The organism is Paraburkholderia rhizosphaerae (assembly GCF_004366595.1).
Classification (GTDB): Bacteria; Pseudomonadota; Gammaproteobacteria; order Burkholderiales; family Burkholderiaceae; genus Paraburkholderia; species Paraburkholderia rhizosphaerae.
In genome coordinates, this window is record NZ_SORE01000015.1 from 1 (window position 1) to 173,249 (window position 173,249).

Annotated in this window: 154 protein-coding genes, 2 tRNA genes and 4 pseudogenes; 54 read left to right on the forward strand and 106 right to left on the reverse strand. The window is 63.0% G+C overall.

Annotated features, from left to right (window positions below; translation table 11 throughout):
* The first annotated feature begins 293 nt into the window (after window positions 1-293).
* Window positions 294-1,082, forward strand: coding sequence for a DUF1223 domain-containing protein (locus BX592_RS19630; RefSeq protein ID WP_134193576.1), 789 nt, complete (start codon window positions 294-296; stop codon window positions 1,080-1,082).
* 247 nt (window positions 1,083-1,329) lie between these two features.
* A pseudogene (locus BX592_RS34510) lies at window positions 1,330-1,407 on the forward strand (cytochrome P460 family protein); the annotation flags it as partial.
* A 179-nt stretch (window positions 1,408-1,586) separates the two neighbouring features.
* On the opposite strand, the gene BX592_RS19640 reads toward BX592_RS34510, so the two are convergent.
* Window positions 1,587-1,662 (reverse strand) — tRNA-Ala (locus BX592_RS19640).
* Window positions 1,663-1,751: 89 nt separating this feature from the next.
* Window positions 1,752-3,173 (reverse strand): glutamate--tRNA ligase, encoded by a 1,422-nt coding sequence (gltX, locus tag BX592_RS19645; RefSeq protein ID WP_134193578.1) that lies wholly within the window; start codon window positions 3,171-3,173, stop codon window positions 1,752-1,754.
* A 419-nt stretch (window positions 3,174-3,592) separates the two neighbouring features.
* Between gltX and BX592_RS19650 the strand changes: the two genes are divergently transcribed.
* Window positions 3,593-4,573 (forward strand): patatin-like phospholipase family protein, encoded by a 981-nt coding sequence (locus BX592_RS19650; protein WP_243849632.1) that lies wholly within the window; start codon window positions 3,593-3,595, stop codon window positions 4,571-4,573.
* A gap of 215 nt (window positions 4,574-4,788) precedes the next feature.
* On the opposite strand, the gene BX592_RS19655 is transcribed toward BX592_RS19650, so the two are convergent.
* The 5 genes from BX592_RS19655 to BX592_RS19675 all read right to left on the reverse strand — a co-directional run bounded on the left by BX592_RS19655 (window position 4,789) and on the right by BX592_RS19675 (window position 11,447).
* A complete protein-coding gene (locus BX592_RS19655; protein WP_134193582.1) occupies window positions 4,789-5,538 on the reverse strand; it encodes a C40 family peptidase in 750 nt (249 codons plus the stop codon).
* A 121-nt stretch (window positions 5,539-5,659) separates the two neighbouring features.
* Window positions 5,660-7,300 (reverse strand): ABC transporter ATP-binding protein, encoded by a 1,641-nt coding sequence (locus BX592_RS19660; RefSeq protein ID WP_134193856.1) that lies wholly within the window; start codon window positions 7,298-7,300, stop codon window positions 5,660-5,662.
* Window positions 7,301-7,308: 8 nt separating this feature from the next.
* Window positions 7,309-8,415 carry an ABC transporter permease gene (locus tag BX592_RS19665; protein WP_134193584.1) on the reverse strand — a complete coding sequence of 369 codons (1,107 nt, stop codon included), beginning with the start codon at window positions 8,413-8,415 and terminating at the stop codon, window positions 7,309-7,311.
* Between the two features lies 1 nt (window position 8,416).
* On the reverse strand, window positions 8,417-9,457 hold the full coding sequence (locus tag BX592_RS19670; protein WP_134193586.1) for a microcin C ABC transporter permease YejB: 1,041 nt from the start codon (window positions 9,455-9,457) through the stop codon (window positions 8,417-8,419).
* A gap of 64 nt (window positions 9,458-9,521) precedes the next feature.
* Window positions 9,522-11,447: an extracellular solute-binding protein gene (locus tag BX592_RS19675; RefSeq protein ID WP_134193588.1), complete on the reverse strand. Its 1,926-nt coding sequence runs from the start codon at window positions 11,445-11,447 to the stop codon at window positions 9,522-9,524.
* Window positions 11,448-11,727: 280 nt separating this feature from the next.
* Between BX592_RS19675 and fabI the strand changes: the two genes are divergently transcribed.
* Window positions 11,728-12,519 carry an enoyl-ACP reductase FabI gene (gene fabI, locus BX592_RS19680; RefSeq protein ID WP_134193590.1) on the forward strand — a complete coding sequence of 264 codons (792 nt, stop codon included), beginning with the start codon at window positions 11,728-11,730 and terminating at the stop codon, window positions 12,517-12,519.
* A gap of 148 nt (window positions 12,520-12,667) precedes the next feature.
* Here fabI and BX592_RS19685 read toward each other — a convergent pair whose 3' ends face one another.
* The 10 genes from BX592_RS19685 to cysS all read right to left on the reverse strand — a co-directional run bounded on the left by BX592_RS19685 (window position 12,668) and on the right by cysS (window position 22,397).
* The gene (locus BX592_RS19685) at window positions 12,668-13,000 is read right to left on the reverse strand and encodes a hypothetical protein (RefSeq protein ID WP_134193592.1); all 333 of its coding nucleotides are present in this window, start codon (window positions 12,998-13,000) and stop codon (window positions 12,668-12,670) included.
* A 540-nt stretch (window positions 13,001-13,540) separates the two neighbouring features.
* Entirely contained in the window at window positions 13,541-13,855 is a 315-nt protein-coding gene (locus BX592_RS19690; RefSeq protein ID WP_134193594.1) for a hypothetical protein, read from the reverse strand.
* Window positions 13,852-14,115: a hypothetical protein gene (locus BX592_RS19695; RefSeq protein ID WP_134193596.1), complete on the reverse strand. Its 264-nt coding sequence runs from the start codon at window positions 14,113-14,115 to the stop codon at window positions 13,852-13,854. Before BX592_RS19695 ends, BX592_RS19690 begins: the two co-directional genes overlap by 4 nt.
* Window positions 14,108-14,557, reverse strand: a complete 450-nt coding sequence (locus BX592_RS19700) for a PAAR domain-containing protein (RefSeq protein WP_134193598.1) — start codon at window positions 14,555-14,557, stop codon at window positions 14,108-14,110. The genes BX592_RS19695 and BX592_RS19700 overlap by 8 nt, the downstream gene beginning before the upstream one ends.
* Window positions 14,558-15,035: 478 nt before the next feature.
* Window positions 15,036-15,129 (reverse strand) — tRNA-Ser (locus tag BX592_RS19705).
* A 139-nt stretch (window positions 15,130-15,268) separates the two neighbouring features.
* Window positions 15,269-16,519, reverse strand: coding sequence for an aspartate kinase (locus BX592_RS19710; protein ID WP_134193600.1), 1,251 nt, complete (start codon window positions 16,517-16,519; stop codon window positions 15,269-15,271).
* 657 nt (window positions 16,520-17,176) lie between these two features.
* Window positions 17,177-18,652 (reverse strand): tRNA lysidine(34) synthetase TilS, encoded by a 1,476-nt coding sequence (tilS, locus tag BX592_RS19715; RefSeq protein ID WP_134193602.1) that lies wholly within the window; start codon window positions 18,650-18,652, stop codon window positions 17,177-17,179.
* 77 nt (window positions 18,653-18,729) lie between these two features.
* The gene (locus BX592_RS19720) at window positions 18,730-19,701 is read right to left on the reverse strand and encodes an acetyl-CoA carboxylase carboxyltransferase subunit alpha (protein WP_134193604.1); all 972 of its coding nucleotides are present in this window, start codon (window positions 19,699-19,701) and stop codon (window positions 18,730-18,732) included.
* A 213-nt stretch (window positions 19,702-19,914) separates the two neighbouring features.
* On the reverse strand, window positions 19,915-20,952 hold the full coding sequence (locus BX592_RS19725) for a DNA-3-methyladenine glycosylase family protein (RefSeq protein ID WP_134193606.1): 1,038 nt from the start codon (window positions 20,950-20,952) through the stop codon (window positions 19,915-19,917).
* Window positions 20,953-20,999: 47 nt separating this feature from the next.
* Window positions 21,000-22,397 (reverse strand): cysteine--tRNA ligase, encoded by a 1,398-nt coding sequence (gene cysS, locus BX592_RS19730; protein WP_134193608.1) that lies wholly within the window; start codon window positions 22,395-22,397, stop codon window positions 21,000-21,002.
* A 359-nt stretch (window positions 22,398-22,756) separates the two neighbouring features.
* On the opposite strand from cysS, the gene BX592_RS19740 reads away from it, so the two are divergent.
* The 4 genes from BX592_RS19740 to BX592_RS19755 all read left to right on the forward strand — a co-directional run bounded on the left by BX592_RS19740 (window position 22,757) and on the right by BX592_RS19755 (window position 26,113).
* The gene (locus tag BX592_RS19740) at window positions 22,757-23,572 is read left to right on the forward strand and encodes a tetratricopeptide repeat protein (protein ID WP_134193610.1); all 816 of its coding nucleotides are present in this window, start codon (window positions 22,757-22,759) and stop codon (window positions 23,570-23,572) included.
* A gap of 185 nt (window positions 23,573-23,757) precedes the next feature.
* Window positions 23,758-24,339 (forward strand): peptidylprolyl isomerase, encoded by a 582-nt coding sequence (locus tag BX592_RS19745; RefSeq protein ID WP_134193612.1) that lies wholly within the window; start codon window positions 23,758-23,760, stop codon window positions 24,337-24,339.
* 154 nt (window positions 24,340-24,493) lie between these two features.
* A complete protein-coding gene (locus BX592_RS19750) occupies window positions 24,494-24,988 on the forward strand; it encodes a peptidylprolyl isomerase (RefSeq protein WP_134193614.1) in 495 nt (164 codons plus the stop codon).
* Between the two features lie 327 nt (window positions 24,989-25,315).
* A complete protein-coding gene (locus BX592_RS19755) occupies window positions 25,316-26,113 on the forward strand; it encodes a UDP-2,3-diacylglucosamine diphosphatase (RefSeq protein ID WP_134193616.1) in 798 nt (265 codons plus the stop codon).
* Between the two features lie 91 nt (window positions 26,114-26,204).
* On the opposite strand, the gene cysE is transcribed toward BX592_RS19755, so the two are convergent.
* Both cysE and BX592_RS19765 read right to left on the reverse strand, forming a co-directional pair.
* On the reverse strand, window positions 26,205-27,002 hold the full coding sequence (cysE, locus tag BX592_RS19760; protein ID WP_134193618.1) for a serine O-acetyltransferase: 798 nt from the start codon (window positions 27,000-27,002) through the stop codon (window positions 26,205-26,207).
* 279 nt (window positions 27,003-27,281) lie between these two features.
* Window positions 27,282-28,106 carry an RNA methyltransferase gene (locus BX592_RS19765; RefSeq protein ID WP_134193858.1) on the reverse strand — a complete coding sequence of 275 codons (825 nt, stop codon included), beginning with the start codon at window positions 28,104-28,106 and terminating at the stop codon, window positions 27,282-27,284.
* Window positions 28,107-28,786: 680 nt separating this feature from the next.
* Between BX592_RS19765 and BX592_RS19770 the strand changes: the two genes are divergently transcribed.
* From BX592_RS19770 to BX592_RS19785, 4 genes are all read left to right on the forward strand, one after another.
* Entirely contained in the window at window positions 28,787-29,590 is an 804-nt protein-coding gene (locus BX592_RS19770) for an inositol monophosphatase family protein (RefSeq protein WP_134193621.1), read from the forward strand.
* A 75-nt stretch (window positions 29,591-29,665) separates the two neighbouring features.
* On the forward strand, window positions 29,666-30,964 hold the full coding sequence (lplT, locus tag BX592_RS19775) for a lysophospholipid transporter LplT (protein WP_134193623.1): 1,299 nt from the start codon (window positions 29,666-29,668) through the stop codon (window positions 30,962-30,964).
* A gap of 288 nt (window positions 30,965-31,252) precedes the next feature.
* The gene (gene mutS / locus BX592_RS19780; protein WP_243849642.1) at window positions 31,253-33,901 is read left to right on the forward strand and encodes a DNA mismatch repair protein MutS; all 2,649 of its coding nucleotides are present in this window, start codon (window positions 31,253-31,255) and stop codon (window positions 33,899-33,901) included.
* Window positions 33,867-35,249, forward strand: a complete 1,383-nt coding sequence (locus tag BX592_RS19785) for a hypothetical protein (protein WP_243849633.1) — start codon at window positions 33,867-33,869, stop codon at window positions 35,247-35,249. Before mutS ends, BX592_RS19785 begins: the two co-directional genes overlap by 35 nt.
* Before the next feature lie 14 nt (window positions 35,250-35,263).
* On the opposite strand, the gene BX592_RS19790 is transcribed toward BX592_RS19785, so the two are convergent.
* Window positions 35,264-35,809, reverse strand: a complete 546-nt coding sequence (locus BX592_RS19790) for an FKBP-type peptidyl-prolyl cis-trans isomerase (RefSeq protein WP_134193627.1) — start codon at window positions 35,807-35,809, stop codon at window positions 35,264-35,266.
* A gap of 33 nt (window positions 35,810-35,842) precedes the next feature.
* On the opposite strand from BX592_RS19790, the gene BX592_RS19795 reads away from it, so the two are divergent.
* Window positions 35,843-37,099 carry a cupin domain-containing protein gene (locus BX592_RS19795; protein ID WP_208327933.1) on the forward strand — a complete coding sequence of 419 codons (1,257 nt, stop codon included), beginning with the start codon at window positions 35,843-35,845 and terminating at the stop codon, window positions 37,097-37,099.
* Window positions 37,100-37,329: 230 nt separating this feature from the next.
* A complete protein-coding gene (locus BX592_RS35220) occupies window positions 37,330-37,605 on the forward strand; it encodes a hypothetical protein (protein ID WP_134193629.1) in 276 nt (91 codons plus the stop codon).
* A gap of 223 nt (window positions 37,606-37,828) precedes the next feature.
* On the opposite strand, the gene yoaA is transcribed toward BX592_RS35220, so the two are convergent.
* From yoaA to BX592_RS19820, 3 genes are all read right to left on the reverse strand, one after another.
* Window positions 37,829-40,117 (reverse strand): DNA repair helicase YoaA, encoded by a 2,289-nt coding sequence (yoaA, locus tag BX592_RS19810; protein WP_134193862.1) that lies wholly within the window; start codon window positions 40,115-40,117, stop codon window positions 37,829-37,831.
* A gap of 199 nt (window positions 40,118-40,316) precedes the next feature.
* Window positions 40,317-40,529, reverse strand: a complete 213-nt coding sequence (locus tag BX592_RS19815; RefSeq protein WP_134193631.1) for a DUF465 domain-containing protein — start codon at window positions 40,527-40,529, stop codon at window positions 40,317-40,319.
* A 146-nt stretch (window positions 40,530-40,675) separates the two neighbouring features.
* Complete coding sequence (locus BX592_RS19820; protein ID WP_243849643.1) at window positions 40,676-41,590, reverse strand: hypothetical protein; 915 nt, start codon at window positions 41,588-41,590, stop codon at window positions 40,676-40,678.
* A gap of 470 nt (window positions 41,591-42,060) precedes the next feature.
* Between BX592_RS19820 and BX592_RS19825 the strand changes: the two genes are divergently transcribed.
* Entirely contained in the window at window positions 42,061-44,415 is a 2,355-nt protein-coding gene (locus BX592_RS19825; protein WP_134193635.1) for a Tex family protein, read from the forward strand.
* A gap of 183 nt (window positions 44,416-44,598) precedes the next feature.
* Here the strand turns inward: BX592_RS19825 and BX592_RS19830 are convergent, their stop codons facing one another.
* From BX592_RS19830 to ndk, 17 genes are all read right to left on the reverse strand, one after another.
* Window positions 44,599-46,485 carry a potassium transporter Kup gene (locus BX592_RS19830; protein WP_134193637.1) on the reverse strand — a complete coding sequence of 629 codons (1,887 nt, stop codon included), beginning with the start codon at window positions 46,483-46,485 and terminating at the stop codon, window positions 44,599-44,601.
* Window positions 46,486-46,844: 359 nt separating this feature from the next.
* Window positions 46,845-47,420, reverse strand: coding sequence for a phosphoribosyltransferase (locus BX592_RS19835; RefSeq protein WP_134193639.1), 576 nt, complete (start codon window positions 47,418-47,420; stop codon window positions 46,845-46,847).
* Window positions 47,421-47,423: 3 nt separating this feature from the next.
* On the reverse strand, window positions 47,424-48,770 hold the full coding sequence (locus BX592_RS19840) for an adenylosuccinate synthase (protein WP_134193641.1): 1,347 nt from the start codon (window positions 48,768-48,770) through the stop codon (window positions 47,424-47,426).
* Window positions 48,771-48,872: 102 nt separating this feature from the next.
* A complete protein-coding gene (locus BX592_RS19845; RefSeq protein WP_134193643.1) occupies window positions 48,873-50,021 on the reverse strand; it encodes an ATP phosphoribosyltransferase regulatory subunit in 1,149 nt (382 codons plus the stop codon).
* Between the two features lie 110 nt (window positions 50,022-50,131).
* On the reverse strand, window positions 50,132-50,323 hold the full coding sequence (locus BX592_RS19850; protein WP_134193645.1) for a DUF2065 domain-containing protein: 192 nt from the start codon (window positions 50,321-50,323) through the stop codon (window positions 50,132-50,134).
* A gap of 42 nt (window positions 50,324-50,365) precedes the next feature.
* Entirely contained in the window at window positions 50,366-51,277 is a 912-nt protein-coding gene (gene hflC / locus BX592_RS19855; RefSeq protein WP_134193647.1) for a protease modulator HflC, read from the reverse strand.
* A gap of 11 nt (window positions 51,278-51,288) precedes the next feature.
* A complete protein-coding gene (hflK, locus tag BX592_RS19860) occupies window positions 51,289-52,740 on the reverse strand; it encodes an FtsH protease activity modulator HflK (RefSeq protein WP_134193649.1) in 1,452 nt (483 codons plus the stop codon).
* An 82-nt stretch (window positions 52,741-52,822) separates the two neighbouring features.
* Window positions 52,823-54,058 carry a GTPase HflX gene (gene hflX, locus BX592_RS19865; RefSeq protein ID WP_243849635.1) on the reverse strand — a complete coding sequence of 412 codons (1,236 nt, stop codon included), beginning with the start codon at window positions 54,056-54,058 and terminating at the stop codon, window positions 52,823-52,825.
* Window positions 54,059-54,158: 100 nt separating this feature from the next.
* A complete protein-coding gene (hfq, locus tag BX592_RS19870; protein ID WP_007580427.1) occupies window positions 54,159-54,395 on the reverse strand; it encodes an RNA chaperone Hfq in 237 nt (78 codons plus the stop codon).
* 152 nt (window positions 54,396-54,547) lie between these two features.
* Window positions 54,548-55,885 (reverse strand): ribosome biogenesis GTPase Der, encoded by a 1,338-nt coding sequence (der, locus tag BX592_RS19875; RefSeq protein ID WP_134193651.1) that lies wholly within the window; start codon window positions 55,883-55,885, stop codon window positions 54,548-54,550.
* Window positions 55,886-56,400: 515 nt separating this feature from the next.
* Window positions 56,401-57,546, reverse strand: a complete 1,146-nt coding sequence (gene bamB / locus BX592_RS19880; protein WP_134193653.1) for an outer membrane protein assembly factor BamB — start codon at window positions 57,544-57,546, stop codon at window positions 56,401-56,403.
* Window positions 57,547-57,625: 79 nt separating this feature from the next.
* Entirely contained in the window at window positions 57,626-58,264 is a 639-nt protein-coding gene (locus BX592_RS19885; RefSeq protein WP_134193655.1) for a tetratricopeptide repeat protein, read from the reverse strand.
* Between the two features lie 102 nt (window positions 58,265-58,366).
* Entirely contained in the window at window positions 58,367-59,713 is a 1,347-nt protein-coding gene (hisS, locus tag BX592_RS19890) for a histidine--tRNA ligase (protein ID WP_134193657.1), read from the reverse strand.
* Window positions 59,714-59,734: 21 nt separating this feature from the next.
* Window positions 59,735-61,039, reverse strand: coding sequence for a flavodoxin-dependent (E)-4-hydroxy-3-methylbut-2-enyl-diphosphate synthase (gene ispG, locus BX592_RS19895; protein ID WP_134193659.1), 1,305 nt, complete (start codon window positions 61,037-61,039; stop codon window positions 59,735-59,737).
* Between the two features lie 287 nt (window positions 61,040-61,326).
* Window positions 61,327-62,433 (reverse strand): helix-turn-helix domain-containing protein, encoded by a 1,107-nt coding sequence (locus BX592_RS19900; protein WP_134193661.1) that lies wholly within the window; start codon window positions 62,431-62,433, stop codon window positions 61,327-61,329.
* Between the two features lie 252 nt (window positions 62,434-62,685).
* Window positions 62,686-63,837, reverse strand: coding sequence for a dual-specificity RNA methyltransferase RlmN (gene rlmN, locus BX592_RS19905; protein WP_134193663.1), 1,152 nt, complete (start codon window positions 63,835-63,837; stop codon window positions 62,686-62,688).
* Window positions 63,838-63,941: 104 nt separating this feature from the next.
* Window positions 63,942-64,367, reverse strand: coding sequence for a nucleoside-diphosphate kinase (gene ndk, locus BX592_RS19910; RefSeq protein WP_134193665.1), 426 nt, complete (start codon window positions 64,365-64,367; stop codon window positions 63,942-63,944).
* Between the two features lie 301 nt (window positions 64,368-64,668).
* Here ndk and BX592_RS19915 point away from each other — a divergent pair, with 301 nt between their 5' ends.
* On the forward strand, window positions 64,669-65,367 hold the full coding sequence (locus tag BX592_RS19915; RefSeq protein WP_134193667.1) for a Bax inhibitor-1/YccA family protein: 699 nt from the start codon (window positions 64,669-64,671) through the stop codon (window positions 65,365-65,367).
* A gap of 112 nt (window positions 65,368-65,479) precedes the next feature.
* Here the strand turns inward: BX592_RS19915 and BX592_RS19920 are convergent, their stop codons facing one another.
* The 10 genes from BX592_RS19920 to BX592_RS19965 all read right to left on the reverse strand — a co-directional run bounded on the left by BX592_RS19920 (window position 65,480) and on the right by BX592_RS19965 (window position 74,740).
* A complete protein-coding gene (locus BX592_RS19920; protein WP_134193669.1) occupies window positions 65,480-66,253 on the reverse strand; it encodes an MBL fold metallo-hydrolase in 774 nt (257 codons plus the stop codon).
* 7 nt (window positions 66,254-66,260) lie between these two features.
* Window positions 66,261-67,385, reverse strand: a complete 1,125-nt coding sequence (gene bamC / locus BX592_RS19925; RefSeq protein WP_134193671.1) for an outer membrane protein assembly factor BamC — start codon at window positions 67,383-67,385, stop codon at window positions 66,261-66,263.
* Between the two features lie 164 nt (window positions 67,386-67,549).
* Window positions 67,550-68,488, reverse strand: coding sequence for a 4-hydroxy-tetrahydrodipicolinate synthase (gene dapA / locus BX592_RS19930; RefSeq protein ID WP_134193673.1), 939 nt, complete (start codon window positions 68,486-68,488; stop codon window positions 67,550-67,552).
* A gap of 42 nt (window positions 68,489-68,530) precedes the next feature.
* Window positions 68,531-69,169 (reverse strand): class I SAM-dependent methyltransferase, encoded by a 639-nt coding sequence (locus tag BX592_RS19935; RefSeq protein WP_134193675.1) that lies wholly within the window; start codon window positions 69,167-69,169, stop codon window positions 68,531-68,533.
* A gap of 31 nt (window positions 69,170-69,200) precedes the next feature.
* Window positions 69,201-70,403 carry a tryptophan--tRNA ligase gene (locus BX592_RS19940; protein ID WP_134193677.1) on the reverse strand — a complete coding sequence of 401 codons (1,203 nt, stop codon included), beginning with the start codon at window positions 70,401-70,403 and terminating at the stop codon, window positions 69,201-69,203.
* A 7-nt stretch (window positions 70,404-70,410) separates the two neighbouring features.
* Window positions 70,411-71,073, reverse strand: coding sequence for a site-2 protease family protein (locus BX592_RS19945; RefSeq protein ID WP_134193679.1), 663 nt, complete (start codon window positions 71,071-71,073; stop codon window positions 70,411-70,413).
* A gap of 138 nt (window positions 71,074-71,211) precedes the next feature.
* Window positions 71,212-71,847, reverse strand: a complete 636-nt coding sequence (locus BX592_RS19950) for an L-threonylcarbamoyladenylate synthase (RefSeq protein ID WP_134193681.1) — start codon at window positions 71,845-71,847, stop codon at window positions 71,212-71,214.
* 69 nt (window positions 71,848-71,916) lie between these two features.
* The gene (locus BX592_RS19955) at window positions 71,917-72,747 is read right to left on the reverse strand and encodes a 3',5'-nucleoside bisphosphate phosphatase (RefSeq protein ID WP_134193683.1); all 831 of its coding nucleotides are present in this window, start codon (window positions 72,745-72,747) and stop codon (window positions 71,917-71,919) included.
* Window positions 72,748-72,870: 123 nt separating this feature from the next.
* On the reverse strand, window positions 72,871-73,755 hold the full coding sequence (locus BX592_RS19960; protein WP_134193685.1) for an alpha/beta fold hydrolase: 885 nt from the start codon (window positions 73,753-73,755) through the stop codon (window positions 72,871-72,873).
* Window positions 73,756-73,846: 91 nt separating this feature from the next.
* Window positions 73,847-74,740: a ferritin-like domain-containing protein gene (locus tag BX592_RS19965; protein ID WP_134193687.1), complete on the reverse strand. Its 894-nt coding sequence runs from the start codon at window positions 74,738-74,740 to the stop codon at window positions 73,847-73,849.
* Between the two features lie 366 nt (window positions 74,741-75,106).
* Between BX592_RS19965 and BX592_RS19970 the strand changes: the two genes are divergently transcribed.
* The 3 genes from BX592_RS19970 to BX592_RS19980 all read left to right on the forward strand — a co-directional run bounded on the left by BX592_RS19970 (window position 75,107) and on the right by BX592_RS19980 (window position 77,250).
* A complete protein-coding gene (locus BX592_RS19970; RefSeq protein ID WP_134193689.1) occupies window positions 75,107-75,631 on the forward strand; it encodes a gamma carbonic anhydrase family protein in 525 nt (174 codons plus the stop codon).
* Window positions 75,632-75,688: 57 nt separating this feature from the next.
* Window positions 75,689-76,663, forward strand: coding sequence for an Hsp33 family molecular chaperone HslO (gene hslO, locus BX592_RS19975; RefSeq protein WP_134193692.1), 975 nt, complete (start codon window positions 75,689-75,691; stop codon window positions 76,661-76,663).
* Window positions 76,664-76,896: 233 nt separating this feature from the next.
* Entirely contained in the window at window positions 76,897-77,250 is a 354-nt protein-coding gene (locus BX592_RS19980; protein WP_134193864.1) for a hypothetical protein, read from the forward strand.
* A 76-nt stretch (window positions 77,251-77,326) separates the two neighbouring features.
* Here BX592_RS19980 and ftsB read toward each other — a convergent pair whose 3' ends face one another.
* From ftsB to BX592_RS20025, 9 genes are all read right to left on the reverse strand, one after another.
* A complete protein-coding gene (ftsB, locus tag BX592_RS19985; protein WP_134193694.1) occupies window positions 77,327-77,773 on the reverse strand; it encodes a cell division protein FtsB in 447 nt (148 codons plus the stop codon).
* Window positions 77,774-77,871: 98 nt separating this feature from the next.
* A complete protein-coding gene (eno, locus tag BX592_RS19990; RefSeq protein WP_054924783.1) occupies window positions 77,872-79,155 on the reverse strand; it encodes a phosphopyruvate hydratase in 1,284 nt (427 codons plus the stop codon).
* 216 nt (window positions 79,156-79,371) lie between these two features.
* Entirely contained in the window at window positions 79,372-80,226 is an 855-nt protein-coding gene (kdsA, locus tag BX592_RS19995; RefSeq protein WP_134193696.1) for a 3-deoxy-8-phosphooctulonate synthase, read from the reverse strand.
* Window positions 80,223-81,899, reverse strand: coding sequence for a CTP synthase (locus tag BX592_RS20000; protein WP_134193698.1), 1,677 nt, complete (start codon window positions 81,897-81,899; stop codon window positions 80,223-80,225). Before BX592_RS20000 ends, kdsA begins: the two co-directional genes overlap by 4 nt.
* Before the next feature lie 364 nt (window positions 81,900-82,263).
* A complete protein-coding gene (locus BX592_RS20005) occupies window positions 82,264-83,067 on the reverse strand; it encodes an alpha/beta fold hydrolase (protein ID WP_134193700.1) in 804 nt (267 codons plus the stop codon).
* A 90-nt stretch (window positions 83,068-83,157) separates the two neighbouring features.
* The gene (locus BX592_RS20010; RefSeq protein ID WP_134193702.1) at window positions 83,158-85,866 is read right to left on the reverse strand and encodes a ComEC/Rec2 family competence protein; all 2,709 of its coding nucleotides are present in this window, start codon (window positions 85,864-85,866) and stop codon (window positions 83,158-83,160) included.
* Window positions 85,867-85,979: 113 nt separating this feature from the next.
* The gene (locus BX592_RS20015) at window positions 85,980-86,768 is read right to left on the reverse strand and encodes a TatD family hydrolase (RefSeq protein ID WP_134193704.1); all 789 of its coding nucleotides are present in this window, start codon (window positions 86,766-86,768) and stop codon (window positions 85,980-85,982) included.
* A 46-nt stretch (window positions 86,769-86,814) separates the two neighbouring features.
* On the reverse strand, window positions 86,815-87,564 hold the full coding sequence (gene lolD / locus BX592_RS20020; protein WP_134193705.1) for a lipoprotein-releasing ABC transporter ATP-binding protein LolD: 750 nt from the start codon (window positions 87,562-87,564) through the stop codon (window positions 86,815-86,817).
* On the reverse strand, window positions 87,557-88,810 hold the full coding sequence (locus tag BX592_RS20025) for a lipoprotein-releasing ABC transporter permease subunit (protein WP_134193707.1): 1,254 nt from the start codon (window positions 88,808-88,810) through the stop codon (window positions 87,557-87,559). The genes lolD and BX592_RS20025 overlap by 8 nt, the downstream gene beginning before the upstream one ends.
* A gap of 411 nt (window positions 88,811-89,221) precedes the next feature.
* Between BX592_RS20025 and BX592_RS34515 the strand changes: the two genes are divergently transcribed.
* From BX592_RS34515 to BX592_RS20065, 8 genes are all read left to right on the forward strand, one after another.
* Complete coding sequence (locus tag BX592_RS34515) at window positions 89,222-90,127, forward strand: hypothetical protein (protein WP_243849637.1); 906 nt, start codon at window positions 89,222-89,224, stop codon at window positions 90,125-90,127.
* Between the two features lie 13 nt (window positions 90,128-90,140).
* Window positions 90,141-90,512 carry a hypothetical protein gene (locus BX592_RS20035; RefSeq protein ID WP_134193709.1) on the forward strand — a complete coding sequence of 124 codons (372 nt, stop codon included), beginning with the start codon at window positions 90,141-90,143 and terminating at the stop codon, window positions 90,510-90,512.
* A 54-nt stretch (window positions 90,513-90,566) separates the two neighbouring features.
* The gene (locus BX592_RS20040; protein ID WP_134193711.1) at window positions 90,567-90,866 is read left to right on the forward strand and encodes a hypothetical protein; all 300 of its coding nucleotides are present in this window, start codon (window positions 90,567-90,569) and stop codon (window positions 90,864-90,866) included.
* 62 nt (window positions 90,867-90,928) lie between these two features.
* Window positions 90,929-92,053, forward strand: a complete 1,125-nt coding sequence (locus BX592_RS20045) for a regulator (protein WP_134193713.1) — start codon at window positions 90,929-90,931, stop codon at window positions 92,051-92,053.
* Window positions 92,054-92,197: 144 nt separating this feature from the next.
* On the forward strand, window positions 92,198-93,913 hold the full coding sequence (gene recJ, locus BX592_RS20050) for a single-stranded-DNA-specific exonuclease RecJ (RefSeq protein ID WP_134193715.1): 1,716 nt from the start codon (window positions 92,198-92,200) through the stop codon (window positions 93,911-93,913).
* Between the two features lie 290 nt (window positions 93,914-94,203).
* Window positions 94,204-95,308, forward strand: a protein-coding gene (gene prfB, locus BX592_RS20055) for a peptide chain release factor 2 (protein ID WP_134193718.1) whose coding sequence is annotated in 2 segments (ribosomal slippage) — window positions 94,204-94,284 and window positions 94,286-95,308 — 1,104 coding nt in all. Because the reading frame shifts where the segments join, the coding sequence is not laid out codon by codon here.
* Between the two features lie 110 nt (window positions 95,309-95,418).
* A complete protein-coding gene (gene lysS / locus BX592_RS20060) occupies window positions 95,419-96,945 on the forward strand; it encodes a lysine--tRNA ligase (RefSeq protein ID WP_134193720.1) in 1,527 nt (508 codons plus the stop codon).
* A gap of 309 nt (window positions 96,946-97,254) precedes the next feature.
* A complete protein-coding gene (locus BX592_RS20065) occupies window positions 97,255-98,040 on the forward strand; it encodes an outer membrane lipoprotein (protein WP_134193722.1) in 786 nt (261 codons plus the stop codon).
* Between the two features lie 111 nt (window positions 98,041-98,151).
* On the opposite strand, the gene iscX is transcribed toward BX592_RS20065, so the two are convergent.
* The 10 genes from iscX to BX592_RS20115 all read right to left on the reverse strand — a co-directional run bounded on the left by iscX (window position 98,152) and on the right by BX592_RS20115 (window position 105,435).
* Complete coding sequence (gene iscX, locus BX592_RS20070) at window positions 98,152-98,349, reverse strand: Fe-S cluster assembly protein IscX (protein WP_007586799.1); 198 nt, start codon at window positions 98,347-98,349, stop codon at window positions 98,152-98,154.
* 15 nt (window positions 98,350-98,364) lie between these two features.
* Complete coding sequence (gene fdx / locus BX592_RS20075) at window positions 98,365-98,706, reverse strand: ISC system 2Fe-2S type ferredoxin (protein WP_134193724.1); 342 nt, start codon at window positions 98,704-98,706, stop codon at window positions 98,365-98,367.
* A gap of 190 nt (window positions 98,707-98,896) precedes the next feature.
* On the reverse strand, window positions 98,897-100,768 hold the full coding sequence (hscA, locus tag BX592_RS20080; RefSeq protein WP_134193726.1) for a Fe-S protein assembly chaperone HscA: 1,872 nt from the start codon (window positions 100,766-100,768) through the stop codon (window positions 98,897-98,899).
* A gap of 122 nt (window positions 100,769-100,890) precedes the next feature.
* Complete coding sequence (gene hscB / locus BX592_RS20085) at window positions 100,891-101,418, reverse strand: Fe-S protein assembly co-chaperone HscB (protein WP_134193728.1); 528 nt, start codon at window positions 101,416-101,418, stop codon at window positions 100,891-100,893.
* 145 nt (window positions 101,419-101,563) lie between these two features.
* Window positions 101,564-101,887: an iron-sulfur cluster assembly protein IscA gene (gene iscA, locus BX592_RS20090; RefSeq protein ID WP_134193730.1), complete on the reverse strand. Its 324-nt coding sequence runs from the start codon at window positions 101,885-101,887 to the stop codon at window positions 101,564-101,566.
* Between the two features lie 217 nt (window positions 101,888-102,104).
* Window positions 102,105-102,524, reverse strand: a complete 420-nt coding sequence (gene iscU, locus BX592_RS20095; protein WP_134193732.1) for a Fe-S cluster assembly scaffold IscU — start codon at window positions 102,522-102,524, stop codon at window positions 102,105-102,107.
* 72 nt (window positions 102,525-102,596) lie between these two features.
* The gene (locus BX592_RS20100; protein ID WP_134193734.1) at window positions 102,597-103,820 is read right to left on the reverse strand and encodes an IscS subfamily cysteine desulfurase; all 1,224 of its coding nucleotides are present in this window, start codon (window positions 103,818-103,820) and stop codon (window positions 102,597-102,599) included.
* 93 nt (window positions 103,821-103,913) lie between these two features.
* Window positions 103,914-104,447, reverse strand: coding sequence for a Fe-S cluster assembly transcriptional regulator IscR (gene iscR, locus BX592_RS20105; RefSeq protein WP_134193736.1), 534 nt, complete (start codon window positions 104,445-104,447; stop codon window positions 103,914-103,916).
* A 130-nt stretch (window positions 104,448-104,577) separates the two neighbouring features.
* The gene (locus BX592_RS20110; protein ID WP_134193738.1) at window positions 104,578-105,063 is read right to left on the reverse strand and encodes a low molecular weight protein-tyrosine-phosphatase; all 486 of its coding nucleotides are present in this window, start codon (window positions 105,061-105,063) and stop codon (window positions 104,578-104,580) included.
* Window positions 105,064-105,198: 135 nt separating this feature from the next.
* Window positions 105,199-105,435, reverse strand: a complete 237-nt coding sequence (locus tag BX592_RS20115; protein WP_134193740.1) for a hypothetical protein — start codon at window positions 105,433-105,435, stop codon at window positions 105,199-105,201.
* 278 nt (window positions 105,436-105,713) lie between these two features.
* Between BX592_RS20115 and BX592_RS20120 the strand changes: the two genes are divergently transcribed.
* A complete protein-coding gene (locus BX592_RS20120) occupies window positions 105,714-106,187 on the forward strand; it encodes a hypothetical protein (protein WP_134193742.1) in 474 nt (157 codons plus the stop codon).
* A 69-nt stretch (window positions 106,188-106,256) separates the two neighbouring features.
* Here the strand turns inward: BX592_RS20120 and BX592_RS20125 are convergent, their stop codons facing one another.
* A complete protein-coding gene (locus tag BX592_RS20125; protein WP_134193744.1) occupies window positions 106,257-107,669 on the reverse strand; it encodes a LutB/LldF family L-lactate oxidation iron-sulfur protein in 1,413 nt (470 codons plus the stop codon).
* 93 nt (window positions 107,670-107,762) lie between these two features.
* The gene (locus tag BX592_RS20130) at window positions 107,763-108,485 is read right to left on the reverse strand and encodes a (Fe-S)-binding protein (RefSeq protein WP_134193746.1); all 723 of its coding nucleotides are present in this window, start codon (window positions 108,483-108,485) and stop codon (window positions 107,763-107,765) included.
* Between the two features lie 178 nt (window positions 108,486-108,663).
* Between BX592_RS20130 and BX592_RS20135 the strand changes: the two genes are divergently transcribed.
* Window positions 108,664-109,470, forward strand: a complete 807-nt coding sequence (locus BX592_RS20135) for an IclR family transcriptional regulator (RefSeq protein WP_134193748.1) — start codon at window positions 108,664-108,666, stop codon at window positions 109,468-109,470.
* Between the two features lie 158 nt (window positions 109,471-109,628).
* Here BX592_RS20135 and pbpG read toward each other — a convergent pair whose 3' ends face one another.
* Window positions 109,629-110,834: a D-alanyl-D-alanine endopeptidase gene (pbpG, locus tag BX592_RS20140; RefSeq protein WP_134193750.1), complete on the reverse strand. Its 1,206-nt coding sequence runs from the start codon at window positions 110,832-110,834 to the stop codon at window positions 109,629-109,631.
* Between the two features lie 800 nt (window positions 110,835-111,634).
* Between pbpG and BX592_RS20145 the strand changes: the two genes are divergently transcribed.
* Window positions 111,635-112,222 (forward strand): phasin family protein, encoded by a 588-nt coding sequence (locus tag BX592_RS20145; RefSeq protein WP_134193752.1) that lies wholly within the window; start codon window positions 111,635-111,637, stop codon window positions 112,220-112,222.
* A 361-nt stretch (window positions 112,223-112,583) separates the two neighbouring features.
* On the opposite strand, the gene lpdA is transcribed toward BX592_RS20145, so the two are convergent.
* From lpdA to BX592_RS35225, 4 genes and pseudogenes are all read right to left on the reverse strand, one after another.
* The gene (gene lpdA / locus BX592_RS20150) at window positions 112,584-114,362 is read right to left on the reverse strand and encodes a dihydrolipoyl dehydrogenase (protein ID WP_134193754.1); all 1,779 of its coding nucleotides are present in this window, start codon (window positions 114,360-114,362) and stop codon (window positions 112,584-112,586) included.
* 212 nt (window positions 114,363-114,574) lie between these two features.
* Entirely contained in the window at window positions 114,575-116,251 is a 1,677-nt protein-coding gene (gene aceF / locus BX592_RS20155) for a dihydrolipoyllysine-residue acetyltransferase (RefSeq protein WP_134193756.1), read from the reverse strand.
* Window positions 116,252-116,332: 81 nt separating this feature from the next.
* Window positions 116,333-119,032: a pyruvate dehydrogenase (acetyl-transferring), homodimeric type gene (aceE, locus tag BX592_RS20160; protein ID WP_134193758.1), complete on the reverse strand. Its 2,700-nt coding sequence runs from the start codon at window positions 119,030-119,032 to the stop codon at window positions 116,333-116,335.
* A 78-nt stretch (window positions 119,033-119,110) separates the two neighbouring features.
* A pseudogene (locus BX592_RS35225) lies at window positions 119,111-119,387 on the reverse strand (hypothetical protein).
* On the opposite strand from BX592_RS35225, the gene fixL reads away from it, so the two are divergent.
* Both fixL and fixJ read left to right on the forward strand, forming a co-directional pair.
* Window positions 119,307-121,823 carry an oxygen sensor histidine kinase FixL gene (gene fixL / locus BX592_RS20165; protein ID WP_134193760.1) on the forward strand — a complete coding sequence of 839 codons (2,517 nt, stop codon included), beginning with the start codon at window positions 119,307-119,309 and terminating at the stop codon, window positions 121,821-121,823. The pseudogene BX592_RS35225 and the gene fixL overlap by 81 nt on opposite strands.
* Window positions 121,820-122,464: an oxygen response regulator transcription factor FixJ gene (fixJ, locus tag BX592_RS20170; protein ID WP_134193762.1), complete on the forward strand. Its 645-nt coding sequence runs from the start codon at window positions 121,820-121,822 to the stop codon at window positions 122,462-122,464. The genes fixL and fixJ overlap by 4 nt, the downstream gene beginning before the upstream one ends.
* Here fixJ and BX592_RS20175 read toward each other — a convergent pair.
* Entirely contained in the window at window positions 122,449-122,715 is a 267-nt protein-coding gene (locus tag BX592_RS20175; RefSeq protein WP_134193764.1) for a hypothetical protein, read from the reverse strand. The genes fixJ and BX592_RS20175 overlap by 16 nt on opposite strands.
* A gap of 243 nt (window positions 122,716-122,958) precedes the next feature.
* Here BX592_RS20175 and BX592_RS20180 point away from each other — a divergent pair, with 243 nt between their 5' ends.
* The 4 genes from BX592_RS20180 to BX592_RS20195 all read left to right on the forward strand — a co-directional run bounded on the left by BX592_RS20180 (window position 122,959) and on the right by BX592_RS20195 (window position 129,162).
* A complete protein-coding gene (locus BX592_RS20180; protein ID WP_134193766.1) occupies window positions 122,959-124,308 on the forward strand; it encodes a DUF3300 domain-containing protein in 1,350 nt (449 codons plus the stop codon).
* 21 nt (window positions 124,309-124,329) lie between these two features.
* Complete coding sequence (locus BX592_RS20185) at window positions 124,330-125,307, forward strand: DUF2950 domain-containing protein (RefSeq protein ID WP_134193768.1); 978 nt, start codon at window positions 124,330-124,332, stop codon at window positions 125,305-125,307.
* Window positions 125,308-125,737: 430 nt separating this feature from the next.
* Window positions 125,738-126,595, forward strand: a complete 858-nt coding sequence (gene folD, locus BX592_RS20190; protein ID WP_134193770.1) for a bifunctional methylenetetrahydrofolate dehydrogenase/methenyltetrahydrofolate cyclohydrolase FolD — start codon at window positions 125,738-125,740, stop codon at window positions 126,593-126,595.
* A gap of 464 nt (window positions 126,596-127,059) precedes the next feature.
* Window positions 127,060-129,162 (forward strand): M3 family metallopeptidase, encoded by a 2,103-nt coding sequence (locus BX592_RS20195; RefSeq protein ID WP_134193772.1) that lies wholly within the window; start codon window positions 127,060-127,062, stop codon window positions 129,160-129,162.
* Between the two features lie 96 nt (window positions 129,163-129,258).
* On the opposite strand, the gene BX592_RS20200 is transcribed toward BX592_RS20195, so the two are convergent.
* The 4 genes from BX592_RS20200 to BX592_RS20215 form a co-directional block, all read right to left on the reverse strand.
* Window positions 129,259-130,566 (reverse strand): amidohydrolase family protein, encoded by a 1,308-nt coding sequence (locus BX592_RS20200; protein ID WP_134193774.1) that lies wholly within the window; start codon window positions 130,564-130,566, stop codon window positions 129,259-129,261.
* Between the two features lie 94 nt (window positions 130,567-130,660).
* Complete coding sequence (gene dinB, locus BX592_RS20205) at window positions 130,661-131,848, reverse strand: DNA polymerase IV (RefSeq protein WP_134193776.1); 1,188 nt, start codon at window positions 131,846-131,848, stop codon at window positions 130,661-130,663.
* Window positions 131,849-132,020: 172 nt separating this feature from the next.
* Entirely contained in the window at window positions 132,021-133,082 is a 1,062-nt protein-coding gene (locus tag BX592_RS20210) for an alpha/beta hydrolase family protein (protein ID WP_243849638.1), read from the reverse strand.
* 211 nt (window positions 133,083-133,293) lie between these two features.
* Complete coding sequence (locus BX592_RS20215; RefSeq protein WP_134193778.1) at window positions 133,294-134,631, reverse strand: alpha/beta hydrolase; 1,338 nt, start codon at window positions 134,629-134,631, stop codon at window positions 133,294-133,296.
* Window positions 134,632-135,414: 783 nt separating this feature from the next.
* On the opposite strand from BX592_RS20215, the gene BX592_RS20220 reads away from it, so the two are divergent.
* The 6 genes and pseudogenes from BX592_RS20220 to BX592_RS35230 all read left to right on the forward strand — a co-directional run.
* Window positions 135,415-135,876 (forward strand): alpha/beta hydrolase domain-containing protein, encoded by a 462-nt coding sequence (locus BX592_RS20220; protein ID WP_134193780.1) that lies wholly within the window; start codon window positions 135,415-135,417, stop codon window positions 135,874-135,876.
* Between the two features lie 250 nt (window positions 135,877-136,126).
* Complete coding sequence (locus tag BX592_RS20225) at window positions 136,127-136,825, forward strand: aspartate/glutamate racemase family protein (RefSeq protein WP_134193782.1); 699 nt, start codon at window positions 136,127-136,129, stop codon at window positions 136,823-136,825.
* Between the two features lie 139 nt (window positions 136,826-136,964).
* Complete coding sequence (locus tag BX592_RS20230; protein WP_134193784.1) at window positions 136,965-137,336, forward strand: hypothetical protein; 372 nt, start codon at window positions 136,965-136,967, stop codon at window positions 137,334-137,336.
* Between the two features lie 262 nt (window positions 137,337-137,598).
* Window positions 137,599-137,781: a hypothetical protein gene (locus BX592_RS20235; protein WP_134193786.1), complete on the forward strand. Its 183-nt coding sequence runs from the start codon at window positions 137,599-137,601 to the stop codon at window positions 137,779-137,781.
* On the forward strand, window positions 137,778-138,389 hold the full coding sequence (locus BX592_RS20240; RefSeq protein WP_134193788.1) for a gamma carbonic anhydrase family protein: 612 nt from the start codon (window positions 137,778-137,780) through the stop codon (window positions 138,387-138,389). Before BX592_RS20235 ends, BX592_RS20240 begins: the two co-directional genes overlap by 4 nt.
* A 63-nt stretch (window positions 138,390-138,452) precedes the next feature.
* Window positions 138,453-138,587, forward strand: a pseudogene (locus BX592_RS35230) (IS3 family transposase); the annotation flags it as partial.
* On the opposite strand, the gene sctT reads toward BX592_RS35230, so the two are convergent.
* Genes sctT through BX592_RS20285 form a run of 8 tightly spaced genes read right to left on the reverse strand, consistent with a single transcriptional unit; the run spans window position 138,556 to window position 144,867 of the window.
* Window positions 138,556-139,362, reverse strand: coding sequence for a type III secretion system export apparatus subunit SctT (gene sctT / locus BX592_RS20250; protein ID WP_134193792.1), 807 nt, complete (start codon window positions 139,360-139,362; stop codon window positions 138,556-138,558). The pseudogene BX592_RS35230 and the gene sctT sit on opposite strands and share 32 nt — an antisense overlap.
* Window positions 139,359-139,895, reverse strand: coding sequence for a hypothetical protein (locus tag BX592_RS20255; protein ID WP_166676407.1), 537 nt, complete (start codon window positions 139,893-139,895; stop codon window positions 139,359-139,361). The genes sctT and BX592_RS20255 overlap by 4 nt, the downstream gene beginning before the upstream one ends.
* A 40-nt stretch (window positions 139,896-139,935) precedes the next feature.
* Window positions 139,936-141,300, reverse strand: coding sequence for a type III secretion system ATPase SctN (gene sctN / locus BX592_RS20260; RefSeq protein WP_134193796.1), 1,365 nt, complete (start codon window positions 141,298-141,300; stop codon window positions 139,936-139,938).
* Complete coding sequence (gene sctL, locus BX592_RS20265; RefSeq protein ID WP_134193798.1) at window positions 141,297-142,289, reverse strand: type III secretion system stator protein SctL; 993 nt, start codon at window positions 142,287-142,289, stop codon at window positions 141,297-141,299. The genes sctN and sctL overlap by 4 nt, the downstream gene beginning before the upstream one ends.
* Window positions 142,274-142,972, reverse strand: coding sequence for a type III secretion protein HrpB4 (locus tag BX592_RS20270; RefSeq protein ID WP_134193800.1), 699 nt, complete (start codon window positions 142,970-142,972; stop codon window positions 142,274-142,276). The genes sctL and BX592_RS20270 overlap by 16 nt, the downstream gene beginning before the upstream one ends.
* 39 nt (window positions 142,973-143,011) lie before the next feature.
* Window positions 143,012-143,872, reverse strand: coding sequence for a type III secretion system inner membrane ring lipoprotein SctJ (sctJ, locus tag BX592_RS20275; protein ID WP_134193802.1), 861 nt, complete (start codon window positions 143,870-143,872; stop codon window positions 143,012-143,014).
* Between the two features lies 1 nt (window position 143,873).
* Window positions 143,874-144,275, reverse strand: coding sequence for a type III secretion protein HrpB2 (locus BX592_RS20280; RefSeq protein WP_134193804.1), 402 nt, complete (start codon window positions 144,273-144,275; stop codon window positions 143,874-143,876).
* A gap of 25 nt (window positions 144,276-144,300) precedes the next feature.
* The gene (locus BX592_RS20285) at window positions 144,301-144,867 is read right to left on the reverse strand and encodes an HrpB1 family type III secretion system apparatus protein (protein ID WP_166676408.1); all 567 of its coding nucleotides are present in this window, start codon (window positions 144,865-144,867) and stop codon (window positions 144,301-144,303) included.
* Window positions 144,868-145,163: 296 nt separating this feature from the next.
* On the opposite strand from BX592_RS20285, the gene sctU reads away from it, so the two are divergent.
* The 6 genes from sctU to sctS all read left to right on the forward strand — a co-directional run bounded on the left by sctU (window position 145,164) and on the right by sctS (window position 151,121).
* Window positions 145,164-146,261: a type III secretion system export apparatus subunit SctU gene (sctU, locus tag BX592_RS20290; RefSeq protein WP_134193808.1), complete on the forward strand. Its 1,098-nt coding sequence runs from the start codon at window positions 145,164-145,166 to the stop codon at window positions 146,259-146,261.
* Window positions 146,262-146,281: 20 nt separating this feature from the next.
* Window positions 146,282-148,333, forward strand: coding sequence for a type III secretion system export apparatus subunit SctV (gene sctV / locus BX592_RS20295; RefSeq protein ID WP_134193810.1), 2,052 nt, complete (start codon window positions 146,282-146,284; stop codon window positions 148,331-148,333).
* A gap of 10 nt (window positions 148,334-148,343) precedes the next feature.
* Window positions 148,344-149,018 (forward strand): type III secretion system protein SctP, encoded by a 675-nt coding sequence (gene sctP / locus BX592_RS20300; RefSeq protein ID WP_134193812.1) that lies wholly within the window; start codon window positions 148,344-148,346, stop codon window positions 149,016-149,018.
* Between the two features lie 74 nt (window positions 149,019-149,092).
* The gene (gene sctQ, locus BX592_RS20305; protein WP_134193814.1) at window positions 149,093-150,211 is read left to right on the forward strand and encodes a type III secretion system cytoplasmic ring protein SctQ; all 1,119 of its coding nucleotides are present in this window, start codon (window positions 149,093-149,095) and stop codon (window positions 150,209-150,211) included.
* A complete protein-coding gene (gene sctR / locus BX592_RS20310) occupies window positions 150,198-150,848 on the forward strand; it encodes a type III secretion system export apparatus subunit SctR (RefSeq protein ID WP_134193816.1) in 651 nt (216 codons plus the stop codon). The genes sctQ and sctR overlap by 14 nt, the downstream gene beginning before the upstream one ends.
* A 9-nt stretch (window positions 150,849-150,857) precedes the next feature.
* Window positions 150,858-151,121, forward strand: coding sequence for a type III secretion system export apparatus subunit SctS (gene sctS / locus BX592_RS20315; RefSeq protein WP_134193818.1), 264 nt, complete (start codon window positions 150,858-150,860; stop codon window positions 151,119-151,121).
* Between the two features lie 188 nt (window positions 151,122-151,309).
* On the opposite strand, the gene BX592_RS20320 is transcribed toward sctS, so the two are convergent.
* Window positions 151,310-151,522 (reverse strand): hypothetical protein, encoded by a 213-nt coding sequence (locus BX592_RS20320; RefSeq protein ID WP_134193820.1) that lies wholly within the window; start codon window positions 151,520-151,522, stop codon window positions 151,310-151,312.
* A 153-nt stretch (window positions 151,523-151,675) separates the two neighbouring features.
* On the opposite strand from BX592_RS20320, the gene BX592_RS20325 reads away from it, so the two are divergent.
* The 3 genes from BX592_RS20325 to BX592_RS20335 all read left to right on the forward strand — a co-directional run bounded on the left by BX592_RS20325 (window position 151,676) and on the right by BX592_RS20335 (window position 153,642).
* Window positions 151,676-152,134: a hypothetical protein gene (locus tag BX592_RS20325; protein ID WP_134193822.1), complete on the forward strand. Its 459-nt coding sequence runs from the start codon at window positions 151,676-151,678 to the stop codon at window positions 152,132-152,134.
* Between the two features lie 112 nt (window positions 152,135-152,246).
* Window positions 152,247-153,395 carry a hypothetical protein gene (locus BX592_RS20330; protein WP_134193824.1) on the forward strand — a complete coding sequence of 383 codons (1,149 nt, stop codon included), beginning with the start codon at window positions 152,247-152,249 and terminating at the stop codon, window positions 153,393-153,395.
* Complete coding sequence (locus BX592_RS20335; protein ID WP_134193826.1) at window positions 153,379-153,642, forward strand: type III secretion system protein; 264 nt, start codon at window positions 153,379-153,381, stop codon at window positions 153,640-153,642. Before BX592_RS20330 ends, BX592_RS20335 begins: the two co-directional genes overlap by 17 nt.
* 2 nt (window positions 153,643-153,644) lie before the next feature.
* Here the strand turns inward: BX592_RS20335 and BX592_RS20340 are convergent, their stop codons facing one another.
* A complete protein-coding gene (locus BX592_RS20340) occupies window positions 153,645-153,881 on the reverse strand; it encodes a hypothetical protein (RefSeq protein WP_134193828.1) in 237 nt (78 codons plus the stop codon).
* A gap of 181 nt (window positions 153,882-154,062) precedes the next feature.
* Between BX592_RS20340 and BX592_RS20345 the strand changes: the two genes are divergently transcribed.
* A complete protein-coding gene (locus BX592_RS20345; protein ID WP_134193867.1) occupies window positions 154,063-154,518 on the forward strand; it encodes a CesT family type III secretion system chaperone in 456 nt (151 codons plus the stop codon).
* 11 nt (window positions 154,519-154,529) lie between these two features.
* On the opposite strand, the gene BX592_RS20350 is transcribed toward BX592_RS20345, so the two are convergent.
* Genes BX592_RS20350 through BX592_RS20360 form a run of 3 tightly spaced genes read right to left on the reverse strand, consistent with a single transcriptional unit; the run spans window position 154,530 to window position 157,958 of the window.
* Window positions 154,530-155,909 carry a secretin N-terminal domain-containing protein gene (locus tag BX592_RS20350; RefSeq protein WP_134193830.1) on the reverse strand — a complete coding sequence of 460 codons (1,380 nt, stop codon included), beginning with the start codon at window positions 155,907-155,909 and terminating at the stop codon, window positions 154,530-154,532.
* 58 nt (window positions 155,910-155,967) lie between these two features.
* Window positions 155,968-156,726: a response regulator transcription factor gene (locus BX592_RS20355; protein ID WP_134193869.1), complete on the reverse strand. Its 759-nt coding sequence runs from the start codon at window positions 156,724-156,726 to the stop codon at window positions 155,968-155,970.
* A gap of 50 nt (window positions 156,727-156,776) precedes the next feature.
* Window positions 156,777-157,958, reverse strand: a complete 1,182-nt coding sequence (locus BX592_RS20360) for a sensor histidine kinase (protein ID WP_134193832.1) — start codon at window positions 157,956-157,958, stop codon at window positions 156,777-156,779.
* Between the two features lie 17 nt (window positions 157,959-157,975).
* On the opposite strand from BX592_RS20360, the gene BX592_RS33930 reads away from it, so the two are divergent.
* Window positions 157,976-158,134 (forward strand): hypothetical protein, encoded by a 159-nt coding sequence (locus BX592_RS33930; RefSeq protein ID WP_166676409.1) that lies wholly within the window; start codon window positions 157,976-157,978, stop codon window positions 158,132-158,134.
* A 90-nt stretch (window positions 158,135-158,224) separates the two neighbouring features.
* On the opposite strand, the gene sctC is transcribed toward BX592_RS33930, so the two are convergent.
* The 11 genes from sctC to BX592_RS20415 all read right to left on the reverse strand — a co-directional run bounded on the left by sctC (window position 158,225) and on the right by BX592_RS20415 (window position 171,286).
* Window positions 158,225-160,015 carry a type III secretion system outer membrane ring subunit SctC gene (sctC, locus tag BX592_RS20365; RefSeq protein ID WP_134193834.1) on the reverse strand — a complete coding sequence of 597 codons (1,791 nt, stop codon included), beginning with the start codon at window positions 160,013-160,015 and terminating at the stop codon, window positions 158,225-158,227.
* A gap of 183 nt (window positions 160,016-160,198) precedes the next feature.
* Window positions 160,199-161,809 carry a shufflon system plasmid conjugative transfer pilus tip adhesin PilV gene (gene pilV / locus BX592_RS20370; RefSeq protein WP_134193836.1) on the reverse strand — a complete coding sequence of 537 codons (1,611 nt, stop codon included), beginning with the start codon at window positions 161,807-161,809 and terminating at the stop codon, window positions 160,199-160,201.
* 3 nt (window positions 161,810-161,812) lie between these two features.
* Window positions 161,813-162,304, reverse strand: coding sequence for a type IV pilus biogenesis protein PilM (locus BX592_RS20375; protein WP_134193838.1), 492 nt, complete (start codon window positions 162,302-162,304; stop codon window positions 161,813-161,815).
* A complete protein-coding gene (locus BX592_RS20380; RefSeq protein ID WP_134193840.1) occupies window positions 162,301-163,275 on the reverse strand; it encodes an ATPase, T2SS/T4P/T4SS family in 975 nt (324 codons plus the stop codon). Before BX592_RS20380 ends, BX592_RS20375 begins: the two co-directional genes overlap by 4 nt.
* 18 nt (window positions 163,276-163,293) lie before the next feature.
* Window positions 163,294-163,818, reverse strand: a complete 525-nt coding sequence (locus tag BX592_RS20385; protein WP_208327937.1) for a type 4 pilus major pilin — start codon at window positions 163,816-163,818, stop codon at window positions 163,294-163,296.
* Between the two features lie 75 nt (window positions 163,819-163,893).
* Complete coding sequence (locus tag BX592_RS20390) at window positions 163,894-164,970, reverse strand: type II secretion system F family protein (RefSeq protein WP_134193844.1); 1,077 nt, start codon at window positions 164,968-164,970, stop codon at window positions 163,894-163,896.
* Complete coding sequence (locus BX592_RS20395) at window positions 164,960-166,567, reverse strand: GspE/PulE family protein (protein WP_134193846.1); 1,608 nt, start codon at window positions 166,565-166,567, stop codon at window positions 164,960-164,962. Before BX592_RS20395 ends, BX592_RS20390 begins: the two co-directional genes overlap by 11 nt.
* Window positions 166,568-166,571: 4 nt before the next feature.
* Window positions 166,572-167,186 carry a type IV pilus biogenesis protein PilP gene (gene pilP / locus BX592_RS20400; RefSeq protein ID WP_134193848.1) on the reverse strand — a complete coding sequence of 205 codons (615 nt, stop codon included), beginning with the start codon at window positions 167,184-167,186 and terminating at the stop codon, window positions 166,572-166,574.
* Window positions 167,176-168,468 carry a type 4b pilus protein PilO2 gene (gene pilO2 / locus BX592_RS20405; protein WP_134193850.1) on the reverse strand — a complete coding sequence of 431 codons (1,293 nt, stop codon included), beginning with the start codon at window positions 168,466-168,468 and terminating at the stop codon, window positions 167,176-167,178. Before pilO2 ends, pilP begins: the two co-directional genes overlap by 11 nt.
* 29 nt (window positions 168,469-168,497) lie before the next feature.
* On the reverse strand, window positions 168,498-170,210 hold the full coding sequence (gene pilN, locus BX592_RS20410) for a PilN family type IVB pilus formation outer membrane protein (protein ID WP_134193852.1): 1,713 nt from the start codon (window positions 170,208-170,210) through the stop codon (window positions 168,498-168,500).
* Window positions 170,210-171,286, reverse strand: coding sequence for a toxin co-regulated pilus biosynthesis Q family protein (locus BX592_RS20415; protein WP_243849639.1), 1,077 nt, complete (start codon window positions 171,284-171,286; stop codon window positions 170,210-170,212). Before BX592_RS20415 ends, pilN begins: the two co-directional genes overlap by 1 nt.
* A gap of 136 nt (window positions 171,287-171,422) precedes the next feature.
* On the opposite strand from BX592_RS20415, the gene BX592_RS20420 reads away from it, so the two are divergent.
* A complete protein-coding gene (locus tag BX592_RS20420; RefSeq protein ID WP_134193854.1) occupies window positions 171,423-172,520 on the forward strand; it encodes a type IV pilus twitching motility protein PilT in 1,098 nt (365 codons plus the stop codon).
* A gap of 612 nt (window positions 172,521-173,132) precedes the next feature.
* On the opposite strand, the pseudogene BX592_RS20425 reads toward BX592_RS20420, so the two are convergent.
* Window positions 173,133-173,249, reverse strand: a pseudogene (locus BX592_RS20425) (ABC transporter ATP-binding protein); the annotation flags it as partial.

Genomic DNA, 173,249 nt, shown 5'->3' on the forward strand with positions numbered 1-173,249 from the left:
GAATCAGTTTGCTATTCTGTTTGGCGATCGATTCACGCAGGCGCGCGGCTAACGATTCCTTTAACCGCCTCACCCACAAAAATGCGGACAGGTTCATCGGGCGCGCGCATGCGCGCCTTTTTTGTATCGCAATGTATCCGTACACAGTCGCGATACGTAACGCCGTGCATCTGCAAGCGCATTCGCAGCATCGGCGCGGCCTTCTCTGCCCTGCCTCGCCGCGTCGTCGACATCAGCCGGATACAAGCGTACGTTCCAATGCGTGAACGAACAACGCTCTCTGGACAACGACCATGCGGGTATCCACTTGCTTTACGCACGCCGCACTTCTGATCTCAGGCATCGCCGTTACCGCGCACGCCGCGCCCGAGCGCGCCTGCAGTGTCGCCAGTCCCGCGCATCGCGTCGCGCTGGTCGAGCTTTATACGAGCGAAGGCTGCGACAGCTGCCCGCCCGCCGATAACTGGCTAGGCCAGTTGAACCGCGAACGACGTCACGACACGGTCGTGCCGCTTGCGCTGCACGTCGACTACTGGGACAACGCGGACTGGCGCGATCGCTTCGCGCAGCCCGCTTTCACCGCACGGCAGAAGTATCTGAGTTCGACGGCCGGCTCGGGCGTTGTCTACACACCGGCGATATTCGTCGGCGGACGCGAGGTGCGCGGCTGGTCCAGCGCGAAGAGCTTCAATGACCGTGTGCAGGAAGTCGGCGCGCAGCCGGCGCCCGTCGACATTCGGATTGGCGCGGCGGCATCGTCGTCCGGCACGATCGCGTTCGACGCGCGAATCGATGCGCGCACGCCGCTTCCCGGCGACGCGTTTGCGTATGTCGCCGTGTATGAAGATGGACTGCGCAGCGACGTCAAGGGCGGCGAGAACGCCGGCGCGACACTGCATCACGATCGCGTGACGCGCAACTGGCTCGGACCAGTGCCGATCGTCGGCGGCCACGCGCGGATTACCGGCACCTATGCGGCCAGTACAGCGAAACAAGGGGTGGTGGCGTTCGTGCAACGGCAGTCGACCGGCGAAGTGCTGCAAGCGGCCGACCTGCCCCAGTGCGGCGAGAGCGGGCGATAGCAGCGGCGGCGGCGCTCAACCGGTACGATAACGTCAGCATTCGCGATAGTTGCAAGCGCAACTGACCGATATCCACAGAAGAAAAAAGGAGCTCGACGATGAGTTGGACCGCAAGCGTGCTGCGAAGCGGAACTCGAACCGCGACGCGGACCAGGACGCGAAGCGGCTTCGTCGCCGCGGCGCTGATATCGCTTGCCTCCGCTTCGCTCCCATTGTCCTCGAGCGAAGCACACGCGCAAGCCGCGTGCAACATCAGACCTGCTTTGCGTGCCATCAGGCGCGCGTGAAGAATCACGATTTCGTGTTTACGCGGCTCGCGCCGTAGTCGCGTGATAAAAGCAGAAACGAGCGGCCGCAGTGGTCGCGCGGAAGCGGCGTCGACGGAACCGGCGTTGAAGAACCCAGTGCTGAAAAAAATAAAGCCCCGACGGATAGTTCGGGGCTTCTTCGCGGTACCGCGTGTCTGACTTCCTGACCTGTTCTGCAGACCTGTGTTGGCCTGTTTGGTGGAGGTAAGCGGGATCGAACCGCTGACCTCTTGCATGCCATGCAAGCGCTCTCCCAGCTGAGCTATACCCCCCTTGCAGAACAGAAGCGAGATTGTAGACACCAAATCCCGCTTTGTAAATACTTTCGTATTCGCGCGCCGCATTGCGCCCGTGCGGCGCTTTAGCCCAGCGCGTTGCCGATCCGGCGCACCACCGTATCGCGGCCGAACAGCATCAGCACGCTGTCGATCGACGGCGTATGCGTGGTGCCGGCCACCAGCAACCGCACCGGCATCGCAAGCTGCGGCATCTTCAGCTTGTGCGCGCCGAGCGTCGTTTTGAGCGCCGCCGCAATCGCTTCTTTCGTCCACTCGACAGTCTTCAGCGCATCGGCCAGATCAGCGAGCGCCGGACGTACCGCGTCGGTCACGTGCTGCGCGAGCGCGTCCGGCTCCGGGCTCGGCTCGCGATAGAACATCGCGGCATTCTCCGCGATCTCCTTTACCGTCGATGCGCGGTCCTTCAGCAGCCCGACCACGGCGGTCAGATCCGCGCCGCTCGCCAGCGCCGCTTCGTCGATACCGAGTTCCGCGAAGAATGGCCTGGCCAGACCCGCGAGGCGCGCGTTGTCCGCTTCCTTGATGTAGTGCGCATTCAGCCAGTTCAGCTTGCTGTGATCGTATTGCGCGGGCGACTTGCCGAGATGCTCGAGATCGAACCATTCGATCAGTTGCTCGCGCGAGAATATTTCGGCGTCGCCATGCGACCAGCCGAGGCGCGCGAGGTAGTTCAGCACCGCTTCCGGCAGATAGCCGGCATCGCGGTAGCCCACCACGCTCATCGCGCCGTGACGCTTGCTCATCTTCTCGCCCTGCTCGTTCAGCACGGTCGGCAGGTGCGCGTAGACCGGCACCTCGCCGCCCAGCGCGCGCAGGATGTTGATCTGGCGCGGCGTGTTGTTCACATGATCGTCACCGCGAATCACGTGCGTGATGCGCATATCGAGATCGTCGACGACCACGCAGAAGTTGTAGGTCGGCGTGCCGTCCGGGCGTGCGATCACCAGATCGTCGAGTTCCTCGTTCGAGATCTCGACACGGCCCTTCACCGCATCGTCCCATGCGACGACGCCCGTCAACGGGTTGCGAAAGCGCATGACCGGCTTCACGCCCGCCGGCGGTGTCGGCAACACCTTGCCGGGCTCCGGGCGCCACGTGCCGTCGTAGCGCGGCTTCAGGCCTGCCTCGCGCTGCCGCTCACGCAGCGCATCCAGTTCTTCGGTCGACATGTAGCACGGGTACGCAAGGCCCTGTTCGACCATCTGCTGCACCACTTCGCGGTAACGATCCATCCGCTGCATCTGATAGAACGGACCTTCGTCGAAATCGAGGCCGAGCCACGCCATCCCTTCGAGGATTGCGTCCACCGACTCGGCGGTCGAGCGCTCGACGTCCGTATCTTCGATGCGCAAAATGAACACGCCCTTCGACTTGCGCGCGAACGCCCACGGATACAGCGCGGAGCGGATGTTGCCGAGATGGATGAAGCCGGTCGGGCTCGGTGCGAAGCGGGTGCGGATGGAAGTGTGAGCGGAAGCGGTCATGAATGGTTACTCGAGGGCTCGGGCCGGCAAGCGGCGGCAATCAGACGGACGGCGACACGTGTGGCGCCGGGTGCGACATTGATGCACGCAGCCGGAACAGGCGAAACGCACACGCGGTGGCAGACGTATCCGGCGGTCGATCAAACCATCGATCGGACGGTCGGGACGTATGCGACGTACGAAACTGACCGAACGCGGCAAACAACACGATTCGCAGCACGATTCGCAGCACGATTCGCGTGGGCAACTGCGGCAAGCTTACCGCGCGGCGGCCAATGAAATGCGAAGAGGCGAATTATACCCGCGCAATACGGTGGAGATTGGGGATCGGGGTTTTTAGAGCGGAACCCTTTGTCGTGCGAGCGCTGCTTTGCATTATGATGTGCGCCGCAACCCGCATGCCGCTGCTGGAGAATTCGTTGAAACCGTCCTCGCCCCGTCTTTCGCGCCGCACCTTTTCGCTGGCTGCGGCATCGGCCGTGCTCAGCGCGTGCGCGCTGCCCGGTGGCAGCAAATCCGAACCGGAACCCGTCAAACCGTCCGACAGCACGGCCGCCAACACCGTGCCGCCCGCGTTGTCGACCACACCTCCGATCGTCAAGCCGCCGCGCCCGCTGCGCGTCGGCCTCGCGCTCGGCGGCGGCGCCGCGCGCGGCTTCGCGCATATCGGCGTGATCAAGGCGCTCGAGGCACGCAACATCCAGGTGGATCTGGTGTGCGGCACGAGTGCGGGCTCCGTGGTCGGTGCGCTTTACGCGTCGGGGATGAACGGCTTCGCGCTGAACCGGCTCGCGCTGAACATGGACGAGGCATCGATCAGCGACTGGGCCATGCCGTTTCGCACGCGCGGCTTTCTGCAAGGCGTCGCACTGCAAAACTATCTGAACAAAACGCTCGATAACCGGCCGATCGAAAAGATGGCGAAGCCGCTCGGCATCGTCGCGACCGATCTGAAAACCGGTCAGCCGATGCTGTTTCAACGCGGCAATGCCGGCATTGCGGTGCGCGCGTCATGCAGCGTGCCGTCGATCTTCGAGCCGGTGAAGATCGGCGTGCACGAGTATGTCGACGGTGGCCTCGTGAGCCCGGTGCCGGCGTCGTTCGCGCGCCGGATGGGCGCCGACTTTGTGATCGCGGTCGATATCTCGCAGCGTCCGGAAACGGGCCTCACGGACAGCTCGTTCGACGTGCTGATGCAAACCTTCACGATCATGGGCCAGACCATCAAGGCGTACGAGCTCGACAAGTATGCGGACGTCGTGATCCGCCCGAATCTGGCGGCGATGAGCGGCAGCGATTTCGGACAACGCAACGCCGCCATTCTCGCCGGCGAGGAAGCGGTCGCGAAGATCATGCCGGAATTGCAGCGCAAGCTGATCGCGAACCGTGTCGCGGTTTGACGTTTCAAGCGCCGTTTCACAGCTTCCACGGGTTTCGCGGGTTCTGCAGTTTCGCGGCGGTCTCCGCTCGTGTACCCGAAGCGTTGATTTCACAGGCGGCGTGCCGTAAAGGCAGCATAAAAACGAAAGGCCCGCTTCCGGTCAATTCCGGCAAAGCGGGCCTTTCGATATTCACACAACCAGCCGCCAGACTGCCGACAGCCAGCTAGCGACAGTTAGTTATCGCCGCCGATCGTCGCGCTCACGCGACGACGAAAGTCTTGCTGCTGGGCCGGCGAGAATGACGTCTCGACGCGACGCGCGCCGGTAAAACGCTTTTCCCAGTACGCGTCGTCCATATCGTCGACGCGGATCGTGCTGCCGGTCGACGGCGAGTGCACGAACTTGTTGTCGCCAATATAGATGCCGACGTGCGAGAACGTACGACGCATCGTGTTGAAGAACACGAGATCGCCCGGTTTCAGGTCAGCCACGCGGACCTTCTCGCCGACGCGGCTCATTTCCTCCGCACGACGCGGCAGCGCGAGACCGAGCGTGTCCTGGAACACGTAGCGCACGAAACCGCTGCAATCGAGCCCGGAATCCGGCGACGAGCCGCCCCAGCGGTAGCGCACGCCAATCAGATTCAGCGCGCCCACCACGACGTCGCCAGCCTTGCCGGCGACGCCGGAAAGGAACGAGCGGGCGCCGCTCGTGGTGCTTGGCGGCGTGTCGTTCGCTGCACTCGGTGCGCCACTGGTCGTGGTGCTGGAAACGCTATTGGACGAGTTGCTCGGGGAAAACGACGAAGGAATCAGGACGTTCAGCCCGGCGCCCGAGAAGCTGGCGGGGGTCGAAAACGAGGCATTCTGGTTAAAGCTGCTTGGTTCATCGGCGTTTGCGCCGGAAGCTGCCGCCATCAGTACGCCAATGAACATCCCGGCGACGACGCGCGTACAAGCCTGGGTGAAGGATCGGTGCTGCATTGGTCGGTAGATTTTGCCTAAGAATCAGCGGACTAGGAAAAAAGTTTGGTCGATACTAGCCAGTAAGTATTCAAGTGTCAAAAGGAATAGAAAAATACAATTGAGATCAGCATACAATTGGTTACAACAGTGAGTTTTCACCGCCAGACGCCGCGTCGAGCAGCTTTCGGGTGTAAGGATGCGTGGGAGACGCAAAAATTTTCTCAACGTCCCCCGCCTCGACTATCGATCCATTTTTCATCACTGCGACACGATGGGCCATTGCGCCGATTACCGCGAGGTCGTGGCTAATAAATATGAAGCCCAGGTTATATTTCTGCTGCAACCCCGTAAGCAGCTTTAACACCTGCTGCTGTATCGAGACATCGAGCGCGCTAGTCGGTTCATCGAGAATCAGAATGCGCGGCTCGAGAACCAGCGCACGGGCGATCGCGATGCGCTGCCGCTGACCGCCGGAGAACTCGTGCGGATAACGGTAGAGCGCAGTGCGGTCGATGCCGACCTCGCGCAGCACCGAAATCACCTTGTCGCGGCGCGCGGCCGGGCCCAGTTGCGGCCGATGCAGCGCGAGCCCTTCGCCGACAATCCGCTCGATCGTGTAGCGCGGCGACAGCGAGCTGAACGGGTCCTGAAACACGACCTGCAGATTCGAGCGCAGCGCGGTCTGCTCGCGGCCGCGGTAGCTGGCGAGCGCCCTGCCCTGAAATTCGATCGCGCCGTGAGTCGTGCGCTGCAGGCCGAGCAGCGCCATCGCGAGCGTCGACTTGCCCGAGCCCGACTCGCCGACGATGCCGAGCGTTTCGCCCTGGCGCACCGTGACCGTCGCGGCATCGACCGCGCGAAAGTGTCCGGCGCGGAACCAGCCGGAAAAGCCCGGCAGCTTCGTCTTGAAATCGACTGATATCTCGCGTGCGTCGAGCAACACCGGCGCGATCGGCAGCACCGGCACCACCGTGCGTTCGGGACGGCTTTGCAGCAACCGCTGCGTGTACGGATGCTGCGGCGCCTCGAACAATTGCTCGACCGGCCCGCTTTCGACCAGCACGCCCTTCTGCATCACCGCGACGCGTTGCGCGAAGCGGCGCACCAGGTTCAGGTCGTGCGTGATCAGCAGGATGGCCATGCCACGCTCTTGCGCTTCTTCGCGTTGCAGGTCGAGCAGCAACTCGACAATCTGCGCGCGAATCGTCACGTCGAGCGCGGTGGTGGGTTCGTCCGCGAGCAGCAGACGTGGCCGGCACGCGAGCGCCATCGCGATCATCGCGCGCTGCCGCTGGCCGCCCGACAGCTGATGGGGATAGCTGTTGACCCGCTTGCCGGGTTCCGCAATACCGGTGTGCGCGAGCAGTTCGACGGCGCGCTTGCGCGCGTCCGCAGCGGATACGCCGTCATGCAGCACGATCGTTTCCGCGATCTGCTCGCCGATCGTATAGAGCGGGTTCAACGCGGTCATCGGCTCCTGGAAGATCATCGCGATATCGGAGCCGCGTAGCCCGCGCATCGCACGCTCGCTTTTCGCGAGCAGATCTTCGCCGTTGAAACGGATCGCACCGCTGGTCTGTGCATCCTGCAGCAACCGTAGGATGGATAGCGCGGTCACGCTTTTACCCGAGCCCGATTCGCCGACCAGCGCCACGCGTTCGCCGCGACCGATCGAAAACGAGATGTCGTTGACCGCGAGGGTGTCGCCGAAACTCACGCGCAGGCGTTCGACTTCGAGCAGCGGCCCGCCTGAGGTCCGATCGCCCGCCTGGCCTTGCATCACGTCGGTCACTGATTGCCTCCGGCGCGCATCGCATCGGAGATGCGTGTGTCGAGCGCATTACGCAGCGCATCGCCCATAAACGTCAGCAGCAGCAGCGTGAGCACCAGCACGCAGAACGTCGATAGCGAGATCCACCACGCGTCGAGGTTCGCCTTGCCCTGCGACAGCAGTTCGCCGAGGCTCGGCGTCGGCGGCGGTACGCCCAGGCCGAGGAAGTCGAGGCTCGTCAGCGCGAGAATCGCGCCGCTCATCCGGAACGGCAGGAACGTGATGACCGGCGTCAGGCTGTTCGGCAGCACATGGCGCCAGATAATCTGCCAGTTCGACAGCCCCATCGCGCGCGCCGCGCGCACATAGTCCTGTTGCCGGTTGCGCAGAAACTCCGCGCGCACATAGTCGGACAGACCGATCCAGCCGAACAGCGACAGCAGCACGATCAGCAGGATAAAGCCCGGCTCGAAGATCGACGCGAAGATGATCAGCAGATACAGCTCCGGCAGCGCGGCCCAGATTTCGATCAACCGCTGCCCGATGATATCGGTCTTGCCGCCGAAAAAGCCTTGCACCGCGCCCGCTAACACGCCAAGCAGCGTGCCGATCGCGGTCAGCACAAGCGCGAATTCGACCGATACACGAAAGCCGTACACGAGCCTTGCGAGCAGATCGCGGCCCTGTTCGTCGGTGCCCAGCCAGTTATCGCGCGACGGCGGCGCCGGGTTCGGCACCTTCGAGAAGTAATTCAGCGTGTCGTAGTAGTACGGATTCGGCGGATAGACCGCGAAGTTGCCATTCAGATCGAAACGATGCCGGATGTACGGGTCGAGATAGTCGGCCGGGGTCGGGAAGTCGCCGCCGAACGCGGTTTCAGGGTAAGTATTGAACAGCGGGAAATACAGATGGCCCTCGTAGCGGACCACCAGCGGCTTGTCGTTGCACCACAGCGGCGCCGCCAGGCTCGCCGCGAACGCCACGACAAAGACGATCAAGCTCCAGTAGCCAAGCCGCTGCTGCCTGAAACGCAGCCACACGCGACGGGCCGGTGAAGGCGAGACGAAGGCGCGCGCCGGCGTATCGCGCGAGATCGGTTCGGCATCGGTACGCACGCGGCTCAAGTCAGCGCTCCAGTTGTTCGAATTGAATGCGCGGGTCGACCCACACGTAGCACAGATCGGAAATCAGCTTCGTCACGAGCCCGATCAGCGTGAACAGATACAGCGTGCCGAGCACGACCGGATAGTCGCGCCGCATCACCGATTCATATGACAGCAGGCCCAGGCCGTCGAGCGAGAACAGCGTCTCGATCAGCAGGCTGCCGGTGAAGAATGCGCCGATAAACGCGGCCGGAAAACCCACCACGAGCGGCAGCAGCGCATTGCGGAAGATATGCTTCCACAGCACGCGCCGTTCGGAGAGCCCTTTCGCGCGCGCGGTCAGCACATACTGCTTGCGGATCTCGTCGAGGAACGCGTTTTTTGTCAGCATTGTCACGACCGCGAAGCTGCCGACCACCGACGCGACGATCGGCAGCGTGATGTGCCACAGGTAGTCGAGAATCTTGCCGCCGATGCTCAACTGTGCCCAGTTGTCGGATACGAGATTGCGCAGCGGAAACAGCTGCAGAAAACTGCCGCCGCCGAACAGCACGAGCAGCAGCACGCCGAGCACGAAACCTGGAATTGCATAGCCGATCAGCACGATCAGACTCGTCGCGACGTCGAACCGCGTGCCGTTGCGTACCGCCTTCGCGATGCCGAGCGGAATGGATATCAGATAGGTCAGGAAAAACGTCCAGAGCCCGATGCTGATCGACACCGGCAGCTTCGATACGATCAACGACCATACGCTCTGGTGGCGGAAATAGCTGTCGCCGAGATCGAAACGCGAGAAGCGCTTGAGCATCAGCCAGTAGCGCTCGAGCGGCGGTTTGTCGAAGCCATAGAGCGCCTTCAGTTGCGCAACCTGCTGCGCGTCGACGCCGGAATGCGCGCGCAACCCGAACGGTGCGCCGCCTTCCGCGTTGTTCCGGCGCAGTTCATGTACCGCCTGCTCGACCGGGCCGCCGGGCACGAACTGGATCACCGCGAAGGTGACCGTCAGCACACCGATCAGCGTCGGGATCATCAGCAGCAGACGTTTGAGGATGTAACTCCACATGGCGGCAACCTGGTGTGGTGAGGCGGTCGATCAGAACACTTCGTGAAACGGGCGTGACGTCGGACTAACGGTTGGCGTGCGTTGGCGTTGGCGCATCGCCCGCCTGCTGTGCCGCTTGCGGCGGCGCGAACCACCACATCGACACGATCCACCCTTCCGCCGAATAGTACAGCGGCAAGGTCTTCGGCCATGCGAGCCCGCGCTTGTACGCGATGCGATGCGTCGCGCTATACCATTGCGGCACCACATAGTAACCATGCAACAGCACACGGTCGAGCGCATGCGTCGCGTCGGTCAGCTGCTCGAGCGTCTGCGCGCCGACCAGCGCGCGAAGAATCGCATCGACGGCCGGTGACTTGAGACCGATCAGATTGCCCGAGCCCGGCTCGTCAGCGGCCTTGCTGCCGAAGCGATCGACCATATCGGCGCCGGGCACCTGCACGTCCGGATAGCGCAGCGTCGTCACGTCGAAGTCGAATGCGTCGAGCCGCTTCTGGTAGACCGCGAAATCGCTGACGCGCAGGCGCGCGACGATGCCGAGCTTTTGCAGGTTACGGATATACGCGGCAATAATCGGCTCGAAACTCTGCGCGGAGCCGGAGTCGTCGAGAATCTCGAACTCGAACGGCTCGCCTTTCGCATTACGCAGCGCGCCATCGCGATAGGTCCAGCCCGCTTGCGCGAGCAGTTCACGCGCTTTCAAGAGGTTCGCGCGCAGCGAGCCGGGCGGATCGGTATCCGGCTGCGTCGGCGGCAAGCCGAACACCGACGGGTCAAGCTGCGCGCGGTACGGCTCGAGCAGTTTCAATTCGCCCGGCGACGGCAGACCCTTCGCCTGCCAGTCGGTGTTCACGAAGAAACTGTCGATCCGCTTGTACTGGTTGTAGAACAGTTGCCGGTTGAGCCACTGGAAATCGAGTGCGAGATCGAGCGCCTTGCGCACTCGCACGTCCTGGAACAGCGGCCGCCGCTGGTTCAGGATAAAGCCCTGCATGCCGGTGCCGTTGTGCTGCGGGAACTCGCGCTTGATCAGTTCGCCGCTGTCGAAGCGCTTGCCGACATCGCGCCGCACCCAGCTGCGCGCGACGTACTCGACGAGCGCGTCGTATTCGCCCGCCTTGAACGCTTCGAGACGCGCGGTCGAGTCGCCGTACAGCTTGTATTGGATCCGCTCGAAGTTGAACATGCCGGCGCGCACCGGCAGATTCGAGCCCCAGTAGTTCGGGTCGCGCTTGTACGTGATGTTGCGGCCATTGTCGTTATGCTCGATCAGGTACGGTCCGCTGCCGATCGGCGTTTCAAACGCGAGCTGATCGAATGCCGTGCGGCTGCCGTCGGGCTTTACCCCCCACTTGCGCGAGAACACCGGCATGCTGCCCGCGAGCAGTGGCAACTCGCGGTTTCGCTGGCGGAACTCGAAGCGGATCGTTCCAGGGTCAACCACGACCGCGCGCGTGATGTCTGCGAAATATGCGGCGTATTGCGGCGCGGCCTTCGGACTTTTTAGCGTGTCGAACGAGAACTTCACGTCGTCGGCGCTCACCGGGTCGCCGTTCGAAAAATGCGCACGAGGATTGATGTGAAACGTAGTCGACAAGCCGTCGGGCGCGATGTCGATGTCGTCCGCAAGCAAGCCGTACGCACTGGCGACCTCGTCCGAACTGCCGGTCGTCAGGCTTTCGAATAGCAGGTCGATGCCGGGCGCCGCATTGCCGCGCAGCGTGAACGGATTGAACTTGTCGAAGCCCGTCTGCCGGTTCGGATTGGCCAGCACCAACGTGCCGCCCTTTGGCGCATCCGGGTTCACATAGTCGAAGTGCTTGAAGTCCGGGGGATACTTCGGCTGGCCATATTGCGCAATGGCATACGCAGCGAAGGCGGGCTGCGCGAACATCAGCGCCGCAAACAGTAAGCCGCACGCTGCGAATAGTGCGGACCACCCGCTTCGGCGCGCCGCGCTATGCGCATCGGTCGGGTTTGCGCGCGACATGCAGCGCGTCTTCGCGAAACGTGCGTTGCGCCGTTGCGCATCAATGCTTGCCGCATCGCGCGCTCCAGCATGAGCGTCCCCGCCCGACAGCAAAGGAATCACAGAGCGCAACACCTCGCGGTGTGGTCCAAGCCGTCGTGAGCCAAGCGTCATAGCTGATGTGCCTTAATGGAAAGCGCGCGAAGAACGGGCAGTTGCAATGTGAGAGAATTCTACCCAAAATCCCCCGCGCATCCGCACCGGGCGGTCATGCGGCGCACCGACCTCATTAGGAGAATTCATGGGCTTCCTCGCTGGCAAACGTATCCTGCTGACAGGCTTGCTGTCCAATCGTTCCATCGCTTATGGCATCGCACAGGCCTGCAAGCGTGAAGGCGCCGAACTCGCGTTCACGTATGTCGGTGAGCGCTTCAAGGATCGCATCACCGAGTTCGCCAGCGAGTTCGGCAGCAATCTGGTATTTCCTTGCGATGTCGCGGAGGACGAGCAGATCGACGCGCTGTTTACGTCGTTGAAGCAGCACTGGGATAGCCTCGACGGCCTCGTGCACTCGATCGGCTTTGCACCGCGCGAGGCGATCGCCGGCGACTTCCTCGAAGGGGTCACGCGCGAGAACTTCCGCATTGCGCACGATATTTCCGCATACAGCTTCGCCGCGCTCGCGAAGGCCGCGCAACCGATGCTGTCGAACGACGCCGCGTTGCTTACCCTGACCTACCTCGGCTCGGAGCGCGTGGTTCCTAACTACAACACAATGGGTCTCGCGAAGGCGTCGCTCGAAGCAAGCGTGCGTTATCTCGCCGTATCGCTCGGCGGCAAGGGCGTGCGCGTGAACGGCATTTCGGCGGGCCCGATCAAGACGCTCGCGGCAAGCGGCATCAAGGGCTTCGGCAAGATTCTCGATTTCGTCGAAGACAACGCGCCGCTCAAGCGCAATGTGACGATCGAACAGGTCGGCAATACGGCGGCCTTCCTGCTGTCGGATCTGGCAGCGGGTGTCACTGCAGAGATTCTGCACGTCGACAGCGGCTTCAATTCGGTGGTCGGCGGGATGACGGTCGCCGCGGAGTGACCACCGCGTTCGAACCGGTTGCACAGCCGCGTACGTCGTTGTGTGTGCAACCGATATGAAAAACCGCCCTGCAGGGCGGTTTTTCTTTGTTAGTCGACTTTTGGCATGATGTCCGGCGCAGCCATCCTACGCTGCGCGCGGGCGATGCTTAGTGCCAGTGGCCGTGACCGCGGTCGTGGCCGTACCCGTGGCCGCGGCCATGATGGCGATACCACTCGTCACGCCCCCAGTAGCGGCGGCCGTCCCAGTAACGATCGCCGTGCCAGCCGATAAAGATCGCGGGTGCCGCCACATACGGCCCCGGTTGGTACACGACCGGCGGCGGAGGCGGCGGCGGTGCGTACACCGGAGCCGGCGCGACGTAAACCGGTGCGGGAATGCCGATGTTAACGCCAAGATTCACTCCTCCAGCCATCGCCGCACTCGACGCGCCGATTGCAAGCGCACCGATCAATAACGGAATAAGACGCGTGGTCTTCATGTGTTCACCTATTTTGCGAGTGTGTGTGTTCGTGTTGTCGACTACCTGTGTCTCAATATAACAAACGGACGGGGACCGCATATTTCAACTTTGTAATAACTGATGCACAAAAGCGCGTCTTTGTACCTGCTGTAACGTTCAGTTACACGCGATAGCTTTTTGTGACGCAACGGCGCATCGCGACCGTTGTGCGACATATCGGCAGCATCGTCAAAAACTTGACAGAGGGCTTGCGTGGCCTAACGCCGTGGTTCTTACGGTCGCGTCCGCTTGGGCATTTACTCGTCCGAACGCAGGTTCGTCCTGTCCGTGTCGACCGCTGATTCACTATGGCATCCCAGGCAATCCCGGATTTTGCGCGAGTGCCAGGAGGAATAGCGGCGAGTGCCAAGCGTGCCCCGGCCGCGAGGTGTAGCGCGAGATGCCGCGTCACGATGTACGTGTTGCAATCACGCGACAAACAGAAACCTGCGAATGGAACGAGCCCCGAAAGTCCGACAACGGCTTGCGGGGTAAGGAAGGCATCTTAAAGGCTATCTGCTACAAGTAACCCGGAATTTTTGACTTGCAATCCCGAAGAGCTGGGGCGCTGTCATCAGCAATTCCAAAACGGTATTTGCAGTAATCGGCGAAGCTCGCACGATCGGACGGCGGCAACTTTTCGATTGGCATATCGTCACCTTCGTTGGCGAAAGGATCATAGAACTCCATCTGGAGCGTCGGATATCGCTTAACAAAGAAAGTCGTCTGCACTTCGTGATCGAGATATGACCGCACGAAGCCTGTGTACGAAACCATGGCAGCGCCAACGCATACGATGACAATCACTATCCGCCATTTATGCAATGCACTCATGGCGCACTCAATCCCGTCGATTTCCGGAGGTCCTTTACGAGTTTCATACCAACGTTACCCGGGCAGATTTTCCCTTCATCAAGTTGCCCCGGAAACTCCCTGTGGCCTCCAAGCGTATTGATGTAGAAAAAGTCCTGCAAAATGCGAATAAAGATTTCAATTGCCCGTTTCTGTGCTTCGGGTACCGCTGACTGCCGGTTCAAGCCGAGGCTATTGAAAAATTTCCGGACTTTTGCAACGCCATCGTTGCCTTCAGCCACGTCCGTGAGATTTTCCAGCAATACAACGCCAATTACCCGGTTCACCCGTGATACTGTCCAGCACGTAGAACCAGCATGCATGTTGTTCCCGCTTACTCGACCCAGCATCCCGCTGATCGAACGGACTGGACGCGCTCAGGCTGTCCGGGCGGCTATCGCTTTGATAAACATCGATCCAAACGCCGGGATTTATCCCAACCATCACCCGGTTCCTTCCACACGGGCACAGCACACGGTCACCGTCAATGACAACGTCACGCGTGCCTTCCGACATCCCCTTGCCCGTGCCGAAAATCTTGTGCGCCCCTTTGCAGTTCCCACAGGTGGCTTCGTCACCGCTCAGCGCGATTTTTTCGTTGTTGTCATGAATCGTCGACGAATGTGCAATAACGAATCCGCCCGTCGTTGTCGGGTCGCCATTCCGAATTGCTGCCTTACGCATAGGTGCTGTCTCCGATTGCAACGTTTGACAGTCTGCGGGGGTACGTGGGGTTGAGTCGCCCGGAATTCGCTTCGCCCCGATATGCAACGCGTTTCGCAAGCCCGATGCACCCCGTGCACGCGCCAATTTTGTTGGAGAAATCGGCTGTTTGATCGTTTTGCTGTTCCCGCATGGATTCACGCTCCCTTGAATTGGATAGGAGAATCGAACGCTAAGGCAGATCGCTACCCGTGTGTGTCAAGAATTGACATTTCGCCATCCTGATTAACCAGGGCGCAAAACAAACTGTGTCAGACATGGGTTTGCGCCGACCACTTAGCCAATCGGGCGTGGCGAAAGCGAGACAGATTTCGGGCAGCGATATCTCGACAACCGGCGGCATACAGCTTTTGCCGACAATGGCGGAATGCGAGCGCAGAAAAACAAAACCCCGTAAGTCCTAGAACTTACGGGGTTCCACCGCCATATACCGAGGTACTGGCGGAGACGGAGGGATTCGAACCCTCGATCCAGGTTTTGGCCCAGATGCTCCCTTAGCAGGGGAGTGCCTTCGACCTCTCGGCCACGTCTCCCAAACCTTCGCTCGCGCCAGGGAGGCAGCGCGACGAAGCCAAGATGATAGCGGGTTCACGATGACAGGTCAATTTCCCTGGCACAATTTTTATGCCAGCCATGTCACCGCAATGTCATCGCCGAAGCGAAGCGAACGGATCAAGCCTGATCGAGTTCGAACGCCTTATGCAGCGCGCGCACGGCGAGCTCCATGTATTTCTCGTCGATCAGCACTGAGATCTTGATTTCGGAGGTCGAAATCATCTGGATGTTGATACCCTCTTCCGACAGCGTGCGGAACATCTTGCTCGCAATGCCGACGTGCGAACGCATGCCGACACCGACGACCGACACTTTCGACACCTTCGGGTCGCCGAGCACCTGCTCCGCGGAAATATGGCCCTTCACCTGATTCGTGAGGATTTCCATCGCGCGCTGATAATCGCCGCGGCCGACCGTGAACGTGAACGCCGTTTTGCCTTCGACGCTCTGGTTCTGAATGATCATGTCGACGTCGATATTCGCTTCGGCGATCGGACCGAGAATCTGATATGCGATGCCCGGCTTGTCGGGCACACCCATCACGGCGATGCGGGCTTCGTCCCGCTGGAATGCAATGCCGGAGATGACTGCTTTTTCCATGGTCTCGTCTTCTTCAAAAGTAATCAGGGTGCCGGAGGTCATTTCAGTGTCGAGCGGCATTAGCGGATCGGTCAGGCTGGACAGCACCCGCGTCTTCACCTGATATTTGCCCGCGAATTCCACCGAGCGGATTTGCAGGACCTTCGAGCCGAGGCTCGCCATTTCCAGCATTTCCTCGAAGGTCACGCGATCGAGCCGGCGCGCTTCTTCGACCACACGCGGATCCGTCGTATAGACACCATCGACGTCCGTGTAAATCAGGCATTCGTCCGCTTTCAGCGCCGCCGCCACCGCCACCGCCGAAGTGTCGGAGCCGCCGCGGCCAAGCGTCGTGATGTGGCCTTCCGGATCGATACCCTGGAAACCGGTGATCACGACCACCTTGCCCGCATCGAGGTCGCGCAGCACGCGTTCGCCATCGATGTCGTTGATACGCGCTTTGGTGAACGCGCTGTCAGTTTTGACCGGCACTTGCCAACCGGTGTAGCTGACCGCGTCGACGCCCGCGTCGTGCAGTGCGATGGACAGCAGACCGACGCTGACCTGCTCGCCGGTCGACGCAATCATGTCGAGTTCGCGCGGGCTCGGCTGCGGCGAAATTTCTTTCGCGAGACCCAGCAGGCGGTTCGTTTCGCCGGACATCGCGGACGGCACGACGACCATTCGGTGGCCTGCCTTGTGCCATTTCGCGACGCGCTTCGCGACGTTCTTGATGCGCTCAACCGAGCCCATCGAGGTGCCGCCGTATTTGTGTACGATGAGTGCCATTGTCGATTCAAATCATAGGGAGAGCCCAGGCTCGCGGCGCCAGCACGCTTAAAACGGGCCGCACACAGCTGGGAGCACAACGTTCGGGAACGACGGCAAGGTGTGCGGCGCGGAACTCAGCGCCTGCGCTTCGCGCGCGGATTTGCCCTGCGACCCGCTTGTTGGGCGGCGCCTTCACCAGTTGAGAGACCGGCTGGTTGACCGCCAAATCACGCGGCCGGACGTCGCCGATCACCGCAGGGAAGAGCTGAAAAGCGCTGAAAAGCGCTGGAGCGAGCGTCTCGGAAGCAGACGGGCCCGATCATGTCGAACGGGCGCGAACAAGTGGCACAGCGGGGACCTCTCTTCAGGACCGCCGATCGCACCACCCTGTGCGCCCGATGCAAGCCCTGTAGGACCTGTGGCGACGGTGGTGCGGCTGCTGGAGCGCTTGTGGTACTCGACTCGACTTGTGCAACCCGCGTTCGACCCGCATCAATTCGCGCGCATTCGACCCGCGCGTTTGACTTGCATTCAACTCTTCAACCCGACCGTGAATTCGACCCGAGGGCCGGAAAACGCGTGCGAAGCAGGTTTGGGCAAACAAGATACCCTACCTGAAGCCGCGCGAATTGACAAGTCGAGCGTATCGCAAACGCTTGTGCGGAAAGGGTTTCTTCACGCGATCAGCAGATCTTCCCGCCAGTCGATTCGAATCCGGCGTTCGGCGGCGCCGCCCTGCTCGTCCGCGCGCTGCACGACTTTCGCGCGATTCGCGTGCAACGCATCGAGCGCCGTCAGGTTCACGCCAAGCAACGGCACGAAGAGCAGCAGATCGTCGACGAAGAGCAGCGGCACATCGCGTTTCCACGACGGCACGCCCCGCTCCTGAAACAGATTCTTCAGCGTGCGGCTCGGTCCGTGCGCGTCGCAACGCATACGCTCGCCGCCGCTGCGTGCGCGCACCCGCAACCGCTGGTTCGTCAGCAGCGTCGCGGGAATCGCGGCGGCCGGCTCAGCGGCGAGCGGATCGCCCGCCGCGACTTCGGTGAACACGAACGTGCCGCGCCATGCCGGCAGCCGCCAGACCGGCTCGCCGCGCCATGTCAATTCGCTGACGGGCCGCTCGATTAGCGCGGTTTCGTCAGCGGGGTCGCCGCTGTCGCCCGCCTCCCAATAAATCTGCCCGCGGTAGCTGCGCAGCGTCTGACCCGCGTGATCGACACGCAAACCATGGTCGTCGTGCACGTCGCGCAACTGCCGCAGCGCGTCGGTGAGCCGTGCGGTCGACGCGGCCGGCAAACCGAGCGCACGCATCCAGTAGCGCAGCAGATTCAGCGCGCGCTCGTCGCCGAATGCGAGCAGCGCATCGCGCGACAGCGATTGACCGTCTTCACTCGCCACTGCCTGCAGATCCAGACGCGCGAGTTCGTCGACGAGCCGTTGTGCCGCGGCCGCATGCGCGGCCGTCCGCGCCAATGCATCGCGAAAGCCGGGAAAGTGCACGGCCAGTTGCGGCAGCACGTGGTGACGCAATGCATTGCGGGCAAAGCGCGTATCGGCATTCGATTCGTCGTCGATCCAGCGCAACGCGCGCGCGCGCGCATAGTCCTCAAGCTGCGCGCGCAACACATGCAGCAACGGCCGCACACGCGTGACGGCCGCACCCGCCGGCCGATACTCGGGCGCCATCGCCGCAAGGCCCGCGAGACCCGCGCCGCGCAGCAATTGCAGCAACACGGTTTCGGCCTGATCGTCCGCGTGTTGCGCGAGCCAGATGCGCCGTACGTGTTCGCTGTCGCACAGCGCATCGAGCGCACGATAACGTGCATCGCGCGCCGCCGCCTCGAGACTCACGCCCGGGTCTCGACGCACATCGACGTGCCGCGCCGCAAACGACACGCCGAGCGCCGCCGCGTGCTCTTCGCAATGCGCAAGCCATCGGTCCGCATTCGCGCTGAGGCCATGATGAATATGAAACGCGACGCAGCGTGCCGCGCCGGCGATGCGCACCGTCGCATCGAGCAGCACGGTCGAATCGAGACCGCCGCTGTACGCGATCGCAATGCGCGCATCCGCCGGCTCCTGCGCAAGCGCGGCGCCGAGCGCATCGAGTACGATGCGCTCGGCGGAAGGATCAGTGGGAGTAGTCACGACGAGTGGCCAGGCGAGTCAACGCGACGAGTGCACAGAAAGGTGCATCAAGCGCCGCGTGACGCGCAGGCGCCGGATCATGCACCCGGTGTCGTTTCCTTGAATTTGCCGTACGCCATCAGCCGTTCGAAACGGCGCTGGCGCAAATCATTGACGCTCATACCCTGAAACTGGCGCAGCGAATCCGCGAGTGCGCGACGCAATAGCGCGGCCATCCCCTTCGGATCGCGATGCGCGCCGCCGAGCGGTTCGTTGACGATCTTGTCGATCAACGACAGCGCCTTCAGACGATGCGCAGTCAAACCGAGCGCTTCGGCCGCTTCCGGCGCTTTTGCGGCGCTCTTCCATAGAATCGATGCGCAGCCCTCCGGCGAGATTACCGAATAGGTCGAGAACTGCAGCATCAACACGCTGTCGCCGACCGCGACCGCGAGCGCGCCGCCCGAACCGCCTTCACCGATGATCGTCGCGATGATCGGCGTTTTCAGCTCGGCCATCACATACAGATTGCGGCCGATCGCTTCCGACTGGCCGCGCTCTTCAGCACCGATACCGGGATACGCGCCGGGCGTGTCGATAAACGTAAAAAGCGGCAAGCCGAATTTCTCGGCAAGCCGCATCAAACGCTCAGCCTTTCGATAGCCTTCGGGTCGCGGCATGCCGAAATTGCGCAGCGCGCGCTCTTTCGTATCGCGCCCTTTCTGATGACCGATCACCATGCATGGCTGGCCGTTGAAACGCGCGAGGCCGCCGACGATCGACAGATCGTCCGCATACGAGCGGTCGCCATGCAGTTCGTGGAAATCGGTGAACAGCTCGTTCACGTAATCGAGCGTGTAAGGGCGCTGCGGATGACGCGCGATTTGCGACACCTGCCACGGCGACAGGTTCGCGTAGAGATCCTTCGTGAGCTGCTGGCTCTTCTTCGACAGCCGCTCGATTTCTTCCGAAATATCGACGGCCGAATCGTCCTGCACGAAGCGCAATTCTTCGATTTTCGCTTCGAGCTCGGCGATCGGCTGCTCGAAATCCAGAAAGGTGGTCTTCATTGGTTTTTAATCCTTCGACTTACCGGCAGCGCGTATTCTAACCGCGCCCGCCGCTGTCAAAACCATCCCAAAACTATTGAATTTCAATGTTTGATAGCGCTCGCTCAAGGCCGCCTGGAAGCCCGTTTGTGGTGGCCTTCCGCAGCGATGCGGCCGCGCATCACGTTCGACGCGTGCGCGCATCGAACTCCGTTTCGCTCACACGCATCACCGCTATTCCTCCACCGCCAGCGGATCGAGACTACGCCACATGTACCACGTCGCGACAGTACGCCACGGTTCCCAGTTCGCGGCAACCTCACGCGCTTCGCTGCGCGTAACCGGCTCCCCGCTGAAATAGTTGACGCTGATCGCGCGGATCAGACCGAGGTCGTCAAGCGGCAGCACATCCGGACGCGACAGATTGAAGATCAGGAACATCTCCGCAGTCCAGCGGCCGATGCCGCGAATCTGCGTGAGCTCCGCGATCACGGCTTCGTCGTCCATCGACGCCCACTTGCCGATGTGCAACGCGCCCGATACAAAGTGTTGCGCGAGATCGAGAATGTACTCGGTCTTGCGCTTCGACAACCCGCACGCAATCAGTTTGGCCGCACCGAGTTTGATGATCTGCTGCGGCACGAGCTTCGGGCACGCGCTCTCGATGCGCCCCCACACCGCCTGCGCGGTCGCGACGGAAATCTGCTGACCGACCACCGAACGCGCGAGCGTGACGAACGAATCGCCGCGGCTCAACAGATGCACGGGGCCGAACTTCGGAATCAGCTTCTTCAGAATGCGGTCCCGTTTCACGAGATCCGCGCACGCCTTGTCCCAATACGCAGGCCGCGTGACTTCCGGCGCGAGACCGCCGATCTGCACCGGCACAGCAACTTCGGTGTCGACGGACGCACGCGACTTGCGCACGACCTCGCCGTCGTGCAGCGTATCCGCTTCGAAAGCCTGCTCGTTGCCGGCGAGTTCCGCCGGCAGTTCGCCGTTACCACTGTGGCCGCTTTGGCCTTTCGCAGCGCGCGAGCGCGACGTTCTCACCGCCGCCGGTTCAACCGGCCCCGCCGCGCCGTTCGACACACGCTTCGCGGTTTTGCGCGGCGCTGTCTGTGCGCCGGCCTTGACGGATGCCGACACAGACTTGCCTGCCGTCTTTGCCGCGCTCTTCGCCGCGCTGTCCGCGCGAGCTCGTTTGACTGCAGATGCCGTTCTGGTTTGAGACGCGGCACGCTTAGCCGGCGTCTTCGTGGCCGTTGCCATCCTGCCTCCTGCCTGGCGAATCGATCAGTGGGAAAGACGAGGTGCGTTCAAACGCGCCGCCACTCGGTCAACCCGCCGGGTTTGTCTTCAAGTGCAACCCCGGCTTCGAGCAACTCAGCGCGAATCCGGTCTGCCTCGGCATAGTTTTTAGCTTGCTTCGCTGCGACGCGCGCGGCAATCTTCGCCTCGATCTGCGCCACCTCGAGCCCACCCTCTTTCATACTACCCGTCGCTTCCTGCAGGAACACGCGTGGCTCGCGGCCAAGGAAACCGATTACATTGGCGAGCCCACGCAATTGCCGTGCGAGTGCAGCGTCGCGCGTGCGGTTCACTTCACTCACGAGTTCGAACAACACTGCGATCGCGACCGGCGTATTGAAGTCGTCGTTCATCGCGTCGTGAAAACGCTGCGCGTAGGCTTCGTTCCAGTCGAGCGGCGCACTGTCCGCGTTCACGTCTTTCAATGCGGTGTAAAGACGTGTGAGTGCACTGCGTGCATCGTCGAGATGCGCGTCGCTATAGTTGAGCGGCGAACGGTAGTGTGCACGCGCGATGAAGAACCGCACAACTTCGGCGTCGTATTGCGCGAGCACCTCGCGGATCGTGAAGAAGTTGCCGAGCGATTTCGACATCTTCTCGTTGTCGATCTGCACATAGCCGTTGTGCATCCAGTAGTTGACAAACGTCTGCCCTGTCGCGGCTTCGCTCTGCGCGAGCTCGTTCTCATGGTGCGGAAACTGCAAGTCCTGTCCGCCGCCGTGAATGTCGAAGTGTTCGCCCAGCAATGTGCAGCCCATCGCCGAGCATTCGATGTGCCAGCCGGGACGGCCGCGCCCATACTTCGAATCCCAACCGGTATCGGCGGGCTCGCCGGGCTTCGATTGCTTCCACAGCACGAAGTCGAGCGGGTCCTGCTTCGCATCGTTCGCGGCGACGCGCTCGCCCGCGCGCAAATCTTCGAGCGACTTGCCCGACAGCCTGCCGTAGTTCGCGAATTTGCGCACCGCGTAGTTTACGTCGCCATCGGCCGCCTGATACGCGAAGCCGTTCGCTTCAAGACGATCGATCATCGACAGCATCTGTGGAATGAATTCGGTCGCGCGGGGCTCCAGATCCGGACGCTGCACACCGAGCGCTTCAGCGTCTTCGTGCATCGCCTGAATGAAACGCTCAGTCAGCGATTTGATCGTTTCGCCGTTCTCGACCGCGCGACGGATGATCTTGTCGTCGATGTCGGTGATGTTCTGTACGTACGTTACGTTGTAACCGAGCACGCGCAGCCAGCGTTGCACGATGTCGAACACCACCATCACGCGCGCATGGCCGATATGACAGTAGTCGTAGACGGTCATCCCGCACACGTACATGCGCACCACGCCGTCTTGCAGTGGCACGAAAGTTTGCTTGTCACGCGCGAGCGTGTTGTAGATGCGCAGTGATTCCATAGAGAACGATGCGTGGGCCGACAGAGATCCGCGTTGTGCTCTTTCACGCCGCGCCCTGATGCGAACGTGCTCCACAAGCGACAACGGGCGAGTGGCGGTAACGGACGCACGGTGCGACAACATGTTCGGCGGTGTGACCGCAGATTCGCGGAGACCCGTGGAGAACCGATCGAGCACGCGTGAGACTCAATATAAGCCCAACACAAACTCATCGGAAACCGATCGCGCACCGGGGGCGGCGATCACACTGCCGGCAAAGCGGAGACGACCACGAGTGGCGAAAGACAGATCTGAGGTTCAACGGAACGCACAGACCTTTTGTTAGAATGGCTCGGAGTATAACATCCAGACCTCTCCCTATGAAATCTTCCAGCGGCCGCGCACGAGGCGCCGCGCACATTGCGGCGCCGGCGTCGCTCGCCTTGCGCAGCGTGTCGCCACGCGTGACGTCCCGGTCCAGTTTGGTCGCCACCGCGGTCGCCGGTTTCGGCGTGACACTGTGTGGCATCGCGCTGCTGATCGTGCCAGGCACCCCCGCTTTCGCGCAGAAAACCGATGTTGTGTCGCACGCGCCCGCGGTTCGAGACGCCACTCCGGATGCGGATACTTCGATCGCACAAAAGAACTGGGACGCGGCGCTCGCCGAGCTCAATGCGCGCATCGCGCAAAATCCGCGCGACGCGCAAGCAAGGTTCAAGCGCGGGACCGTGCTCGCGCGCATGGGTCGCACCGACGACGCGATCGCCGCGTTTACCGAATTGACGCAGGCGTACCCCGAACTGCCCGAGCCGTACAACAATCTTGCAGCGCTGCTTGCGAAAGAGGGGCGCTATGGCGATGCGCGCGTCGCACTCGAGACCGCGACGAAGGCGAATCCGGGCTACGGTCTCGCGTTTGAGAATCTCGGCGACCTGTACCTGCGCATGGCCGCGCAGGCATATCGCCGCGCGCAGAGTCTCGGCACCGCGAGCGCGACGATGCAGCAGCGTCTCGCCGACCTCGAAAAAATCGTGTCGCCGCCGAAATCTGCTGCTGCCTCGCCCGCACCCGCGAGCGATGCCGCGGGAGACTATACGACGCGCGCCACGTCGAACATCACCGAGACGCCGGCATTCCAGTTCGGCGGCCCGAACGGGTCGCTTGCGATTCCGCCGTACATGGCGCCATCGCGATGAGCGTTGCGATGTGTCGCGCGGCAGGCCGTATGTCGGAGCGTGACACGTTGCGTCGAATGCGCGTTCCTGGTGGCGTCCTTAGTTGGGTCGTTAGTTGGGTCGTTCGCTACGTCCATCAGCAGCACGCCGGCGGCCGACGCCGCGGCACCTTCCCTGTCGTCTTCATCCGTTAATCGAGGAACTCCATGAAACGCTTGTTGTTGGCGCTCGGCAGCGCCGCCCTCGTCGCACACGCGCCCGCGTTTGCACAGTCCGCCGCGCCGGCCGCGCATCCGTCTGTCCTCTTCAAGACGTCGGATGGCGATATCCGCGTCGAACTGTATCCCGAGAAAGCGCCGAAGACCGTCGCCAATTTCCTCGAATACGTGAAGTCCGGCCAATACACCGGCACGATCTTTCATCGCGTGATTCCGGGCTTCATGATCCAGGGCGGCGGCTACACGACGAGCTTCGCCGAAAAGCCGACGCGCGCGCCGATTCCGCTCGAAAGCCGTAATGGCCTGAAGAACATGACCGGCACGATCGCGATGGCGCGTACCAGCGATCCGAACTCGGCGACCGCGCAATTCTTTATCAACACCGTCGACAACGCGAATCTCGACTATCCGAATCCGGACGGCAACGGCTACGCGGTATTCGGCAAAGTGACGTCCGGGATGGACGTCGTCAAGAAAATCGAAGGCACACCGACCACGACACGCGGCCCGATGAGCGATGTACCGCAAAAGCCGATCGTGATCGAATCGGCGAGCGTCGTCAGCAAGTAGTAGTCTGAGAACAAGCGCTTTTCCGTCTCGTCGAAACAAGGACGGCAAAGCGAACCGGAACCGCCTGGGCGCGCACTGCGGCTGCTTGCACCGCTCTGCCTGCACCGCATACGGCGCGCCTTCCACTTACCCCGCTTTGATCAAGGAACCCATCATGGTTGAACTGCATACGAACCACGGCGTCATCAAGCTTGAACTGGACGCCGAAAAAGCGCCGAAGTCAGTCGAGAACTTCCTCAACTACGTGAAGGCCGGCCACTACAACAACACGGTGTTTCACCGCGTGATCGACGGCTTCATGATCCAGGGCGGCGGCTTCGAACCCGGCATGAAGCAGAAGCCGACTGAGGCGCCGATCGACAACGAAGCGAATAATGGCCTGAAGAACGTGAAAGGCTCGATCGCGATGGCGCGTACCAACGACCCGCATTCGGCGACCGCGCAATTCTTCATCAACGTGAACGACAACGACTTCCTGAACCACTCGTCGCCGACGCCGCAAGGCTGGGGCTATGCGGTGTTCGGCAAGGTCGTCGACGGACTCGACGTGGTCGATAACATCCGCAAGGTGAAGACGGGCTCAAAGGGCTTTCACCAGGATGTGCCGGTCGACGATGTGGTGATCGAAAAGGCGGTCGTCGTCGAGTAAGCGGGACAACTGCGCGGAACAGTTGCGCAGAAGCACTGCGCAACGACACCGCGCGGCGACGCATGCGGGCGGCACATTCGTGCGACGCATGCGGCTTGACAGAAATTGTGCTCGCAACCGTGCGGGCGCAACTCACGTAGGACGCGCGGCAGTACGCGCTGCGCCGATCGACCACCCGGCGAGGGCACTCCCGAGTGGCGCTTCAATTGACAAACGCAGCACCAAACCCAGCGGTCAATCCGCCGCCGTGGCTGGAATACGATGTCCGCCATGCGGCTGCAGCTATTCCATAATCGCAAAACGAGCAATCAAGAGAACACACCGTCGATGCTGCAAGAAAGGTCGCTGCGAAGCGTCGCTGCGGGCGTACCAGGAGAAGGCAAGCGCCCGCACGCCGCACGCCCGTTTTATTTCCTGTCGGATCTGCACCTGTCCGAGGCGATGCCGCGCACCGTCGCGGCGTTCGAGCATTTCATCCGCGTCAACGCGGAGCACGCGGACTCGGTATTCATCCTCGGTGACCTGTTCGAATACTGGATCGGCGACGACATGCTCGCCGAACCGTTCCCCGCGCGCATCGCGGCGCTAATGCATACGCTATCGGAGCGCGGCATCGCGCTCTATGTGATGCACGGCAACCGCGACTTTCTGCTGGGCAAGCGTTTCATGAAAGCGGCCGGCGCGATCTGGCTGCCTGACCCGTTCGTGATTACGTCGTTCGGCACACGGATCGCGTTGGCGCACGGCGATGGTCAATGCACGGACGACCGCCGGTATCTGCGCTTTCGTCGCATCGCACGCAACCGTTTCGCACAGTGGCTGTTTCTGTTGTGGCCGTACCGATGGCGCAAGTCGCTTGCCGAGCGAATGCGGCACGCGAGCGAGGAGAACCGTTCGCGGCCGGTATCGCCGCGCTATGACGTGACGCCCGAAGGCATTGCGTCACTCTTCAAGAAAACCGGGACCGCGACGATCATCCACGGCCATACGCATCGCCCTGCCCGCCATCGCGAGACGGGTGGTACGCGCTGGGTGCTGCCGGATTGGGACCTCGATCACGGCGAACGCCGCGGCGGTTTTCTGAAGATCGATGCCGAGGGCATTCGCGCGCTACCGCTCGATTGACGCTCGGGTACGGTTCGCGGCAATGCGCTCGTTTAGCGAGGCTCGCATTGACGCCGCCGCATCGATGCGTAACGTCAAGCAACACGCGACGTCAATGCGGCTCCGTACCTGACTCGACTTTCCCTTCGAGCGCCGCCGACAGGCGCCGCAAATCGAACAAAGCCGCATCGGCGCCTTGCAGCGCTTCGAGGCGGGTGCCGAGCCGCTCGAGTGCGGCGACGATTTCGTCGATGCGCTGCGACTGGTTCGCCGCGTGATTGACGAGCCCATGAATCGCCAGCGATACCGGATCGTCCGCATTCGGCGTGATGCCATACGCACAGAATTCCGGGCGCGCGGCCGCGGGCTTCACCGTGCCGCCGCCGACCGCGCGTGCCGGAGCAATCACTCGTGCCGGATTGCCGACCGCGGTGGCGCCCGCCGGCACTGGCTTCACGACAACGGCGTTCGAACCGATTTTCGCGTCCGCGCCGACCGTAAAGCCGCCCAGCACCTTCGCCCCGGCGCCGACGATCACGCCGCGCTCGAGCGTCGGGTGCCGCTTCGCACCGCGCGTCAGCGACGTGCCGCCCAGCGTCACGCCCTGGTAGATCGTGCACTCGTCACCGATCACGGCCGTCTCGCCGACCACGACGCCCATCCCATGATCGATAAACACGCGACGGCCGACCGTCGCGCCCGGGTGAATCTCGATGCCGGTCAGAAAGCGGCCGATCTGCGATACGACGCGCGCGAGCCAGTAGCGTTTCACGCGCCAGCACGCGTGCGCGAAGCGATGCAGCACGAGCACATGCAGGCCCGGGTAGCACGTCAGCACTTCCCAAGCGCTGCGAGCGGCGGGATCGCGCTCGCGGATCGTGGCGATGTCTTCGCGAAGTCTCGTGAACATGTCAGTGGGTGCCGTCGTGGAGATGCCGTGGAGAAAAGTCTTGCCCATCCAACCGTCCGGAAAGCCGACGTTATCGGATTGTCTGCTTTGCTTATGACGTTTCTGGCGATTGTAGGTCGATTCGCGCCAGGCTGCCGATGCCCATTCGGCCATTAAGGTCGAACCGGCTCGGTCGATTCGAAACGTGTCGACATCCAATGGGAAGTGGCAGCGAGAGACAGAGCCTCGCGCTTCGCGCACTCGTGTGGTGCGCGACATGGCGGGTATGCGCGCGGCCGCTCACGAATGATCGCCGTCCCGGCCTTTGGCTTTCAGCAAGATGTGCTTCGCAATACCGCGCACGATATTGACCTCTTCGCGCTCGAGTCCCGCGCGCGCAAATAGCCGCCGCAGCCGCGACATCAGTTTTTTCGGATTGGCCGGATCGAGAAACTCGAGCGCGATCAGCGCATTCTCGAGATGCACGAACATTCGCTCGACTTCGTCGCTGGCGGCGCGCGCGCTCGCTGCGCCCGAAGCGCCCGAAGCAACGCAAGCCGCGCTTGCCGAAGCGCCTTCATCAGGCGCGTCCTGATAGGCGATCCGCAATTCATACGACAGCACCTGTACCGCCTGCGCGAGGTTCAGCGAACTGTACGCGGGATTGGCGGGAATATGCGCAAGCGCGCTACATCGCTCGACGTCCTCGTTCGACAGCCCGGTGCGCTCGTTGCCGAACACGAGTGCGATGTCGCCGCTCGCCGCATGTTCGCGCGCGTGCGCGGCCGCGCGACGCGGCGTCAGTTGCGGGGGGCCGTATTCGCGCGAGCGCGCGGTCAGCGCGAGCGACCATTGCACGCCGGATAACGCGTCCGCGAGCGTCGGCACCACATGCGCGGAGGCGAGCACATCGTCCGCGCCGCTCGCCATTGCAATCGCTTCCGGATCGTTCTGCACATTCGCGACGCGCGGCGCGACCAGCACGAGCCGCGTGAAACCCATCGTCTTCAGCGCACGCGCGGCAGCGCCGACATTGCCCGGATGGCTGGGCTCGACAAGCACGAAGCGCGTCGACGTAAAGCCGCCGCGTACCGGCCTCGCGCTATCGGACGCATTGTCGGGCACGTTGCCGGACGCGTCGCTGGACGCGCCACCCGCCGCGACACCAGCCCCGCCAGACGCGCCGGAGCCGCCACCGCGCGGTAGAGCGCCGTCGTCGCCCGCGCCACTCAGGCGTCGGCTGGGCCCGATGGGCGTCGCGGAAGCGGAAGATTCAGAAGGCGAACGAAGCGCGTGCAATTGGACCACGATGACAGGTAAGAGCGGCAGAACAGCTATGGTAGCGCCAACCCGCCGCGTCGTTGCACGATCGCGTTGCATGCCCGTTCGGCCGGTTCGCGGCAGCGCGCCCGCCGCGCGCATGCCGGAAGCGGCGAGACTCGGGTAAAATCATGCGATTCGCGCGCCATCGCGCTTGCCGCACCGCCGCCTTCGCTGCTCTGCGACCCTCGTCAAGGTATGCCGAGGGTTCACCACGATGCACGGCGCAATACCGCGCAAGCATCACGCAAGCGGGCGCCTCGCTCTTATCCAATTCGTCTTTCGTCGACGGAACGTTCGCAAACCGGCTCGGCCCCAGTTGCGATACACGTTGCGCGGTTCGCACGAAACACGCGGTGTCGTACCGTCAGTTCACGCGGTGCTGTCACGCGTATCGAGCGTATCGATTGCACCGGATGTATCGGCACGACGGCCGGCCACTGCGCCGACAGCCGCCGTGCTATTCGGCAAAAGGATCCCGACTCATGCATCCCATGCTCAACATCGCGGTTAAGGCCGCGCGCCGCGCCGGACAGATCATCAATCGCGCATCGCTCGATCTCGATCTGATCCAGGTCTCGAAAAAACAGCACAACGATTTCGTCACGGAAGTCGACAAGGCGTCGGAAGCGGCGATCATCGAAACGCTGACCACCGCCTATCCGGATCACGCAATCCTCGCCGAAGAATCCGGCCGTTCCGAAAACGAATCCGAATATCAGTGGATCATCGATCCGCTCGACGGCACCACGAATTTCATCCACGGTTTCCAGTACTACTGCGTGTCGATCGCGCTGGCGCATAAGGGCATCGTCACGCAGGCGGTGGTCTACGATCCGACGCGCAATGACCTGTTTACCGCGTCGCGCGGCCGCGGCGCCTATCTGAACGACCGGCGCATCCGCGTCGGCCGACGCGACCGGCTCGCCGACGGCCTGATCGGCACCGGCTTTCCGTTCCGCGAGAAAGACGGCCTCGGCGCGTACACGACGCTGTTCGGCGAGATGACCGAAGCGTGCGCGGGCCTGCGCCGCCCGGGCGCCGCCGCACTCGATCTGGCGAACGTCGCCGCGGGCCGCATGGACGGCTTCTTCGAACAGGGCATCAACGCGTGGGATATGGCGGCGGGCAGTCTGCTCGTGACCGAAGCGGGCGGCCTCGTGGGCAACTACACCGGCGACTCCGATTTCCTGCACGTGCACGAAATCGTCGCGGCCAATCCGAAAATCTACGCACAGATGGTGCCGATCCTGTCGCGCTACAGCCGCACGAAACAGCAAGCGGCTTGACGCCCGATGAGGTGAACGGCAAGGCGGCTTCGGCCGCCTTGCCGCTTGTGGTGTGAAGTTTCTTTCATTCGCTTCATGAAAAAAGGCTTCTACACGATCATCGCCGCGCAATTCGTGTCGTCGCTCGCGGACAACGCGCTGCTGATCGCCGCGATCGAGCGGCTCACGCTCCTGCGCTCGCCCGCGTGGATCACGCCGCTGCTGCAGATCTTCTTTACGATCTCCTACGTGCTGCTCGCACCGTTTGTCGGCGCGTTCGCGGACGCGCTGCAAAAGCGCCACGTGATGTTCGTCGCCAACGCACTAAAAGCGGCCGGCTGCCTGCTGATGATCTTCAGCGTGCATCCGATGATCGCGTACGCGGTTGTCGGCTTCGGCGCCGCCGCGTACTCGCCGGCGAAGTACGGCATTCTCACCGAACTGCTGCCCGCCGAGCGGCTGGTCGCCGCGAACGCGTGGCTCGAATCGGCGACCGTGCTGTCGACCATCGTCGGCACGATGCTCGGCGGCGCGCTGATCAGCACTTACGCGGCGCGCTTCGTCGCGCATGCGCACCTGCCGCTCATCAGCAGCAACGCGGACCTCGCGATGTTCGTCGTGATGCTGACCTACGCGAGCGCCGCCGCGATCAACATCGGCATCCCGGACACCGGCGCGCGCTATCCGAACCGGCTCGTCGAACCCGGCAAGCTGGTCGGCGAATTCGTCGATTGCTTCAACGTGCTGTGGGCGGACCGGCTCGCGCAAATCGCGCTGTGGGTCACGACACTGATGTGGGGCAGCGCGGTGACGCTGCAACTGCTGGTGCTCAAATGGGCCGACGTGAATCTGGGTCTGTCGCTGTCGAAAGGCGCGGTGATTCAGGGCGTCGCCGGCCTCGGCATCGCGCTCGGCGCGGCCGCCGCGGCCGCATGGATTCCGTTGCGCGGTTCGTTGCGCGTGCTGCCGGTTGGCATCATCGCGGGCCTCGTCGCGATTGCAATGGCGTTCTACAGCAAAGGGCTTTTCCCGCCGGGCGCCGGTCTACGCGTCGGGTCGCTGTTCGCGCCCGCTTACATCATCCTTGCTTATCCGTTGATGATTCTGCTTGGCGCGCTGTCCGGGTTCTTTATCGTGCCGATGAACGCGATCCTGCAGCATCGCGGCGCGACGCTGCTGTCGGCCGGACACTCTATTGCCGTACAGAACTTCAACCAGAATCTCGCGGTGCTGCTGATGCTCGGCGCGTACGCGCTGCTGTTGACCGCCAAGATGCCCGCGCCATGGATCATCGCGCTGTTCGGCACATTCATTACCGTGATGATGTGGCTTGCGAAACGGCATAGCGCGGCCAATGCGCGCAAGGTCGATCTGGGCGCGTTAATAGGCAAATGAGTTTCGCGAATGAGTGAGCGGGTGCATGAGCCGGCGAAGCAGCCGGCAGATCAGTTGACGAATGATCAACACATAAAGTCGCATGCAACGAACCTCGGCCATTCGGCTAGCTTCACAGCGGCACCCAAAGGGTTAAACTCACGCCCTGAACTGCAACGCATTAAAGAACCGAGGATGGGCACTCCAATCGCAGCCGCTGACGAAGCACCCCGAGCATCCGGCGTACCGGGCATCCAGCAGGACACCGCGCGCACCGCGGCCCCGACGCCCGAGTCCGCGCACACGCCGATGATGCAGCAGTATCTGCGCATCAAGGCAGAACACCCGGGCACGCTCGTGTTCTACCGGATGGGCGACTTCTACGAGCTCTTCTACGACGATGCGGAAAAAGCCGCACGGCTGCTCGATCTCACGTTGACGCAACGCGGCGCGTCGGCGGGCACGCCGATCAAAATGGCCGGTGTCCCGCATCACTCGGTCGAGCAGTATCTCGCGAAGCTCGTGAAACTCGGCGAATCAGTCGCGATCTGCGAACAGATCGGCGACCCGGCGACCTCGAAGGGACCGGTCGAGCGCAAAGTGGTGCGCGTCGTCACGCCCGGCACGCTGACGGATGCCGCGCTGCTGTCCGATAAAAGCGATGTCTATCTGCTGGCCGCGTGTGCCGCGCACAACCGGCGCGGCGTCGCGACCACCGTCGGCCTCGCGTGGCTCAATCTCGCGAGCGGCGCGCTGCGCCTTGCGGAGGTCGCGCCGGACGCCGTCGCCGCCGCGCTCGAACGGATTCGCCCTGCGGAAATTCTGTTCGCCGATCTGCCCGCGTCCGACGCGAACGCATGGTCGCCGCCCACCGGCAGCGGCGCGCTCACACATGTGCCGAGCTGGCACTTCGACATCGCGTCGGGTAAGCAGCGGCTGTGCGATCAACTGGATGTCGCAAGCCTCGACGGCTTTGGCGCGCATTCGCTGACCTGCGCGTGCGGCGCAGCCGGTGCGCTGCTGCTCTACGCAGCGGCGACGCAAGGGCAGCAACTGCGGCACGTGCGCAGCCTGAAGGTCGAGCTGGAATCCGAATACATCGGCCTCGATCCGGCCACGCGACGCAATCTCGAACTCACTGAGACGCTGCGCGGCACCGAATCGCCGACGCTCTTTTCACTGCTCGACACCTGCTGCACGACGATGGGCAGCCGGCTGCTGCGTCACTGGCTGCATCATCCGCCGCGCGATGCGTCGTATGCGCAAGCGCGCCAGCAGGCGATCGGCGCGCTGCTCGACGCGTCCGCGGAATTGAATCCCGCGACCAGCATCGATACGTTACGCGGCGCGTTACGTCAAATTTCCGACATCGAACGCATCACCGGACGGTTAGCGCTGCTGTCCGCGCGGCCACGCGATCTGTCGAGCCTGCGTGATACGTTCATCGCGCTGCCCGAGCTGCGTGCGCAACTCGCCGGCATCGCCGCCAACGCGCCATCGCTCGCGCGTGTCGATGCGTCGCTGGAACCGCCGGTCGCATGCGTGGAACTGCTGTCGCGCGCGGTCGCGCCGGAACCCGCGGCGATGATTCGCGACGGCGGCGTAATCGCTCGCGGCTACGACGCGGAACTCGACGAGTTGCGCGATATTTCCGAAAACTGCGGCCAGTTCCTGATCGACCTGGAAACGCGCGAACGGTCGCGCACGGGCATCGGCAATCTGCGCGTCGAGTACAACAAGGTGCACGGCTTCTATATCGAAGTCACGCGCGGCCAGACCGACAAGGTGCCTGACGACTATCGCCGCCGCCAGACGCTGAAGAACGCCGAACGCTACATCACGCCGGAACTGAAAACCTTCGAAGACAAAGCGCTGTCCGCACAGGAACGCGCGCTGGCACGCGAGAAATCGCTATACGACGCGCTACTGCAGGCGCTGCTGCCGTTTATCGCGGACTGCCAGCGCGTGGCCGGCGCGCTCGCCGAACTGGACCTGCTGGTCGCGTTCGCCGAACGCTCGCGCGCGCTCGACTGGGTTGCGCCGTCGTTCACACCGGCCGGCGGCATCGATATCGAACAGGGCCGGCACCCGGTCGTCGAAGCGCAGGTCGAGCAATTCATCGCGAACGACTGTCTGTTGACCGCCGAGCGCAAGCTGTTGCTGATCACCGGCCCGAACATGGGGGGTAAGTCGACGTTCATGCGGCAGACCGCGCTGATCGCGCTGATGGCCTACGTCGGCAGCTATGTGCCGGCGCGGCGCGCATCGTTTGGCCCGATCGACCGCATCTTCACGCGCATTGGCGCAGCAGACGACCTCGCCGGCGGCCGCTCGACGTTTATGGTCGAAATGACGGAAGCCGCGGCGATTCTCAACGACGCGACGCCGCAAAGCCTCGTGCTGATGGATGAAATCGGCCGCGGCACGTCGACCTTCGACGGCCTCGCGCTCGCGTGGGCGATCGCACGGCATCTGCTCGCGCACAACGGCAGCCAGACGCTGTTCGCCACGCACTACTTCGAACTGACGCAATTGCCGGCGGAGTTTCCGCAGGCGGCCAATGTGCATCTGTCAGCGGTCGAGCATGGACACGGCATCGTATTCCTGCACGCGGTCAACGATGGGCCGGCGAACCAGAGCTACGGGTTGCAGGTCGCGCAACTGGCCGGCGTACCGGCCGCGGTGATCCGCGCGGCGCGCAAGCATCTGGCCCACCTCGAGCAGCAGTCCGCCGCGCAACCGGCGCCGCAACTGGACCTGTTCGCGCCGCCGCCGCTGGTGCACGACGCGGATGACGATCAGGATGACGACGCCGCGGCCGCGCGCTCCGATCCGGCCACGGACGCACTCGTCGAACGGCTGCGCGCGATCGATCCGAACGAGCTGCGTCCACGCGACGCGCTCGATCTGCTTTACGAGTTACATGAGCTGGCCACGGCCCCGGACGCGCAGCGCTGAACGCGCATCGGTTGCATGGGCCGCGACGGCGGTCGCGGCATCGCGCGCCGCGCTGGGTTCGGCCGCGCTTGTCTGCGCGTGCTGGGTACCCGGAAGCGCAAACGCGGCCGCTGCGCACTATGCGTTCGCGGTCGTCACCAGCACGTTGCAAAGCGCCACTGACGAAGCGCCGACGCAACGGCTGATCGATGCGATCGGCCGCGATACGCAAGTCGCCTTTATCGTCTATGACGGCAATCTGAAAAGCGGCAGCGAACCGTGCCGCGACTCGTTGTACGAAACGCGCGAGGCTCTGCTGCAGGCATCGAAGCCGGCGCTCGTGTTCGTTCCTGGCCAGCACGACTGGGCCGATTGCAACACCGCCGCGGCCGGCGGCTTCGATCCGGTCGAACGACTCGACCAGCTGCGGCAAACGCTCTTCACCGACGACTCGTCGATGGGCCAGAATCCGCTGCCGCTTGCGCGTGAAAGCGAAGTGTCGCGCTTTCGTACGTATCGTGAAAACGTGCGCTGGCAACTTGGCGATACGGTGTTCGTCGGCCTGAATGTGCCGAGTCCGAACAATCACTATCTGACCGCCGGCGGCCGCAACGGCGAATTCGAAGACCGGGTGATCGCGAACGCGTTCTGGCTCGACCACGCGGCTGAATATGCAAAACGGCGCGACGCGAAAGCGATTGTCGTATTCGTGCAGGGCGACTTCGACCCTGAACGCTATGAACGGCGCGAACGCTTCGCATGGCTACGTTTCGAGCACAAACCGCGCGATGGATATCTGGAATTCAAGCGCAGCCTGGTCAAGCTCGCCGAATCGTTTCGCGGGCCGGTGCTGGTGATTCATCAGGATGACGAGCCAGTGCGCGGCGGCTTTATGATTGATCAGCCGTTGCGCAACGACAAAGGCGCGCTGGTGACAAACCTCACGCGCATCGCGATCGCGCCGCACAACCGGCTTACCCAGTGGGTACAGATCGATGCGGACTTCGCGCTGCGTACCCCGTTTCGCGTGAGCCTGCACGAGGTGCCGAAGGATATGCCTCTGCCGCCGACGCTGCCGCTACCCGCTCACAACGACTACACGAATCCGCTGCCCGAGCCGATGCCACTAGTACCGCAGTATTCGCCGGCTCCGGACCTGCCGCCACTGCTGCCGGCGCCGCAATCGTCGCCGGTCATTCCGTCAATACCTGGCACGAACCGCCCGGCGCCTGGCGCGACGCCCGCCACGCCGGACGCGAGCCCGCCGCCGGACCCCACACAAAGCGAAGGGGACGAAGCGGGCGATGGCAACGGGCATAGGCCCGGATCGTCTGCTTCGTCCCCTTCGATGGGAACGGTAACGCCTTAAAGATCAGTGCAGAACTAATGCAGCGTGGGCCCCGATTTCGGTTCGAGATCGTCGTCCTCGTCGTCATCGTCAAGCACTTCGAGACCGTCCGCGCCATGTGCGTGCTCGTGCTGGATTTCGTCTTCAGTGGCTTCGCGCACTTCCTTGACGGTCAACGCGAAACGCAGCGCCATGCCAGCGAGCGGATGATTGCCGTCGAGCACGACCTTGTCTTCGGCGACATCGGTCACCGTGTAGATCATTGTATCGAGATCTTCGTCGCCCTCTTCGGGCGTGCCTTCGAATTGCATGCCGACTTCGAGTGGCTCGGGAAAGCGTTCGCGCGGCTCGATCTTCACCAGTTCAGGATCGTACTCGCCGAATGCGTCTTGCGGCTCGAGTTGAATCTGGGTCTGGAAGCCGGGTTCGCGGCCGTCCAGCTCTTCCTCGATCTTGGGGAACGTGCCATCATAGCCGCCGTGCAGATAGACCATCGGCTCGTCGCTCTCCTCGATCAGATTGCCTTGCGCATCCGATAGCTTGTAGGCGACCGATACGACGGTGTTCTTTGCGATCTTCATTCGTTTCTCCAAGATTACCCCTCCCATTATACGATGCTCAAGCGGCCCAATGCCGAACCGGCCAGCCCAGGTTCAGCCCTAAACACGTCGCATCAACCGTTCCATGCGTTGCTTGCCGACGGTGTCGCGCCACTCGCGCCCGACGTGCCGACAGCACTGCTAGGCAACCTGAGTCCCGCGCAATTCATGCGCCGCTACTGGCAGAAAAAACCGCTGCTAATTCGCGGTGCGATCCCTGGTCTTGCAGCGCCGCTCACGCGCGACGAACTCTTCGAACTCGCCGATCGCGATGACGTCGAGAGCCGACTGATCACGCATGTGCGCAACAAGTGGGAACTCGAGCACGGCCCGTTCGCGCCTGACGAACTACCGTCGTTGAAGCAGCGTGCGTGGACGCTGCTCGTGCAAGGCGTCGATCTGCATGACGAGCGCGCGCGCAGGCTGCTCGAGTGCTTTCGCTTCATACCCGATGCGCGGCTCGATGACCTGATGATTTCCTACGCGACCGATGGCGGTGGCGTCGGTCCGCACTTCGACTCATACGACGTGTTTTTGCTGCAGGTGCACGGCAAGCGTCGGTGGCGCATCGGCGCGCAGCGCGACCTCACGCTTAAGCCCGGGCTGCCGTTGAAAGTTCTACAACACTTTGAACCGGAAGCCGAATGGCTTCTGGAACCTGGCGACATGCTGTATCTGCCACCGCATATCGCGCACGACGGGATTGCACACGGCGAATGCATGACCTGCTCGATCGGCTTTCGTGCGCCGAGTGCTGCCGAACTGACGACGCAATTCCTTTATCACCTCGCGGAAAGGCAGGACGCAAACGTTTCAACCGAACGCTACCGCGATCCGCGACAACCTGCAGTCAAGGAGCCCGCGCAAGTGCCGGCCGCGCTGGTCGAAAAGGTGGGCGCGATCCTTGCTAAGATCAGATGGAATGATCGCGACATCGCGGCATTTCTCGGCGCGTATCTGAGCGAGCCAAAGCCGACCGTCGTATTCGATCCGCCAGAACGGCCACTCGACGAAATGCGTTTTGCGAAGCAAGCAGCAAAAAACGGTATTCGTCTGGATCGCAAAAGCGTGCTGCTTTACGACCGGCGTGCGTACTATCTGAATGGCGAAGAAAACGCGCTTTCAGATGCGAAATCGTGGGTCGTTGAACTGGCCAATCGACGCCGTTTGAGTGCGAAACGCTTTGTAACACTCTCACACCATCCGTCAATGACAGCACGACTTCACGAATGGTATTGTGCGGGCTGGATACAAGTAGGCGAACTGGGATAAGATTTCGCCGCTTGAATATCGAAATCGTGGGATTTTGTCTGGGAACTACAACGTATTGGCCCCGGATTTGTCGACGGTCGATACGAAAGTGCATATAATTTCCGCCCAAGCCGTACGGGAAAGATTCACACTCATGAAGTGCGTCTCCACCAGCGGCCCGGGTCGGTGTTAGAGCACATTACCGGTAAATTTGCGCTGTTGCTTACCTTTAACCATAAAAGGACGTGATCATGAAGAAATCCCTCCTCGTAGCATCTCTGCTGGCCGCCATGGCGCTTGCTGCATGCAGCAAGAGCAGCGACAACGCAGCTGCTCCGGCAGCTAGCGACAACGCTGCGTCGGCACCGGCTGCTGCTGCTTCGGAACCGGCACCGGCTGCAGCCGCTTCGGATGCGGCTCCGGCTGCTTCGGACGCAGCTCCGGCTGCTGCCGCTTCGGATGCGGCTCCTGCTGCGAGCGACGCTGCTGCCTCCGCAGCGGCTCCGGCTTCGGGCGCAAGCCAGTAAGCTGGTGCGAAGGGCTCGCCGCCAGGCGAGTCCGTGCAGGCATACCCCACGGGTGTGCCGCACACGAGAGCACAACGCAAAACGCCACGGTTTCCGTGGCGTTTTGCTTTTGCAAAGCGGGTGTTTTATAAGCCTGGTGTTTTGCAAGGCCGGGCTTTTGCAACGCGACCGGTGCGAACCCGCTCTTGCCCGTTCATTCACGTTCGCGCATGCGCGGGGCATCTCAAGTACGCGACGTCGGCTCCGCAAAGAACTCACGCACGACATCGATTTCACGTGTGCGTTTGAATGGCGGCAGGCTCTGCCAGATACGGCGACCATACGGTTTGTCGACGAGACGCGTATCGCAGATCATCAGCACGCCGCGATCGGTTTCGGAGCGTATCAGACGCCCTGCGCCCTGCTTCAATGTGATCACCGCTTGCGGAAGCTGATGCACGGCGAACGGGCTCAACCCTTTCTTCGTCAGCGCATCGAGACGTGCGGATAGCACGGGGTCATCAGGCGGCGCGAACGGCAGCTTGTCGATCACGACCAGCGACAACGCATCGCCACGCACGTCGACGCCTTCCCAGAAGCTTTGACTTCCCACCAGAATCGCATTGCCATATGCGCGGAAACGTTCGAGCAATTCGGTGCGGCTCGCATCGCCCTGCACGAGCAATGGCATATTCCAGCCGCGCGTTTCGATCGTATCGCGTAGTTTGTTGGCGATGCGATCGACCGCGCGCAGTGTCGTGCACAGCATGAACACGCCGCCACCCGATGCTTCGATCGCCGGCAACGCAGCATCGAACACCGCGTCGGTGAACATCGGCGACGACGGCTGCGGCAGATTGCGCGGCACGTATAGCAAGCCTTGTGTCTCGTAATCGAACGGACTGGGCAGCGTCATCGAGCGACGCGCGTTCAGGCCCATCTGTGCCGCGTAGTGCGTAAAGTCGCCGCGCACCGACAGTGTCGCCGACGTAAACACCCATGCACGCGGCACACCTGCACGCTGTTTCGCGAAGATCGGCGCGACCGATAACGGCGTCTCATGCAACTGCACGGTATGCGAGAAGACTTCGATCCAGCGCACCTTTTCGTGCGGATCGGCATCGGTGCGCGAGCCGCTGTTTGCATCGGCGGAGCGCGTCGCGCTGCCGCCAGCTTCCGGAGCGCGCGCCGCCACTTCAGACGACGACGCGTCGGGCACCGCGGTCCATCCGTCGAGCAACGCTTGCAGTTCTCGCGCGCGCCGCAGACACGCACCAATCGATTCCGCACGCTCGGCTTGCGCACCGAGCGCGTCCGCGAGCGCGTCGAGTTCGACCTGCACCGCATCGAGCGCGGCAAAGAGCGGATGATCGCCCGCCAACTGCCCCACCGATACGCGTAGCGAATCTTCCTTGAACGTCAGACGCACGTCGCGCGTCGTTCGTTCGAGCGCGGCGCCCAGCTTCACCCAGTCGACTGCGTCACGCGCATGGCCCAAGCCTTCCGCGACCGAATCGCGCGCGAGTTCGAGCAGTTGCGCGGTGGACAGCGTTTCGCCGAAAAAGAGCGTCGCGGTTTCGGGCAGCTGATGTGCTTCGTCGAAGACGATCGTATTCGCGCTCGGCAGCAGTTCGGCCATGCCGGTATCGCGCAGCATGATGTCGGCGAAAAACAGATGGTGATTCACGACGACCAGATCGGCCTGCTGCGCTTCGCGACGCGCCTGCATCACAAAGCATTCCTTGTAATGCGGACACTCCTGGCCAAGACAGTTGTCGCGCGTCGAGGTCACCATCGACCACACCGCGGCGGTCTCGGGCACGCTCGCGAGTTCGGCCTTATCGCCCGTGCGCGTGATCTTCGCGAATCGCACGATCTCCTGCAGATACGACGTCTCCTGACGCGACGGCAAGCGGCCATTGTCGGCCGTGCGCTGCAGATAGTAATGACACAGGTAGTTTGCGCGGCCTTTTAACATCGCGACCGACACCGGCACCGCGAGCGCATCGCGCACGGTCGGGATATCGCGCTGGAACAACTGGTCCTGCAGATGCTTGGTGCCGGTCGACACGACCACTTTGCCGCCCCACAGCATCGCCGGCACCAGATACGCATAGGTCTTGCCGGTGCCCGTACCCGCTTCGACGATCAGCGTGTTTTCGCCGGCATCGTTTTCGTCGGTTGCTCCCGTTGCATCCGTTGAAGCGCCGGCGTCCGCGCCTTGCGATGCGCGCGGCGAGCCGGACGATGACAAGCGGCGCGCGGGCCGCTGCTGCGCTTCGAACATGGCGGGTTCGGGCTGGGCGCGGCCCGACGCTTCAAGCGCCGCCGCGACCGCGCGCGCCATGTCGATTTGCGACGCGCGCGGCCGATAGCCATCGATTTGCCGGGCAAGCAGGCCATCTGCGGCGAAGATGTCGTTGAGTTCGGCGGCGCGCCGCGGCGTCAGCGACGCAGCGAGCGCCGTGCCCGCCGCAATACGCCCGGTGCGCGTCGCATCTTTGACGTCCGTGCTGGACGTGCTGTCGGACATGCTCTGAAGTGCGCGGTCAGGTGCGTCGTGCAGCGAACGGTCAGGCGTACGGCCGGGCGCGTCGATCTGCGCCGCATCGGCGGCCGACGTGCTGCGGGATGAAGAATCTAGCGGTGCGTTCAAGGCAAGCGGTTCCTGCAAAATCCGGCGCCAGCATCGCGAAAGCGCGGTCGGCCCCGGCACCTGCCAGGTTCCGCACTCAGCTGTGCGCGTCGGGTTCGAGCTGCAATTGCAGCAGGATGATGGTGTCTTTCAGTTTGAGCTTGCGTTTCTTCAGGCGCTGCAGTTCGAGGTCGTCGATGCCGGGCTCATCCGACATCCGGTCGATGATCCGATCGAGCCCACTGTGCTCCGATTCCAGTTGCAGAATGCGGTCGCGAAGTGATTCCGCGTTGACGTGATGAGCGCGCATGCTCGCCTCCTCTCCAGAATGGGCGAAGCGCGCGCGGCCCGATCAAAGCGATCGTGCGCGCCCCTCGCTCGAGGTTGCTGTCCGGCCTGAAACGCGTTACTGCGGTCTACTACTGCGGCCTACTGCTGTGCCTGCTACCGTTGTTGCTACTGCGGTTGCTGCTTTTGCTGCTGCTCGAGCTGCTGCTGCTTCAGCTCGTCCTGTTGTTTCTGCTGCGCCTTCTCCGCGGCCTGTTTCTGGCGCTCCTCGACATCCTTCTTGTGCTGCGCGGCGTCGATCTGCTTCTGTTCGTAGCGCTGCTGCTTTTCGACGCGCTCCTGCGCCTTCTGCGCGGCCTGCTGATGCGCCTGATCGAGCTGACGCTGGAAGTCCGCCTGTTTCTGATCGTACGCCTGCTGGTTGGCCGCTGCCTGCGCCGGAGTGATGCCGCGCTGCGCCTGGTCGATTGCATGCTGGCGCTGCTTCTGCTCATACGCCTGCTCGTTGGCCGCGCGCTGCGGCGCCTCCGCCTGGCGCTGTGCCTCATTCAGCGCGTGCTGGCGCTGCTTGTCCTCGTACGCCTGCTGGTTGCGCGCGTCTTGCGCCGCACGTTCCGGCGCTTGAGCTTCGTCCTGCGCCTGCCTGAGCGCCTGCTGCTCGTCGCGCTGACGCGCATGCTCCGCGCGCTTTTCGTCGTCGAGCGCGAGCTGCTGGCGGCGAATATCGGCCTGCACCGCGCGCATTGCATCGCGCGCCTTGTTCACGCAATGATTGACGAAGAACGTGCTGTAGCAATCGTGCCGCTTGACCTCGAAGTCATAGTTGTTCTGCGCGGTGCGCGCGTCGAGCGCCTGCTGGCGGGCCGCGAACGACTTCTCCACCGCCGACGCCTGTCCCGTGTCCGCATCATCCGTACCTTGCGCTGCGGCACCGGGTGTATCCGTGCTGCCGGCGCCATCCGCGTCCGCCGCCGAGTCAGCCCGCGCAGCGGCGGACCCCGCATCAGCGGCCGGCTGCTGCGCGATGGCGGGCAGCGGCGCCGCAAGCACCGTACTCAGCGCCGCGCTCACCACGCACGCCATCAGCGCGCGCGCCGCGGAGACACGCTTGCCGTCGGCAAGCCGAACCCCGGACCGGGTGCAAAACCACGAGGCGAAAACCCGCGCGAACAACGGTGACAGGGCGACCGGCACACACGCGGCAAGCGGAAAACGGAAGGTGAGCAACGTCGTAGATGGGCAACGGGACATGCCCGAAATTCTAACATCCTGCGCTTGAGCGGCCCGGCATTTATGGCAAAATGCCCCGCTGCTTCAATCGCTTTAGCCGCGGCTCGTCCGCGGCTTAACCTGCGGCTTTCCCGCAACGTCAGCAACCCCGGCCGCCCTCGCGCGCCGATGGGACACAGCGCCACGCCGAAGCGGCCCATGCGGAAGCGCAGCGCACCATCGGTCGGCCCCGGCACACATTGCGCATCGGCAACCTCGGATGCGGTATGTGTGCAGGTACGTGAAGCGGCCCCAGATCGAATCCGGCACGAACCCAAAGCCTTATGACGGAAACCGTAGCACTCAAGATCGTCCAGCGCATTGCCACCGAACTGTCTGTCCAGACTCGCCAGGTGGCAGCGGCCGTGCAACTTCTCGATGAAGGTTCGACCGTTCCGTTCATCGCCCGATACCGGAAGGAAGTCACCGGCAATCTGGACGACACGCAATTGCGCAATCTCGAAGAACGGCTGTTGTATCTGCGCGAACTCGAAGACCGGCGCGCGGCGATCGTCGCCAGCATCGACGAGCAAGGCAAGCTCACCGACGAACTGCGCACGGCGATCGAAGCCGCCGACAGCAAACAGGTGCTCGAGGACCTTTATCTGCCTTACAAGCCGAAGCGCCGCACGCGCGCGCAGATCGCCCGCGAGGCCGGCCTCGAGCCGCTCGCGCACGCGCTACTCGCCGACCCGATGCTCGATCCGCAAACCGAAGCCGCGCCATACGTGGACGCGGACAAGGGCGTCGCCGACGTGAAAGCGGCACTCGACGGCGCGCGCGACATCCTGTCCGAACAGTTCGGCGAAACCGCGGAGCTGCTCGGCAAGCTGCGCGACTACCTGTTCAACCAGGGCATCGTGTCGTCGTCGGTGATCGAGGGCAAGGAAGGCGAAGAAGGCGAGAAATTCCGCGACTACTATGACTACGCGGAAACCATCAAGACCGTGCCGTCGCACCGTGCGCTCGCGCTGTTCCGCGGCCGCAATGCGGGCGTGCTGCTGGTGAAACTGGGGCTGGGCGAAGAGCTCGATGCGCTGGTGCCGCACCCGGGCGAAGCGATGATCGCGCGCCACTTCGGCATCGAAAATCAGGCGCGCCCAGCTGACAAATGGCTTGCCGATGTCTGCCGCTGGTGCTGGCGCGTAAAAGTGCAGCCGCATATCGAAAACGAGTTGCTGACGAACCTGCGCGAACAGGCCGAACACGAAGCGATCCGCGTGTTCGCGCGCAATCTGAAAGACCTGCTGCTGGCGGCGCCGGCCGGCCCGAAGGCCGTCATCGGCCTGGACCCGGGACTGCGTACCGGCGTGAAAGTCGCGGTGGTCGATCGCACCGGCAAGGTGCTCGCCACCGATACGATCTATCCGCATGAGCCGCGTCGCGACTGGGACGGCTCGATCGCGAAGCTCGCACGCATCGCCGCCCAATGCCGGGCCGAGTTGATCAGCATCGGCAACGGCACCGCGTCGCGCGAGACGGACAAGCTCGCAAGCGAGCTGATCGCGCGCCATCCGGAGCTCAAGCTGCAGAAAATTGTGGTGTCAGAAGCGGGTGCGTCGGTTTATTCGGCATCCGAACTGGCTGCGAAGGAGTTTCCGGAGCTCGATGTATCGCTGCGCGGTGCGGTGTCGATCGCGCGGCGTCTGCAGGACCCGCTCGCCGAACTGGTCAAGATCGAGCCGAAGGCGATCGGTGTCGGCCAGTATCAGCACGACGTCAACCAGCGAGAACTCGCACGCTCGCTCGATGCGGTCGTCGAAGACTGCGTGAACGCGGTCGGCGTCGATGCGAACACCGCGTCGGCGGCGCTGCTCGCGCGCGTGTCGGGTCTCAATGCGACGCTCGCGCGAAATATCGTCGACTACCGCGATGCAAACGGACCGTTCCCGTCGCGCGAGCATCTGCGCAAGGTGCCGCGTCTGGGCGACAAGACCTTCGAACAGGCAGCCGGTTTTCTACGGATCAACGGCGGCGAGAACCCGCTCGACCGTTCGTCGGTGCACCCGGAAGCGTATCCGCTCGTCGAGCGGATGCTCGCGAAGATCAGCAAGCAGGTCAATGACGTGCTCGGCAATCGCGATGCGCTATCGCGCCTCGTGCCGGCCGAGTTCGTCGACGAACGCTTCGGCTTGCCGACCGTGCGCGACATTCTGTCGGAGCTCGAAAAGCCGGGACGTGACCCGCGTCCGGAATTCAAGACCGCGACGTTCCGCGAAGGCGTCGAGAAGATCTCGGATCTGTCGCCGGGCATGGTGCTCGAAGGCGTCGTGACGAACGTCGCGGCATTCGGCGCGTTTATCGACGTCGGCGTGCATCAGGACGGCCTCGTGCACGTGTCCGCGATGTCGACGAAGTTCATCAAGGACCCGCATGAAGTCGTGAAGGCCGGTCAGATCGTCAAGGTGAAGGTGCTCGAAGTCGACGTGAAGCGGCAGCGCATTTCACTGACAATGCGCCTCGACGATGACTTCGCCGGCGGTCAAGCGGCGGGTGCGCGCAGCGGCGGCGGCGCGCAGAACGATCGTGGCGGCGCGGGAAGACCAGGTAGCGGCGGCGGACGTGGTCCGCAGCGCTCGCGTGACCCGGAACCGACTGGCGCGATGGCGGCCGCGTTTGCGAAGCTCAAGCAGCGCTGAGCGCGGCGGCTGAGGAAACGCGCGGCGTCGCCGCGTGCGTTTCCTGACTTGAGACTCGAGACCTTGGACTTGAGGCTCACGCGCTCGCGTCCCGGCCAATCAAAAAGCCCATGCACATCACATCGTGCATGGGCTTTTGCGTTGCAGTGGCGCCTCTTTCGCGGGGGCGTCACCGCGCGCGCGTCAAATCTCGATCTTCGTCCCCAGCTCGACCACCCGATTCGCCGGAATACTAAAGAAATCGGTCGGCTTCGCGGCATTCTGATGCATCCATGCGAATACGCGCTCGCGCCACACCGACATCCCCGGTAACTGCGTCGGCACCACCGTTTCGCGCGCGAGGAAAAACGACGTGTCCATCAGCTCGAACGTCATCTCATGCGTGCGTCCGACCTCTTCCAGCACCGCTTTCACATCAGGCGTTTCGTTAAAGCCGTACACAGCTTTCACGAGGAAAAGCCCGCCGCCGACATCCTTGACCGTCAACCGGTCGGCATCTTCGACATACGGAATATCGCGCGTGACGAATGTCAGAAAGATCGTCCGCTCATGCAACACCTTGTTGTGCTTCAGGTTATGCAGCAGGCTCACCGGCACCAGCGTCGAACTGCCGGTCAGGTAGATTGCGGTGCCCGACACGCGATGCGGAGGATGCGCGAGCAGACCCTGCACGAACGGCATCAGCGGAATACCGTCGGCGGCCGTGCGTTCCTTGACGATCATGCGGCCTTTAAACCACGTCATCAGCAGGAAGAACAACAGCGCGCCAATGCCGAGCGGCAGCCAACCGCCATCGGCGACTTTTAGCAGGTTCGCGCCGAAGAAGCCGAGGTCGACCAGCAACAAGCCGCTGATGATCAACGCAACCACCAGCTTGTTCCAGTTCCATACCTTGACCATCACGACGCTCGCCAGCACGGTGGTGATCACCATCGTCGCCGTCACCGCGATGCCATATGCGGCCGCAAGATTGTCCGAACTCTTGAAGCCGATCACGATGCACAGGATGATGAACAGCAGCATCCAGTTGACGACCGGCACGTAGATCTGTCCGATCGCGAGTTCCGATGTATGCAGGATCTTCATGCGCGGTACATAACCGAGCTGAATCGCCTGGCTCGTTAGCGAATACGCGCCCGAGATCACCGCCTGCGACGCAATCACGGTGGCCACCGTTGCCAGCACAACGAGCGGCAGCAACGCCCAATCGGGCGCGAGCAGATAGAACGGGTTTTCGATCGCTTTCGGGTTGCGCATCAGCAACGCGCCCTGCCCAAAGTAGTTCAGCACCAGCGACGGCATCACCAGCACATACCACGCAACGCGGATCGGCTTCGCACCGAAGTGGCCCATGTCCGCATAGAGCGCTTCGGCGCCGGTCAGCACCAGCACCACCGAGCCGAGCACGACGTAAGCCTGCAGCAGATGCGCAGACATGAATGAAACCGCGTAGTAAGGATTGAGCGCGGCGATCACTTCAGGCGACTGCACAATGTGCGACAGCCCAAGCACCGCAAGCGTGACGAACCACACCACCATGATCGGCCCGAACAGACGCCCCACCGCTGCCGTGCCGTGCCGCTGGATCCAGAACAGCAGCAGCAGGATCACCATCGTCAGCGGCAGCACCAGATGCGAGAGCTTCGGCGCCGCGATCTCGAGACCTTCAACCGCCGACATCACTGAAATGGCCGGCGTAATCACGGCGTCGCCGTAGAACATGCACGCGCCGAAGATGCCGAGCATCGTAAGCAGACCTGCCGCTTTGGTGCGTCGATCGAACGAACGCAAGGCCAGCGCCATCAATGCAAGCACGCCGCCTTCGCCGTTATTCGATGCGCGCATCACGAACAGCACGTATTTGACGCTCACCACGATGACGATCGCCCAGAACAGCAGCGAAATCACACCGAGTATCGAATCTTGAGTCAACGGAATGCCATGCGATGGGCTGAACGCTTCTTTCAGCGAATAAAGCGGGCTCGTGCCGATGTCGCCGAAGACGACCCCGATCGCAGCGACCGCGAGCGCGGGCAAGGGCTGCTTGGGCGCGTGATGATTGTCTGTCATAAGCGCGAAGAGAATCCGTTCCTCAGCGGCAAAAATGAGCGGTATTCTAAACTGCGGCTGGAGGCCAGCCGTCTGGCATGTTGTGCAAACGCCACGTGAGTGCTGGAACGTCCGAAGTGTAGCATCGCACCCTGCACACGTCTGCGGCAATCATCCCGTTTCAGAATGTGCGGATCGTGCGTTCACCTATGAACGCCGTTCGACATCGTACTGGCGAGGGCTTGCAGTGTTTGTACGTTATTCGCGTATGCAAAAAAAACGGAGCCGGCCAGGCTCCGTTTTTTGTCACGCGACGTTCTCGAACAATCCTGTTGCGCACGTTCGCCGTCAACCGTCACGCGCGGTTCGTCACGTATTCGTCACGCGTCGTGCGGCGTGCCGCGCTTGATCCATGCGCCGAGGTTATGCGGACGCACCGTGTCCCATTCTTCGAACGGCTGATGAATCCACGGGTTGGTCGGCAAATGCTGCACATAGTAGTCCGGCTTGACCTTCGAGCACGCCTTGTACCACAGCACCGCTGAGCGAACGGATGTAATTGCCGGATAGCGGTCCTTCAGATGCTGCTGCACACGCGCGAGCGTCACGCCTGAATCGACGAGGTCGTCGACCAGCAGCACATTGCCCGACAGTTCGCCGCGCGTCATCGTGATGTATTGCGCAATATCGAGCTCGCCTTGCTGCGTGCCAGCCGCTTCGCGATACGAACTCGTCGCGAGTATGGCCAGCGGCAGATCGTAGATGCGCGACATCTGATCGCCGACCCGCAGGCCGCCGCGCGCAAGGCACAGGATCTTGTCGAATTTCCAGCCGGACTCGTGGACCGCTAGCGCCAGCAGTTCGATCAGCCGGTGGTACTCGTCCCAGCCGACCCAAAGGTTCTTCTCGTCGTTGCGCGGGTCTTTCATCGCGATCACCGGACCACCGTCGATCATCGATTACACCTTGAACGGGTGGCGCAGCAGGATCGTCTCGTCGCGATCCGGACCGGTCGACACCATGTCGATCGGCACGCCCGCGACTTCCTGAACGCGCGTCAGGTAAGCACGCGCGTTCTCCGGCAGCTTGTCCCACTCACTGATGCCGATCGTGCTTTCTTTCCAGCCGGCGAAGGTTTCGTAGACCGGCTCACAGCGCGAGACTTCGGATGCACCGCGCGGCAGGATGTCGGTTGCCTTGCCGTCGATCTTGTAGCCGATACACAGGTTCACTTCGTCGAGGCCGTCGAGCACGTCCAGCTTCGTGATGCACAGGCCCGACACACCGTTGATCTGGATCGAGCGGCGCAGCGCGGCCGCGTCGAGCCAGCCGGTGCGGCGCGGCCGGCCGGTGACCGAGCCGAATTCCTTGCCAACCGTGGCAAGCGTCAGGCCGATCGGCGCCTGGCGCGCGGCATTCTCCGCGTCATACAGTTCGCTCGGGAACGGGCCCGAACCGACGCGCGTGCAATATGCCTTCGTGATGCCGAGGATGTAGTTCAGCTTTTGCGGACCGACGCCCGCGCCCGCCGATGCCGCGCCCGCGACGCAGTTGCTCGACGTGACAAACGGATAGGTGCCGTGGTCGATATCGAGCAGCGTGCCTTGCGCGCCTTCGAACAGCAGGTTGTTGCCCGCATGGTTTTCGTCATAGAGACGGCGCGACACATCGGTGATCATCGGCTTCAGGCGATCCGCGTAGCCGAGCATCATGTCGAGCGTTTGCTGGTAGTCGACCGCGGCGGCGCCCAGATATTGCGTGAGCACGAAGTTATGGAAGTCGAGATTCGCGCGCAGACGCTCCGCGAATGCTTGAGGCTCGAACAGGTCCTGCACGCGCAGACCGCGGCGCGCGACCTTGTCTTCATACGCGGGACCGATGCCGCGACCCGTTGTGCCGATCTTGCCGGCACCGCTCTTCGCTTCGCGCGCCTGGTCGATCGCGACGTGATACGGAAGAATGAGCGTGGTGGCTTCGGAGATAAACAGACGTTTCTGCACGTCGATGCCGGCGGCTTCGAGCTCTTCGATTTCCTTGAAGAGCGCCTCCGGCGACAACACGACGCCATTGCCGATGTAACACGCGACCTGCGGCCGCATGATGCCCGATGGAATGAGGCGCAAGATGGTTTTCTTGCCGCCGATGATGAGCGTATGGCCGGCATTATGACCGCCCTGGAAACGGACGACGCCTTGCGCGTGATCCGTCAGCCAGTCGACGATCTTGCCCTTGCCCTCGTCACCCCACTGGGTCCCAACCACGACGACATTGCGCCCGGGGTTCACATTCACTGCACTGGCAGACATGTTGTTTCTTGAGCTGGTTAAAAACGTATTCTACCTGGGTTCACGCGCAGGTTCCGCATTTTTGTCGCAAATTTTCCTTTGCGCTCAATGGCATGGGCCGTTTTAACGCGTCCGCACCACCCATGCGCCGCCGTCTTCGACGAGCACGCGGTCGAACGCGAACTCGTCAAGCCCGTGGTCGTGCCCCGGCAGCGCCTGGATCACCACTTCGCCCGCATCGCGCAGCGCCGCGACGCTCGCGCGCAACGCATCGTCGTGCTGCCACGGCGCGAGAATCGCGCTGCTGCGCGCCTCGATCGGCGAAATGCGCGCGACTTCGCGCAGGTCCAGCGAAAAACCGGTGGCCGCGCGCGCGCGGCCATACGCCTGGCCGACGTGGTCGTAACGGCCGCCGCGCGCGACCGCGTTCGGCACGCCGTCGACATACGCGGAGAACATCACACCGCTGTGGTACGCATAGCCGCGCAAATCGGCCAGATCGATCATCACTTCGGCGCCTTCTACTTGCGCGGCGAGGAAAGTTAGATCGTCGAGCGCGCGCGCGATTTCCGGCGCATTCGGCAGACGCGCGCGGGCTTCATCGAGCACGCTCGCGTGGCCGTATAGCGCCGGCAGCGCGCGCAGCGCGTCGCGAACGACCGGCTTCAGGTCCGCGGTGAGTTCGACGAGGCGCGGCACATCCTTGCCCGCGAGCGCGTCATAGAGCGCTTCGCCAAGCGTCGCCGCGGCCGGCTCCATGTCGATCAGCGCCGCGAGCACGCCCGCATGGCACAGGTCCAGACGCACCTTCGCGAGACCGGCGAGGCGCAGTGCATCGAGCATCAGTTGCTGAATCTCGAGGTCCGCTTCAAGCCCCGCATGGCCGTAGATTTCCGCACCAATCTGGATTTGCTCGCGCGTCGCATGCAGGCCGCGCGGTCGCGTGTGCAGCACGACGCCCGCATAGCACAGGCGCGTCACACCCTGACGGTTCAGCAGGTGCGCGTCGATACGCGCGACCTGCGGCGTAATGTCCGCGCGCAACCCGAGCGTGCGGCCCGAGAGTTGATCGACGAGCTTGAAGGTGCGCAGATTCAGATCGCTGCCGCCGCTCGTCAGCAACGACTCGATATATTCGAGCATCGGCGGCATCACCATCTCGTATCCGTACGCGCGGAAGCGGTCCAGCAAGCGGCGGCGCAACTCTTCGATCTTGCGCGCCTCCGACGGCAGTACGTCGGCAATATTCTCGGGAAGTAACCAGGTCGACATCGATAAGGTCCTGCGGGGTTAGGCGTGGCGCGCCGCGCGCACCGGCAAATGAGATGAGGATAAGAACGTGCGGCGCCGCGCGGTGCGAACGCAGGCGCGCCGCGTGCGCGTCAGGTCGCGATCAGCAGCAGCACGAGTCCAAGCGCCATCACAATCAGCCCGCCGATCCGGATATGGTGTGGCGGGCGCTCCGCTATTTTACGAAACGTGTCCCGCCACGCGACCGGAAACACAAAGGGGAACATCCCCTCGATGATCAGCATCAGGGCGATCGCGAGCAATAACGATCCGGCTATGTCCATTCGAATGAGCCCGCCGCGATCCGGTTGCCGCGGCGTTTCCGTTTATTGATGTCTGTTGCGCGCCGTCGCGGCATCGTTCGGTGTCGTCTCCCCGCCGTTCGGGCCGCGCATGAAGCGGAAGAAGTCGCTGCTCGAATCGACCACCACGACGTCGGTCGGCTTGAAGCTGGCGCGGTACGCGAGCATGCTTTGGTAGAAGCGGTAGAACTGCGGGTCGCGGCCGAATGCGTCGGCGGCGATCGACGCAGCCTTGCCGTCGCCCTCACCTTTGATGGTCTGCGCCTGCTTGTAGGCGTCCGCGAGCACCGCCTGCTGCTGCTGCGCGGCATTGTCCCTGATCTTGTCCGCTTCCGCGGCGCCCTGCGCGCGTTCGTCGTTGGCGATCTGCTCGCGTGCGGCGATCATCCGCTTGAAAACGGCATCGGACATTGACGCGGGGAAATCGACGCGCGTCATCTGCACATCGATCACTTCGACGCCAAGCGAAGCCGCGGCCTTTTCCATGCCCGCGCGTGTGTTGTCGCCGACCGCCTGCAAGTCGGCGAGCAGTTCGGGCACCGTGGACTTTGCGAACGCATCGGTCAGCGCGCCGCGCGAGATCAGCGCGAGCCGATCCGGCAGACTCTGCACGTCGCCTTTCGTCTCGGTGACAAACTTCACTGGGTCTGTTACGCGGAAGCGAATGACCGGGTTGACCAGCAAATCGGTCTTGTCGGCCGCGGAATAGTGATCTTCATCAGGCGTGTCAAGCGTCTGAATGCGCGTATCGACGAAGGTGACGGTTTGCAGCGGCGGCGGCAGCTTGAAGTGCAGGCCGGGGCCGACCAGCGTCGGTTCGCCGTCGCCGCGCGCGGACAGCACCGCCATATGCCGCTGATCGACCGTGAACACCATCGACGACGCAACGAACAGCACGATCACGATGGCCACAACGAGCGCAATGATTCGGTTCATGGTCGCGCTCCTTATTGCAGATCGTCTTCGCGGCCGCGGCTGCGGAACGCATCACGCGAGCGCAGCGGGTCGTTCGCGCCGGCGGGTTGGCTGGCAGCCGGCGCGGACGCGGCGCCCGGCGCTTGCGGCGCGGATTGCGCGTTTGGCGGTGTCACGATGACCGTGCCCGGCAGACCTTGCGGCACAGTCTGCGCGCCCGGCGCGCTGGCTGCCTGCGGCGCGCTCGCGCCCACGGCGCCTGGTGCGCCGGCCGTTGCCGCATTCGCCGCGGCCGCTGCCGCATCGGCACGCGCGCGGTTGTCGGCGATCAGCTTGTCGAGCGGCAAATACAGCACGTTATTGCTCGCCTTGCTATCGACGAACACCTTGGTCGTGTTCGAGTAGATGTATTGCATCGTGTCCAGATACATCCGTTCGCGAATCACTTCGGGTGCCTTCGAGTACTGTGCATAGACCTGTTTGAAACGTTCCGCATCGCCCTGCGCCTGCGCGACCACGCGATCGCTATAGGCCTTCGCTTCGTCGATCAGATTCGCAGCCTGCGCCTGCGCACGCGGCAGCAGGTCATTCGCATACGCTTGCGCGTCGCGCTTCGCACGCTCGCGATCCTGACGCGCCTTCGCTTCGTCCTCGTACGCGGGCTGCACCTGCTCGGGCACCTGAGCACCCTGAATCGTCACGCCGGTGACTGCAAGACCGGTCTTCAACTGGTCCAGCGAATGCTGGATCGCGTCGGTCAACTGCTGCCGAATGGCTTCGCGATCCTTATAAAGCACATCGTTCGTGCTGCGCGAGCCGACGATCTGGCGAATCGCGGCCTGCGCGGCCTGCGCGACGGTCTGCTCCGGATCGACGCTGCGGAACAGATAGTCGACCGGCTTGCGAATCTGGAACTGCACCGCAAACCGCACGTCGACGATATCGGCATCGTGCGTGAGCATCGACGCGTCCTTCACGTTGGCCTGGCGGACAACATTGCTGCGGCCGATTTCGACCGAATGAACCTGCCCGATGTTGACGATCTCATGCGACTCGAACGGATACGGCAAGCGCCAGTGCACGCCCTGCTCGACCGTGCCGCGATACTTGCCGAATTGCAGCACGACGCCCGCCTGCCCTTCCTGGACGACGTACACGCCACTGCCGAGATAGATGGCGATCAGCACGCCGATGACGATGCCCACGCCGATGCGCGCGCTACGTCCGTTATCCGGACGGCGGTCACCACCGCCACCGCCTTTGCGGCCGAAGAAACGCGACAGGCGCCGGTTGAATTCACGCCACATTTCATCGAGATCCGGTGGACCGTCGCCGCCTTTGCCATTTTGCGGACGCTTCGAATCGTTCGAACGCTGCCGGTCGCCGTTGCCGCCATTGCCGTCTCCCCGGCCCCAGCGCGGGTCGTTCAGCGACATCATGGCGCGCACACGCAGCCAGATACTCCGTTGGTTGTATTGATTCACCTGTGTTCGTTCACCAGAGTAGACAGCGGATCGATGCCATTCGAAAAAAGGCCAATGTCATTGCGGAGGTCGACGCGCGGGATCAATGTCCGTGCTCGGTGACGCCGCGCTGTTCGCGATGCGCTTCGCGCAATTCTTCGTGTAATTCGTCGTGTCGGTCTTCGTGTTGATCGACATGGAAGGCTTCCGGCCGCGGGCGCTCGTCCGGCGACAAACCGTCGGCACCCGAAAGATGTTCAGCAGTGGCAATTTCGGCGATGGCAGCGCGCAATGCATCCAGCCCCTGCCCGGTGCGCGCGCTCAAAAAGACGCGCGAAATATTACCATACTCGTCCCGCTCAACCGCCTCGCCGCGGGCCGCCAGTTCCGGCACCGCATCGATCTTGTTGAACACCAGCACCTGGCGGATCGTGTCCGCGCCGATGCCGGCAAGCACCTCGTTCACCTGATCAATCTGGTCGAGGCGCACCGCGCTCGACGCATCGACCACATGCAGCAATAAATCGGCGTGAATCGTTTCTTCGAGCGTCGCGCGGAACGCGGCGACCAGTTGGTGCGGCAATTCGCGAATGAAGCCGACCGTGTCGGACACCACCACCTGCCCGACCTCGCCGCCGAGATACACGCGCCGCGAAGTGGTGTCGAGCGTCGCGAACAGCTGGTCGGCCGCGTACGCCTGCGCTTTCGTCAGCGCGTTGAACAGCGTCGACTTGCCCGCGTTCGTGTAGCCGACCAGCGATACCGACATCGTGCGGTTGCGCTCGCGTGCGCGACGCTGCGTGCCATGCTGGCGACGCAGACGGTCCAGACGCGACTTCAGCATCTTGATGCGATCGCCGATCAGGCGCCGGTCGGTTTCGAGCTGGGATTCACCCGGGCCGCGCAAGCCGATACCGCCTTTTTGCCGTTCGAGGTGAGTCCATGCGCGCACGAGACGCGTCGACAGATATTGCAGCTGCGCGAGTTCGACTTGCAGCTTGCCTTCGTGGCTGCGCGCGCGCTGCGCAAAGATGTCGAGAATCAGGCTCGTGCGGTCGATCACGCGTCTGTTAAGCAGGCGCTCCAGATTGCGCTGCTGCGCAGGTGCAAGCGAATGATTGAAGATGACGAGCTCGATGTTGTTCGCTTCGCAGGCGACGCGCAGTTCTTCCGCCTTGCCACTGCCGACAAAGAGCGCGGCATCCGGGCTCGAGCGGCGCCCGGTCAATGTCACGACCGGGTGGGCGCCCGCGCTTTGCGCGAGCAAATTGAGTTCTTCGAGACTGGCAACGAAATCGATCTTGCCGAAATCGATGCCGACAAGCGCTGCTTGGGTCAAATTGGCGGGTGTCAAAGTGGAAGCGGCCGGAATGGGCGCTGTTTGAGCGGCCGGTGCGCGACGCCGTCAGGCGGCATGCGTCGACCGGCCGCGACGAGGTTTAGGACGATTCAGAATCCGGGTGGAAATTCACCGGACGCGCTGGCACGACCGTCGAAATAGCGTGCTTGTAAACCATCTGGGTAACCGTATTACGGAGCAACACAACGTACTGGTCGAACGATTCGATGTTCCCTTGAAGCTTGATGCCGTTGACCAGATAGATCGAGACCGGCACGTGCTCTTTACGCAGCGCGTTCAAAAACGGGTCTTGTAACAATTGCCCTTTGTTGCTCATAGCAAACTCCGTGTTTTTTTGCAGGTTGACTTAATTGCCAGCGAAGAAAAAGAAATCCGCCGTCAATCGCTACACTATAGCCGATTTTCCTTTATGCGCGCTCTGCCTGGCCATTTGGTCTATCCCGGCCAAACCCAACGTGCACGGGGCTTTCAGCCCTTGTCCGCAAAAGGATTCGTCGACGATCGAAACTCTATTCGCAATGGAGTCCCGGTCAGCGCGAAAGTTTCCCGGAAGCGGTTTTCGAGGTAGCGCTTATAGGTGTCTGTCACCGCGTCGAGCGCGTTGCCATGAATCACGATGACCGGCGGGTTCTGTCCTCCCTGGTGCGCGTAACGCAGCTTCGGCCGGACCGGCCCCTTGCGACGCGGCTGCTGGAACTGCACCGCGTCGATCAGCGCGCGCGTGAGTTTCGGCGTCGGCAGCTTCGCCATCGCGGCGGCGTACGCGGCGTCGACCGAGCGCATCAGCGGGCCGATACCAGTCTTTTCCGCAGCCGAAATGAAATGAATCTTCGCGAAGTCGAGAAATTTTAGCTTGCGCTGCAAGTCCGCTTTGGTGCGCTCACGCACGTGCGAGTCGAGCCCGTCCCACTTGTTCACGCCGATCACGAGCGCGCGCCCCTGCTCGACGACGAAGCCCGCGATATGCGCGTCCTGGTCGGACACGTCCTGACGCGCGTCGAGCAGCAGGATCACGACGTTCGCATCGGAGATCGATTGCAGCGTCTTCACGACCGAGAATTTCTCGATCGATTCGAACACCTTGCCGCGGCGGCGCAAGCCCGCGGTATCGATCAGCGTGTACTTTTTGCCTTGCCGCTCGAAGTCGACGTAAATCGAGTCGCGCGTGGTGCCCGGCATATCGAATGCGATCACGCGCTCTTCGCCGATCAGCGTGTTGACGAGTGTCGACTTGCCGACATTCGGCCGCCCGACGATCGCGATCTTCACGCCGTGCTGCGCCTTTTCCTCATCGGATTCTTCCGGGTGGCCCGCGTATGCCACGCCAAGCGCCTCGCCGATCATCTCCGCGACGCCGTCACCGTGCGCGGCGGAGATTGCGCGCGGGTCGCCCAGACCCAGTTCATAGAAATCCGCGGCAACCGCGCTGTACTTCATCCCTTCGGCCTTGTTGACCACGAGGAAGATTGGCCGGCCGGTCTTGCGAAGGTAGTCGGCGATCACCTTATCCTGCGGCGCGAGACCATTTCGGCCGTCAACAATAAACACGACGATGTCCGATTCCTCGACCGCCTGGCGCGTCTGGCGTGCCATCTGATGCAGGATGCCCTCTTTCGCGACCGGCTCGAAACCGCCGGTATCGACGACCAGATACGGTCGCTCGCCGACGCGTCCTTCGCCGTAGTGACGGTCGCGCGTGAGCCCGGGCAGGTCGGCAACGAGCGCGTCCCGCGAGCGTGTGAGACGGTTGAATAGCGTGGATTTCCCCACATTGGGGCGCCCGACGAGGGCGATAACGGGTTTCATCTGATGTTGTTCACTGTGAGGCGCGGACTGGTCAATCCGGATCCTTCGCGGCCGATATGGCCGACCAGGCACGCGCTGCGACGCGGCCGCGGCGCGGCTTTGCTGTCGCTATTTCATTTGTCGCAAATTAGCATGAATTCCGCCCGCTCCGGATGCGCGGCCGGCGTGGGCGGGTGTCGGCGTCGCGGGCGGCTGGCCGATGCGCGGCGCAGGCGAAGTTAGCGCCGATCTTGCCGCGCGGGTCGCCCGCTCACGCAACGAGCAGGGTCACGAAGGCCGCGTCGATTCGTCCGGGCCCAAGGCGGCGCGCTTGCGAAAGCACGCGCATTCGATGTACGCGTGCTTTCGCGTAAAGCCGCACACGACGTTACTTCGATACGGTTCTGCATGTCACGCCGGCATGCCGTATCGATACGACATCCCGATACTTTTGTCATACCGCGCGCCGGACTTCGTTATTTCATTTCCGGCGCGGTCAATCCAACTTTTTTTACCGCTGGTCAAACCGCACCTGTTCAGCGCGGACGGAACCCGTACAGATTGCCGTCATGCGTCTGTACGACGAGCGTATCGCCGGCCAGCACCGGTGCCGCGGTGATCGCGCTGCCGTCGGTTTTCATGCGTGCAATGAATGAGCCGTCGTCGCGCGACAGGAAGTGCACGAAGCCGTCGTAGTCGCCCACCACGACCGCGTGGCCAAGCAGCGCCGGCACGCTGACGTCGCGGCTCTTGAGCTGGTCGTTATGCCACAACTGCTTGCCGCTCGTGACATCGAATGCCGACACGATCGACCAGTCGTCGCCGCCCGTCACCACCTGATCGTCCTGCGCAATGCCGCTGGTGCTCGAAAACGCCTTTTGCCACAGCGCGCGCCCCGAGTTCGCATCGAAGCAACCGAGTTGTCCCTGGAACGTCACCGCGCAGGTTTCGGCGCCGACCAGCGTCGGCGGTCCGGTCACATCGTTGATACGCTCGACTTCGGTCACGCCCTTCGGATACGACACCGGCGTCTGCCAGAACGCGTCGCCGTTCTGCACATTGATTGCCGCGAATTGACCGCCCGGGAAGCCCGCGAGCACAGCCGCATCGCCCGCGAAGATCATGCCCGCCGACACGCGCAGGTTCAGCGGCACCGCACGGTTGCGAAACACCCAGCGCTGCTCGCCGGTCTGCGCATTGAACGCGACGATCTGGCCGTCGATCGTGCGCACGACCACGAGACCATTGCCCACCAGCGGCGGCGACAGGATTTCGCCCGGCGCCTTGCCCTTCCACAATTCCTTGCCGTCCGGGCCGAGCACATACACTTCACCCTTCAGCGCGCCGACTGCCGTCAGATTGCCGTCGGAACCGACGCCGGCCGACAGGTCGCTCTTCAGCTTCGTACGCCAGATGTCGTTGCCGGTCTTCGCGTCGATCTTCGCGACCGAGCCATTCGCGCCCGCCGCATACACCGCGTCGCCGACCGCGACCGGCGAAAACAGGTAGCGCCCGGCCTTGCCGACGCTCGCCTTCCACGTCTGCTGCACGTCGAGCACGGGCTTGAATTCAGTAAGCGGCGTCGGTATGCGGCGCTCGTCTTTCGACGACGAGCACGCCGCCGTCGTGAGCACGACGAGCGTGCATACGACGGGCACGGCGTAACGTTTCAGCAGATTCATCGGTGAGCGAAGCATGTCTGGTTTATAGATTGGAGTGAAGGCGGCGTACCGCGCATACCGCGCACGGCGAATGCAACGCTTAACCGCCCAACGCGTCGAGCTTGAACTGGATCAGTTGACGCGTCGAAATATCGTTCTTCGGCAGCGAGTCGAGCGCGAGTTTGTAAGCCGCGCGCGCGTCATCGCGCTTGCCTTGCGCGGCAAGCAGATCGCCGCGGCTATCGGCCACCACACCCTTGAACGCGTCCGACTGCGGCTGGTCGAGCAGCGCAAGCCCCGCGTCGTAGGCCTTTTCATCAAGCAGCAGCGACGCGAGGCGAAGCTTCGCGATCTGCTTGAATTCGTCATCTTTCGCGTTGTTCGCGGCCCACTGCAATTGCGCCTTCGCGCCGGGTTCGTCGCCGGCCAGATAGAGCGCCTTCGCGGCAGCCAGCGCTGTCATCTGCGCGTAAGCGGTGCCGCTGTACTTGTCTTCCATGTCGGTTGCGATGCGCGTGACCAACGCCTTGTCGGCCTTGTCGCCAGCCGCGGCCGCCTGCTGCAGCTGGTCGTACAGCACCGCCGCCTCGCCCGCCTGATGACGCTGCCAGTAGTTCCAGCCGTTCCAGGCCGCCGCCGCGACGACCGCCACCAGCAGAATCCACGTGGTTGCGTTACCCCAGCGCGCCCACCATGCCTTCACGCTTTCAATTGATTCCTGTTCGTCGTGGTAACTCATCGCGAAGCGATTCCTTCCTTGTCGATGCCTGAGCTGTTTTCAGATGTTTTTGACCGTTCGGCCGCGCGATTTCGCACCATTCGCGGCACAAAACCCGCGCAATCAGTCGTCCCCGTCGTCGGAGGACGCAACCATCGCATTGATTAGAAATTCGGTCAAGTCTTCGGCCGGCACGGTCTGTTGTTCGCTTTTCGCGCCGTTTCCGTCCGCGCCGGTGTCGCGCAGCGGTTTCACGCCGACCGTGCCATTGGCGATTTCGTCATCGCCGAGAATCACTGCGTAAGCCGCGCCGCTCGCGTCCGCGCGCTTCATCTGCGATTTGAAGCTGGCTGGCTGACCGTCCGCGCTGCAATGCAGGATCACATCGAGCCCCGTATCGCGCAGCCGTTCCGCGATGATAAATGCCTGGTCGCGCGCGGCGTCGCCCTGATGCACGAGGTAGACGTCGCAGCCTTCTTCCTCCGGCACCAGCTGTTCTTCCTTCAGCAATTCGAGAATGCGTTCGACGCCCATCGCCCAGCCGCAGGCCGCCGTCGGCTTGCCGCCCAGTTGCTCGATCAGCGGATCGTAACGGCCGCCGGCGGCGACCGTGCCTTGCGCACCGAGTTTGTCGGTGATCCATTCGAATACGGTCAGGTTGTAGTAATCGAGACCGCGCACGAGCCGCGGATTGATCGTGAACGGGATGTTGTTCGCCTTCAGGATGCGTTGCAGCCCGTCGAAGTGCGCGCGCGACTCGTCGCCGAGGAAATCGATCAGCTTCGGCGCGTTGCGCGCGACTTCCTGCAGCGCCGGGTTCTTCGTGTCGAGCACGCGCAGAGGGTTCGTATAAAGACGGCGCTTCGCGTCTTCGTCGAGCACGTCCTGGTGCTTTTCGAGGTACGCGATCAGTTCGACGCGATGCGCGGCGCGCTCGTGCGCAAGACCCAGCGAATTGATTTCCAGCTTGATGCCGGCCAGACCGAGGTCGTCCCACAGACGCTGGCACATCAGAATGATTTCCGCGTCAGCGTCCGGACCCGTGAAGCCGAGTGCCTCGACGCCCACCTGATGAAACTGGCGATAACGCCCGCGCTGCGGCCGCTCATGACGGAACATCGGCCCGACGTACCACAGACGCTTCGGACCGTCATACAGCAGGTTGTGCTCGATCGCCGCGCGCACGACCGCTGCGGTGTTTTCCGGGCGCAGCGTGAGATTTTCGCCATTCAGCGCGTCGGTGAAGCTGTACATCTCCTTCTCGACGATATCGGTCACTTCGCCGATGCCGCGCGTGAACAACTGCGTGTGCTCGACGATCGGCGTGCGAATGTTCTGGTATCCGTACGAACGGAGCATCGACTTCACGGTCGATTCGAAAAATTCCCACAGCTGAGCTTCCTGCGGCAGGACATCGTTCATGCCCTTTACGCCGGACAGCTTTTCGAGCTTCTTCTTCTGTTCAGTCATCTGAATTCGATTGGCGGATGGTTAGCTGAGCACTTCCGTGCGGCCGTAACGGCGCTCGACATAGTCGCTCACGATTTGCTGGAACTCTTCGGCGATGCGCTCGCCGCGCAGTGTCTTGACCTTTTCGCCGTCGATGAACACCGGCGCAGCCGGGTTCTCGCCGGAACCGGGCAAGCTGATGCCGATATTCGCCTGCTTCGACTCGCCCGGCCCGTTGACGATGCAGCCCATCACCGCGACGTGCATCTTCTCGACGCCCGGATATTGATCGCGCCACACCGGCATCTGCTGACGCAGATAGGTCTGAATTTGCGACGCCAGCTCCTGGAACAGCGTGCTCGTCGTGCGGCCGCAGCCCGGGCACGCGATCACCATCGGCGTGAACGAGCGCAGGCCCATCGTCTGCAGGATTTCCTGGCCGACGATCACCTCGCCGGTGCGCGACGCACCCGGCTCCGGCGTCAGCGAGATGCGAATCGTGTCGCCGATGCCCTGCTGCAGCAGCACGGACAGCGCGGCCGTCGATGCGACGATGCCCTTCGAGCCCATGCCCGCCTCGGTCAAGCCGAGGTGCAGCGCGAATTCGCAGCGGCGCGCGAGCTCGCGATACACGGCGATCAGGTCCTGCACGCCGCTGACCTTGCACGACAGGATGATCTTGTTGCGCGACAGACCGAGTTCGACCGCACGTTCGGCCGAGCCGATCGCCGACTGGATCAGCGCCTCGTACATCACGCTTTGAGCTTCCCACGGTTCGGGGCGCGCGGCGTTTTCATCCATCATCTTCGCGAGCAGATCCTGGTCGAGGCTGCCCCAGTTCACGCCGATGCGCACCGGCTTGTCATATTTGATCGCCGCTTCGATCATCTGTGCGAACTGCGTATCGCGCTTCGCGCCATGGCCGACGTTGCCCGGATTGATCCGGTACTTCGACAGCGATTCCGCGCACGCCGGATAGTCGCGCAGCAGCAGGTGACCGTTGTAATGAAAGTCGCCGACCAGCGGTACGGTAACGCCCATCCGGTCAAGCTGCTCGCGGACCGCCGGCACGGCCGCGGCGGCCTCCGGTGTATTGACCGTAATACGCACGAGCTCAGAGCCCGCCTGCGCAAGTTCCTTGATCTGGATCGCGGTGCCGATCGCGTCGGCGGTGTCGGTGTTGGTCATCGACTGCACGCGTACCGGCGCGTCGCCGCCGATCGTCACGAGATTGCCGCCCCAACGGATATCGACCGCGTGCGAGGTGCGGCGCGGCGCATGGCCGCCGAAAACCGGTTCGGACGAGCTAATTTGACTAGTGGTGGATTGCATGGGATCGGAGTGCATCGATAAATCCGCCATTAAAGGCTGCGCGTTGCATTGAAGTCGGTCTTGAAGCCCGCTCGCTACGGAAGCCGGCTATTGAAGTCTGCAGTTGAAGCTCGCTGTGAAACTGACGCTGTGAAACCTGTTTTGAACCGCGCGGCCGGCGTTCGTTTCGCCGTGCCTGCGCGGCCGCTCTGTACCACCTTGCGATGCCGCATGCATTGATCGTCGCACACGAACGCGAACCGACTCATGGGGCTTGCATACGGCGCTGCTGGCTAAACAGCCCGCAGCGCCGCGTCATTCGGTCAGGGCAATGCGAAGCGTGCCACATTCCCCTTTGCCGATGCATATTTCGCTGGATCGACCGGCTGACCGTCGAGCGTCATCGATTCAAGACCCGCCTTGTTGCCGATCGTCACCTTGAACGGCGCCTCGCCATTCACTTCCTTGCTGTCGCCGGCGTGCACAAGCCCGGAGAACACTTCCTTGCCATCCTTCTGGCGGATGCTGAACCAGCTGTCCTGCGTGACCTTGAGCGCCACCGTCGACGAGCCCGCGGGTGCCGCTGCCTGAGCCGCCTCAGCGGAAGCCGGGGTCGCCGCCGCAGCGGCCGCGGTCGTTGGCGCTGCGCCCGCCGCCGCGTTATGCGCGGCGCTCGCCGTGTTCGGCGCAGTTGCCGCCGGCGCCGGCGCCTCGTCCGTCTGCGCAGCTGGTTGCGCGGCGCCCGCGATCGGCGTGCCGGACGCGTCGTCGGTTGCACTCTCAGCCGGTTGTACCGTCGTCGCGCCTTGAGCGACCGTCGCACCTGCACCACTCGCGCCGTGCGCGGGGTTTGCGCTGATCGAGGCCGCACCGCTCGCGGTCGCCTTCAGCCGCGCGAGCCACGCGCCGGATTCCCCGCCGTTGGTATGCCACATTGCCAGCGCGATGACCGCGACGATCACCGCTGCCACACCCCACAGCCATGACCGGCGGCGCGGCGCATTGCTGCCCAGCGACAACGACACCTTGCCGCGCGGCAAATCGGCGCCCGCCGATGCGGGCATCGTCAGATCCGGCGCCGGCACACCGCGTTCGCGCCGCAGCGCCTGCGTATAGGGTGCCGGATCGGCGCCAAGCATCTTCGCGTAGCTGCGTATGACGCCAAGCGCGAAGGTCGTATCCGGCAAATGGCCAAGATCGCCCGCCTCGAGCGCGCGCAGTTTCGTCACCGAGACTTTCAGCCGCGCGGACACATCTTCGATCGACCAGCCTTTTGCTTCGCGCAACTGAGTAAGACGCGCCCCGACCGATGCAAGCGGCTCGTTGCCCACCTGCACGGCCGGCTGCAGCGCAGCGGGAACGGCTACCGGCGCCGGACGGCCGGCACGTCGATCGGTGTCGTGCGGTTGCGGGTGCTGCGGCTCACTCATCCCAAATCCTTTCGCGTCGATTCTTTTTTATACGTTCCGCCTGCGCCGCCAGTGCGAGCCGGAATCGCAAACCGTTTATAACAAAATGTACGACCCTACGTGCAGCTTTGTATGCGGAATCTGCGGCTCGTCGGCAGATTCGCCTGCGACCCTGTCGGCGCGCTTTCAACGTCACGCGCTACGCACACATCAGCTTCACTGCTTTCACCGCAGACTCAATCACAACCGCGCTGTGCTGCGCAGCCACGACGGTCACACGGCGCGGACTTCGATAACCTTTGCCGCCTTCCCCATACGTTCAGCAAGCCGCGTGCGGTCTTTCACCGCACCGGCCAGCTGGCCGCAGGCAGCGTCGATGTCGTCGCCGCGTGTTTTGCGCACCGTTGTGACGACCCCTGCGTCGATCAACACGTGCGCGAACCGCTTGATCTGTTCCTGTTTCGAGCGAATCAGCCCGGATTCGGGGAACGGATTGAACGGAATCAGATTGAATTTGCACGGCACGTCGCGCGTCAGCGCGAGTAGTTCGCGCGCCTGTGCCTCGCTGTCGTTGACGCCGTCCAGCATGCAATATTCGAAAGTAATGAAATCGCGCGGAGCGACTTTCAGATACCGCTGACATGCCGCCATCAACTCGCGCAGCGGATACTTTTTGTTCAGCGGCACCAGGCCGTCGCGCAGATCGTCGGTCGGCGCATGCAGCGACACCGCGAGCGCAACCGGCAAATCGGCGCCCAGGCGGTCCATCATCGGCACGACGCCGGACGTGGACAACGTCACGCGCCGCCGCGACAACCCGTACGCATTGTCGTCCAGCATCAGACGCATCGCGGGAACCACGGCGTCGTAGTTCAGAAGCGGCTCGCCCATGCCCATCATCACGACATTCGTGACAACCCGCTCGCCCTTGCCGTCACCGCCCGTCGCGCGCCCACCGTCGACACCGAGCGACGCGCGCAGCGCAAATTCGGCCATACGCAACTGGCCGATAATTTCGCCAATAGACAAATTACGTGAGAAACCCTGCTTGCCGGTCGAGCAGAACCGGCAGTTCACCGCACAACCCGCCTGCGACGACACGCACAGCGTGCCGCGCCCTTCTTCTGGAATGAACACGGTTTCAACGGCGTTGCCGTTGCCGACGTCGATCAGCCACTTGCGTGTGCCGTCGGCGGAAATATGGTCGCTGACGATACCGGGCATCGTGATCGACGCGCGGCTTTTCAGCTTTTCGCGCAGCGACTTCGCGAGATCGGTCATTCCGTCGAAGTCGGCCGCGTTGTACTGGTGAATCCAGCGCTGCAACTGCTTGGCGCGAAACGGCTTCTCGCCGAGGCTGCCGCAATATGCGACAAGGCCTTCGGCGTCGAGATCGAGAAGGTTGACGGTGGGACTGCTCGTCATATCGAATCCTGCCATTCAGTGCGAGACCGCGTTCATGCAACAAGCTGCATGAACGCTTCTGCGTATCGCGCCCGCTCCTGCTGCTTTGTTCCTACATTACGCGCTTAGCGCGAGTAAACGTTGACTTCCGGGAAGAAAAACGCGATTTCGACACGCGCCGTTTCAGCCGCGTCCGAACCGTGCACGGCGTTCGCATCGATGCTGTCGGCGAAATCCGCACGGATCGTGCCCTTCTCGGCCTTTTTCGGGTCCGTCGCACCCATCAGATCGCGGTGCTTCAGGATCGCGTTGTCGCCTTCGAGGCATTGCACGACAACCGGGCCGGAAATCATGAATTCGACGAGGTCCTTGAAGAACGGACGCTCGCGGTGCACGGCATAGAACTTCTCTGCGTCGGCACGCGACAGTTGCACCATCCGCGATGCAATGATCTTCAGGCCCGCGTTTTCGAAACGGGTGTAGATCTGGCCGATCACGTTTTTGGCCACAGCATCCGGCTTGATAATCGACAGAGTGCGTTCGATCGCCATAAAAACTCCAAAAAATTAAGAAGTTACAAATTCAAATGAATCCGCTATTGTAGCATGTTCCAGGGTATGATTGCGATTGAACCCTTACAACATTGAAAGACTCAAAGCAGTGTGCCCACCATTGCTTACAGAAGTCCCGGCAGCGGCATCGCAATCGGTGCGGCGTGCATTGAAACTCCTGTGCGCCGCGCTTATCTTAGGGTTGGTGGGTCGAGTGACTGGCGGCAAACCCGCCTGCCGGCACCGTAGAATAGGCATCGCAAACCGCTGAGCAACACTGCGTCTGACGCAAGGAGAAACCATGAACGAGTACCCCTATAACTTTGGCCGCGGCGGCTCCGTCACCACGGCCGAAACACGCAACCGCGTACTGCGCAACACCTACTGGCTGCTCGCGCTGTCGATGGTGCCGACGGTGCTGGGAGCGTGGGTGGGTGTCGCCACAGGCTTCTCGCTGTTCGCCGCCACCAGCCCCGCGATGAGCATGCTCGCGTTTTTCGCGATCGCGTTCGGCTTCATGTTCGCGATCCAGAAAACCAAAGACAGCGCAGCCGGCGTATTCGTGCTGCTAGGCTTCACGTTCTTCATGGGCCTGATGCTGTCGCGCCTGCTGAGCTTCATCCTTGGCTTCTCGAACGGTCCGTCGCTGATCATGCTCGCGTTTGGTGGCACCGGTGTGATCTTTGCGGCAATGGCGACGATCGCCACGGTCAGCAAGCGCGATTTTTCGGGCCTCGGCAAATGGCTGTTCGTCGGCGTGATCGTGCTGCTGCTCGCGATGGTCGCGAATATGTTCCTGCACCTGCCGGCGTTGATGCTCACCGTGTCGGTGCTCGCCATCGTAATCTTCTCGGCGTACATGCTGTTTGACGTGCAACGGGTCGTCAATGGCGGTGAAACGAACTACATCACCGCCACGCTTGCAATCTATCTCGATCTGTACAACGTGTTCGTCAACCTGCTCGCGCTGCTCGGTATCTTCGGCGGCAACCGCAACTGACATCCTGGAAGGCGGCCCGGGCTCAACGCGCCCGGGCCGGATGATTAAAACGCCCGTGACGATTCGTCGTCACGGGCGTTTTTGCATTCAGGGTCGAAGGACGAACGTGGATCTAGAGCGTCAGCCAGTCGAAACCATTGTCTTGCGACGCGACCACAATGTCGGGGGCCGCCGCGCCGAGCACTGCGGCCATCGCCGCCTGCGCCAGTTCCGGCAGATTATTCTGCTGACTCAGATGCGCCGCGACCAGATGCCGCAAGCGCGACCGGTCGAGCGAAGCGAGGATGTCAGCCGCCGCGTCGTTGTTCAGATGACCATGATTGCCGCCGATGCGCGCTTTCAATGACGCTGGGTAGCGGCTCCCGGCAAGCATCTGCACATCGTGATTGCACTCGAGCACGAGCGCATCGCAGCCGCTCAATACCGCGCTGATGTGCGGTGTCGACGTACCGACGTCGGTCAACACGCCGAGCCGTGCCGCGCCATCCGAAAACACGTACTGCAGCGGCTCGCGCGCGTCATGAGGAACCGTATAAGGGAGCACGCTGAGGTCGCCGATCGCGACCGGCTCGTCGCCCCACAGCACGCGCAACTCGACGTCGGCGTCGTCGGCGCCGACCGCGCGAGCCGTACCCCAGCTCATATACAAAGGAACCGACCACTTGCGCGCCAGCGTCAACGCGCTGCCGATATGATCACTATGCTCGTGCGTGATGACGATGGCGGAAAACGGGGCGGCGTCGAGACCCGCCCGCCCCAGCCGCCGCTCCACTTCCTTCGCTGAAAAACCGCAATCGAGCAGAATGCGGGTAGTCGTTGTGCCGCTGTGGGCCTCGACGACAAGAGCATTGCCCTCGCTGCCGCTGCCCAGACTGGCGAACCGCACGGCCGCGTTAGTTCAGCTGTGCATGCAGCAGCGACACGATGCGCTGCGCGTCCGACGACGTATCGACTTGACCATTCGCGTCGACCACCGCCACCTGCGTCAATGCGTCGCCCTTCGGGCGGACGTTCACGAGGAATTCCGGGCTCGGCTTCTTCGAGTTGCTGCTAAAGAACTTGCCGAACAACCCTTCGCGCTTCACTTCCTGCAACGAATCCGCATAGCGAACGTAGTAAATGCCCTTCTCGCGATCGCGATTGTCGACAGTGAAGTTGGTGCGGTCGAGAGCGAGACCGACACGCAGCCACGCGCGATCGAACGATTCCGGCAAATCGAGCGTCGTTTCGCCCGCCAGTTGCGCGCTTGCCGCGGCCGGGCGCGCGTCGGTAATCAGCTGCTTCGACTGTGCGTCGGTCAGGCCGAACTTCTGCATCAGCTTCGACAGGAATGCCGCTTCGAGCGCCGGATCGCGCGGCCGCTCGACCCATTTCGACCCGGTCTTGTCCTGCCCGGTCAGCACTTCTTCCATCGAGCTGTGGGTGATCGAGATATCGGTCGCGCCATTCGCATCGCGCGAAATCAGCGTGCGGAAGCTGTCACGCGTGCCCGACGAGTAAGCGAAATCGATCACACGGCCGATCGTGCGGCGGAACCAGTCATCCGGAATATTCGCGCGGTTTTCGGCCCAGTCGGTCGTCATGATGCCGGTGGCCGGCGCGTTCGTTTTCAGCGAGAAACCGTTTTCCTGCCAGAACTCCTGCAGTTGCGGCCACAACTGATCGGGCGTGCGTCCGTCGACGACGAGCCAGCGGCGATCGCCATCGCGCTCGATGTGCATGCCGAGCGGATCCTGCGCGCTCGGCACGCCTTCAGTCAGATTGCCGGCTTCGGTCTTCGCGCGCTGCGGCGCGCCGCCGAGCGCGGTGCCGACCGGCGGTGCCTCATAACGCTGATCGATCTGCGCGGAGGTCAGGTCGCTCGGCACCGCGAGCGGCGGCGCGCTCGGCGTGTCCTTATAGTTGACCCGGTCCGTGGCAAGCATGTCGTTCAGCGACTCGCAGCCGGCCAGCGCCGACACCGCAAGCGTCAACGCCGCCAGGCGCGTTGCGTGGAGGGAGAAAGCGGAACGTTTCATGAGGTCCTTCGTGAAGCTGGAACGCGCTGCCTGGTTCGGTGCCCGAACGTGGGCGTGATCGTCGTGGTTAAACAAGATGCCGGGTCTTCCGGTATCACAATGGCCGGGAGCGACCGGCATCGCGAGTCTGCGCATTGCGCGGCACGACTCGCGACAGGTCCGCTTTATCCCAGCAGTCCCGCTTCATGCATCGCCGCGAGCAACACTTCGTGGTAGCGCGCGTCGAGCGGTGTAAGAGGCAAACGAATGCCGCCTTCCATGAGGCCCATCTGCTGCAGCGCCCATTTCACCGGAATCGGATTCGATTCGATAAACAGGTTCTTGTGCAGCGACAGCAGTTTCAGGTGAATCGCTCGTGCGCTTTTCGCGTCGCCGTCGAGCGCCGCTTTGCACAGCTGCGCCATCGCGCGCGGCGCAACGTTCGCGGTGACCGAAATATTGCCGTGGCCGCCGAGCAACATCAGTGCAATCGCAGTCAGATCGTCGCCGCTCAGAATCGCGAAATGCGCAGGCGCGGCCTTGATCAGGTTCGCCGCGCGATCGATATTGCCGGTCGCTTCCTTCACCCCGACCACGCCCGGCACCTGCGCCAGACGCAAAATCGTTTCGTTCGACATGTCCGCGACCGTGCGGCCGGGCACATTGTAAAGGATCAGCGGTAGGTCAACGCTTTCCGCGATTTTCGCGAAGTGGCGATAGATACCTTCCTGCGTCGGCTTGTTGTAGTACGGCACGACCTGGAGCGTCGCATCGGCGCCGACTTTTTTCGCGTGCGCGCTTAGCTCGATTGCTTCGGTGGTCGAATTGGCGCCGGCGCCGGCAATAACCGGAATGCGGCCGGCTGCATGCTCGACCGCGGTCTTCACCATCAATACGTGCTCTTCGACCGACAGCGTTGCCGATTCGCCGCTCGTGCCCACGACGACGAGACCGCTCGTGCCCTCTTCGATGTGCCAGTCGATCAGTTTCCGGAACGCCGGCAGATCAAGACTGCCGTCTTCGTGCATCGGTGTAACGATGGCAGGAATACTGCCGCGAATCCAAATACCGTCGTTGCGGGCGCCGCGCGTGCTGCCGGTGCCGTCCTGGGTCACGTTTGCCATTGAACTCGATGAATTTGCTGGATAATTTGCAATTGTAGCGGATTAACCGGCCAAATCGTAACGCGGGGGAACGAGAAGATTGGACTCAAAAGCAACACTTTCCGGTTCCCGTGGCCGCGCGTCCGATGACTCCCTGACTGCGCAGATGCGCTGGACGAACGCGGGACGCGGATCGGCGAGAAAACCGTCCTGATACGCGACCACACGCAAAGGCCCGCGCACCGCGTCGAGCAGCTCACCGGGTTTCAGCAGAAAATCGGGGTTCGATGGTTTGCCGACCGTCTCGTTGCCGTGCGCGAAGGTTTCGTAGATCAGTACGCCGCCCGGCGCAAGTGCGCGCAGTAATTGCGGAAACAGCGGCCGGTGCAGGTAATTGGTCACAATAACCGCGGCAAACCTCGCATCATCGGCGAGCGGCCACGCGGCGTTTTCGATATCCGCGGCGACGGTCGCGATGTTCGGCTCGCCGCACATCGTCGCAATCGCGGCGACATCGCGATCGATCGCGGTAACCGGATGACCGCGCGCCGCGAACCAGCGCGCATGGCGCCCGGCTCCCGACGCGACATCAAGCACCGCGCCGCCTGGCGCGACCAGATGGGCCCAGCACCGCACCCAGCGGGACGCCTCCGCGAGACCATGCGGCACGCGCCCGCCCGCCGGTTCCCCGTTCACACTCATACCGGCCCCGCCGACGAAGAACACGCGAACATCAGTTGTACGACAGCCCCATCGCCTCGCGCACATCGCGCATCGTCTCGGTCGCGAAACGGCGTGCCTTGTCGCAGCCATCCGCAACGATCGCGCGCAGCAGCGATGGATCGTCCATATATTTCTGCGCGCGTTCGAGCATCGGCTGCTGTTCGCGCAGAATGCCTTCGATCACCGGCTGCTTGCATTCGAGACAACCGATGCCCGCCGAGCGGCAACCCTTCTGCACCCATTCGTGTGTCGCTTCGTCGGTGTAGACCTGGTGCAGCTGCCACACCGGGCACTTATCCGGATCGCCCGGATCGGTGCGGCGCACGCGAGCCGGATCGGTCGGCATCGTGCGGACCTTTTTCGTGATGGTTTCCGCGTCTTCACGCAGGCCGATCGTGTTGCCATACGACTTCGACATCTTCTGTCCGTCGAGGCCAGGCATCCTCGACGCTTCGGTCAACATCGCCTGCGGTTCGACGAGAATGATCTTGCGCGAGCCTTCGAGATAGCCGAACAGGCGCTCGCGGTCGCTCATCGACAGGCTTTGCGACTCCTGCAGCATCGCTTGCGCTTTCTGCAGCGCTTCATCGTCGCCTTCCTGCTGATATGCGTTGCGCAGTTCGTGATACAGCTTCGCGCGCTTGCCGCCAAGCTTCTTCGCGGCCTCCGTCGCCTTCTCTTCGAAGCCCGGCTCGCGACCGTACAGATAGTTGAAGCGGCGCGCGATTTCGCGCGTCATTTCGACGTGCGGCACCTGGTCTTCGCCGACCGGCACGAGCGAGCCGCGATACAGCAGAATGTCCGCCGCCATCAGCACCGGATAGCCGAGAAAACCGTAGGTCGACAGGTCTTTATCCTTCAGTTTCTCCATTTGCTCCTTATAGGTCGGCACGCGTTCGAGCCAACCGAGCGGTGTGCTCATGCCGAGCAGCAGCGCGAGTTCCGCGTGTTCCGGCACCCGGCTTTGAATGAACAGCGTTGCCTGCGCCGGGTCGATACCCGATGCGAGCCAGTCGATCAGCACTTCCCAGACGTTCTTCTCGATCACCTCGGGCGTTTCGTAGTGCGTCGTCAGCGCGTGCCAGTCGACAACACAGAAAAAACACGGGTATTCGGACTGCAGACGCACCCAGTTTTTCAGTACGCCGTGGTAGTGGCCGAGGTGCAGCGAGCCGGTTGGCCGCATGCCGGAGAAGATTCGGTCTGGGTACATGGTTTGATCAGAATAGCGAAACGAGGGGGGTCAAGATGGCGGTCACGGCATCGTAGCCGAGACTGACGAGCGGCCGCAGCCAGAATTTCGTCAGCGTGCCGGTCAACACGAGCGCCATCACGATGAAAAAGCCGTACGGTTCGAGGCGCGCCAGCGCGATCGCCGGACGCGTCGGCAACAGCGCCGTCAGCACGCGGCCGCCGTCGAGCGGCGGTAGCGGGAACAGGTTTAACACGCCTAGCACCAGATTGATGCCGACGCCGGCCGCTGCCATCCGGTTGAAAAACGGTTCGTCGACGCTGAACGCGGCGAGCGCGACGCCGAACACGCCCCAGACGAGCGCCTGGATGAAATTGCACAGCGGCCCGGCCAGCGCGACCCACAGCGAACCCCAGCGCGGATTGCGCAGATTGCCGAACGCGACCGGCACCGGCTTCGCATAGCCGAACATAAACGCGCCGCTCGTTGCGAAGTAAAGCAGCAGCGGGATCGCGATCGTGCCGAGCGGGTCGATGTGGCGCATCGGATTGAACGACACGCGGCCAAGCACGTAAGCGGTGTTGTCGCCGAGCATGCGTGCGACGTAACCGTGAGCAGCCTCGTGCAAAGTGATCGCAAAAACGACCGGCAGCGCGTAGACGACGATTGTTTGTATCAGGGAAGCATTCATAGCGCGGCTATTGTAACAACGCGGATGCCCGCGTCTGTCCGGTTTGCGTGATCACATTCGAATTATCCGCAGTCATCGCCGCTTATCGTTGTGATGGTTTGTCATGGGCTGTGTTTCAGGACTGCGTTCGCGCCCGCTTCAGGCCGGCTGTTCAAGGCCGAACGGCGCGAGGCTGCCGCGGCCGGCGCGCACCAGCACCGGTTCCTCGCCGGTCAGGTCGATCACGGTCGACGGCTCGCACGGGCATGCGCCGCCATCGATCACGAGATCGACCTGCTTTTCGAGGCGCACGCGAATCTCTTCCGGATCGTTCAGCGGCCGCGTTTCGCCGGGCATGATCAGCGTCGTGCCGAGCAGCGGCTGGCCGAGCTCTTCGAGCAGCGCCAGCGTAATCGCGTGATCGGGCACGCGCAGGCCAATCGTCTTGCGGGATGGATGCGACAGGCGACGCGGCACTTCCTTGGTCGCTTCGAGCACGAATACGTAGGGGCCCGGCGTCACCGATTTGATCAACCGGTACTGGCGGTTATCGACCATCGCGAAGCTCGCGAGCTCCGACAGGTCGCGCACCAGCAGCGACAGTAGCGCCTTTTCGTCGAGGCCACGGATACGGCGCAAGCGTTCGGCCGCGTGTTTGTCGTCAAGACGACAGCCGAGTGCGTAGCTCGAATCGGTCGGCAGCGCGACCAGCCCGCCGCCGCAGACGATCTGCGCGGCCTGCTTGACGAGGCGCGGCTGCGGATTGTCTGGATGGAGCCGGAAGTATTGGGACATGGTGGCGGGCGGTTCCGAAAGCGGGTAGTCCGGACGGTCACGCACGGTGCGTGCCATCCGGCGCGGACTTCACAGCCAGCGTTCCCAGACCGGCTTCAGATCGGACGGCAGCGGCGGCAGGCCGCCCAGTTCCACACGGCCTTCACCCGCCGCGTGGAAATCCGAACCGCGCGACGCCTCGAAACCGAAGCGGCGCGCGACATCCGCATATTCGCGGTACTGGTCCGGCGTATGGCTGCCGGTCACCACTTCGATCGCCTTGCCACCCAGGTCGATGAATTCGCCAAACAGCGCGTCGAACTCGACGGGCGTGTAGTCGTAACGCCCCGGATGCGCGATGACCGCCTCGCCGCCCGCGATCTGGATCCACTTCACCGCGTCGGCAAGCTTCGACCAACGGTGCGCGACACAGCCCGGCTTGCCGTCCGCGAGATAGCGGTCGAACGCTTCCTGCGTCGTCTTGCAGTGGCCGATGTCGACCAGACAGCGCGCGAAGTGGGTACGCGAAATCATGTCCGGATTGGTCGCGAGTTTCAGTGCGCCTTCGTACGTGCCCGGCACGCCGAGCTCGGCGAGTTGCTCGCCCATCGCCTCGGCGCGCGCCGCGCGGCCGTTGCGCGTACGCGCCAGCCCGTCGACCAGCGTCTGACACGCGGGATCGACGTGCAGACCGACGATATGCACGGTACGCGCCGCCCACGTCACCGAAATTTCGACGCCGCACAGATAGTCCATGCCCAGTTCGTGCGCGGCATCGCGCGCTTCGAGCTGGCCGCCGACCTCGTCATGGTCGGTCAGCGACCACAGCGTCACACCGTGCGCATGCGCGCGGCGCGCGACGTCGGCAGGCGCGAACTGGCCGTCGGAGACGGTGGAATGGCAATGCAGGTCGGCGTTCATCACTATCTTAAAAAGGTTGTCCGACCATTTTACTGCAATGCACTAAGCGCACGCAGGGGATTTGTGAACGTCTTGTACGGCAAGTTTCACCCCGATTGAGCATCGACTTTTATGCGCAAAAACTTATGCGCAAAATGCCTCGATCAGCGCGGCGATCTGCTCCGGCTGATCGTGATGAACCATATGACCCGCCTCGTCGACGATCTTTTCGCGCCAGTCGGGAAACGCGCGAAAACGGGCCTTGAACTCATCGAGCGGGATGTCGCCGGCGAGGCTCGCAAGCGTGGGCGAGCCGGCCGCTTCGACGTGCAGCACCTTCGCGCGCACTTGTGACCAGACAGCCATCACCTCGTCGATGCGGTACAGCTGCGGGCTGCGGATTTTATGCGCGGGGTCGGCGAGCAGTATGTAGCCGCCCTCGCCGTCCGGTTTTGACCAGTGCTGCGCGAGAAAGCGCGCGCGGCGCGGGTCAAGCCGCGCGTTGTTCGCGATAAGGCGCGCGGCGACGTCGTCAAGCGACGCGTAGCGACGCAGCCGCGGCGGCTCGCGCAGGTCGTCGAGCCAGCCGCGCAGACGCCGCGGCGCTTGCGCCGCGTGCGCGGGCGCAAGCCCGAATCCTTCGAGGTCGACGACCCGCCGCACACGCTCCGGTCGCACGCCCGCGTACAGGCAGACGACGTTCGCGCCCATGCTATGGCCGACCAGATTCACGGTGCCCGACGGCGCATAGTGGTCGAGCAACGCATCGAGGTCCGCGAGATATTCGTGGAACCAGTAATGGCCGCCACCTTGCGTCGCAACGGGCCAATCGGACCGGCCGAAGCCGCGCGCATCCGGCGCGATGACCTGCCAGTCACCGGAAAGCGCGTCGACGACGAACTGAAACGACGCGGCGACATCCATCCAACCGTGCAGCATGAAGAGCATGGGGGCGTCGGCGTGGCCCCAACGACGTAAGTGCAGCCGCACGCCGCGCACGGAAACGAATTCGGATCGGGATTCAGTCATCGATATCAACGAAAAAAGAATGATCGTTCTATTATATCGAGGCCGCGATAGCTACGCGCATGGATCGGTTAAAGCGCCGTCGAGTAAAGCCTCAAACTTCGTCGTCCGATGGTCGTGGTGGTGTCGATTGCGGCGACGGCTCCGGCTGCGGTTCAAGGCCCGCCAGCGCCGCCAGTTCGGCTTCGTCGAAGCCCGCTGCGCGACGCGCGTCGAAATTGAACGGGCCGCGCAGTTTCGGCGCGTGGTACTCGTCAGCCAGACGCCTATACGTCGAATGCGGATCGACCTGCGCGCGCTCGCATAGATAGCGGAACCAGCGGTTGCCGATCAGCACATGGCCAATCTCGTCGCGCAGGATCACGTCGAGGATCGCCGCCGACGCGTGATCGCCCGCCTGCTGCAAACGCGCGCGAATTGGCGGCGACGCGTCGAGGCCGCGCGCCTCGAGCGTGCGCGGCACGAGCGCCATGCGCGCGAGCACATCGGCGCGCGTGCGGTCGCACATCTCCCACAGGCCGTCGTGGGCCGGAAAGTCTCCGTAGGCGTGGCCGAACTCGGCAAGCCGTGCGCTCAACAGCGAAAAGTGATGTGCTTCTTCGGCGGCTACTTTCAGCCAGTCGGCGTAGAACGCGCCAGGCATGCCGGCGAAGCGCCAGACCGCGTCGAGCGCGAGATTGATCGCATTGAACTCGATATGCGCGAGCGCGTGCAGCAACACCGCACGCCCCTCTTCCGATTGCATGCTGCGCCGACCGAGCTTGCGCGGTTCGACGAGTTCCGGCCGTTGCGGACGCCCGGGCAAGCCCGGCGGTTCATCGAATACAAGCTGCAGGTCCCATTGCGCGCCGCCGTCGACCACGCGTGCGTGCAGCGCCTGAGCGGCGTGCGCTTTAACCGCCGGGTCGTACTCGCGCAGGATCGCAAGCGCGTCGCTGCGAGCGCAGGAGGGCAATGAAACAGCGGAAACGGGAACGGCAGGTCGCATAGCGATGAAGTCGGTAGAGCGGAAAATCGGTCACAAGCGCCAGGATGGTAGCCGAGAACAGATCACCAGAACGAATCCGATCGAACCCGAACTGGCCGGATATCAACCCGCCAGCGCGCCGTCGCGCTAGCGGCGGACGAGACCACTGAAAGCGCAATCTCGCCGAACGGTGCGCCAGACAACGAAGCAAACGCTCGCGCCGGCGCCCGATCGACCCTCTATCGACGTGCGCCTCAAGGCGACGTCACGCGGCAGAACGGCGCAACCGTTTACAATACGCGCTTGAACCCCGCGGCGCGCGCCGCACCACGCCGTCGGCCCTTGCCGATGGCGGCCGACGCCCACCCAGATCACCCGGGAGACACAGTGGCAATCTACAAGCTTGGCGATGCAGCCCCCACCGTCCACGAGAGTGTGTTCGTCGCGGATACCGCGACGCTGATCGGTAAAGTCACCGTCGAAGAGAATGCGAGCATCTGGTTCGGCGCGTCGCTGCGCGCCGACAATGAGCCGATCGTCGTCGGCACCGGCAGCAACGTTCAGGAGAACGCGGTACTGCACACCGACCCGGGCTACCCGCTGACCATCGAGGCCAACGTGACGGTTGGCCATCAGGCGATGCTGCACGGCTGCACGATCAAGGAAGGGGCGCTGATCGGGATTCAGGCGGTGGTCTTGAATGGCGCGGTGATTGGCCGCAACTGTCTGGTCGGCGCGGGCGCGGTCGTCACCGAAGGCAAGCAGTTTCCGGACAATTCGCTGATTCTCGGCGCGCCGGCGAAAGTCGTGCGCGAACTGACGCAAGCGGATATTGCCGGAATGCGGCGTGCCGCGCAGAGCTATATCACGCGCCGCGAATTTTATAAGGAGCAGCTCGTGCGGATTGGGTAAGTCCGCCGGTGTTGACACCGGCAACCGCCCGCTGCGCGACATTATCGAGGGAAAGTTGTGAGTGACCAGTTGCAAAAATTCATCTTCAGCGCGGCACCCGTGCGCGGCGAAATCGTGTCGCTGCGCAACACGTGGCAAGAGGTGCTGACGCGCCGCGACTATCCGGCGCCGGTGCGCACGATACTCGGCGAGATGATGGCTGCGTGCGCGCTGTTGTCGGCCAACCTGAAGTTCGACGGCACGCTGATCATGCAGATCTACGGCGACGGTCCGCTGAAAATGCTGGTCGTGCAATGCAATTCGGATCTGTCGCTGCGAGCGACCGCGAAGTTTTCCGCGCAGTTCACCGCACCGCTCCCCGGCCAGGACGCGCAGACGATCGACGAAAGCGCCGCCCTCCCCGATCTGATCAATGCGAGCGGCCACGGCCGCTGCGTGATTACGCTGGACCCGCGCAACAAGCAGCCGGGCCAGCAGCCGTATCAGGGCATCGTGCCGTTGTCCGGTGAAAACGGCCCGCTCGAATCGATCGCCCAGGTGCTCGAGCACTACATGCATCACTCGGAACAGCTCGACACGCGGTTGTGGCTCGCCGCCAACACCGACCGCGCAGTCGGCATGCTGCTGCAGAAGCTGCCCGGCGACGGCGGGATCGTCCCTCATCCCGGCGAACTCGATGCCGATACGTGGGAACGCGTGTGCACGCTCGGCGGCACCCTGTCACAGGACGAGCTGTTGAGCGAGGAGCCGGCTACGCTGTTCCGGCGCCTCTTCTGGCAGGAGAACGTCCATCATTTCGAGCCGGCGAATACGCGTTTCGAATGCACCTGCTCGCGTGAAAAGGTCGGCGGCATGCTGAAAATGCTCGGCCGCGAAGAAGTCGATAGCGTGATCGAGGAACGCGGGCATGTCGAGATTCACTGCGACTTCTGCAATCAGCGCTACGAGTTCGACCCGGTCGACGTCGCGCAACTGTTCGTCGCGAGCGGGCTCGCAGAGGGCATCGCACCCGCCGCCGATCAGCGGCATTGACGAACGCGTCCGGGACGCGCGGCGGATCGATGACTGGCGTATGTCCGCCCGCGCCTTGCGCGCCGCCCGCCGTCGCGGCAAGATAAATACCGGTTGCACCGCTGCAACCCACGCCCGCGCGTACGCCCGATGCGGGTGACATTTCCCTGTTTTATTTAGGCATCCGACCGATGGAGGCCGCCATGAGTTTGCTTTCGTTACTGCCTCTTCGTCGGATCCGCCGAATCGATCGAATGCGCACTGCCGCGACGCTGCTCGTCATCGGCAGCGCGGCGGCGCTAGCCGGCTGTGTGATGGACCCGCCCGGGCCGGCGCCGATTTACAGCCGCCTGCCTGCCGACCAGGTGGACGCGATCGCGGCACAGCACGTGCTGACGCCCGAGGAACGCGCGCGCTACAACGCAATCGACCAGCAGGTGCTCGCCGAACAGGATCAGGCGATGGCCGCCGAAGCCGCCGCACAGGCTTGGTCGCGGTACTACGCCGCGCCGGTCAGCGTCTACGGCGGCTATTACAGCGGCGGATGGGGACACGGCTGGGGCACCGGGATTGGCTGGGGCTACCCCGGCTGGGGATGGGGCTGGTGATGCCTCGCATGCATGCGAGCAGCCATACGGATGGACGCGCGCATCGCAACGACTCGCAAGCGCAAGACCTGCTCTATTAACCCGCGCCCTTTTTCTTCTCGTTATCGTCCGCGCCCTTCTTCGCACCGTGCCGGTTGCGCTCGGACTTCGGCCGCGACTCAGGATTCGGCACTACGCGCAACGGCGCCGCAGACACCTGCCCGCGCGTCGAGGTGGCCGTCGCCGGCGCATTCGATGCCGGCAGTGGCGAGTTCGGCGACACAAACTGCACGAACACTTCGCTGTCCTTGACCATGCCCATCTCGTAGCGGGCACGTTCCTCGACCGCCGAGGTGCCGCTTTGCAGGTCCTGGACTTCCCCTTCGATACGCTCGTTACGAACCTTCTCGTCCGCGTTTTTCTTCAGTTGCTGGTCCAGCTGCTGTTGCAGTTCGTGTACGCGGAGCCACCCTCCGTGCCCCCACCACAGCGGAAACTGGATCAGCACCAGCAGGACGACCAAAGCGACAGTGACAAGGCGCATGTAGATTTGATCTGTGAATACGCGTCGCCCTGCGCTTAACGCAGGGCGGCGGGGTCAATCAGTTCAACCGCGAGAAAACGGTAAGCAGATTAAGCGAATCAGCGCAGATTGTAGAACGCGGATTTGCCCGGGTAGCTCGCAATGTCGCCGAGATCTTCTTCGATACGCAGCAGCTGGTTGTACTTCGAAATGCGATCGCTGCGCGACAGCGAACCGGTCTTGATCTGCCCGGCGTTCAGCCCGACCGCGATATCCGCGATCGTCGAATCTTCAGTTTCACCCGAGCGGTGCGAGATCACTGCCGTGTAGCCGGCGCGCTTGGCCATCTCGATCGCCGCGAAAGTTTCCGTCAGCGTGCCGATCTGGTTGATCTTGATCAGGATCGAGTTTGCGATGCCCTTTTCAATGCCTTCCTTCAGGATGCGCGTGTTCGTCACGAAGAGGTCGTCGCCGACCAGTTGGATCTTCTTGCCGAGCTTGTCGGTCAGCAGCTTCCAGCCTTCCCAGTCGCTTTCGTGCATGCCGTCTTCGATCGACACGATCGGGAACTTGTCGGCAAGCGTCGCCAGATAGTCGGTGAATTCGGCCGACGACAGTTGCAGGCCTTCGCCCGCCAGCTGGTACTTACCGTCGTGGTAGAACTCGCTCGCCGCGCAGTCGAGCGCGAGCAGCACGTCTTCACCGGCGCGATAGCCGGCTTTCTCGATTGCTTGCAGGATGGTCGACAGGCACTCGTCGTTGCTGCCGAAGTTGGGCGCGAAGCCGCCTTCGTCGCCGACCGCCGTGCTCATGCCGCGGTCCGACAGGATCTTCTTCAGCGCGTGAAACACCTCGGCGCCGCAGCGCAGCGCTTCCCGGAAGGTCGGCTGGCTAACCGGCACGATCATGAATTCCTGGATATCGAGGCTGTTGTTCGCGTGCGCGCCGCCGTTGACGATGTTCATCATCGGCACCGGCAGTTGCATTGCGCCCGAGCCGCCGAAGTAGCGATATAGCGGCAGACCGGCTTCTTCCGCGGCAGCCTTCGCGACCGCCATCGACACGGCCAGCATCGCGTTGGCGCCGAGACGCGATTTGTTGTCGGTACCGTCGAGTTCGAGCAGCGTTTTATCCAGGAACGCCTGCTCGGACGCGTCGAGGCCCATGATCGCCTCGGAGATTTCGGTGTTGATGTGCTCGACCGCCTTCAGCACGCCCTTGCCGCTGTAGCGGCCCGTTTCGCCATCACGCAGTTCGATCGCTTCGCGCGAACCGGTCGATGCGCCCGACGGCACCGCCGCACGGCCCATCGTGCCCGATTCCAGCAGCACGTCGCACTCGACGGTGGGATTGCCTCGCGAATCGAGAATCTCGCGACCGATGATATCTACGATAGCACTCATGATTTCCTCAGGAAGTTACGGTGGATTCGTTACGGTGAAGCGTGCGGCGCGAATGCGGTCTTGCGACGGGTTCGGCGCCGTACCGATCGATGGCCATCGGTTGGCTCGCGGCGTGCGTGCAGTCTATACGGATTGTCGGGCGGACTGGCCGCCATGCGCACGTTATCCGCACTATCCGCGCTATTCGCATAGACGGTTGACGCACGACGCGCGGCATCAGTTGAAATCGTGCTCGAGGAACGGTGTGCGCTTGACGGCCTGATCGAGCGTGATGAGTGTCTCGAGCAGATCGGCCATGCGGGCGAGCGGCACGGCGTTCGGTCCATCCGACTTCGCTTGCGCGGGGTTCGGATGGGTTTCCATGAAAAGCCCCGCCACACCGGTCGCGACCGCCGCACGCGCGAGCACCGGCACGAATTCGCGCTGGCCGCCGGAACTGGTACCCTGCCCGCCCGGCAACTGCACCGAGTGCGTCGCGTCGAACACGACCGGCGCGCCGGTTTCGCGCATGATCGCGAGCGACCGCATATCGGACACGAGGTTGTTATAGCCGAATGACACGCCACGCTCGCAAGCCATGAAACGGTCTTCGGAAAGCCCGGCCTCGCGCGCCGCATCGCGCGCCTTGTCGATCACGTTCTTCATGTCGTGCGGCGCGAGGAACTGCCCTTTCTTGATGTTCACCGGTTTGCCCGACCGCGCGCACGCGTGGATAAAGTCGGTCTGCCGGCACAGGAACGCGGGCGTCTGCAACACGTCGACCGTTGCCGCGACCTGCTCGATTTCCTCGATGCTGTGCACGTCGGTCAGTACCGGCACGCCGAGCTGGCGCTTCACTTCGGACAGGATGCGCAAGCCTTCGTCCATGCCCAGACCGCGAAACGACTTGCCGCTGCTGCGGTTCGCCTTGTCGTACGAAGACTTGTAGATGAACGGCACCTTAAGCTTTGCGCAGATTTCCTTCAGCTTGCCTGCGGTGTCGATCGTCATCTGCTCGGATTCGACAACGCAAGTACCGGCGATCAGAAAGAACGGTTGGTCGAGCCCGATCTCGAAGTCGGCGAGCTTCATACCTTCTCCTCTTTCTTCTCTTCCGCGCCGGCCTGCAGATGATGCGCACACGCGGCTTCGACAAAGGCCTTGAAGAGCGGATGGCCGTCGCGCGGCGTGGACGTGAATTCCGGGTGGAACTGCACGCCGACGAACCACGGATGCATATCGCGCGGCAGCTCCATCATTTCAGGGAGATCTTCGCTCGGCGTGCGCGCGCTGATGATCAGGCCACCCGCTTCGAGCTGCGGCACAAAGCGGTTGTTGACTTCATAACGGTGACGGTGCCGCTCGTTGACGTCCTTGCCGTAAATTTCCGCGGCCATCGTGCCCGGCTTGATCGGGCAGCGCTGCGAACCGAGCCGCATCGTGCCGCCCAGATCCGATTCCTCGCTGCGCTTCTCGACCTTGCCTTCGCGGTCGTACCACTCGGTGATCAGCGCGACGACGCGGTTCGGCGTAGCCGCATCGAACTCGGTGCTGTTCGCATCCTTGAGGCCGACGACGTCGCGCGCAAATTCGATCACCGCCAGTTGCATGCCAAGGCAGATGCCCAGATACGGCACCTTCGCTTCGCGCGCATAGCGGATCGCGGCGATCTTGCCTTCGGTGCCGCGCCGGCCGAAGCCGCCTGGCACGAGCACCGCGTCGAGATGCTTGAGGCTGTCGACGCCGTTCGCTTCGACCTCTTCGGAATCGATGTATTCGATGTTGACCCTGGCCGACGTATGAATCGACGCGTGACGCAGCGCTTCGATCAGCGACTTGTACGACTCGGTCAGCTCGACGTACTTGCCGACCATGCCGATCGTCACTTCGTGCTTCGGGTGCTCGAGCTTGTCAACCAGTTGCGCCCACATCGAAAGATCGGCGGCCGGCGGCGTCAGCTTCAGTTCGTCGCAGATGATGCCGTCGAGGCCCTGGTCGTGCAGCATCTGCGGAATCTTGTAGATGCTGTCGACGTCCCACACCGAGATGACCGCGTCTTCGGGCACGTTCGAGAACATCGAGATTTTCGCGCGCTCGTCGTCCGGAATGCGGCGGTCCGCGCGGCACAGCAGCACATTCGGATAGATACCGATTTCGCGCAGCTTCTGCACGCTGTGCTGCGTCGGCTTGGTTTTCAGTTCGCCCGCGGTGGCGATGAACGGCACCAGTGTGAGGTGCACGAAGCACGCGCTATTGCGGCCAAGGCGCAGACTCATCTGCCGCGCGGCTTCAAGGAACGGCAGCGATTCGATGTCGCCGACCGTGCCGCCGACCTCGACGATCGCGACATCCGGCTCACCGCACGTCGCCGATGCGGCGCCGCGTTCGATAAACGCCTGAATTTCGTTCGTGATGTGCGGAATGACCTGCACGGTCTTGCCGAGATAATCGCCGCGGCGTTCCTTGCGGATGACCGACTCGTAGATCTGGCCCGTCGTGAAGTTGTTGGCCTTGCGCATCTTCGTGCTGATGAAGCGCTCATAGTGGCCGAGATCCAGATCCGTCTCCGCACCGTCTTCCGTCACGAACACTTCGCCATGCTGAAACGGGCTCATCGTGCCAGGGTCGACGTTGATGTAGGGATCGAGTTTGAGGAGGGTGACTTTGAGACCGCGCGATTCGAGGATCGCGGCGAGGGAGGCGGCGGCAATACCCTTGCCGAGGGAGGACACTACGCCGCCGGTGACGAAAACATATTTGGTCATCGCTGGATGCTCGCGGGAAAAACGGATTATACCTGAAAGCAGGGTCCCGACCCAGCGATAAACGCTCGATCCGCGCCGTTTTGTGTGTCGCTTTTTTGTCGCCCGCGTGCCGCTACGCTGTCGTTCGCGCGTCGCTTAAACGAGCGCGCAGGCGGCGAACGATCGATGAGCAATCAGCATGAGTGACGCAGTAAACATCAAATGAAGGACCCGGGACCGGCGTACGCACAATGGACGAACCGGTCCGCGCATCGGCGAGCCGCGCGCATCGTCATTGCATGGCTGTCTGCATTGCCTGTCGACTACCCGGCCATCGCAACTCGCATGCGCGCGCGCCGTCCATCGGTGTCCGGTCGGACGTCGGTCACGAACGCTGATCCAGTTCGTGCAGCATCCGCTGCACCGCGCGCGCGGTCTCGATCGGCTTTTCCATCGGATACAGATGACTGCCGTCGATCCATTCGATATGGCCGCCCGTCGCACGTCGCGTCGCCGCGAGTCCCACCTGACGGACTTCCTTCGAAGCCGTGCCGGCGATAAAACCGACCGGCACCGGCGCGCCATGCGCGAGACGCGACCCGAGCGTATGCGGCAGCGTCCGGTAGATCAGGTACTCGGTGCGCCGGTCGAACGCGAGCGTGCGCGCGCCGTCGGCCGCGGACTGCGGCACGCCGAAATCGATGTAGTCGGACAGCACGCGTTCGTCCCAGCGCGCGAACGCGGCCTTCGCATGGAAGTGCCGCCACGCCTCGTCGCGGCTCGTCCAGTGCAGGCGACGCTTGCGCGTCACGGCGGCGGGCGACAGCCGCTCGTCGATGCCGGTCCACTGCGAGACGCGCAGCATGCTGCTGCGCCAGCCGGCAATCACCGGCGAATCGAGCATCACCACACCGCGCACCCACTGCGGTCTTTTCAGCGCGGCCATCAGCGACAGATAGCCGCCGAGCGAATGACCGACCAGCCATACCGGGTGCTCGTACCTGCGTGCGATGTCGTCGAGCAGCTGTTCGACCAGATGCGGCCAGTCGCGCGTGACCGGGAACCGCGGATCGTGACCGATGCGTTCGATGTAACGCAGTTCGTAGGCGTCGCCCAGTTCGGCGAATAGCGTCCGGTAGGTCGACGCGGGAAAGCCGTTCGCATGTGAAAAGTGGATGACGTTTTTCAAGCGCTGCTGTCTCCGTTCGTCGTTATAGGGTGTCTTTCGCTTGCGGCCGGACGCGTCGCAGAACACGGGCAACGACGCGGCGCATGTCCGCTATGGGTCCATCCAGTATCTGCGGTGCGTGCTCCGAAAGCGCTCGAGCGTGAGCACGCGTGGCCCGGCCACGCCGGCTTCAATGCGCACTGCGCCATCCTGGTCGCTGCGCGGTAGCTCGATATGCCGCGCGACATATCGCGCGAAGACGCCCGGATGAGGATGATGAAAGCGGTTGCGATAGCCTACCTGAAACACGGCGATAAGCGGATCGATCGAGTCGAGGAAGGGCTCGGTCGACGAAGTCTTGCTGCCGTGGTGCGGCACAAGCAGGATCTGCGCGCGCAGCGCGGCGCGCTCGCGTGCGAGCAGGCTTCGTTCGACGGGTGTTTCGATGTCCGCTGCGAGCAGCGCGGCAAGCGGCGGTACGACTTCGCGATGGGTTGTTGCACCGCTGCCGCCTGCACTGCCCGTGCTATCCACGCCGCTTGCGGTCTCTTTGCGACCTGTGCTCACGCGCAGTACACAGCAATGTGCATTGGGCTTGCCGCGCAATGGTCCAGCGTCCGGCCACAAGATCGTGAAATCGACACCGTCCCACTGCCAATGCTGCCCCGCCGCGCACGGTAGCGTCTGCGCACCGGCCGTGCGCGCGGTCTGCCACAGCGGATGACCGGGCGGCAACGCGGCCAGCAATTGACGCACTTCCACTCCATCGAGGACCGCCGCCGCGCCACCCGAATGATCGGAGTCCGCGTGGCTAACCAGAAGCGTATCAAGCGTGTTCACGCCGGCGGCCTGCAGATACGGCACGACCACCCGTTCACCAGCATGCGTCGACTCGGGACCCGGCCCCGCATCGAACAGCAACGCGTGGTGTGCGGTCTGAACGACGATCGCAGAACCTTGGCCGATGTCGAGCGCGGTCAACCGGAAGGTGCCGTGCGGCGGGCCCGACGGCGGCGGCACGAGCAAGGGCAGCCACGCAAGCGGCGCCGCCCAGCGCAGCGGCCAGCCGCGCGGAGCGAGGCACCACGCAACGCCCACAACTGCGGCGGCTAGCGCCCACGCATCGGGTTGCGGCAATCGCCAGAGCGTCCATGCGGGCCCCGACACCGTATGCAAGCCGGCGGCGAGCGCGTCGAGCAGCTTGTGTGCGGCGTGCAACGCAATTGCATCGAGCGGTGCGGGCAACGCGACGGCTGCGAGGACAAGCGGCGTCACCAGCGCGCTGACCCATGGAATCGCGAACGCATTCGCAAGCGGACCGATCAGCGGAATCTGCGCGAACCAGTAGGCGGTCAGCGGCGCGAGTGCGATCGTCACGGCAAACTGCACGCGTGCGCCGCTGCGAACGCGGGCGAGCGCTTTGCGCCCGATCGTGCGGGCGCGCGCGCGCAATGCGGTTGCGACGCGGATTGCACGTCTGTGTCGACTTGCACGCGCATCACCGTGGCCGCCCCCGCTGTATGGGTCATCGGCGTCAGCCCACGCGCGCTCGCGCTCCCGTTCAATAAGGCCATCATGCGCATCGCGCCTGCCGTCTTCAGCGCGTGCAGCCACACGGCCCGACATCGCAAACAGAATGGCGGCCACCGCGCAGAAGGAGAGCCAGTAGCCCGCCGACACAACCGCCCACGGGTCGATCAGCAGCACGAGCCCGAGCGCCCATGCCAGCACGACGGACGGCGCAACCGTGCGGCCGCTGACAAACGACAGCGCAACGACGCTCAGCATCCACAGCGCGCGCTGCGCAGGCACGTTGAAGCCGGCGAGCGCCGCGTGGCACGCGGCGAATAACGCGCCGCACGGCGCCGCGACCTTCTGCGCGGGCAGCACGAGCGGCCAGTCGCCGCCAAAGCGTCCGCCGAGCAAGCCGGAGCGCCGCCACACCGCACTGGCAAACCACGCTGCGAGCCCCGCGACAAAGCCGATGTGTAGTCCTGAGATCGCGACCAGATGGCTGGTGCCGGTCGCTCGCATCAGTTGCCAGTCGGCGGCGCTCACGGCATCCTGCGCGCCGATCGCGAGCGCGATCACGATGCCACGATGCGGCGCGTCCGCGAGCACCTGATCGATGCGCGCGCGCAACGCGGCGCGCCAGCGGTCCACGGTCACGCCGACGCCGCGTGCGTCACCTTCGAGCCGCTGCGCAGCAGCCGGCCGCGTAACGTACCCGGTTGCGCGGATGTTGCGAGCCAGCAGCGTCGCCTCTGCGTCGCGCACGCCGAAGTTCGCGTTGCCATGCGCACGCTTGAGGCGGACCACGAGATGCCAACGCGCGCCCGGCGCGAGACCTTGCGTGACATATCGAGGCAGCGGCGCATCTTGCGCGACCCACGACAGCTGCAGTAAACGTGGAAAGTGTTCGACACGGGCTTGTGTCGATTCGACGACGAACAGGAAACGCACGCCATCGTCGCTGTCGCTGCCGGCGCGATCGCGGGAATAGGAAGGCAGTCCTTTGACATGACCGCTCACTTCGATATCGCGCCCTTCCCATTCGACGGGCAGCGCATACGCGAGACGCGCGTGCGCACGCCATCCGGCATAGCCAAAGCCGATGCAGAACGCAGCAATCCACACCGCGCACCACGCGAGCCGCGTATGCGCGACGCGTTCAGCGCGACCGCGCGAGGCCCAAAGTGCGACGCCACTCGCCACACAGGCCGTCACGACCAGCATCGCGGCTCCAAACGCGCGAGGCAACGCTGCTTGCTGCTGTAGCCACACGACGCCCAACGCAAACCCGCACCACACTGCCCGCATGCCCCCTCCGCGCCCGACAAGACACGTGCGCGCAGCAGCGGCAGTGCGCCGCTTCACGCTTGAGCATGCGCGGCCGCCGGTATCTCGCGCCCGCCGCGCATCACCGCCGTCGATTATGCAGAGGAAAGTGCGAGCCGCGGCAACGCGGCGTGCGCGTTAGCCGTTGTGCATAGTGCAAGCTCGTGTTCGTCGATATTGCGCTGCTGCGCGAGGCTCGCACCGATCGCCGGAATCTGGTCCGGCGTATTGCGCTGCCGATACAGCCATGCAGGAGCAATGTCGGGCGCGTCGGTCTCGACGACGATCGCAGCCAGCGGCAGTTGCGCCGCCAGACGCCGGATCTGCAGTGCGCGCTCGAACGTCAGATTGCCGCCGAAGCCAAGGTGCATGCCCTGATCGATAAACGCCTGCGCCTGCTGAAAACTGCCGTTGAACGCGTGTGCGATGCCGCGATGCACCTGATGCCGACGCAGTCCTTTCAGTACCTGGTCCTGCGATTTGCGTACATGGCAAATGGCCGGCAAGTCGAACTCATGGGCGAGCTTCAATTGCTCGTGATAGAAAAATTGCTGACGTGCATCGTCGAGCCCGGGCACGAAATAGTCGAGACCGATTTCGCCGATGCCGACAAAGCGCGGATCGTCGAGGCTCGCTTCGATCTCCATCCGCAATGCGTCGAGATCGCTGTCCTGCGCGTGCGGTGTGAAAAGCGGATGAATGCCCAGCGCGTACGCGCCGCCATCGACACGATGCGCAAGCTCGCGCACAGTCGCGAAGCCCGCGCGCGTCACGCCCGGAATCACGATGCGCGACACGCCTGCATCGCGCGCCGCGGCCGCCACCGCATCGCGGTCCGCGTCGAACTCCGAAGCATCGAGATGGCAGTGCGTGTCGATCCACATGCGAAGGTCCTCGCGGGCGTTTCGTTGTGCAGCGTTGCGTGGCAGGTCAGACCGGGACCGGCGGCTCCTCATACAGCACGCCATCGCGCAAGCGCATCACGCGATCGCAGCGCGCGGCGAGATCCTGATCGTGCGTGACGATCACGAAGCTCGTATCGAACGTGCTGGACAGTTCGAGCATCAGGTTGAATACCGTATCGGCGGTGCCGCCGTCGAGGTTGCCGGTCGGCTCGTCCGCGAGCACGCAGGCGGGCTTGGTGACCAGCGCCCGCGCGATCGCGACGCGTTGCCGCTCGCCGCCGGACAGTTCGCCCGGGCGATGCTTCGCGCGATGCGCGAGGCCGACCCGTTCGAGCATCGCGAGCGCTTCGCGGCGCGCGTCCTCCGTGGTCATCCGGCGGATGCGCAACGGCATCGCGACGTTGTCGACCGCGCTGAATTCCGGCAGCAAATGATGGAACTGATAGACAAAGCCGAGCGCGCGGTTGCGCAGATCGTTACGCTCGCGCTCGGAGAGCTTCGTGAACGGCTTGCCGAGCACCGACACCGTGCCCGCGCTTGGGTCGTCGAGGCCGCCCAGCACGTGCAGCAGCGTGCTCTTGCCTGAGCCGGACGCACCGACGATCGCGAGCTTCTCGCCGCGCCGCACCGACAGCTGCGTGTTGTTGAGCACCTGCACATTCAGGCCGCCCTGCACGAACGCCTTCGAGATGCCGGTCGCTTCGAGCACGTACGGGTGGACGCCGGTGGTATCGCTGGAAGCTTGCATGGCTTGCGGATTTGGACGGTCATTCATAGCGCAGCGCCTCCGCCGGACGAACCTTTGCGCCGCGCCAGCTCGGATAGAGCGTGGCGAGCGACGACAGCACGAATGCGATCACACCGATCTTGATCACATCGCCGGGCACGAGCTCGGACGGCAGCTCGCTGATGAAGTACACCGACGGCGGCAAAAACTGGACGCCGAGCAGATGCTCGATCATCGGCACGAGCCACGGAATGCTCCACGCGATCAGACAACCGAGCGCGACGCCGAGCGCGGTGCCGACAAAACCGATCGTGATGCCCTGCACGACGAAGATCTTCATGATCGAGCCGGGCTGCGCGCCGAGCGTGCGCAGGATCGCGATATCGGCCTGCTTGTTGGTGACCGTCATCACGAGCGACGACACCAGATTGAACGCGGCGACCGCGATAATCAGCGTGAGGATGATGAACATCATGCGCTTTTCGATCTGCACCGCGGAGAACCAGGTCTTGTTCTGCTGCGTCCAGTCACGGATATACAGGTCGCCGGACAGCGTGCGCGCGAGCTGATGCGCGACCTCCGGCGCGCGCTGCATGTCCTTGAGCCTCAGGCGCACGCCGGTCGGCGCGGGCAGACGGAACAGCGCCTGCGCATCGCGGATATTGATCAGCGCGAGCGTGCTGTCGAACTCGTAGTGGCCGGATTCGAACACGCCGACGACGGTGAACTGCTTCAGACGCGGCAGCATGCCGGCGGGTGTGATGGTGCCTTCGGGGGCGACCAGCGTGATTTTGTCGCCGGTCGTCACGCCGAGGCTGGCGGCAAGATCTGCGCCGACCACGATGCCGAAGTCGCCGGGGACCAGGTCCGCGAGCCGGCCGGAGCGCATTTCCTTGCCGATATCGGACACTTCCGGTTCCAGCGACGGATCGACGCCGCGCAGCGCGACGCCGCTCACCGCGTCCTGGCGCGTGAGCAGCGCCTGCGCCTCGACGTAAGGCGCCGCGCCGATCACTTCCTTGTTCTGACGCGCTTCCTTCGCGGTCAGTTGCCAGTCCGGCATCGAGCCGGTCGGCGAGAAGATTTCGACGTGCGCGAGCACTGACAGCATGCGGTCGCGCACCTCTTTCTGGAAGCCGTTCATCACCGACAGCACGACGATCAGCGCGGCGACGCCGAGCGCGATGCCGGACATCGACACGAGCGCGATGAACGAAATGAAGCCGTTGCCGGTCGTGCGCTTGCCGGCGCGGGTGTAGCGCCAGCCGATCTGCCATTCGTACGGAAGTTTCAAGCGAATCCTTGTCTGCGGGTTATGCGACTGCGGGGTACTGCGTCGGCGGCTTGTCAGGCGGCCGCGGCTGACTTCGACTGGCGGCCTGGCGGCCGTCTTCAGTGCGACATGCGACGGGCTTGCCGCCAGATGGTGCAAATATCGAAGTTTCCTGGCGGCTTGCAGGCCGCGCCGTAGTGGTTTGGCGCGAATTATGACGGATGGTTCAGCAACGCGACGAATTGCCGTCGCCGCTTTGATGAATCTTCAGTCTTGCCGCGTCCGAATTCGACCGCGAAGTTTGCCATACATTGTCGCCGAATCGGCTGAAGATGCGCTTGGCGGCCTATTGGCGGCCTATTTTGAGACGGTGGCGCGGGTAGTATCCGCGATCGGGGTCGCATCCGGTCCCGTTTCGCTATGGGAGCGCCGGTGGGAACTGAACTCAGAGTGGATTCGTGGTACCGGTACATGCTGTACAAGCGCGAAGCTTACTTGCGGAGCGTGATTGCGTCGGAGGAAGAGCGCAAGGAGATCGATGTGGGGCAAAAGTTCGCGTTAGCGGCCTACCCTGACATCTGGGCCGACGACGCGGAACTTGTCGAACGCGTGAGGCGGTTTCTTGGCGACAACTTCTATTGGCACGAGCGCCTCGCAAAGGCGGGGTCTGCGCTGGAGGTTATCGAAACGCTACTGCATATGGTGAGAGGTGGGTCGGTGGTCGTGATTCCTGAGCACGCGCCGCCGGTTGCCGGTCTCGCATGGCCGCCTCGCAAACCGCAGGCGTCGTCGTTCTGGGGTGTCGATAACTACGACGCAGCGCTCGACGTGCCGGTCATGGACCGCTATCGTGCGCAGCTTGTGCGCCTTGAAGCCGAACGCACCCCGTGGAGCGAAGTGTCGTCGATGATGGATGACATCAACGGACGGTTCATGCATGCGGCGGTGCTTGCTGACCCGATTGGCACGTTGCCGGTGTTCGCGAAGGCTGGGTGGGTTAGCAAGTATGGGTTGCCGGATTTGTCGGGGTATGGCACAGAGATAGTCGACGGTACCAGCGCCTTACTTACCGATGCGATGCCGTTCGAGTATTTCCCGAGTCAACCGGTCGGCGAAGCATTTGATCTTGCCAAGACGCCGAACGACGGTACACCGGGCACGTGGTACACAAACCCCGGAAGCGGACAAATGCGGCTATATGGTGCCGACGGAAAGCCTGCGGTCGATTTGGACTTTGATCACTCTCACAACGGTCTACGGCCGCATGCCCACAATTGGGGGGGCGGCGTTAGGGCTGGCGGCAACGATGTAGTGCCATTCAGCCCGTGGAGACCTTAATCGGATATTGACAATGGACATCCTTGAAAAGTACGAATCGTTTCATGACTGGTATCTGCTTGGCGTCGCGGTGGACATGGACAAACAGGTCGTCGATCTCCAGTTGATTTTCGACAATAAGATCGACCGCGTCCGTCTGCGGTTCAAAGGCGCCACTCGATGCCTCGTCGACGACTTTCTGATTCAGAACATCATCTATTCGATGGAGGTGTTGAGCGTTCACGAATCAGATGCCTACAAGCAAGCGTTATCTCGCCTCGATCGGTCGTATCCGTGGGGAAAAGACCAGCCGCTGAAGAAAATCGCATCCATACAGGCCACGCTCGGCGCTGAATTGCTGGTGGAGTTCGAATCTATGGAAGCCGTACCCGAAACTGAATCATGACCGTATCGAAGACGATGAAGATCAGACTGCCGTTGCCCATCGCAGCCGACATCAATGAAAGACACTGAAATCGCGTTCATCAGCTTTTACGATGAAGACACGCAACAAGTGAAATTTTGCGTCGTTCCGCGCTCGCGGGTCCGACTTGTGATCGACTCGGCGTTAGCGTTGCCCATTCCGCCGGACGCCCCAGGCGACGCAGCAGTGCAGATAACAGATGAGGATGCCCGCAAACTGGGTGCTATGGCCTTGCTGTGCCATACAAAGCGCCATCCCGAGCTTCGCGACCGATTGCGCATCACGACCGAGGCGCCTCTGGAGTGGGCGCCTCTAACACCTCCTTCGACGGAGTAAGGCAACCCACGTCGTCAATCCCGATCCCCCGCCGGTCGATCCCGCAGACAGATTGCCCTACAATGCGCACCATCATGCCTGCCAACCGCCTTCACCTGCTTATCCCATTCGCGCTGCCGTCCGCAGCCGACGCGTCCACCGCCCTGCACGATCTCCAGACTCCCGCGTTCGACAAGCTGATCGCGCGCGCGACACTCGTCGAGCGGGTCATTGGCGAGGACTTCCAGCGCACGCTGCCGCATGAGCGTTGGGTCGCGCGTCAGTTCGGTGCGTTGTCTGCCTCCAACGCGTCGACGCCGACAGGCGCCGCAACCGTCGGCACCTCCGCCGCCGACGAAGCGCCGCTCGCGCCATACATGCTGCTCGCCGACGGCGGCAATCCGGGCACCGCAACGTGGGCCTGCGTCCAACCCGTCCACGTACGGATCGCGCACGACCATCTGGTGCTGATCGACCCCGCGTCGCTCGAGCTGTCCGACGACGACGCCGCAACGCTGCTGGCCGTCGCCCGCCCGCTGATCGAAGACCTCGGCGTGCGCATCGAAGCGCCGCAGCCGTCGCGCTGGTATCTGTCGAGCGATGCGTTCGGAGCACTGGCCGGCGCGTCGCCGCTGCGCGCAAGCGGCCGCAACATCGAGATCTGGCTGCCGCACGAAGCGCACACCGGCGAACGCTCGCGCGCGTGGATGAAGTTGCAGAACGAAGTGCAGATGGCGTGGTTCGAGCATCCGGTCAACGAAGCGCGCGAAGCGCGTGGGCTGCCCGCGGTCAATTCGATCTGGTTCCATGCGCAAGGCGTCGCGCGTCCGGTGACGAGCCCGTTCGCCCGTGTGCTGTCCGATGCCGCCGCTACGCGCGGCCTCACGCTCGCCGCACGTGCTGCGACGGGCGCGCCGCCGTCCACGTTTGCCGACGCGCAAAAAAACGACGCCGCCACCGCACTCGTCGAACTCGACCCGTTCTCGATCCCATATATCTCGCAGGACTGGGCGAACTGGAACAGCGCCTTCGCCGCGCTCGAGCGCGACTGGTTCGCGCCGGCGCTCGCCGCGCTCGAAGCAGCTGAACTCGGCGAACTAGGTCTTACGCTATGCGGCGACACCGGCTCCATCACGCTGGCAATCTCGCGCGGCGACCTGCGCAAATTCTGGCGGCGGCGCCTGTTCGCTTCGCTTTTTATCGAATGACCGGCCACGCCTGAGCGTTTCCATGAACGTCGCCCGTACCCGCAAGATTCGCCGCATCCGCGCCGCCGCCCGCCGTGCGATACGCGTGGCTTGCGTGCCCGTCACTCTCTTTGCCCGAGGCCGCTTCGGCGTCCCTTTCACCGCATGATTCGCATCGTTACCCGCGCGTGCCCACCCGCCGACGCCGAAGCCCTCACCCGTCATGGCCTGCATCCGGTGCTCGCGCGTCTGTACGCGGCGCGCGGCGTCTGCCTGCCCGATGAAATCGAAACCGGCCTCGCGCGCCTCGTGCCGCCGGCCGCGCTGCGCGGCTGCGACACCGCCGCCGCGTTGCTCGCCGACGCGATTCAAACCAACCGCCGCATGCTGGTCGTCGCGGACTACGACTGCGACGGCGCCACCGCCTGCGCGGTCGCCGTGCGCGGACTCCGGATGTTCGGCGCGCAGATCGACTACCTGGTGCCGAATCGCTTCGAATACGGCTACGGCCTGACGCCCGAGATCGTCGCGCTCGCCGCCGCGCGGCCGGATGGCAAACCCGATCTGCTGATCACCGTCGATAACGGCATCGCAAGCGTCGACGGCGTCGCCGCGGCCAACGCGCTCGGCATCGACGTGCTGGTCACCGACCATCACCTGCCCGGCGACGCGCTGCCCGCCGCGCGCGCAATCGTCAATCCGAACCAGCCAGGCTGCACCTTCCCGAGCAAATGCCTCGCCGGGGTCGGCGTGATGTTCTATGTACTGCTCGCGCTGCGCGCCGAGTTACGCCAGCGTCGCGCATTCGGCGACGCGCGTCCCGAGCCGCGTCTCGATGGCCTGCTCGATCTGGTCGCGCTCGGCACGGTCGCCGATGTCGTAAAGCTCGACGGCAATAACCGCGTGCTGGTCGCGCAAGGCTTGCAGCGGATCCGCAACGGCCGCATGCAGCCCGGCATCGCCGCCCTCTTTCGCGCGGCGGGCCGCGATGCGCGCAGCGCGTCCGGCTTCGATCTGGGTTTCGCGCTCGGTCCGCGGCTCAATGCGGCCGGGCGTCTCGCCGATATGTCGCTGGGCATTGAGTGCCTGACGACCGACGATGTCGGCCGCGCGTGGCAACTCGCGCAGCAACTGGATGCGATGAACCGCGAGCGCCGCGAAATCGAAGCCGGCATGCAGCAGCAGGCGCTCGACGACCTTTCCACGGTCAATCCCGACGGCGCCGCGACCATCGCGCTGTTCAACGCCAGCTGGCACCAGGGCGTGATCGGCATCGTCGCGGGCCGGCTGAAGGAAAAATTCAACCGGCCGTCGTTCACGTTCGCGCTCGCCGACGACAGCGGCACGCTGATCAAAGGCTCGGGCCGTTCGATCGCAGGCTTTCACCTGCGCGACGCGCTCGATCTGATCTCGAAGCGCGAACCGGGTCTGATCGTGCGCTTCGGCGGCCACGCGATGGCGGCCGGCATGACGCTTGCCACCGCCGACTTGCCGCGCTTCGCGGCCGCCTTCGAAGCGGTCGGCCGCGAATGGCTGACCGCCGACGCGCTCGCGCGGACCGTCGAAACCGACGGCGATCTTGAAGATGCGTACTTCACGCCTCAATTCGTCGAGATGCTCGACGCGGCCGTTTGGGGTCAGGGCTTTCCCGCGCCGCTCTTTTCCGGCGAGTTCGACGTGATGTCGCAGGCGCTCGTGAAGGACAAGCACCTGAAGCTGCAGCTCGTGCGCGGCCGCCAGCGCTTCAACGCGATCTGGTTCAACCATACCGAGACGCTGCCGGCACGCGCGACGGTCGCGTACCGGCTGTCGCGCGATACGTGGAACGGCGTGTCGCGTGTGCAACTGATCGTCGAACACGCGCTCGGCGACGGCGCCTGACGCGTTTTCGTCCGGCGGCCGGCGCATCGGCGACGCCCGTGCAGACGGCTACGCCAAGGTGCGCGACGCCGATGCGCGACGCCGGGAGCTACGCCCATGCGCGGCACCAAATGCCCCAGCGCGCGGCATTCGCGAAACACGCGCAGCGCATGCACCGCATACCGTGCCGGATTACGCATCGAATCCCGATAAATTCGCCGCCAATCCGCGCGCCATCCTTGGCTTGCAGGCCGGCACCGGCCGTCGATCGGCTATAATTTCACCTTTTTACGAAGCCTCAAAAGATCGACATGGAAGCGGAACGTCTCAACGCGATCGAAGCCTCTCTCGCGGACCTGCGCACGCGCGCGGGCGAGCTACGGGGGTATCTTTGACTACGACGCCAAAGCGGTAAGGCTCGTCGAAGTCAACCGGGAACTCGAAGACCCGAACGTCTGGAACGACTCGCAGCACGCACAAGCACTCGGTAAGGAAAAGAAGCTGCTCGAGGGTGTCGTCGACGTGCTGTCGTCGCTCGATAACGACCTGCGCGATACGCAGGACCTGTTCGACATGGCCCGCGAAGAAGACGACGAAGCGACGCTCGTCGCGTGCGATGAAGACGTCGCGAAACTGCAGGCGCGCATCGAAGACCTCGAATTCCGCCGGATGTTCTCGAACCCGGCCGACCCGAACAACGCGTTTATCGACATTCAGGCCGGCGCCGGCGGCACCGAAGCGTGCGACTGGGCGTCGATGCTGCTGCGCCAGTATCTGCGCTACTGCGAGCGCAAGGGCTTCAAGACCGAAGTGCTCGAGGAATCGGAAGGCGACGTCGCCGGTATCAAGAGCGCGACGATCAAGGTCGAAGGCGAATACGCGTACGGCTATCTGCGCACCGAAACCGGCATCCACCGCCTCGTGCGCAAGTCGCCGTTCGATTCGTCGGGCGGCCGCCATACGTCGTTCTCGTCGGTATTCGTGTACCCGGAAATCGACGATTCGTTCGAGATCGAAGTCAACCCGGCCGATCTGCGCATCGATACGTTCCGTGCGTCCGGCGCGGGCGGTCAGCACATCAACAAGACCGATTCGGCGGTGCGCATCACGCATATGCCGAGCGGCATCGTCGTGCAGTGCCAGAACGATCGCTCGCAGCACCGCAACCGCGCGGAAGCGATGGCCATGCTGAAGTCGCGCCTGTACGAAGCGGAAATGCGCAAGCGTCAGTCCGAACAGGACAAGCTCGAAGCGGGCAAGTCGGATGTGGGCTGGGGCCACCAGATCCGCTCGTACGTGCTCGATAACAGCCGCATTAAAGACCTGCGCACCAACGTCGAAATCAGCAATACGAAGAGCGTGCTCGACGGCGATCTCGACGCGTTTATCAGCGCGAGCCTGAAACAGGGTATTTGAGTTGCAGATTCTTCGGCGCGGCGTGAAGCGCTGCGCCGCGTGTTTTGATCGCGGGTGGCGGCGAACAGCGTTCGCACGGCCCGCAAGCCTCCCGCATACCGACCATCATCATGACCGAACCGACGACCCAGACCACCGCCGCGGCCGACGACGACAACCAGATCATCGCGGAACGCCGCGAAAAGCTGCGCGGGCTGCGCGAGCAAGGCGTCGCGTACCCGAACGATTTCAAGCCGACCCACCACGCCGCCGATCTGCAGACGCAGTACGCGCAAGCCGACAAGGAAACGCTCGAAGCACAAGCACCCGCTGTCGCGCTCGCTGGCCGGATGATGCTCAAGCGCGTGATGGGCAAGGCGAGCTTCGCGACGGTGCAGGACGGCTCGGGTCAGATCCAGTTCTTCGTCACGCCCGCTGACGTCGGTGAAGCGACTTACGAAGCGTTCAAGAAGTGGGACCTCGGCGATATCGTCGCCGCGCGCGGCGTGCTGTTTCGCACGAACAAGGGCGAGTTGTCGGTGCGCTGCACGGAACTGCGTCTGCTGTCGAAGGCGCTGCGGCCGCTGCCGGACAAGTTTCATGGCCTCGCCGATCAGGAAATGCGCTACCGGCAGCGCTACGTCGATCTGATCGTTACGCCGGAAGCGCGCAAGACGTTTGTCGCGCGTACGAAGACGATCGCGTCGATCCGCAAGTTCATGTCGGACGCGAGCTTCATGGAAGTCGAAACACCGATGCTGCACCCGATTCCGGGCGGCGCCGCGGCCAAGCCGTTCGTCACGCACCACAACGCGCTCGATATGCAGATGTTCATGCGCATTGCGCCCGAGCTCTATCTGAAGCGGCTGATTGTCGGCGGCTTCGAGCGCGTGTTCGAGATCAACCGGAATTTCCGTAACGAAGGCGTGTCGCCGCGCCACAATCCGGAATTCACGATGATGGAGTTCTACGCCGCGTACACCGACTACAAGTGGCTGATGGACTTCACCGAGCAATGCATCCGCCAGGCGGCCATCGATACGCTCGGCACCGCGACGATCAGCTATCAAGGTCGCGAGCTCGACCTGTCGAAGCCGTTTCATCGGCTGACCATTACGCAGGCAATTCTCAAGCACGCACCGCAATACGCGGAAGCACAATTGTCGGACGCGGCGTTCCTGCGCACGGAACTGAAGAAGTTCGGCGTCAACACGTCTGAGCCGAAGTTCCTGAATGCGGGGCTTGGCTCGCTGCAACTCGCGCTGTTCGAAGAAACCGCCGAATCCCAGTTGTGGGAGCCGACCTACATCATCGACTATCCGATCGAAGTATCGCCGCTCGCACGCGCGTCGGATTCGGTCGAAGGCATTACCGAGCGCTTCGAACTCTTTATCACCGGGCGTGAAATTGCGAACGGGTTTTCGGAGCTCAACGATCCGGAAGATCAGGCCGCGCGCTTTCGCAAGCAGGTCGATCAGAAAGACGCCGGCGATGAAGAAGCGATGTACTACGACGCGGACTATATTCGCGCGCTCGAATACGGGATGCCGCCGACCGGCGGCTGCGGCATCGGCATCGACCGTCTGGTGATGCTGATCACCGATAGCCCGAGTATTCGCGATGTGATTCTCTTCCCCCACCTGCGTCGCGAAGACTGACACGGCAAGTGAGCGCGCGCACTACGCTCGCGCGTTCGCAGTGCGTTTACCACCGATCGCCCGCATACGGTCGACGCCGTATGCGGGCGTTGTCTTTTGTGCACGCAGGCTGATCGTTTGTAACTATCGGTAAGAACTGCGAGTACGAAGTGCGACGCGCGTGGCCAGGTGCCGCACATCGCGCGACTGGCCAGGCCGCCGTTCGTTCGGCACAGAACACGTTACAAATTGAAACCCCGCATCAGGCCGGTTGTCGGACACTGTATGCATGATCAATGGCCGACTCTGTTCGAGAGACGGAGGCCCAACATGGACAATCCAAACAAAACATCTTCTTCACCCTCCTCGTCACCGCGCCGCCTCCATCCGCTCATCGCAACCGCGGCGGGTGCAGTGATCGTCGCCAGCCTCGCGGCCACCGCCGCGATCACCGGCCTGTTCCCGAAAGCGTCGAGCGATAGCGCGCAATCGAATCAGACGCAAAGCGCGCAGATCGCTTCACAGTCCGCCTCACAGTCCGCCTCACAGTCCGCTTCACAGTCCGCTTCACAACCTGTGGTCGATACCGCGCAGCCGGCTAATCCGGCGCAATACGGGCAGCAACAGCCGCAAGAACCGCAACAGGCCGCGCCGCAAGCTCAGCCGCAGCCGGTGCCCGTGCCGGTTCCGGTTCCCGCGCAACAAGCGCAGCAGCCACAACCGGCACCTGTGCAGCCGCCCCAGCAATACGCACCACCGCAGCAGGCCGCGCGCCCAGCGGTGTGCTCGACTTGCGGCACCGTGGTCGCGATATCGGAAGTCAAGCAGGAAGGCCACGGCACCGGGATCGGTGCGGTCGGCGGTGCCGTGGCCGGTGGCGTGATCGGCAACCAGTTCGGCAGCGGCGGCGGGCGCACCGCGATGACGCTACTTGGCGCGGTTGGTGGCGGCTTCGCCGGCAACTCGGTCGAAAAGCACCTGCGCACGACGACCAGCTATTCGGTCCGCGTGCGAATGGAGAACGGCAAGATGCGCTACTTCACGTATCACCAGCCGCCGCCGTTCCAGCAAGGCGAGCGCGTCCGAGTCGAGAACGGCACGCTGGTCGGCGGTTAACCGGGCGCGGAGCACTCCGCGAAATGCAAAAAGGCGATTCCATCCGGAATCGCCTTTTTGTTTGCCGCTTGCGTACCGCGCGTCGCGTCGTCACATCGTTGCGCAGCGAAATCAATAGTCCGCGTCTTCGATCCACGCCGCCTGGATGGCTTCGAGAATTTTCTCGTTCGACCGGTTCGGGTCGTCGTCAAAGCCGTCCAGCTCCATCACCCAGCGATGCAGATCGGTGAATCGCACCTGTTGCGGATCGATCTCCGGGTGCTTGTCCGTCAACGCCATCGCGATGTCCTGCGTATCGGTCCACTTCATGGCTGCGCACTCCTGTTAGTGATTTTCCTTCGCGTGATTGATCGAGTAGCGCGGAATTTCGACGACCAGGTCGTCGCTTTCCGGCACGATCGCCTGGCAGGACAGCCGTGACTCGCGCTCGAGCCCCCAGGCCTTGTCCAGCAGGTCGTCCTCGTCTTCCTCGGACGGCACGAGCGCATCGAAGCCCTCGCGCACGATCACATGACATGTGGTGCACGCGCATGATTTCTCGCACGCGTGCTCGATTTCGATCCCGTTCTCGAGCAGCGTGTCGCAGATGCTCTTACCCGGCACGGCGTCGATCACCGCGCCTTCCGGGCACAGTTCGACGTGAGGCAGTACAACGATTTGAGGCATAGGGGTTCCGCTTGATACGGTTTGATGCCGCGCTCCGAACCAGAGATACCGACCCAATGCCGACCTCGATATCGACATGAGGGCGACCTGGTGAAGTCCGGCAGCATCCTGTTATTTTACTGACAGCGCGCGCCATTTTGGCACGCGCCCCGTGATACACGCTGGCTCGATCGTCAGAAGCCGGGCGCGATCAGATCTCGTCGAGCTTGCGGCCCGCGAGCGCGCGACGAATGCCTTTATCCATCCGGCGTGCCGCGAATTCGTCCGTCCCCGCCGCGAGCGCTTTCGTCGCCGCGTCGACCGCATCGACGTCGTCGCTCTGCGCGACGTTGCGCAATGCCACGAGCAGCGTATCCAGCGCGCTGCGTTCGTCTGCATCGAGCAATTCGCCATCCGCGGCGAGCGCCGCGTCGGTCGCTTCGATCATCCGCTGCGCGTCGACCTGCGCTTCGCGCAGCGCGCGAGCGCGCATGTCGACTTCCGCCGCGCTAAAGCTGTCTTCGAGCATCCTCGCGATATCGTCGTCGGCAAGACCATACGACGGCTTCACGACCACCGACGCCTCGACGCCCGAATGCTGCTCACGCGCGAACACCGATAGCAGACCGTCCGCGTCGACCTGGTAGGTCACGCGAATCCGCGCCGCACCCGCCGCCATCGGCGGGATGCCGCGCAGTTCGAAGCGCGCGAGCGACCGGCAATCCGACACCAGTTCGCGTTCCCCCTGCACCACGTGGATCGCCATCGCCGTCTGGCCATCCTTGAATGTCGTGAAATCCTGTGCGCGCGCGACCGGAATCGTCGAATTGCGCGGGATGATTTTTTCAGTCAGGCCGCCCATCGTTTCGACGCCGAGCGACAGCGGAATCACGTCGAGCAGTAGCCATTCGTCGCCATCGGCGCCGCGGTTGCCGGCCAGCAGGTCCGCCTGGATCGCCGCGCCAAGCGCGACGACCTGATCCGGATCGAGATTGATCAGCGGCGGCTGGCCGAAGAACGACTCGACGGCGCGGCGAATCACCGGCATGCGCGTCGCGCCGCCCACCAGCACCACACCCTTGATGTCGGCCGGCGTCACCTTCGCATCGCGCAGCGCCTTGCGCGTCGGACCGAGCGTGCGCTGCACCAGCGCTTCGGTGACGGCCGCGAACGTGGGCTCGTCGATCGTCTGATCGAGCCGCACGCCGTTCGATAGCGTGACTTCGAGCCTGGCTTGCGGCGCGCTCGACAGCGCCTCCTTCGTCGTGCGCACGGTGTCGAGCAGCAGACGCACGTCTTCAGGCGTCAGCGTTTGCGGCACGATGCCCGCCCGCGCGAGCACGTGACGATACAGCGCATGGTCGAAGTCGTCGCCGCCGAGCGCCGAATCGCCGCCCGCCGCGAGCACTTCGAACACGCCCTTCGTGAGCTTCAGGATCGACAGGTCGAACGTGCCGCCACCCAGATCGAACACCGCGTAGAGTCCCTCCGCGCCGTTATCGAGCCCGTACGCGATCGCCGCGGCGGTCGGCTCGTTCAGGAGGCGCAGCACGTTCAGACCGGCCAGTCGCGCGGCGTCTTTCGTCGCCTGGCGCTGCGCCTCGTCGAAATACGCGGGCACGGTGATCACCGCCCCGACCAGTTCGTCGCCGAGCGTATCTTCGGCGCGTTGGCGCAGCGTCGCGAGAATCTCCGCCGACACTTCGACCGGACTCTTCACGCCGTCGACGGTCCGGATTTGCACCATGCCGGGCGCGTCGACGAAATCGTACGGCGCGTTCTCGGCGCCTTCCACTTCGCGCTTGCCGCGGCCCATAAAGCGCTTGACCGACACGATCGTGTTGCGCGGGTCGCTCGCCGCTTCGGCCTTTGCGATGCGACCGATGCGGCGGCCGCCCTTCTCCAGATAGCGGACCACCGAAGGCAGCAGCGCGTGTCCGTCCTCGTCGGGCAACACGTCGGGCACGCCGCTGCGCACCGCGGCGACCAGAGAGTTGGTCGTGCCGAGATCGATACCGACTGCGAGACGCCGTTGATGCGGCGCGGGCGCCATGCCGGGTTCAGAGATTTGCAGTAAAGCCATCTGGAGTCTTCTTTGGGGAACGTTGCGCCCCCGTGCTGGATTATTTGCGTTTGCGGGAATGTGACGACGGCGGTTTGCGCGGTGGGCGATCACGCAGTTGCGCGTGATCTCTCGCGCAACAGTCAGTTCTCGAGCTTCTCGATCTGCGCGTTGATTTCCGATGCGACCCGCTCGATAAACATCAGCTGTCGAACCGCTTCGCTGGCCGCCTGATCCGAGCCGCTATCGAGCAGTGCCGCGAGCTTCGAGAAGCGAACGCGTTCTTCGTCACGTAGTTCGGCGAGCAACGCGTCGAGCTCGCCGGCGTTTTTCGCGGCCGCCGCATCTTCGATGCGTTCGCGCCACTCCATCTGCTGCATCAGGAACGCGGGTTCCATCGCCGTGTTGTTTTCGGCGCCGACGTCGATGCCGCGCAGCGACAGCAGATAGGTCGCGCGCTTCAGCGGATCGCGCAGCGTCCGGTACGCCTCGTTTGCGCGCGTCGCCCATTGCATCGCAATTCGCTTTTGCGCGTCGCCGGCGGCGGCGAAACGGTCCGGATGCACCTGTGCCTGCACGGTGCGGTATGCGTCGTCGAGCGCCTGCGTGTCGAGCGCGTATTGCGCCGGAAGTTCAAACAGGTCGAAGTGACTGTCGTTCAGCGTTGCCATCGGGATACTTTGTCTGTCGAAAGCGTGCTTAAGTCGCCGCAAAAAATGGCGGCGGGCAAATCGGCCAACGCAGCGGTTCGGCCTTCACGCAGCCGCGAATTGAAAAAAGGCGGCACAGGCCGCCTTTTCGATCCTTCCCGCTTGCTCACACGCGGAACGACTCGCCGCAGCCGCACTCGTCCTTGGCGTTCGGGTTGTTGAACCTGAAGCCTTCGTTCAAGCCTTCCCGTGCGAAATCGAGCTCGGTGCCGTCGATATACGCGAGGCTCTTCGGATCGACGATGACCTTCACACCGTTGCAATCGAACACCTGATCTTCCGGCGCGAGTTCATCGACGTACTCGAGCTTGTATGCGAGGCCCGAGCAGCCGGTCGTGCGGACACCGACTCGCAGCCCGACGCCCTTACCGCGCCGGGTCAGATACTTCTGCACGTGTTGTGCTGCCTTTTCGGTCAACGTAATTGCCATAGCGTTTCTCATTGCGCGACGCGTTGAGTGTTCATTGCGCCGCGACCCTGCCTGCGTTCAAAGCTTCGCCTTCCGCGATCCCGGGTCGCCTGCGCAACTGCGTTGCGCGCGTCGGCCACCGCCTACCTTCTATTTGCGATCGCACGATCGGCGATTCAACCCAGGGCGAGCATCGCGCGTTCACGCCGCACGCCCCGCTGCGCTGCTGCTGCGCCGCTCAAGCGGCCTGCTTGTCGCCCGCGGGCGCCGTCGCTTCACTGCCGTGACGCTGCTTGTAGTCGGCGACCGCTGCCTTGATCGCGTCTTCCGCGAGAATCGAACAGTGGATCTTCACCGGCGGCAGCGCCAGTTCTTCGGCGATCTGCGTGTTCTTGATCTCGAGCGCCTGATCCAGCGTCTTGCCCTTCACCCACTCGGTGACGAGCGAACTCGATGCGATCGCGGAGCCGCAACCGTAGGTCTTGAACTTTGCGTCTTCGATCACACCGTCCGCGCCGACGCGAATCTGCAGCTTCATCACGTCGCCGCACGCCGGCGCGCCGACCATGCCGGTGCCGACCGTATCATCGTCCTTCGAGAACGAGCCGACATTGCGCGGGTTTTCGTAGTGATCCAGAACCTTGTCGCTATAAGCCATGTTTACACTCCTTGATTCGATTCAACCTGCGTTCTTTTCAACCGGGTCTTCCGACGTTTTCCACGCGGCGCGTCAGTGCGCGGCCCACTGGATCGTCGTCAGATCGATGCCGTCCTTATGCATTTCCCAAAGCGGCGACAAGTCGCGCAGCTTCGCAATTTTCGTGTTCAGCAGGTTGATCACGTAGTCGACTTCCTGCTCCGTCGTAAAGCGGCCGACGGTGAAACGGATCGAGCTGTGCGCGAGTTCGTCGTTGCGGCCAAGTGCGCGCAGCACATACGACGGTTCGAGCGACGCCGACGTGCACGCCGAACCCGACGACACCGCGACATCCTTGACCGCCATGATCAGCGACTCCCCTTCGACGAAGTTGAAGCTGATATTCAGGTTGTGCGGCACGCGCTGTTCCATGTCGCCGTTCACATACACTTCCTCGATCTGCGACAGGCCGCGCAGCAGACGATCGCGCAGCATGCGGATGCGCTCGTTCTCGGTGGCCATTTCCTCGCGTGCGAGCCGGAACGCTTCGCCCATGCCGACGATCTGGTGCGTCGCGAGCGTGCCCGAACGCATGCCGCGCTCATGGCCGCCGCCGTGCATCTGCGCTTCGATGCGCACACGCGGCTTGCGGCGCACGTACAACGCGCCGATGCCCTTCGGGCCATACGTCTTGTGCGCGGAGAACGACATCAGGTCGACCTTCAGCTTCTGCAGGTCGATTTGGACCTTGCCGGTCGCTTGCGCGGCGTCGACGTGGAAAATGATGCCCTTCGAACGGCAGATTTCACCGATCGCCTCGATGTCCTGCACCACGCCGATTTCGTTGTTCACGTGCATCACCGACACGAGAATGGTGTCGGGGCGCAGCGCGGCCTTGAACACCTCGATGTCGATCAGGCCATCGTCCTTCACATCCAGATACGTGACTTCAAAGCCTTCACGCTCGAGCTCGCGGCAGGTGTCGAGCACGGCCTTGTGCTCCGTCTTTACCGTGATGATGTGCTTGCCCTTGCTCTTGTAGAAATGCGCGGCGCCTTTGATCGCCAGGTTGTCCGACTCGGTCGCGCCCGACGTCCAGATGATTTCGCGCGGGTCCGCGTTGACGAGCGCGGCGACGTTTTCGCGCGCTTGCTCGACCGCGCGCTCCGCGTCCCAGCCGTATGCGTGGCTGCGCGACGCGGGGTTGCCGAACTGCTCACGCAGATACGGAATCATCTTGTCCACCACGCGCGGGTCGACCGGCGTCGTCGCGCTGTAGTCCATGTAAATGGGCAGGTGGGGAATGTCGTTATTCATCAATCGCTCCGGGGACATCGTTACTTTTAGCTGCCAGGTTCATGTGCTGCCGAGCCGCCGTACGCTATGCGTGCGTTTTGACGGGACGCTGTTTCACGAACCGGCCATATTGAAAACGGAATTCGGCCCTTTCGGCACGACTCGCGTCGGCTCGGCCGCGGGCGCTTCGGTGCGCCGGTCGCGCAGCACCGCGGACGGCGTCGCTTCGCGAGAACGCTGCTGATCGACCAGGTCTTTCAGCGAAACCGAATCGAGGTACTCGACCATCTTCTGATTCAGCGTCGACCACAATTCGTGGGTCATGCAGTGGCCGTCGCGCTGCTTCGTGCCTTCGCACGTGCCTTTGCCACCGCATTGGGTCGCGTCGAGCGGTTCGTCGACCGCGATGATGATGTCGGCTACCGTCACATCTTCCGCACGGCGCGCGAGGTTGTAGCCGCCGCCCGGACCGCGCACGGATTCGACGATCTCGTGACGGCGCAGCTTCCCGAACAGCTGTTCAAGGTAAGACAGGGAGATATGCTGGCGCTGGCTGATACCCGCAAGCGTCACCGGGCCCTGCTCCTGGCGCAATGCCAGGTCAATCATCGCCGTGACGGCGAAACGGCCTTTCGTGGTGAGTCTCATGATGTGTGGGAACCGCAATTCTCGACAAGTTTGGTCAAGTATAAATACATGACCAATATAGTCAAGTATCCCTATCTCGATTTTGGTTATTTGCTTAAAAATTTCGCGGCCGCACGATGTCGCGTTGCGGCTAGCCAGCGCTTAGCTGATTGCCGAGTGCCGCGATCAGGCCCCGGCATGCGGCCTCGCACTGGTCCAGCACACGGTCGAAACCCGCCGCGCCGCCAAAATAGGGATCGGCGACCTCGCGCGTATCCGCTTGCGGCGCGAATTCCATCAGTAGACGGATCTTGTCGCGGTACATAGGGGGACAGATCTTGCTCAGCGCGTCGACGTTCGCGTCGTCCATCGCGATCAGCAGGTCGAAACGCTCGAAATCGCTCGCGGTCATCTGGCGGCCGCGCAATTGCGACAGATCGTAACCGCGCTCGCGCGCCGCCTGTTGAGCGCGCTCGTCCGGCGCTTCACCGATGTGCCAGTTGCCGGTGCCCGCCGAATCGACGATCACGCGGTCCGCAAGTTTCGCTTCAGCCAACTGATGTCGCATCACTCCTTCGGCGGTCGGCGAGCGGCAGATGTTCCCCAGACACACGAAGCAGACGGCAATGGTTTTCATTCGATAGCTTGTTGGCGAGCCATGATGGTTTGTCGGCTCGCGATGCGTGTCGATGGGCGGGGCGGCGCTCGAACACCAATGGACGCCCGCAAGGCTGGCGCGATTATACAAAGCAGCGCACGACCGCGCGGCGGCTTACAGCGGCTGGGTCTGCAAGGTCACGTTGGTATGCGCGGCTTGTGCCGCCCCCTGGTGTTCGTCGTCGACGAATCCGTATGACACCGTACGGGCCAACTCGGCGGTCACTTCGCTTGCCGCGAGCGGCGCCGCACCAGCGTGCTTCACAGCACTGCTGCACAGATGCAGGAACGCAACCGCAGCAAGCGGCACAACGATCGCCAGAGGCCAGTACATCGATATTGTCTTTTTCATGATGGCGTTCTCTCAATAGGTAAAGGCAAAGCAGGCACGCAGCCCACTTTGCCTTGATGAAATTATAGATAAGGACACAATCCGGAAAAACCCGCCCCAAAGGAATAGACCGTTCTGTTTACGTGAACAATATCGCGCCACAGGTCAACGCACAGAGAACGTCGAACGTTGAGTCGAGCGGCGAAAGGAATCCTTACAAACACATACAAAGGTAACGATGCATTGTGGGAGGATGAACTGACTTACTTGAACCTTGCATCGTTAAGCGAGCTGACTCGATGAACCCGCGCACTTCTGTACTTTTAATCTCCGCCGCCGTTGCGGCCGCGCTGTGTGGCGGTTGCGCGGTTTATCCTAATGCACCGCCCGCGTACGGCTATGGCTTCGAGGATGGCGGCTATGGTGGCTATACCGGCTACGACACGTACGGTTATGGATACCCGCCTGCGCAGTCGAATGTGTACCTGGGGTTCGGCGGGTACTCGGGACCCAATTATCGGGACCCGTACTGGGGACGAGGCTATCGCAACCACGGCGACTGGAATGACGGCAGGCACTCGGGCGGAGGGGGCAATCCGCACAACACGCAACCGGCTCCGCCGCCTCCGCGCGCGGGTGGCGGGGGCGGCGGCGGCGGTGGCGGTCATCCTCCGCCACAGGCAAACCATGGAGGTGGCGGTGGCGGACGGGCTCCAGCCGGGCGGGCCGTCGATGTGTCGCCCAACAATGGATCGCGGATTACCAACCATTAACGGAACGGCGGGCCACCGCGCCTGATCGTTCAGCCGTTCAGCCGTTCAGCCGTTCAGCCGTTCAGCCGTTCAGCCGCGATGACTGCGCTGCGCGGCGTACAGTTCGCGGAAGGTCCTGCCGACCGGCGCGGGCATATCCCGTGTGTTCGTCCATCCGCCGCCGAACGGGAGGCGCCCTATCGAGCGCTTTTCACCGCCGATTTTCTCGAGCAAACGTACCGCCAGCTTCGTAAAGAGTCCGTACGCAGCCGGATGCATCGCGAAGTAACCCCAGAGCGCAAACCCAACGCGCTCGCGCCACGGACGCAGATGCCGGTCGACCTGCCGCTCACGCAGCTTGCGCAGCAGATCCGACAGCGGAATGCCAACGGGGCATACGCTATTGCATTCACCGCACAACGTCGCTGCCTGCGGCAGATCGAGCGCCTTTTCAAGTCCGATATAGCTCGGCGTCAGCACGGACCCCATCGGCCCCGGATAGACCCAGCCGTACGCATGCCCGCCGACCTTCTCATACACCGGGCAATGGTTCATGCACGCACCGCAGCGAATGCAGCGCAGCATCTCCTGGAAGTCACCGCCAATCAGTCCGGTCCGCCCGCCATCGACGAGCACGACATACATATGTTCCGGGCCGTCCTGATCGCCGGCAGTGCGCGGGCCGGTCAGCAGCGACACATAGTTCGTCATGCTCTGGCCCGTTGCGGAGCGCGGCAATAGACGCAGCGCGGTCGCCAGATCCTCGAGCGTCGGCAGCACCTTCTCGATGCCGGTCACCGCGACATGCACGCGCGGCATCACCGTGCACATCCCTTCATTGCCCTCGTTCGTGACGACCGCGACCGAGCCGGTCTGCGCGATCACGAAATTGGCGCCCGTCACGCCCATGTCCGCCGTCATGAAGTGCGGACGCAGCATCTCCCGCGCTTCGCGGGTCATCTCCGGGATTTCGGTGAGACGCGGCCGGTTATGCGTCTTCGCGAAAAGATCCGCGATCTCTTCCTTATCCTTGTGCACCACCGGCGCGATGATGTGGCTCGGCGGCTCGTTGTTATTGATCTGCAGAATGTACTCGCCGAGGTCCGTCTCGATCGATTGCACGCCCATCTTGCCGAGCACTTCGTTCAGGCGCATTTCCTCGGACACCATCGACTTCGACTTGATCACCTTCTTCACGTCATGCTTGCGCGCGATGTCCGCGACCAGCTTCGCCGCGTCCTGCGCGGTCTCCGCGTACAGCACCGTAACGCCGCGCCGCGTCGCTTCGCGCTCGAACGTCTCAAGCCATACGTCGAGGTCTTCGATCGCGCGATTGCGGCGCTCCTTCAGCGCCGCGCGCGTCGCCTGAAAGTCGATCTCGGTCATCACCTGCGCGCGCGCCGACACGAACTTCGTCGACAGCTTCTTCAGGTTCTGCTGCAGGCGCTGGTCGGCGAGCTTCTGGCCCGCACGCGCCTTGAAATGCATCGATTGAACTTGCATGACGGCCTTCTGAATCCGGAGTAAATGAGCACGCATCAGTACCGAACGGTACGGTGAACGTCGCGCCGATCGCAACGCTCGCCGCGCGCGCGGCTATACGTCGCCGGCCAGCACCTGTGCGATGTGCAACACGCGCGTCGTCGTATCGCCGGTGCGGCGCAAACGCCCTTCGATGTTCAGCATGCAGCCGAGGTCGCCCAACACGACCGCCGGCATCCCGCTCGCGTGAATGTTTTCGCATTTCTCGTCGACGATCGCCGTCGAGATGTCGCCGTACTTGATTGCAAACGTGCCGCCGAACCCGCAGCAGTGCTCGCAGCCCTTCATTTCATTGACTTCAACGCCCGCCTGCGCGAGCAGCATGCGCGGCTGGCTCTTCACACCGAGCTCGCGCAGTCCGGAACAGGAATCGTGATAGGTGACGGGTCCGGTAAACTCCCCGGGACTCAACTCGATTTTCGCGACGTTGACGAGAAAGTCGGTCAGTTCGAACACCTTGCCGCGCAAACGGCCGAAACGCCCCGCCAGTTCCGGATCGTCACCGAACAGATCGCCGTAGTGCGCGCGGATCATTCCGCCGCACGAACCGGACGGCACGACCACGTAGTCGAACTGCTCGAACTCGCGCAGCATCTTTTCGGCGAGATCGCGCGCGATGCCGCGCTCGCCCGAGTTGTACGCGGGCTGTCCACAGCAGGTCTGCGCAGGCGGCACGACGACTTCAAAACCGGCACGCTCGATCAGCTTGATCGCAGAGAAACCGATTTCCGGGCGCATCAGGTCGATCAGGCAGGTGACGAAAAATCCGACTCGCATGAGTCCTCCTCCGGGGAAACGTCCCCGATTATGCGACGTTTGCGGTGCAATACCAACGCGTGACGGCCCTAATCCGTTAAAAACGAACCGCAAAACCCGCGGCGCCCGGCGTTCGCTTTTTTCACCATACGAGATACAATCGTCTTTCCGTCGTTTGACGCATCAATGAATTGTCCCCATGAGCGATACGAACCCGGATCCCAAAACCTCGATCCAGGTGATCGAGCGCATGATGCGCCTGCTGGACGCTCTCGCCGCGCACAGCGACCCGGTCAGCCTGAAGGAACTCGCGCAGCGCACGGAACTGCATCCGTCGACCGCGCACCGCATTCTCAACGATATGGTGACCTGCCGGCTGGTCGACCGTTCCGATCCCGGCACTTATCGGCTCGGCATGCGTCTGCTCGAACTCGGCAACCTCGTGAAGGCGCGGCTGTCGGTACGCGATGCCGCGCTGATGCCGATGCGCGAGCTGCATCGGCTTACCGGGCAGACGGTGAATCTGTCGGTACGTCAGGGCGATGAGATCGTGTATATCGAGCGCGCCTATTCGGAGCGCTCCGGCATGCAGGTGGTCCGCGCGATCGGCGGTCGCGCGCCGTTGCATCTGACGTCGGTCGGCAAGCTGTTTCTGGCCGCGGACGAAGCGGCGCGGGTGCGCGCGTACGCGACGCGCACCGGGCTTTCCGGGCATACGCAAAACAGCATCACGGACCTCGGCAAGCTCGAGCGCGAGCTTACGCATGTGCGTCAGCAATCCTGCGCACGCGATAACGAGGAACTGGAACTCGGCGTGCGCTGCATCGCAGCGGGCATTTACGACGATACCGGCAAGCTTGTTGCCGGTCTGTCGCTTTCGGCGCCGGCCGACCGCCTGCAGGATTCGTGGCTCGGCCAGCTCAGCAAAACCGCTCTGGTGATTTCCGAATCGCTTGGCTATCACCCTGAGGCCGCGCAGCCCGATGCGGCTGCACAGTCGGCTTGAACAACCATCGCTGAAGGGCCCGGAACGCGCTGCGCCGTTGAATGGCGCGTTCCGCGCGATCAAACTGCACGCTAGCCCGTGCACATGAAAAAAGCCCCGCGGTTCAGCGGGGCTTCTCACTTCTTGCTGCGTCAACGGGCGGCGACAAAACTCGTCAATCAGGTCCCCGCGCCGTTCGCATCCGCGCTCGTCACGCGCTGTTCGCCGCCGTTGTCGATCCACGTGCGCAGGCGCGTCGCATCCGCGAAGCGCGAATACTTGCCCGCCGAGTCGAGCAACACCATGATCATCGGGCGATTGTCGATCGTGGCCTGCATCACCAGACATTCGCCCGCTTCATTGATAAAGCCCGTCTTCTGCAAGCCGATGTCCCACGTCGGGTTGCGCACCAGCGCGTTCGTGCTGTTGTACGCGAGCGTGCGCTTGCCGGTGTACACCTCATAGCTGCGATCGGTCGAGAACCGGCGGATCATCGGATACTGATACGCGGCGTTCACCATCTTCACGAGATCGCGCGCGGTCGACACGTTCTGGCTCGTCAGACCGGTCGGGTTTTCAAAGTGCGTATCGACCATACCGAGCGCCTTCGCCTTCGCGTTCATGGCCGCCATAAACGCAGGCCGGCCCCCCGGGTAATAGCGCGACAGTGCAGCCGCCGCGCGATTTTCCGACGCCATCAGTGCGATATGCAGCATGTCCTCACGCGACAGAACCGAGCCCACCGACAGGCGTGAGCCGGTGTTTTTCTCGTAGTCGCGGTCTTCATCGGTGACTTCGATCGACTCGGTCATCGGCTCTTTCGAATCCAGCACGACCATTGCGGTCATCAGCTTCGTGATCGACGCGATCGGCACGACGGCACGCGAATTCTTGTCGTAGACCGGCTCTTGCGTGTTTTGATCGACCACATACGCGACGGTCGAACGCAATGCGACCCCTTCGGGCGACTCATGCAGGCCGAACGCCTGGCCCGCCGTCGGCGAGCGCGGCTCGAATGCGACGCGCCGCACGACCGAATGGTGCCGGCCGTTCATCGTGTAGCTCACACGCTTTTTCTTCGAGACGGCGCGCGGCGTGTCTTCATCGCCGTTGCGCTTTGCAGCAGCAGCGACTTTCGCGACTTTCGCGCCTTTTGCCGCGCCGCGACTCGAAACCTTCTCGGCCGGCTCAGCCGCCTTCTTCGCGGATTTCTTCGTGGCCTTTGCTTGTTTCTCGGACTTGGCCGTTGACGCTGTCGACGCCGCAAACGCGTCGACCGGCGTCGCCGATGCGGCTGCGATGACCATCGAGGCGGCCACCGACAACGCGGTACTGAGCGCCGCGCCGTGCATCAGTTTCAGTGACGAAAACATGTCGGTTTTCATTGGTGTTCTGGGGGGTAAAGCGGCAGGGAATTGTCCGCCAGTGTAGTGAATCAACGAAAAATTAGCAAATTTAAGCACTTACCAGCACTCGTTAAACCGAGTTGTAAGGCTCAATTGCCATAACACAATGACCAGCGCAACTCCCATCGAAAAGATCAATCATCGGAGCAAAACGGAACTCCGGTCAGCGATGGAAACGATTTCCATGCATGACGGCACCTTCCACACACGACTTGATCAGGGGAAGTACGGCCGCGACGCCGGCGCACCGGGCGCAACGCTTGAGCCCTGATGTTTTGGAGGCGGCACGTCAGCACCATTCGCAGTCTGTCAGATCGCTGTTAAACGGGTGCTGAAACTGGCGCATCGCGCGTCAGACCGGGATGGAGATTTAACGTTCCGCCACGGTTTCAGTGTACGTCGCGATTTTACCGCGACAGTCGTTGTTTGTTAGGTAACTCACGAAACCCGCCATTGTTGCTTTATTTGTTACAAATGAACGCACCACCTCGGTGCAACGACGCAATATGCATTGCAATTTCACAATTCCATAAACGTTTCATAACGTACTGTTTTCTCAATAGATTACGACCATTGTGCGACGCACAAAAAGTACTTGACAACATTGGGCACTATCCTAAAATGGGAACCATTGTTGCGACGCACAATGCATCATCGCCTCCCAACGTGCGGCGTACCCAATACCCGACCGGCCTGGTTTTCATGTCGGTTTTGATTGATCAAACTGATTAACCCAACTCGGTCCGCGCCAGACGGACCGGTACTTCAGGAGCGTAAACATGACTCTGCTGACCCCTGAGCAATTCGCTGCAGCCCAGAAGGCCAACCTCGAAACCCTCTTCGGTCTCACGAACAAGGCATTCGAAGGTGTCGAGAAGCTGGTCGAACTGAACTTGCAAGTCGTCAAGTCGACGCTCGCGGAAGGCCAGGAAAACGCGCAGCGCGCGCTGTCCGTGAAGGACGCGCAAGAACTCCTCGCGCTGCAGGCTAGCCTCACGCAGCCGGTTGCCGAGAAGGTGCTGTCGTACGGCCGTCACCTGTATGAAATCGCGTCGGCTACGCAGGCTGAATTTACCCGCGTCGCGGAAGCGCAGTACGAAGAGCAGAACCGCAAGGTGCAGGCGCTCGTCGAGAACGTCGCGAAGAACGCGCCGGCTGGTTCGGAAACCGCGGTCGCCGTGATCAAGTCGGCGATCACCGCTGCGAACACCACGTACGAAACGGTCCACAAGGCCACGAAGCAAGCGGTCGAAATCGCTGAAAGCAACTTCAACGCGGCCGCTACCGCTGCGTCGAAGGCCGCTTCGCAAGCCGCCGCGCAAGTGTCGCGTTCGGCTTCGGCAACGAAGAAGGCTGCTGCTGCCTAAGGTTGACACCTGAGGTTTGACCGCCAACACGGTACAAAGAGAATCCGTTTCATCACATCGGGCTTCGAACAGGCGTCGGCCGAACAACGTTCAGCATTCCGAATACGTTCGTGCCGACGCTGCCGCGAGTCACTCAAGCATCACTGACAAGAGGCTATAGCGTCGCGCGGACTTCTGTCTGCCGCGACCAGACGCTCCGATACGTGAAACCGCGTATCGTTACCCCGGCTCCGGCCGGGATTTTTTTGTCCGCGCCCAAACGCAAAAATGGCGCGCCCTGCTTTCGCAGGAGCGCGCCATTTCTTTTGCGCGGCGTTTCACGTAGCAACGTTTGACAACACGTTGCGCGCGCAGGCTTACTTTACTTCCTGCGCTGCGGCGGCAAGTCCGTGCAAACGCCCTCATACAACTCGGCGGCCATACCAATCGATTCGCCCAGCGTCGGGTGCGGGTGAATCGTCTTGCCGATATCGGTTGCGTCCGCACCCATCTCGATCGCCAGACACACTTCGCTGATCAGATCGCCGGCATTCAGCCCGACAATCCCACCGCCGATCACGCGATGCGTTTCTTCGTCGAAGATCAGCTTCGTGAAGCCTTCGTCGCGCCCGTTCGCGATCGCGCGGCCCGACGCAGCCCACGGGAATACGGCCTTGCCGTACTTGATGCCTTCGGCCTTGCACTGGTCTTCGGTCTTGCCGGCCCATGCGACTTCCGGGTCCGTATACGCGACAGAAGGAATTTGCAGTGCGTCGAAGTACGCCTTCTCGCCGTGCGCGGCTTCCGCCGCGACGTGACCTTCATGCACTGCCTTGTGCGCAAGCATCGGCTGGCCGACGATATCGCCGATCGCATAGATATGCGGCACATTCGTACGCATCTGCTTGTCGACATCGATAAAGCCGCGATCCGTGACTGCGACGCCCGCCTTGTCCGCACCGATCTTCTTGCCGTTCGGGCTGCGGCCGACCGCGACCAGCACGAGGTCGTAACGCTGCGGCTCGGCCGGCGCCTTCTCGCCTTCGAACGTGATATAGATGCCGTCCTGCTTCGCTTGCGCGGCGGTGGTTTTGGTCTTCAGCATCACGTTCGCGAAACGCTTGCTGTTGAACTTCTCCCACACCTTCACCAGATCGCGGTCCGCGCCCAGCATCAGCCCGTCGAGCATTTCAACGACGTCGATCTGCGCACCGAGCGTCGAATACACGGTCGCCATTTCCAGGCCGATAATGCCGCCGCCGATCACCAGCATGCGCTGCGGAATCTGACGCAGTTCGAGCGCGCCGGTCGAATCGACGACACGCGGATCTTCCGGAATGAACGGCAGTTTCACCGCCTGCGAACCCGCCGCGATGATCGCGTTCTTGAACTTGATGACCTTCTTGCCGCTTTCGGTCTGCACTTCCATATGATGCGGATCGACGAATGCGCCGACGCCGGTCACCACTTCGACCTTGCGTGCCTTCGCCATCCCGCCGAGACCGCCGGTGAGCTTCTTCACGACGCCCGACTTGAACTCGCGCAGCTTGTCGAGATCGACTTGCGGCTTCGCAAACGTGATGCCGTGCGCGCCGAGCGCGGCGGCTTCGTCGATCACCAGCGCGGTGTGCAACAGCGCCTTCGACGGAATGCAACCGACGTTCAGACAAACGCCGCCGAGCGTTGCGTAACGCTCGACCAGCACAGTCTTCATGCCGAGATCGGCGGCACGGAATGCGGCCGAGTAGCCGCCGGGGCCTGAGCCGAGCACGACCATATCGCATTCGATATCCGCGGCGCCCGAGAAGCTACCGGCTTGCGGTGCGCTGGCCGGCTTTTGCTGCGCAGCGGGCTGTGCCGCCGGTGCAGCGGCCTTCGCCGGTGCGGCGGCCTTGGTCTCTTCCTTCGCCGGCGCGGCTTCGCCCGACGTCTCAACCAGCGCGATGATCGTGCCTTCCGACACCTTGTCGCCGGCCTTCACGCGCACTTCCTTGACGGTGCCGGCGGCATCGCTCGGCACTTCAATCGATGCCTTGTCGGACTCGAGCGTCATCAGCGCCTGTTCTTTTTCGATGACGTCGCCCGGTTTGATATTGACTTCGATGACATCGACGTCCTTGAAGTCGCCGATGTCCGGCACCTTAACTTCGACGAGACTCATGAGTGTCCCCTTCTCTTGTTGCCGTGTTGATGAGGGATTGCTGCGCGGCCGGTGAACCGGAGGCGATCGACGCGCGGCGGGTTCGACAAACAGGCGCCGCCCCGTTGTGGAACGACGCCTGTCAAACACATGCCAAGCTCGGATTCAGCCAGATGGTTCAACAACAAAGGCGTGGACAGCAACAGCCAGCCACGCCCCGCACGCTGCAAAAATCAAAGAATGACCCGCCGGAAGTCGCCGAGGATCGCACTGAGATACGCGTTAAAGCGCGCCGCTTCCGCGCCGTCGATCACCCGGTGGTCATACGACAGCGACAACGGCAGCGTCAGACGCGGCACAAACTGCTTGCCGTCCCAGACCGGTTTCATCGCACTGCGCGACAGGCCGAGAATCGCGACTTCAGGCGCATTGATGATCGGCGTGAACGTCGTGCCGCCGATGCCGCCCAGCGACGAAATCGAGAACGAGCCGCCCTGCATCTGCTCGGGCTTGAGCTTGCCGTCGCGCGCGAGCTTCGACAGCTCGGCCATTTCCTTCGCGATATCGACAAGACCCTTCTTGTCCGCATCGCGGATCACCGGCACGACAAGGCCGTGCGGCGTATCGGCGGCAAAACCGATATGGAAATACTGCTTGTAGACGAGGTTATCGCCGTCGAGGCTCGTATTGAACGTCGGGAATTTCTTCAACGCGGCGACCACGGCCTTGATCACGAATGCGAGCATCGTGAACTTCACGCCGGCCTTCTCGTGCTCCTTGTTCAGTTGCACGCGCAATGCTTCGAGATCCGTAATGTCCGCTTCGTCGTTGTTCGTGACGTGCGGAATCATCACCCAGTTGCGATGCAGGTTCGCGCCCGAGATCTTCTTGATGCGCGACAGCGGTTTCGGGTCGATCGGACCGAACTTCGTAAAGTCGATCTTCGGCCACGGCAGCAGATTCAGCTCGCCGCCGCCCGCCGGTGCGCCCGCGGCCGCGGCCGGCGCCGCGCGCTGGCCAGTCATGACGCCCTTCACGAACGCGGTCACGTCATCCTGCGTGATGCGTCCTTTCGGACCGCTGCCTTGCACGCGCGATACGTCGACGCCCAGCTCACGCGCAAACTTGCGCACCGACGGCGACGCATGGCTTGGCTTGTACGCGCCGCCTTCGCCGGCGGGAATCACCGGCGCCTGCGCGAGCGCGGATGGCGCCGCGGCCGGCGCGGGGGCCGGCTTTTGTGGCGCGTCGGACGGCTCTTCAGCCGCCTGCTTCGGCGCCGCGGCAGCCGCTGCCGGCGCAGCGGCCCCGCCCGCGCCTTCGATCAGCACGATCACGGTGCCTTCGGACACCGTGTCGCCGACCTTCACCTTCAGTTCCTTGACGACGCCCGCGGCCGGGCTCGGCACATCCATCGTCGCCTTGTCGGATTCGAGCGTGATTAGCGACTGCTCTTTCTCGACACGATCGCCAACCTTCACCGCGATCTCGATGACCGGCACGTCCTTGTAGTCGCCGATGTCCGGCACCTTCACTTCCTGCACACCGCCACCGCCAGCGGCAGCCGCCGCCGGGGCCGCCTGTGCCGCGGATGCCGCGGCGGCCGGCTGCGCGGCGCCGTTAGCCGGCGCGGGCTTCGACGCAGCCGGCGCGGGCGCGGCAGCCGCGCCTTCCCCTTCGAGCAGAATGATCAGCGTGCCTTCCGACACCGAATCGCCGACCTTCACCTTCAGTTCCTTAACCTTGCCCGACACCGGGCTCGGCACATCCATCGTCGCCTTATCGGATTCCAGCGTAACTAGCGACTGCTCTTTCTCGACGGTATCACCCGCCTTCACCAGCACCTCGATTACAGGAACGTCCTTGTAATCGCCGATGTCCGGCACCTTGACTTCGATCGCTTGGCTCATTTGTTTTCTGTCTCCAGGGCCGAGCGCACTCCGCCGACATCGAGAACGGAGTGCGCGCGGCGTCGCCCGGGGGGCGACGAGTTAGACGGTCATCGGGTTGGGTTTGGACGGGTCGAGGTTGTACTTCTTCAGCGCGTCGGCCACGACCTTGCGCTCAATCGTACCCTCATCGGCCAGCGCATTCAGCGCAGCCACGGTGACCCAGTAGCGGTCGACTTCGAAGAAGTGACGCAGCTGTTCGCGCGTATCCGAACGGCCGAAGCCGTCGGTGCCCAGCACGACGAAGCGCTGCGGCACGAATGCGCGGATCTGCTCGGTCAGCGCGCGCACGTAGTCGGTCGACGCGATCACCGGACCCTTTGCATCCTTCAGCAGCTTCTCGACGTGCGAGACCTTCTTCTCTTCGGTCGGATGCAGCAGGTTCCAGCGCTGCACTTCGTGACCTTCGCGCGCGAGTTCGGTGAAGCTCGGCACGCTCCAGAGATCGGCGGCGACGCCCCAGTCGTTCTTCAGCAGGTCCGCCGCGGCAATCACTTCGTTGAAGATCGTGCCCGCGCCCATCAGCTGCACGCGCGGCGCCTTGGCATCAGCCTCGGCCTTACGGAACGAGTACATGCCCTTGATGATGTCCTTCGCTACGTGTTCGCCCTGCGGAATCGCCGGGTGTTCGTAGTTTTCGTTCATCACCGTCAGGTAATAGAACACGTCCTCCTGCTCCTGCACCATGCGGCGCAGGCCGTCCTGGATGATCACCGCGAGTTCGTAGCCGAACGTCGGGTCGTAGTTGATGCAGTTCGGAATGGACGATGCCCACAGCAGCGAGTGGCCGTCTTCGTGCTGCAGGCCCTCGCCGTTCAGCGTCGTGCGGCCCGCGGTGCCGCCGAGCAGGAAGCCGCGCGAGCGCATGTCGCCCGCTGCCCATGCGAGGTCGCCGACACGCTGGAACCCGAACATCGAATAGTAGATGTAGAACGGGATCATGATCTCGTTGTGCGTCGAGTACGACGTCGCCGCAGCGATCCAGTCCGACATGCCGCCGGCCTCGTTGATGCCTTCCTGCAGGATCTGGCCGGTTTCCGATTCCTTGTAGAACATCAGCTGGTCGGAGTCTTCCGGCACGTACTTCTGGCCGTCCTGATTCCAGATACCGATCTGGCGGAACAGGCCTTCCATGCCGAACGTGCGCGACTCGTCCGGCACGATCGGCACCACCCGTTTGCCGAGCGCCTTGTCCTTCAGCAGGATGTTCAGAATGCGCACGAACGCCATCGTCGTCGAAATCTCGCGGCCTTCGCCGGTGCCCTTCAGCAGCGGCTCGAACGCAGCGAGTTCCGGCACCGGCAGCGATTGCGCCTTCTGCCGGCGCGCCGGCAGATAGCCGCCCAGCTCCTGACGGCGGGCACGCATGTATTCGAGTTCCTTCGAGCCTTCTTCGAACTTCAGATACGGCACGTGCACGATGTCGTCGTCGGAGATCGGCAGACGGAACTGGTCGCGGAACTTCTTCAGCGCCTCGACCTGCATCTTCTTCTGCTGGTGCGTGATGTTCATCGCCTGACCGGCTTCGCCCATCCCGTAGCCCTTGATCGTCTTCGCGAGGATCACGGTCGGCTGGCCCTTCGTTTCGGTCGCCGCCTTGTAGGCCGCGAAGATCTTGTGCGGATCGTGGCCGCCGCGGTTCAGGTTCCACACTTCGTCATCGGACCAGTCGGCGACCAGCGCCTTCAGTTCCGGCGTATTGAAGAAGTGCTCGCGCACAAACGCGCCCGACTCCGACTTGTACGTCTGATATTCGCCGTCGACGACTTCCATCATCCGGCGCATCAGCGCGCCCGACTTGTCGCGCGCGAACAGCGCGTCCCAGCGGCTACCCCAGATCACCTTGATGACGTTCCAGCCGGCGCCGCGGAATTCGCTTTCGAGTTCCTGGATGATCTTGCCGTTGCCGCGCACCGGGCCGTCCAGACGCTGCAGGTTGCAGTTGATCACGAACACGAGGTTGTCGAGGCGCTCGCGGCCGGCCATGCCGATCGCGCCGAGCGATTCCGGTTCATCGGTTTCGCCGTCGCCGAGGAACGCCCACACCTTGCGGCCCTCGGTCTTCGCGATGCCGCGCGCCTGCAGATACTTCATAAAGCGCGCCTGATAGATCGCCATGATCGGGCCAAGACCCATCGACACCGTCGGGAACTGCCAGAAGTCCGGCATCAGCCACGGGTGCGGATACGACGAGATACCCTGGCCGCCCACTTCCTGGCGGAAGTTGTCGACCTGCTGGTCCGACAACCGGCCTAGCAGGAACGCGCGCGAGTAGACGCCCGGCGACGAGTGGCCTTGCACGAACACAAGGTCGCCGCCATGGTCGGCGGAGGGCGCATGCCAGAAATGGTTGAAGCCGACGTCATACAGCGTCGCCGCCGAAGCGAACGAAGCAATATGGCCGCCGACATTGGTGTCCTTGCCCGCGCGCAGCACCATCGCCATCGCGTTCCAGCGGGTGTACGAGCGGATACGGTGTTCGATGTCCTGGTCGCCGGGAATCTTCGCCTGATTCGCGACCGGGATCGTGTTGATGTACGGGGTGTTCGCGGAAAACGGCAGATGTTCGCCGTGCACACGGGCGAACTCGATCTGCTTTTCGATCAGATAGTGAGCACGGTTCGGGCCCACAGCAGAAATCACGCCATCCAGCGCTTCGAGCCATTCAGCCGTTTCTTGCGGATCGCTATCGTCTTGCGACGCAGCGACGTACTTCAGGACTTCGTCAGGTACAGCGGACATGCTCGTCTCCTGGATATAGAGGAACGCTCGTGAACGGACGACGCGGACGAAGCACGACCGCGGCAGTTTCGGCCGATTTTAATGATGCCCCCGACGTCCGCGCAACAAAATTTTCGAATTGCGAGATGCTTTCTCACAATGCGAAAAATTGTTGCGGCGCACCCTGGTTTGACTGCCTATCTGCTGATACGCCGAGTAGTTTGCTCCTGTTAATGTGAGTTTCGCCGCTTTTCTGCGCGATTTCGTGCGGACCTGCTGCGCTACAATGCGACCCATGTTGACCGATCGGCTTTTCGCACGCTCGGCGCGACCGTCCGGTTCGCCGGCGGATACGTCGCCGTCCCGCTGGCACCATGGACCATGGTGGTCGAATTCCTATTTGCTGACACCGCTGCTGTCCATTCTGGTGTTCCTTGTCGTGATGAGCCTCATTTTGTGGAGTCTCAACCGGCGCGAGCAGCAGCAGCAGGAAGACACGCTGTACCGCAACGTCGCGTGGGCGCAGCAGCAGATCCGCTTGTCCATGACAGGCGCGCAGGAGCAGATCCAGGCGCTCGCCCGCGATCTGGTCACGGGCCGCGCGGACCCGAAATCCTTCCAGGTTTCGACCACCGACATCATGCAGGGGCATCCCGAGATCCTCTACATGAACTGGTACACGTCCGAGCTACAGCCGCGCTGGCCGAATACGCCGCTGCCGGTGCTCGGCCAGCGCCTCGCAAAACCCAATGACCAGCAGATGGACGAGGCGCTGAAGGCCGCGTTCGCCGAAGCCCGCACCACCCGCCGGCAAGTGTATTCGCCGGTCCTCTACGACGATCTCGGCAACGGCTTTATCACGCTGCAAACGCCGGTCTATCGCGATCGCGAGTTCCTCGGCAACATCGCCGCGGTGTTCTCGATCGAAGGGATGCTCAAGCGCGACATCCCGCCGGAGCTTTCCGCGAAGTACAAGATCTCGATCGTCGATATCAACAACCGCGAACTCGCGACCACGTCGACGCGTCCGCGCCTGCCGCGCGACGCGTTCTACGATCTGCCGCTCGATCCGCCTGGCCAGGGCATCTCGGTGCGCGTCTATGCGTATCCGCAGATGACCAACTTCACGAACAACACGCTCGTGTGGCTGGTCGCGGGCCTGTCGTGCTTCGTGCTGTGGAGTCTGTGGAGCTTGTGGAAGCACACGCGGCAGCGCTTCGAGGCGCAGCAGGCGCTGTATGCGGAAGCGTTCTTCCGGCGCGCGATGGAAAACTCGGTGCTGATCGGCATGCGCGTGCTCGATATGCACGGCCGCATTACGCACGTGAACCCGGCGTTCTGCCGGATGACCGGCTGGGACGAAATCGACCTGGTCGGCAAGACCGCGCCGTTCCCGTACTGGCCGCGCGACTCGTATCCGGAAATGCAGCGTCAGCTCGATATGACGCTGCGCGGCAAGGCCCCGTCGTCCGGTTTCGAGCTGCGCGTGCGGCGCAAGGACGGTTCGCTGTTTCATGCACGGCTGTATGTATCGCCGCTGATCGACAGCTCGGGGCGTCAGACCGGCTGGATGTCGTCGATGACCGACATCACCGAACCGAAGCGCGCGCGCGAAGAGCTTGCCGCCGCGCACGAACGCTTCACCACGGTGCTCGAAAGTCTCGATGCGGCCGTGTCGGTGCTCGCGGCCGACGAAGCCGAACTGCTGTTCGCGAACCGCTACTACCGGCACCTGTTCGGCATCCGGCCGGACGGCCACCTCGAACTGGCGGGCAGCGGCGGCTTCGACAGTTCGCAGGCGTCATCCGATTCGATCGACATGGTCGACACCTACGCCGGTCTGCCCGCCGCCGCGCTGACCGAAAGCACGGCGGACGCGCAGGAAGTGTATGTGCAAAGCATACAAAAATGGTTCGAAGTGCGGCGCCAGTATATCCAGTGGGTCGACGGCCACCTTGCGCAGATGCAGATCGCAACCGACATCACGACCCGCAAGCAGGCGCAGGAGCTCGCGCGCCAGCAAGACGAGAAATTGCAGTTCACGAGCCGCCTGATGACGATGGGCGAAATGGCGTCGTCGCTCGCTCACGAACTGAACCAGCCGCTCGCCGCGATCAATAACTATTGCTCTGGCGCGGTTGCGCTGGTTAAATCTGGGCGAACAACGCCCGACAACTTGCTGCCGGTACTCGAAAAGACCGCGCAACAGGCGGTGCGGGCCGGCATGATCATCAAGCGGATCCGTGAATTCGTGAAACGCAGCGAACCGAAACGCCAGGCGACCCGCGTCGCCGATATCGTCGCGGATGCGGTTGGGCTTGCGGAAATCGAAGCCCGCAAACGCCGCATTCGCATCGTTACCGATATCCGCTCGCGGTTGCCCGTCATTTATGTCGATCCGGTGCTGATCGAGCAGGTGCTCGTGAACCTGCTGAAAAACGCGGCCGAGGCGATGCACGACGCACGGCCCGATGCGGTCGACCCGGTGATTCGCGTCGTCGCGCGGCTCGAGGCGGGTAATGTGCGCATCAGCGTGGTCGACCAGGGCCCGGGCGTCGACGAAGCGACCGCCGAGCATCTGTTCGAACCGTTTTACAGCACCAAGTCGGACGGCATGGGCATGGGCCTCAATATTTGCCGGTCGATTATCGAATCTCACCGCGGCCGCCTGTGGGTGCTGAATAACGTCGAAGCGGACGGCCACATTACCGGTGCCACTTTTCACTGCAGTCTGCCCATCGGCGAACCCGACGGCCCGAGCAACGGCGGGCACGAGGCGCCGACACCACAAACCGTTACGGGAGAGCTATGAACACCCCAGTCACCACACAGGAAACCGTGTTTGTCGTCGACGACGACGAGGCGGTGCGAGACTCGCTGCGCTGGCTGCTGGAAGCGAACGGTTATCGCGTGCAATGCTTCTCCAGCGCCGAGCAGTTTATCGAAGCGTGGCAGCCGCACCAGCACCCCGGGCAGATCGCGTGTCTGATTCTCGACGTGCGGATGTCCGGCATGAGCGGGCTCGAATTGCAGGAGCGGCTGATCGCTGACAACGCGTCGCTGCCGATCATCTTCGTCACCGGCCACGGCGACGTGCCGATGGCAGTCTCGACGATGAAAAAAGGCGCGATGGATTTCATCGAGAAGCCGTTCGACGAAGCGGAATTGCGCAAGCTGGTCGAGCGGATGCTCGATAAGGCACGCAGCGAAAGCACCAGCGTGCAGCAACAGCGCGCGGCCGCCGAGCGTCTGGGCAAGCTCACCGCGCGCGAGCATCAGGTGCTCGAGCGGATCATCGCGGGTCGCCTGAACAAGCAGATCGCCGACGACCTCGGCATCAGCATCAAGACAGTCGAAGCGCACCGCGCGAACATCATGGAAAAGCTCAATGTGAATACCGTCGCGGATCTGCTGCGACTGGCGCTGTCGAACAAGCCTCAGCAGGCGCAGTAACGCGTCGGCTGCAGCGCTTCATCCTTTGCTTCATCGAAAGCGGGCCATGGCCCGCTTTTTTCTTTTTCACAGCGCGTTTTCAATTCATTAGCTATCCAAACATAGCGTGCACCCGATTCGTTTTTTAACGAATGCACGATGGATATCGTCGTTGCGATTTCAACACGGCCTTGAATAAAACGGCAGAAGCGTAAAACTTGGTGCCGTTGATTGACAGTCCTGCCTTTGCCCCCTAATTTGAAGTATTCCATTCGTGCTCAGGAATGCATCATGATTGACCGGCGCTACGCCGCAGTCCATTGCAGCTCGACAGAAACATCAACGACAACCGCGCTGACGCGTCGCCTGCCACTTTTTCGCGCCCTGCTTCATCCGCTTTCCGGATTACTTCCTGGGCCGCTTTTTCTTCGTCATTTTTGTCCGGATTTTTGTCTGCTTTTTAGTCGTCTTTCTGATCCGCTAGCCGCTGATCACGCAGCAAGGAGGACATGAACATGAAACGTCCCGGAACACGTCAGCGTGCGCTGCTGATCTGTGTGGCGCTCGCCGGCATGCCGATCGTGGCCGGCATTGCAACGCCCACAGTCGCACACGCGCAAACACCGGCGAAGGTGTCCAGCCAGCAACTCGACTCGCTGACCGCGCCGATCGCACTCTACCCCGACGCGTTGCTCGCGCAGGTACTGATGGCTGCGACCTTCCCGCAGCAGATTCCAGAAGCCGAGCAGTGGTCGAAAGCCAATTCGCAGTTGCATGGCGACGACGCCGTCAAGGCGGTCGCGTCGGAACCGTGGGACCCGAGCGTGCAGTCGCTGGTCGCGTTTCCGCAGGTGCTCGCGACCATGGCTTCGAAACCCGACTGGGTCACACAACTGGGCAACGCATTTCTCGCGCAGCCCAACGATGTAATGGACTCGGTGCAACGCTTGCGCAAGCAGGCGCAACAAGCGGGCAATCTGAAGACGACCGAGCAGCAGAAGGTCATCGTCGAGCAGAGCACGATCCAGATCGTGCCCGCCAATCCGCAGGTCGTTTATGTGCCGACGTATAACCCGACGGTCGTGTATGGCGCGTGGCCCTACCCTGCATATCCGCCGGTGTACGTTCCGCCGCCGCCCGGTTATGCGATCGCAACCGGCTTCGCAACCGGCCTCGCATTCGGCGCCGGCATCGCGGTCGCGAATTCGCTGTGGGGTGGTGTCAACTGGAATACGCATGATGTGAACGTCAATGTCAATCGCTACAACAACATCAACGTCAACAACCGGATCAACTCGAGTACGAACACGGCGAACTGGAATCGCAACGAAAGCATCAATCGGACGAACGCGAATCTGAACCGCAACACCGCGAACCTGAACAATGCGAATCTGGCCGCGCAGCGCGATGCGTATCGCGGCCGGGATGCGTCGCGTGCGCAGGCGGAACAGGCGTTGCAGCAGCGCACCGGACAAAACCTGACCGGCTCGGGCAGCCAGCGGCTGCAAGACATCCGCAGCGGCGGCACGAGCCCAGGTGAAATTCGCAACAGCGCGCAGAACCTGAACCGCGACAACGCGCTGCGCGGCGCCGGCGATCCCGGCACCGCGCGCGCGGACATGCAACGCGGCCAGGCGAGCCGCGAATCGTTTGCGAATAATGGTGGCGGACGCTACGGCGCTGGCCAGCAGGCCAACGCCGGCCGGGCAGGCGGATACGGCGGCGGCGAACGCGGCGGGTTCGAGGGCGGCGGTCAACGTGGCGGATTCGAAGGCGGCGGGTTTGAAGGTGGCGGGTTTCGCGGCGGTGAAAGGTCCGGTGGTTTCGGTGGTGGCGGCGGACGCCATTTTGGCCGCGGCCGCTGAACATTCGACAAGGAGCCCAACATGACCCGCTATCCCGTTTCGCACGCAGCGCGCCTGACCTGTCTCGCGCAGCGCGCGGCACACACCGCGGCTCACCGCGCAGCATCGTACATCGTGCGCGGCGCGGCCGGTACGCTCGTCGCGGCTGCCACCCTGCTGTGCGGCATACCAGGCGCGCATGCACAAGCCGTCTATCCAACTGCCGACGCGGCCGCCAACGCGTTCGTGAACGCACTCGCGACGAACGATCACATGGCGATGAAGCGCGTGCTCGGCAGCCACTACCCGCGTTTCATACCAACCACCGAGATCGGCCAGGACGATATCTACGCGTTTCTCGGCCAATGGGCGAAAGGCCATGCAATCGTCGAAGATGCGACGCCGCGCAACGGCCGCCCGAGCGCGCATCTTGAAGTCGGCGATGACGGCTGGACGCTGCCTATCCCGATCGAGAAGGTCGCCGGCGGTTGGCGCTTCAACACACCGGCCGCGACCGACGAAATGCTCACGCGCCGCATCGGCCGCAACGAGCGCGCGGCGATTCTGACGTCACTGGCGTATGTCGATGCGCAGAATGACTACCGGAACCTGACACAGCACTACGCGCAGAAGTTCATCAGCACGCCCAAGCAGCACGATGGGCTGTACTGGGACACGGCGCCGGGCGAACCGCAAAGCCCGCTCGGCCCGCTGGCCGCAACGATGCAGCGACGTATCGCGCCGGGCGAGGCGTATCACGGGTACCACTTCCGCATTCTGACCGCACAAGGCTCGCATGCGAACGGCGGCCCGCAAAGCTATATGCAGGACGGCGTGCTGAAAAAAGGCTTCGCGCTCGTCGCATGGCCCGCCGAATACGGCAAGACCGGTGTGATGAGCTTTATCGTCAATCAGGACGGTCAGGTGTATCAGAAGGATCTGGGGCCGCGCACGGCGAGCGCAGTCGACGCGATTCGTTCGTTCGATCCGGATTCATCGTGGCAACCGGCACACCCTTAAACGCGATGCGTTGATGCACGGCGCTATCGCGCAGCTTCGGCGCCCAGCGCCCGGCGCCGCTCACAGCGCCGCACGAACACGGCGAGCACGGCAGCGACGGTATAATGATGCGTTGAAATAGCGGCGCAGTTTCTGCGCCGCGTGCGTTTTTCGTGCGGCCGCTCGAACCGCGCCGGCGCGTTGCCGAATCGGCATCATGATGTCGGCAATCGCGCACGATCGCGGTCATCATAGTCCCGGTCACCATGGCGATCACCCACCGCGCAGCAGCCCGATGCGCATGCAATCGCGTTCACACGCCGGCTGCACGCTTCGCGGCGGTGAGTCCGGACGTGACCCCGGACGTGACCCCGCAGTGAGACCGCAGTGATCGCGACCGTGCGCCCGGGGCGAACGCGTCGCGTCCCAGACTACCCATTTTCGACCAACCATGACAGCCAAACTGATTGACGGCACCGCCCTATCGAAGACCCTTCGCGCCGACGTCGCGTCGCGCGCCGCCGCCCTGACCGCTCGCGGCCATCAGCCGGGCCTTGCGGTCGTGCTGGTCGGAGACAACCCCGCCAGCGAGGTGTATGTCCGCAACAAGGTAAAAGCCTGCGAGGACAACGGCCTCCACTCGTCATACGACCGCTATCCGTCGACGCTGTCCGAAGCCGAGCTGCTAGCACGCATCGACGAACTGAACCGCGACCCGAAGATCAACGGCATTCTGGTGCAACTGCCGCTGCCCGCGCATATCGACAGCCACAAGGTGATCGAAGCGATTGCGCCGGAAAAAGACGTCGACGGCTTCCACATCGCGAACGCGGGCGCGCTGATGACCGGCAAGCCGCTGTTCAGACCATGCACGCCGTACGGCATCATGAAAATGTTCGACGCGTACGGCATTGCGCTGAAGGGGGCGAACGCGGTCGTGATCGGCCGTTCGAACATCGTCGGCAAGCCGATGGCGATGCTGCTGCTCGACGCGGGCGCGACCGTGACGATCTGCCACAGCAAGACACGCGACCTGGCCGCGCATACGCGCGCAGCCGATGTGGTGGTCGTCGCGACCGGCATGCGCAACATCCTGACCGCCGACATGGTGAAGCCCGGCGCCGCGGTGATCGACGTCGGCATGAATCGCGACGATGCAGGCAAGCTCTGCGGCGACGTCGACTTCGCCGGCGTGAAGGAAGTCGCGGGTTACCTGACACCGGTGCCGGGAGGCGTCGGGCCGATGACGATCACGATGCTGCTGGTCAACACGATCGAAGCAGCCGAACGCGCGGCCGGCAATCTGTAGGTCGCGCCGAGTAACGTGCGGCGTGCGGCGTGCGGCGTGCGGCGTGCGGCGTGCGGCGTGCGGCGTGCGGCGTGCGGCGTGCGGCGATCAGTATGTCGCCGTTGCATGCCGTGTGACGCTGCGGTGAGCCGTTTCGTGCAGATGCGACCTCGCGCTTAGTTTGCTCATTGCAGACTCCCGGTGCACACCGACGCCGTGCACCGCAATCCGCACCGCATCCGTGCAGCAGCGCACGTAGCGTCGCGGCAGCGTTGTCACGTTGCGGTGCAAATATGCGTATCCTTGGGTTTGGCCGACGGCGGCGCGCGGTGCTTGCGGTGGTTGCGTTCTTTCCGCTTTTTCCCGGCCATCCGCACTGGAAACGGCACGCACCGCCCCCATAGTCGAATAACAGGGCGCGACTGCGCGCCCTGCAAGTGCAGGTTTCAGCCTCTCCAACACGATGCGACAGACAGGAAGTCAATATGTCCACTACCCGACCGACATCAGATAACCCGCTCCTTGACTTCACCGATCTGCCGCGTTTCGGCGAGATCCGCCCCGATCACGTGACGCCCGCGCTCGACGTGCTGCTTGCGAACGCGAGCGCCGCCGTGGAGCGCGCCAGCGCACCCGCGACGCCAGCGTCGTGGGCAGATGTCGTCGAAACAGTCGAGCGCGCAACCGAGCCGCTGTCGCGCGCGTGGGGTGTGGTCGGCCACCTGAACGCAGTCGCCGATACGCCGGAACTGCGCGCCGTCTATGGCGAGAATCTGCCGCGTGTGACCGAGTTCTGGTCGAGTGTCGGACAAAACCTTGCGCTGTACGAAAAGTACAAGGCGATTTCGACAAGCGGCGACTACGCGACGCTGAACGCCGAGCGCAAGAAGATTCTCGACAACGCACTGCGCGACTTCCGCCTGTCGGGCGCCGAGTTGCCGGAAGATCAGAAGCCGCGCTTCGCGGAACTGCAGGAACGCCAGGCCGGGTTGTCAAAAGCCTTTTCGGATCACGTGCTCGACGCGACGAACGCCTATGCGTACATCGTCGCAACCCAGGAAGAACTGGCAGGCTTGCCCGAAGACGTGATTGCCGCCGCGCGTGAGGCCGCCGAACGCGACGGCAAGAGCGGCTGGAAATTCACGCTGCACTTCCCGTCGTACTTCCCGGTGATGCAATACGCGGAGCACCGCCCGATGCGCGAAGCGATGTACCGTGCGTATGTGACGCGCGCTTCGGAGCTTGGGCCGCAATACGGCAACGGCAATCCGGACTGGGACAACACCGCGAACGTCGCCGAGCATCTGAAGATGCGCGCGGAAGAGGCGCAGATGCTCGGCTATCGCAACTTCGCCGAAGTGTCGCTTGCGCCGAAAATGGCGGAATCGCCGGCGCAGGTAATGGCGTTTCTCGAAGACCTCGCAGCGCGTGCGCGCCCGCATGCGGAGCAGGACTGGAAGGAACTGCGCGAGTTTGCCGCGGGCGAACTCGGTCTTGCGGATATCCAGCCGTGGGACATGGCATTCGCGGCGGAGCGGTTGCGCCAGAAGCGCTACTCGTTTTCGGAGAACGAGGTCAAGCAGTACTTCCCTGAAGACGCGGTGCTGAAGGGTCTCTTCAAGGTCACCGAAACGCTGTTCGGCGTGCGCATCCGGCGCGATGAAGCGGCGACCTGGCACCCGGAGGTGCGCTTCTTCCGTGTCGAGAACTCGGATGGTGGTCTCGTCGCGCAGTTCTACCTTGACCCGTATGCACGCGAAGGCAAGCGTGGCGGCGCATGGATGGACGATGCGCGCACCCGCCGCAAACCGGTGCACGGCCCGGTGCAAACGCCGGTCGCGTATCTGACCTGCAATTTTTCGGCGCCGGTCGGCGGCAAGCCCGCCTGTTTCACGCACGACGAAGTGATCACGCTGTTCCATGAGTTCGGCCACGGACTGCACCATATGCTGACGCGCGTCGACGAGCTTGGTGTGTCGGGCATTAACGGCGTCGAATGGGATGCGGTCGAACTGCCGTCGCAGTTCATGGAAAACTTCTGCTGGGAATGGGATGTGCTGAGCGATATGACGTCGCATGTCGATACCGGCGCGCCGCTGCCGCGCGATCTGTTCGACAAGATGCTCGCCGCGAAGAACTTCCAGAGCGGCCTCGGCACGCTGCGGCAAATCGTGTTCTCGATGTTCGACATGAAGCTGCACGTCGACTTCGATCCGTCCGGCTCGAAGAGCGTGAACGATCTCGCGCGCGAGATCAACGAACGGTTCCATGTGATTCCGCAAGCGTCGTTCTCGCGTTGGCCGAATACGTTCAGCCATATCTTCGCAGGTGGTTATGCGGCGGGGTATTACAGCTACAAGTGGGCGGAAGTACTGTCAGCGGACGCGTATGCGGCGTTTGAAGAAGCCGCCAAAGCGTCGGATGGCAGCGTGCTCGACGCGAATACCGGCACGCGCTATCGGCGTGAGATTCTCGAAGTCGGCGGCAGTCGGCCGGCGATGGAATCGTTCAAGGCGTTCCGCGGACGCGAGCCGACCATCGACGCGCTGTTGCGTCATAACGGCATGACGCAGACTGCGGCGCATTGAGTGCTGCGCACGCGTTGCGCGTGATGAGCGGTGAAGTGGGTCTGTGAAGTCAGTCTGTCAAGCCGGGGCATTGCAGTCATTGCAATGCCCCGTTTTTTATGTCCGGCGCAATTTGAAATCGACCTGCTGCGGACGACCTTCAAGTGTCAACGTCGCGTGCGCGGCCGGTGACCGGCTGACCACCTTGCCGCGGCTTACCACCGCAACACGCGCCGCGCGCAGACGAATCGCTTCTACCTCGTCGCGCGCATCGAGCAGCACGCAATTGGCCGCACAACCGGGTTCGATGCCATAGCCTTCGAGGCCAAGGATTCGCGCCGCGTTGAACGTGACCGCGTCGAAGCACGCGCGCATCGCATCGGTGCCGGTCATTTGCGCAACGTGCAGCCCCATATGCGCGACTTCCAGCATATCGCCCGAACCGAGGCTGTACCACGGGTCCATCACGCAGTCGTGGCCGAACGCGACGTTGATGCCCATTGCGAGCATCTCCGGCACACGCGTCATGCCGCGCCGCTTCGGGTACGTATCGGAGCGGCCTTGCAACGTAATGTTGATCAGCGGATTCGCAATCGCGGCAACGCCCGCCTCGTGCATCAACGGCAATAGCTTGCTGACGTAGTAGTGGTCCATCGAATGCATCGACGTCAGATGCGAACCCGCGACACGGCCCTGCAAACCGAGACGATGTGTCTCGCCGGCAAGCGTTTCGATATGGCGCGACAGCGGGTCGTCCGACTCGTCGCAATGCATGTCGACGCGCAGCCCTTTCTGCGCGGCAAACTCGCAGAGCATGCGCACCGACTCGGCGCCGTCCGCCATGGTTCGCTCGAAGTGTGGAATGCCGCCGACGACGTCGACACCGAGATCGATTGCACGCTTCAGGTTGTCAAACGCGCGCGGGCTGCGCAGCAGGCCGTCCTGTGGAAACGCGACCAGTTGCAGGTCCATATAAGGGGCAACGCGGCGCCGCACTTCGAGCAGCGCCTGAACGGCGAGCAAGCGGTCGTCGCACACGTCGACATGCGTGCGGATAGCAAGCAGGCCGCGTGCGACCGCCCAGTCGCAATATTGCAGCGCACGCTCGACCAGTGCTTCGTGCGTCAGATGCGGCTTCAGTTCGCCCCACAACGCGATGCCTTCGAGCAACGTGCCGGACGCGTTGACGCGCGGCAAGCCATACGACAGCGTCGCATCCATATGGAAGTGCGCATCGACGAACGGCGGCGTGACGAGCATCCCGTCCGCGTTGATTTCCTGTTGCGCGTGCGCGGCAAGATGCGGTTCGACGGCGACGATGCGTGCGCCTTCGATGCCGATATCGATGCGCTCATCCGCATGTGCGCCACTTGCCGCACGTGTGACACTTCGCGGCAGCACCGCGCCGCGGATAATCAGGTCCATCCAGGTCCCCTTCTTTTCTGACTGTCACCGATTCTATCGGCGGCAAAAAAGCGTGGTGAATCAGATTCATTCAGTCCGGCTGCGCATGCGCGGATCAGTTGCCGACGACCCGCAGCGAGTCGGAATGCATGTCGGCTTCGAATGTTTCGTCCGGCGGCCCTTCTTCGTCCGCAGCTTCGTTATCGAAAAGATCGAACTGGCCGTGCCTCGCGAGCGCGTCTTCTTCAAGACGCACGCCGACACCGAGCAGGCGCACCGCCTTGCTGCGCCGCGCGAAGCCCTTTTCCAGCAGCGCAAGCAGTGTCGGCAGATGGGTAACCGTGCCAACACACTCGACCGTGGTCCGCTGGAAATCCGCAAAGCGGATTTTCACAAACAGCTTGCGAACCGCAGCCGCCGCTTGCGCGCGCGCGATGCGTGCGTCCAGTTGCTCCGCGAGACTGCGCAATTCGCTCGAGCAGGCGTCGAGCGTGCGTAGATCGGTCACATACGTGGTTTCGACGCTGATCGACTTGCGCTCCTGGTGCGCACGCACCGGCCGCTCGTCGATGCCGCGCGACAACTCGTACAGCCGCTTGCCGAACACGCCGAAATGCCGGTGCAAATCAACCAGCGGCCACTCGCGCAATTGCGCGCAGGTGGACACGCCTAGCTTTTCGAGCTTCGCAGCCGTGACCTTACCGACGCCGAAGATCTTGCGCACCGGCAGCGCGGCGACGAACGCGTCGACTTCCGGCGGTCGCACGACGTACATGCCGTCCGGCTTGTTCCAGTCGGACGCGATCTTCGCGACGAACTTGTTTGGCGCGACGCCCGCCGACACGGTCACGCCAACCGTGTCGCGCACGCGTTCGCGGATCTCTTCAGCCATCAGCGTTGCGCTGCCCTTGCAGCGATCGGTGCGGGTGACATCCAGATACGCTTCGTCGAGCGACAACGGCTCGACCTCCGGCGTGTAGTCGCGGTAGATCGCCATGATCTGACGCGACGCGATGCGGTACTTTTCCATCGCTGTCGGCAGGATCAGCAGTTCGGGACACTTGCGCAAGGCGAGCGCCGACGACATTGCCGAATGCACGCCAAAGCGCCGCGCCTCGTAGTTGCAGGTCGCAATCACACCGCGATGCTCGGGCAGACCACCGACAGCCAGCGGGCGCCCGCGCAACGATGGGTCGTCGCGCATTTCGACCGACGCGTAGAAGCAGTCGCAGTCGCAATGGATAATCTTGCGGACGGGCGACACGGGCGGCTCGGTGGGAGGAGGCTCGATGGGAGGCCTCATGATCTGCGCTTCAACCGGAGGGCGACGAGGCATCGGGCGGATTCAAGATACGAACACTGTACAAAAATACAGTGTCTTGATCAAGCGAATGCGAAGCCGCCCGCCTATCGCGTCGCCCGCGCGCGACCACGCCATTCGAGTCCGCGAGATGCCGCCAATCGAGCCGAAGCGCCTAGCTAGCCGCCGCCGTCACGTGCGTATCGATCCAATGCAGTACCCAGTTCGCCACGTCAAGGCTATTGCGGTCCTGCATCATCATGTGCGTGTTGCCGTGAATACCGACGTCTGGCAACAACACGAGTTGCACGTGCCCGCCCGCACGCACCGCAGCATCGGCAAACGCGCGGCATGCGTTAAGACGCGGTGCCCAGCGCGGCGACTGATCGATATAGTCGCCGAATAGCACGAGAATCGGAATCTTCGTGTATGGCGTGAGATCACCTGTCGCGGACGGGCATTCGGCCGGCTCGAGTGCGACGATCGCGGCGATGCCGTTCGGGCTGAGCGCGGCGGCCTGGAACGGATAGATGCCCGCCTGCGAATGACTGATCAGCACCGTATTGCGCAGCTTCGCGGCGAGCTGCGATAACGCCGGCACCGTCGGATTCGGCGTCGGTAGCGATGCGATCCAGTCGGGCACCATCTGCTGCCAAAGCCCGCTTTGCGAATCGAGCGGGAACTGCTCGCCCGGAAAGCGCTGCGGATACTGAGGCCCGAAACGGAATATTGCCCACGCGGCTTCATGCGACGCGGCGAACAGCGCCGGCAGCGCCGTAACGGGCGCTTTGCCTTCCTTCACCGCATTGATCGTTTCGATATCAGTCGCCGAGCGGCCGCGGTCAGCCTGATCGATCACGTAAGTCGGAAAGCCGTGGCGTACAAAGTATTCGTCCCAGCCCATGCGTCCATCGGGTGTCGTTTCCCATGTTTTGCCGGTCAGGCAACAGCCGTGAATCAAGGTCAGCGACAGCGGCCTTGCATGCGTCGGCACCTGATAGCTCACATACACCTGGCCAACCGTGACGGTACCCGACGTCGCATAGTTCGGCACGGTCGAGAGTGTGTCCGAATGCACGTCATGGCCACCGATAAAGAAACTGCCTTCACTGGCGATCGATAGCGGGCCTGGCGTCGTGCCGGAAACGTCCATGGGTCCCGACGCGCAAGCCGTGAGTCCCGCCAATGCGACGCACAGGCCGAGGTTGCGCATTGCGGCCGCCAGTTTTCCTTTCATTTATTCTGCTCCATCCGTCGTTGTGCCAGTTTGTCCTCTAATCAGACAATCTTATCTGCACCACGCGTGAGAAGAAAGATGCGAACGCAACGAAGTGCAGACATCGAGGACTGAACATGTAATCGAAAATAATGTTGAGGAAAATGTAATCGCACCGACTCCGGCCGTGTAACCGGCATCCGTGTGCAAAACGAAACTGCAACCAGCCGCTTTAGTGCACAGGCGCCGGATAGCCCTTCCATAGCCATTCGAGTGCGGAGGCCATGGTCTGCGCTTCAGTCGCTTCATCGACGTGACCGGCGTTGCGCGAGAAGATGAACTGATAGTGGTAGCCCTTCGCGGCAAGAACACGCGCCATGTCCTCGTTAGCCGCGGTCCAGTCATGCATGCCATCTGCAAGAGGGCCGATCGGATAGAACAGATCGCGGTCACCCGCCTCAAACCAGAAGCGGATCGGCTTGCGGGGTGCATTCGGGATTAGCGGCGCGCCATTCGAACCGTTTGCGGGCGTCACCGCATTTCCCGACACAGTCAGGTTCTGTCTGGCTGGCCCCGGCCACGCATCGTGGTATTGCCACGCGCCACCTGGCAGCGACGAGTCGTGCGGCCATTGCTGATTGACCATCGTCGGCGAATAGCCAAGCACACGGTGATAGAGATCGGGACGGAACCAGGCCATCGTGAACGCTGCGGCGGCACTTGAACTGAAGCCCATCGTCGCACGACGGTCCGGATTCGTCGTCAATCGCACGTGTGCGGCCCGCTCAACTCGTGGCAACACCTCCTGTTCGACCCATTCGGCGTAAGCGCCGGACACGGTGTCGTACTCACGGCCTCGCTCGCTGCCCTGCGCGTCCTGCCCGCCAGCGCCGATGCCGATGGCCACCATCGGCGGCAGCTTATGCGCGTGGATCAGGTTATCCAGCACATTGAACAGCATCTGTTCGTTGAAGAAGCTGTGCTTGCCGCCATCACCGAATACGATAAACGACGCCGCCGTTCCCGCGACATATCCGGCCGGCACATAGACATCGACCTCGCGGCTCCAGCTACCCGCATGGCTTGCGGACACCAGAAGATCGGATAAGTCACCGGGAGCGGTCGAAGCTGAATTCACGGCGGAATTCCTGCATCCGGGCATATCGTCCCGAACCATGCCGGGCCGATAGATGACGCTGTCCGTCGAGGTCATGATCAGGGTATGGACCGTGCCGTGCGGTACGTTCGCTTGCACGACAGTCTCCGGCGACGGCCGATGCGTCGGGCCGATGATGAAGTTGCCGTCGCTATTAATCGGTGGAAGCTGGCCGTCGGGCAGTACCGTTGCGGCCGGATAGTTTGCATTGTGCGGGTCGCGCGTGGGAGGCGTGGTCTTCAGGTCGAGCCCGGCCGTATCGATGAAAAACGGCGCGTTCGGATCAGTTGTATTGGCTCCAGCCGGAATCGACGCATTCGGCAGCACGCAAGTGGCATCGGCCGCGATAGCCGGTACCGCAGCAGACGTTGAGAACAGCAACGCCGTCACGAGAAAAACCTGGGCCCTGATCATCTGTCATTCTCCATCTATTGGCTCGCCGGTTTGCTTTAACCACTTTCCAAACAGCGTTCAAACAATAGTTCAAATCGGAAATCAACGTCAATTCCGGTATTGGCGTGGTTGACGGATCATCTATAACTACACTTTGCCACAATTCTCATTTAATTAATAACAATTAATCACACTCAAAGGCGCGACATGGACCGGCCAAATGCGTATACGCCCGCCTGCGTAAAGGCTTCACGTCGGCCTTCTGGTCAGGATGATTTACCCCGTTCTTTCACGTGCCTTTCGTTAATTGTTGTCGCCGGCATTTCAATTAAATTACCCATTGAAAGGTAATTCAGATTGCATATATTGCATTACAACAATTCATCTATTTAACTACACTTATTTCGCAATACATCATTAACAATCGTTATAGCCAAATAAAGAAAACACAACTATTCGCGGCGACTCCGGTGCCGGGAATGATGGCCGCCCAGCACTCTCGCAGCTGCGGCGCATGACCGCTGGTCGTTGCGGCGTTATCGGGATGCGGGAACAGTGGCAATGCCAGCGGGCCCGCCGCCGTTCGAGCCCGTTCGCGGCAAGTCAGGGCATCTACAAGATCGTGATCGATTCGAGTAGCGATCCTAATGGCCCCAGCGAGAATCCTACGTTTGGCGGCAAATCGTTCGGTAGCGTCGGCGCATACGAAAAGTACGCGGCGTTGCGTTCGGTCGCCTCGATCCTGCCGATCCTCATAACTCAGGCATCGTCGACATTGCTCTGGCGCCGTGCGACTCGAACGGCATGGTCGACTATTCGATGGACTTCTACATACTGCGGCCGGTCGATCTCAGCAAGGGAAACCACAAGGTCTTCTATGAAATTGAAAACCGCGGCAGCAAGCAGTTCGGTGCCGTCGACGAGTCCTCGGGAGGAAATAATCCGACCACGGCCGCGGACGCCGGCGACGCGTTCCTGATGAATCAGGGCTACACGCTGGTCTGGAGTGGCTGGGATCCCGGGGGTCGCGCCCACCGGCCGTTCGCGCCGATGGCGGCGGCGCGTACCAGCATCGGCGATCCGCGCCCGTCGCTGACCGAGCGCTACGGCACGCACGCCGGTTACGTCGCCGCGGTCACCGCTGCCGCACAGGCACTCGAAGCGCAACGGATGCTGTTGCCGGCCGATGTTCAAACGTACATTACGAATGCGCAGGCTCCGGTCACGGTGATCAACAACCCGGTGTATGGCTCGTACGCGTTCTGAGGTAGTCAGGCGCGCCACGCGCTGCACGCGTGGCGCGCCTGATCAGCGATACAGGTGTCATCCAACGATAAAGCCGCTCGGGCCGCATGCTCGATGGGGTCTGGCGAAAACCTGACCACCTTGCAATGACCCACGCACGTTCACCGCACAGGTGGGCACGTTATACTCCGGCGTTCATATCATCGTGCGGCTATTTTGATGCTCGTTGTTTGCCGCTATCCACCACAACGACCAGGGCGCACAGACAGCGATGAAAACAATTGGCGTGATCGGCGGCATGAGCTGGGAGTCGTCGGCCGAGTACTACCGGCTGCTGAATCGCCATGCGAAGGCGCGGCTGGGTGGGCATCACAATGCACGCAGTCTGATGCTGACGGTCGATTTTGCGTCGATTGAAGAAGACCAGCGCGCTGGCGCGTGGGAGCGGCTTGGCGAACGGATGGCCGATGCCGCGCAACGCCTCGAGCGTGGCGGCGCCGATATCGTGCTGCTCGCTACGAACACGATGCATCGCGTGTACGAAACGGTCGAAGCGTCGATTCGCATACCGTTTCTGCATATCGCCGATCCGACCGGCGAAGCATTGCGTACGGCGGGCATCGAGCGGGTCGGCTTGCTCGGCACGCGGTACACGATGGAACAGACGTTTTACGCGGGTCGCTTGCGCGATCGTTTCGGCCTCGACACGCTCGTTCCGGATGACGCAACACGCCACGACGTGCATCGGATCATCTACGATGAGCTGTGCCACGGCGTGATCGACGCGCAATCGCGGCAAATCTATCAGCGAGCGATCGACACGATGGCGGCGCGTGGCGCGCAGGCGGTGATTCTCGGATGCACGGAAATCACGCTGCTGATCAAACAGGAAGACACTTCGTTGCAAGTTTTCGATACCACTGCCCTGCACGCTCAAAGAGCAGTGGATTGGGCCATTCAAAACCGATAAACTGCCCGTCGGCCTGAGCTTCTTTTACCCCAACAATTGATGAGGATCACGTATCGACTGCCTGTCTACCCTGTCTTTTACCGCTCATGTGGCACAACCAGTGAGTGCGTGCCTGTATTTCGTTCAAGGAGATCAGACGATGACGATCAACCAGTCGCCCCAGCCCGCAGCACACTATCAGGAGGACGCACGCGTCGAACTCCTCGAGCGCATCGTGGACAGCGCTCTGATCGCAGGACATCGACACATCAAGCAATTCTCCCGACTTGCCGCATTGGCTCGCGCGATCGCAAATGAGCACATCTCGTCCGAAGACCGCGCAACGCTTATCGGCGTCGTGGAGAACATTGCCCACCACGCCGAACTCGATGCCACACTCGATATGGAATTTTTCGGAGGCGTTCGCGCCGGCCAGGTGATTGGCAGACTGGTTCGGATGGCGGGCAAGCGGAGCACCGCTCAGAATACATGTGTCATTTCTGCTTCGGACCCGAACGTCACAAAACACTAACGCATCGGGTGTGTCGCGCGCGTCATGCCGCGCACAGGTCGTTTGGTGGCGCGGTGTGGAGCTAACGTCGAACCGCGAAGCGTTCAAAGCGGATGCGCAGCCGGCGGAAGTTGGCAATCTTGAGAAAACGTCGCGGCGGAGGTGTCGTGCTCGCGACACGGGTGCACGGATCCCTATTCCCGCGCCCGTTTCATACAACACGGTGAGTATCCGTGATTGAGCGATCCTCGATTTCCTCGTGACATAGCTTTCTCCTGCACTCATGCCAGTATCGCTACAGCGTATTGATCTGGTCTTCGGGTATAAACTGGAGGTCGTCCCCGAGTGCGAACTTTCCGCCGCCGAAGCCGAAGTGAAGGCGATCAGGGAGACCGTCATGTCGCCGCATGGCTGGGGCGCCGTGGCAGCGTTTTTCATATCCGGCGCTACCCCCGAGGAGAAATGATGGATCGTACCCAGCACGTCAACGCCAAGCCCCAGATTCACCCTTCCGCGTACATCGCTCCGAGCGCCGTGGTGAGCGGCAACGTCACCATCGGGCCAGAAACCGTGGTGTCCTACGGCGCGGTACTGGTAGCCGACGGCGGCCGCATCGTCGTGGGCCGCAACACAGTCATCATGGAACATGCGATCGTGCGTAGCTCGGGCTATAGCGATTGCCTCGTCGGCAACAACGTGATGATCGGCCCTCACACGCACCTGAGCGGCTGCGCGGTCGGAGACGAATGCTTTATCGCCACAGGTGCGTCGGTTTTCAACGGGGCAACCCTCGGCAAATGGAGCGAAGTACGGATCAACGGCGTGGTGCATCTGAAGACGGTGCTGCCTGAGGAATCGACTGTACCAATCGGGTGGATCGCCGTGGGAGATCCAGTCAGAATGTTTCCGCCCGACCAGCACGATGAAATCTGGGCCATCCAGAAAGAGCTGAATTTCCCGATGAACGTCTTTGGTGTGGAACGCAACGGCCCATCCCCCGATAGTCCAATCAAACAGATGACCGGGAAGTACGGGCGCTACGTGATCCATGCAAGGACAAGAAGCGACGGCTGAGTCTCGCGCCCGCCAATCGGCATGCGCTGCCTGGCAGGGCCGAAGACGCACGCGGCACGGAGTCTGGCCGTCATCATCGACCTGTTCAGCCGGCAGGTGATCGGCTGGTTCATGCCGCCGCACCTGAAGGCGGAACAGGTGACGGTTTCGCTGCGCATGGCATGCTTCATCTCTGATCGGCAAGCGCACGCAATTGTTCGGCGATGTGAAAGAGCGCGACCTGATCGCGCACCTGACCGATAAACATCCCGATCAGAAGCGCGAGCATCAGCACCGCAAGACCACCCTTGACCGGCTGTGCCAGCGAAACCAGATCGAGCTTCTGCGCGCCCTTGCTCGCGAGGTTGAGTCCGATGTCGATCAGCAACAGAAGCAGCAGCGCAGGCGCCGCGAGCTTCGCCACCGTCTCCATCAGCGCATCGGTCTGGCGCAGCACGAAAACTTCCAGGAACGCGGCGGGCACCGGCATCATTTGGCCGATCGGCCACCAGTGATACGACTGAAACAATGCTCCCAACAGAAACGTCATGCCGCCGAGCGTCCAGAACGCGACGACTGCGCACTGGCTCATCAACGTCGACGTAAGCGATGTCTGCTGCCCTTGGCTGGGATTGCTCATTTGCACATTGTTGTAGCCGGTAAGATCGTCCACGTAAGTGCCGACCGCTTCAGCCACCCAGAACACCGGCGATGCGACGAACGCCATGACGAGTCCGATCACCGCTTCCTTCGCGCCCAGCATAACGAGGTGCCAGCCTTGCAGTTCCGGCATCAACGCCTGCTGGCCAAACGCGATATACGAACCCCACAGCATGACGATTGCGTTGCGCAGCGTGCCTTGCAGGACATGGTCGGCGGTCGGCGGAAAAATGATCATGATCACTAGCAGGCGGACGCCGCACAGCGCCACCAGCGTGAAGAAATGCATCAGGATGCCGCCGAGTTCGGGAATACCGCTCTCAAAGACGTTCATCGGCCTGCTCCCGCGGCCGCGGCCGCGCTGCGTGCGTCCCGCAACGACGCCAGCCGACGCGCGACGGCACCCTCTTCGGACTCTTCGTCCTGCGCATCGTCAGCGCGGTTCTGCGCTTGCGCGCGTAACGCCGTGACGCGCTTTTTGCAAAGATCGATCCGTGCGTCATTGCGCAGAATCGCGCTGCGAGTTTGCGCAATTTGCTCGCCAATCTGCGCAAGCGTATCGCGTAGCTGCGCGAGCGTGAGCAGCAACGCGTCACGTTCCGAAGCGGTGCGGGCACGTTGCTCCTGCCAGCCAAGCAACTCGTCGATGCGCAGTGCCCGCTGGCCGTTCATCATTCCTTCGATGCGCACTTCGTGGCGGGCCAGTTCGTCGTTTGCACGAGCAACGTTATCCTGCTGGTTGCAAACCTGCTGTTGCGCGTCGCCTTCACAAGCGCGCTGCGCGGCCAGCGTTTCGCGCAGCTTCCTGTCCACGCGTTCGAGCCGGCGCATCACCACGCCGTACGACCGCATGAGAGCATCCTTCATTTTCTCAATCCTCCTTTGCAGTTCCTGGCCGTGCCACCCATTAATGCGGCGCGAAGCGCCGCAGTGCGGCCAGCGTGTCGGCGCGCGAGCTGAACTCATCCGTGCGCTGGCACAGGAATTCGCGAATCGCATCGTTCCTGCGCACCGCCTCGTCGGCCAACGGGTCGCCGCCTTCGCGGTATTCCCCCAACTGCAACAGCGTTTCGATTTCGCGGTGCTTCGCCATCAGCCGGCGCACGTGTCCGGCCGCCGCCATGTGCTCGTTGTCGGTGACTTGCGGCATCACGCGCGACAGGCTCGCGCCCACATCGATAGCGGGGTACTGATTGCGTGCTGCGATGTCGCGCGACAGGATCATGTGTCCGTCGAGAATGCCGCGTACCTCCTCCGCAATGGGGTCGCTGGCCGATTCGTCCTCGGCCAGCACCGTGTAGAGAGCGGTAATGGAGCCGTGCTCAGAGAGTCCAGCGCGTTCGAGAAGACGCGGAAGTTCCGCGAAAATTGACGGCGGAAATCCGCGCCGGGCCGGCGGCTCGCCCGCGGCGAGACCGATCTCGCGTTGTGCGCGGGCAAAGCGCGTCAGCGAATCCATCATCAGCAGCACGCGCTTGCCGGCGTCGCGGAAATATTCAGCAATCGCGGTAGCCGCGTACGCCGCCTTCACGCGCTCGATCGACGACCGGTCCGACGTCGCGCATACGACGATCGAGCGCGCCATGCCTTCAGGGCCAAGAATCTGTTCGACGAACTCCCGCACTTCGCGACCGCGTTCGCCGATCAGCGCGATGACGTTCACATCGCAGGCCGTGCCGCGGGCGAACATGCCCATCAGCGTGCTCTTGCCCACCCCAGCCGGTGCAAAGATGCCCATGCGCTGACCTTCGCCTAGCGTCAGCATGCCGTCCACGGCGCGCACGCCCGTGTCAAGCGGACGGTCAAGCAACGGCCGGCTCATCGCGTTGGGCGGATCCGCGTAAATCGGCCGGAACTCCCCAGTGTCGATCAGTCCGCGGCCGTCGAGTGGCGCACCGACGCTGTCTATCACCCGTCCATACAGCGGCGCGCCCACCGGAACCATCAGCGGCCGGCGCAATGCGACAACCTGCGTTTCGCGCGACAGGTCCGCAAGCCGGCCGAACGGCGACAGCAATGCGGTGTCGCGCGAGAATCCGACCACTTCGGCGAGCTGCATCGTGATGCCCTGCGCGGTGCGCAATTCGCACAGTTCGCCGAGCCGCACATCGATACCGCCGACGCGTATGAGCGTACCGATCGCTTCAAGTACCTTGCCGCGCACCGATAGCGCCGGACTGTCGTCAAGTTCCGCCTCAATGGAATCGGCGAGGATGTTCAGGCGCTCGAGTTCGTCATTGGCCTGTGCGTCGGGCGCGATGTGATGCGTCATGCCGGCTCCTGCTCGATCATGGGAGCGATGAAAGGAGCGGCACTCTCGGCACTCTCGGCACTCTCGGCACTCTCGGCACTTTCGGCACTTTCGGCACTTTCGGCACTTTCGGCACTTTCGGCACTTTCGGCACTTTCGCCGATGCCGCCGCGGGCTTCGCATCGCACTTCGTTCATGGGTTCCGCCTGGTCGGCTTCGGCTCCGGCGGCGGGCACGGTGCCCAATCGGGTAGCACCGTCTGAAGCGTCGCCAGTGTGCTCGTCGCTATTCATGCGGCGCAACGCGCGCGCCACTGCCGCACGCACCGCATCGATCTGCACATCCATGCTCGCGTCGATCGATCCGATATCCGTCTCGCAGATGCACGCGCCCACTTCAAGCGAACGGTCGCCGATCACTGTGACCGGCACAGGCCGGCCGCGCTCGCGCCAGCCTGCCGCGGCCCGTTCGAATTCCTGAACGGCCGCGTCGCGCTGAGCCGGATTGACGCGGATGCGCAAATGGCTGCCGTCGTCGATGATGCGGTCGACCGCATCCGAAGCGCGGGCGAACAGTACCGCCGGTCGCTCGTTGATCACGATCTTTTCGACGGCCGCAACGACCAGCCCGGCGATCCGCTGACGTAGCGACATCTGGAGTTCGCGACGTTGCGCGAGCAGTTGTGCGGTCTGTTCGTACCACTGCGAAAGCGCTTCGCGGCGGCCGGCCTCATAACCGCGCTGGTGGCCCGTATCGAATTCGCGTTGTGCCTCGACGCGCATCCCCGCAGCGTCGGTAGCGGCCGCGGCGACGATGGACGCTGCCTCGTCGTGCGCTGCGGCGAGTACGTCGCGATGCTGATGTTGCAGCAGGACGTAACCCTCATCGAGTTCGACGAGTCGCGCTAGTGTCTCGCGCCTGACAATGTCGCCGCCCACGCCGACGCCCACGCAGTGCAATGCGTCACTACCGGTCGGTTCGGCTTGCGGCTCTCTTAACCAGATGACCATGTGTGCTCCTGAAAAAAGTCTGGAAGTCGGCTCATAAACTGCACGCTAACGTCCTTATGACCGAATGTTCCGTACGCGGACAGCCACGATGGAAGCGCCACATCGGCGCCCCATGCGAACCGCAACAGCGCAAGCGGGGCGGACGGCTTGCACAGCCCGGCGTGGGCAAAATGACAATAGCCTTCCCACGCGAGGCCGGCTCCGTCGAGTTCGTCGAGCGACGCCATCCCGTAGTCCCGCATCAGCCGGTCCACGGCCGGCGCGTTCGGCATCTCGATCAGCCAGCGCAGCGCAGCGGACGCATTGCGGCCAAGCCATAGGGACACCCGTTCCCGGCTTTCGCGGTCTACCCAGTAGCGCAATTCCGCCCGACGGAAATGCAGTGCCCGCAAACGCAATGCGCACATCGCCTCGTGCACCGGTAGCGCCGCAAGCGGTGCCGTAGCGCCACGGAACGCCGCGAGCGGCGGCGGCGCGCAACCCGCGGCGCGCAGCCACGTTTCCGCCGCTCGTATGAGCAGCAAGCGAGTGCCGGGAGAGTCTCCGTCGGGCAGTCGGGCCAGAGCGCTGCCACGCCAGTCCGGATGCATCCAGTCGAACAGGGTGGTCCGGTTCGACTGGTATCGCATCAGCATGTCCGCAAGGCGGGCCGCAACGCTGCCGTGCCGTTCGATATCGGTCATGTGCGGGTAACCTGAAAAAAATAGGCGCGGAAAGCATCATCAACGCGGCGTCTCGACCGGTTCGCTGCGCTTGAACAGACTGCTGCCCGGCATCGTTTGCGATGGTGCCGGCGGCGCCTTCGATCCTGCGCCGTCCCGAGCCGGGCCCGAATCGCGCCGTTCGTCCGCCGCAGAAGGAGCACGGCGCTTGCGGATGGCAAGCAGCAAGATGCCGCTCACGGCGGCTACGCCTGCTGCGAGCGCCGTCAGCGAAACACCGCCCGAAGGTTGCACCGCGACCGCGGCCTCCATTGGATCGGCCGGCACGGACGTGACGCTGACCTGGTCGTACGACAATCCTTCGACGCTATGCACGACGAGGTTCTTGATCTGCGGCGTAAGCGTCGCGAGGTTCGCGTTCGGCCGGTACTTGATGAATACCGACGCCGACGACGGCTTGACTCTGCTCGCCAGCGGATCGTTCTCCGGCAGCACTATGTGCACGCGCGCAATGACCACGCCGTCGATCTTCGAAAGCGTGTCGGACAATTCCTGCGACACGCCGTAGATGAAGCGCACGCGCTCTTCGATCGGTGTCGAAACGAGCCCATCCTTCTTGAACAGCGCGCCCAGATCATCATAGCGCCGCGCCGGCAGGCCGCGTTCGCGCAACACATCCATCGCCCGCACGATCTGGTTCTCGTCGACCTTCGCACTCCATGTCTTGCCGCCGTCTACGCTCACCTTGTGCGCGTCGAGGCCCGCCTGGAGCAGCGCCGCGACGATCTCGTTGCAATCGCGCTCGGTCAGATTGCCGTACAGTTCCTTGTCGCATCCGGCAAGCATCAGCACAAGCGACAGCAGCATCGCCTGGACGGCGCCGCGCGCACCCCACCTTTTCAAATCGATAGGCTTGCTCATGTCACTGGTTCTTCATCAAGGTTTCGATTGCGTCCTTTGACGACGTGACAACGCTCATCTTCGTTTGCATATCGACCTGCAGGCTGGCCGCCTCGATCTGCAACTGTATGGAAGCTGCGGTCAGTTCGCCCATCGACATCGAATCCACGTTGTTGATCATGTACAGCATATCGTTCGATACGTACTGAAGCGCGAGATCCTCGCCACGCACCATCTCCGAGATCATCGTGCCCGACGTATCCTCTGACGGCGTACCCGGACCCATCACACCACGCTGCATCATCGCCTCGAAGCTGCCGGCAACGTGCGCCGGCACAGGTGCCGCGGCCGCCGCATGAGTGACGGCGGCGCCCGTCTGAGACAGCGCTGCCTGGAAGGCCAGAATCGACAAAGAGTCGTTCATCGAATTCTCCGTTTCTGCGCTGCGATCAAAGACGCAAGTACTGACCGTCGAACGGCATCAGCCCGCCCGGCGCCGCGCTCGACGCTTCAGCGGGCGTGCCGGCGGTATCCGTGCGCAAGCGCTTCAGCGATTCAGGTTCGACGAATTGGCCGGACGACAACGCGTCCTCCCCCGCCTGCTCGACGTCGTTGCGTGCAATCACCGCGTGCACCAGCATGCGGGCCTCGGGCGTGATCGCACCGTCATCAAGTAACTGACTGGCAAGAACCTGCCAATCCGCGTTACCGCTCGAACTAAGGCAGTAAATCATCATCGCCTTGCTGCCCGGCATGCATAGGGACTGTCCGGCGAGCGCACCGAACACGTCGGTCGCTTCACGCCAGTTGCCTCGCACCACGTGCAGGAAGCCGTCGAACAGGCTCAGTTCCACCAGATTCGGGCGCATCGTATGCATGGCTTCGAGCAGATGTTCGACGTCCTCGACATCAACTCGCGTCGTCGGAAACTGATCGACGACCGACATCCGTACAAGTTCGATTAGCGCACCGAAAAGCTCCGGGCTGCAGTCCATATAGTCGCGTTTCTGGTTCATTTGACGATCCTGACGTTTAGGGTTTTCGCTGTGGAAAAACACGGCGTTAGCCGATGACTGCACGGTAGCAAACTGCCTCTCGCACAGCAGTGCATCGAGGCGAAGCCAACGGAAATCGTGCGAAGTTGATGCGCCGTGCGCAGACGGGCGCGAGCGCTCGTCATGCGTCGCGCCGCACGCTCGCCCACGCTTCGCCCCAACCGGCAGTCCTTCGTGCGGCGCGCATGTCCGCGCCGCGCACCCGACTATCGTGCAGCCCATCCCCAACGATCCTGACAGCGCAGACAAAGGCGACGATGAGCGAGAAAACAGAGAAACCCACTGCGAAAAAGCTGAAGGACGCTCGTAAAAAAGGTTCGGTATCCAAAAGTACCGATCTGATATCGTCGGCGACGCTGCTGGCGATGGTGCTCGCCTTTCACGCGGGCAGTTCGTGGCTGCTCGACTCGATGCGTGAAATGATCACGATTGCGCTCGACTTCACCGTATCCGATCGTACGACCCAGGCTCTCACGTCGTCACTGTTTCATCTGTTGGGTATGGGGGTGCTCGTCTGTGTGCCGCTCGCTGCGCTAGGCATGCTGGCCGCCGTGCTCGCATCTGCCGCGCAGGTCGGATTCAAGGTATCGCTCGAGCCGGTCATGCCGAAACTCAGCTCGATCAACCCCGCCACAGGCATCAAGCGGGTCTTTTCGAAGCGCTCGCTGGTGGATCTGGTGAAAATGACGATCAAAGCCATCGTACTGATCGTCGTGCTATGGAAGACCATCATGGGACTCTTCCCGCTTGTCACGCAGGCGCTCTACGAACCGCTGCCGCGACTCAGCGCCGTGCTGTGGAGCGGGCTGCTGAGGGTGCTGTCAGTTGGGTTCGTGCTGTATCTCGTAATCGGCGCGCTCGACTGGAAGCTGCAGCACATGATGTTCATCATTTCGCAGCGTATGTCGAAGGACGAGATTAAACGCGAGCGAAAGAATCAGGATGGCGACCCGAAGATGAAGCACGAACGCAAGCAGCGCGCGAAAGAACTGCTTCGCGGTGATCCGCGGCCCGCAGCGGTCGCCCGGGCGAACGTGATGGTTGTGAACCCGACGCACTACGCCGTCGCGCTGCGCTATGCGCCCAACGAACATCCGCTGCCCGTCGTGGTAGCAAGCGGCGTGGACGCGGACGCCGCTACGCTGCGCCGCCTCGCGAACGAATTCGACGTGCCGATCGTCGCCAATCCGCCGGTCGCGCGCGCGCTGTATCGGGTCGACGTGAGCAGCGCGATTCCGGAAGACCTCTTCGAAGTTGTCGCCGCAATTCTGCGGTGGGTCGAATCCGTCGGCGCGGGACGCAAAACCGGCGATGCGGCTTTACCCGCCTCCCCGCCTCTGCACAATCCTTTATGACCTTGCCACGGAGCCATGCCATGCTGAAATCGCTCAAACTGCCGGCCGGCGGCGAAATAGGCATTGCGGCGCTGATCGTCGCGATCATTTCGCTGATGATCCTGCCGCTGCCGCCTGACGTCATCGACGTGCTGCTGTCCATCAACATCTGCCTGAGCGTCACGCTGCTGATGGTGACGATGTACGTGCCGTCCATTACGGCACTTTCGTCCTTCCCGTCCGCGCTGCTTTTCACGACGCTGTACCGGCTGTCGCTGAACATCGCGTCGACCAAATCGATCCTGCTGCATGCCGACGCCGGGCACATCATCGACAGCTTCGGTGAACTGGTGGTGGGCGGCAATCTCGTTGTCGGCCTCGTGGTCTTCGTCATCATCACCACGGTTCAGTTCATCGTGATTGCAAAAGGCTCCGAGCGGGTAGCCGAGGTCGGCGCACGGTTCACGCTGGATGCCTTGCCCGGGAAACAGATGAGCATCGACGCCGATCTGCGCGCTAACATCCTGACTCCTGACGAAGCCCGCCGCAAACGCGCGCGGCTCGCGGTGGAGAGTCAGCTTTACGGCGGCATGGACGGCGCGATGAAGTTTGTAAAGGGCGATGCGATCGCCGGCCTGATCATCACGCTCGTCAACATGGTTGCCGGCATCGCGGTCGGCATGGCCTACCACTCGATGACGGCGGGCGATGCCGCCAACCGCTTCTCGATCTTGTCGGTCGGCGATGCGATGGTGTCGCAGATTCCGTCACTGCTGATCTCGGTTGCCGCCGGCGTCATGATCACGCGCGTCTCCGACGAAACCGCCGAATCAAGCGGCCGCTCTCTCGGCGAAGATCTGCTGCGCCAGATGGGCGGCAATGCGCACGCGCTTTGGTTTGCAAGCCTGCTGCTGCTCGGCTTTGCCGCGGTGCCCGGTTTCCCGTGGCCGCTTTTCGTGCTGCTGTCGGCCATCCTCGCGTTCGCTGGCTACCGGCTGCATCGCAAAACCGCACGCACGGAGGACAGCGGAGAGAAGGTCGTATCGCTGCAGCGTGCAGGCGCGAAAGGAGAAGTGCCGGCCATCCTCAAGCGCGCGCCGCAATTCACGAGCGCGCTCGGCGTGCGGCTTGCGCCGAACCTCGTCGCTCAATTGTCGCCGGCCGCGCTCGACAACGCGTTCGAAGCGCAACGCGCCCGCCTGCAGGAAGAAGTCGGGCTGCCGTTTCCCGGCATCACGCTCTGGGCGAGCGACGAGCTGCCCGCCGATACGTATGAAATCCTTTTGCAGGACGTCCCTAGCGCCCGTGTGCAGGTTCCTGCCGGCAAGGTCATGTTGCCGCAGGCCACCAACGATGCGGAGCTGGCCGCACGGTGCGAGGTCGGCGGCGCAGCGGGCGGGTTGCCGCATAGCCACTGGATCGGCGAGCGCCAGGCACCGGCCGGCGCGACGGTCTGGCGCATCGAACAGGTGATCGCCAACGAAACCGTCGGTCTGCTGCGTTCGCGCGCGCATCTGTTCGTCGGCATTCAGGAAACCCAATGGGTGCTCGACCAGCTCGGCGCGGACTATCCGGGCCTCGTCGCCGAAGTGCAGAAGGCATTGCCGCTGCAGCGCATCGCCGATGTGCTGCGCCGTCTTCTCGAAGAACAGCTGTCGATCCGCAATGCGCGCAGCATCATGGAAAGCCTCGTTGTGTGGGGGCCAAAGGAGAAAGACATGCTGATGCTCACGGAATATGTGCGCGGCGACCTGTCGCGTTATATCGCATACCGCGCGGCCAGCGGCGCGCGCACGCTCGACGCCGTCCTGTTCGGCAACGACGTCGAACAGCATATCCGGCAGTCGATCAAGCAGACGCCGACCGGCAACTTTCTCGCGCTGCCGCCGGACCACATCCGTCAGTTATGCGAGAGCATTCAGTCCTATCTGGGCGAGGGTCCGCGCGAAGGCGTCGCACTCGTCACGTCGATGGACATTCGCCGATATGTGCGACGCATGATTGAAGCGCGCATCGGATGGCTGCCGGTGTATTCCTACCAGGAGTTGACCGAACACCTCGAACTGCGTCCGCTGGGACGTGTCACGTTATAAGGGGACTTTCATGGGCGGCTCGACGGTCAATCCGCGCGTCATCCCCGCCTTGTCCGTCGACACGGACGATGCAGGCCATGAACGGCCCAGGACGACAGCGCGGCGCTCCCGCATCGACTATGCGGCGCTCGTGCGGCGCGCGCAGCTGCGCGGCGAACGCCGCACTGGCCTTGCCCTGCGCAACTTTCCAGTTGTACCAACAGACCCTGAACCGGCCGAATCCGAGGCCGTCTCATCGGTCGCATCCGAAGCTGGGTCCGATGCCGATGCGCAGACCTCTGACACCGGATCCGAGCCGCCTCTTCACGCCGATGAACGTCGGCTGCTGCGCGAGCGTCAGCTCAACGAACTGGCCGCGCCATTCATCGCGTCGCTCGCACAGCAGGAGGCGCGCGTCGCACAGCTCATGCACTTTCTGGCGGCACGGGTCGCCGATTTCTGCACGGACGCGGCTGTAGTCGCGAGTGGCGCCTGGACGATCCGCATCCGTCTCGATGAGGCGCGGTTGCCCGACTGCACCTTGCATCTGACGCTTTCGCGTTTCGACCTCACGCTTCGCTTTGAAACGTCGTCCGACAGAACCCGGCAGCTAGTCTGCCGCCATGCAGACATCTTAAGAAAATCACTCACTTCGCTACTGTATGAGTTGGAAACACCACGCGACGTATCGATCGGGACAGCGTGACTGGCTACCGATCTCGTGTGGCGAGCAGCGCGGCAGCACCTGCCGCACCAACGAACAACCGACCCGAAAATAATATGGACCAGCCACACTCATCTCCACACGCGGGCCTGTCAGTCAGGCGCCTGATCGACTCAGCCGGAGCACTGCCTGAAGTCGACCCGCACACGGCACGGCTACTGCGCCTCTTGTGCGACGCGCGGGTCGCCGCACGAATTGCGCAGGAATTCCACGTAACGGACTGGCGCGTCACACACGAAGCGCCTGTCAGATGGCAAATGCCGGGGTGGATCGATTTACAGCGCGGCCGGTCGACCGCTAGCTTCGGCGTCGATCTCGCGCTGTATCCAGGCCTCGCTAGCACCGTGACCGAATCCGACGCGTCGAGCGATGCGGCGCTCGCCGCATCGCTGCGCCACGCTGTAGCCGCCATCCTGCTCGCGCCGCTTCTGGAAGTGTTGAGCGCGCTCGGCGCGACCGATGCGTACGTCACGGGACTGCGCTGCGGTTCGCCTCCGCCGACGACCCTCATGGTGCAATTCGAGCGCGGTCCGCAGCGCTTCGAATGCGCACTCGGCGCGATCGACCGCGGCTGGATCGAACCACTCGAGCAACAGATCGCGACGCAGCGCGTACCGTTCGCTGCATGCGTCAGCCAGATCGGCGTACCCGCATGGTTGTGCATCGGCGAGAAAGCGCTCAACGTGAAAACGCTCAATGGACTGCGCGCTGGCGACGTGATCCTGCGCGCGGCGCCGGCGTCACTGCGCGCGCTCTTCGCAACACCGCAACACGCGGACCACGCGGATATGTACTGGGGTGTGCCCGGCGCACGCCAGCTTTATACGAGCGTCATGCTCAACGACAGACGACTTCTCATCAACACGGATCCTCAAATGACCCAGGACACCTCGCGCAACGACTCGGCGCTCACCGGCACCGACACCCCGAACACGGCGTCGATCGATGAACTCGATCTCCCCGTGCGTTTCGAAATTGAGACTGTCACGCTGCCTCTCGTGCAAGTATCGGCGCTGCGCGCCGGCTATGTCATCGAATTGCCGAGCAACGTGCGCGACGCGCGCGTACGGCTCGTCTCATACGGGCAGACGATCGGCACGGGCGAACTCGTGACTGTCGGCGAACACCTCGGCGTGCGCATCGTACAGATGTCGAACGGCAATGATTCAATTTAGCGACTTCACCGGCCTGCTGATTGCGGTTCTCGCGATCAGCCTCGTGCCCTTCGTGGCGATGGTCGTGACGTCCTACGCCAAGATCGTCGTCGTGCTGGGTTTGCTGCGCAACGCGCTCGGCGTTCAGCAGGTGCCGCCGAACATGGTGCTCAACGGCATTGCTATCCTCGTTTCGCTATACGTAATGGCGCCAATCGGCATGGGCGCCATGCAGACGCTGAGCCGGGAGCAGGTCGCGCCCGAGGCGTCGCAAGCGATGATTCAGGCGTTCGGCGCCGCGCGCGAGCCGTTTCGCACGTTCCTGAAAAAGCATGCCCGCGAACGCGAGAAACTGTTTTTCCTGCGCTCCGCGCACGTGATCTGGCCGCAGGAGATGGCTAACCAGTTGCATGAAGACGATTTGATCGTGCTGGCGCCCGCCTTCACGCTGTCGGAGCTGAGCGACGCGTTCAAAATCGGCTTTTTGCTGTACATCGCGTTCATCGTGGTCGACCTGGTCATCGCGAACGTGCTGCTTGCGATGGGAATGAACCAGTTGCAGCCGACCAACGTCGCCATTCCATTCAAGCTACTGCTCTTCGTAGCGATGAGCGGATGGTCGACGCTGATTCACGGCCTGATCCTCACCTACCGATGAGTCCCTCCCATGAACACTGAAGACCTGATCGGGTTCACCACGCAAGGCATGCTGCTATGCCTGTATGTAACATTGCCCGTCATCGCCGTATCCGCACTGTCCGGACTGTTGATCTCATTCGTGCAGGCCGTCACGTCGCTGCAGGACCAGTCGATTTCGCATTGCGTGAAGCTGATCGCCGTACTCGCGACGCTTGCGCTGACAGGCGCATGGGGCGGATCGGCGATCCTGCGCTTCGCGATGCGGTTAATGACCACCGCGGTGCCGTCGTGAGTGTCGATCGTACGCAGTCGCGAACGGCTTCCGCCGAAGAGAGCGTGGAAGCGCAATCCGCGCAACAGACGCATCGGCACAAAACATACGGCCGGCAAAAAGCGCGGTTGTACCGGGGGCGCACCACGTTCCGGCACAGCGCGCAACCAGCGGCCACGCCTGCGCGCGAGGCAAAGGCCAGTCACTTGCTACATCGAATGGCCGAGGCCGGCGTCCCGCACCGGCGCGCGCTTGCCCTGCATGGCGATGGCGGGCGGGAAGGCGGCCGTCATGGCCAGCAGCACTCTCATCAGCAGGGCGGCGGCCAGCAGCAACAGCACCAAAGGGACCAGCAGCAGCAACAGCAGCAAAAGCAAGGACAAGGGGGCGGGCAACAAGGCGGACATCAACAGAATCCCCACGGCCGCCCCCCTCAACCGCGCAATCCGGATTCTGGCCAGGCGCGCGTGTCCGGCTTGGGCACAGCAAGACTCCAGGGCGACAGCCCTATGCCGCTGCCGCGCGTCAGGCCGGCGTCGCCCACGGTCTCGGCCCCGGTCGAACCGAGCGCCGAATTGCAGGCGATTGCCGACGCGTTGCGCGAACAGCCGCTGCTGCTTGAATTATCGCTGCGAATCGCAGGAGCGGAGTCGTGCTATTTGCTCGGCGACCGCTTGCGCAGGGAAGCCGTCATGCGCAAAGCCCTGTCCGTCATGCTGGACATGCTGCGCGCACGGCGCCGCGCTGGAATTCTGGGTGATGCGCTCAGCGACGACCTGGCGAGTGTGCGGCAAGACCTGATCGACGCGCAGACGAAGTTGCGCCGCACGCCGGCGGACGCGCCATGCATTGGCAACGTAGTCAGCATCGGCCCGCTGATCCCGCTCATTTTGATGATCCAGCGTCGCGCACGTTGCAAGACGCACGGCGACCATGCTGAGCGTGTTATCGAATTATTGCTGTGCCCGGCCGGCCACGACGCGGGCCCCACCGCGCAACGCGACAACGACGCCAGCGCTTCGGGCGGGACATGATTGCTTCGCGCAGGGGCCGCATGGACTTTCATGGCAAGCCCTAGACTGATCGCATGATCGCCTTCGATAACGCCATTTATTTTGCACTCTTTATAAACTGGGATAAAGCCGTATGAAAATCCTGCGTATTCTGACAGGCACCCATGCGGGCATCCAGGCTCACCTGACGCCGGGTCGATATCGAATCGGCAAGGCAGATGACACCGATATCTGCATCACCGACTGGGACGACGACGAAGTCGCGGTCGAACTCGATGAAGCCGGTGTCATCCGGGCAATGCGGGTCGCTAGCCAGGACGAGCGTGCGGGCGACGCACAGGACAGCGACGAGCCGGTCACGCTGATTCCGGACTTCGTACCGTTCCTGTTCGGCACTACCGCGCTGTGTTTCGGCACCGAAGACGCGCAGTGGCCGCCCGACATCCAGTTACTCGCCAGCATGTACAACGGCGACACCGGCGCACGCACGGCGGACGCAGGCAGCGACCGTCCACCGTCCGGCGCCTCCGACAAACACGTTAGGCGTACCCATCGCGTACTGCGTGCGGTCTGCGCGAGCACGATGATAGTGGCGCTGCTGACCGCTGCCGGCACGTTTGTATACGTGCGCTGGCAGCGCGCCGATTCGCCCGCGCCCGGCACACTGGGCACGACGGAACGCGTGCAGCAGCTCAGCGACGCGCTGCGGGACGCCCGGCTCGTCGATCTGCGGCCGCAGCGGCATGGCGACACGATCGTGGTCGACGGCATGGTGTCGAATTCCGCCGAGGACGTTGCCGCGCGCGCGATCTTCGCGCGCACCGGTGCCAACGTGGCACGCCAGTACGACGTCGCGCAGACGGACGTGGCAAACATCGAAGATTCGCTCGGCATCGATGGGCTGAGGGTCGCGTATGCCGGCAGCGGTGTGTTCAACATAAGCGGCACCGTCCCGTCGCTCACGCAGTTCCGCGAGGGGCTGAACCGCCTGCAAGCCGATCTCGACAGCAACGTCAAACGCATCGACGTCGACGTCAGCGAAGCGCCTACGGAGATCGCAACGACGGTCTACACCGCAATGCTGGCGGTGGGCGATACCCGATACGTTCAGACCCAGGACGGAGTCAAACATCTGTTTCCAGCCGCTTCGCACGAGCCCGACGCTACCCCGCGCAGCATGCGCGAATCGGTCACGCCGCCACACGCGCGCGCGCTTGACCATCCCACTGATGAAACGCTTCTTCAACCCGTAACAGGAGATCAACATGTACCAAAGCCTTGAAAAAGTTCGTGACGACCTGAAGCAACTGCAGCAAGTTCTCGATTCGCCTGCCGCCTCTGCGCGCGTCGCTCGCATCACGGCTGCTTTTGACGAATGCGCGCAACGCGTCAGCGACGCGACCTGCGAAACGGAAGATGTGGTGGACCGCGCCGCGCTGCAGAAGCTGTATCGCGGCCTCGTTGCTGCGCGCAGCATTGTGCAGCGCCTGCATGAGCTGCCCGGAGTCGGAGAAGTCGCGGTGCATTGAAGTCAAAGAACCTGAAGCGAGCAGTAGAGGGTACGCCCGCATATGCAGGCGATGGCGCGGTCGGCACCACAACGCTGAACCGCAATGAGTTGTCTACTTTTTTCAACAGGAAGGAGTTCAAGCATGTCTTTTGGACCTATGGCAGGTGCCGCAACAGCCGCTGGGACGAGCGCCGCCACTGCAATGATTCCGGCGATGATCCAGATGGCGATGTTGCAGGTGATGATGTCGCTCGTCATGTCTGTGCTCAACGTCGCGAAAACGGGCGCTGACGATGTGGAACAGGCAGCAAAGAAAGGCTGACGGCCGTCGGGCTGGCGCCTGCGCCAACGCATGGCGCAGGCGAGTTGGTTCAGCTGGTCTGGCAGGAACCGGGGCGTACGCCCCGGTTTTCCATTTTCCGTTGCATCTGGACTGGCGATGAGTATCGAGCGATACGCCGAAATCGTGCGCGACGTGTGTGCCGTGGTCGGCCTGCCCGACCCGGATCATGTGCTGAAGATACGAACCATCGAAGTGGAAGGCTTCGATGTGCGCCTTGACCACTTCGAAAACGACCAGCAGGCGATGTATGTGAACTTTCACTACGGCACGGTGACGGCCGGCCGCACGCTGGTAGTGTTCCGGCTCATGCTGGAAGCGAACCTGCTGATCTATGCGCAGGACCAGGCTCAACTCGGCCTGGACAGCGACACGGGCGGCATCGTGTTAATCCTGCGGCTGCCGCTTACGCCCGACGTCGACGGTCAGGTGGTCGCCGATCTTCTCGCGCACTACGCCGAGCACGGGCGCTACTGGCGCAGCAACATCATTGAGTCAAGCGACGAAATGTTCGCCGGCATCATCGCGGGCGATTATCTCTGGCTGCGCGCATAGCCGGTTTGCGCTCATGGGCCGTCGAGCACGCGCGGCACGAGCATCACCAGCCGGATCTGGGCGGCGCCTTCCGCGTCCCCGGGTTCGACCATTACGACACCCTGTGACGGCGCAAGCGCAATCCGCACGATGTGCACATCGGAGCGCGCGCGCCATTCGGCTGCAAGCGCAACCGTGCGTGCCGCGCCGCCATCTGCGATTGACGGCAAGACGCGCAGCGCAAAGCCGGGGGCGGCCCCGCCAGCCAGCGGAGTGTCCAGCTCGTCTTGCGCAGCGTGGCCCGTGCGCTGGAGCGAGCGGCCCGCGCGTTCTTCAAGCGCGGCGGCCACGCCGTCGGACGTCAGCAACGGCCGGTCAAGCACCACTCGCGCACGCCGTTGCACACACAACTGTTCGACGCGCCTGCGCAGCGCCGCGCCAGCATCATCGACGCGCACGTGCGCGCTACCCGCGGCGGCGTCGGGATCCGCCTGCGGCACACCGAACGGCAGCGACGGCACCGCCGCGGCGTCGACGTCGGCGATCAGCGTGTCAACCGCCACAGCATCGGCGCTCACATCGAGTGCGGCGATCACGCGGGCGTCCGCGTCGAGCCGTTCGGCGCGGTCGCGAATCAGGACTGAGTTCGTGCGCGCGTCAGCGACGATCACCGGCAACGGCGTTTCATATTCGATGACGCCCGCTATCGCCGCGTCGGGCGGTGCGAGTTGCCGCCGCGCGCGCGTGGCGACGCCGTCGGCCACATTGTGCCGGTCGTTCGCCAAGGCAACGCGATCAGCCGCCACGCCGTGCCGGAGCGCGACGACCCGCACGGCAGTCGGCACATCCGCGCGCGCGCTTCTGTCGATGCGCGCGGCGGCACTCGCGACCAGCTCGACATACGCAGGCGGACCCGTCACCGTGACAGCATCCTCGCCGGGCCGCACCGCGAGCGGAAAGCGCACATCCGCGGCGCCGCTGCGCACGAGCAGCGCGCGCAACGCCGCAGGCTTTGCGTAATTGAGGCGCAGCGTCAGCGTGCGTCGGGCGCTTGTCGGGCCGACATGCAACACGCTGCCGTCGTAGTACCAATCGAGGTCATAGTTCCGCGCCAGCATCTCGAGAAAGCGCTGCGGCGGCAGATCGAAGCGGCCTTCGATGCGCGCGCCCAGCGGCGCGTCAGTGGCGACCGTCACATGCGACATAGCGGACAGTTCGGCAAGCGCTTCGTCCACGGTAGCGCCGTCGGTCGAATATGGAAAATGGGAGAGAATCCACGCCGGCCTGGCTGACGCCGCGTGCGGGGCGCCCGATTCGGCGGTCTTCGCGGGTTGCGCGCGCGCGTGCGCGCGCGCCGGCCTCGCCTGCGAGGCCGGCATCATCGGCAACAGCCCGGCAAACAGTGCAGCCAATAGCGCGAGCGCCCGCACGGTAAGCCTGCGCTGTCGCGCGCAGCATGTCATTGGCCGGCTATAGCAAAGCGGCAGCGGAATTGCTGTTCCTGTGCGGCACGGCGTCGACGACAGCCGGGCCGTCATCGCTCATATTCAGCCGATAGCCCTTCGCATACACCGACTGAATCGTCCATTCGATGCCGATCGCTTTCAGATTCGCGCGCAGCCTGCTCACATACATGTCGACTGAACGGCTCGTCGCGCCACCGTCCCAGCCCCAGACAACCGAATGCAGATCCTGCCGCTGCACGACGGTGCCGCAATGCGACGCGAGGTGCCACAACAAATCGAACTCTTTCGTGCCAAGCCTCTGCACGACGTCGTCGCCAGCAATGCTGAGATTGGCACGATCAAGCACATAACGTCCGACGATCATCTGGCGGCTGTCGCTCGCGGCATTGTGGAAGCGCCGCAGCAATGCGCGAATGCGCGCGAGCAACACCATTTTGTCGAACGGCTTGATGAGAAAATCATCGGCACCTGTGTCGAGGATCCGGACAATGTCCTCTTCGTTTGAATGCACCGTCTGGAAAATGACGGGCACCGTCGAACGCGACCGGCCGCGCACCCAGGTGAGCAGCCGGTCGCCGGATATTCCGGGCACGTCCCAATCCAGGATCATAAGGTCTGCCCAGTGATCGGACAGATAGTTGCGCGCATCGAGGCCGTTGTCGAACGCATCGACGTGATAACCCTCGGCCTTTAGCCATGAAACCAGCAGCGATTGCTGGATCGCATCATCTTCAACCAGAACAACTCTTGTTTGCTTGCGCATCATGATTGTTTGCCGTTTGCTTACCGCCAGATCGATTCCGTTGCGCGGCTTTAACGCATTGGTGAATTGGCATCCGGGCGCTCAAGCGTCGCGAACCGGCCCTGGCCGGACCTTGCGCCAGGTGTCGCAACGAAATTGGGCCGGGGTCCGAGGCAGGGCAAACGCATCACGAAGTCCGTGCCGGCGTTGGCGTTGGATTCGGCATGGAGCTTGCCGCCATGAAGCCGCACGATACGCTCCGTCAATTTCAGGCCCAGACCGAAGGCACCCGACGACTGTTCAGTCAGCGTGTCGAAATTGGTCATGACGCGATGCGCGGCAAGCCCTGGCAATCCACCCGCCGCATCTCCAACCGTGATAACGGCGTAACACTCCGCTACCTTTAGCGAAACTGTGACGGGGTCGCCCGCTGCGGAGACGCGAATCGCATTGTCGACCAGGTTCTGAAGCGCACGCGCAACGAAGACGCGCACGCCGGTCATCCACACGGCCGCGCCTTCCGCGAGCCACAGCCGCAATGGGACGCCGCGGTAGACAGCCGATACATCGAGTTGCGCGATCACCGTGCGCACGGTTGCGCACAGATCGAAACGCGTCAGGTCGCGGCCTTGTAAGCCATTGTCGACCGACGTCAAAACGAACTGGTCGCCGAGCGACAGTGCGTAACGCGCGAGTTCCGCGATGCGCTGGATGCCGCCGCATTCCTCGAACGCGCGCGGATCGTGCTCGTGCAACTGTGTCAGCGCAACAATCGAGTTTTGCGGCGAGCGCAAATCATGCGACATGAAACGCAGCGATTCCATTCGCTCATCGAGCGCGCGGCGCATATCGGTAATATCGACAAACGCGAACACCGCGGCAATTTGCCCGCCGCGTACCGCTTCGTCTTGCCTTAGCCAGATCCACCTTGCACCCACCTGAAATTCGATGCCCTGTCCGCTCGCTTGCAGCATGCACGATGCGCGGTTTTCGACGGGGGCGGTCCATGAGGCGTCTCCGCCAAAATGAAGCGCGCCGCAGTCACATAGCAGTTGTTCGAAAGAAGTGCCAACGCGAATCTCACGTTGTAATAGACGCATCGCGCCGGCGGTGGCGAACAGTACCTTCTGCTCGCTATCAACCGCGACGGTGCCCCATGGCTGAGTCTCCAGAAGTGCATCGAACTCGTCGCGCAATGCGTGTGTGTCGACGTCGCGCTGGCGTTCCGGACCTTCGGCGCAGGAATCAGACACGGCAACCTCGCGTTTGGTTGAACAATCGTAACGGTAAAAAGCCTACACAAAAACAAAAGCATGATGTGCCGAACTTCAAAAAACCGACGGTGCACAGGCGCGGGCAAGGGTTCGTCAAGCCGCTCGGCTGCGCGGCGCGGATCAGCGTCAACGGCACGCGCGTCCTGGCACACTGATGCGCTTTCCGTAGCGACCGGCAGTGCGCCGGTCTTGCACCGCGCCGGTGCGCGGGATTTTCAAGAGCAGATCCACGTCGCATCGCTGCGTCACAGATCGATGATGCGCGGCGTCAACAGGAACAGGCGCTCCATGTGGCTCTCCTCCTTGTCGGTGTACTTGAACAGATTACCGATGACCGGGATCTTCGACAGGAACGGCACACCAGTCCCATTGCGTGTCCAGTTGTCTGCCTTGTAGCCCGCTATCAGCAGGGCTTCACCTTCGTTGACGAAGGCGGACGTATTGATGTTGCTGCTCGAAATCACCGGGATGTTATCGACGGACTGCCCGCTCAGTGCGCCATCCTGGATCGCGACGTCAAGCTTGATCTGCGTGCGGCCATCCTCTTCGACCACCATCGGCAGCACGCGTAAGGAAAGTCCCGTCGATACGCTGAAAAGATCCGCCGACGTGTAGCCCGACACGCGCACAAAGAACTGCGTCTGGTTCGTCATGTCGGCTTCGATGTTGTCGAGCGTCGCGACTCTCGGATTCGCGTCTATCTTCGCCTGATTGCGCTGTTCGAGCGCCATTACGTTCGCCAGCAAATACCGGCCTGCATTGCCGATCACCGTTGTCAGCGCGGCGCCGGCGGGCGCGGCGGCGGCTGTCACGCCGCCAGGCAACGTCGTATTGCCGAAGGTGGGCGCGAGCGTGCCGTTGAAGACGTTCTGCGTGCCGAGGCCGTTGCCTGTCTGGAAGTCGACATGGCTACTGTGCGCGGTCCAGTTCACGCCAAGCTGCGCGAGCGCCGAATCATCCACCTCGAAGATGTGCGCTTCAATCTCGATCAGACGCGGCTTCACGTCGAGACGCTCGATCAGTTCGGGATATTGGTACATCCGGTCGGGGGTGTCGCGGATCAGCACCGAATTGGTACGCTGGTCCGCCTGGATCACCGGCAACGCGTCGTCGTCCCGCGATGCGCCAGCCGTCGTGCCGGGCAGGCCGCTCTTGCCCATCACACTGGAAAGTTGCGGCGACGGACGGCCGCTCAGGCCGCCAAAAAGACCTGGCGTCTGCGCGTTACCCAATTGCCCGCCGCCATACTGGCTGGACTGACCGCCCTGAAGGCCCTGCGGAAGCGGCGGTATCTGCCCCGTGCTGCCGCCCGCGACGTCGTTCATCGGCTGCGGACGCTGGACGTTCGAAATGCTGGTTGCCGTCTGTGTGGCTCCATACTGCGATACCGATCCCTGGTCCGGGTGATACATGCTGTTGAGCACAGTGGCGACGCCGGGCAGCGTAAACGACGTTCCGCCCGTGCTCACCGTGCGGTCCATCGACCACGCGTGATGCAAGGCAAAGACGCGCACCACGGTGCCCGAGCGATGCGACGTATTCGCGTCGAGGCGCGACGCCACCTCGGACACCAGTTGCACGTAGTTCGGCGGACCATTGACGATCGCCGCGCCTTGCGCGTCGTCGTAAGTGATGCGAAAGCGCGGATCGGCGATGCGCATCGCGGCGAGGGTTTCGCGCAATTCACCGGTGCTCGCATGATCGAGTTTCACGAGCGAGCTTTTCATTTGTTCGGGCAACACGATATCGAGCACCTGCCCGTCGTAATACCAGACGAAGCCGAACGAAGACGCCAGCGTGTCGAGGAAGCGCTGCGGCGCCATATGAAATTTGCCGGTCACGCTGCCCGCCACGTCTTTCGATATCGTCGCTGGGATGTTCTGGCTCGCCGCGAAATCGCGCAGCACATCTTTCACGTCCTTCGCATCGGCGGAGTAGTCGATCTGTGCGGATTTCCAGCGCACCGGCGCGGCGAGCGCGGCAATGGAGCTTAACGCCAGCGCGGCGCACAGAACAGCTTTGGCGAATCGTTTCATAGTCGGCTTCGTGTAGAGGTTTCAATGGGCGTCCGTCTGCATGACTGGTTCTGCTCCAGCACCGGTCAACGCCAGGCGCGGATAGAGCGTGCGCGTCTTCCGGTGCGTGCACGGCGATGCGGACAACCTGCGCGGTACGCGATGACACGCAGTGTCCGCGTTGCCCGGCGCCGGTCTCTTTCGCTAGTAATAGGTGTTCACTGTCCAGCCCGCCGCGACAGGGGTATTCGCAATCTCCTGGAACTGTTCACCGCAAAAGGAACTGTTCCACGGCGTAGTCACCCCGTCGTACGTCGCCCAGTTCGTCAAAAGCGAAACCCGATAGCTGCCTGGCGGCAATGCCTGCGCGAGGCTGTTGTTGATGCCGCCGGAATCGTTGGCGAGCGTCGGCCCCTGTGCTTCGGTGTGCGCGAGCGAGTTGCCCGCCCCATCGAGGATGTCGACATCCTGCGACAACTGGGCGCGCGCAGCGCGCGCCGAGTTGCAGAGGCCGTCATTCAAATGGGCCCACGACGAGACGGAGACAATGCCGGGCTTCGTCAACTGCACCGGTATGATGCGCGTGTAGGTAAACGTGCCGTTCCCCGTGTTGAACGAAAACGGCGGCGCGAAATAGTTGTTCGACGGCGGCCCGGAACAGCCGGGATAGTCATTGGCGTTGGTACTCGCCATCAGGATCTGGCACTCGGTTGTGTTCGAACCCGGGGTAATTTCGGCCTGGGTCTGCCAGATTCCGTTTTGACACGACAGCACGCGGCCGGAAGCGTCGGTCGTGACCGGCGTCGTACTTGCTGCGGTCGGCGCACAGGCATTCCCCTGCGCCTGTTCATTACCCAGGTTGAGGACACCCATTTCGTCCACCGCGATGGCTTGCCATGCTGTGCCGTTGAACGTATACGCGCGCCCGGTATTGGTCGTCATCGCTACGTCGCCGCGCGCAGGGTTAGGCACCTTCGCAGTGTCGCCCAGGTCCGCAGCGGCCTCGACTGGATCACGCCAGTGCAGCGATGCAACCGGCTGCCACTGGCCGCCGCGACAGGTGACCACATTGCTCGCCGAATCCGCGGCGACCGACCCCGCCGGCGCCGTGCACGGCGTGAAGTCGATCTGCTGCGCGAGCACGATCGGCACCTGCATCGTGTTCGCGGTCGGATTGCCCGGCACGCTCACGCGGTACAGAAAGTCCGCATTGCGCCCCTGGCTGTTGTCAGGAAATATTTCGCTTACCAGATGGCCCACACCGGTTTTCGTCGACGAGCACGACACGTTCGCCGGATTCGGGGTGGCGATGCTCCACGCGCCGTACGCGCCCAGCGCCGCACCGCCCGGGTTGTGCGTGAGCGGAATCGAGCCGCCGCCTGGCCCCGCGTTCGCCGCAATGTAGCCCAGTTGGGCATCGGGAATCGTCATGCCGCCTTCGGTCACGAGCAGACCTTGCAGAGCGCCGTTGCTGGTCGCATACACCAGCAGGCAAGGCGTCTGTCCGTATGCGTTCTGGCCTTGCACGCCGTCGGGTAGATACGTCGACAGCTTGAACGGCGTGCCCTGCAGCTTCACGACCACCGGTGTGGTGGCCGTAGCCGCTGCGCTCAGTGCGGTGGCGTTCTGCTGGATCAGTTGCGCCGACGCTTGCGCCAGCTGCGACTGGTAAAGCGCCGCCTGCTGGCCGCGCGCATCTTCCAGCGACGTGTTGATCATCATCGCAATGCCGGCCATCACCATCGACCCGATCGCAAGCGCGGCCAGCAATTCAATTACGGTAAAGCCGCGTTGCCGCGTAGTGGGCTTCTTCATGAATCACCGAGCTTGAGGTTGATAGGCCTGCGCGATCCAGACCGGCATGCCGTCGGGCACGCCGCCGGCAAGTGCCGCCGGAAGCGGCACCGGCTGATTGCCCGGCGATACGACCGAGCCGTTGAACGACACGCCGGCGAATGCCGAGCCGTTCGAGATCCGTTCAATGCCGGCAATCGCGGGCGTGGCGCTCGTCGACGTCGCGTACACGACCACCAGACTGCCCGGCGCGGTGGTGTTTGGCGTCACAAAGTTCCGCCACAGCGGATCGACTGTCCGCGGTGCGAGGAGCGGCTGCAACGACGCCGCCGGCACGCTGCCCTCAAAATCCGGATGGCCGAGTGCGTAACCGATGAGTGCCGCGCGGTAGTCGCTCATGCTCTGCGCAAGCGTAAAACTGGCCGCGACAGGCGTCGCACGCTGATAGCCGGCGTCGATCAGCACATACACACCGCCGAGCACGCCGCACGCCAGTGCGATCCATATCGCGATCACCGCGTCGCTCCCATGCGTTCGGCGAGCGCGTTTGAATGAATCATCGACATCATCTGCTGACGGATCTCGGTTGCGAGTTCGTCGTAACGTCCGTGGCGCACATGATTGCGCGCGCTTTGCGCGTCGCGCAGCATGAAGAGCTGCGTCTCCAGCTTGCGCGGCCCCGCCCCGGCGCCCGGCACGAGCCGCTGATGCAGCACGCCCGCCAGTCCGTCCGCGATCAACCCCTGCATGCTCGCCGCGTCCAGCACTCGCGTGCCGAGTGCGTGCAGCCGTGTCACGGCACGGCCGATATCGTCAGCCCGCATCGTCGTGATCAACAGATGTCCGTCCAGCGCCGCCTGTAGCATTTCGAGCGCGAGCGGCGCATCGTCGAGCGCGCCGACGTAGACCATTCGCGCGCCGAGACACAGCGTCGCGCGCAACGCCGCCACGCGGTCCGTACCCGGCACGGTCTGATAGCAGACGCCGTCGCCATGCCGGCCTTCGAGCGGCAGTTCGATCGGATCCTCCGCGGTCAATGCGATTCCGCCGTGCGCAACCAGCCGCTCGCGCACGAACGCGCTGGCGGTGGCCGTCTTGCCGGCCTTCGGCGCTCCGCAGACGATTACGAGGCCGGACAGATCGCGGCGCATCAGTTGCCTGATGTAGGCCGGCGGCACGCCTAGCTCGGCGAGCGACGCGACCTTGTTGTGCAATCTTCGCAGCACGAAGACCTCGCCATCAACAGTATCCATTGTCGAAACCCGGTAGGAGGCACCCTCGCAATCGACCTTGAAATCCGTCGCCCCTCGCCACGCCCGACGGCACGCATCCTTGAGCCGGTGCAATTCGCCTTGCAGTTGCGGATGACCCGGCAGCGGATGCACCGCCGTGCCGGGCGCATTGATGAAGCGGTCGCCAATGCGCGCATGACCCAGGTAGAGATACGAAAAGTCGAGCTGGTGCAGCATGTTGGTTTCGTCAGTCATTGCGCCGGTTCCGGCAGATCAGGTCGAAGTCCAGACGATGGAGTTGGTCGTGTCCGAAGCGCAATCGGTCGCAGCCACGTCTGGAGGAACCGGCAGCGCGGTCTCGAGCTTGCCGTTGACGCCGATCGACACCCAGCTGCCGCCCGCCGTGATTGTGTTCACGCACACGCTGCGCGGCACGTTTTCATACTCGATCGTGAACGTCGCACCCGCGCCTGTTACCGTTACCGCGCCGTTCCATGTGTTGGTGACGGCGTTCGTTCCGGTTGACGGCGTCAGCGTCGACGGAAACACGCCCGCGCTCGCTAGCACGGCGTTGCCCAGGTTGCCGTAGCCGCCCGGCTGCCCCATGTAAAGCTTCTTCACACCGCTCTGGATCGCACTCACCTGCTCGTTCACCGCGTTCGTGCTCGCGCTGCTGAATGCGCCGTTGAGCAGCGCGATTGCGCCGATCACCACGATGGCCGCAATGCCCAGATAGGAAATTGCTTCCAGCAGGGAAGCGCCGCGCTGCTTCTTCAATGGCCCGCGAATGCGGTTCATTGTTTTGATATAGACCACCGATTGAACCGAACAGTTATTCATTTCATCCTCGCATCGTCAGTTGAGAACTCTCGCTTAGTGCAGCGATCTGCTCATCGCCGCGATTTCCTGCTGGATACCGAAGAAACCGGTAATCAGCAGCCCCATCAATAGCGCGAGCGAAACAATCGCCGCGCCATTCAACACACGCATCTGCGCCGTCACCCGCTCGACGCCGGCGTCCATCCATTCATCCGCCAGCGTCTTCAGCGCCTCCGCGAATCCCTTGTATTCGGCATAGACGCACAGGTCGTCCACGATTTCGCGCGACGGGAAACGGTGGCCAGTGTTCTTCATCGCTTCGCCAACGTTCAGACCGGACTTCACGCCGAACAGCATGTCCTCGATGCGCTCGCGTAGCCAGGGCCTGGCCTGCCCGGAGAGTCGTGTCAGCGACTTTTCGACCGTGAAGCCCGCGGCCTGCAACGATGCGAACGCCGTCAGAAAACTGACGCCGACGATCAGCCGATAGGTCGAATACGGCGGATAGCCGTCGAGCGCATTACGCAGCCTTCCCGACCAGCGCGGCATCGAATACACGATCAGCGCGCAGCACAGCAAGCCGAACGCCACGCCATACACCATCCCGCCCTGCACAAAGAGGGACAGCAGATACAGCAGGTGTGCTGCGCCGTGCCAGCGTTCGGGACTGACAATCACGGCGAATTGCGGAATCACGTGCACGCCGAACAGATACAGATAGGCGAGCGTCATCGCGAACAGCGCAAACGGATACGCGAGCCCCCCCACAATCGCATTGCGGATGCGCCGGCCCGACACGACGATGGTATTCAACGAGAGCAGCGCCGCTTCAAGGCGGCCGGACTGCTCCCCTGCCATCACGATCATCTGTTCGGCGTGCGGCACCCAGCCTTCCATGCCTTCGGCGAGCGACCCGCCGTTCTGCACGACCTGCCGCCACTCGCCGAGCATGATTGCGCCGGGCTCGTTCGGCCTGCGCCCTTCGTGCGACGCGCGCAGTTCGAGTTCTTCCAGCACCTTCAGTAACGGCAGACCGTTGGTCAGCATTTTCTCGATCTTGCGATAGAGTCGCAGGCGGGCATCGGGACCCGCCTGCAACCGCGCCCAAAGGCGGTTCAGATCAATGCGCATAGCCGCTCCCGACCGGCGCGGCACGCAGACGCGCCGACTGGGTGCATGTGGCGAGCGGGCCGACCACGCGTTCCGCCATGCGCGGATCGACAAGTCCCGCCGCCACCTTCGATTGCGTGTGTTCGACGATCGTCTGGCCGCCTAACCGGTCTAGCCAGTACTCGATCGCGGCTGCCTTGTCCCCGTTGCGCACGCACTCGAAGTAATGCGCGTCGGTGCGCACTACCTCGGCGACTACCGTGCGGCCGATCGTGCCGCGTCCCGCGCAGTGCGGACAGCCGTCGCCCTGCGCGCGGACCTGCTCAAACGCTGGCCCGACCGCGAGCCGCACACGCGCGGCGAGCGCCGTATCGCGCGCGGCGGCCGAGTCGGCGAAACGCGGGCTGCACTGCGGACACAGCAGCTTCACGAGACGCTGGCTGATGAGGCCGGTGACCACTGACTCGTCGGTCACCATGCGCAACGGCAGGCCGAGATCGATCAACCGGTCGACGATCGCAAGCGCGCCGTTCGCGTGCACCGTCGTCCACACCTGGTGTCCGGTCATCGACGCACGCAACGCACTTTGCGCGGACGCGCTGTCGCGCACTTCGCCGATCATGATCGTGTCCGGATCGAGGCGCATCGCATTCGCGATCGCCGCCGCGAATGCGAGCGAACGCGCTTCTTCGGTGGACGCGTTGATCACAGGCGTCTGGACCGCGCCGGCGATCGGGTATTCCACCGGATCTTCGACAGTGATGACGTGCGTGCTGCCATTGCATTCATTGATCTGGCCGAGCAGCACGCGCTGCAGCGTCGTCGACTTGCCGGAGCCGGTTGGTCCGCTGATGATGTTCATGCCGTGCGGCAGCCGCTTCAGTTCGTCGATCTGGTGCGTCTGCAGCGTCGAGAAACCAAGGCGCTCGAGCTCGGTCGTTTCGCCGGCATCGTTGTACAGCAAGCGCAGCACCATCACGTTGCCGATGCTGGTCGGCGCGGTGGCGATGCGCACGCCGAACAGCTGCTCGGGTAGCTTGTCGCGCTCGCCGATGCTCGCGTCTTGCCGCTCGCTCGGCTTGTACGTGTTGTCCGACACACTTGCCATCGCCGAATACAGCGTGGCGAGCAGACGTGCGCCGTGTTCGCGCGTCTGCTCGCTCACGCGCACCAGTTCGTTGTGAATGCGAAACAGGATCTCGGTGCTAAAGCGCTTCACGCGAATGTGAATGTCCGACGCGCGTTCACGGCAGGCCTGCGCAATCAGCTCTTTAGCCAGCACCTGCATCGCGGTGTGATCGAGCCGCTCGGCGGTGCCGTCGCGCCGCATGCCCTCATAGGCTCGGCGCACCTCGTCGAAACCGACCGCATAAGCGCGGTACGTGAACTTCAGCCGCTCGAGTCGTGCGCGATACGACAGCACGTAGGGACTCATCTCGTGCCCTTCGGCAATCAGAAGGCGGCCGTCGTCGAGCAGGCACAGCAGCTTGCGTTCTTCAGCGCTTGCGGCCCACGCGCCGACGTCGGACAGCGGATACGCGCCACGCGTATTGCGCGCCTGCGGCGGTTCGCCGGAGCCGGCGCTTGCCGCAAATTCGGTCAGCACAGATATGCTCATGACCTCACTCCTTCGAAGAGGCCGGATAGCCTGACGGCAATCCGGGCACGCCGGCGCCGGAACCCGCGGCGGCCTGCGCCGAGGAATTGAAGACCGCGCCACCGCGCGCGACGGTCGGCATCAAACGAATCGAGCGGCCGTTTTCCCAGCGGCCGAGCACTTCATTCGCGCCAACCGATACGATGCGCAAGCCATTAGGCAAGGTGTCTCCGGCGGCCACCTCGAACTGCTGGCCGTCGGCGGTCACGAGCGTCGCGGAAAAGCTGCGCCCGATCCCTTCGACCGCGGTCACACGTAGCCCGCCGTCACCGCTGCGGCCCAGATGCGCCGCGTCCGCTGCGCCGCTCAGCCGCGACAGCGCGGCGGTACGTTCGGCGACCTGCGCCTGCGCATCTAGCTTCCTGAGTTCCGCTTTCAGCAGAACCGTTTGCTCCTGCAGGCGCGTGAGTTCGTCGGCCGCGCTGAATTCGACCGGGCCTGTCGATGCCGCCGCATGCTGCGCAGCGGGCGGCCGTTGCTGCGGTACATCCGGCGCCGCAACGGCACGACTGCCTGCGGCGAACACCAGACAGCACAGGAACGCCACCACATGCAGGCGTCGAAAGGTACTACTTTGCATAGACGACTCCTTGCGCGGACCATGTGCCCGCCTGATAGGTCAACTTGTCGAGCCGGACACCTGGCTCATCGAGATAGCGCTTCAGCATGCCCGGCGGCATGGCGCCCAGGTTCAGCTGCAGCCGCCATGCATGCCACGACCGCGGCGGCGGGCTCCGCTGGCCCAGTTGCGCGAGTCCACCTGGCGGCTGATTCTCCGGCAACGGCGCGAGCGACAGCGGAATCTCGAGCAGTTGAAACCGCGTGAGCAGGCGTGAAATAACGCTCGCTCGCATCAGCAAGGGTTCGTCGTCGCCGGCGGTCATGTGCAACGGTTGCGACAGCGACGCGCGCTCGCCTGTGTTATCGAGCTGCGCGAGCGGTTCGCGCGCCAGCAACAGCGCCGCCGTGGAGCCGTTGCGCGACCATAGGTAATCGATGCTGCGTGGCTGGCAGACGAAACGTTCGAGCTCCCAACCGCCAGGTGCGAGCTTCGTGAAATGATCGAGGCATACGCGCGCCAGTTGCGACGGTGCCGGCATCACCGCCCAGGGGCGTGCATCGTCGTCGCTACGTGTCGCAGCCGTGTGTGCGAGCCGCTCACGCGCGGCGTCGAGGAGGCGTGCGCGTTCGGCTTCGAGCGTATGACGCCGATGCACGAGCACGCCGGAAACCGCAAGCGCCGCGCACGCGAGCACGCCGGCCGCGAGCCCGATGGCGCGCCACGACAGGCGGCGCGCAACTGGCCGCAACCGCGCCCAGTTCGGCACATGCATACGGCCGGCGCGCCGCTTGCCGAGCAACTCCTCGATCCGCCGGGGATAGAAGTTATGGAACCCCATCCCTTCGATTTCGCTGTCGCCGATCACCACGTTCCAACCGCCGAGGCCGTAGTCGGAATTGAGCCGCTCGAACACCTCGTCGCTGCTGCCCACCCAGTCGCCATTGGGCAGAAACGAACCGTCGCGCACCGCGAAATAAGCCCAGCGTCCGTCTGGCAACTTGAACGCGCCGAGCCAGTTGGGCGCGCTCTGCTGGCGGCCGTCATAGAACGCGCCTTCCAGCGCGATGGTCTTCGAGACGATCACGCCGAGCGATGGCACGCCTGCCTGCGCCCCTTCACGCGTATTGGCAAAGCCGGCCGCAGCGACGCCGCGGTCGATGCGCAACACCATCAGTTCGAAGTTCAACTTCTTCGCGAGCTCGACGCCTTCCTTGCGCAGTTCGTGCCGGCGCGACAGCGACTGCCAGAACAGTCCGCACACAAAGCGCTGCCGTTCGATCTGGACGATGTGAGTAGCCATTGCGCGTTCCTGTTTGCGAAGCTCGATGCTCATGCGCCGTTCATCATGATCGGTGTGATCAGAATGACGATCACCTCACGTTGCCGCGTGCCGTCGTAGCCGCCGCCGAGCAGATAGTTCGTGGGTTTGCCCACGCCTTGCTGCGCAAGATTGTCATCGGTGCCTTCGTAACCGCTCAGCACCAGCGTTTCACCGGATTTCATCGACACGCGCTGCAGGAAGTTACGCGTGTCCACGTTGGGCGTCTGAATCTGCTGGCCGCCGCTTTGCACCGTCTGCAGCTGGAGCAGCGACGAAATGTTCGTATAGAACTGCAGCAGCACCGTGCCGTTGTCGAGCAGGTGCGGCAGCAGCGTCATATTGAAGCCGGTGGTGACAGTGCCCGGCACCAGCGAGGTCTGCGAGCCGACGTTGGCCGTATTGGTCGTGGATACCGAAGCGAGATAGCCCTGCTGCGTTGCGACCTGCACCGGCACTGGCTGGTTGTTTAGTGTCGTGATCGACGCGGACGTCTTGCGCCGCACCTTGCCCTGGCTGGAAAGTGCGCTGATCATCGCTTGCGTGCCGGCCGCGCGGCTCGACGGCGAGATCACCTGGGCCGCGAACGAGACCGGATTGGTCGCCGTGGTGGGGAAGGTATTCGTCACCTTAAACGCGGTGCCGAGTGCCTGGTACACGACGTTCCAGTTGATTCCGTAGCTATCCTGCGCAGACTGCGTGACCGACAGCACGGTGACGTTGATCAGCACCTGCCGCGACATCGTCGCATTCTGTTCGTCCATGAACGACGCAACGCGGTCCAGCACGTCGGGCGTATCCGTGACGGTCATCGAGCCCGTGGCCGGCGAAGACACCACGCTGCCGTATTGCGACAGCATCGCCTGAATCGACGCACGCAAGCTGTTGAATACCGACAGTTGCGAGTTGACGACGGTGTTCGCGGTGTTGTTTGCCGTCACGCTCGCGGTGCCTCCGCTACCGCTACCGGTACCGCTGCCGCTGCTGCCGCCGCTTGTGCCTTGCGATCCGAAGCCTCCGCCCGCGACAGCCGAACCGTCGCTGGACGCGCCGCTCATCACATTGGCATTGGTCGTCGTGTCGCCGGGAATGGCGCTGACCTGGAACGTGCGGGTGTCGGTAAAGAAGAACACAATCGCGCCGTCGGCGAATTTCCACGACACGCCAAAGCGTGTCGCCGCAGCATCGAGCAAACCGCGCAGAGTGCCGTTGCGGTACGCGATGTGCGTCGGCGCGCCGCCCGCGAAAGCGGCGGCGGCGGCGCCACCGCGGGCGCCCGAATCGGCCCCGAGCCCCGGCAGCGTCGGCAGCGGCGGCGCCGCGCCGAGCACCGGCACTTGCGGCGCAGCCGCGACGGAAGCACGTGAACCGGCGAGCGCGTTCGGCGCGACACGTGTTGGAATGTGCGCAAGGCGCGAGATGTGTTCAGCGAATTCCTGCAACGACGCGACATCGCGATCGAACGTGGCCGGCTGCGAAAACACGGCCGGCAGCGTACGTTCATGCGCGAGGCGGATCGGATTGCCGGACAGCCACATGCCATTGTTGACGATCACGCCGTCGGACGACTCGGCCAGACGCGCGTTGCCGCCGCGCGTTTCGTCAAGCGCGTGCTGCGTCTCCCGGTGATCGTCGTCGACAGCGTTCGACAGATGTTGGGCGAGACCTGTGCAGCCGGCGAACAGGCTCACGGCGAGCGAGCAGATCAGAGTGGTATTGCGCATTAGCCTGCCCCTTTGGCGACGATCCGAAGAACCTTGTTGCCTTGATAAAGAATTGCCTGCACGGGCGCGTTCGAATGTGCGAGCGCGGCGACTACCGATTGCAGCGCATCGTCGAACGTGCCATTCACGCTCGCGTTTGCGTCAACGCTAAAATCCATCGGCGCCTCCCAGATCAGTTGCCAGCCCGCTTCTTGCGCCCAGCGCGTAAGCGCGGCACGCACCGTGCGATCCGACAGTGCGATGCGCCATGTCTGCTGCGCGGGGACGGCTGCAGGCGCTGAAGTCTGCACTGTGGTTTGAACTCCGGGTGTCGCCGTCGTTTGCGCTGTCGTTTGCGCTGTCGTTTGCGCCGTCGTTTGCGCCGTCGTTTGCGGTTCGACTCGCGCTGCAGAGTTGCGGTCCGCCTGCGTGGCAGGGTGGACTGGCGCGAGATCCGCGGCAAGCGGCTGTCGGGCAAGCGGCGCACCGCTGCCGCCGGCATCGCCGGCCTGCTGCTGCGCGACTGGTTGCGCATCAGGGGTGGTCGCTTTAGCCACGATGTGTCCAGCAGCTGTTTGCGGCGGTGCCGTCGGAACCGCGACGGCATTCACGACGGGTGCCGGCCGCGGCGCGGCCGTCGTCGGCGCGATCGCCGCGGCGGGTACGGCAGCGGTGGGCGCCTCGACACCCACGGGCGCCGACGGAGCCGGCGGGCGCGCGTCGAATGGGCGGCGGTAACGCACCGTCACCAGTTGAAAATCACCATCCACCTGCGCGGTGAGTTCGGGGTGTCCCGCGAGCGCTTCGCGCAGCGTCTGCACGAGCGGCTGCCCTTGTTGCCAGGTCACCGGCGTCGCCGCCCATGCCCCGGCATTCGGAAGCAGGATGCTGTAGTCCGCCGGCAGAATCAGCCGCAATGCGGTCCGCAACGGCACATTCGCGCCGCTCGTCGCGACGCGCGCGCCATCGCGTATATCGCCCGCGACGATGACCTGTCCACTGCCGTCCGACGCCGGCACGCCGTCCGCGAAAGCGCGGCCAGACCACCCGCCTCCCAGCGTCAACAGCATCGCCATCCATGCCATGACCGTGCGCATCTGTTTCTTAGCCTCGTGATCGTAGATGGCGCGAATTCACGCCCATAGTTACTTTCATTACTTGCAGTTGCCATCGGACTGGACATTCAGCCCGCGGACTGACACGATTACTGAACTTCCCACCTCGGCCGCCGCGATGACCCACCCCAGCGAACTGCGCGATCTGACGCGCGAAATTCTCGATCTCGTCGATGCAAGCCGTGTCTTCACGGACATCCATATCGAGCAGGACCGCCCGATCATGATCAAGACGCCGCGCGGCTGGATCGAGGCCGAGGGCGGTCCCGTCCTGATCGACGAGATGGCGCCGCTGCTCGCGGCGATCGACGAGAACTGGGACACGCGTCTCGCGCAAGGCGCGCTCGACCGGCCGTTCGTACTAACCCGCTGCCGTCTGCGCTGCCATGTGTTCCGCACTTCAGGGGGCCGCAAGACGGTCATTTCGATCCGCCGCCTGCCGCTGCATCCGCTGCCGCTCGATAAGCTCGGCTTGCCCGCGTACATCCGCACGATGCTCGAAAGCTCCAAGGGCATCGTGTTCGTTACCGGACCCACGGGATCCGGCAAGACCACCACCATCGCGTCGCTGCTCGATCACATCAACCGCACACGCAGTTGCCATATCGTGACGATCGAACAGCCGATCGAGTACGGCCTCGAAAGGCACCAGTCGATCATCTCGCAGCGCGAAGTGCCGACCGACACACCCAGCTTCTCAAACGGCATGCGCGAAGTATTAAGGCAGCGACCCGACGTGATAATGGTCGGCGAGATCCGCGACCTTGAAACCGCCGAAGCCGTGCTGCAAGCCGGCGAGTCCGGCCACCTTGTATTCGCGACGATGCACACCAGCAGCGCGCTTAACACACTGACCCGGCTGTTATCGTTTTTCCCAGCGGAACAGCGCGAACGGCACGCCGCCTCGCTCGCCAATTCACTGATCGGCGTGATCTGCCAGAGCCTCGTGCCGAGCGAGGACGGCAACCAACTCGTGCTCGCAGCCGAACTGCTGTTCAACCACAATCAGCAGATCAGCACGCTGCTCGTCGACCCGGCGAAAATCGCGTTCCTCGCGGACTTCATTCGCCGTAAGGAAGACAATATGTCGCGCTCGCTCAACGAACATCTGGCCCAACTCGTCGCGAAGGACGTCATCTCCACTCGCGACGCATTGCGCTCGACTTACCACCGGATGGAACTGCACGAGATGCTTCAGTCGTCTGTGAATCGTTGACTCAATTCTTACCGCTAACGCCTGCAACGCTCGCAATCTTTGACAATCTGTTACGGTTGAACACGCTATGCGCGTTTGCTACGGACGCGACAAAGCGCAGGGTCCGAATTCCTTCGAAACCCTGTCCAGATTTAAAGCTTGAAAGCAGGCGCGCGTTGGTATCGATTGCCTCGCGCATCGATTTCAACGCACGAGTCATCCTCGCGTATCTGAAATAGGAGCCAGCGATCGGATTGAAGTGTTTCTCGGGTTCCGAATTCACTGCTGCGCTGCTTTGATCTGCAGACCCGCACTGACCCTGACGCCGCGCTAATGCATAAATAGTCCCCCAGCAGTTACCGACACCTTTCTGAAGGCTGCTGGATCCTCGATAGGCTTCTCCTGTATCAGTTGAATTTCCACAAGCCGCGCATCACACCCGCGAGCCAATACCGCGCAAACCGTAAAATCGTTGCGCGAACGTCGGCTTCAGACCCGCTCGTGGGTGGTGGGTGGGATTTTTCGCGGACACGTCTTTCACGTGTCTGATGGGCTCGTCCGGTTTTCCGGCGCCTGTTGCACGGTCGCCATCGTGCAGGCACCTCCGGCAACTTCCGAGCGTCGCACTTTCACTTACTCCCCCAGATACGCGGCGCGCACCTTCGGATCGTCGAGCATCTGCTTCGCGTCGCCGGACATCGTCACCATTCCCGAGTCCATCACGTAGCCGCGATTCGCGGCCTGCAACGC

Coding starts and splice junctions, on each gene's coding strand:
- BX592_RS20000 (WP_134193698.1), bottom strand. CDS start 81,899: ATGACCAAATATGTTTTCGTCACCGGCGGCGTAGTGTCCTCCCTCGGC.
- BX592_RS19885 (WP_134193655.1), bottom strand. CDS start 58,264: ATGAGTTACCACGACGAACAGGAATCAATTGAAAGCGTGAAGGCATGG.
- BX592_RS20180 (WP_134193766.1), top strand. CDS start 122,959: ATGAAACGTCCCGGAACACGTCAGCGTGCGCTGCTGATCTGTGTGGCG.
- BX592_RS20015 (WP_134193704.1), bottom strand. CDS start 86,768: ATGTGGATCGACACGCACTGCCATCTCGATGCTTCGGAGTTCGACGCG.
- aceF (WP_134193756.1), bottom strand. CDS start 116,251: ATGAGCCAAGCGATCGAAGTCAAGGTGCCGGACATCGGCGATTACAAG.
- lysS (WP_134193720.1), top strand. CDS start 95,419: ATGACCGAACCGACGACCCAGACCACCGCCGCGGCCGACGACGACAAC.
- bamC (WP_134193671.1), bottom strand. CDS start 67,385: ATGAAACGTTCCGCTTTCTCCCTCCACGCAACGCGCCTGGCGGCGTTG.
- BX592_RS20280 (WP_134193804.1), bottom strand. CDS start 144,275: ATGAACGACTCTTTGTCGATTCTGGCCTTCCAGGCAGCGCTGTCTCAG.
- BX592_RS19835 (WP_134193639.1), bottom strand. CDS start 47,420: ATGATCGACGGTGGTCCGGTGATCGCGATGAAAGACCCGCGCAACGAC.
- BX592_RS20395 (WP_134193846.1), bottom strand. CDS start 166,567: ATGAGCATATCTGTGCTGACCGAATTTGCGGCAAGCGCCGGCTCCGGC.
- dinB (WP_134193776.1), bottom strand. CDS start 131,848: ATGAGGCCTCCCATCGAGCCTCCTCCCACCGAGCCGCCCGTGTCGCCC.
- pilV (WP_134193836.1), bottom strand. CDS start 161,809: ATGAAGAAGCCCACTACGCGGCAACGCGGCTTTACCGTAATTGAATTG.
- fixJ (WP_134193762.1), top strand. CDS start 121,820: ATGAACACCCCAGTCACCACACAGGAAACCGTGTTTGTCGTCGACGAC.
- BX592_RS19720 (WP_134193604.1), bottom strand. CDS start 19,701: ATGAAGACCACCTTTCTGGATTTCGAGCAGCCGATCGCCGAGCTCGAA.
- dapA (WP_134193673.1), bottom strand. CDS start 68,488: ATGGCAAACGTGACCCAGGACGGCACCGGCAGCACGCGCGGCGCCCGC.
- fdx (WP_134193724.1), bottom strand. CDS start 98,706: ATGCCTCAAATCGTTGTACTGCCTCACGTCGAACTGTGCCCGGAAGGC.
- hscA (WP_134193726.1), bottom strand. CDS start 100,768: ATGGCTTTACTGCAAATCTCTGAACCCGGCATGGCGCCCGCGCCGCAT.
- hflC (WP_134193647.1), bottom strand. CDS start 51,277: ATGAACCGAATCATTGCGCTCGTTGTGGCCATCGTGATCGTGCTGTTC.
- BX592_RS20420 (WP_134193854.1), top strand. CDS start 171,423: ATGACCCACCCCAGCGAACTGCGCGATCTGACGCGCGAAATTCTCGAT.
- mutS (WP_243849642.1), top strand. CDS start 31,253: ATGATGCAGCAGTATCTGCGCATCAAGGCAGAACACCCGGGCACGCTC.
- kdsA (WP_134193696.1), bottom strand. CDS start 80,226: ATGAAGCTCGCCGACTTCGAGATCGGGCTCGACCAACCGTTCTTTCTG.
- pbpG (WP_134193750.1), bottom strand. CDS start 110,834: ATGAAAACCGACATGTTTTCGTCACTGAAACTGATGCACGGCGCGGCG.
- hisS (WP_134193657.1), bottom strand. CDS start 59,713: ATGACTGAACAGAAGAAGAAGCTCGAAAAGCTGTCCGGCGTAAAGGGC.
- BX592_RS20345 (WP_134193867.1), top strand. CDS start 154,063: ATGAGTATCGAGCGATACGCCGAAATCGTGCGCGACGTGTGTGCCGTG.
- BX592_RS19815 (WP_134193631.1), bottom strand. CDS start 40,529: ATGCGCGCTCATCACGTCAACGCGGAATCACTTCGCGACCGCATTCTG.
- BX592_RS20175 (WP_134193764.1), bottom strand. CDS start 122,715: ATGGAATACTTCAAATTAGGGGGCAAAGGCAGGACTGTCAATCAACGG.
- fixL (WP_134193760.1), top strand. CDS start 119,307: ATGTTGACCGATCGGCTTTTCGCACGCTCGGCGCGACCGTCCGGTTCG.
- BX592_RS19725 (WP_134193606.1), bottom strand. CDS start 20,952: ATGGCAACGGCCACGAAGACGCCGGCTAAGCGTGCCGCGTCTCAAACC.
- BX592_RS19740 (WP_134193610.1), top strand. CDS start 22,757: ATGAAATCTTCCAGCGGCCGCGCACGAGGCGCCGCGCACATTGCGGCG.
- sctL (WP_134193798.1), bottom strand. CDS start 142,289: ATGGTCATCTGGTTAAGAGAGCCGCAAGCCGAACCGACCGGTAGTGAC.
- sctR (WP_134193816.1), top strand. CDS start 150,198: ATGATTCAATTTAGCGACTTCACCGGCCTGCTGATTGCGGTTCTCGCG.
- BX592_RS20120 (WP_134193742.1), top strand. CDS start 105,714: ATGAACCCGCGCACTTCTGTACTTTTAATCTCCGCCGCCGTTGCGGCC.
- BX592_RS20115 (WP_134193740.1), bottom strand. CDS start 105,435: ATGAAAAAGACAATATCGATGTACTGGCCTCTGGCGATCGTTGTGCCG.
- BX592_RS19755 (WP_134193616.1), top strand. CDS start 25,316: ATGCTGCAAGAAAGGTCGCTGCGAAGCGTCGCTGCGGGCGTACCAGGA.
- BX592_RS19670 (WP_134193586.1), bottom strand. CDS start 9,457: ATGTGGAGTTACATCCTCAAACGTCTGCTGCTGATGATCCCGACGCTG.
- BX592_RS20220 (WP_134193780.1), top strand. CDS start 135,415: ATGGTCGACTATTCGATGGACTTCTACATACTGCGGCCGGTCGATCTC.
- BX592_RS19940 (WP_134193677.1), bottom strand. CDS start 70,403: ATGTACCCAGACCGAATCTTCTCCGGCATGCGGCCAACCGGCTCGCTG.
- BX592_RS19630 (WP_134193576.1), top strand. CDS start 294: ATGCGGGTATCCACTTGCTTTACGCACGCCGCACTTCTGATCTCAGGC.
- BX592_RS19935 (WP_134193675.1), bottom strand. CDS start 69,169: ATGAGTGTGAACGGGGAACCGGCGGGCGGGCGCGTGCCGCATGGTCTC.
- BX592_RS19790 (WP_134193627.1), bottom strand. CDS start 35,809: ATGAAGATCGCAAAGAACACCGTCGTATCGGTCGCCTACAAGCTATCG.
- BX592_RS20110 (WP_134193738.1), bottom strand. CDS start 105,063: ATGAAAACCATTGCCGTCTGCTTCGTGTGTCTGGGGAACATCTGCCGC.
- iscR (WP_134193736.1), bottom strand. CDS start 104,447: ATGAGACTCACCACGAAAGGCCGTTTCGCCGTCACGGCGATGATTGAC.
- BX592_RS20185 (WP_134193768.1), top strand. CDS start 124,330: ATGACCCGCTATCCCGTTTCGCACGCAGCGCGCCTGACCTGTCTCGCG.
- sctP (WP_134193812.1), top strand. CDS start 148,344: ATGGGCGGCTCGACGGTCAATCCGCGCGTCATCCCCGCCTTGTCCGTC.
- yoaA (WP_134193862.1), bottom strand. CDS start 40,117: ATGTCCGACAGCACGTCCAGCACGGACGTCAAAGATGCGACGCGCACC.
- BX592_RS19945 (WP_134193679.1), bottom strand. CDS start 71,073: ATGAATGCTTCCCTGATACAAACAATCGTCGTCTACGCGCTGCCGGTC.
- ftsB (WP_134193694.1), bottom strand. CDS start 77,773: ATGCGCCTTGTCACTGTCGCTTTGGTCGTCCTGCTGGTGCTGATCCAG.
- iscA (WP_134193730.1), bottom strand. CDS start 101,887: ATGGCAATTACGTTGACCGAAAAGGCAGCACAACACGTGCAGAAGTAT.
- bamB (WP_134193653.1), bottom strand. CDS start 57,546: ATGAATCTGCTGAAACGTTACGCCGTGCCCGTCGTATGCACGCTCGTC.
- BX592_RS19795 (WP_208327933.1), top strand. CDS start 35,843: ATGCTCAAGCGGCCCAATGCCGAACCGGCCAGCCCAGGTTCAGCCCTA.
- BX592_RS19745 (WP_134193612.1), top strand. CDS start 23,758: ATGAAACGCTTGTTGTTGGCGCTCGGCAGCGCCGCCCTCGTCGCACAC.
- gltX (WP_134193578.1), bottom strand. CDS start 3,173: ATGACCGCTTCCGCTCACACTTCCATCCGCACCCGCTTCGCACCGAGC.
- BX592_RS19980 (WP_134193864.1), top strand. CDS start 76,897: ATGCGCACTGCCGCGACGCTGCTCGTCATCGGCAGCGCGGCGGCGCTA.
- BX592_RS20415 (WP_243849639.1), bottom strand. CDS start 171,286: ATGCGCACGGTCATGGCATGGATGGCGATGCTGTTGACGCTGGGAGGC.
- iscX (WP_007586799.1), bottom strand. CDS start 98,349: ATGAAGTGGACCGATACGCAGGACATCGCGATGGCGTTGACGGACAAG.
- fabI (WP_134193590.1), top strand. CDS start 11,728: ATGGGCTTCCTCGCTGGCAAACGTATCCTGCTGACAGGCTTGCTGTCC.
- BX592_RS20065 (WP_134193722.1), top strand. CDS start 97,255: ATGGACAATCCAAACAAAACATCTTCTTCACCCTCCTCGTCACCGCGC.
- sctV (WP_134193810.1), top strand. CDS start 146,282: ATGCTGAAATCGCTCAAACTGCCGGCCGGCGGCGAAATAGGCATTGCG.
- BX592_RS20100 (WP_134193734.1), bottom strand. CDS start 103,820: ATGAATAACGACATTCCCCACCTGCCCATTTACATGGACTACAGCGCG.
- der (WP_134193651.1), bottom strand. CDS start 55,885: ATGAAACCCGTTATCGCCCTCGTCGGGCGCCCCAATGTGGGGAAATCC.
- BX592_RS19955 (WP_134193683.1), bottom strand. CDS start 72,747: ATGAACGCCGACCTGCATTGCCATTCCACCGTCTCCGACGGCCAGTTC.
- BX592_RS20330 (WP_134193824.1), top strand. CDS start 152,247: ATGAAAATCCTGCGTATTCTGACAGGCACCCATGCGGGCATCCAGGCT.
- eno (WP_054924783.1), bottom strand. CDS start 79,155: ATGAGTGCTATCGTAGATATCATCGGTCGCGAGATTCTCGATTCGCGA.
- BX592_RS20255 (WP_166676407.1), bottom strand. CDS start 139,895: ATGAAGGATGCTCTCATGCGGTCGTACGGCGTGGTGATGCGCCGGCTC.
- BX592_RS19710 (WP_134193600.1), bottom strand. CDS start 16,519: ATGGCACTCATCGTACACAAATACGGCGGCACCTCGATGGGCTCGGTT.
- BX592_RS19820 (WP_243849643.1), bottom strand. CDS start 41,590: ATGGCGTGCGTGGTGAGCGCGGCGCTGAGTACGGTGCTTGCGGCGCCG.
- ispG (WP_134193659.1), bottom strand. CDS start 61,039: ATGCACTCCGATCCCATGCAATCCACCACTAGTCAAATTAGCTCGTCC.
- BX592_RS19825 (WP_134193635.1), top strand. CDS start 42,061: ATGACGGAAACCGTAGCACTCAAGATCGTCCAGCGCATTGCCACCGAA.
- ndk (WP_134193665.1), bottom strand. CDS start 64,367: ATGGCGATCGAACGCACTCTGTCGATTATCAAGCCGGATGCTGTGGCC.
- BX592_RS20195 (WP_134193772.1), top strand. CDS start 127,060: ATGTCCACTACCCGACCGACATCAGATAACCCGCTCCTTGACTTCACC.
- pilP (WP_134193848.1), bottom strand. CDS start 167,186: ATGCAAAGTAGTACCTTTCGACGCCTGCATGTGGTGGCGTTCCTGTGC.
- BX592_RS19690 (WP_134193594.1), bottom strand. CDS start 13,855: ATGAGTGCATTGCATAAATGGCGGATAGTGATTGTCATCGTATGCGTT.
- BX592_RS19845 (WP_134193643.1), bottom strand. CDS start 50,021: ATGTCGACCTGGTTACTTCCCGAGAATATTGCCGACGTACTGCCGTCG.
- BX592_RS20355 (WP_134193869.1), bottom strand. CDS start 156,726: ATGCGCAAGCAAACAAGAGTTGTTCTGGTTGAAGATGATGCGATCCAG.
- BX592_RS20270 (WP_134193800.1), bottom strand. CDS start 142,972: ATGACCGATATCGAACGGCACGGCAGCGTTGCGGCCCGCCTTGCGGAC.
- pilN (WP_134193852.1), bottom strand. CDS start 170,210: ATGCGCAATACCACTCTGATCTGCTCGCTCGCCGTGAGCCTGTTCGCC.
- BX592_RS19700 (WP_134193598.1), bottom strand. CDS start 14,557: ATGCGTAAGGCAGCAATTCGGAATGGCGACCCGACAACGACGGGCGGA.
- hscB (WP_134193728.1), bottom strand. CDS start 101,418: ATGGCAACGCTGAACGACAGTCACTTCGACCTGTTTGAACTTCCGGCG.
- BX592_RS20385 (WP_208327937.1), bottom strand. CDS start 163,818: ATGAACCGCATTCGCGGGCCATTGAAGAAGCAGCGCGGCGCTTCCCTG.
- sctQ (WP_134193814.1), top strand. CDS start 149,093: ATGGACCAGCCACACTCATCTCCACACGCGGGCCTGTCAGTCAGGCGC.
- BX592_RS19770 (WP_134193621.1), top strand. CDS start 28,787: ATGCATCCCATGCTCAACATCGCGGTTAAGGCCGCGCGCCGCGCCGGA.
- folD (WP_134193770.1), top strand. CDS start 125,738: ATGACAGCCAAACTGATTGACGGCACCGCCCTATCGAAGACCCTTCGC.
- BX592_RS20235 (WP_134193786.1), top strand. CDS start 137,599: ATGCCAGTATCGCTACAGCGTATTGATCTGGTCTTCGGGTATAAACTG.
- BX592_RS19960 (WP_134193685.1), bottom strand. CDS start 73,755: ATGACTGAATCCCGATCCGAATTCGTTTCCGTGCGCGGCGTGCGGCTG.
- sctN (WP_134193796.1), bottom strand. CDS start 141,300: ATGACGCATCACATCGCGCCCGACGCACAGGCCAATGACGAACTCGAG.
- BX592_RS20040 (WP_134193711.1), top strand. CDS start 90,567: ATGAAAGACACTGAAATCGCGTTCATCAGCTTTTACGATGAAGACACG.
- BX592_RS20130 (WP_134193746.1), bottom strand. CDS start 108,485: ATGCGAGTCGGATTTTTCGTCACCTGCCTGATCGACCTGATGCGCCCG.
- BX592_RS20035 (WP_134193709.1), top strand. CDS start 90,141: ATGGACATCCTTGAAAAGTACGAATCGTTTCATGACTGGTATCTGCTT.
- BX592_RS20210 (WP_243849638.1), bottom strand. CDS start 133,082: ATGAAAGGAAAACTGGCGGCCGCAATGCGCAACCTCGGCCTGTGCGTC.
- BX592_RS20215 (WP_134193778.1), bottom strand. CDS start 134,631: ATGATCAGGGCCCAGGTTTTTCTCGTGACGGCGTTGCTGTTCTCAACG.
- lolD (WP_134193705.1), bottom strand. CDS start 87,564: ATGAATGACCGTCCAAATCCGCAAGCCATGCAAGCTTCCAGCGATACC.
- BX592_RS20240 (WP_134193788.1), top strand. CDS start 137,778: ATGATGGATCGTACCCAGCACGTCAACGCCAAGCCCCAGATTCACCCT.
- BX592_RS19660 (WP_134193856.1), bottom strand. CDS start 7,300: ATGCAAGGCCAGGCGGGCGATCGGACCTCAGGCGGGCCGCTGCTCGAA.
- BX592_RS19900 (WP_134193661.1), bottom strand. CDS start 62,433: ATGAGTGAGCCGCAGCACCCGCAACCGCACGACACCGATCGACGTGCC.
- BX592_RS19750 (WP_134193614.1), top strand. CDS start 24,494: ATGGTTGAACTGCATACGAACCACGGCGTCATCAAGCTTGAACTGGAC.
- BX592_RS20045 (WP_134193713.1), top strand. CDS start 90,929: ATGCGCACCATCATGCCTGCCAACCGCCTTCACCTGCTTATCCCATTC.
- sctT (WP_134193792.1), bottom strand. CDS start 139,362: ATGAACGTCTTTGAGAGCGGTATTCCCGAACTCGGCGGCATCCTGATG.
- BX592_RS35220 (WP_134193629.1), top strand. CDS start 37,330: ATGAAGAAATCCCTCCTCGTAGCATCTCTGCTGGCCGCCATGGCGCTT.
- sctJ (WP_134193802.1), bottom strand. CDS start 143,872: ATGAGCAAGCCTATCGATTTGAAAAGGTGGGGTGCGCGCGGCGCCGTC.
- BX592_RS20225 (WP_134193782.1), top strand. CDS start 136,127: ATGAAAACAATTGGCGTGATCGGCGGCATGAGCTGGGAGTCGTCGGCC.
- BX592_RS19915 (WP_134193667.1), top strand. CDS start 64,669: ATGAACGAGTACCCCTATAACTTTGGCCGCGGCGGCTCCGTCACCACG.
- hfq (WP_007580427.1), bottom strand. CDS start 54,395: ATGAGCAACAAAGGGCAATTGTTACAAGACCCGTTTTTGAACGCGCTG.
- sctC (WP_134193834.1), bottom strand. CDS start 160,015: ATGAAACGATTCGCCAAAGCTGTTCTGTGCGCCGCGCTGGCGTTAAGC.
- cysS (WP_134193608.1), bottom strand. CDS start 22,397: ATGGAATCACTGCGCATCTACAACACGCTCGCGCGTGACAAGCAAACT.
- BX592_RS20340 (WP_134193828.1), bottom strand. CDS start 153,881: ATGACGAGCGACATCATCACCTGCAACATCGCCATCTGGATCATCGCC.
- BX592_RS20200 (WP_134193774.1), bottom strand. CDS start 130,566: ATGGACCTGATTATCCGCGGCGCGGTGCTGCCGCGAAGTGTCACACGT.
- BX592_RS20390 (WP_134193844.1), bottom strand. CDS start 164,970: ATGCGCATTGATCTGAACCGCCTTTGGGCGCGGTTGCAGGCGGGTCCC.
- BX592_RS20135 (WP_134193748.1), top strand. CDS start 108,664: ATGAGCGATACGAACCCGGATCCCAAAACCTCGATCCAGGTGATCGAG.
- BX592_RS20380 (WP_134193840.1), bottom strand. CDS start 163,275: ATGACTGACGAAACCAACATGCTGCACCAGCTCGACTTTTCGTATCTC.
- BX592_RS20125 (WP_134193744.1), bottom strand. CDS start 107,669: ATGCAAGTTCAATCGATGCATTTCAAGGCGCGTGCGGGCCAGAAGCTC.
- sctS (WP_134193818.1), top strand. CDS start 150,858: ATGAACACTGAAGACCTGATCGGGTTCACCACGCAAGGCATGCTGCTA.
- iscU (WP_134193732.1), bottom strand. CDS start 102,524: ATGGCTTATAGCGACAAGGTTCTGGATCACTACGAAAACCCGCGCAAT.
- recJ (WP_134193715.1), top strand. CDS start 92,198: ATGATTCGCATCGTTACCCGCGCGTGCCCACCCGCCGACGCCGAAGCC.
- BX592_RS19965 (WP_134193687.1), bottom strand. CDS start 74,740: ATGCGACCTGCCGTTCCCGTTTCCGCTGTTTCATTGCCCTCCTGCGCT.
- cysE (WP_134193618.1), bottom strand. CDS start 27,002: ATGTTCACGAGACTTCGCGAAGACATCGCCACGATCCGCGAGCGCGAT.
- BX592_RS19785 (WP_243849633.1), top strand. CDS start 33,867: ATGAGCTGGCCACGGCCCCGGACGCGCAGCGCTGAACGCGCATCGGTT.
- lpdA (WP_134193754.1), bottom strand. CDS start 114,362: ATGAGTCTCGTCGAAGTTAAGGTGCCGGACATCGGCGACTTCAAGGAC.
- BX592_RS20145 (WP_134193752.1), top strand. CDS start 111,635: ATGACTCTGCTGACCCCTGAGCAATTCGCTGCAGCCCAGAAGGCCAAC.
- sctU (WP_134193808.1), top strand. CDS start 145,164: ATGAGCGAGAAAACAGAGAAACCCACTGCGAAAAAGCTGAAGGACGCT.
- BX592_RS19685 (WP_134193592.1), bottom strand. CDS start 13,000: ATGAAGACCACGCGTCTTATTCCGTTATTGATCGGTGCGCTTGCAATC.
- BX592_RS19830 (WP_134193637.1), bottom strand. CDS start 46,485: ATGACAGACAATCATCACGCGCCCAAGCAGCCCTTGCCCGCGCTCGCG.
- BX592_RS19950 (WP_134193681.1), bottom strand. CDS start 71,847: ATGTCCCAATACTTCCGGCTCCATCCAGACAATCCGCAGCCGCGCCTC.
- BX592_RS20335 (WP_134193826.1), top strand. CDS start 153,379: ATGTACCAAAGCCTTGAAAAAGTTCGTGACGACCTGAAGCAACTGCAG.
- pilO2 (WP_134193850.1), bottom strand. CDS start 168,468: ATGGCTACTCACATCGTCCAGATCGAACGGCAGCGCTTTGTGTGCGGA.
- BX592_RS19850 (WP_134193645.1), bottom strand. CDS start 50,323: ATGGACATAGCCGGATCGTTATTGCTCGCGATCGCCCTGATGCTGATC.
- BX592_RS19840 (WP_134193641.1), bottom strand. CDS start 48,770: ATGTCTGCCAGTGCAGTGAATGTGAACCCCGGGCGCAATGTCGTCGTG.
- rlmN (WP_134193663.1), bottom strand. CDS start 63,837: ATGACGAGCAGTCCCACCGTCAACCTTCTCGATCTCGACGCCGAAGGC.
- BX592_RS19655 (WP_134193582.1), bottom strand. CDS start 5,538: ATGCAGCACCGATCCTTCACCCAGGCTTGTACGCGCGTCGTCGCCGGG.
- aceE (WP_134193758.1), bottom strand. CDS start 119,032: ATGTCCGCTGTACCTGACGAAGTCCTGAAGTACGTCGCTGCGTCGCAA.
- BX592_RS19675 (WP_134193588.1), bottom strand. CDS start 11,447: ATGTCGCGCGCAAACCCGACCGATGCGCATAGCGCGGCGCGCCGAAGC.
- BX592_RS20010 (WP_134193702.1), bottom strand. CDS start 85,866: ATGCGGGCAGTGTGGTGCGGGTTTGCGTTGGGCGTCGTGTGGCTACAG.
- BX592_RS20285 (WP_166676408.1), bottom strand. CDS start 144,867: ATGAACCAGAAACGCGACTATATGGACTGCAGCCCGGAGCTTTTCGGT.
- lplT (WP_134193623.1), top strand. CDS start 29,666: ATGAAAAAAGGCTTCTACACGATCATCGCCGCGCAATTCGTGTCGTCG.
- BX592_RS20230 (WP_134193784.1), top strand. CDS start 136,965: ATGACGATCAACCAGTCGCCCCAGCCCGCAGCACACTATCAGGAGGAC.